The organism is Herbaspirillum sp. GW103 (genome assembly GCF_000261365.1).
In the GTDB taxonomy this organism is placed as follows: Bacteria; Pseudomonadota; Gammaproteobacteria; order Burkholderiales; family Burkholderiaceae_D; genus Herbaspirillum.
Map to the genome: position 1 here is coordinate 1 of NZ_AJVC01000002.1, position 228,750 is coordinate 228,750.

At 62.7% G+C, this 228,750-nt stretch carries 199 protein-coding genes and 1 pseudogene (1 of these 200 only partly in view); 114 read left to right on the forward strand and 86 right to left on the reverse strand.

What is annotated here, in order from left to right; all coding sequences use genetic code 11:
* Positions 1-51: 51 nt before the first annotated feature.
* On the reverse strand, positions 52-1,092 hold the full coding sequence (gene adhP, locus GWL_RS01535) for an alcohol dehydrogenase AdhP (RefSeq protein ID WP_008325916.1): 1,041 nt from the start codon (positions 1,090-1,092) through the stop codon (positions 52-54).
* A gap of 215 nt (positions 1,093-1,307) precedes the next feature.
* Positions 1,308-2,066 carry a DeoR/GlpR family DNA-binding transcription regulator gene (locus tag GWL_RS01540; RefSeq protein ID WP_008325917.1) on the reverse strand — a complete coding sequence of 253 codons (759 nt, stop codon included), beginning with the start codon at positions 2,064-2,066 and terminating at the stop codon, positions 1,308-1,310.
* 387 nt (positions 2,067-2,453) lie between these two features.
* Here GWL_RS01540 and glpD point away from each other — a divergent pair, with 387 nt between their 5' ends.
* The 8 genes from glpD (at position 2,454) to glpK (ending at position 11,860) form a co-directional block, all read left to right on the forward strand.
* A complete protein-coding gene (glpD, locus tag GWL_RS01545) occupies positions 2,454-3,986 on the forward strand; it encodes a glycerol-3-phosphate dehydrogenase (protein ID WP_008325918.1) in 1,533 nt (510 codons plus the stop codon).
* 49 nt (positions 3,987-4,035) lie between these two features.
* Complete coding sequence (locus GWL_RS01550; RefSeq protein ID WP_008325919.1) at positions 4,036-5,136, forward strand: ABC transporter ATP-binding protein; 1,101 nt, start codon at positions 4,036-4,038, stop codon at positions 5,134-5,136.
* Position 5,137: 1 nt separating this feature from the next.
* Positions 5,138-6,226: an ABC transporter ATP-binding protein gene (locus tag GWL_RS01555; RefSeq protein ID WP_008325920.1), complete on the forward strand. Its 1,089-nt coding sequence runs from the start codon at positions 5,138-5,140 to the stop codon at positions 6,224-6,226.
* A gap of 3 nt (positions 6,227-6,229) precedes the next feature.
* A complete protein-coding gene (locus GWL_RS01560; protein WP_008325921.1) occupies positions 6,230-7,120 on the forward strand; it encodes a carbohydrate ABC transporter permease in 891 nt (296 codons plus the stop codon).
* Positions 7,113-7,931 carry a carbohydrate ABC transporter permease gene (locus tag GWL_RS01565; RefSeq protein ID WP_085943551.1) on the forward strand — a complete coding sequence of 273 codons (819 nt, stop codon included), beginning with the start codon at positions 7,113-7,115 and terminating at the stop codon, positions 7,929-7,931. The genes GWL_RS01560 and GWL_RS01565 overlap by 8 nt, the downstream gene beginning before the upstream one ends.
* 2 nt (positions 7,932-7,933) lie before the next feature.
* Positions 7,934-8,218, forward strand: a complete 285-nt coding sequence (locus GWL_RS01570) for a DUF2160 domain-containing protein (protein ID WP_008325923.1) — start codon at positions 7,934-7,936, stop codon at positions 8,216-8,218.
* A gap of 198 nt (positions 8,219-8,416) precedes the next feature.
* The gene (locus GWL_RS01575) at positions 8,417-10,165 is read left to right on the forward strand and encodes an ABC transporter substrate-binding protein (protein WP_034349793.1); all 1,749 of its coding nucleotides are present in this window, start codon (positions 8,417-8,419) and stop codon (positions 10,163-10,165) included.
* A 213-nt stretch (positions 10,166-10,378) separates the two neighbouring features.
* A complete protein-coding gene (gene glpK, locus GWL_RS01580) occupies positions 10,379-11,860 on the forward strand; it encodes a glycerol kinase GlpK (RefSeq protein WP_008325925.1) in 1,482 nt (493 codons plus the stop codon).
* Between the two features lie 37 nt (positions 11,861-11,897).
* Here the strand turns inward: glpK and GWL_RS01585 are convergent, their stop codons facing one another.
* Entirely contained in the window at positions 11,898-13,124 is a 1,227-nt protein-coding gene (locus GWL_RS01585; protein ID WP_008325926.1) for an HD-GYP domain-containing protein, read from the reverse strand.
* Positions 13,125-13,833: 709 nt separating this feature from the next.
* On the opposite strand from GWL_RS01585, the gene GWL_RS01590 reads away from it, so the two are divergent.
* The gene (locus GWL_RS01590) at positions 13,834-15,654 is read left to right on the forward strand and encodes a methyl-accepting chemotaxis protein (RefSeq protein WP_008325927.1); all 1,821 of its coding nucleotides are present in this window, start codon (positions 13,834-13,836) and stop codon (positions 15,652-15,654) included.
* A 124-nt stretch (positions 15,655-15,778) separates the two neighbouring features.
* The gene (locus tag GWL_RS01595) at positions 15,779-16,438 is read left to right on the forward strand and encodes a PEP-CTERM sorting domain-containing protein (RefSeq protein ID WP_008325930.1); all 660 of its coding nucleotides are present in this window, start codon (positions 15,779-15,781) and stop codon (positions 16,436-16,438) included.
* 105 nt (positions 16,439-16,543) lie between these two features.
* Here the strand turns inward: GWL_RS01595 and GWL_RS01600 are convergent, their stop codons facing one another.
* Positions 16,544-17,785 (reverse strand): MFS transporter, encoded by a 1,242-nt coding sequence (locus tag GWL_RS01600; RefSeq protein WP_034349795.1) that lies wholly within the window; start codon positions 17,783-17,785, stop codon positions 16,544-16,546.
* Between the two features lie 88 nt (positions 17,786-17,873).
* On the opposite strand from GWL_RS01600, the gene GWL_RS01605 reads away from it, so the two are divergent.
* The gene (locus tag GWL_RS01605; RefSeq protein ID WP_034349797.1) at positions 17,874-18,704 is read left to right on the forward strand and encodes a helix-turn-helix transcriptional regulator; all 831 of its coding nucleotides are present in this window, start codon (positions 17,874-17,876) and stop codon (positions 18,702-18,704) included.
* On the opposite strand, the gene GWL_RS01610 is transcribed toward GWL_RS01605, so the two are convergent.
* Complete coding sequence (locus GWL_RS01610) at positions 18,698-19,069, reverse strand: hypothetical protein (protein ID WP_008325933.1); 372 nt, start codon at positions 19,067-19,069, stop codon at positions 18,698-18,700. The genes GWL_RS01605 and GWL_RS01610 overlap by 7 nt on opposite strands.
* Positions 19,070-19,272: 203 nt before the next feature.
* Here GWL_RS01610 and GWL_RS01615 point away from each other — a divergent pair, with 203 nt between their 5' ends.
* Positions 19,273-21,117: a hypothetical protein gene (locus GWL_RS01615; RefSeq protein WP_008325934.1), complete on the forward strand. Its 1,845-nt coding sequence runs from the start codon at positions 19,273-19,275 to the stop codon at positions 21,115-21,117.
* Positions 21,118-21,127: 10 nt separating this feature from the next.
* Here GWL_RS01615 and GWL_RS01620 read toward each other — a convergent pair whose 3' ends face one another.
* Positions 21,128-22,780, reverse strand: a complete 1,653-nt coding sequence (locus GWL_RS01620; RefSeq protein ID WP_008325935.1) for an isovaleryl-CoA dehydrogenase — start codon at positions 22,778-22,780, stop codon at positions 21,128-21,130.
* A 473-nt stretch (positions 22,781-23,253) separates the two neighbouring features.
* On the opposite strand from GWL_RS01620, the gene cysM reads away from it, so the two are divergent.
* On the forward strand, positions 23,254-24,156 hold the full coding sequence (gene cysM / locus GWL_RS01625) for a cysteine synthase CysM (RefSeq protein WP_008325937.1): 903 nt from the start codon (positions 23,254-23,256) through the stop codon (positions 24,154-24,156).
* Between the two features lie 89 nt (positions 24,157-24,245).
* Here cysM and GWL_RS01630 read toward each other — a convergent pair whose 3' ends face one another.
* Both GWL_RS01630 and GWL_RS01635 read right to left on the reverse strand, forming a co-directional pair.
* Positions 24,246-24,599: a hypothetical protein gene (locus tag GWL_RS01630; RefSeq protein ID WP_008325939.1), complete on the reverse strand. Its 354-nt coding sequence runs from the start codon at positions 24,597-24,599 to the stop codon at positions 24,246-24,248.
* Positions 24,600-24,934: 335 nt separating this feature from the next.
* Positions 24,935-25,534: a DUF1415 domain-containing protein gene (locus GWL_RS01635; RefSeq protein WP_034349798.1), complete on the reverse strand. Its 600-nt coding sequence runs from the start codon at positions 25,532-25,534 to the stop codon at positions 24,935-24,937.
* Positions 25,535-25,666: 132 nt separating this feature from the next.
* Here GWL_RS01635 and GWL_RS01640 point away from each other — a divergent pair, with 132 nt between their 5' ends.
* Positions 25,667-26,209 (forward strand): YaeQ family protein, encoded by a 543-nt coding sequence (locus GWL_RS01640; RefSeq protein WP_008325943.1) that lies wholly within the window; start codon positions 25,667-25,669, stop codon positions 26,207-26,209.
* An 82-nt stretch (positions 26,210-26,291) separates the two neighbouring features.
* Here the strand turns inward: GWL_RS01640 and GWL_RS01645 are convergent, their stop codons facing one another.
* The 3 genes from GWL_RS01645 to mltB form a co-directional block, all read right to left on the reverse strand.
* Entirely contained in the window at positions 26,292-27,464 is a 1,173-nt protein-coding gene (locus GWL_RS01645) for a phosphotransferase enzyme family protein (RefSeq protein ID WP_008325944.1), read from the reverse strand.
* Between the two features lie 22 nt (positions 27,465-27,486).
* Positions 27,487-29,658: a TonB-dependent siderophore receptor gene (locus GWL_RS01650; protein WP_008325946.1), complete on the reverse strand. Its 2,172-nt coding sequence runs from the start codon at positions 29,656-29,658 to the stop codon at positions 27,487-27,489.
* A gap of 93 nt (positions 29,659-29,751) precedes the next feature.
* On the reverse strand, positions 29,752-30,915 hold the full coding sequence (mltB, locus tag GWL_RS01655) for a lytic murein transglycosylase B (RefSeq protein WP_008325951.1): 1,164 nt from the start codon (positions 30,913-30,915) through the stop codon (positions 29,752-29,754).
* A 205-nt stretch (positions 30,916-31,120) separates the two neighbouring features.
* Here mltB and GWL_RS01660 point away from each other — a divergent pair, with 205 nt between their 5' ends.
* Positions 31,121-32,062: a histone deacetylase family protein gene (locus GWL_RS01660; protein WP_008325952.1), complete on the forward strand. Its 942-nt coding sequence runs from the start codon at positions 31,121-31,123 to the stop codon at positions 32,060-32,062.
* Positions 32,063-32,162: 100 nt separating this feature from the next.
* Here GWL_RS01660 and GWL_RS01665 read toward each other — a convergent pair whose 3' ends face one another.
* Complete coding sequence (locus tag GWL_RS01665; RefSeq protein ID WP_008325953.1) at positions 32,163-33,053, reverse strand: LysR family transcriptional regulator; 891 nt, start codon at positions 33,051-33,053, stop codon at positions 32,163-32,165.
* Between the two features lie 192 nt (positions 33,054-33,245).
* On the opposite strand from GWL_RS01665, the gene GWL_RS01670 reads away from it, so the two are divergent.
* Positions 33,246-34,676 carry an MFS transporter gene (locus tag GWL_RS01670; RefSeq protein ID WP_034349800.1) on the forward strand — a complete coding sequence of 477 codons (1,431 nt, stop codon included), beginning with the start codon at positions 33,246-33,248 and terminating at the stop codon, positions 34,674-34,676.
* Positions 34,677-34,815: 139 nt separating this feature from the next.
* A complete protein-coding gene (gene ylqF / locus GWL_RS01675) occupies positions 34,816-35,772 on the forward strand; it encodes a ribosome biogenesis GTPase YlqF (RefSeq protein WP_008325956.1) in 957 nt (318 codons plus the stop codon).
* Between the two features lie 153 nt (positions 35,773-35,925).
* On the opposite strand, the gene GWL_RS01680 is transcribed toward ylqF, so the two are convergent.
* The 3 genes from GWL_RS01680 to GWL_RS01690 all read right to left on the reverse strand — a co-directional run bounded on the left by GWL_RS01680 (position 35,926) and on the right by GWL_RS01690 (position 38,468).
* A complete protein-coding gene (locus tag GWL_RS01680) occupies positions 35,926-36,723 on the reverse strand; it encodes a MetQ/NlpA family ABC transporter substrate-binding protein (RefSeq protein WP_008325958.1) in 798 nt (265 codons plus the stop codon).
* 64 nt (positions 36,724-36,787) lie between these two features.
* Positions 36,788-37,441 carry a methionine ABC transporter permease gene (locus GWL_RS01685; protein ID WP_008325959.1) on the reverse strand — a complete coding sequence of 218 codons (654 nt, stop codon included), beginning with the start codon at positions 37,439-37,441 and terminating at the stop codon, positions 36,788-36,790.
* Entirely contained in the window at positions 37,431-38,468 is a 1,038-nt protein-coding gene (locus GWL_RS01690; protein ID WP_008325960.1) for a methionine ABC transporter ATP-binding protein, read from the reverse strand. The genes GWL_RS01685 and GWL_RS01690 overlap by 11 nt, the downstream gene beginning before the upstream one ends.
* A gap of 419 nt (positions 38,469-38,887) precedes the next feature.
* Here GWL_RS01690 and GWL_RS01695 point away from each other — a divergent pair, with 419 nt between their 5' ends.
* From GWL_RS01695 to GWL_RS01705, 3 genes are all read left to right on the forward strand, one after another.
* The gene (locus GWL_RS01695) at positions 38,888-39,130 is read left to right on the forward strand and encodes a hypothetical protein (RefSeq protein ID WP_008325962.1); all 243 of its coding nucleotides are present in this window, start codon (positions 38,888-38,890) and stop codon (positions 39,128-39,130) included.
* A complete protein-coding gene (locus GWL_RS01700) occupies positions 39,127-39,384 on the forward strand; it encodes a type II toxin-antitoxin system YoeB family toxin (protein ID WP_034349802.1) in 258 nt (85 codons plus the stop codon). Before GWL_RS01695 ends, GWL_RS01700 begins: the two co-directional genes overlap by 4 nt.
* Before the next feature lie 226 nt (positions 39,385-39,610).
* Positions 39,611-40,849, forward strand: a complete 1,239-nt coding sequence (locus GWL_RS01705; RefSeq protein ID WP_008325964.1) for a porin — start codon at positions 39,611-39,613, stop codon at positions 40,847-40,849.
* 287 nt (positions 40,850-41,136) lie between these two features.
* Here GWL_RS01705 and groL read toward each other — a convergent pair whose 3' ends face one another.
* Together groL and groES are read right to left on the reverse strand one after the other, a co-directional pair.
* A complete protein-coding gene (groL, locus tag GWL_RS01710; RefSeq protein WP_008325965.1) occupies positions 41,137-42,786 on the reverse strand; it encodes a chaperonin GroEL in 1,650 nt (549 codons plus the stop codon).
* 142 nt (positions 42,787-42,928) lie between these two features.
* The gene (gene groES, locus GWL_RS01715) at positions 42,929-43,219 is read right to left on the reverse strand and encodes a co-chaperone GroES (RefSeq protein ID WP_008325967.1); all 291 of its coding nucleotides are present in this window, start codon (positions 43,217-43,219) and stop codon (positions 42,929-42,931) included.
* A 405-nt stretch (positions 43,220-43,624) separates the two neighbouring features.
* On the opposite strand from groES, the gene GWL_RS01720 reads away from it, so the two are divergent.
* From GWL_RS01720 to GWL_RS01740, 5 genes are all read left to right on the forward strand, one after another.
* Positions 43,625-45,736: a TonB-dependent siderophore receptor gene (locus GWL_RS01720; RefSeq protein ID WP_008325969.1), complete on the forward strand. Its 2,112-nt coding sequence runs from the start codon at positions 43,625-43,627 to the stop codon at positions 45,734-45,736.
* Positions 45,737-46,382: 646 nt separating this feature from the next.
* A complete protein-coding gene (locus GWL_RS01725) occupies positions 46,383-47,528 on the forward strand; it encodes a branched-chain amino acid ABC transporter substrate-binding protein (protein WP_008325990.1) in 1,146 nt (381 codons plus the stop codon).
* Positions 47,529-47,697: 169 nt separating this feature from the next.
* The gene (locus tag GWL_RS01730) at positions 47,698-48,210 is read left to right on the forward strand and encodes a sigma-70 family RNA polymerase sigma factor (RefSeq protein WP_008325991.1); all 513 of its coding nucleotides are present in this window, start codon (positions 47,698-47,700) and stop codon (positions 48,208-48,210) included.
* A complete protein-coding gene (locus tag GWL_RS01735; RefSeq protein ID WP_008325996.1) occupies positions 48,200-49,183 on the forward strand; it encodes a FecR domain-containing protein in 984 nt (327 codons plus the stop codon). The genes GWL_RS01730 and GWL_RS01735 overlap by 11 nt, the downstream gene beginning before the upstream one ends.
* A gap of 105 nt (positions 49,184-49,288) precedes the next feature.
* Entirely contained in the window at positions 49,289-51,673 is a 2,385-nt protein-coding gene (locus GWL_RS01740; RefSeq protein ID WP_008325998.1) for a TonB-dependent receptor, read from the forward strand.
* 149 nt (positions 51,674-51,822) lie between these two features.
* Here the strand turns inward: GWL_RS01740 and GWL_RS01745 are convergent, their stop codons facing one another.
* Positions 51,823-52,743 carry a LysR family transcriptional regulator gene (locus GWL_RS01745; RefSeq protein ID WP_008325999.1) on the reverse strand — a complete coding sequence of 307 codons (921 nt, stop codon included), beginning with the start codon at positions 52,741-52,743 and terminating at the stop codon, positions 51,823-51,825.
* Positions 52,744-53,111: 368 nt separating this feature from the next.
* Between GWL_RS01745 and GWL_RS01750 the strand changes: the two genes are divergently transcribed.
* The 11 genes from GWL_RS01750 to GWL_RS01805 all read left to right on the forward strand — a co-directional run bounded on the left by GWL_RS01750 (position 53,112) and on the right by GWL_RS01805 (position 63,512).
* Positions 53,112-53,966 (forward strand): transporter, encoded by an 855-nt coding sequence (locus tag GWL_RS01750; protein ID WP_050978060.1) that lies wholly within the window; start codon positions 53,112-53,114, stop codon positions 53,964-53,966.
* A gap of 49 nt (positions 53,967-54,015) precedes the next feature.
* Positions 54,016-55,176 (forward strand): S9 family peptidase, encoded by a 1,161-nt coding sequence (locus tag GWL_RS01755; RefSeq protein WP_008326001.1) that lies wholly within the window; start codon positions 54,016-54,018, stop codon positions 55,174-55,176.
* 49 nt (positions 55,177-55,225) lie between these two features.
* A complete protein-coding gene (locus GWL_RS01760; RefSeq protein WP_008326002.1) occupies positions 55,226-56,149 on the forward strand; it encodes a VOC family protein in 924 nt (307 codons plus the stop codon).
* Positions 56,150-56,168: 19 nt separating this feature from the next.
* The gene (locus GWL_RS01765; RefSeq protein ID WP_008326003.1) at positions 56,169-56,507 is read left to right on the forward strand and encodes a Rieske 2Fe-2S domain-containing protein; all 339 of its coding nucleotides are present in this window, start codon (positions 56,169-56,171) and stop codon (positions 56,505-56,507) included.
* A 30-nt stretch (positions 56,508-56,537) separates the two neighbouring features.
* The gene (locus GWL_RS01770; protein ID WP_008326034.1) at positions 56,538-57,668 is read left to right on the forward strand and encodes an FAD-dependent oxidoreductase; all 1,131 of its coding nucleotides are present in this window, start codon (positions 56,538-56,540) and stop codon (positions 57,666-57,668) included.
* A gap of 71 nt (positions 57,669-57,739) precedes the next feature.
* Positions 57,740-58,894, forward strand: coding sequence for an MFS transporter (locus tag GWL_RS01775; protein ID WP_008326041.1), 1,155 nt, complete (start codon positions 57,740-57,742; stop codon positions 58,892-58,894).
* The gene (locus GWL_RS01780) at positions 58,891-59,706 is read left to right on the forward strand and encodes a cyclase family protein (protein ID WP_008326042.1); all 816 of its coding nucleotides are present in this window, start codon (positions 58,891-58,893) and stop codon (positions 59,704-59,706) included. The genes GWL_RS01775 and GWL_RS01780 overlap by 4 nt, the downstream gene beginning before the upstream one ends.
* A gap of 66 nt (positions 59,707-59,772) precedes the next feature.
* Positions 59,773-60,354, forward strand: a complete 582-nt coding sequence (locus GWL_RS01785) for a cupin domain-containing protein (RefSeq protein WP_034349905.1) — start codon at positions 59,773-59,775, stop codon at positions 60,352-60,354.
* A gap of 3 nt (positions 60,355-60,357) precedes the next feature.
* A complete protein-coding gene (locus GWL_RS01790; RefSeq protein ID WP_008326044.1) occupies positions 60,358-61,341 on the forward strand; it encodes a fumarylacetoacetate hydrolase family protein in 984 nt (327 codons plus the stop codon).
* Positions 61,338-62,303 (forward strand): NAD-dependent epimerase/dehydratase family protein, encoded by a 966-nt coding sequence (locus tag GWL_RS01795; protein WP_008326045.1) that lies wholly within the window; start codon positions 61,338-61,340, stop codon positions 62,301-62,303. The genes GWL_RS01790 and GWL_RS01795 overlap by 4 nt, the downstream gene beginning before the upstream one ends.
* Positions 62,304-62,681: 378 nt before the next feature.
* A complete protein-coding gene (locus GWL_RS01805) occupies positions 62,682-63,512 on the forward strand; it encodes a Sir2 family NAD-dependent protein deacetylase (RefSeq protein ID WP_034349810.1) in 831 nt (276 codons plus the stop codon).
* A 49-nt stretch (positions 63,513-63,561) separates the two neighbouring features.
* Here GWL_RS01805 and GWL_RS01810 read toward each other — a convergent pair whose 3' ends face one another.
* Entirely contained in the window at positions 63,562-64,530 is a 969-nt protein-coding gene (locus GWL_RS01810) for a YafY family protein (RefSeq protein ID WP_008326049.1), read from the reverse strand.
* Between the two features lie 101 nt (positions 64,531-64,631).
* Here GWL_RS01810 and GWL_RS01815 point away from each other — a divergent pair, with 101 nt between their 5' ends.
* Entirely contained in the window at positions 64,632-65,384 is a 753-nt protein-coding gene (locus tag GWL_RS01815) for a hypothetical protein (protein ID WP_192811548.1), read from the forward strand.
* A gap of 115 nt (positions 65,385-65,499) precedes the next feature.
* Here GWL_RS01815 and GWL_RS01820 read toward each other — a convergent pair whose 3' ends face one another.
* From GWL_RS01820 to map, 5 genes are all read right to left on the reverse strand, one after another.
* Entirely contained in the window at positions 65,500-66,993 is a 1,494-nt protein-coding gene (locus GWL_RS01820) for an EAL domain-containing protein (RefSeq protein WP_008326053.1), read from the reverse strand.
* A gap of 276 nt (positions 66,994-67,269) precedes the next feature.
* The gene (locus GWL_RS01825; protein ID WP_008326055.1) at positions 67,270-67,977 is read right to left on the reverse strand and encodes an anti-sigma factor domain-containing protein; all 708 of its coding nucleotides are present in this window, start codon (positions 67,975-67,977) and stop codon (positions 67,270-67,272) included.
* The gene (locus GWL_RS01830; protein WP_008326057.1) at positions 67,974-68,522 is read right to left on the reverse strand and encodes a sigma-70 family RNA polymerase sigma factor; all 549 of its coding nucleotides are present in this window, start codon (positions 68,520-68,522) and stop codon (positions 67,974-67,976) included. The genes GWL_RS01825 and GWL_RS01830 overlap by 4 nt, the downstream gene beginning before the upstream one ends.
* Positions 68,523-68,611: 89 nt before the next feature.
* Positions 68,612-69,172, reverse strand: coding sequence for a DUF3455 domain-containing protein (locus GWL_RS01835; protein WP_008326058.1), 561 nt, complete (start codon positions 69,170-69,172; stop codon positions 68,612-68,614).
* A 165-nt stretch (positions 69,173-69,337) separates the two neighbouring features.
* Entirely contained in the window at positions 69,338-70,135 is a 798-nt protein-coding gene (map, locus tag GWL_RS01840) for a type I methionyl aminopeptidase (RefSeq protein ID WP_034349815.1), read from the reverse strand.
* A gap of 235 nt (positions 70,136-70,370) precedes the next feature.
* On the opposite strand from map, the gene GWL_RS01845 reads away from it, so the two are divergent.
* A complete protein-coding gene (locus GWL_RS01845; RefSeq protein ID WP_008326061.1) occupies positions 70,371-71,282 on the forward strand; it encodes a LysR substrate-binding domain-containing protein in 912 nt (303 codons plus the stop codon).
* 197 nt (positions 71,283-71,479) lie between these two features.
* Here the strand turns inward: GWL_RS01845 and GWL_RS01850 are convergent, their stop codons facing one another.
* The 5 genes from GWL_RS01850 to GWL_RS01870 all read right to left on the reverse strand — a co-directional run bounded on the left by GWL_RS01850 (position 71,480) and on the right by GWL_RS01870 (position 76,867).
* On the reverse strand, positions 71,480-72,652 hold the full coding sequence (locus GWL_RS01850) for an MFS transporter (RefSeq protein ID WP_008326063.1): 1,173 nt from the start codon (positions 72,650-72,652) through the stop codon (positions 71,480-71,482).
* A gap of 319 nt (positions 72,653-72,971) precedes the next feature.
* Positions 72,972-74,120: a galactonate dehydratase gene (gene dgoD, locus GWL_RS01855; RefSeq protein WP_008326065.1), complete on the reverse strand. Its 1,149-nt coding sequence runs from the start codon at positions 74,118-74,120 to the stop codon at positions 72,972-72,974.
* A gap of 115 nt (positions 74,121-74,235) precedes the next feature.
* Positions 74,236-74,874, reverse strand: a complete 639-nt coding sequence (locus GWL_RS01860) for a 2-dehydro-3-deoxy-6-phosphogalactonate aldolase (protein ID WP_008326066.1) — start codon at positions 74,872-74,874, stop codon at positions 74,236-74,238.
* A 43-nt stretch (positions 74,875-74,917) separates the two neighbouring features.
* A complete protein-coding gene (locus GWL_RS01865) occupies positions 74,918-75,877 on the reverse strand; it encodes a 2-dehydro-3-deoxygalactonokinase (RefSeq protein WP_034349909.1) in 960 nt (319 codons plus the stop codon).
* A 15-nt stretch (positions 75,878-75,892) separates the two neighbouring features.
* On the reverse strand, positions 75,893-76,867 hold the full coding sequence (locus GWL_RS01870; protein WP_008326071.1) for an aldose 1-epimerase: 975 nt from the start codon (positions 76,865-76,867) through the stop codon (positions 75,893-75,895).
* Between the two features lie 531 nt (positions 76,868-77,398).
* On the opposite strand from GWL_RS01870, the gene GWL_RS01875 reads away from it, so the two are divergent.
* From GWL_RS01875 to GWL_RS01915, 9 genes are all read left to right on the forward strand, one after another.
* Positions 77,399-78,373 carry an ABC transporter substrate-binding protein gene (locus tag GWL_RS01875; protein WP_008326073.1) on the forward strand — a complete coding sequence of 325 codons (975 nt, stop codon included), beginning with the start codon at positions 77,399-77,401 and terminating at the stop codon, positions 78,371-78,373.
* 129 nt (positions 78,374-78,502) lie between these two features.
* On the forward strand, positions 78,503-80,053 hold the full coding sequence (locus GWL_RS01880) for a sugar ABC transporter ATP-binding protein (RefSeq protein WP_034349817.1): 1,551 nt from the start codon (positions 78,503-78,505) through the stop codon (positions 80,051-80,053).
* Complete coding sequence (locus GWL_RS01885; protein ID WP_034349819.1) at positions 80,050-81,129, forward strand: ABC transporter permease; 1,080 nt, start codon at positions 80,050-80,052, stop codon at positions 81,127-81,129. The genes GWL_RS01880 and GWL_RS01885 overlap by 4 nt, the downstream gene beginning before the upstream one ends.
* Positions 81,126-82,148 (forward strand): galactofuranose ABC transporter, permease protein YjfF, encoded by a 1,023-nt coding sequence (gene yjfF, locus GWL_RS01890; protein ID WP_008326078.1) that lies wholly within the window; start codon positions 81,126-81,128, stop codon positions 82,146-82,148. The genes GWL_RS01885 and yjfF overlap by 4 nt, the downstream gene beginning before the upstream one ends.
* Positions 82,149-82,366: 218 nt before the next feature.
* Positions 82,367-83,440, forward strand: a complete 1,074-nt coding sequence (gene chvE, locus GWL_RS01895; RefSeq protein ID WP_008326079.1) for a multiple monosaccharide ABC transporter substrate-binding protein — start codon at positions 82,367-82,369, stop codon at positions 83,438-83,440.
* A gap of 235 nt (positions 83,441-83,675) precedes the next feature.
* The gene (mmsA, locus tag GWL_RS01900) at positions 83,676-85,232 is read left to right on the forward strand and encodes a multiple monosaccharide ABC transporter ATP-binding protein (RefSeq protein ID WP_008326081.1); all 1,557 of its coding nucleotides are present in this window, start codon (positions 83,676-83,678) and stop codon (positions 85,230-85,232) included.
* A gap of 83 nt (positions 85,233-85,315) precedes the next feature.
* Entirely contained in the window at positions 85,316-86,527 is a 1,212-nt protein-coding gene (gene mmsB / locus GWL_RS01905; protein WP_008326082.1) for a multiple monosaccharide ABC transporter permease, read from the forward strand.
* Between the two features lie 96 nt (positions 86,528-86,623).
* Positions 86,624-88,381, forward strand: a complete 1,758-nt coding sequence (locus GWL_RS01910) for an IlvD/Edd family dehydratase (RefSeq protein ID WP_008326085.1) — start codon at positions 86,624-86,626, stop codon at positions 88,379-88,381.
* Positions 88,382-88,447: 66 nt separating this feature from the next.
* Entirely contained in the window at positions 88,448-89,233 is a 786-nt protein-coding gene (locus tag GWL_RS01915) for an SDR family NAD(P)-dependent oxidoreductase (protein WP_008326086.1), read from the forward strand.
* 346 nt (positions 89,234-89,579) lie between these two features.
* Here GWL_RS01915 and GWL_RS01920 read toward each other — a convergent pair whose 3' ends face one another.
* Entirely contained in the window at positions 89,580-90,521 is a 942-nt protein-coding gene (locus GWL_RS01920) for a LysR family transcriptional regulator (RefSeq protein ID WP_008326088.1), read from the reverse strand.
* Positions 90,522-90,890: 369 nt separating this feature from the next.
* Here GWL_RS01920 and GWL_RS01925 point away from each other — a divergent pair, with 369 nt between their 5' ends.
* On the forward strand, positions 90,891-92,036 hold the full coding sequence (locus tag GWL_RS01925; RefSeq protein ID WP_008326091.1) for a porin: 1,146 nt from the start codon (positions 90,891-90,893) through the stop codon (positions 92,034-92,036).
* Positions 92,037-92,250: 214 nt separating this feature from the next.
* Complete coding sequence (locus tag GWL_RS01930; protein WP_008326095.1) at positions 92,251-93,132, forward strand: SMP-30/gluconolactonase/LRE family protein; 882 nt, start codon at positions 92,251-92,253, stop codon at positions 93,130-93,132.
* A gap of 21 nt (positions 93,133-93,153) precedes the next feature.
* Here GWL_RS01930 and GWL_RS01935 read toward each other — a convergent pair whose 3' ends face one another.
* Positions 93,154-94,005: an IclR family transcriptional regulator gene (locus tag GWL_RS01935; RefSeq protein WP_034349913.1), complete on the reverse strand. Its 852-nt coding sequence runs from the start codon at positions 94,003-94,005 to the stop codon at positions 93,154-93,156.
* A gap of 106 nt (positions 94,006-94,111) precedes the next feature.
* On the opposite strand from GWL_RS01935, the gene GWL_RS23220 reads away from it, so the two are divergent.
* From GWL_RS23220 to GWL_RS01970, 8 genes are all read left to right on the forward strand, one after another.
* Complete coding sequence (locus GWL_RS23220; RefSeq protein WP_157174181.1) at positions 94,112-94,252, forward strand: hypothetical protein; 141 nt, start codon at positions 94,112-94,114, stop codon at positions 94,250-94,252.
* A 111-nt stretch (positions 94,253-94,363) separates the two neighbouring features.
* A complete protein-coding gene (locus GWL_RS01940; RefSeq protein ID WP_008326108.1) occupies positions 94,364-95,641 on the forward strand; it encodes an L-fuconate dehydratase in 1,278 nt (425 codons plus the stop codon).
* A 52-nt stretch (positions 95,642-95,693) separates the two neighbouring features.
* Entirely contained in the window at positions 95,694-96,470 is a 777-nt protein-coding gene (locus GWL_RS01945) for an SDR family oxidoreductase (RefSeq protein ID WP_008326110.1), read from the forward strand.
* Between the two features lie 7 nt (positions 96,471-96,477).
* Entirely contained in the window at positions 96,478-96,822 is a 345-nt protein-coding gene (locus tag GWL_RS01950) for an L-rhamnose mutarotase (RefSeq protein WP_008326131.1), read from the forward strand.
* Positions 96,823-96,998: 176 nt separating this feature from the next.
* Positions 96,999-98,552: a sugar ABC transporter ATP-binding protein gene (locus tag GWL_RS01955; protein ID WP_008326133.1), complete on the forward strand. Its 1,554-nt coding sequence runs from the start codon at positions 96,999-97,001 to the stop codon at positions 98,550-98,552.
* Positions 98,553-98,637: 85 nt separating this feature from the next.
* The gene (locus tag GWL_RS01960; protein ID WP_369770080.1) at positions 98,638-99,636 is read left to right on the forward strand and encodes an ABC transporter permease; all 999 of its coding nucleotides are present in this window, start codon (positions 98,638-98,640) and stop codon (positions 99,634-99,636) included.
* A 103-nt stretch (positions 99,637-99,739) separates the two neighbouring features.
* The gene (locus GWL_RS01965; RefSeq protein WP_008326152.1) at positions 99,740-100,678 is read left to right on the forward strand and encodes an ABC transporter substrate-binding protein; all 939 of its coding nucleotides are present in this window, start codon (positions 99,740-99,742) and stop codon (positions 100,676-100,678) included.
* 165 nt (positions 100,679-100,843) lie between these two features.
* Positions 100,844-101,710 carry an amidohydrolase gene (locus GWL_RS01970; RefSeq protein ID WP_008326154.1) on the forward strand — a complete coding sequence of 289 codons (867 nt, stop codon included), beginning with the start codon at positions 100,844-100,846 and terminating at the stop codon, positions 101,708-101,710.
* A gap of 45 nt (positions 101,711-101,755) precedes the next feature.
* Here GWL_RS01970 and GWL_RS01975 read toward each other — a convergent pair whose 3' ends face one another.
* Positions 101,756-102,364 carry a TetR/AcrR family transcriptional regulator gene (locus GWL_RS01975; RefSeq protein WP_008326155.1) on the reverse strand — a complete coding sequence of 203 codons (609 nt, stop codon included), beginning with the start codon at positions 102,362-102,364 and terminating at the stop codon, positions 101,756-101,758.
* Positions 102,365-102,589: 225 nt separating this feature from the next.
* Between GWL_RS01975 and GWL_RS01980 the strand changes: the two genes are divergently transcribed.
* Genes GWL_RS01980 through GWL_RS02005 form a run of 6 tightly spaced genes read left to right on the forward strand, consistent with a single transcriptional unit; the run spans position 102,590 to position 107,811 of the window.
* Positions 102,590-103,900: an NAD(P)/FAD-dependent oxidoreductase gene (locus GWL_RS01980; protein WP_008326156.1), complete on the forward strand. Its 1,311-nt coding sequence runs from the start codon at positions 102,590-102,592 to the stop codon at positions 103,898-103,900.
* The gene (locus tag GWL_RS01985) at positions 103,897-104,751 is read left to right on the forward strand and encodes a DUF1365 domain-containing protein (RefSeq protein ID WP_034349915.1); all 855 of its coding nucleotides are present in this window, start codon (positions 103,897-103,899) and stop codon (positions 104,749-104,751) included. Before GWL_RS01980 ends, GWL_RS01985 begins: the two co-directional genes overlap by 4 nt.
* A complete protein-coding gene (locus GWL_RS01990; RefSeq protein WP_008326158.1) occupies positions 104,748-105,959 on the forward strand; it encodes a cyclopropane-fatty-acyl-phospholipid synthase family protein in 1,212 nt (403 codons plus the stop codon). The genes GWL_RS01985 and GWL_RS01990 overlap by 4 nt, the downstream gene beginning before the upstream one ends.
* Positions 105,960-105,962: 3 nt before the next feature.
* Positions 105,963-106,532, forward strand: a complete 570-nt coding sequence (locus GWL_RS01995; RefSeq protein WP_008326159.1) for a DUF3833 domain-containing protein — start codon at positions 105,963-105,965, stop codon at positions 106,530-106,532.
* A complete protein-coding gene (locus GWL_RS02000) occupies positions 106,529-107,389 on the forward strand; it encodes an SDR family NAD(P)-dependent oxidoreductase (RefSeq protein ID WP_008326160.1) in 861 nt (286 codons plus the stop codon). Before GWL_RS01995 ends, GWL_RS02000 begins: the two co-directional genes overlap by 4 nt.
* 2 nt (positions 107,390-107,391) lie before the next feature.
* Complete coding sequence (locus GWL_RS02005; RefSeq protein WP_008326161.1) at positions 107,392-107,811, forward strand: nuclear transport factor 2 family protein; 420 nt, start codon at positions 107,392-107,394, stop codon at positions 107,809-107,811.
* Here GWL_RS02005 and GWL_RS02010 read toward each other — a convergent pair whose 3' ends face one another.
* A complete protein-coding gene (locus GWL_RS02010; RefSeq protein WP_008326162.1) occupies positions 107,812-108,528 on the reverse strand; it encodes an MgtC/SapB family protein in 717 nt (238 codons plus the stop codon).
* A gap of 302 nt (positions 108,529-108,830) precedes the next feature.
* On the opposite strand from GWL_RS02010, the gene GWL_RS02015 reads away from it, so the two are divergent.
* The 7 genes from GWL_RS02015 to GWL_RS02045 all read left to right on the forward strand — a co-directional run bounded on the left by GWL_RS02015 (position 108,831) and on the right by GWL_RS02045 (position 116,563).
* Positions 108,831-109,718 carry an AraC family transcriptional regulator gene (locus tag GWL_RS02015; protein ID WP_237713505.1) on the forward strand — a complete coding sequence of 296 codons (888 nt, stop codon included), beginning with the start codon at positions 108,831-108,833 and terminating at the stop codon, positions 109,716-109,718.
* Between the two features lie 167 nt (positions 109,719-109,885).
* The gene (locus tag GWL_RS02020) at positions 109,886-110,806 is read left to right on the forward strand and encodes an ABC transporter substrate-binding protein (protein ID WP_008326164.1); all 921 of its coding nucleotides are present in this window, start codon (positions 109,886-109,888) and stop codon (positions 110,804-110,806) included.
* Between the two features lie 58 nt (positions 110,807-110,864).
* A complete protein-coding gene (locus GWL_RS02025; RefSeq protein WP_008326165.1) occupies positions 110,865-112,367 on the forward strand; it encodes a sugar ABC transporter ATP-binding protein in 1,503 nt (500 codons plus the stop codon).
* Entirely contained in the window at positions 112,357-113,343 is a 987-nt protein-coding gene (locus GWL_RS02030) for an ABC transporter permease (protein WP_034349824.1), read from the forward strand. Before GWL_RS02025 ends, GWL_RS02030 begins: the two co-directional genes overlap by 11 nt.
* A gap of 52 nt (positions 113,344-113,395) precedes the next feature.
* A complete protein-coding gene (locus GWL_RS02035) occupies positions 113,396-114,127 on the forward strand; it encodes an SDR family oxidoreductase (protein WP_008326168.1) in 732 nt (243 codons plus the stop codon).
* A 49-nt stretch (positions 114,128-114,176) separates the two neighbouring features.
* On the forward strand, positions 114,177-115,823 hold the full coding sequence (locus GWL_RS02040; RefSeq protein ID WP_008326169.1) for an FGGY-family carbohydrate kinase: 1,647 nt from the start codon (positions 114,177-114,179) through the stop codon (positions 115,821-115,823).
* Positions 115,824-115,837: 14 nt separating this feature from the next.
* The gene (locus tag GWL_RS02045) at positions 115,838-116,563 is read left to right on the forward strand and encodes an SDR family oxidoreductase (RefSeq protein ID WP_008326170.1); all 726 of its coding nucleotides are present in this window, start codon (positions 115,838-115,840) and stop codon (positions 116,561-116,563) included.
* A gap of 70 nt (positions 116,564-116,633) precedes the next feature.
* On the opposite strand, the gene GWL_RS02050 is transcribed toward GWL_RS02045, so the two are convergent.
* A complete protein-coding gene (locus GWL_RS02050; protein WP_008326171.1) occupies positions 116,634-116,849 on the reverse strand; it encodes a glycine zipper 2TM domain-containing protein in 216 nt (71 codons plus the stop codon).
* A gap of 251 nt (positions 116,850-117,100) precedes the next feature.
* Here GWL_RS02050 and GWL_RS02055 point away from each other — a divergent pair, with 251 nt between their 5' ends.
* Entirely contained in the window at positions 117,101-118,180 is a 1,080-nt protein-coding gene (locus GWL_RS02055) for an alpha/beta fold hydrolase (protein WP_008326172.1), read from the forward strand.
* 95 nt (positions 118,181-118,275) lie between these two features.
* On the opposite strand, the gene GWL_RS02060 is transcribed toward GWL_RS02055, so the two are convergent.
* The gene (locus GWL_RS02060; protein WP_008326173.1) at positions 118,276-119,385 is read right to left on the reverse strand and encodes a diguanylate cyclase domain-containing protein; all 1,110 of its coding nucleotides are present in this window, start codon (positions 119,383-119,385) and stop codon (positions 118,276-118,278) included.
* A 100-nt stretch (positions 119,386-119,485) separates the two neighbouring features.
* On the opposite strand from GWL_RS02060, the gene GWL_RS23225 reads away from it, so the two are divergent.
* The 4 genes from GWL_RS23225 to GWL_RS02075 all read left to right on the forward strand — a co-directional run bounded on the left by GWL_RS23225 (position 119,486) and on the right by GWL_RS02075 (position 123,542).
* Positions 119,486-119,779 (forward strand): hypothetical protein, encoded by a 294-nt coding sequence (locus tag GWL_RS23225; protein WP_008326174.1) that lies wholly within the window; start codon positions 119,486-119,488, stop codon positions 119,777-119,779.
* A 27-nt stretch (positions 119,780-119,806) separates the two neighbouring features.
* Positions 119,807-120,427 (forward strand): glutathione S-transferase family protein, encoded by a 621-nt coding sequence (locus tag GWL_RS02065; RefSeq protein WP_008326175.1) that lies wholly within the window; start codon positions 119,807-119,809, stop codon positions 120,425-120,427.
* 67 nt (positions 120,428-120,494) lie between these two features.
* Entirely contained in the window at positions 120,495-122,558 is a 2,064-nt protein-coding gene (locus GWL_RS02070; protein WP_008326176.1) for a pyridoxamine 5'-phosphate oxidase family protein, read from the forward strand.
* Between the two features lie 93 nt (positions 122,559-122,651).
* The gene (locus GWL_RS02075) at positions 122,652-123,542 is read left to right on the forward strand and encodes a LysR family transcriptional regulator (protein ID WP_008326177.1); all 891 of its coding nucleotides are present in this window, start codon (positions 122,652-122,654) and stop codon (positions 123,540-123,542) included.
* A gap of 12 nt (positions 123,543-123,554) precedes the next feature.
* On the opposite strand, the gene GWL_RS02080 is transcribed toward GWL_RS02075, so the two are convergent.
* Positions 123,555-124,292, reverse strand: a complete 738-nt coding sequence (locus GWL_RS02080; RefSeq protein ID WP_008326178.1) for a type 1 glutamine amidotransferase — start codon at positions 124,290-124,292, stop codon at positions 123,555-123,557.
* Positions 124,293-124,556: 264 nt separating this feature from the next.
* On the opposite strand from GWL_RS02080, the gene GWL_RS02085 reads away from it, so the two are divergent.
* Both GWL_RS02085 and GWL_RS02090 read left to right on the forward strand, forming a co-directional pair.
* Positions 124,557-124,790, forward strand: a complete 234-nt coding sequence (locus GWL_RS02085) for a type II toxin-antitoxin system Phd/YefM family antitoxin (RefSeq protein WP_008326179.1) — start codon at positions 124,557-124,559, stop codon at positions 124,788-124,790.
* Positions 124,787-125,182 carry a type II toxin-antitoxin system VapC family toxin gene (locus GWL_RS02090; RefSeq protein ID WP_008326180.1) on the forward strand — a complete coding sequence of 132 codons (396 nt, stop codon included), beginning with the start codon at positions 124,787-124,789 and terminating at the stop codon, positions 125,180-125,182. Before GWL_RS02085 ends, GWL_RS02090 begins: the two co-directional genes overlap by 4 nt.
* 52 nt (positions 125,183-125,234) lie before the next feature.
* Here GWL_RS02090 and GWL_RS02095 read toward each other — a convergent pair whose 3' ends face one another.
* The 14 genes from GWL_RS02095 to GWL_RS02150 form a co-directional block, all read right to left on the reverse strand.
* On the reverse strand, positions 125,235-125,759 hold the full coding sequence (locus tag GWL_RS02095; protein ID WP_237713506.1) for a HipA domain-containing protein: 525 nt from the start codon (positions 125,757-125,759) through the stop codon (positions 125,235-125,237).
* A 326-nt stretch (positions 125,760-126,085) separates the two neighbouring features.
* Complete coding sequence (locus GWL_RS22835; protein WP_081486015.1) at positions 126,086-126,871, reverse strand: sensor histidine kinase KdpD; 786 nt, start codon at positions 126,869-126,871, stop codon at positions 126,086-126,088.
* A gap of 4 nt (positions 126,872-126,875) precedes the next feature.
* Positions 126,876-127,547: a hypothetical protein gene (locus tag GWL_RS02100; protein ID WP_034349828.1), complete on the reverse strand. Its 672-nt coding sequence runs from the start codon at positions 127,545-127,547 to the stop codon at positions 126,876-126,878.
* A 133-nt stretch (positions 127,548-127,680) separates the two neighbouring features.
* On the reverse strand, positions 127,681-128,694 hold the full coding sequence (locus GWL_RS22840) for a retron St85 family RNA-directed DNA polymerase (protein WP_081486016.1): 1,014 nt from the start codon (positions 128,692-128,694) through the stop codon (positions 127,681-127,683).
* A gap of 247 nt (positions 128,695-128,941) precedes the next feature.
* Positions 128,942-129,289 carry a hypothetical protein gene (locus GWL_RS02105; protein WP_034349831.1) on the reverse strand — a complete coding sequence of 116 codons (348 nt, stop codon included), beginning with the start codon at positions 129,287-129,289 and terminating at the stop codon, positions 128,942-128,944.
* Positions 129,290-129,293: 4 nt separating this feature from the next.
* The gene (locus GWL_RS02110; RefSeq protein ID WP_034349833.1) at positions 129,294-130,145 is read right to left on the reverse strand and encodes a hypothetical protein; all 852 of its coding nucleotides are present in this window, start codon (positions 130,143-130,145) and stop codon (positions 129,294-129,296) included.
* Between the two features lie 142 nt (positions 130,146-130,287).
* Positions 130,288-130,602, reverse strand: a complete 315-nt coding sequence (locus GWL_RS02115) for a hypothetical protein (protein WP_034349835.1) — start codon at positions 130,600-130,602, stop codon at positions 130,288-130,290.
* Entirely contained in the window at positions 130,599-130,874 is a 276-nt protein-coding gene (locus GWL_RS02120) for a hypothetical protein (protein ID WP_008326183.1), read from the reverse strand. The genes GWL_RS02115 and GWL_RS02120 overlap by 4 nt, the downstream gene beginning before the upstream one ends.
* Positions 130,875-131,151: 277 nt before the next feature.
* Positions 131,152-132,609, reverse strand: coding sequence for an NADP-dependent succinate-semialdehyde dehydrogenase (gene gabD, locus GWL_RS02125; RefSeq protein ID WP_008326184.1), 1,458 nt, complete (start codon positions 132,607-132,609; stop codon positions 131,152-131,154).
* A 30-nt stretch (positions 132,610-132,639) separates the two neighbouring features.
* Positions 132,640-133,473 (reverse strand): ABC transporter permease, encoded by an 834-nt coding sequence (locus tag GWL_RS02130; protein ID WP_008326185.1) that lies wholly within the window; start codon positions 133,471-133,473, stop codon positions 132,640-132,642.
* 40 nt (positions 133,474-133,513) lie between these two features.
* Positions 133,514-134,797 (reverse strand): ABC transporter permease, encoded by a 1,284-nt coding sequence (locus GWL_RS02135; protein WP_008326186.1) that lies wholly within the window; start codon positions 134,795-134,797, stop codon positions 133,514-133,516.
* 82 nt (positions 134,798-134,879) lie between these two features.
* On the reverse strand, positions 134,880-135,923 hold the full coding sequence (locus tag GWL_RS02140) for an ABC transporter substrate-binding protein (RefSeq protein WP_008326187.1): 1,044 nt from the start codon (positions 135,921-135,923) through the stop codon (positions 134,880-134,882).
* A gap of 177 nt (positions 135,924-136,100) precedes the next feature.
* Complete coding sequence (locus tag GWL_RS02145; protein WP_192811552.1) at positions 136,101-137,225, reverse strand: ABC transporter ATP-binding protein; 1,125 nt, start codon at positions 137,223-137,225, stop codon at positions 136,101-136,103.
* Positions 137,226-137,324: 99 nt separating this feature from the next.
* Complete coding sequence (locus GWL_RS02150) at positions 137,325-138,605, reverse strand: 4-aminobutyrate--2-oxoglutarate transaminase (protein WP_008326189.1); 1,281 nt, start codon at positions 138,603-138,605, stop codon at positions 137,325-137,327.
* A 136-nt stretch (positions 138,606-138,741) separates the two neighbouring features.
* Here GWL_RS02150 and GWL_RS02155 point away from each other — a divergent pair, with 136 nt between their 5' ends.
* From GWL_RS02155 to GWL_RS02165, 3 genes are all read left to right on the forward strand, one after another.
* Complete coding sequence (locus tag GWL_RS02155; protein WP_034349844.1) at positions 138,742-140,313, forward strand: PLP-dependent aminotransferase family protein; 1,572 nt, start codon at positions 138,742-138,744, stop codon at positions 140,311-140,313.
* A 138-nt stretch (positions 140,314-140,451) separates the two neighbouring features.
* Positions 140,452-141,459 carry a zinc-binding alcohol dehydrogenase family protein gene (locus GWL_RS02160; RefSeq protein ID WP_008326191.1) on the forward strand — a complete coding sequence of 336 codons (1,008 nt, stop codon included), beginning with the start codon at positions 140,452-140,454 and terminating at the stop codon, positions 141,457-141,459.
* Positions 141,460-141,693: 234 nt separating this feature from the next.
* Complete coding sequence (locus GWL_RS02165) at positions 141,694-143,016, forward strand: hemolysin family protein (RefSeq protein ID WP_008326192.1); 1,323 nt, start codon at positions 141,694-141,696, stop codon at positions 143,014-143,016.
* 37 nt (positions 143,017-143,053) lie between these two features.
* On the opposite strand, the gene GWL_RS02170 is transcribed toward GWL_RS02165, so the two are convergent.
* From GWL_RS02170 to GWL_RS02185, 5 genes are all read right to left on the reverse strand, one after another.
* On the reverse strand, positions 143,054-143,755 hold the full coding sequence (locus tag GWL_RS02170) for a UPF0149 family protein (RefSeq protein WP_008326193.1): 702 nt from the start codon (positions 143,753-143,755) through the stop codon (positions 143,054-143,056).
* 54 nt (positions 143,756-143,809) lie between these two features.
* Positions 143,810-145,678, reverse strand: coding sequence for a hypothetical protein (locus GWL_RS23575; RefSeq protein WP_008326194.1), 1,869 nt, complete (start codon positions 145,676-145,678; stop codon positions 143,810-143,812).
* 71 nt (positions 145,679-145,749) lie between these two features.
* On the reverse strand, positions 145,750-145,911 hold the full coding sequence (locus GWL_RS23580; protein WP_008326195.1) for a hypothetical protein: 162 nt from the start codon (positions 145,909-145,911) through the stop codon (positions 145,750-145,752).
* A gap of 635 nt (positions 145,912-146,546) precedes the next feature.
* Positions 146,547-148,307: a gamma-glutamyltransferase gene (ggt, locus tag GWL_RS02180; protein WP_008326197.1), complete on the reverse strand. Its 1,761-nt coding sequence runs from the start codon at positions 148,305-148,307 to the stop codon at positions 146,547-146,549.
* Between the two features lie 269 nt (positions 148,308-148,576).
* Positions 148,577-149,635: a LacI family DNA-binding transcriptional regulator gene (locus GWL_RS02185; protein ID WP_008326199.1), complete on the reverse strand. Its 1,059-nt coding sequence runs from the start codon at positions 149,633-149,635 to the stop codon at positions 148,577-148,579.
* 445 nt (positions 149,636-150,080) lie between these two features.
* Here GWL_RS02185 and GWL_RS02190 point away from each other — a divergent pair, with 445 nt between their 5' ends.
* The 5 genes from GWL_RS02190 (at position 150,081) to GWL_RS02210 (ending at position 156,781) form a co-directional block, all read left to right on the forward strand.
* The gene (locus GWL_RS02190; protein ID WP_008326201.1) at positions 150,081-151,433 is read left to right on the forward strand and encodes a GntP family permease; all 1,353 of its coding nucleotides are present in this window, start codon (positions 150,081-150,083) and stop codon (positions 151,431-151,433) included.
* Between the two features lie 60 nt (positions 151,434-151,493).
* Complete coding sequence (gene gntK, locus GWL_RS02195) at positions 151,494-153,047, forward strand: gluconokinase (protein WP_008326203.1); 1,554 nt, start codon at positions 151,494-151,496, stop codon at positions 153,045-153,047.
* Between the two features lie 71 nt (positions 153,048-153,118).
* Positions 153,119-153,913 carry an SDR family NAD(P)-dependent oxidoreductase gene (locus tag GWL_RS02200; protein WP_008326205.1) on the forward strand — a complete coding sequence of 265 codons (795 nt, stop codon included), beginning with the start codon at positions 153,119-153,121 and terminating at the stop codon, positions 153,911-153,913.
* A gap of 27 nt (positions 153,914-153,940) precedes the next feature.
* A complete protein-coding gene (locus GWL_RS02205) occupies positions 153,941-154,978 on the forward strand; it encodes an L-idonate 5-dehydrogenase (protein ID WP_008326207.1) in 1,038 nt (345 codons plus the stop codon).
* Between the two features lie 228 nt (positions 154,979-155,206).
* A complete protein-coding gene (locus GWL_RS02210) occupies positions 155,207-156,781 on the forward strand; it encodes a methyl-accepting chemotaxis protein (protein WP_008326208.1) in 1,575 nt (524 codons plus the stop codon).
* A gap of 62 nt (positions 156,782-156,843) precedes the next feature.
* Here GWL_RS02210 and tal read toward each other — a convergent pair whose 3' ends face one another.
* The 4 genes from tal to pgi form a co-directional block, all read right to left on the reverse strand.
* On the reverse strand, positions 156,844-157,779 hold the full coding sequence (gene tal / locus GWL_RS02215) for a transaldolase (protein WP_008326209.1): 936 nt from the start codon (positions 157,777-157,779) through the stop codon (positions 156,844-156,846).
* Between the two features lie 104 nt (positions 157,780-157,883).
* Complete coding sequence (locus tag GWL_RS02220; protein WP_034310514.1) at positions 157,884-158,738, reverse strand: SIS domain-containing protein; 855 nt, start codon at positions 158,736-158,738, stop codon at positions 157,884-157,886.
* Between the two features lie 38 nt (positions 158,739-158,776).
* On the reverse strand, positions 158,777-160,243 hold the full coding sequence (gene zwf, locus GWL_RS02225; protein ID WP_008326210.1) for a glucose-6-phosphate dehydrogenase: 1,467 nt from the start codon (positions 160,241-160,243) through the stop codon (positions 158,777-158,779).
* A 51-nt stretch (positions 160,244-160,294) separates the two neighbouring features.
* A complete protein-coding gene (pgi, locus tag GWL_RS02230) occupies positions 160,295-161,974 on the reverse strand; it encodes a glucose-6-phosphate isomerase (protein ID WP_008326211.1) in 1,680 nt (559 codons plus the stop codon).
* Positions 161,975-162,295: 321 nt separating this feature from the next.
* Between pgi and edd the strand changes: the two genes are divergently transcribed.
* Both edd and GWL_RS02240 read left to right on the forward strand, forming a co-directional pair.
* The gene (gene edd, locus GWL_RS02235; RefSeq protein ID WP_008326212.1) at positions 162,296-164,167 is read left to right on the forward strand and encodes a phosphogluconate dehydratase; all 1,872 of its coding nucleotides are present in this window, start codon (positions 162,296-162,298) and stop codon (positions 164,165-164,167) included.
* Positions 164,164-164,793, forward strand: a complete 630-nt coding sequence (locus tag GWL_RS02240; protein ID WP_008326213.1) for a bifunctional 4-hydroxy-2-oxoglutarate aldolase/2-dehydro-3-deoxy-phosphogluconate aldolase — start codon at positions 164,164-164,166, stop codon at positions 164,791-164,793. Before edd ends, GWL_RS02240 begins: the two co-directional genes overlap by 4 nt.
* A gap of 96 nt (positions 164,794-164,889) precedes the next feature.
* Here the strand turns inward: GWL_RS02240 and GWL_RS02245 are convergent, their stop codons facing one another.
* The 3 genes from GWL_RS02245 to GWL_RS02255 all read right to left on the reverse strand — a co-directional run bounded on the left by GWL_RS02245 (position 164,890) and on the right by GWL_RS02255 (position 167,386).
* Entirely contained in the window at positions 164,890-165,459 is a 570-nt protein-coding gene (locus tag GWL_RS02245; protein ID WP_008326214.1) for a YdcF family protein, read from the reverse strand.
* A gap of 99 nt (positions 165,460-165,558) precedes the next feature.
* A complete protein-coding gene (lgt, locus tag GWL_RS02250; protein ID WP_008326215.1) occupies positions 165,559-166,395 on the reverse strand; it encodes a prolipoprotein diacylglyceryl transferase in 837 nt (278 codons plus the stop codon).
* Between the two features lie 88 nt (positions 166,396-166,483).
* Positions 166,484-167,386, reverse strand: a complete 903-nt coding sequence (locus tag GWL_RS02255; RefSeq protein WP_008326216.1) for a LysR family transcriptional regulator — start codon at positions 167,384-167,386, stop codon at positions 166,484-166,486.
* 231 nt (positions 167,387-167,617) lie between these two features.
* On the opposite strand from GWL_RS02255, the gene GWL_RS02260 reads away from it, so the two are divergent.
* Positions 167,618-167,932 carry a c-type cytochrome gene (locus GWL_RS02260; RefSeq protein WP_008326217.1) on the forward strand — a complete coding sequence of 105 codons (315 nt, stop codon included), beginning with the start codon at positions 167,618-167,620 and terminating at the stop codon, positions 167,930-167,932.
* Positions 167,933-168,029: 97 nt separating this feature from the next.
* Positions 168,030-168,218 (forward strand): hypothetical protein, encoded by a 189-nt coding sequence (locus tag GWL_RS02265; RefSeq protein ID WP_008326229.1) that lies wholly within the window; start codon positions 168,030-168,032, stop codon positions 168,216-168,218.
* Positions 168,219-168,251: 33 nt separating this feature from the next.
* Here the strand turns inward: GWL_RS02265 and GWL_RS02270 are convergent, their stop codons facing one another.
* The 5 genes from GWL_RS02270 to GWL_RS02290 form a co-directional block, all read right to left on the reverse strand.
* Positions 168,252-169,256, reverse strand: a complete 1,005-nt coding sequence (locus tag GWL_RS02270) for a transketolase family protein (protein ID WP_008326230.1) — start codon at positions 169,254-169,256, stop codon at positions 168,252-168,254.
* Positions 169,253-170,098, reverse strand: a complete 846-nt coding sequence (locus GWL_RS02275; protein WP_008326231.1) for a transketolase — start codon at positions 170,096-170,098, stop codon at positions 169,253-169,255. The genes GWL_RS02270 and GWL_RS02275 overlap by 4 nt, the downstream gene beginning before the upstream one ends.
* A gap of 35 nt (positions 170,099-170,133) precedes the next feature.
* On the reverse strand, positions 170,134-171,990 hold the full coding sequence (locus GWL_RS02280; protein WP_008326232.1) for a TRAP transporter large permease subunit: 1,857 nt from the start codon (positions 171,988-171,990) through the stop codon (positions 170,134-170,136).
* Positions 171,987-173,033, reverse strand: coding sequence for a TRAP transporter substrate-binding protein (locus tag GWL_RS02285; protein WP_008326233.1), 1,047 nt, complete (start codon positions 173,031-173,033; stop codon positions 171,987-171,989). Before GWL_RS02285 ends, GWL_RS02280 begins: the two co-directional genes overlap by 4 nt.
* Before the next feature lie 71 nt (positions 173,034-173,104).
* Entirely contained in the window at positions 173,105-173,854 is a 750-nt protein-coding gene (locus GWL_RS02290; RefSeq protein ID WP_034349846.1) for an SDR family NAD(P)-dependent oxidoreductase, read from the reverse strand.
* Between the two features lie 222 nt (positions 173,855-174,076).
* Here GWL_RS02290 and GWL_RS02295 point away from each other — a divergent pair, with 222 nt between their 5' ends.
* Positions 174,077-174,979: a LysR substrate-binding domain-containing protein gene (locus GWL_RS02295; protein ID WP_008326235.1), complete on the forward strand. Its 903-nt coding sequence runs from the start codon at positions 174,077-174,079 to the stop codon at positions 174,977-174,979.
* 11 nt (positions 174,980-174,990) lie between these two features.
* Here the strand turns inward: GWL_RS02295 and GWL_RS02300 are convergent, their stop codons facing one another.
* The 3 genes from GWL_RS02300 to GWL_RS02310 form a co-directional block, all read right to left on the reverse strand.
* Positions 174,991-175,941, reverse strand: coding sequence for a hypothetical protein (locus GWL_RS02300; RefSeq protein WP_008326236.1), 951 nt, complete (start codon positions 175,939-175,941; stop codon positions 174,991-174,993).
* A gap of 22 nt (positions 175,942-175,963) precedes the next feature.
* Positions 175,964-177,382 (reverse strand): cardiolipin synthase, encoded by a 1,419-nt coding sequence (gene cls / locus GWL_RS02305; protein ID WP_008326239.1) that lies wholly within the window; start codon positions 177,380-177,382, stop codon positions 175,964-175,966.
* A 196-nt stretch (positions 177,383-177,578) separates the two neighbouring features.
* Positions 177,579-180,128 carry a sulfite reductase flavoprotein subunit alpha gene (locus tag GWL_RS02310; protein WP_008326242.1) on the reverse strand — a complete coding sequence of 850 codons (2,550 nt, stop codon included), beginning with the start codon at positions 180,126-180,128 and terminating at the stop codon, positions 177,579-177,581.
* 310 nt (positions 180,129-180,438) lie between these two features.
* Between GWL_RS02310 and GWL_RS02315 the strand changes: the two genes are divergently transcribed.
* Positions 180,439-180,813: a type II toxin-antitoxin system RelE/ParE family toxin gene (locus GWL_RS02315; protein ID WP_008326247.1), complete on the forward strand. Its 375-nt coding sequence runs from the start codon at positions 180,439-180,441 to the stop codon at positions 180,811-180,813.
* The gene (locus GWL_RS02320) at positions 180,797-181,177 is read left to right on the forward strand and encodes an XRE family transcriptional regulator (RefSeq protein WP_008326248.1); all 381 of its coding nucleotides are present in this window, start codon (positions 180,797-180,799) and stop codon (positions 181,175-181,177) included. Before GWL_RS02315 ends, GWL_RS02320 begins: the two co-directional genes overlap by 17 nt.
* Before the next feature lie 44 nt (positions 181,178-181,221).
* Here GWL_RS02320 and GWL_RS02325 read toward each other — a convergent pair whose 3' ends face one another.
* Together GWL_RS02325 and GWL_RS02330 are read right to left on the reverse strand one after the other, a co-directional pair.
* Complete coding sequence (locus tag GWL_RS02325) at positions 181,222-182,055, reverse strand: alpha/beta hydrolase (RefSeq protein WP_008326249.1); 834 nt, start codon at positions 182,053-182,055, stop codon at positions 181,222-181,224.
* 59 nt (positions 182,056-182,114) lie between these two features.
* Positions 182,115-183,029: a LysR substrate-binding domain-containing protein gene (locus GWL_RS02330; RefSeq protein WP_008326250.1), complete on the reverse strand. Its 915-nt coding sequence runs from the start codon at positions 183,027-183,029 to the stop codon at positions 182,115-182,117.
* Positions 183,030-183,277: 248 nt separating this feature from the next.
* Between GWL_RS02330 and GWL_RS02335 the strand changes: the two genes are divergently transcribed.
* From GWL_RS02335 to maiA, 4 genes are read left to right on the forward strand one after another with little or no spacing between them, the layout of a single operon-like run.
* The gene (locus tag GWL_RS02335; RefSeq protein WP_008326251.1) at positions 183,278-184,621 is read left to right on the forward strand and encodes an MFS transporter; all 1,344 of its coding nucleotides are present in this window, start codon (positions 183,278-183,280) and stop codon (positions 184,619-184,621) included.
* Complete coding sequence (hmgA, locus tag GWL_RS02340; protein WP_008326252.1) at positions 184,618-185,955, forward strand: homogentisate 1,2-dioxygenase; 1,338 nt, start codon at positions 184,618-184,620, stop codon at positions 185,953-185,955. The genes GWL_RS02335 and hmgA overlap by 4 nt, the downstream gene beginning before the upstream one ends.
* A complete protein-coding gene (gene fahA / locus GWL_RS02345) occupies positions 185,952-187,298 on the forward strand; it encodes a fumarylacetoacetase (RefSeq protein ID WP_008326253.1) in 1,347 nt (448 codons plus the stop codon). Before hmgA ends, fahA begins: the two co-directional genes overlap by 4 nt.
* 31 nt (positions 187,299-187,329) lie before the next feature.
* A complete protein-coding gene (gene maiA, locus GWL_RS02350) occupies positions 187,330-187,977 on the forward strand; it encodes a maleylacetoacetate isomerase (RefSeq protein ID WP_008326254.1) in 648 nt (215 codons plus the stop codon).
* Positions 187,978-187,981: 4 nt separating this feature from the next.
* On the opposite strand, the gene GWL_RS02355 is transcribed toward maiA, so the two are convergent.
* The 10 genes from GWL_RS02355 to GWL_RS02400 form a co-directional block, all read right to left on the reverse strand.
* Complete coding sequence (locus tag GWL_RS02355; RefSeq protein WP_008326263.1) at positions 187,982-188,437, reverse strand: MaoC family dehydratase; 456 nt, start codon at positions 188,435-188,437, stop codon at positions 187,982-187,984.
* 83 nt (positions 188,438-188,520) lie between these two features.
* On the reverse strand, positions 188,521-189,189 hold the full coding sequence (locus GWL_RS23800; RefSeq protein WP_034349848.1) for a hypothetical protein: 669 nt from the start codon (positions 189,187-189,189) through the stop codon (positions 188,521-188,523).
* A 231-nt stretch (positions 189,190-189,420) separates the two neighbouring features.
* A complete protein-coding gene (fliD, locus tag GWL_RS02365) occupies positions 189,421-191,442 on the reverse strand; it encodes a flagellar filament capping protein FliD (RefSeq protein ID WP_034349849.1) in 2,022 nt (673 codons plus the stop codon).
* A gap of 308 nt (positions 191,443-191,750) precedes the next feature.
* Positions 191,751-192,245, reverse strand: a complete 495-nt coding sequence (locus tag GWL_RS02370) for an Lrp/AsnC family transcriptional regulator (protein WP_081486017.1) — start codon at positions 192,243-192,245, stop codon at positions 191,751-191,753.
* Positions 192,246-192,388: 143 nt separating this feature from the next.
* Positions 192,389-193,765 carry an aspartate aminotransferase family protein gene (locus GWL_RS02375; RefSeq protein WP_008326268.1) on the reverse strand — a complete coding sequence of 459 codons (1,377 nt, stop codon included), beginning with the start codon at positions 193,763-193,765 and terminating at the stop codon, positions 192,389-192,391.
* Positions 193,766-193,944: 179 nt separating this feature from the next.
* A complete protein-coding gene (locus GWL_RS02380; protein WP_008326272.1) occupies positions 193,945-194,847 on the reverse strand; it encodes a GNAT family N-acetyltransferase in 903 nt (300 codons plus the stop codon).
* Between the two features lie 49 nt (positions 194,848-194,896).
* Complete coding sequence (locus GWL_RS02385; RefSeq protein WP_008326274.1) at positions 194,897-196,393, reverse strand: NAD-dependent succinate-semialdehyde dehydrogenase; 1,497 nt, start codon at positions 196,391-196,393, stop codon at positions 194,897-194,899.
* Between the two features lie 66 nt (positions 196,394-196,459).
* Positions 196,460-197,752: an FAD-binding oxidoreductase gene (locus GWL_RS02390; RefSeq protein ID WP_008326275.1), complete on the reverse strand. Its 1,293-nt coding sequence runs from the start codon at positions 197,750-197,752 to the stop codon at positions 196,460-196,462.
* 198 nt (positions 197,753-197,950) lie between these two features.
* Positions 197,951-198,877: a glyoxylate/hydroxypyruvate reductase A gene (locus tag GWL_RS02395; RefSeq protein WP_008326278.1), complete on the reverse strand. Its 927-nt coding sequence runs from the start codon at positions 198,875-198,877 to the stop codon at positions 197,951-197,953.
* Between the two features lie 20 nt (positions 198,878-198,897).
* Positions 198,898-199,785 carry a GNAT family N-acetyltransferase gene (locus GWL_RS02400; RefSeq protein WP_008326282.1) on the reverse strand — a complete coding sequence of 296 codons (888 nt, stop codon included), beginning with the start codon at positions 199,783-199,785 and terminating at the stop codon, positions 198,898-198,900.
* 631 nt (positions 199,786-200,416) lie between these two features.
* Between GWL_RS02400 and GWL_RS02405 the strand changes: the two genes are divergently transcribed.
* The 7 genes from GWL_RS02405 (at position 200,417) to GWL_RS02435 (ending at position 209,067) form a co-directional block, all read left to right on the forward strand.
* The gene (locus GWL_RS02405; protein ID WP_008326284.1) at positions 200,417-201,085 is read left to right on the forward strand and encodes a haloacid dehalogenase type II; all 669 of its coding nucleotides are present in this window, start codon (positions 200,417-200,419) and stop codon (positions 201,083-201,085) included.
* Between the two features lie 193 nt (positions 201,086-201,278).
* Positions 201,279-202,901 carry an ABC transporter substrate-binding protein gene (locus GWL_RS02410; protein ID WP_034349850.1) on the forward strand — a complete coding sequence of 541 codons (1,623 nt, stop codon included), beginning with the start codon at positions 201,279-201,281 and terminating at the stop codon, positions 202,899-202,901.
* Between the two features lie 100 nt (positions 202,902-203,001).
* Positions 203,002-203,958 carry an ABC transporter permease gene (locus GWL_RS02415; RefSeq protein WP_008326288.1) on the forward strand — a complete coding sequence of 319 codons (957 nt, stop codon included), beginning with the start codon at positions 203,002-203,004 and terminating at the stop codon, positions 203,956-203,958.
* On the forward strand, positions 203,955-204,836 hold the full coding sequence (locus GWL_RS02420) for an ABC transporter permease (protein ID WP_034349852.1): 882 nt from the start codon (positions 203,955-203,957) through the stop codon (positions 204,834-204,836). Before GWL_RS02415 ends, GWL_RS02420 begins: the two co-directional genes overlap by 4 nt.
* Positions 204,837-204,840: 4 nt before the next feature.
* Complete coding sequence (locus GWL_RS02425) at positions 204,841-206,778, forward strand: ABC transporter ATP-binding protein (protein WP_008326298.1); 1,938 nt, start codon at positions 204,841-204,843, stop codon at positions 206,776-206,778.
* A gap of 227 nt (positions 206,779-207,005) precedes the next feature.
* Positions 207,006-207,740: a cupin domain-containing protein gene (locus GWL_RS02430; protein ID WP_008326300.1), complete on the forward strand. Its 735-nt coding sequence runs from the start codon at positions 207,006-207,008 to the stop codon at positions 207,738-207,740.
* A gap of 1 nt (position 207,741) precedes the next feature.
* Positions 207,742-209,067, forward strand: coding sequence for an FAD-binding oxidoreductase (locus tag GWL_RS02435; RefSeq protein WP_008326302.1), 1,326 nt, complete (start codon positions 207,742-207,744; stop codon positions 209,065-209,067).
* A 6-nt stretch (positions 209,068-209,073) separates the two neighbouring features.
* Here the strand turns inward: GWL_RS02435 and GWL_RS02440 are convergent, their stop codons facing one another.
* Positions 209,074-210,018, reverse strand: a complete 945-nt coding sequence (locus GWL_RS02440; protein ID WP_008326306.1) for a LysR family transcriptional regulator — start codon at positions 210,016-210,018, stop codon at positions 209,074-209,076.
* A gap of 126 nt (positions 210,019-210,144) precedes the next feature.
* Between GWL_RS02440 and GWL_RS02445 the strand changes: the two genes are divergently transcribed.
* Genes GWL_RS02445 through GWL_RS02455 form a run of 3 tightly spaced genes read left to right on the forward strand, consistent with a single transcriptional unit; the run spans position 210,145 to position 213,327 of the window.
* On the forward strand, positions 210,145-210,543 hold the full coding sequence (locus tag GWL_RS02445) for a RidA family protein (RefSeq protein WP_008326307.1): 399 nt from the start codon (positions 210,145-210,147) through the stop codon (positions 210,541-210,543).
* Between the two features lie 45 nt (positions 210,544-210,588).
* Positions 210,589-212,070: an aldehyde dehydrogenase family protein gene (locus GWL_RS02450; RefSeq protein WP_008326308.1), complete on the forward strand. Its 1,482-nt coding sequence runs from the start codon at positions 210,589-210,591 to the stop codon at positions 212,068-212,070.
* A gap of 45 nt (positions 212,071-212,115) precedes the next feature.
* Positions 212,116-213,327 (forward strand): M20 aminoacylase family protein, encoded by a 1,212-nt coding sequence (locus GWL_RS02455; protein ID WP_034349935.1) that lies wholly within the window; start codon positions 212,116-212,118, stop codon positions 213,325-213,327.
* On the opposite strand, the gene GWL_RS02460 is transcribed toward GWL_RS02455, so the two are convergent.
* Both GWL_RS02460 and GWL_RS02465 read right to left on the reverse strand, forming a co-directional pair.
* The gene (locus GWL_RS02460) at positions 213,314-214,444 is read right to left on the reverse strand and encodes a DSD1 family PLP-dependent enzyme (protein ID WP_008326310.1); all 1,131 of its coding nucleotides are present in this window, start codon (positions 214,442-214,444) and stop codon (positions 213,314-213,316) included. The genes GWL_RS02455 and GWL_RS02460 overlap by 14 nt on opposite strands.
* A gap of 129 nt (positions 214,445-214,573) precedes the next feature.
* Positions 214,574-215,470 carry a LysR family transcriptional regulator gene (locus GWL_RS02465; protein ID WP_008326311.1) on the reverse strand — a complete coding sequence of 299 codons (897 nt, stop codon included), beginning with the start codon at positions 215,468-215,470 and terminating at the stop codon, positions 214,574-214,576.
* A gap of 379 nt (positions 215,471-215,849) precedes the next feature.
* Between GWL_RS02465 and GWL_RS23805 the strand changes: the two are divergent.
* From GWL_RS23805 to GWL_RS02490, 6 genes and pseudogenes are all read left to right on the forward strand, one after another.
* Positions 215,850-216,560: pseudogene (locus GWL_RS23805) on the forward strand (filamentous hemagglutinin N-terminal domain-containing protein); the annotation flags it as partial.
* A gap of 224 nt (positions 216,561-216,784) precedes the next feature.
* Positions 216,785-219,847 carry an S-layer family protein gene (locus tag GWL_RS23810; RefSeq protein WP_237713507.1) on the forward strand — a complete coding sequence of 1,021 codons (3,063 nt, stop codon included), beginning with the start codon at positions 216,785-216,787 and terminating at the stop codon, positions 219,845-219,847.
* Complete coding sequence (locus GWL_RS02475; protein WP_157174183.1) at positions 219,745-223,686, forward strand: hemagglutinin repeat-containing protein; 3,942 nt, start codon at positions 219,745-219,747, stop codon at positions 223,684-223,686. Before GWL_RS23810 ends, GWL_RS02475 begins: the two co-directional genes overlap by 103 nt.
* Before the next feature lie 8 nt (positions 223,687-223,694).
* Positions 223,695-224,015 (forward strand): hypothetical protein, encoded by a 321-nt coding sequence (locus tag GWL_RS02480; RefSeq protein ID WP_157174184.1) that lies wholly within the window; start codon positions 223,695-223,697, stop codon positions 224,013-224,015.
* Between the two features lie 537 nt (positions 224,016-224,552).
* Positions 224,553-224,765, forward strand: coding sequence for a hypothetical protein (locus GWL_RS02485; RefSeq protein WP_034349857.1), 213 nt, complete (start codon positions 224,553-224,555; stop codon positions 224,763-224,765).
* Positions 224,749-225,387 (forward strand): LysE family translocator, encoded by a 639-nt coding sequence (locus GWL_RS02490; RefSeq protein WP_008326316.1) that lies wholly within the window; start codon positions 224,749-224,751, stop codon positions 225,385-225,387. Before GWL_RS02485 ends, GWL_RS02490 begins: the two co-directional genes overlap by 17 nt.
* 74 nt (positions 225,388-225,461) lie before the next feature.
* Here GWL_RS02490 and GWL_RS02495 read toward each other — a convergent pair whose 3' ends face one another.
* On the reverse strand, positions 225,462-227,009 hold the full coding sequence (locus tag GWL_RS02495) for a methyl-accepting chemotaxis protein (protein ID WP_008326317.1): 1,548 nt from the start codon (positions 227,007-227,009) through the stop codon (positions 225,462-225,464).
* Positions 227,010-227,457: 448 nt separating this feature from the next.
* On the opposite strand from GWL_RS02495, the gene GWL_RS02500 reads away from it, so the two are divergent.
* Both GWL_RS02500 and GWL_RS02505 read left to right on the forward strand, forming a co-directional pair.
* Positions 227,458-228,369 carry a LysR family transcriptional regulator gene (locus GWL_RS02500; protein ID WP_008326318.1) on the forward strand — a complete coding sequence of 304 codons (912 nt, stop codon included), beginning with the start codon at positions 227,458-227,460 and terminating at the stop codon, positions 228,367-228,369.
* A 183-nt stretch (positions 228,370-228,552) separates the two neighbouring features.
* Positions 228,553-228,750, forward strand: the beginning of a protein-coding gene (locus tag GWL_RS02505; protein ID WP_008326319.1) for an acyl-CoA dehydrogenase. 996 nt of this gene lie beyond the right edge of the window; 198 of the gene's 1,194 nt are visible here — the first part of the coding sequence; the start codon lies at positions 228,553-228,555; the stop codon falls past the right edge of the window.

Sequence of the window (228,750 nt, forward strand, 5' to 3'; positions counted from 1 at the left end):
CGAAAATGGCGGCTTCCAAAGGGGCCGCCATTTTCTGTATCACTGAACGACTTACGCCGGGACTTCTTGCTTCAAGTCCAGCACAATCCGCCCATCAATCTTGCCCTCTTCCATGCGCGCAAAGATGGCATTGATGTTGTCCAGCTTGTCCCAGGTGAAATGCGCCGCCACCTTGCCCTCTGCCGCAAAGACCAGCGACTCTTCCAGGTCCTGGCGCGTACCGACGATGGAGCCGCGCACGGTGATGCGCTTCAACACCGTATTGAACACCGGCAGGCTGATGTCACCCGGGGGCAATCCAACCAGCGCCATCGTGCCGCGTGCACGCAGGAAACCGAAGGCCTGTTCCATCGCCTTGGGCGAGACCGCCGTCACCAGCGCACCATGCGCGCCACCGATGATGCGCTGGACTTCGGCCACCGCATTGTGGTCGCGGCCATCGACGGTGAGGTCCGCGCCCAGCTTCCTGGCCAGCGTCAGCTTGTCTTCGTGAATGTCGGCGGCGACCACGTGCATGCCCATGGCCTTGGCATATTGCACGGCCATGTGGCCCAGGCCGCCGATGCCGGAAATGACCACCCATTCACCGGGGCGCACCTCGGTTTCCTTCAAGCCCTTGTAGACGGTCACACCCGCGCACAGCACGGGGGCTGCCGGGCCGAAATCCAGCCCGGCAGGCAGGTGGCCGACGAAGTTGGGATCGGCCAGGCCGTATTCGGCAAAGCTGCCGTTGACGGAATAGCCGGTGTTCTGTTGTTCGGCACAGAGGGTTTCCCAGCCGGTGCGGCAGGGTGAACAGCAGCCGCAGGCCGTATGCAGCCAGGGCACGCCGACGCGGTCGCCTTCCTTGACGTGCTTGACACCCGCACCCAGCGCAGCGACGTAGCCGGTGCCTTCGTGTCCGGGAATGAACGGGGGCGTGGGTTTGACGGGCCAGTCGCCATGGGCCGCGTGCAGGTCGGTGTGGCACACGCCGCTGGCTTCGAACTTGACCAGGATCTGGCCCGGCCCCGGCGTGGGGACAGGCACTTGTTCAATCGACAGGGGCTTGCCGAATTCGCGGACGACGGCCGCTTTCATCATTTGCGTCATATGCACTCCTCGGGGGGATCAACGGGATGCCAGGGCAGGGCGGCGGCCTTGTGCTGCAATAGCCGACTGTTGTTCCTGCCTGCAAGCGTCAATATCCTCCGCGTGCCGCATGACGACAATCGATGATTGCGCATGGATTGATCCATGTCGCCCATCGTTGAAAAACAAGAGGAGTGCACCAGCGCATGCCCTTGCAGCATGCGTGCGCGGCCGGCTTACTTCGCGATCACCACTTCCACATCCGTCTCTGCCAGCAGGGTGGCCAGTTCCGGCGGTGGCGGGGAATCGGTGAAGAGCACGTCGATCTGCGACAGATGCGCCATCTTCACCAGCGCCTGTCGTCCGAACTTGCTGGCATCGGCCACCAGCCAGACCTGGCGCGACTGTTCGATGATGGTCTGCGCCACCTTGACTTCACGGGCATCGAAATCGCGCAACACGCCATCCATCTCGATGCTGGAGATGCCGATGATGCCGATGTCCACCTTGAACTGGCGGATGAAATCGATGGTGGCTTCGCCGACGATGCCGCGATCGCGCGCGCGCACCACGCCACCGGCAATGATGACCTCCAGCGCCGGATTGCTGGCCAGCGAATTGGCCACGTTCAGGTTGTTGGTCACCACGTGCAGGTTCTTGTGCTGCTGCAGGGCGCGCGCCACCTCCTCGGTGGTGGTGCCCAGATTGAGGATCAGCGAACAGCCGTCCGGCACCCGCGCGGCCACCGTGCGGCCGATGCGGCGCTTGGCCTCGGCGTGCATGACCTGGCGTTCGGGATAGGCAATGTTCTCGGTCGAGGACAGCAGGCCTACACCGCCGTGATAACGCGCCAGCAAGCTGGCATCGACCATCGCCTTGACGTCGCGGCGCACGGTCTGGGTGGTCACGTTCAGTTGCTGCGCCAGCTCTTCCACCGAGATGGTGCCGTGCTTGCGAACGCATTCCAGCAGCGTCTGTTGCCTGGGATTGAGCATGGAAAGAGTCGAATTCCGTTGATTTTTGGGAAACAATTTTGATCGGATATGAACATTAAAAAACATAAACGAACATAAAACAACAAATAATTGTTGATTTACTTTCGGGATGTCGCTTATCTTACGGTCCATGGCAACTCCCGGGAAAGTGTGAGTTTGCCGGGCAGCTGTTGCACGCAAACACAGCGGACCGCTGAGACGGCAATACGGTGACCGCACACAAGCAATACAGCCCCCGAAAAGCAGCAACACGGCACCAATACAGTCGCAATACCGCAGCAATACAGTCGCAACCCGGAAACAATACGGTGTCGCTGCGGCATTCAAGACAGTTTCAAGACAGTTTCAATACGGCATCAATACGGAACCAACACGGAGAAGCGGCGAATGACGCTCGAATATGATCTCTTGGTGGTAGGCGGCGGCATCAATGGCGCGGGCATCGCGCGCGATGCAGCCGGACGCGGCCTGCGCGTGCTGCTGTGCGAACAGCATGACCTGGCTCAGCATACCTCCTCGGCCAGCACCAAGCTCATCCATGGCGGCTTGCGCTACCTCGAATACTACGAATTCAAGCTGGTACGCAAGGCATTGCAGGAACGCGAAGTCCTGCTGCGCTCGGCACCGCACATCATCTGGCCGCTGCGCTTCGTCATGCCGCATGATGCCAACCAGCGTCCGGCCTGGATGATCCGTGCCGGCCTGTTCATGTACGACTACCTCGCCAAGCGCGAGATCCTGCCCGCCTCCGAAGGCGCCAATCTGACCCGTCACGCTGCCGGTGAGCCTCTCAAGGGCGACTACCGTCGTGGCTTCGTCTATTCCGATGGCTGGGTCGACGATGCCCGTCTGGTGGTGTTGAACGCGATGGACGCCCAGGAACACGGCGCCCGCATTCTCACCCGCACCAAGTGCATCAGTGCCCGTCGCGAAGGCGAGATCTGGCATGCCGTGCTGGAGCATCAGCATGCAGGCGGCGTGCAACAGGAAGAAGTGCGTGCCCGCGCCATCGTCAACGCCGCCGGCCCCTGGGCTGCGCGGTTTGCGCAGGCCGTGCCGCAGGCCAAGACCGGCCGCAGCCTGCGCCTGATCAAGGGCAGCCACATCGTGGTCAAGCGCCTGTTCGATCACCCCTACGCCTATATCTTCCAGAATCCGGACAAGCGCATCATCTTCGCCATCCCCTATCAGGAAGAATTCACCCTCATCGGCACCACCGACCTCGAATACCACGGCGACGCCGGCAAGGTCGAGATCGATGCCGCCGAGATCGATTACCTCTGCGAGATGGCCAACCGCTACTTCAAGCGTCAGATCGGCCGGGATGACGTGGTCTGGACCTACTCGGGCGTGCGTCCGCTGCTGGATGACAGCGCCGAGAATGCCTCGGCCATCACGCGCGACTACCTGCTCGAATGCGACGATGCCGGCGCCCCCATGTTGAACGTCTGGGGCGGCAAGATCACCACCTATCGCAAGCTGGCCGAGGAAGCCCTGTCCATGCTGGCCCCGCACCTGGGTGCATCGAGCCAGCCGTGGACGGCCGGTGCGCCGCTGCCCGGCGGTGACCTGGAGCAGCCCGGCAAGATGGTGGCGCGCTATGACTTCGAGGCGTATCTGCGCAAGGTCCAGGCGCGCCATCCCTGGCTGCCGGCCGAGCTGGCCCATCGCTATGCGCGCAGCTACGGATCGCGCGTGGAGCGCATCATCGGCCCGGCCGACAGCCTGGCGGCCCTGGGCGAAGAACTGACACCGGGCCTCTACGAGGCCGAGGCGCGTTACCTGGTGCAACACGAATGGGCGCGCGGGGTGGACGACATCCTGTGGCGCCGGAGCAAGCTGGGCCTGCACGCCAGTGCCCAGCACCGGGCCCGGCTGGAGGCGTGGCTGGCCAGTCTGCCAGACCCGGCCCAGCCGTAAGCCAGGTCGCCGCACACCATTCATCAAAAAAATGTAGCGAGGAGACAGCGTGACCCTGGAACTGAAACAAGTGGCCAAGACGGTCGGTGCCGAAACGCACCTGTACCCGATGGACCTGAACCTGGCCAAAGGTGGCATCAACGTTTTGCTGGGGCCGACCCAGGCCGGCAAGACCTCACTGATGCGCATCATCGCCGGGCTCGACAAGCCCACCGCAGGTCGCGTGCTGGTCAATGGCCAGGACGTCACCGGCGTGAGCGTGCGCGAGCGCAACCTGGCGATGGTGTATCAGCAATTCATCAATTATCCCGGCCTGACGGTGTTCGAGAACATCGCCGCGCCGCTGCGTCTGCAGAAGCAGCCGGAGCAGGAGATCGCCAAGCGCGTCAAGGAGATCGCCGACAAGCTGCACATCGCGCATCTGCTGCAACGTCTGCCGCTGGAACTCTCCGGTGGCCAGCAGCAGCGTTGCGCGCTGGCGCGGGCGCTCATCAAGCGCGCGCCGCTGGTGCTGCTGGATGAACCGCTGGTCAACCTCGACTACAAGCTGCGCGAGGAATTGCGCAGCGAGCTGATTTCGCTCTTCACCACCGGCGACACCACCGTGGTCTACGCCACCACCGAGCCACAGGAAGCGCTGCTGCTGGGCGGGCATACCGCCGTGATGCACGAGGGCCGCCTGCTGCAGTTCGGACCAACCCTGGAGCTGTTCAACAGCCCCGCTTCCACGCGGGTGGCGGCGATCTTCAATGACCCACCGATGAACCTGCTCGATGCCACGGCCATCTCCACCGGTGAAGGCAAGACTGCGATTCGCATGAGCGATGGCAGCGTGCTAGAAATTGCCGGACGCCAGTTGTCCCTCCCCGAAGGCCAGCCCTGCAAGCTGGGCATCCGTTGCAATGACGTGCGCCTGGAGGCGCTCAACGCACCGGGCGTGAGTCTGGGTTGCCGCGTCACCCTGGCCGAACTCTCCGGTTCCGAAACTTACCTGCACCTGCGCCATGGTGATGTCCCGCTGGTGGCGCAGCTGTCGGGCGTGCATGAAGTGGCCATCGGCAGCACGGTGCAAGTGAGCATCGCCGCGACCAAGGCCTTCCTGTTCGATATACAGGGTCGCCTGCTGAGCGCCCCGCTGGAGACTCGCTGATATGGCCCGCATCGAATTCAAGAACCTGGGTCACGCCTACAGTGGCAACCCGGCCAGCCTCAAGGACTACGCGCTGCAACCCATGAACATGGTGTGGGAGGACGGCGGCGCCTATGCACTGCTGGGCCCCTCGGGCTGCGGCAAGTCCACGCTGCTCAATATCATTTCCGGTCTGCTGCAACCGTCGGAAGGGCAGGTGCTCTTCGATGGTCGCGACATGACCCGCATGGCCACCCGTGATCGCAACATCGCGCAGGTGTTCCAGTTCCCGGTGCTCTACGACACCATGAGCGTGTTCGACAACCTGGCCTTCCCGCTGCGCAACCGCAAGGTCGCCGAGCGCGAGGTGCAGGCGCGCGTGCACGAGATCGCCGAGATGCTCGACCTCACCCGCGACCTCAAGCAGCGCGCTGCGGGTCTGTCGGCTGACGCCAAGCAAAAGATCTCGCTGGGCCGTGGCCTGGTGCGCAAGGATGTGGCGGCGATCCTGTTCGATGAACCCCTGACGGTGATCGATCCGCACATGAAGTGGGAGCTGCGCCAGAAGTTGAAGGAAATCCACCATCAGTTGAAGCTCACCCTGATCTACGTCACCCACGACCAGGTCGAGGCGCTGACCTTCGCCGATGAAGTGGTGGTGATGACCGAGGGCAAGGTGGTGCAGCAGGGCAAGCCAGAGGCACTGTTCCTGCGTCCCGATCACACCTTCGTCGGTTACTTCATCGGTAGCCCCGGCATGAACTTCTGCCCGGTGCGCGTGCAAGGCGACGCGCTCCTGCTGGGCCAGCAGCGCGTGCAGGTCGAGGCCGCGCAATTGCAGGCGCTCAAGAACAGCAGCGGCGAGCTGAAGCTGGGCATCCGTCCGGAATTCGTCGAGCTGGCCGCACCTGGTACGGCCGGTGCAGTCAGTGCCGAGATCACCCAGGTGCAACACCTAGGCACCAGCCAACTGGTGACGGCGCAGGTCGAGGGCATGAGCGTGAAGGCGCGTGTGGCGCCGGAGATGAAGATCGCCACCGGCGCGCATTGGCTGCGACTGGCCAAGCCCGAGACGATCTACTTCAGCAACGACGAGAGAATAGGACGCTAAGCCATGAACAAGCCCTACAACAACAAGGCCTGGTTCTTCATCCTTCCGGTCTTCCTGACGGTGGCCTTCTCGGCCATCATCCCGCTCATGACGGTGGTCAATTATTCGGTGCAGGACATCATCAGCCCCGAGCAGAAGGTCTTCGTGGGCCTGGACTGGTTCCGCGACGTCATGCGCGACAGCGAGCTGCACGCGGCGTTGCTGCGCCAGCTGATCTTTTCCTTCTGCGTGCTGCTGGTGCAGATTCCGCTGGGCATCGGCCTGGCGCTGGCCATGCCCCACAAAGGCTGGAAATCCTCGGCCACGCTGGTGATCCTGGCCATGCCGCTGCTCATTCCATGGAACGTGGTCGGTACCATCTGGCAGATCTTCGGCCGCGCCGACATCGGCCTGGGCGGCTACGTGCTCGATCTGCTGGGCTTCGACTACAACTACGCGTCCAATCCAAGCGATGCCTGGCTGACCGTGCTGGTGATGGACGTCTGGCACTGGACCCCGCTGGTGGCACTGCTGGCCTTCGCCGGCTTGCGTTCGATTCCCGATGCCTATTACCAGGCCGCACAGATCGATGGCGCCAGCCGTTGGGCAGTGTTCCGCTACATCCAGCTGCCCAAGATGCGCGGCGTGCTGGTCATCGCGGTGCTGCTGCGTTTCATGGACAGCTTCATGATCTATACCGAACCCTTCGTGCTCACCGGTGGCGGTCCCGGCAACTCGACCACCTTCCTGAGCCAGTACCTCACGCAGAAAGCCGTGGGCCAGTTCGATCTCGGTCCGGCCGCCGCCTTCTCGCTGATCTACTTCCTCATCATCCTGCTGTTGTCCTTCGTGCTCTACAACTGGATGCAGAGCGCCGGCAACAACGCCAATGCTTCGGGTGGCCAACATGACTAAGACTCAGGACAAGACCTTTACCCGCATGCTGGTGATGCTGCTCTACATCGCCTTCACCCTGGTGCCGCTGTACTGGCTGCTGAACACATCGTTGAAAACCAATGAGGAAACCCTGTCGGTCTTCACGCTCTGGCCCAATGCGCCCACGCTGAACAACTACAAGACCATCTTCACCGATCCCTCGTGGTATTCGGGCTATATCAACTCCATCATCTACGTGGCCATGAATACGGTCATGTCGTTGCTGGTGGCCTTGCCGGCGGCGTATGGCTTCTCGCGCTACCGCTTCCTGGGCGACAAGCACATGTTCTTCTGGCTGCTGACCAATCGCATGACACCGCCGGCGGTGTTCCTGCTGCCGTTCTTCCAGCTCTATTCCACCATCGGCCTGTCGGACACGTACATCGCGGTGGCGCTGGCGCACATGCTCTTCAACGTGCCGCTGGCGGTATGGATTCTGGAAGGCTTCATGTCGGGCGTGCCGCGCGAGATCGATGAGACGGCCTATATCGACGGCTTCTCCTTCCCGCGTTTCTTCCTGCGCATCTTCCTGCCGCTGATCAAGTCGGGCGTGGGCGTGACGGCCTTCTTCTGCTTCATGTTCAGCTGGGTGGAACTGCTGCTGGCCCGCACCCTGACCTCGGTCAACGCCAAGCCCATCAGCGCCATCATGACCCGTACCGCGTCTGCGGCCGGGATGGACTGGGGCATCCTGGCGGCCGCCGGCGTGTTGACGATTGTTCCGGGAGCCCTGGTGATCTGGTTCGTGCGCAACCACATCGCCAAGGGCTTCGCAATGGGGAGAGTGTGATCATGGGAAATGCTTTTTCGTGGATGTCGTGGACGCTGCCGGTGGCGATCTTTTTCGTGTGCGTGGCATTGATGCTGGTGGGCATGACGGTGTGGGAGCTGCGCTCTCCGACCATCGAGCGCAAGGGCTTCCTGCCCATGCGTACCACGCGCGGTGACCGGCTGTTCATCGGATTGCTGACGGCGGCCTACATCAACCTGGCCTGGGTCGGACTGACCGACCTGGACCAGTGGTATGCGGTAGCGCTGGGGTTCGTGGCGCTGGCGCTGATCATGCGCAAGGGGTAGCGGCCCGTTTGGGCGAATTGCTGCGTTACGAATTTGGGTCAAGACGCCCAGTCTTGACCCAAATTCGCGCCTTGCACTTCATCCCAAACGGGACTCGCTCGCACTCACGCCTATTTATGAAATGGGTTCTAGAACGGACGTCCGGGGATTCTCCTTCCCTACCCGGCACGCCAATTCAGGGGAAGGTGACGAGGAGACATGATGCAGAACATGCGGAAAATCAAACTGACCGTGCTGGTCGCCGCCATGGCGATGGCCGGTATCGCGGGCAATGCCTGGGCCGACATCAAGGCCGCCGAGAAATGGGTGGACACCGAATTCCAGCCCAGCACCCTGTCGCGCAAGCAGCAGGTCAGCGAGATGCAATGGTTCATCGACGCGGCCGCCAAGCTCAAGGCCAAGGGTGTCAAGGAGATCCACGTGGTCTCCGAAACCCTGGATACCCACGCCTACGAATCCAAGACCCTGGCCAAGGCCTTCGAGGACATTACCGGGATCAAGGTCATTCACGACGTGATCCAGGAAGGCGACGTGGTCGAGAAGATGCAGACCTCGCTGCAATCGGGCAAGTCCATCTATGACGGCTGGGTCAACGACTCCGACCTGATCGGCACCCACTACCGCAACGGTCAGACCGTGGTGCTGAGCGACTACATGGCCGGCCCCGGCAAGGAATACACCAACCCCGGTCTGGACCTGAAGGACTTCATCGGCACCAGCTTCACCACCGCACCGGATGGCAAGCTCTACCAGCTGCCCGACCAGCAGTTCGCCAACCTCTACTGGTTCCGTGCCGACTGGTTCGCCCGCAAGGATCTGCAGGACAAGTTCAAGGCCAAGTACGGCTATGAACTGGGCGTGCCGCAGAACTGGTCAGCCTATGAAGATATCGCCGACTTCTTCACCAACGATGTCAAGGAACTCGATGGCAAGAAGGTCTTCGGTCACATGGACTACGGCAAGAAGGATCCCTCGCTGGGCTGGCGTTTCACCGATGCCTGGCTGTCCATGGCCGGTGCTGCCGACAAGGGCCTGCCCAACGGCTTGCCGGTCGATGAATGGGGTATCCGCGTGGCCGATGACAAGTGCACCCCGGTGGGCGCATCGGTCTCGCGCGGCGGTGCCACCAACTCGCCGGCGGCAGTCTACGCCCTGACCAAGTACCTGGACTGGATGAAGAAGTACGCACCGCCCGAAGCGCTGGGCATGACCTTCTCCGAAGCCGGCCCGGTGCCTGCCCAGGGACACATCGCGCAGCAGATCTTCTGGTACAGCGCCTTCACCGCCAGCATGACCAAGCAGGGCCTGCCGGTGGTCAACGCCGACGGTTCGCCCAAGTGGCGCATGGCGCCCGGCCCGCACGGTCCGTACTGGAAGGATGGCATGCAGAACGGCTATCAGGACGTCGGTTCCTGGACCTTCCTCAAGAGCACCCCGCCGGACCAGATGGCCGCCGCCTGGCTGTACGCGCAGTTCACGACCTCCAAGACCGTCTCGCTGAAGAAGTCCATCGTCGGCGTGACCTTCATTCGTGACTCCGACATCCGTTCCGACTACTTCACCAAGAACGCCGCCAAGTACGGTGGCCTCATCGAGTTCTACCGCAGCCCGGCACGGGTGGCGTGGACCCCGACCGGGACCAACGTGCCTGACTATCCGAAGATGGCGCAGCTGTGGTGGAAGAACATCTCCTCGGCCATCTCCGGCGAGAAGACACCGCAAGGGGCGATGGACAACCTGGCCGATGAAATGGACGGTATCATGGCCCGCCTGCAGCGCGCCGGCATGAAGCATTGCGCGCCCAAGCTCAATCCGAAGAAGGATCCGGCCACCTGGCTGTCCGACAAGGGCGCACCGTGGGCCAAGCTGGCCAACGAAAAGCCGAAGGGTGAGACCATCCCTTACGACAAGCTGCTGCAAGCCTGGAAGGATGGCCGCGTACGCTGATGCAGCCTGATCGCCATCACGCGTGAGATGACGCCATCCCGGCCGGTGTCGGGATGGCGTCTTCGCGTTTGTGCAGAACCAGTTTGCTTAGTTCTATTTTGATACTTTATTGGTATCTTCCTGACGCCGCACAGCTATTGATTGCTGGCGCAATGCGCAGGGTGTTTTTCCATTTTTGAACCCAAGAGGTTCAGTCGTCTGCAAGGAATCATCATGGCCTATCTGCTCGCCCTCGATCAGGGTACCTCCAGCTCGCGCAGCATCATCTTCGACCAGAGTGGTGCCATCGTCGCCACCGCCCAGCAGGAATTCCCGCAGATCTTCCCGCAGCCGGGCTGGGTCGAGCACGACCCCATGGACCTGTGGCAGAGCCAGTTGCAGACGGCGCAGAAGGTGCTGGCGCAAAGCGGCATCAAGGCCGAAGAACTGACGGCACTGGGCATCACCAATCAACGCGAGACCACCGTGGTGTGGGAGCGCGCCACCGGCAAGCCGGTCTACAACGCCGTGGTCTGGCAGGACCGTCGCGCCGAAGTGGTGTGCGCGGCCTTGCGTGAACGTGGCTTGGGCGAGGCCATCCAGAAGAAGACCGGGCTGGTGCTCGATCCTTATTTTTCCGGGACCAAGCTGCGCTGGATCCTCGACAACGTCGACGGCCTGCGTGCGCGCGCCGAACGGGGCGAACTGCTGTTTGGCACCGTCGATTCCTGGCTGGTCTGGAACCTCACCGGTGGCCGCCTGCACGTGAGCGATGTCTCCAATGCCTCGCGCACCATGCTGTGGAATATCCACACCGGTGCCTGGGATGAGGAATTGCTGCAATGGCTGGACATCCCTGCGGCCATGCTGCCGCAGGTGCATGCCTCGGCGCACATCTATGGCGAAGTCGATGCCCGGCACCTGGGCGCGGCGGTCAGAATCGGCGGCATCGCCGGCGACCAGCAGTCGGCCCTGTTCGGCCAGGCTTGCGTGCGTCCCGGCATGGCCAAGAATACCTACGGTACCGGCTGCTTCATGCTGCTGCATACGGGTGACCAGTGCGCCACCTCCCACAACGGTCTCATCAGTACCGCTGCCTGCCAGGTCGATGAACGCAAACAATATGCGCTCGAAGGCAGTGTCTTCATCGGCGGCGCCGTGGTGCAGTGGCTGCGCGATGGCTTGAAGGCCATCAAGACTTCCACCGACGTCGAGGCACTGGCCTGCACGGTGGAAGATTCGGGTGGGGTGGTGTTCGTGCCGTCCTTCACGGGGCTGGGTGCGCCATACTGGAATCCCGGTGCCAAGGGCGCCATCGTCGGTTTGAGCCGGGGCAGCACGGTGGCCCACATCGCCCGCGCGGCGCTGGAATCGATTGCCTTCCAGAGCACGGCCTTGCTCAATGCGATGGTCAAGGATGCGGTCTCGCCGATTACCGAATTGCGGGTCGATGGCGGTGCGGCCGCCAACAACCTGCTGCTGCAATTCCAGGCCGACCTGCTGGGCATCCCGGTGATCCGTCCGCAGGTGACCGAGACCACCGCGCTGGGTGCGGCCTATCTGGCCGGCGTGGCTACCGGTGTCTATCGTGATCTGTCCGAGTTGTCTGCGCAGTGGCGCATGGAGCGTACGTTCGAACCGCGTTTCACGCGCGAACAGGCACAGGAGCGCATCCACGCCTGGGAAGCGGCAATCCGCCAGGTCAGCGCAGCTTGAGAGCGGCACGGCCGGGGCGACCCGGCGTCATGGCGCCTCAGTCCGGCGTGCCGGTACTGAGCAGCTGCATGGTGTCCAGATGGCTCAGGCGCGCCCACTCTTCGCCGCCACGGGCGACGATGGTGTCGGCGTCGGGCGTAGCCATCAGGTCGAGGATCTCGGTGTCGCTCATTTCCATGTCGTCGTTGTAGCGGAACACCTTCAACACCGGTCGCGTGAGGTCCTGGGCGTTCTGCCGGATCACGAACCCGGAACGGCCCGATTCCAGCTTGACGATGGAGCCGACCGGATAGATGCCCAGCGTCTTGACGAAGGCCAGGAACATGGCGCGGTCGAAGTGACCGGTCCAGGAAGCCATGCTCGAAATGGCTTCGGCCGGGTCCCAGGCGCGTTTGTAGGGGCGGTCCGAGGTGAGCGCATCGTAGACGTCGCAGATGGCGGCCATGCGCGCATACAGGCTGATCTGACCACTGCGCAGTGACTCCGGATAGCCTTGACCATCCATCTTTTCGTGATGGTGCAGGCAGACATCGCGCGCATAGTCGGGCACGTTGGGGTCCTGGCTCAGGTATTTGTAGCCCAGTTCGGGATGCTTCTTGATCTGGGTGAATTCTTCCTCGGTCAGCCTGCCGGGCTTGTTGAGCAGTTCATGCGACAGGAAGGCCTTGCCCACGTCGTGCAGGAAGCCGCCCAGGCCGGCTTCGCGGCAGGCCTTCTCGTCCAGGCCCAGGGTGCGCCCCAGGGCCACCATCAGGGCGCATACCGCCACCGAGTGCAGGTAGGTATATTCATCGGCCAGTTTCAGGCGCAGCACGCTGAGCGTACCGTTGGGGCTTTGCAGGACGGCGCCGGTAATTTCTTCCACCACCGAGACGCAGCGCTCCATGTCCAGCGCCTTGCCCAGCCGTGCTTCGCTGAACATGGCCTTGGTCGCCTTCTTGGCGTTCTCGCGCAGGGCCATGGCGTCCAGCAGGGTGGTATCGATGTCGGGACCCGGGGGCAGTTCCGCCAGGGGCTCGACCTGCACCGGGGCTTGCCCTGCATCATCGGTCTGGTCCGGCTGGGCGGCCGGCTCGGTGACATCCAGGCCGCGCTCGGGATCGATCCAGCAATGGGCGATGCCGCTGGCATGGGCCTGCTTGAGGTCGGCCTCATTCTTGAGCAGGAATTTGTTCTTCCAGAACGGATGATCCAGCCAGGCTGCTTCAAAGCCGCAGAAATACATTCCGAGGACCAGATCCTCCGTTTTAATTTTTTTCAACATTTCTCGTACATCTTTCCGGCTGACCGGGGAACGGGTTGGCTTGGCATCCCTGACCACGGGCGGTGGAGCGCCGAGGGCGTCGCGGACAGGATTGCCGGTAGTTAATCATCTCATATGCCTGAGCATATGTGAAAGATTCTGCTCGTTGCCATGCCATTGACGGGCCCGGTCGCCTGGCCGCCGGTGCCGGCCCGGACGAAAAAAAGCCCGTCCGGGGAAGGACGGGCTGAAAGATCCGCTGGATGTCGTCGCAGCGGACAAGGGGAAAGAGGAGGTCTCGATGTGGCTACTCTAGGCCCCGAAAATTAAGCCAGACTTAAAACCGGAGAAAACTTTGCAGCGGCCCTGAAGTGGTCTGCTGACGAGGCTTCCCGGCGGGCAACGTGGCATGCGCGCATCACTTCATATGGCTTTGCCAAGAACTGCATGAATTTGTGAAATTCCCGGTGCGCCCGCTGTTACGCTTGCAAGCAATCGGATCGCAGGACTACAACGGGGGAACGATCCGGACATGGCGTCCAGTCGCATCAGAATGGGGCGAGTCACGGCAGGGGCCGGGCTCGTGATGGTGGACGGGGCCATTCCCTGCACTCCGGTCAGACCGGGGTCATAACGACATTCCATCCTGCCTTCAGGTCCGGCTGCCGCTTTGCCGCAGCCGGCGCGGGCGTTTGCACGATCATCCACAGTTTTTCCAGATCCTCACATCATGACTTCTTCCTCGCTGCGTACCCGACTCATCGCCCTTTGTGCGGGCATTGTCGTGCTGGCCATGCTGGCCATCGTCCTGACCAACTTCCTCACGGCACGCTCGCGCACCATGGTCGCGCTGGACGGCCAGATGTCCCAGCTGGCGCAGAGCCAGGCATCGGCCATCGCCGAATGGGCCGATGCCAGGAAGCTGGTGGTGTCCTCCATCAAGCAATCCGCCGACGCCGCCGAGCCGCTGCCCTTCGTGAAGGCGGCCGAGACCGCCGGCGGCTTCGATCTGGCCTATCTGGGCTATGCCGACAAGCGCACGGTGTTCTCGCAGCAGCGCAGCCGCGCGCCGGACTACGATCCGACCAAGCGGCCCTGGTACCAGCTGGCAGCCTCCAGCAAGGGGCCGGTGCTGACGGCCCCCTACACCAGCGCCAGTACCGGCAAGCTGCTGGTGACCTTCGCCGAAGCCGTCAGCAAGGACGGTCAGGTCAGCGCCGTGGCCGCCGCCGACGTGCTGCTCGACAGTGTCGTGGCCGACGTGGTGGCCATCAAGCCCACGCCCAACAGCTATGCCTTCCTGGTCGATCTGGGCGGCAAGATCATCGCCCACCCGAATGACAAGCTGCGTCTGAAACCCTTGTCGGACCTGGATGCTGCCATCACCCCGCAATCGCTGACCGCGGCCATGGCCGCCAACAGCCATCTGGACCTGAGCCTGGATGGGCGCCGTCAGATGCTCTATGCCGCCCGTGTGGCCGGGACCGACTGGTTGCTGGTGGTGGCCGTGGACCGCGCTGATGCGCTGGCCTCGCTCTCGGCCATGCTGGCCAGTTCCGGCGTCATGGCCGTGCTGGTGACCATCCTGACCGCCCTGGTGCTGGGTGCGCTGGTTTCGCGCATGTTGCGGCGGCTGTCGGTGGTGCAGCGCGCACTGGAAGAAATCGCCGACGGCGATGGCGACCTGACCCGTCGTCTCGATACCCATGGCAGCGCCGACGAGCTGGGCCGCATCAGCGCGGCCTTCAATCGCTTCGTCGACAAGGTGGAGCATGTCATGCTCGACATCCGCCAAGCCAGCCATACCATCCATGCCGCCACGCGCGATATCGCCAGCGGCAACATGGACCTGTCGCAGCGCACCGAGTCCCAGGCCAGTTCCCTGGAACAGACCGCGGCTGCCATGGAGCAGCTGACCTCCAGCGTGCGCCACAACGCCGACAACGCCCAGCAGGCCAACCAGCTGTCGCAGTCGGCCTCCGAGATCGCCGGACGCGGAGGCGCCATGGTGGAGCAGGTGGTGCAGACCATGAATGCCATCAATGCGTCCTCGCAGAAGATCGTGGACATCATCAGCGTGATCGACGGCATCGCCTTCCAGACCAATATCCTGGCCTTGAATGCTGCCGTGGAAGCGGCGCGCGCCGGCGAACAGGGGCGCGGGTTTGCGGTGGTGGCCTCGGAAGTGCGCTCGCTGGCCCAGCGCTCGGCCACCGCAGCCAAGGAGATCAAGGTCCTCATCGGCGATTCGGTGGAACAGGTGCGTGCCGGTGAGCAGACCGTCAGTGATGCCGGCAGCACCATCCGCAGCGTGGTCGAGAGCGTGCGCAAGGTCAGCGACGTAGTCGCCGAGATCAGTTCGGCCAGCCGCGAGCAGAGCCAGGGCATCCAGCAGACCAATGACGCTGTGGCCCATATGGACCAGGCCACCCAGCAGAATGCCGCGCTGGTGGAAGAGGCCGCCGCCGGAGCGCAGCAGTTGCAGGAGCAGGCGGCGCGGCTGGCGGAAATCGTGGCCTTGTTCCGCTTGCGCGATACTGTGCGGCAATGAATTTCACAACAGCAAGAATTTGTGATCTAAATAACAACAAGTTGTAAAATTTGCTCAACTTTTTGTTGTCGTTTGATTAAAATCAGATCCAAAGAGATATCAATTCGACAACAAAGAGGAACCCATGAAAACCCTGATTGCAGCCATCCTTCTGGTAGCCAGTTCAATCGCGGTCGCTGCTCCCGGTGGTGCTGGCGCAGGCAGTGCCGGCGTCAATGACGTGACCCTGGACGGACAGAAGGCCAACAATTTCGTCTGGGCGAGCGGCAATGCGCAGGCCGGCCCCAACGGTGACAGCTCCCTGTTCAGCAGCTCCTTCGGCGGCGGTAGCTGGAACCTGTTGGGCAAGATCGATTCCACCGGCGCACTCTCGGGCTCCACCAATTCAGTGCTGGGTTCCAACCTGACGCTCAGTTTCAGTCTGGCCAACGGCAGCAAGTCCGGCACCTGGAGCATTACCTCCAGCAAAAGCCTGCAGATGGATCTGGTGCTGGGCATTCACGCCGGCAATGCCACGGGCTCCTTCCTTTTCGACAATCTGGTGCTGACGGCCGGGCAGACCCAGAGTGGCACCTTTGCCATCAACTGGAACAACAACGGCGGCCAGGTGCCGGCGTTCTCCAACGTCACCCTGTTCACTTCCAACGCCTCGCTGCGCAGCGTCGCGCCGGTCCCGGAACCATCGACCTACGCCATGTTGCTGGCCGGTCTGGGCATGGTGGGCTGGATGGCCTGGCGCCGTCGCAGCAAGTTGGCTGCAGCCGCGCCGCTGGTAACGGCCTGAGCCGAAGCCGGGCTGCGCCGCCAGGTGCGCTATATGAAGAAAAACGCGCTGGCTTGCAGGCCAGCGCGTTTTTTTTATTCTTGTGTATCAGGTGATAAGTGAAGCTCAGCGCTCACGCACATCCGGCAGGAATACCGTCAGCACGCCCGCCAGCGGCAGGACGGCACACAGGCCGTAAACCCAGGCGATACCGTACAGATCGGCCAGGTGGCCCAGCAGGGCGGCACCGATACCGCCGAAGCCGAACATGAGGCCGAAGAATACGCCGGCGATCATGCCCACTTTGCCCGGTACCAGCTCCTGGGCATAGACCACGATGGCGGCAAAGGCCGAGGAGATGACCAGGCCGATCACCACCGACAGCACGGCTGTCCAGAACAGGTTGGCATGCGGCAGCATCAGAGCGAAGGGGGCGGCGCCCAGGATCGAGATCCAGATCACCAGCTTGCGGCCGATGCGGTCGCCAATCGGGCCACCAACGAAGGTGCCCACCGCCACCGCTCCCAGGAACAGGAACAGGTACAACTGGGAAGAGGCCACCGACATGTGGAAGCGTTCGATCAGATAGAAGGTGAAGTAACTGGTAAAGCTGGCCATGTAGAAGTATTTGGAGAACACCAGCAGCGCCAGCACCACCAGCGCCCGGCGCACGGTAGCGGCCGGCAGCGTCTGCGCCACGCGCGCCCTGGCCTTGCCCTTGTTGGCCGCGAGATGGCCGCGATACCAGCGCGATACCCGCGACAGCACCACGATGGCCAGCACCGACAGCAAGACGAACCAGGCCACATTGCCCTGGCCATACGGCACCACGATGGCTGCGGCCAGCAGCGGACCGAAGGCCGAGCCGGCGTTGCCACCGACCTGGAAGGTCGATTGCGCCAGACCGAAGCGACCGCCCGAGGCCATGCGGGCGATGCGCGAGGCTTCCGGATGGAAGGTGGAAGAGCCGATGCCGATCAGCGCTGCGGCCAGCAGGAAGGCGCCGAAGCTGCCGGCCAGCGCCAGCAGCACGATGCCGCTCAGGGTCGCCACGGCGCCGCTGGGCAGCAGCCAGGGCTGCGGATGGCGGTCGGTATACATGCCGATCCAGGGTTGCAGCAGAGAGGCCGTGACCTGGAAGGTCAGCGTGATCAACCCGACCTGAGTGAAGCTGAGGCCGTAGCCGGTCTTGAGCATGGGATAGATCGAGGGCAGCAGCGCCTGGATCATGTCATTGATCAGGTGCGCGCCGCCGCAGGCCAGGATGATGCTCATCACCAGCGGCTGGGCGGCAATGGCCGCAGGAGAATTGGCGGAGGCCGTCGCGCTGGCGGGCGCGGTGGCGTTGGAGTCGGTGGCACTGGTCATGGTGTCGGGAATGGCATGCAGGAAGAAGACTCGAAGCGTATCATTGGCATCTATTGATGATGATGACACTTGTTGTCGATTAAATGCCATGCGTGCCCACCTGACCTCCGTGTGTCCCAGTGCCGAAGTGGATGCGTTCCAGCACCTGCCCAGCAGCGTCGTGGCGTTTGCCCGCGAATTGTCGGCGCGGGATCTGTTGACGGCGCATTCGCACCGGCGCGGCCAGTTGCTCTATGCGGTGGAGGGGGTGATGCAGGTGCGTACCCCGCAAGGCGTGTGGCTGGTGCCACCGCAACGGGCGCTGTGGGTACCGCCGCAGGTGGAGCACGAGATCCTGATGCTCACCCGGGTCAGCATGCGCACGCTCTACATCGACCAGGTCCAGGGGCGCGCGCTGGGCGGGCAATGTCGCCTGCTGGAAGTGTCGGTCCTGCTGCGCGAGTTGATCCTGGCGCTGCTGGCCGAACCGCGCGAGTATGCGCCCCACAGCCGCGCCGGCCATGTGGCTGAACTGATCCTGTCGGAACTGGCGCGCGCGCCCGCCATTCCGGTGGCCATCCCGTGGCCGCGCGACCGTCGCCTGCAGGCCATCTGCGAAGCCATCCTGGCCGATCCCGGGCGGCAGTTCTCCCTGGCGGACTGGGCAGGGATGGGGGGCGCCAGCGTGCGCACCGTGATCCGGCTCTTCCCGAAGGAAACGGGTTTGCAGTTCCGCCATTGGGTACAACAAGTGCATCTGAGTCAGGCCCTGGTGCGCCTGGCACGCGGCGACGCCGTGGGGGTGGTGGCACAGGCATTGGGGTATCGCAGCCAGAGTGCATTTTCCAACATGTTCCGCAAGGCATTGCACAGCACGCCCACGCATTTCCAGCCACGCCAGGACAAGCGTCGCATCACGCTGGCAGCGCGATCTCAGTAAGGGATGACGACGACCTTGGGACCACGCCGCCCGGCCGCGTCGGCGGCGGGCGGGTCGTCGCCGACGCGGGCGACCTGCCCGGGACGCTCGGGGTCTCGCTCCAGGAAGTAGGGATCATCCTGCGGCGACAGGGCGGTGTTGGCGCCCATGACCTGCTGGGTGCGCTCAGTGGTGCTGCTCTGACCAATGGAACAAACCTGGAAGAAGTCGGCGCTGCCTTCGGAAAAATCGATCCGGCATTTCTCGGCGACCACGACCGAGATGTCCAGTGCACCGGCATTGGCGGCCACGGCACGTTCACTGCGCGCAGCTTGCCAGGTCAGCATCAGCGCCAGCAGTGCGATGAGGGCATGGGTCTTGTTCATGGGATTCTCCTCGATGCAGACCACTGTAGCGTTTGTACGCGGCCACGCGCATCGGAGAAATCCTGAGCCGCCGGTCTCATCGCGACGGGCCGTCATCGCCCGAGACGCCGCGTCCCGCCTGGATGATGCCGGTTTGCAAGTGTAAAGATTGACGATCTTTTACCGTAACCAAGTCATGAGAACTCCGAACCAGGAGAGTGAACATGGCAATGGAAACCGATCTGGTCATCATGGCGCGTGAAGCGCTCGCGCAACTGAACCAGCAGAACCAGCCACGCAATGACACGGCCTTGGCGCCTGCGCTCACGCCTGCTGCGGCGGCGACCGTCTTGCCGGAAGAAGGCGTAACGCTCTCGCTGTCGGCCCAGGGCAAGCTCATGGCCGCCCTGGCCACGGCGGTCGAGAGCGTGACCACGGCGGCGGTGGATTCCACCGAAGCGGTCCAGGACAGTTCGTTGCAGGCTGTTACCAAGTCCGTCATCGACGCGGCGCGCCCCATCACACGCGACACGCTCTTTGCCATTGAAGCGCGCCTGGTGGCGGCACGCCGTGGCGCCGAGGCGATTGCCGCAGCCGATGCCGAGCTGCCGCGCTCGGACGATCCGCAACGTCTGCGCCAGGCGCAGCAGGCCACCGAGTCCTTGTATGGACGCGCCGACAATCCGTTTGCAGACAAGTCGCGCGCTGAACTCTCGGCCATCGTCTATGACGACAGCGGGGCCTACACCATCAATGAACGTTACGCGGCCGCCAACCAGCGCACTGTCCTGGACCAGAAGTTCTGGGCACCGGTATTCCAGCGCGCGCTGGAGAGTGGTGACTGGAAGCCGGTCATCACGGCGGCGCTGGTGTTCCATGCGAGCTTGTCTGCATTGGAGCAGACTGCCTATCCGGACAACTACGCGCAACTGCTGCAGCAATATCTCGATCTCTACCAGTTGGCGTCACCGTCTGCGCCGGCCGCACTGCCGCCGCAGCAACAGGCCGAACTGGCACGCATGCTGGAAACTCTGGTGCTGCCGCTGGGGCCGCTGGCGCTGGCCGGTGGTGTGATCCGGGGCCTGTTGCCGCCGCGCCTGGGACCGTCGCTGGCCGAACTGATCGCTGCGGCTCCGCGCCTGGCCGATCTGCTGCAGGTCAGCAACAGTGCCCACGCTGCACAGGACAGCGCTTACCTGATGCTGTTGCAACGTGTCTTCGGCATTGCGCGCCGTGAGGATGAACCGGCTCCGGTACGCCGTGCCGCAACGGGGACCAGTGCGCGCGACTTCCTTGCCTATGGAGATCGACGCCTGTTGGCCGAGGCCTACGCCTATGCGCAGACGCACGCGATGGCACTGGAAGAGATTGACGCGCTGGCACACGACCTGGCGGCCTATCGCCGCTGGCGTGCCGATGCCGGCCTTTCTGCCACCGGCCAGGCGAGCGCCACGAGCGAGGTCGGCAGCATGGACGCCGTCGCCGAGCTGGCTTCTCATGCCGCTCGCATGAGCAGCGAAGAGGCCGCGATCGCACGGCGCCTGCTGGCCAGCCGTGCGGCCCGGATGACGCAGCTTGATCATGGTTTCCTGGCCTGGCTGGTGGATCCCGCCGGGGGCGGCTGGCGCGATGGTGGGCGGAGCGGTCATGCCGTCAGTTTGAGCGCACTGGAAAAACTGCTGGCCGGTCTGGCCGGTGTCGCCATCGGTGAGAGCGCCGGCGAGGTGGAGGCTTCCTACCGCATGGTGCTCGAACGCATCGCCCTACAGGATCCCCTGGCATCGCGTCAACCCGCGCAAGCCGCCGCCGAGGGCGCGCGCACCCTGGCCGTGGCGGCGCAGATGGCTGCGCTGGCGCGCAGCGATGCTGCCGATACCGCCTTCATGAACAATGCCCTGATGCTGCTGCGCATGTATCGCATGTCGCTGACCATGAGTCCGGCCGAACAGCGCACCCTGGCCGAGCTGGTTTATTCGGCCATGAAGAAGCGTCGCCCGCGCGCGCGTCGAGGCAAGCTCTTCGTGGCCTGGGCCGAACGCAGCCCGCTGATGCCGTCACTGCCGGGCTGATACCGCGCCCTCATGCTTCGGGCCAGGCGCGTTGCAGGATGGCCTGCTGCGCGGCTGCGCTGGTGCCATTGAGGGTGCCGTAGACCCGTCCGCCATCGCTGTCGGCACGGCTGGCGAGGAAGGCTTCGGCCGATCCCGCCGGCGCGTGACGCAGCATCAGCATGCCCTGCAAGGCCAGTACCAGTTGCTGTACCAGGCGCCTGGCACCGGCTTGCTGTTCTTCTTCGCCTGCCGCCAGCATCTGCTTGAGCGCATGCACCCGCAGCGCCAGGGCGGGATGGGCCATGGCCGCATCGTCCAGTTCCATGAGCAACCGTGCCAGGCCTTCGGTCTCGCGACTCATGGCCCGCAGCACATCCAGGCACATCACGTTGCCCGAACCTTCCCAGATCGAATTGACGGGGGCTTCACGATAGAGCCGGGCCATCGGTCCGGTTTCCACGTAGCCGTTGCCGCCCCAGACTTCCATACATTCGCCGGTGAATTCCAGCGCGCGCTTGCAGATCCAGAACTTGGCGGCCGGCGTGATGATGCGCTTCCATGCGCGCTGCAGCGGGTCATCCGGTGCATCGAAGGCATGTGCCACGCGCAGCATCAGCAGGGTGGCGGCCTCGCTCTCCAGGGCCAGGTCGGCCAGCACGGTGCGCATGAGGGATTGCTCGGCCAATCGGCGGCCGAAGGCGTTGCGGTGGCGTGCATGGTGCAGCGCCTGTACCAGCGCCTGGCGCATCAGCGCGGCACTGCCGATGATGCAGTCCAGGCGCGTGTGGTTGGCCATCTCGAGGATGGTCGCAATGCCGCGCCCGTCCTCGCCGACCATGATGCCCATGGCGTCTTCGAATTCCACTTCGCTGCTGCTGTTGGAGCGGTTGCCGAGCTTGTCCTTGAGACGCTGGATGAGTATCGGATTGCGGCTGCCCTCGGGCAGCCAGCGCGGGACGAAGAAGCAGGAGAGGCCATTCTCGGTACGGGCCAGCATCAGGTGCGCATCGCACATCGGTGCCGAGAAAAACCACTTGTGACCGCACAGCAGGTAGGCCTTGCCGCGTCCGCCATCCAGCGGATCGGCCGGGGTGGCGATGGAGGTATTGCTGCGTACGTCGGAGCCGCCCTGTTTCTCGGTCATGCCCATGCCGATGAGGATGGAGCGCTTCTGCGTCATGGGCAGGTCGCGGCCGTCGTGCTCGCGCGAGAAGAGCCGGCTGCGCAATTGCGCGAACAGGGCGGGCTCCTGCTGCAACACCGGGATGGCGGCAAAGGTCATGGTGGTCGGGCACAGTGAGCCGGCCTCGACCTGCGCATGCAGGAAGTATCCCGCTGCACGTGCCACGTGGGCGCCGTCCCCGGGCTGCACCCAGGGCCGCGCATGCAGTCCGGCGCGACGCAGTTGGTCCAGCAGCGTGTGCCAGGCCGGATGGAAATCCACCACGTCGATACGATGGCCGGTGCGGTCATGGGTACGCAGCACCGGGCCGTGGCGATTGGCCAGGTCGGCCAGCTCGCTCATCTCGGCCGTGCCCAGCGCCTCGCCCTGGCTGGCCAGGGTGCAGTCGTGCCAGTGTGCGCCTTCGCGCTGTACGGCTTCGACCAGGGCGGCATCGCTGCGGTAGAGGTTGTAGTCGCACAGGTCCGGGACCTGGTTGGTGATGTCGTGGGTGTGCATGTCGTCTCCATGAACAGCGCGCAGATTGTTGTTGTGATCGATTGCCTGACTATTGTGCGCGCCTGAGCGAGCTCACAGTGTGCGCGTAATTGGCTGGCTTGTGAACCTGGGATGGCGCTGATCGCGACTGGCGATTTCTCAATGCTGAGTTGCTGCATTTTCCTGTCCGCCACTGTGTTGCGGATAGTATCGTATGGTTGCTGTTATTTTCCGCGGAGAACGAAGACCACATCAGGTCCGCCTGCGCCATCGAAATCCGGCTGGCCAAACTGAACATGCTGCCTCGCTACCGCGACCTGCAATGATCGCGCATGCGATCCTCTACAGAAAATCCTTTAAATGATTTGGCTATATCCTTATAAGGATCTTGTTAGGTCGCGCCGCCAACACATGCGCAGCAGTCATATTAGAATGGCCGTTTCGACCAAAGAACGCCCCGTGCCCGCGCACGGCTGCGCAAGGAAGCCAAGCAGATGTCCTATCCGACTATCGAATCCACCATCGGCAACACCCCGCTGATCCAGCTGCCACGCATCGGCGGCGAAGAAGCCAGGCGCCGCAACAACCTCATCCTCGGCAAGCTCGAGGGCAACAATCCGGCCGGCTCGGTCAAGGATCGTGCCGCCTATTCGATGATCACCCGCGCCGAAGCGCGTGGCCAGATCAAGCCGGGCGATACCCTCATCGAGGCCACCAGCGGCAATACCGGCATCGCCCTGGCGATGGTGGCGGCCATGCGCGGCTACAAGATGGTGTTGCTGATGCCGGAGAACCTGTCCGAAGAACGGCGCCAGAGCATGGCCGCCTACGGTGCCAGGATCGTGCTGACCCCCAAGAGCGGCGGCATGGAATACGCCCGCGACCTGGCCGAGCAGATGCAGAAGAATGGCGAGGGCCTCATCCTCGACCAGTTCGCCAACCCCGACAATCCGCTGGCGCACTACGAGACCACCGGTCCCGAAATCTGGCGCGATACCAAGGGCAGCATTACCCACTTCGTCAGTGCCATGGGCACCACCGGCACCATCATGGGCGTGTCGCAGTATCTGAAGGAGCAGAATGCACAAGTGCAGATCGTGGGGGCGCAGCCGGAAGAGGGCTCATCCATCCCCGGTATCCGCAAGTGGCCGGAAGCCTATCTGCCCAAGATCTTCGACCGGTCGCGCGTGGACCAGGTCGAGTCGGTCAGCCAGGCCGATGCCGAGAACATGGCGCGCAAGCTGGCCGTGACCGAAGGGCTGTTCTGCGGCATTTCGGCTGCGGGCGCCTGCGAAGTGGCCGTGCGCCTGTCGCATCAGCTGGAGAATGCGACCATTGTCTTCATCGTCTGCGATCGCGGTGATCGCTATCTCTCTACCGGCGTATTCCCGGCCTGAGCGAGGCAGTGAGATGCAATGAAAAACGGAGCCGATGGCTCCGTTTTTCATATCGTCCGGCGTGGCGGTGTCGCCCAGCCGGGGCCGTGTCATTCCGGCATGCCGCTGCCGCTCGGTGCCGGTGCGCCCGGCGCTGCGCCTGGCTTCGGCTTGAACTGCTTGTCGCTGATGCGGAATTTCTCGCGACGGTCGCCCATCAGTTCGCGCAGTTCACGAATCGACAGTTCGCTCACCTCGTGCATGCGAATGAGCAGCGATGCGCCCACCGGCAAGCGACGGTGACGGATCTTGCTGATCACCGGCGGCGCCACTTCCAGCGCGCGGGACAGGGCCGCATCGTTCTTCAGATGCAGCTTTTCGATCAGCGCATCGAGCAGGTGGTTGGGATCGTAGTTGACTTGATCGGAGATCGAGTTGGATTCAGCAGTATCGTGGGTAGTCATGATCGGGACGTTCCATTATGCAGATGTTTGTGGAAGGCTGTGCGCCTATGCATTAATTGTTTGTAAAACTGCAAAACGCGACTGACGTTATCCGAGAAGGCGTTGCCTTTTTCTGCAAGATATCGAAAGCCCTATCAAAGAACGGCTTCAAAACAACACTTATCTAATTCTCTGTTCTCTGACCCAGTGCGCTTGGAGCAGCACAACAATAATTCTATGTCTATATAGAAATAATTGCACATTTTTCATGCAGTCAGAAAATTCTATTCCACAATAGTTGCAGAAACTCATTTTCGAATTTGTAACAGATATTAACAGGATTTTTTGCCCATTTGCTAGCGTTGTTCTTTTGATACGACAAATGGCAGCATATTCCAGCCACTTAGGCCCAGATTGCGCAAGGTAGCCATGTTTTTCTCAAAGATCGCTGCCGCATCGGGGTAGGCGGCGACCGCCCGGTCGATGCTGCTTTCTCGCAACAGATGGAGGATGGGAAAAGGCGAGCGATTGCTGTAGTTCTCGATATCGTCGGCCTCGGCATCGGCAAACTGGTAGTCCGGATGGAAGCTGGCAATCTGCAGCTCGCCCTCCAGCCCCAGTCTTTCCAGCAGGCGATCGGCCCAGTCCAGGAAATCGTTGTACTCGACAAAATCGGCTAATGCGAGCGGCATGATGAAGAGGGTCGTGTCGACCTGTTCCGGGTCGGCCTTTGCCAGAAAACTCAGTTCTTGTTCCAGATCAACTGAAAGTTCATTCCAATCCTGATGCCGGCTGACGCGGTAGCGGACCTGATCCTTCACATGGACAGACTTGGCAAAAGGACACAGGTTCAAGCCGATCACGGCCTGTTCCAGCCAGGCGCGCGTGAGCGCGACGACCTCTGCGTCAGCGGGAGAGGACGGAAGGGATGCGGGGGAAGGTGAAGAAGTGCTCATAGCGACATTGTCGCACGCACTACCAGGAGCTCACCACAATCGCCCACAGCCGCGCCAGATCGGCTATGCTTGCCAACCTTTGACGGCGGCCCGCCCCGCGCGCTTGCCTTTCCTTTGCACGAACAGATTCCCATGGCGCTCAAATCCACCATCTTCAAGGCCGACCTGCAGATATCCGACATGGACCGGCACTATTACCAGCAGCACGCACTGACCATCGCCCGCCATCCCTCCGAGACCGACGAGCGCATGATGATCCGCGTGCTGGCCTTCGCTCTGCATGCCAGCGAGGCGCTGGCCTTCGGCAAGGGCCTGTCCGATACCGACGAGCCGGACCTCTGGCAGAAGGACCTGACCGGTGCCATCGAGCTGTGGATCGAGGTCGGGCAACCGGACGACCGCGCCATCCTCAAGGCCTGTGGCCGCGCGCAACAGGTCCTGGTGTACAGCTACAGCAGCACCTCCCACATCTGGTGGAACCAGACCGGCAGCCGCGTCGACCGCGCCAGGAACCTCAAGGTCGTCAACATCCCCGCCGAGGCCAGCCAGGCGCTGGCCGCACTGGCCCAGCGCACCATGCAGCTGCAATGCACGATTCAGGATGGACAGATCTGGCTGGGCGCCAATGAAAACATGGTGCTGATCGAACCGCAGACGATCAAGGACTTTTCCTGATCCTCTGCTTCGTCTGGCATCCGGCGCGACCTAAAAACTAAGTTTTGCGGTCGCGTTTTCTTAATGTGCTGCCAGAAAAAACTTAGATTTTTGTCAGCCCCTGTGCCCGCTGTTCCAGATGCGACAGCAAGCGCTGTCCCTCGTCAGAGTGGAACCAGTCGGCATGGCCGAGGAAGTAGGTGTCATAGGCCAGCGAGGCATTCTGGGGCGACTGCGTGACGCCATGGAAGTAATCCAGCTCGGCCAGCGCAAACTCCGCATGGACCAGCGGCAGCAGTGCCGCCAGCGCGCGTACCTGGCGTGCGCTCAGGGGCAGCGTGGCGGCATAGCCGTCGAGCATCGCATCGAGCAGATCCAGATGCACCAGCTGCACGGCGCGCTGCGGGATGGCCAGCCATTCGACGATGTTGCGCTCGATGGCCGTGGCCAGGTCGTGCAGCGCACAGGTGCGGTCACACAAACCGAAGTCGAGCACGGTTTGTACCCTGGCCTGATCGGTGGCATCGGTCCACAGCAGGTTGGAGGCGTGCCAGTCGTTGTGCGTCCACAGCGGGACGAATTCATCCAGATAGGGTTTGAGTGCGGCATGCCAGGGCAGCAGGTGCTGCGCCACCTCGCCACGCCACGGGCGGTTCTCCAGATATTCCGCAATGGCCGGGCGCTGCTCGATGTAGTGCTGCAGCGGACGCACCGGATCTTCCTGCGAGAAGATCGTGAAGCTCGACACCAGCGGCCGCGCCGGTCTTGCCGGGGCATCGTAACCGGCAGAGGCCTGATGCAGACGGGCCAGCATCTGACCCGCCGAATGCGCATGGGTGCAGCTGGTGAAGGGCGTCCATGACATCGCCTCGCGATACAGATCCACTCCCGGCGCCAGCGGAAAGACTTCATAGGTCCAGTAATCGTCGGCCAGCGCAGTGGCGCCGTCGGTGGTGGTCAGTGCGCTGCTGACCGGCAGGCCGCGCGCCTTCAGGTGCGCCACGAAGCGATGTTCTTCGGCCAGCGCCGTTACATCGCGTACGCGCGCGTGATGGCGTTTGACGATGATGGGGCCGCTCTCGGTCTGCATCACGCAGGCTGCCGAGAACGGGCGCGGGCTGTGCCATTCCAGTCGCAGCGGCTGACCCACGCCGGGATAGTGGCGCAGCACGCGCGCGACCTCCGCCGAGGTCAGCGCGGGCCAGTCGGAGATGACAGGCTCCACGCCCATGCCGTGGCTGATGACGCGGGTGAGGTGATGGGAAGCGGCGTCCATGGGCTTTCAGCAGAACAGCAAATCAGAAATCATATTGCAAGGACAGGCGCGCCGTGCGCGGTGCGCCCAGGTGGACGTAGCCGTCGCCCAGGTACTGGCCGGCATCTTTCCAGTAACGCTTGTCGAAGACGTTGTCCACATTGGCGCGCAGGGTGGCCGTGTGGCCGCCAATGCGCAGCCGGTAGCGCAGGCCGGCATTGAAGACGTGCACGGCCGGCAGGTTCACGCTGCCATCGCGGGTGGCGGGCTTGCTGGCGCTGTAGAGCCAGCTGCCCATGAGGTTCACGCCCTCCACCCCCGGCAGGGCATAGTCGGCATAGATGCTGCTGCGCAGGCGCGGCACGTTCACGACCTGCCGGTCGTCATAGGCGGCCGTACCGGTGTCGCTGGCACGGGCACGGGTGGCCGTCACGCTGGCGCCCACCGACAGGCGCGCGCTGAGCTTGCCGCTGGCGCCGAGCTCCAGTCCGGTATTGGTCTGCCGACCTTGCTGAACGTAGGTGAAACCGCTGCTGCTGTTGTCCGGTTGCTGATACTCATAGGCTTTGCGGATACGGAACAGGGCTGCGGTCAGGGCCAGATCCGGCGAGACATCGTATTTGACGCCGGCTTCCAGCTGACGTGCCACCGACGGCGGCAGCGTGGTCGGGAAGTTGCTGACCCAGAACGGCGCCGAGGTCCCCAGCGTGAGCGTCTCGGCATAGCTGCCGTAGAGCGAGAGCTTGTGCATGGGCTTGAAGATCAAGGCCAGTTGCGGCAGGAACAGATTGCGCGAGGTGGTGCGGGTGACGCTGCCATCGGAGGCGAAGGCCTGTTCGTTGAGCCACACCTGACGGCCTCCGGCAATGGCTTGCCAGTGCTCGGACAAGAGCAGTCGGTCGCTGAAGAAGAGCGCCTTCTGGCGACTGTCCAGATTGCGATATGCCGGGCCGGGGACATCGGTGGCCGGGGCCAGTGCCGGGGTGCCGGAATAGATGTTGCCACTGCCGACCAGTACGCTGATGCCATCCGATTTATCCACCACCCGGCGCGACATGGCCATCCCCATGGTCAGCTCATGCTTGAGCCAGCCGGTGGCGAACTTGCCGATCATGACGGCCTGCGCCTCGTCATTGCGGCGTTCGTCATCGGGTACGCGATAGTCATACACGTCGAAATCGCCATTGGCGGCAAAGCTTGAAGAAGCCCCGCCACCGCTGCCATACGGGAAGGCCAGATTATCGTCGATGACTGCCCGGCTGCGCCCGGCCTGCACGTAAGCATGCCAGTCGGCATTGAGATCGGTATCCACCCGCAGGCGGTAGTTCAGCGAGCTGTCCCGCACCGGCTGCGCCCAGGATTGCGGTGTCAGCATGGTCTGGGGCGAGACGCCCGAGGGCAGCGTGGTGCCGCCCAGCAGCTGGTAACCGGCCACCGAATGCTGCGCCTTCTGCTGGTATTCGGCGTCGAACTGCACCAGCGTCTTCGACGACAACGCCCAGGTCGCCGAGAGCGAAGCGAAGTCGCGCCAGCCATCGCCGTTGTTGACGTAGGAGTGGATGTCTTCGTGCGCGGCATTGATGCGCAGGCCGAACTGTTTCTGCTCACCGAAGAGCGTACCCAGGTCGGTGGCCAGATAGCGCGATCCGTAGGAGTCCGTCCCCAGCGTGATCGAACGCACATCGGCCGGACGCTTGGTGACGTAGTTGACGATGCCGCCCGCGCTGCTCACACCGGCCTGCAGGCCGGCCACACCCTTGAGGAATTCGACGCGCTCCTTGTTCTCCAGTGCGACGGTCTGCTCGCCGGCCACGGTGAGGCCGTCGATGCGATAGGCACTGGCCGGGTCCAGCGTGATGCCGCGGATGCTGAAGTTCTCGTAGTAACCGACCGGGGCATAGTTCTCGTTGATGGAGGCATCGTTCTTGACCACGTCCGAGAGCAGGCGTGATTGCTGGTCCTGCATCTGCGCGGCGGTGACCACGGCCACCGAGGCCGGCGTGTCGATCAGCGGTGCATCGTCGAAACCGGCCACGGCAGCCGAACGTGCCCGGCTGTCGTCTTTGCCGGTGCCGCTGGCGGTGACGTTGACAGTGGGCAGGGAGTCGCCCTTGTCGTCGCCGACATCGGCTGCGCGGACGGTGGCCGAGAGGCTCAGCGAGGTGCCGGCCAGCGTCAGCATCAGCGTGGAGGCCAGGGGTGCAATGCGTTTCATCGTGGTTCTATCGTGGAAGGGAAGCAGCAGGAGCACGCCGTGCGCGCTCCCTCATCAACAGGGTAGTCAGGGCAATCAGGGCAGGACGGAAGGTCAGCGGTTGCGTGCCGTGGCAACGGCACGACCGAGGTCGGCCACCGACATCGCATAGAAGTAGCTGCGATTGTACTGCGTGATGGCATAGAAGTTGTTGGTGGCGATCCAGTACTCGGTGGGACCGGTGCCGTTCTGCAGGTCCACCAGGCCAAAGCGCATGCCCGCCGGCAGGGGCGGCGTGGAGATGCCGGCGGCATGCAGCTCGTCGGCGGTGTACTTGGCTTCCAGGCCCTGGTTGAGCATGGCTTCCCACTGGCGGTTGTCGCTGGAGACCTGCACCGGGAAGGCCACCGGCTCACCGCGCTGCCAGCCATGGACGGCCAGATAGTGCGCCACGCTGCCGATGGCGTCCACCGGCGAATTGCGCAGGTCGATCTTGCCGTCGCCGTCGAAGTCCACCGCATATTCGCGGATGCTGCCCGGCATGAACTGCGGCCAGCCGATGGCGCCGGCATAGGAGCCGCGCAAGGACATCGGATCGATGCCGGCCTCGCGGGCCAGCAGCAGGGTGTTTTCCAGTTCGCCCCGGAAGAAGGCCATGCGCGCATCGCGGTTGGCCGTGTTGGGATAATCGAAGGCCAGCGTGGTCAGCGCATCCATGACGCGGAAGTTGCCGGTGTTGCGGCCATAGACCGTTTCCACGCCGATGATGCCGACGATGATTTCCATCGGCACGCCATACTGCGCCTCGGCGCGCGCCAGGGCCACGCCATAGGTGTTCCAGAAATCGACCCCGGCATTGATGCGCACCGGTTCCACGAAGCGGGCGCGGTAGGCCGTCCAGTTCTTGGGCTTGGTCACGGGGGCCGGCTTGATGAGCTGGATGGCGCTGTCCACGTAGCGGGTCTGCGCGAAGAGCGCATTGAGATCGCTGCGCTGGAAATGGTTGCGGTCCACCATTTCATCCATGAAGCGGGCCACGTCCTTCCATTCATTGAAGTTGACGAACTCGCCCTGTTCATCGGTGGCGATTTTCTTCCTGGCTTGCGGCTTGTTTTTTTTCTCTGCCGGTTTCTTGTGTGTTTTATCCACAGCCTTTTTCTGGGTTTTCTTTTCCACAGACTTGCCGTCCTGCGCCTGCGCGGTCATCGGCAGGGCACACAATGTGGCAATGAGCAGGGAGGAAACGAGGGCGGTCAGGCGAGGCAGGGAGATGGGCATGAGCGGGATGAGCAGCAGGGGGAGGCCAGACAAGCGGCCAAGTATACCGCATCGGCCACCCCGCCCCATGCCGGTGCATGCGCGTGAGCAGGCTTTGACCACGATCAGCGACAGCCAATGTACACTAGCCCAAGGAGACAACCCGGCAGGCAGGATGTTTGCCGGGTGGCAATATCATCGCAACAAGATCGCAACAAGAGCAAGAATGACCACCGCCATCTATACGCACGCCGATTGCCAGCGCCATGAAATGGGGGACTGGCACCCCGAGACCCCCGCTCGTCTGGAGGCCATCGAGGACCAGCTGATCCTGAGCCGCATCGATCAGTTCCTCGACCGCCGCGAAGCCCCGCTGGCCGATCCGGCCGAACTGGAACGCGTGCATACGGCCGCGGCCGTCGACTACGTGCGCGAGCACAGCCATGCCTTGAGCCTGTCGGGCCAGTCCTATCATTCGGTTGATGGCGACACCCTGCTCAACCAGCACAGCTGGAAAGCCGCTCTGCGCGCAGCCGGTGCGGCAGTGGCCGCCACCGATGCGGTGCTGGCCGGGGAGCTGGACAATGCCTTTTGCGCGGTGCGTCCGCCCGGCCACCATGCCACCCACGACAAGGCCATGGGCTTCTGCCTGTTCAACAACGTGGCCCTGGCCGCGCGTCATGCCCTGGAGGTGCATGGACTGGAACGGGTGGCGGTGATCGATTTCGACGTGCATCACGGCAATGGCACCGAGGATATCTTTGCCCATGATCCCCGGGTGCTCATGGTGAGCTTCTTCCAGCATCCCTTCTATCCCTTCTCGGGCGACGGACCGACCGAGTCGCACATCGTCAACGTGCCGGTGCCGGCCTATTCCGATGGCAATGCGGTGCGCCAGCTGGTGAACGAGAAATGGCTGCCGGCGCTGCATGCGCACCAGCCGCAGATGATCTTCATCTCGGCCGGCTTCGATGCCCACCGCGAGGATGACATGGGCCAGATGGGCCTGGTGGAAGCGGACTACGCCTGGATGACGCGGCAGATCATGAAGATCGCCGACCAGTATGCCAAGGGCCGTATCGTCAGTTGCCTGGAAGGTGGCTACAACCTCTCGGCGCTGGGGCGCAGCGTGGTGGCGCACCTGAAGGTCTTGGCCGACCTGGAATGAACGTTGGATTTTCCACAGGCGGTTTCAAGAAATGGCGCGATAAAAACCAAGGTTTTTTTCGCGCCTTGTTTTATGCACAGGCCGCATGCCGGATTCTTCATCAAACCTCGGCAGGCTCATACGCCTCATACGCCTCATACGCCGCAATGATCGCATCGGCCACCGCCCGCACCCGCGCCGTGCGGTTCAGGTCGCTGTGCAGCACCAGCCACATGTCGTAAGGCACGGCGCGCTGCGGCCAGATGCGCACCAGGCCGCTGGCCTTGTCGCCCACGTGGGTGGGTAGTTCGCCAATGCCGAAACCCGCTTGCAGACTGTCATACATGACCAGGCCGGTGCTCACTTCCATGGCCACGCTGGCGTGGGCGATGGATTCGCCGCAGATCTGCTCGGACTTGCTGGGTGAGACGCTGCGCGGATAGATCACTACGTCATGTCCCTTGAGGCCCGTACCGGGATCGGGCAGTCCGCGCTTTTTCACATAGGCTTTCGAGGCATACATGCCGGTATGCAGCCGCTTGAGATGGCGCGCGATCAGGTCCGGCGCATCCGGCCGCAGGGTGCGCACGGCAATGTCGGCTTCGCGTTTGGTGAGGTTGGTGATCTGGGTGGAAGTCGAGAGCACCACGCGGATTTTCGGATGCTCCTGGCGCAGCCGGTGCAGGGCCGGCAAGAGAAAATGGCGCGCCGTAATGTCGGTGGCCGCCAGCCGCACCACGCCGCACAGGCGTTCGTCCATGCCCTGCATCTGCCGTTGCAGTTGTTCCGCGCCTTGCTCCATCTGGTTGGCCGCCGCAGCGGCCAGCTCGCCCGCCGGGGTCGGTACGTAGCCGCTGGGCGTGCGCAGGAACAGGCGCGCTCCCAGCGAGCTTTCCAGGGCGGCCAGGCGGCGGCCCACAGTGGCCTGGTCGATCTCCAGCTGTTCGGCGGCCCCGCGCAAGGTGCCCACGCGATAGATGGCCAGGAAGATGCGGGCGTTGTCCCAATCCATGATGTGCCTTTGCTGCAAGAGGGGAGGTAAGTGATGGTCTGATGCAAATTTGCATCAGCGTGCTGATCTTATACCTCTTTATTGCATCACTGTCCAAGCCTAGAATCTGCCCCATTGAACCCCGCCCCGGCCTTCTCCGGTCGCGGGTTTGCGGTTTTCCCTCGCACCTTGCGTGCAGAAAGTCCTGTTGCCATGTCTTCCACACAATGCCCTCGTGCGCCAGCCTCGGTGCTGGTACCTCCCATTGCCCGTGCCACCCCGCATGCCGGCATGCTGCCGCTGGTGGCGCTGGCCATCGGTTTCGTCATGGCCATGCTGGACGTGACGGTGGTCAACGTCGGGCTGTCCAATATCTCCACCAGCCTGGATGCGCCTTTGTCCATGCTGGTGTGGATCGTCGACGGCTACACGCTGACGTTTGCCGCCATGCTGCTGGTGGGGGGGGCTCTGGCCGATCGCTTCGGGGCGCGCCGGTTGTACCTGACCGGGCTGTTCCTGTTCGTGCTGGCCTCGCTGCTGTGCGGGGCCGCGCCCAACGGCCCCTTCCTGATCGCGGCACGTCTGCTGCAGGGCTTGGGCGCGGCCTTCTTCATGCCCAGTTCGCTGAGCCTGCTCACGCACGTCTATGAGGATGACCGTGTGCGTGCCCGCATGCTGGGCGTCTGGTCGGCGACTGTCGGCCTGGCCGCTGCCACCGGGCCGCTGCTGGGCGGTGTGCTGATCCACTGGCTGGGCTGGCGCAGCGTGTTCCTCATCAACGTGCCGGTGGGCCTCTTGGGTTTGCTGATGGCGCGCAGGTTCATTCCGCAGGTGGTCGGCCATGCCCGCGCACTGCACCTCTACAGCCATCTGGCGGGCGTGATCATGCTGGCCGGGCTGTCCTTCGTCCTGATCCAGGGACCGGTGTATGGCTGGACCTCGCCGCGCATCCTGGCTGCGCTGACGGTGGCGGTGCTGGCTGCGGTGGCGCTGGTGCGGCATGAACTGCGCGGCATTGCGCCGCTGTTGCCCAAGGCGCTGTTTGCCACGCCGCAGTTTGCGGCGGCCAATGGTATCGGGTTCCTGATCAACTTCGGAGTCTATGGCAACCTCTTCTATCTCGCGCTGTTCCTGCAGCAGGGCAGGGGCGCGGATGCGCTGCAGACCGGCTTGCAGCTGGTGCCGATGATGGCGGTGATCTTCTTCGGCAATCTGATGTCGGGCCGCATGGCCGCCCACTGGGGGCCGCGTGTACCGCTGCTGCTGGGGCTGTCGGTGGGCACGGTCTTTACCGCCGTGGCGATGGTTTTCCGTCCCGAGACGCCTTACTGGCTGCTGGCCCTGGTATGCGCGGCGGCCAACCTGGGCATCAGTACGGCCATTCCCGCCATGACCACGGTGGTCATGCAGGTGGCCGGCAAGGCCCATGCCAACAGCGCGGCGGCGGCACTCAATGCCAATCGCCAGATCGGTGCGCTGGTCGGCGTGGCCTTGATGGGCGCGATCCTGCACAGCGTTCAGGGCTGGAGCCTGCGCAATCCGCTGGCCTTCGGCGTGATGGCGCTGGCCTACGGCGTCGCCTTGTGGCTGGTGTGGCGCTTTGTGGGCGTTGTCAAGGAGCAATGGGTGACCCGGCGCGCGTGAGTGCGGGTGTTGTTCCCTGTCCAATGGCCTGCCTCGACTTGTGCGCGGCAGGCCGTTTTCTTGGGGATTTGTTAGGGTTTGGCGGGGCAGGGCCGTAAAATAGCGCCTTCACGAAATACGCATCAGAAAGAAGCTCCGCATGTCCATCCAATGGTTCCCCGGTCACATGAATTCTGCCCGCCGCAAGGCCGCGGAGAGCATGGAAAAAGTCGATATGGTCATCGAAGTGGTCGATGCCCGCCTGCCGCAGGCCAGCTGCAATCCCATGATCGAGCAGTTGCGCAATGCGCGCCAGCGTCCCTGCCTGAAGATCTTGAACAAGACCGACATGGCCGACCCGGTGGCTACGCAAGCCTGGATCGACTTCTACAACAGCCAGAAGGGCGTGACTGCCGTGGCGCTGTCCTGCAAGAAGCCCTCGGATGTGGCGCGCGTGCCCAAGCTGGCCATGCAGGTGGCACCGCATCGCGGCACCGCCCTGAAGCCGCTGCGCATGATGATCATGGGCATCCCCAACGTGGGCAAGTCGACCCTGATGAATGCGCTGCTGAAAAAGCGCGTGGCCGCCGTGGGCGATGAGCCGGCCGTGACCAAGACGCAGCAGCGGCTCTATCTCGGCAACAACATGGTGCTCACCGATACCCCCGGCATGCTCTGGCCCAAGATCGAGCATCCCAGCGATGGCCTCATGCTGGCGGCCAGCCATGCGGTGGGCAGCAATGCCCTCATCGAAGAGGAAGTGGCGACCTTCCTGGCCGACCTGCTGCTGCAGCGTTATCCGCAACTGCTCAAGGCACGGTATGGCTTCAATACCGACGGCATGGATGGCGTGGCGGTGGTGGAGGGTGTGGCGGCCAAGCGCGGTTTCCGTCTCAAGGGGGGCGACTTCGATTTCGAGAAGGCCGCCCATACCTTCCTGCAGGATTATCGCAGCGGTGCATTGGGTCGCATCTCGCTGGAGACACCGCAATCGCGTGCCGAGCTGCTGGCGACTTATCGGTCCACCGACAATCCTGAGGCACTGCAGGCCGAGGATGAAGAGGAAGATGACGAGGACTACGACTGGCGAGACGCTCCGGATCACCGGGGGCGCTGAATCTAAGTTTTGCTCTGCGGAAAACTTAGAAAGCGGATTTCAGAAACTAAGTTTTTTGGGGATCACCGGCAAGCCACCAATTCCCGCTCAATGAAAAAGGCCAGCTCGATGAGCTGGCCTTTTCGTTGATGCAGGCAAGTGAGGCGTGGCGGATTACCAGGAGGTGATCACGGAACCCTTGTACTTTTCCAGCACGAACTTCTTTACTTCCGGGCTGTGATAAGCCTTGACCAGCTTGGCGACCCAAGGCTTGTCCTTGTCGGCAGCGCGCACGGCGATCACGTTGACGTAGGGACCGGTGGAGGCTTCCACGGCGATCGAATCCTTGGTCGGGGACAGGCCGGCCGATTCAGCGTAGTTGCCGTTGATGACGGCAGCGTCGAAGTCATCCAGCGAACGCGGCAGTTGCGCAGCATCCAGCTCGACGATCTTGATCTTCTTGGGGTTCTCGACGATATCCAGCGGGGTGGCCTTCAGACCGGCATCGGCTTTGAGCTTGATCACGCCCTTGGCCTGCAGCACCAGCAGGGCACGGCCACCGTTGGTCGGATCGTTGGGCACGCCCACGCGAGCGCCCGGCTTGAGGTCGTTGAGCGACTTGATCTTCTTGGAGTACACGCCCATCGGGAAGGTGATGGTGCTGCCAACGCTGACGAACTTGTAGCCACGGTCCTTGATCTGCGCATCCAGGTAGGGCTGGTGCTGGTAGGAGTTGGCGTCCAGGTCACCGGCGGCCAGGGCGGCGTTGGGCTGGATGTAGTCGGTGAATTCGATGACCTTCATCTTCACGCCGTCTTTTTCGAGCAGCTTCTTGACCTGTTCCATGATCTCGGCGTGGGGACCGGCGGTCACACCCATCTTGATCTGGTCTTCGGCCATGGCCGGGGCCGAGATCAGGCCGGCGGCCAGACCCAGACCGGCGATGAATTGAATCAACTGACGACGCTTCATGACTTTCCTTTCGAGCTTTGAGGTGGGCAGCGGATAGCTGCCGTTTTTGTAGAGATTGCAGTGCTCAGCGGTGGCTGAGCTTGCGGACCAGCAGGTCTCCCAGGGATTGCACCACCTGGACGAACACGATCAGGATCAGCACCACGGCCAGCATGACTTCCGGCAGGAAGCGCTGGTAGCCATAGCGGATGCCCAGGTCGCCCAGGCCGCCGCCGCCGATGGCGCCGGCCATGGCCGAATAGCCGACCAGGCTGACGAAGGTGATCGTGAGACCGGCGACGATACCAGCAAATGCCTCGGGCACCAATACCTTGTAAATGATTTGCCAGGTGGTGGCACCCATGGCCTGGGCCGCTTCCACCAGGCCGTGATCGACTTCGCGCAATGCGGTCTCGACCAGGCGCGCGATGAAGGGCGCGGCGGCGATGGTCAGCGGCACGATGGCCGCGGCGGTGCCGATGGAGGTACCCACGAAGAAGCGCGTCATCGGAATCACCGCCACCAGCAGGATGATGAAGGGCGTGGAACGCACTGCATTGACCAGCAGGCCGGCCACGCGATTGAACGCCACATTGGGCAGCACGCCCTTGGATTCGGTGATGTGCAGGGCGATGCCCAGCGGGATGCCCAGCAGCGAACCGACCACGCCGGAGATGGCCACCATCATCAGCGTCTCGCCGAAGGCGCTGATGAACAGATCGATCAGTTCAGATGACATGGTTGAGCTCCTCGACGACCACGCCCTGTTCGCGCAGGTACTGCATGGCCTGGTTGATGTTGTCCTGGGTGCCGTTGGCGAGAATCGCCAGCGAACCGAAAGCCTGTCCCTGGATTTCGTCGATCTGGCCGTGCAGGATGTTGAAGTTCAGGTTGAAGCGGCGCACCGCTTCCGACAGGTGCGGCTGGTCCACATCACTGCCGGTGAAGGCGAAGCGGAACAGGTGGTCGGTCCCCTGTCCGGCATCGGCACGCGCCAGGCGTTCGCGCAGACGCGCCAGCACCCCCTTGGGCAGTTCGTGGGCGATGACGTCGCCGATCAGGGCACGGGTGACTTCGTGGCGCGGCTGGCGGAACACCTCCAGCACTTCACCCTGTTCGATCACCTGGCCGGCTTCCATGACGGCCACGCGATCGCAGATGTCCTTGATGACTTCCATCTGGTGCGTGATCAGCACGATGGTCAGGCCCAGTTCGCGGTTGATCTTGCGCAGCAGTTCGAGGATGGAGCGGGTGGTTTCGGGGTCCAGCGCCGAGGTGGCTTCGTCCGACAGCAAGACCTTGGGATCGTTGGCCAGGGCGCGGGCGATGCCTACGCGCTGCTTCTGGCCGCCGGAAATCTGCGCCGGATAGCGGTCGCGCAGGGCGGTCAGTCCGACCAGTTCCAGCAGGGGCTCGACCTTGGCGGCGATGTCGGCTTTGCTCTTGCCGGCCAGTTCCAGCGGCAGGGCGATGTTGTCGTAGACGCTGCGCGAAGAGAGCAGGTTGAAATGCTGGAAGATCATGCCGATGCCACGGCGAGCCTCGCGCAGTTGCGAGGCCGACAGCGAGGTCAGGTCCTGGCCGTCGAGCAGGATGCGGCCGGCAGTGGGGCGGTTGAGCAGGTTCAGGGTGCGCACCAGCGTACTCTTGCCGGCGCCGCTTCTGCCGATGATGCCGAAGATCTCGCCCTTGCGGATCGACAAATCGACATGGCGCACCGCGTCGACATTGCCGAAGCGCTGGGTGACAGCTTGTATTTCGATCATGATGAAAAAGAAGAAATGGCAGCGGGCCCCGGGCGCCTGCGCCAGCGCGGCATCATGGGACGCTGCGGGCGGGTCAGGACCTCAGGTCTCCACTGCCATCAATATTTTTATAAGAAGCCGCTATTTTAAGGCTGCAAGGTTATATAGGGAAAATAATTTTTCGCCTATGTATATAACCGGCGCGTCTTAGCACGGGGCGGGAAGTGCTTTGTGGACTGGATTTGCTGACCGGATCGCGGTTCGCGGAGAGGGCAGGCCAATAGCTTGTCTCGTTGTTGAACGAGAAAGTATTCGAATAAATTTTGTCGTTCAGTCCATTTTTCGCTGGAATGCCTTGGATGACGCAGCGGACGCTTATCTTCCTGAATTTTTGTCCGGCGTGCTGCAGCGCGCCGGGCAAAGACGCCGGAATCCCTCCCATGTACGCCTTTCCTGTCACGGACCTCGCCCTGCGCCTCGATGCGCTGCTGGAGCTGGCCGATATCGATGAAGTCATTCTCACCCGCGAAGGTGCCGACAACCTGGTGCTGGTGCGCGAACCTGTCTGGCGCGGGGTGCAGGAAGCCCTGCACCTGCTGGGCAACGATCTGAACGCCGAGCGTCTGCTGTGCAGCCTGCTGCAACTGCGCGCCGAGCTGCTGCCGCTGAACAATCCGACATGACCCCGCTCTGCATGACCCCGCTGGCCCGGGAAGACCTGGCCTGGTGGCGCCGTCACGACCGTCGGGTTGCGCGTCAGTTGCTTCATTTGATGCGTCGGCTACGTGACGACTCCTGCATTCCACCGGCTCGACAGGTGGCCTTGCCCCTGCGTCTGCCCGGTCTGTTCGCCCTGCACCTGCATGGCGAACATCGTCTGGTCATCGAGCGCGTGGCGGGCAGGGTGGTGATCCATCAATGCCGCTTCCATTTCTGATGGCCTCCCAAGTTTGACTCCCACTATACGCGACAGGTGTTGCGATAAAACATCGGAATAGTCTCATAAATTAGCTAAATCAAAGGAATGATGCTTTTGAAGAAATAAATACGGTTTAGATTTGCCGTGACTTCTTGATTTACTTTGGGAAGCCTGGGTGGTGCCTTCGCCATGCTGCGACGCCCGCCCGCCAATCAACAGCAATCAAACCACTACGGAGTACTCTATGAAAAAGTCCATCCTGGCCCTGGCCGTGCTGGGTGCCTTCGCCGGCGCGGCGCACGCGCAAAGCGGCAGCGTGACCATCTACGGTGCGGTCGATGCCAGCCTGTCCTATACCAACAAGATCGCCACCAAGGACGGCAAGGAGACGGGCGGCCAGATGGCGCTCGATTCCGGTCTGCTCAAGGGTTCGCGCCTGGGCATCAAGGGTATCGAAGACCTGGGCGGCGGCCTCAAGGCCGTCTTCACGATCGAGAACGGATTCAATGTCGATACCGGCGAGGCAGGCCAGGGCGGCGTGCTGTGGGGCCGCCAGGCGACCATCGGCCTGTCCGGCAACTTCGGTACCATCCTGGCCGGCCGCCAGAAGGACGTCCTGGACGATGTGGGCAGCATCAGCTCGGCGGGCGACTTCGGCGGCGTGGTCAGCCGGGTCCACTCGCTGAACCTGGATCGCACCAACGGCGAGCGCGTCAACAACTCCATCCGCTACAACACCCCGAACTTCAACGGTTTCACCGGTAGCGTCATCTACGGCTTCGGCGAGACCGCCGGCAGCACCGGCGCCGGCCAGTCCTTCGGCCTGGGCGGTACCTACGCCAATGGTCCGTTGAACATCGGTCTGGGTTATTTCCAGAGCAAGTTGGGCGCAAGCTCCAGTGATGTCAACGGTCCTGCGGCTTGCAAGGGCGAGGTGGTTGGCAAGGACCGTGCCGGTGATACCTGCCTGAAGACCTGGACGCTGGCTGCGGCCTACGACTTCGGTGCGGCCAGGGTCTACGGTTCCTATTCGCACGTGGCGCTGCCGCTGGGGAAGGTACCGTCGGAGATCGCCAACAATCCGAAGCATGACTACAGCTTCGCCTCGCTGGCACATCCCAAGGGCCGTAATCCCCAGCCGACGTACACGATGGACAGCACCGGTCACTACGTCATCGGCGGTGCCAACAACCGTTCCAGCAGTACGCTGGATATCGGTGTGAACTACCGCGTCGCGCCGTCTCTGTCGCTGATCAGCAGCCTGCAGTACACCCGCGCCAGGTTCATCGGCAGCGCCGATGGCCGCCTGCTGCAGGTCAACCTGGGCGCCAAGTATGACCTGTCCAAGCGCACCAGCACCTATGCCGTCGTACGCAACCTGCGTTCGTCCGACATGTACAGCGTGGGCCTGGGCAAGGAACGCGTCCCTGGTCTGGACCGCAGCCAGACCGGCATCAACGCCGGCCTGATCCACAGCTTCTAAGATCTGGCACTGCATCCGGGCTCGTGGGAGCCCGATGTTTGGCCCGCATCCGCAAGGATGCGGGTTTTTTTTATACCTCGGTGCGTGACGACACATGGTGCCGGCGCAGAGTGCGCTGAGCGGCTTTCCTGACAGCGCGGGTACGCAAGGGCCTTGGCATCGTTTTGGTGATGGCGCAAGGGAGCCGGTCCGAGCGCAGGACAAGAAAAAACCCGCATCATCGCTGATGCGGGTTTTTCACTTGCAGCACAGGCCATGCAGCGCATGGCCCGCAGCCGGAAGGCCAATTACATCATGCCGTCCATGCCGCCCATGCCGCCCATACCACCCATGCCGCCAGGCATGCCGGCCGGCTTGTCTTCTGCCACTTCGGCCACCAGGGCGTCGGTGGTCAGGATCAGGCTGGCCACGGAGGCAGCGTTCTGCAGGGCCGAACGGGTCACCTTGGCCGGATCCAGCACGCCCAGTTCCACCAGGTCACCGTAGGTGCCGTTGGAAGCGTTGTAGCCGAAGTTGCCCGAACCTTCCAGCACCTTGTTCACCACCACCGACGGCTCGTCGCCGGCGTTGAAGACGATCTGGCGCAGCGGTTCTTCGATGGCGCGCAGCACGATCTTGATACCGGCTTCCTGGTCAGGATTGTCGCCCTTCAGGTCCTTGACGTTGGCGCGAGCGCGCAGCAGGGCCACGCCACCGCCAGGCACGACGCCTTCTTCAACAGCAGCGCGGGTAGCGTGCAGGGCGTCTTCGACGCGGGCCTTCTTTTCCTTCATTTCGACTTCGGTGGCAGCGCCAACCTTGATCAGTGCAACACCGCCAGCCAGCTTGGCCACGCGCTCTTGCAGCTTTTCACGGTCGTAGTCGGAGGTGGCTTCGCCGATCTGGGTACGGATCATTGCCACGCGTGCTTCGATGCCAGCGGCTTCGCCGTTGCCGTCGATGATGGTGGTGTTTTCCTTGCCGATTTCAACGCGCTTGGCTTGGCCCAGCTCAGCCAGGGTAGCCTTTTCCAGGGTCAGGCCGACTTCTTCGGCGATCACTTGGCCGCCAGTCAGGATGGCGATGTCTTCCAGCATGGCCTTGCGGCGGTCGCCGAAGCCAGGAGCCTTGACGGCAGCAGTCTTCAGGATGCCACGGATGTTGTTGACCACCAGGGTAGCCAGGGCTTCGCCTTCGACGTCTTCAGCCACGATCAGCAGCGGACGGCCAGCCTTGGCGACTTGTTCCAGCACCGGCAGCAGGTCACGGATGTTGGAGATCTTCTTGTCGAACAGCAGGATGAAGGGATTGTCCAGGGCGACGATCTGCTTCTCTTGGTTGTTGATGAAGTACGGCGACAGGTAGCCGCGGTCGAACTGCATACCTTCGACGATGTCCAGTTCGTTTTCCAGCGACTTGCCGTCTTCGACGGTGATGACGCCTTCCTTGCCGACCTTTTCCATGGCCTTGGCGATGATGTCGCCGATGTCCGCGTCGGAGTTGGCCGAGATCGAGCCGACTTGAGCGATTTCCTTGGAGGTGGTGGTGGGCTTGGCCAGGTTCTTCACTTCGCCGACGATGGCGGTGACAGCCTTGTCGATACCGCGCTTCAGGTCGGTCGGGTTGAAGCCGGCGGCGACGTACTTGAAGCCTTCGCGCACGATGGCTTGCGCCAGCACGGTGGCGGTGGTGGTACCGTCACCGGCGTTGTCGGAGGTCTTGGAAGCGACTTCCTTGACCAGCTGGGCACCCATGTTTTCCAGCTTGTCCTTCAGTTCGATTTCCTTGGCGACGGAAACGCCGTCCTTGGTCACGGTCGGGGCGCCGAAGCTGCGCTCGAGCACGACGTTGCGGCCCTTGGGACCCAGGGTGACCTTGACTGCATTGGCCAGGATGTTGACGCCGTTGACGACCTTGGCGCGTGCTTCATCGCCGAAAATAACTTGCTTTGCTGCCATGTTGGATTCTCCAGAAATTCGGTTCAGTTCATATAGCCTGGCGCGCGACTGAAATTTCAGGGGCGCCGGCTGCTGTCTTGCTGCCGCAGGCCTTCAGATTTTCTCTATCTATATAGAAGGAAAAGGAAGGCCGGATGCCGAATTACTTCTCGACGACGGCGAACAGGTCTTCTTCGCGCATGACCAGCAGTTCCTGGCCATCGACCTTCACGGCCTGGCCGGAGTACTTGCCGAACAGAACGCGGTCGCCGACCTTCACGGCCAGTTGACGGACCTTGCCATCTTCCAGGATCTTGCCGTTGCCGACGGCCAGGACTTCGCCTTGGTCCGGCTTTTCGGTCGCTGCGTCAGGCAGAACGATACCGGAAGCAGTCTTGGTTTCCTGGTCGAGGCGCTTGACGATAACGCGATCGTGCAAAGGGCGAAGATTCATGAGAACTCCTTAATTTTCAATAAGTTAGCATTGATTGCGGCGTAGCCTGCAACGGTTTTCTTCCAAATGCAGCAAACCTCACCGCAAGAAAAAGGGGATTGCGTCCGGCGGTGCTGTTAGCACTCTGCCGTGACGAGTGCTAAGTATAGGGATGGGGCGGGGAATTTTCAAGGCGTCGATGGCCATGCCTGAGGTTTTCCGCTGCCGCAGGGCAGTCCGGAGCTCAAAAAAATTCGAGGCTTAATCAGAATAATTATCAAACGCCCCGAAAAATGCGCATGACTTAATACGAATCATTACTATTCCGCCTCCTTTCGGGTGTCTGCCCGAAAGATTCCTTTTTTCAACAAGAAACAAGAAATAAACGGCGGAGGTTCGCCAATATTTTTATTGGACCGAAATGTTATGAAGACTAGTCAGGCCACTTTGCTTTTTGCGCACGATCTACGCATCGCCACCTCAACCCTCGTCTCGCTGGCCATGCTCGGCTGGCCACTGGCAAGCCTGGCACAGCAGCCGGCCGCGGCCCAGGTGCAGTCCGGCCTGGAGCCCATCCAGGTCAGTGGCGACTGGCTCGGCACCGGTCTGGAGAGCAGCGTGAGGACCTATCCGGGGGCGCGTTCCGTGGTCAAGAAGCAGGAGATCGACAGCACGGGCGCCATCAGCATCGGCGATGTGATGCGCCGCATCCCCGGCGTGCAGTCCAGCGACAACGCCGGCACGGCAGGCAGCGCCATCGCCCTCAACATTGGCGTGCGGGGACTGACCGGGCGCTTCTCGCCGCGCTCCACCATCCTGCTGGACGGCATTCCGATGGCGGTGGCGCCCTATGGACAGCCGCAACTGTCCTTCGCACCACTGAGTCTGAACAACATCGAATCCATCGACATCGTCCGCGGTGGCGGGGCCGTGCGCTTCGGGCCGCAGAACGTGGGTGGCGTCATCAACTTCAAGACGCGCTCCATCCCGGCAACCACTGGCATCTCCGGCGATGCCTCGGTGCGTTACAACAGTTACGGTCAGGGTGGGGGCAATACGCAGACCACGGCCTTCGCCGGCGGCCAGAACGACAACGGCATCGGCATGGCCTTTCTTTACTCGGGGCAGGATGGCCGCGGATGGCGCGACAAGAGTGACGAGCACCTCAATGATTTTGCGCTGAAGATGCGTTACACCCTCTCGCCGAGCGCCGAACTCTACGCCAAGTTCAACTACTACGACGTGATGAGTCGCACGCCGGGCGGGCTGACCACGGCGCAGTACGCCGCCGATCCGTTCCAGAACACACGCCCGCGCGACAACTGGAGCGGCACCCGCAAAGGCTTCGACCTGGGTTACCTCAACACGATATCGGACCATCAGGAGTTCGAGATCCGTAGCTATTTCAACCAGGCCACCCGCCAAAGTACCTTGATCAATGCCGCCCGGGTGCAGCTCTCGCATCAACCGCGCAACTACGAAACCCTCGGCATCGAGCCACGCTATACGCATCGCCTTGCCTGGGGCAGCGTCACGCACGATGTCACGGTCGGCTATCGCCATGTCCGCGAGCGTGGCGACGACAACCTCTATAACGAGTCAGTGCGCACCGGCGCACTGAGCGGATTTGCCCAGTTCCGCAACAGTACCGATGCTCACGCCGGCTATATCGACGACAAGATCGCCTTCGGCCAGTGGCGCATCACCCCGGGCCTGCGCTTCGAGCACGTCAGGTCGACCCGAGTTGACGTGAATAAAAAGGCATCCTACGAGACCGGCAGCAACAAGCCGCTGCCCTCCATCAATGTGGCCTACCTGCTGACCGGGCAACTGACCTTGTTCAGCAACTACAACACCTCCTTCGGCGTGGTGCAGAATTCGCAACTCAACACCATGTCCTCGGCCAATCCGCTCTCCCCGGAGCTGGACAGGACAATGGAAGCGGGCGCGCGCTGGAAGAGTGCGCAGGCGTCTGCCGAAGCGACGCTGTTCCACCTCGATTTTGACAACCAGATCGTGTCCGTCCAGGGAACCAATCCCAGTGTCTTCCGCAACATCGGCAAGACCCGGCACGATGGCATCGAACTGGCAGCGGACTATACCTTTGACCAGCAAGGTCCGTTGCAGGGCTGGTCGGTCTTTGCCAACTACACCTACACCCGGGCCCTGCAGAAGTCGGGCAGCAACCCCGGCAAGGACCTGCCGTTCTATGCCCGTACGACCGATACGCTTGGCGCACGCTTCAAGTCCGGCCCATGGGGTGTGAGCCTGTCGACGACGCACCAGAGCCGACAGTTCGCCGATGAAGCCAACACCCTGGCCGAAAGCACCGACGGCAGCCTCGGGGAAATCCCGGGTTTCCGCCTCTGGCATGCCCAGGCAAGTTGGAAGGTCCCAGGCAGGAAGGGGCTTGATGTCACCGCCGGCATCAACAACCTGACCGATCACCGCTACTTCACCCGCACCGTGGACGGCAATCCTGGCAAGCTGGTGGGCGCGCCGCGTACCTTGTACGTGCAGGGGCGTTACGCATTCTGATCAGCGCCTGCGAAAGACGCGTCGTGAACGGGCCGCCATGGAAGGTTCCTGATGGCGGCTCCTCACTGACGGGTTCGATCAGCGCATCAAGGCCGGAATCTGCGGCAAATGAATGAAAATTCTCATTTTGCAGGATCATTTGCGCGTGGACTGAGGTTTCCGGGGTAGTCTGCCTGAGTTTCAAGTGCAGTTTTCTTCCGGTCGCCCACCCTTATTGGTGCGCTCCTTCGCATTTCGATTCAAAAAAGTGCATAAAACGTGCGATATGAATGAACAACCGCGTTGGCACGGAACTCGCTCTCCCAGCCGCACCATTACGGTGTATTCTGCCCGGCGGGGCGGTGTATCGGAGGAGCTGCCCCGCCTGGCCTGGCGCTTTGGCCGGGCCGCTTGCCTGCTGTGGCTCCGTCCCTTTTTAACCGGGGATGACCATGCGGAAAGCGCCCGAGTCGAGATGCTGCAAGGCATGGCTCGTTTTTTGCAGTAGCAGAGTCCGCAAGCAAGAACCGGTCAGCGACTGGGAGGCGCTGCGGCGCTTTCCGATCATGGCACCGTCCACATGGCGCTCAGGATCGGTCAGTGCACATAACAAATGGCACAACGAACTGCGTTTTCAATCTTTCATTGGAAGTAATAGGAGCAATTCATGCAAAAAATCAAAATGATTCCTGTCGCTACGGCACTGGTGGCAGCGTTCGCATTCGCAGGGGCTGCGCAAGCACAAGAAGTCATCAAGATCGGTCACGTCGCTCCCCTGACCGGTCCCAACGCGCACATCGGCAAGGACAACGAAAACGGCGCCCGCATGGCCGTGGACGAACTCAACGCCAAGGGTTTCATGATCGCCGGCAAGAAGGTCACCTTCCAGCTGGTGGCCCAGGATGACGCTTCCGATCCGAAGCAAGCCACCACCGTGGCTCAGGCCCTGGTCGATGCCAAGGTCAAGGGCGTGGTCGGTCACATGAACTCCGGCACCACCATCCCGGCTTCCAAGATCTACTATGACGCCGGCATCCCGCAGATCTCGCCGTCGGCCACCAACCCCAAGTACACCCAACAGGGCTTCAACACCGCCTTCCGCGTGGTGGCCAACGATGGTCAGCTTGGTGGCGTGCTGGGCCGCTATGCCGTCAATGAGCTCAAGGGCAAGAGCGTGGCCGTCATCGACGACCGCACCGCCTACGGTCAAGGCGTGGCCGAAGAATTCCGCAAGAGCGCAATGGCTGCCGGTGCCACCATCGTGGCAACCCAGTACACCACCGACAAGGCCACCGACTTCAACGCCATCCTGACCTCGGTCAAGTCCAAGAAGCCGGATCTGGTCTTCTTCGGCGGCATGGATGCCGTGGCCGGCCCGATGCTGCGCCAGATGGACCAGCTGGGTATCTCGGCCAAGTTCATGGGCGGTGACGGTATCTGCACCACCGAACTGCCGGCCCTGGCCGGTGCCGGCCTGAAGGACAGCGAAGTGGTCTGCGCCGAAGCCGGTGGCGTGACCGAAGCCGGCAAGAAGCCGCTGGAAGACTTCAAGGCAGCCTACAAGAAGAAGTTCAACCAGGACGTCGTGATCTACGCACCGTACACCTACGATGCGCTGATGACCCTGGCTGATGCCATGCAGCAGGCTGGCTCGTCGGATCCCAAGGTCTACCTGCCGTTCCTGGCCAAGATCCACCACAAGGGTGTGACCGGTGAAATCGCCTTCGACTCCAAGGGCGACATCCTCAACGGCACCCTGACCCTGTACACCTACAAGGGTGGCAAGCGTACCCTGCTGAGCGTGGTGAAGTAAGCAACAAGCTTCACATCCGGTTCCATGACGGTACCGGATGAAGCCGCTGTGACAAGCCCCGGCCCTGGTGCCGGGGCTTTTTGTTTCATATCGACCAAAAACCGGGCCGCCCCGTCAGCGCATTTCAAGATTATAATGAGACACGTTCTCATTTCATTTTCTTGCGGTCATGGCCGACCTTGCATCTTCCCGTCATCAAGACATCGCTGGCATCTACACCGGGCATCACCGGTGGCTGCTGGGGTGGCTGCGCCGTCGCACCGACAATGCCGACCTGGCCGCCGACCTGGCCCAGGATACCTTCGTCAAGATGATGGTGGCGCGCCGCGACTTCACCCTCGATGAAGTGCGCGCGCTGCTGGCCACCATCGCCCGCGGCCTGATGATCGACCATTTCCGCCGCTGTGCGCTGGAAGCGGCCTTCCTGGAGATGCTTGCGCAGATGCCGCCCGAGCATCTGCCCTCGCCCGAAGCGCAACTGCTGGTGCTGGAAACCCTCAACGAAGTCGACGCCATGCTGGCCGCGCTCCCCCCCAAGGTGCGCAGTGCCTTCCTGCTGTCCCAGCTAGATGGCCTGGGCTATGCCGAGATCGCGACCCGTCTGCAGGTCTCGCTCAGTTCGGTGCAGCAATACATGAGGCGCGCCTTCACCGCCTGTTACCGCCTGCAGTATGGCCGCTGACATCAGCCCGCCGAGCGAGGACATCGTCATGGCCGCCATCGACTGGATGGTCAGACTGCAATCGGGCAGCGCCACCGACCACGACCAGCAAGCCTGCCGCCGCTGGCGGGCTCAATGCCCGCAGCACGAGCTGGCCTGGCAGCGCCTGCAGTGCCTCAGCGAACGGATCGCCACGCTGCCCGCGACTCTGGCCCATGGCAGCATCGGCGCCAGTCCTGCCCGTACCCGCCACAACCGCCGCTTCGCCCTCAAGACCCTGTGCATGACGATCGGTGCCGGGCTGCTGGCCACCAGCGCTGCGCGCCTGGCGCCATGGCAGGCGTGGATGGCCGGGTACACTACCGGCACCGGTGAACGGCGCCGCGTGGTGCTGGCCGACGGCACCGTGCTGGAACTCAACAGCGCCACCGCCGTGGATGCGGATTACGACCAGCAGCGGCGCCTGCTGCACCTGTATCGCGGCGAAGTGCTCATCAGCACGGGACATGAACGTGATCGCCCCTATCGGCCCTTGCTGGTGCAGACCCGACTGGGCCAGGCGCGCGCGCTGGGCACGCGCTTCCAGTTGCGTGATGCGCAGGAGGGCATGCGCCTGGCTGTTTATGAGGGCGCGGTGGAATTCCGTGCTCATGATGAGCACGCGGCCGTACGCGTGGACGCCGGGCAACAGGGGCTGTTCGATGCGCAAGGACTGGTCGGCAGTCTCGCCCCGGCCAATGAGCAGGCCAGCGCCTGGATCGAGGGCGTCATCATCGCCGATCACATGCCCCTGGGCCAACTGGTGGCCGAGCTGGAGCGCAGCCTGCCTGGCAGGCTGCGCTGCGATCCTGCGGTCGCCAGCCTGCCGATCTCAGGCGTGTTTCCGCTCGACCAGCCCGCCCGCATCCTGGCCGCGATCGCCCGGACCTTGCCAGTGCGGGTCGATTCCTTCACGGACTACTGGATCACCTTGCGACCACGGGATGCCACCTGATGCAGGCATTGGCGTAAATCATTTTCATTTTTTTCTGCAGGTTTTTGGATCTCGTTCGGTTTACCAGAGAGCAAGTCCTCTTCAGCTAATCACCCAACGAGATCCATGACCATCCGAACCCGCTTCCCCTCGCGTCCGACCTTGTCCCGACTGGCGATACTGGCCGCTTTGGCCAGCCCCATGGCGGCTGTTCAGGCGCAAGCCACCGACACCCAACGCCAGAGCTACGACATCCCCGCCGGGCCGTTGGACCCGAGCCTCAACAGTTTCGCCCGCCATGCCGGCGTGCTGCTGTCCTTCGATCCGGCCCTCACGCGCGAGCGCCAGAGCAAGGGGCTGTCCGGCCGCTATACCGTGGCCGAAGGCTTTGCCGCGCTGCTGGCCGGCATGCCCCTGCAAGCCATCCGCAATGCCGATGGCAGCTACACCGTGATGGCCCCCGCAGGCATCACCGGCAGCAATGCCAATGCCGTCCTGCCCACCGTCACCATCACCGAAAGCGCCGACCCCACCGCGCCCTATGCCGGTGGCCTGGTGGCGCGTGGCGGCAGCCTGGGCGTGCTGGGCACGGCCAGCGTCATGGATACGCCCTTCAGCACCACCAACTACACCTCGCAAGGCATCGAGGATGTGCAGGCGCGCGCCATCGGTGACGTCATCACCAACGATGCCTCAGTGCGCAACACCAATGGCAATGGCGGTTTCGGCGACAGCTACCAGATTCGCGGTTTCACCATGTCGGCCAATGACGTGGCCTTCAACGGACTCTACGGCATGGTGCCGCTTACACGCATGCCCATTTCCATGGTCGAGCGCATCGAAGTACTCAAAGGGCCGGGAACGCTGATGTATGGCATGGGGCCGGCCGGCGGGGTCGGCGGGGCGGTCAACCTGATCCCCAAGCGGGCACATGAAGATCCGGTCTCCAGCGTCACGGCCACCTATCTCTCCAATTCGCAGTTCGGCGTGAAGGCCGACCTCGGACGTCGCTTCGGCGAGCAGCAGGAATGGGGCATCCGCGTCAATGCCCTCTATGCCGATGGCAATACCGGCCTGTCCGGCAGCAATCAGCAGCAGAGCATGGGCTCGGTCGGGCTCGACTACAACGGTGGCCGCGTGCGCTGGAGCCTGGATGCGTATACCCAGCATGAAGACGCGCGCAACTTCCGCCCGCAATTCAGCGTCAGCAGCCTGGTCATGCCGGAAGCGCCCTCGGGCAAGACCAACCTCTACCCGGGCACCACCCTGCAATCGGACGACAAGGCCGTGACCACGCGCCTGGAATACGACATCAACGACCAGCTCACCGCCTACGGTGCCGTGGGCTATCACGAGGCCAGCTCCTACCAGAGCTTTCCCGGCGCCACCATCCTCAATGCAGCCGGTGATACGGGGACTCTCTCCAATGGCTATTACGACCAGAAGGTGGTCTCCACCTCCGCCGATGTGGGCCTGCGCGCGCGCCTGAACACCGGTGGCATCAAGCACACCGTGATGCTGGGCGCAAACATGCTGGACCAGCAGACCGATTATTTCTACCTCTCCGAAAGCAGCAGCGTCACCTCCAACCTGTATCGCCCGGTGGCGCTGGCCGCCATTACCGGTGCACGCGGCCAGCCCACGCCGCAAAGCCAGGTACGCCTGACCAGCCTTGCCCTGACCGATACGCTGTCGCTGGCCGATGACCGCCTGCGTTTCATCGTCGGCCTGCGCCGTCAACAGGTCTATTCGCACAGCCTGGTCGATGCCACCCAGACCTCCAACAAGACCGCCATCTCGCCGGTACTGGGTGTGGTCGTCAAGCCGGTGCAGAACGTCTCGCTCTATGCCAACTACACGGCGGCGCTCAGTGCCGGTGGTTTCACTTCGGCCAGCGACGGCAATCCCAACCAGCTCTTCCCGCCCTACAAGTCCAAGCAGGTGGAAACCGGGGCCAAGGTCGACTGGGGCCGCATCACCACCACCGCCGCCGTATTCCAGATCGAGCAGGCCAATTCCAGCACCACGCTGGTCAATGGCGTGAGCACCACCACCCAGGATGGCCGCAACCGCGTGCGCGGACTGGAACTGGCGGCCTATGGTGAAATACGGCGCGGCCTGCGCTTCAATGCCAGCGGCACCTTCTTCGATGCCAAGCAGTACCACACCGACAATGGCACCAATGACGGCAAGGATGTCGGCGCCATCCCCAACAGCAATTTCAATCTCGGCCTGGACTGGGATGCGCCCTGGCTGCAAGGCTTGGCCTTCAATACCCGCGTCACCCGTACCGGCTCGATGTGGTACAGCAACGAGAACAAGCTCAAGGTGCCGGGATGGACCCGCGTCGATATCGGTGCGCGCTACATCACCCGAACGGCAGGGCAGGTCGTGACCTATCGCGCCAACATCGAAAACTTGTTCGACAAGAATTACTGGCTGATGCAGAACGGTTATGTCGGCACGGCATCGGGGCGCACTCTGGTGCTGTCGGCACAGGTCGATTTCTGATTTGCACGTACTTAGTACTGATCTGCACGTACTTAGTTGTGAGTTGCATCTAATACCCTGCTGCTGAAAGGCAGCAGGGTATTTTTTTTAAAAAACTTGGTTGATATAAATAATTTATACTGATTATCGAAATGGCTCAGGCTGCTTCATCAAGCCATTTCCATGTCCATCTCCCTCGCACTTTCCAGGAACACCTGCCGCAACCACTCGATGCCCGGATCATTGGTGCGATAGCGGTGCCACTGCATCATCTGGTGCATCTCCGCCAGCGGCAGCGGGCTCTCCTTCAACACCACCGGCAACTGCGCCGCCAGCCTGCGCGCCAGCCGGCCATGCACGGTGGCGATGCGGTTGGTCCCTTGCACCAGTGCCACGCAGGAAGCAAAGCTGAAGCTGGTCACTTCCACCCGCCGTGCAAAGCCCAGCTTGTTGGCCATCCACGCTTCCACCGACGAGGCATTGGCACCCGGCGGCACCATCACCACATGACCGGCCTCCATGTAGCGCTCCAGCGTCAGCTTGCCCTTGGCCAGCGGACTGTGGCGCCACACCACGCAGACATGACGTTCGCGAAACACTTCCTCCGCAGGATGATCAGGCGTACAGAATTCTTGCGGCAATACCAGCAGATCGACTTCGGCCCGGTCCAGCGAGCGGGTCGGGTCCTGCACCTGCGGCATGAGCGCAAAGCGGATCTGCGGCCCCTCGGCGTGGGCTCGTGCGATCACCCGCGGGATCAGCACGTTCAGGCTGAAGTCCGACACCGAGATGCGGAATTCCCGATGGGAGTCGGCCGGCACGAAGGCCGGCTTGGCCGCGATCGATCCTTCGATGCGCCGCAGCACATCGTTGACCGCGTCGCGCAGCACTTCGGCACGGGGCGTGGCTTCCATGCGGCGGCCGACCTGGATCAGCAACTCGTCATCGAAATACTCGCGCAGGCGCCCCAGTGCATTGCTCATGGCGGACTGGCTCAGGTGGATCTTCTCGGCGGCGCGGCTGATGTTGAGTTCGGTCAGCAAGGCGTCCAGGGCGACCAGCAGATTGAGGTCGAGCTTGTTGAAACGCATGAATAAGTCTCCGTTGTCGGGGGCCGGCCTTTCTTCTGTGCAAGGCTTGCAGGGCGCGGTCATGTATTGATCCCGTCCATATCATGAATCAAAACAATCCATTTGATCAATATCAACCACAACCTTAATCTTCACCCAACCGCTGCACGGCCTCGCAGACAGACACGAGAAAAGGCTGGCACGGCAAGCTGGTGGCGCATTGGTTGCGCCACTGTTGAGCCTGGCCCCGACAAGACGCCGCGACGGCGAACAACAAGCCAGGCAGGGTAGGAGACAAGGAGACAGCAGTGAAGAGAGGAACCGTACCAGCCCGGCGGCTGGGCAATCGTGCCGTCCTGGCCACCCTGGCCGTGATCGGTGCTGCCAGCATGCAGTCCGCGCAAGCCTTCGAAGGGGGTGTTTCGCCATTCCCCACCGGGTCCACCAGTGAATACATTGCCGCCCTGCCGCCCATTGCGGGCCTGTTCGCGGTGCAGCAGTTCAACTACAGCAGTGCCGACGGACTCTACGACAACAACGGCAACAAGCGTCCTATCCCCTTCAAGACGGATGTCTACTCGGCCACCACGCGCCTGCTGGCTTCCTACGGTGTGCAATGGATGGGGGCCAAGGTGTATTCCCAACTGGTGCTGCCGGTGGTCTCGCTGCATACCGAAGTGGCCGGCCATGGCGAAAATCACAGCGGTCTGTCCAACATCACCTTCACGCCCTTGCTGCTGCGCTGGGATGTCGCCGCACATACCAATGTCACCTTCGGCTTCGACTTCGCGCTCAAGACCGGCTCCTATGATGCCAAGCGGACCAGTGTGGCAGTGGGCTACAACTCCTACCAGCCGGTGCTGGCGATCCGCCACAACGATCCGGACGGACTGGACCTGGGCATCTCCAACCGCCTGCTCTTCAATGACAAGAACAGCGATACCAACTACCGCTCCGGCACGGCCTATGTGGCCGACTTCATCGGCGGCTGGAACTTCGGCAAGTGGAAGGTGGGCGTTACCGGTTCCTACCTGAACCAGTTCACCGATGATCGCCAGAACGGCGCGGATATCACCGGCAATCGCTCCCGCAGCTTCGCCATGGGCCCCACGGTGGCCTACAACGCCGGTACCTACAGCATCAACATGAACTACCAGCGCGGTCTGTATGCCGCCAATACGACCAAGAGCAATGCCGTCTGGATCAACTTCGCCATGCCGCTGTGGCTGGGCGGCCCGCGCTGAGCCGGCGCCGGCCTCGCCGGGCATCACTCATCATCAAAGGAGTTACACCATGTTCCGTTACTTCCCGACGAACTATGTCTGGAATCTTTCCGTCGACCTCGCCATCGAGATGGGCGCGCGCATCGGTGAAATCGAAGCCATGTGCGCCCCCTTGCAGGAGGCGGCCAAACAGCCTGACGCCGAAGGCACCGCTGCCTTCCGCGCCACCTGGGCGGACATGGCAGAAAAGCTGTGCAGCCTGGCCGCCGAAGACGAAGTACGCGGCCGGCTGCTTTCCGCAGGCGCCAAGTACAAGCGTGCGGCCAGCTACCTGCTGACCTGCGAACGCCTGCAGGCGCATGGCGCGCCGGGTCGGCTGGAACTGTATCGGCGCTTCCTGGAGGTGTTCCAGCGCGGCATCACCCTGGCCGGCGAGAACTGCGAGCGGGTCGAGATTCCCTATCAAGGCAAGGTCATCTCCGGCTTGTATGTACGCGCCAACAAGGTCAAAGGTCCGGCCCCGATTCTGGTGCAGCTCAATGGCCTGGATTCGACCAAGGAAATGAAATACCTGGTCGGCCTGCCCGGCTGGCTGGCCGAGCGCGGCGTGTCCTCGCTGGTGATCGACCAGCCCGGCACCGGCGAAGCGCTGCGTCTGCATGGCATGACCGCGCGCTTCGATGCGGAGCACTGGGCAAGTCACGTGGTGGACTGGCTGGAGCAGCGTGATGATGTGGATGCCAGCCGCATCGGCTGTGAAGGCGTCTCCCTGGGCGGTTACTACTGCCCGCGCGTGGTGGCCATGGAGCCGCGCTTTGCCTGTGGCGTGGTATGGGGAGCCAATCACGACTGGCGCGATGTACAGAAAAAGCGCCTGGAAAAAGAGGGCGATTTCCCCGTGCCGCATTACTGGCAGCACGTCAGCTGGGTATGGGGCGCCAAGGATATCGACGACTTCATGCGCATCGCCGAAGACGTGCATCTGGATGGCGTGGTCGAGAAGATCCGCGTGCCTTTCCTGGTCACCCACGGCGAGAAGGACACCCAGATTCCCCTGAAGTGGGCGCACCGCACCTACGAACAACTGGTCAACAGCCCCAAGCGCGAATTGAAGGTCTTCACCGATCGCGAAGGCGGCGCGCAGCACGCCAGTTTCGACAACTCCATCAACGCCGGCCACGTCATCGCCGACTGGGTGGCCGAGACCCTGGGCGGGCGCACCAAGGCCTGATGCGCACGACGCTACGACACAACACCGAGTCAATCACAAGGAAATCCGCATGAACATCATTGGACCCGATGCCCTGGTCTTTGGCGTGGACGATCTGCCCGCCTGCCGCCAATACCTGATCGACTATGGCTTGAAGGATGTCGGTCATGACCGTTACGAAGCCCTCGACGGTACCGCCATCGTGCTGCGCGCCAAGGACGATGCCACCCTGCCACCGCCCATGGCGACCGCCAGCCTGCTGCGCGAGACCGTCTATGGCGTGGCCGATAACGCCACGCTGGATGCCATCGAAACCGAACTGCGCCGCGACCGCGAGGTCAGCCGCCGCGATGGCGTGGTGCGCAGCGTCGACGACATGGGTTTCGCGCTGGCCTTCCAGGTCACCGTACGCCGCCCGCTTGCCATCCCGTCCGAACGCGTCAATGGTCCTGGCGATGCCCAGCGCGCACCGAACCAGCTGGGCTTGCCCGCCGATGTGCAGGCCCTGCCGCGTACGCTGTCGCATGTGGTGTATTTCGTTCCTGACGCCGCCAAGGCCGAGGCTTTCTATCAGCGCCTGGGCTTCGTCTGTACCGACCGCTTCACCGGCGTGGGTCCCTTCCTGCGTCCCGCGGGTACGCAGGACCACCATACCCTGTTCATGATCCAGACCCCGCCCTTCATGAAAGGCTGCGAACACTTCACCTTCCACATGGGCGGTCCGACCGAAGTGCTGCTGGCCGGCACCCGTTTCGTCGAGAAGGGTTACCAGAGCTTCTGGGGGCCGGGGCGTCATCGCTTTGGCAGCAACTGGTTCTGGTACTTCAATTCACCGCTGGGTTGCCACGTCGAATACGATGCCGACATGGACCTGCACGACGAACAGTGGGCCGCGCGCGAAGCGCCGATGGGCGCGGATGCCTCGCAACTGTTCCTGTTCCAGTACCGCGAAAAGTGGGCGCCGAGTGGTCCGCCGCCGGGCGCCGCACGCTGATCCGCGCGGGGAGACGGCCATGTACCTGTGTCATGTCACGCAATTGCCCGAAGACGGTGCACGCGGTTTCGATACCGACGGGGCCGGGCAGGCCACCATCTTCCTGTTGCGGCGGGGCGACCAGATCCGCGCCTGGCGTGACAGCTGCCCGCACCACGGCACCCCGTTACCGTGGCGGCGCGATGCCTATCTCGACGCCAGCGGCCAGCACGTGGTCTGTGCCGCACATGGTGCGCTGTTCGATCCGCTCACTGGCGTCTGCACCCTCGGCCCCTGCCTGGGCGATACGCTCACGCCGGTGGCGCTGCGCCTCGACGACGACGGCGGCCTGCACCTGGCCACCGGCGCCGATGCTTAACCCTTTCAAGAACAAGATTCAGGAGACACCATGACACTCGCAGCCCAACGCATCCTCATCATCGGCGGCGGTTTTTCCGGCATGTCCGCCGCCATCGATCTGCGCCGCCGTGGCGCGCAAGTCGACCTGGTGGAACTGGATGCCCAGTGGCGCAACTATGGCGCCGGCATCAGCCTGGGCCCGGCCACGCTGCGTGCCCTCAAACAACTGGGCGTACTCGATGTCTTCTTGCGCGAAGGTGCGGCCGGTGACGGCGTGCGCCTGTGCCTGCCGCACGGACCGCAGATCGCCGAACTGCCCACGCCGCGCCTGGCCTCGCCCGATGTCCCTGGCGGCGGCGCCATTCTGCGTCCGGTACTGGCGCGCATCCTGGCCGATGCCACCCGCGCAGCCGGTACCGATGTGCGCCTGGGCTGCACCTTCACTGCCGTGCGCGAGATCGGTGACGAGGTCGAGGTAGACTTTAGCGACGGCCAGACCCGTCGCTACGATCTGGTGATCGGTGCCGACGGCCTGTACTCCAAGCTGCGCGCCCAGCTCTTCCCCGACGCACCCAAACCGCGCTACAGCGGCCAGGCGGTATGGCGCGCCATCCTGCCACGTCCGGCAGAGATCACCACCTGCACCATGTGGATGGGGCCGCGCATCAAGCCCGGCGTCAATCCGGTTTCCAAGGACGAGATGTACCTCTTCGTGACCGAGCCGCGCCCGGTCAACGAGCACCTTGATCCGGCCAGCTTCGTGGCGCGTCTGCGCGGCCTGCTGGAAGATTTCAGTGCACCGGTCCTGAAGACCATCCGTGACCAGCTCGATGACAACGCGCGCATCATCTTCCGTCCGCTGGAAGGTCTGCTGCTGCCGCGTCCGTGGTACCAGGGACGTGTCGTGTTGATCGGTGATGCGGTCCATGCCACCACGCCGCACCTGGCTTCGGGAGCCTGTATCGGTATCGAAGACGCCCTGGTGCTGGCCGACGAACTGGCGCGCAACACCAGCGTACCACTGGCCCTGTCAGCCTTCGAGGAGCGCCGCTGGGAACGTTGCCGCATGGTGGTGGAGAACTCGGCGCGGCTGGGCGAGATCGAGGTCGAGGGCGGCGACAAGGAAGAGCATTCCCGCATCATGCGCGAGTCGCATGCGGCACTGGTCCAGCCCATCTGACATCCATAAAGAATATAAAAAATATAAACGATTAACGGTTCTGCAATCCGCGTACGACGCGAGGAGACAAGATGATCACGACCTATTCCAAGCGCGCCCTGGCTGCGCTGATGCTGGCCCACTGTGCCGGCATGATCGACCTGGTCTCGCTGCCCGTCTGGGTCGGCACGCTGGTGGCGCATTACCACTTCGATGCGCGTCAGGCAGGCTTGCTGGCGTCGCTGTTCCTGGGCGGCGCGGTACTGGCCAGTGCCGTGCTGGCCCCGCGCTTCGATCCGGAAACGGCGCGCTGGAAGGCGGCCATCGGCTTTGGCCTGTCGGCGGTGCTCTTTGCGCTGGCCGCGCAGACCCAACATTACCTGCTGCTGGCCTTGCTGCATGCGGTGTGCGGGCTGACCACCGGTCTTTCCCTGAGCGTCACGCATGGCACCATCGCGCGGGGCAGCAATCCGCATCGCGGTTTTGCACTGGTCGGCATCGCGCTGGGCGTGTTCGCCATCCTGTTCCTGGGCAGTGCACCGCCTGTCATCGCCAGCCTCGGGGGCGCTGCCTTGTTTTACCTGTTTGCGGGCGTGATGGCGGTGGGGGCGCTGGCCTGCGCCTTGGCGTTTCCGCGTGCCGAGACCGATGGCACGGCCCGCGTGGCTGCGCCGCGCCAGCCGGTGCCACGCCAGGTGTGGTACGGCATTGCCGGCATTGCCTGCATGGGTCTGGTGCAATCGATGACGTTCAGTTTCCTGGAGCGCGTGGGCAGTGATCGCGGATTCGGACTGCAAGCGGTCACGGGTGTGCTCATCGCGCTGGGCTTCGTCAATCTCCTGCCCGCGCCGCTGGCGGCCCTGCTGGAAAAACGGCTGCCGGCCCGCAGCGTACTCATGGCCGGCCCGCTGGTGCAGGCGCTGCTGGTGGTGGTGATCATGACTTCGGCACGCTTTGCACCCTATGCCGCGGCGGCCTCGGTCTTTGCTGCCGTGATGATCTTCACGCACACCTTTGCCTTTGGCCTCATGGCCCGGCTGGACCGCAGCGGTCGCGCCATGGCCGCCACGCCCGCCATGCTCATGACGGGCGCGGCCATCGGCCCCATCCTCGGCGGCACGCTGGTGCAGGGCTGGGGCTATGGCAGCCTGGGACCGGTGGCCCTGCTCCTGGGCGTGAGTGCATCGATCTGTTTCTCGCGACTGCCACGTGCGGTCGCCGTTCAACCCCAGGAGGCCCTGGCATGACCGTATCCCCGCAAGCGCGTCGGCGTCATCGTTTCGTCGACCTGTCCATCTACCTTGAAAACGACGTGCTCTCCGACCCGCCGCCCCTGGCACCGAAGATCACTTACCAGAAGCACGCCGATACCCTGCCCGAGTTCATGGCCATGCTGCCCGGTACGCAGCCCGAGGACTATCCCGATGGCGAAGCCGCCGCTGCCGAGTGGGTCACGCTGACCACGCACAATGGCACGCACCTGGATGCACCCTGGCATTTCCACTCCACGCAGGATGCCAGGAACGGGGGCGCACGTCCCTCCATTACCATCGATGAAGTCCCGCTGGAATGGTGCTTTCAGGCCGGCGTGAAGCTGGACTTCCGTCACTTCCCCGATGGCTATGTGGCCACCGCCGCCGACGTGGACGCTGAACTCAAGCGCATCGGCCACGTGCCGCAGCCACTCGATATCGTCGTGGTCAATACCCGCGCCGGATCGCGCTACGGTCATCGCGACTATCTCGGTGCCGGTTGCGGCATGGGCTACGAAGCCACCATGTACCTGCTCGAACGCGGTGTGCGCCTGACCGGTACCGATGCCTGGAGCTGGGATGCACCCTTCTCCTATACCGCACAGCGCGTGGCCGAGACCGGCAACAAGGCGCTGATCTGGGAGGGCCACAAGGCCGGTCGCGATATCGGTTACTGCCACCTGGAGAAGCTGCACAACCTCGAAGCCTTGCCTGCGCACGGCTTCACCATCAGCTGCTTTCCCCACAAGATTCGTGGCGCCAGCGCCGGGTGGACCCGCGCGGTAGCGATCTTCGACGAAGGCTGAACCCGGCTGCCACCCTGGCAGCCATCAGCAGATTCACGCACGACCAGCATTTCCATGGAGCTCATGATGTCCTTCCCCCCGATACACCGCGTCGTCACCGGCCACGATGCACAAGGCCGATCCATCGTCAGCAGCGACGGCCCGCTGCCCACCGTCGTGGAGGTGGCCGCCATTCCCGGCACGCTCTTCCATGAAGTCTGGAGTACCGGCGCCACGCCTGCACGTGTGGACAATGGGGCTGATCCCACCCTGGGAGCGCTGGTCCTGTCACCGCCTGAACGCGGCACGCGCATGCGTTTCGTGGACATCCCGGCCGATACCGAGGAATTCCTTGCCAGCGGCAACAGCAAGATGCACGAAGCCTTCAGCCAGATCGGCGAGGCTTCGGCCTCCACCGTGCAGGCCGACTCCCCGCACCCGCTGATGCACCGGACCGAATCGGTGGACTACGGCATCGTCATCGAAGGCGAGATGACACTGGTATTGGAGCGTGGCGAAGTTGCCCTGAAACCCGGCAGCGTGGTGGTACAGCGCGGCACCAACCACGCCTGGGCCAATCGTTCGGGCAAGCCCTGCCGCATGCTGTTCATCCTGGTCGATGGCGAGTATGACCCGGCCATTGCCGCGCAACTGGGCAAGGGAGCATAAGCCATGAAGTTCGCTACCCTGCGCGACGGCTCGCCTGATGGCGCGCTGGTACTGGTCGCGCGTGATGCCGCCACTGCCTTGCCGGTGCCGCAGATTGCGCGCACCCTGATCGATGCGCTGGCACGCTGGGACGAGGTCAAGCCTGCACTGACCGAGCGTTATGAGGCCCTCAATGAAGGCCGGGCCGAGGGTGTCATCAGCTTCGATGCGCAGCTGTGCATGGCACCGCTACCACGCGCACCGCAATGGCTGGACGCATCCGCCTTCCTCAATCACGGACGCTTGATGGAAGAAGCCTTCAAGACGCCGCCGATTCCGTATTTCGATACCGTTCCCGTGATGTACCAGGGGGCCAGCGATGATTTCCTCGGGCCGCAGCAGGACGTGCCGCTGCGCTCGGAAGCCGAAGGCATCGACTTCGAGGGCGAGTTCGGTGTGGTGGTCGGCCCGGTCGCCATGGGCGCGACACCGGACGAGGCCCTGCAGGCCGTGCGCCTGGTGGTGCAGCTCAATGACTGGAGCCTGCGCGCACTTGGCCCGCATGAGATGAAGACCGGTTTCGGTTTCCTGCAGGCCAAGCCCTCGACGGCATTTGCACCTATTGCCGTCACGCCCGATGAACTGGGCATGGCCTGGCGCGATGGCCGTGTGCACATGCACTTGCATGTGCAATGGAATGGCGCGCGCTTTGGCGAACCGCACGGCGGCGAAATGAATTTTTCCTTCGGTCAGTTGATTGCCCATGCGGCGCACAGCCGCCGTCTTACGGCGGGTTGCATCATTGGCTCGGGTACCGTTTCCAATGTTGCGCGCGCGGCCGGTTCGGCTTGCATCGCCGAGCGGCGCGTGATCGAGAAGATCGATCACGGCGAGATCCGTACCGGCTTCATGCACTTCGGCGACGAGGTGCGCATGCAGGCGCATTACGAGGATGGCAGTGCCGGTCCCTTCGGCATCGTGCAACAGCGCGTGGTGCGGGCAGCATGAAGGTCCTGGTCACCGGCGCGGGCGGCTTCATCGGCGCGACCCTGCTGCGGTTGCTGCAGCAGACGGGGCAGGTCGGCACGCGACGCATTGCGCGGCTGGCGGCCATGGACAAGCGCTTGCCATCGCTGCCAGATACCGTTGAAGGTATCGAGGGTCAATTGCAGGATGCGCAGGTGCAGTCACGTCTGGCGCAGTTCGGTGCTGATCTTTGCTTTCATCTGGCCGCGGTTCCGGGTGGCGCGGCCGAAGCCGATCCGGCCTTGAGCCGCCGTGTCAACCTGGATGCCACGCTCGATCTGTTCAACTTGCTGGCTGAGGGCAGGGCCGCAGCAAGTGCAGCGCCGGTGGTGGTGTATGCCAGCACCATCGCGGTGTACGGTACGCCCTTGCCCGACCCGGTCGTTCCGACGACGCCCACGCGACCGGCCTTGATCTATGGCGCCCACAAGCGGGCCTGCGAAATCCTGCTGGCCGATGCCACGCGGCGCGGTGTGCTCGATGGTCGTTCGTTGCGTTTGCCGGGCATCGTGGCCCGCCCGCGCACTGCATCCGGACTGGTCTCGGCCTTCATGAGCGAACTGCTGCATGCACTGGCCGCAGGTGAATCAGTGACCCTGCCGGTGGGGCCGCAAGCGACCGCGTGGTGGATGTCGGCGCAACGTTGTGCAGAAAACCTGCTGCATGCGGCGACCATGGATCCGCTGCTGGATACGGAAGGCCACATGGACCGCACCTGGGCCTTGCCGGTGTTGCGGCTGTCCATGCAGGAAGTGGTCGAAACGCTCTCGGCCTTGTATGGCGTTGATGGCAATGCGCTCGTGCGCTATGCCCCGCAAGAGCCGGTGGAGGCGGTCTTTGGCCGCTATCCCGTGCTCGATGACCGCATTGCGCGCAGGCTGGGCTTGCGTGATGACGGGACGGCGGCGGAGTTAGTGCAGCGAGCGCTGACCTTCCTCTCCTGAACCTCAGGGTCGGCCCCTCTCCGCCGTCACGGTTCTTGTCCCTGCTTGCCTGCTCTGACGGCTCCCTTCTCCACGGATCAGTTGAGACAAATAATGTCTCTTCCCGGTGCGATCATTCATTCCTTCAGCAACAAGGAGGCCTTTTGCAATCCGATTGCCAGGGACCGGGACATGAACCGTAAAAGGAGCCAGAAGATGCCGGTATTGATTGAACACATTGATGCGATCGCAAGGAAACGTCAGCGTGATGTGCTCTACCTCTCATTTGTCTTGGAACGCGATTCACACAGGTATTTACAATAATGTTGGCCTGATCGGGCTTGCTGGTGAAGAGCGGGCTGACCCATAGCGCGATCGGGAAGTGAAAGCATATCCTCGATGACACCACGTTTTGAACAATTGCAGAGGGCTGCAGGTTGGATAAAGGAGGCAGACGGGCTTCTGATCACGGCCGGGGCTGGTATGGGCGTCGATTCGGGGTTGCCGGACTTCCGGGGAGAGGAAGGGTTCTGGGCTGCGTACCCGGCGCTGGGCCGGGCCGGCCTCTCCTTTGAAGACATCGCCAACCCGCAGGCATTCTTGTCCGATCCTCGGCTCGCATGGGGCTTTTATGGACACCGGCTGGCGCTCTATCGCGCAATCGTGCCGCATCACGGTTTTACCCTGTTGAGACAGTGGGCCGACAGGATGCCATCTGGCGCCTTCGTCTTCACCAGCAATGTAGATGGTCATTTCGGAAAGGCTGGTTTTTCCGATCAGCGCATTGTTGAATGTCACGGATCGATTCACGCCATGCAATGTGTGAACGCCTGCTCTGGCGCAGTCTGGTCTGCAGAGGGCTTTGAACCGGACGTTGACGAGGTGAGCTGTCTACTGCAAGGGGACCTGCCAACCTGTCCTCACTGTGCAGGCCTGGCGCGGCCACATATCCTCATGTTTGACGACGTAGACTGGCATCATACGTCGGCAGTGCAGCAGCGATGGCGCCTGGAGCAATGGATCGCTGCCACACGGCACCTTGTGGTCATCGAAATCGGAGCGGGCTCCGCACTTCCGACCGTGCGACGCTTCGGCGAACGATACGGTCCGCGCGTGATCCGTATCAATGCACGCGAAGCAGCCATTGCCCCGCACATCGGAACGGGAATTGCCGGTTCGGCGATAGATGTGCTGCGCGAGCTGGACAGCTTTTCCCAGGAGAGATCCTAGCGCTTGAGAGTGGCAAGGGCGTTGAGGACCTTCAGAGCGTTGAACAGCGCTAGTGGTCTTTTTCATAGAGTCGCGCGCTGGCCTTGGCCTCTGCAGAGAATTCCTTGCGCAGGCTCCGGGGTTCCAGTATTTCGGCATGGGGGCCGAAGGAGCGCAGCCACCAGCGCAGTCTTTCGCTGAGAATGACCGTCGCCCGAACGGTGATACTGCCATCCGGATGTGTTTCCACGGTCTGGTCGCCTGAGATGGGAGCTTCCAGAACGGCGTGGTTGCGGCCTTTGGCAAAGCGAACGGCCAGTTTGATATCTCCTTTCGGAAGGAAATCGAATTGCCTCTCTTGCGCGATGTATTTCTCCAGGGAGAAGTCGCGGGGATAGGAGAACGGATCCGGACAGACCTGTGCGCTCTTCATGCGGTCGAGCCGGTACATGGCCGGATCGGGCTTGGAGGTCCGTTTGGCCACCAGATAGACGAACGAGGCCATTTCGACCAGGCCCAGCGGCATGACCAAACGGGCCTCCGGCGTTTTGTCCGGACTGGACCGGGCGTGATAGACGATCTCCAGAAGCTGCTCGGAAAACAGCGCTTCGGAGACGGACAAGAAGATGGATTCCGGTATCACCGGAGCCAGTAACTGAAAGCCGCTATCGACGATGGCCACTTTCTTGTTCCAGCTGGCATGTCGCCGGGTATTCGATCCCATCCCCTGTTTCAGCCGCTCTTGGGCGACATCGAACAGTCCCGCCAGGGAATTGGCCACTAGCGCCGGGATCTGGCGACTGGCAAAGCGTTTGAGCGCCTGCAATGCAAGGGCCTCGTCAAAGGTCATCATGCCGCCCGCTTTGGCGGCCACGCCGCTGGCTCCTTCCTTTTTCTGCCACGCCAGCGCATTGCCGATCTTGTCGCTGATCACCACACCCTCATCGCGAAACGCCTCCAGGCGGCGTTGAACGGTCTTGTTGTGCTGAACGCTCAGGCCACTGCGTCTGAGTGCATCCGCGACTTCAGGCGTGGTCATCCAGGGATCAGTCGATTTCCTGGTTGGCAGGAGGGCAAGAATGGGGGAGTCGAGGGGGGACATGAGAAAGCAAGGAAATCGAATGAGACATAAAATGTCTCATGGATGAGGGACACTGGCAAGGCTGGTCAGGGGACGAGCAAGAAATGCCGATGCCGATCCCTTCGCTGCATACATTTTCGGGTCAACCACATCAAGGAAAGAGAACAATGAGAGAGCTGATTTCCAGTCTTCAACAGGCGATCAAACAGAACACGCTTGATTCACGTCGTATAAACGATGCGATTGGTCAGCTCCAGGCCCTCGGTCACAAGGCGTATGACGCACACAAGTTCCCGGCGCTTCCCGCGAACACTGCTGAGTTTTCCGGTGACATCGGTGATACCCCACAGAACCTGGCAGAAGCGCTGCTTTGGAAAATGGGCAAGTGGAATACCTACAAAATATTCGTGGAAAATTTCAATGATCTCGACCGGGAAGTCTCATCCGACGGCGGCGTCGTTTTCTCTGCCTTCGCCAGGTATCTTCGGGATCCTGATGCGCCGATTTATGATCAACATGCGATGCGCGCGATTTGGGCGTTAGGCTCGCTGGATGCAACCGAAGAGGAAAAATGCAGGAAGTTTCTTTTCACGGGGAGCGGCCGCTGGAGGCAGACCGGAACTGGCGACAATGACGCCTCCTGCTACCGGCTGTTCGTTAAACATGTCAACGCGATCTGCGACACCAACCAGGTGACGCACGCCGCGCTGGACAAGCTGCTCATGCCGTTGGGGCAAGCACTCAAGGCGCGTACGGGAAATGCGAATGTCAGTGACAGGCAGGCCTTCGTCGAACTTTGCTGGCCAAGCTGAAGCGCGACACTTTTGTACGTTCCGGGAGCTCACGTTTGAATGAACGCCGGGTGGCCGGGGGAGGGGCTGCGTGCCCCTGGTTCTCGACGTCGCAAGGCGCGCGTGGGGCGTGAGTTCACGCCGCCAACCCAAACTGCTCCAGCGTATAAGGCCGCCTCTGCCGCATCACCTCGTTCAATTCCATCGCCTTGCTGAACAGCCATCCCTGCGCATGAATCTGCGGTGCGATGCTGCGCACGAGCTGCAACTGTTCTTCCGTTTCAATGCCCTCGATGACCACCTTCAGCTCCAGCTCGGTGGCCAGGCGCAGCAGGTTGGGGACCACCGAGCGCAGCGGCGATCCCGTGCTAAGGGCGCTGGTGAAGAGCCGGTCAATCTTGATGCCGTCGAACTGCGCATACGACAGGTGCGAGAGATTGGCGCTGCCGGTGCCGAAGTCATCGATCCAGATCGCAAAGCCGGCCTTGCGCAACAGTTCGATGTTCTGCGTGAAGGTGGCCGAACGGATGTCGGCGCGCTCGGTGACTTCCAGGTGCAATTGCGAACGTAGCCCCGGCGTGGCCGCCGTCAGTTCCAGGGCGAACTCGATGAAATCCGCATCCTCGATGTCGGCGACCTCGGTATTGATAGCCAGCATCAGCGCCGGATCGGCCTGCAGCAGGTCGTGCATCTCGCGCACCGCACGCGCCAGCACCACCTTGGCCAGCGCCGCACTGAGCCGGTTCTGCGCGGCCAGCGGCACAAAGATGTCCGGACCGATCTCGGGCTCGCCCGCGGGTCTCCAGCGCGCCAGTGCTTCGTAACCCGTCAGGCTCAGATCCCGCACGCAGACGATGGGCTGGTACAGCAGCACGATCTCGTCACGAGCAATGCCCTCGCGCAGTTTCTCCAGCACACCCTGGTTGCGGCGCAGGCGCAGATACATCAGGCAGGCCAGCGCCCCCAGCAGGAAACCGCCAGCCAGCAACGCCAGGAAGCTCAAGGGATGCGCCAGCGCAAACCAGTGCAGGCGCGCCGTGGCATGGGCGCACAGGGCCATGTCGCGACTGCACTCGGTAATGTCGATATGAGGCAGCAGATCCATCGCTCCGGCTGGGTTGTAGCGCAGACCAGCGCGTTCGGCATAGGTGTGCGTGCCATCGCCGTTGGTGATGCGCAGTGACACATCCTGATAAAAACGGTTGAGCTCGAAGGTCGAGGGCGAGGCGATGGCCAGGCTGTGATTGAGGGCGACCAGATTGCTCTGGTAGTGCGTCTGCAAGACTTCCTGGCGGCTCCATACGTCGAAGCCGCCGCGCGCGCGATAGTGCGGTGCGGGCAGCCGGGTCGGCTGCGCCAGCTTGCCCCACAAGGCCGTACAGCGCACCACCCCCTGCTCGATGCGACCCAGGTCGGCCACATAACTGTTGGCATAGGCGATGTTGCGCAGCATGGTGAGATCACCCTCGGAACAGGCTTCGAACGGACTGGCCTCGGCCCGGCGCAGTGCATCGGCAGTGGCCCGCCCGGCGTCTTCCGCACGCTGCAAGGCCTGCATCGACGAGGCGTCGATGTGGACAATCTCCGAGACGGTCAGCGCGAGCTGCGCCAGAATGACTCCCCCAAGCATGCAGCTGCAGGCCCAGAGAAGGATTTTCCAGGAGGAAACGCGTCGGAAGACTTGGCGATTCATTGCTCAGAAAGTAATTATGTCGCGCAAGCTTAATTTAAAACGCTGCTTCCTTATCCGGTTTTTTTTCGTGGCCGCTTGTTTTGCCTCGTGTTTTGCGGCCATTTCCCAGCGTGCGGTAGACACCCCCATCGCAAGTGATGTGCGCTATCCACGAATCTCGCCAGTCCTCGCGTTGGCGAGGGATGGCTCATCTCATGCGCTATCGGGGAGAACTCAGGATGTGACCTTGACCGCGCGCCCGATGTAGAGAATGGGGCCAGTCGGACGGCCTGTGGGGGAGCCGGTTCCGGGCTCCAGCGTGATCTCGAAGAGCTGGTCCGGCTGCAGTGGCGGCAGCTTGTCCAGGGCCACTTCCTGGGTCTTGCCCGGCTTGACGAGGCCCAGCGAGACCGGTCCGTTCCAGTTGCTGCCCTTGGTCCAGAATTGCAGCGCCTTCTCCTGCGGCACCGTGGCCACGCCCAGCGGGATCAGATTGAGACGTCCGCTGCCGCCGGTCTGTACCACCCAGCCAGGCGCCTTGTCCTGGGGTGCGACCAGCACCACCATGTAAGCCGGTGCTCCGGTGGGCGGCCCGGCACGCAACATGATGACGGCCAGCAGGACCGAGCAGGCCAGCGCCGTGGCCGTACTCCAGCGCCAGAATTGCACGCTCTCCCACCAAGCGCGCCAGCCACCGCGCTGACGCACGGCTGCCGGTGCGGGCAGGCTGCGCTCGATGCGCTGCCACAGGCTGGTCGACGGCTGTACCGGCTCTGCCAGCGCGGTCAGGGGGTGCAGCTTCGCTTCCCAGTCGTCGACGGCGGCGCGCAGGGCAGGGTCCGTGGGCAAGCGCCGCTCCACCTCCTGGCGCTGCGCGTAGGGCAGCGTACCCAGCACGTACTGGGCGGCCAGCCATTGCAGATCTTCGTGTGATGCGTTCATCCGATACACTCCCGCAGCGCGGCCAGGCCACGCTTGATCCATGCCTTCACCGATCCCAGCGGGGCCTGGAGACGTTCGGCGATTTCAGCGTGGGTACAGCCATCGACATAGGCGTAGACGATGCTGGCGCGCTTGGCATCGCTCAACTGGCCCAGGCACTCGTCGAGCCGACCGAGGTCGGCTTGCCACTCGGGCGCTTCAACGGCGGGCTCGGCGCGCTCAGCCAGTTCTTCCAGGTCGTCACCGACGGCGACTTCGTGCTGCATGGCGCGGATGCGATTGAGGGCGGTATGGCGCACCACCGTATAGATCCACCCGCGTGCCGCACCGCGCGCCGGGTCGAAGCTGGCGGCGCGGTTCCAGAGGTTGAGGAAGGCGTCATGCAGGACGTCCTCGGCCAGTGCGCGATCACGCACGATGCGCAAGGCCACTCCCAGCAGAGTGCGCCCCTCGTGCTCGTAGAGCGCCCGCAATGCACGACGCTCGCCGTGCGCGCAGGCGAGCAGGGCGGCTTCATGATCGAACGAGGCGGGGACGTCAGTCACGCGAAAGCAGGCTCCGGGCGATGGTTGCCCGGCCGGAACCTCCGGCCGGGGTAAACAGGCCTTGGATTATAGCCAGGGATGAGCCCGCATCAGGATGCCTTCCAGAAAATATAGTCGGCCTGGTAGCCCACCTTCTGCTTGGCACCCGCCGAACCCATGTTGCAGCGAGCAGCCGGGGCCACGCCGCCCTTGGTGGCGACGCGCTGGATATAGGTCGTCTGCGTCATGGCGCCCATGCCGGTGGCCGGATTGGCCTTGACCAGCTGATGCGGGATATTGCCGGTGCCGGCCGGTGCGACCGCCACCTGGGCGCCCGTCACCTTGGAACCGTCGCTGCTCTCCCAGGTGGCCGGCGGGCCATAGTAACGTCCGACCTGCATGCCGCTGCGATCCTTGAGCACGGCATCCGGGCCGACGAAGCTCCACTCGAACTGGCCGGGCATGTCCTTCTTGGCGCGGCACTCGTAGAGGATCTCGCCCACGCCCACGGTCTGCAGCACGACCTTGTTGCCGGCCGGAACCTTGACGGCCTCCGGCAGGCCGTCCTGCGAATACATGGTCGACATGGGCGCGCAGGCCGCCAGCGCCACGGCAGCAGCCAGGGGCAGGGCGATACGGAGGGAACGGGAAGACAGGACGGCAGTTTGCATGATGGGCTCCTTGTTTCTTGAAAGGGATGTTGTCTCGTGCAGCCCGCCGCCGCATGCGCGACAACGGGGCTGACATGAGGTACTACCCGCGAGGAGCCGATCTGGATGCAGTAATCTGAAAATATTTTTTCCGGCCCGACAAATGCGCGTCGGGCCGGCATTGCATCAGTTGCGGGTGGCGATGGAAGGATAGTCGCCGCAGCCTTCCGGCCAGGGCGTGAGGATTTCATAGCCCTTGGCGGTGACCACCACCATGTGTTCCCACTGGGCCGACAGCGAGCCGTCGGCGGTCAGGACGGTCCAGCCGTCGTCGAGCTGGCGGGTATGGCGCTTGCCGGCGTTCAACATCGGTTCGATGGTGAAGATCATGCCTTCCTTGAGTGGCAGTCCGCTGTTGCGCTGGCCGTAGTGCAGCACTTGTGGTTCATCGTGATAGATGGTGCCGATGCCGTGGCCGCAGTATTCGCGCACTACCGAGAAGCCGTCGCGCTGCGCCACGGTCTGGATGGCGTGGCCGATATCGCCCAGGGTCGCGCCCGGGCGCACCGCGCGGATGCCCGCGCACATGGCCTCATAGGTGGTGTTGACCAGCTTGCGCGCGGTGGCGTTGGGGGAGCCGACCAAGTACATGCGGCTGCAGTCGCCGTACCAGCCATCCTTGATGACGGCCACGTCGATGTTGATGATGTCGCCATCCTTGAGCACCTGGCCACCCGGGATGCCATGGCAGATCACGTCGTTGACGGAACTGCAGATGGTCTTGGGGAAGCCGTGGTAGCCGATGTTGGCGGGGGTGGCCTGTTGCACCTTGACGATGTGGTCATGGCAGATGCGGTCCAGCTCGTCGGTGGTGACCCCGGCCTTGACGTGCTCGGCCACGATGTGCAGCACTTCGGCCGCCAGTTGCCCGGCCACGCGGGCCTGGGCGATTTCTGCGGCGGTGCGCAGCTTCACTTTTCTCATGCTTGTCTGTTCGGTGGGTGCCGCGCGGTGCGCAGCGGTCGTTCGGGCGACTATTTTAGCCGGGCTGGCAGGCGGCTGCCGCATCGCTCCGTGTTCCTGGCGATTTTTCGAGGAAGGATGCAGAATTTTTCAGACAGCGGTGCTGGCGCAGACTTGTCAGTAGAATCGATGCAAACGGCATGATTCATTCACTGCATTGATCAATCCCACAGCATCACCGACCACAACGGACTCCATGGAACTGAGGCAACTGCGCCAATTCATCGCGCTGGCAGAAGAAAAAAGTTTTACCCGGGCGGCCACGCGCTGCCATGTCGTGCAATCGGCGCTGTCGTCCTCGATCCGCCTGCTGGAAGAAGAACTGGCGGCCGCATTGTTCGTGCGCACCACGCGCCGGGTGGAGCTGACGGCGGCTGGCGAAGCCTTCCTGGAGAGCGCGCGCCGTTCGCTGGCGGCCCTGGAGCAGGGGGCTACCGACGTGGCCGACGTCAATGCCATGCGGCGCGGCCGGCTTTGCATCGGCACGGTACAGAGCCTGCCCTCCTTTGTTGATCTGCCGGCGCTGCTGGCACGTTTTCACCGTCGCCATCCGGCGGTGGAGGTGCGGCTGTGCCAGGGGGCGGCGGGCGAACTGAACGAGAAGATCGATGCCCGCCAGCTGGACCTGGCCATCCTGCCCATCGAGGAAAGCGGGGAGGGTTTGCAGCAACACATCATCGCCTGCGACGAACTGGTGCTGGCCTGCCACCCCGGCCATCGCCTGGGCAAGGCGCGTTCGGTGACGCTGGAACAACTGGCCGGCGAGGGTTTCGTCGATTTTGAAACCGGGTTGGGCACGCGTGCGCTGGTCGATCGCGGTTTTGCCGAAGCGGGCCTGCGGCGTCGTGTGGCCTTTGAGGTGAGTGACCTGGTGACCTTGCTGGATCTGGTCGGGCATGGGCTGGGCGTGGCGCTGTTGCCGCGCGACCTGGTGCGCTCGCGGCGGGGCAAGCTGGCTTGCATCAAGCTGCGCGGGGTGGAGTTGTGCTGGGAACTGGTGGTTACGCACAAAGCGGCGGCCCGCAATGGCGTGCTGGTGCTCGATGCGGCACCGGCGGCGTTTCTGGCCTTGTTGATGGAGCAGGCGCAGGCCCGGGAAAAAAGCTGAATCAGCGGCCCGGCAGGATTGCGCCCCGCTCGGCGCGGCATGTTGGATGACCGGCCCGCGTCCTCGAACAAGGCCGCATGACAACGCGGCACTACCATCAGCACGCGATGTCCTGCGCTTGGGTGGTTTCAGGGCGATATGAAGACAGCTTCAGGTGGGGGCGCCACCGTAGCCGGTTTCCGTCGCCCCTGTGGGCGTCAGATGAAGCGTTTGACCGCCCGAGGCCCGAACAGTGCCACCACCATCATTACCAGCGCCACCCCCACGAAGCTCACCCGCAGCCCCAGGTGCTCGGCCACGCCACCGATGCACACCGGCCCCAGCAGCATGCCGACGTAGGCAAAGCGTGCCACGGCGGCGATGCTTTCGGCGGCGGGCATGCCCGGCACGCGGGCCGCTGCCAGGAAGAAGATCGGCATCAGGTTGGCAATCCCCAGTCCGGCCAGCAGCAGCCCGGCCATGGTCGCCAGCGGGGTCGGCAAGGTCGCCGCCAATGCGATGCCGGCAGCACCCGCCACGCCGCTCCAGAGCAAGGTACGCAGGCCGCCGATGCGGGCGCGGATGCGGTCGCCCGTCAGGCGCCCGGCGGCCATGCCGGTAGAAAACGCGGCGTAGCTGTAGCTGACCCAGGCGGCGGGCGACTGGGCGATGTCGCGCATGTATACCGCAGCCCAGTCATACATGCCGCCCTCGCACATGAGCGCCAGGAAGGAGATCATGCCCAGCACCAGCACCATGCGGCGGGCCGACCTGTCGCTGCCGGGCGTGGCTGCCGTTTCGTCATGGGCATCGTCAGGCAGGGCGAAGGGGCCGATGGACAAGGCCACCGACAGCGTCACCACTGCCACCAGCCCGGCATGGGCCAGCGGCGACAGGCCGGGCAGGGCGCCCAGGGCCGAACCGGCGATACCACCGATGCTGAACATGGCATGCAGGGTGGACATGATGGGCCGGCTGCGGCGACCTTCCACCAACGCGGCCTGGACCGACATCGCGACGTCAAAAGCCGCCATGGCGCTGCCGAACACCAGCAGCAGCGCCACCAGCATCCAGAACTGCGGCGCCAGCGGAATCAGCAGCAGCGTGGCCGCGTAGAGGATGCCGGCCTGGCGCAAGGCGCGCGCGCTGCCCACTCGCGCAATCCATTTGCCGGACTGGCCCATGGTCAGCAGGGCTCCCCCGGCCACGGCCAGCATGGCCAGCGACAACACCGCGTCCGACAGGGCGAAGCGATCCTTCACCGAGGGAATCAGGATGCCCCAGGTGGCGAAGGTGGCACCATTGACGAAGAACTGCGCCATGGTGGCGCGGGTGGCGTGGCGGATGCGGTGTGGTTCGCAAGCGGGTGCGGATGAGCTGCCTGAAAGCATGGAGAGGTCTGGCGAAAGTCAAAGAGCGTCACTGTGCCAGTTTTTGATTCATTCGTTAAATGGATTATTCAGATCGGCTTGATCGATTCCACAGATGAATGTGGTGGCTCTCGCCGCAGCGCAGTAGGGCGTGCCGCGCCGGATTTCACTGGAAAGGGCACTTTCAGCGTTTGCTGAAACCCCTCAATCTGGTGAAATGGCACACCGTATTCTTGTCGAACACAAGCTGCCTCCAGCCTCAAGGTACGCAAAAAAACCCGGCCAGCTTGCGCCGGACCGGGTTGAGGGACTACCGAGGAGGAGGTTTCGGCTTATCGCTTTACCATTCGGCAAAGCTGCCATCCTTGTGGCGCCAGATCGGGTTGCGCCAGCGGTGGCCGACTTCGGCGCGCTGACGGACATATTCTTCATTGATCTCGATGCCCAGGCCCGGGCCTTGCGGGATCTTGACGTAGCCGTCTTCATACGCGAACACGTTCTTGTCGCGGATGTAGTCCAGCAGGTCATTGCTTTCGTTGTAGTGGATGCCCAGGCTCTGCTCCTGGATGAAGGCGTTGTAGCTGCCGGCATCGACCTGCAGGCAGGACGCCAGTGCGATCGGGCCCAGCGGGCAGTGCAGCGCCAGCGCCACGTCGTAGGCTTCGGCCATCATGGCGATCTTGCGGGTCTCGGTGATGCCGCCGGCGTGCGAGACGTCGGGCTGGATGATGTCCACGTAACCCTCGGAGAGGATGCGCTTGAAGTCCCAGCGCGAATACAGACGCTCGCCCAGCGCGATCGGGGTCGAGGTCAGGTGGGCGATTTCCTTCAGGGCTTCCGAGTTCTCCGACAGCACCGGCTCTTCGATGAACATCAGCTTGTACGGCTCCAGTTCCTTGATCAGGACCTTGGCCATGGGCTTGTGCACGCGGCCATGGAAGTCCACGCCGATGCCCACGTTCGGGCCCACCGCTTCACGCACGGCTTGCACATTGGCCAGGGTCAGTTCGATCTTGTCGTGGCTGTCGATGAATTGCAGTTCTTCGGTGCCGTTCATCTTCACGGCGGTGAAACCGCGCGCCACCGCGTTCTTGGCCGCAGCAGCGGTATCGGCCGGCCGGTCGCCGCCGATCCAGGAATACACGCGAATCGAGTTGCGCACCGCGCCACCGAGCAACTGGTGCACCGGTACGCCCAGGGCCTTGCCCTTGATGTCCCACAGGGCCTGGTCGATGCCGGCCAGGGCGCTCATGTGGATGGCACCGCCACGATAGAAACCGCCGCGATAGAGCACGGTCCAGTGGTCCTCGATGTTGCGCGGGTCCTTGCCGACCAGGTAGTCGGCCAGTTCGTCCACGGCAGCGGCCACGCTGTGCGCGCGGCCTTCCACGATGGGCTCACCCCAGCCGACGATACCTTCGTCGGTCTCGATCTTGAGGAAGCACCAGCGCGGGGGCACGATGAAGGTGGAGATCGTGGTGATTTTCATTGTTCTGTCCGGTTATGCGTTTAATCTGTTGTGCAGATGAATGATCGCCATGCGATCGGTGACGACGATGTATGTCCTGTATGTCTTGTATGTCTTGTATGTCTTGTGAGCGAAATCAGCCCAGCGCCTGCCAGGCGGCCACGAAGGCCTGCGCGCGCGAACGCACGGCATCGGCGCTCAGGCCCGGGGTGTAGAGCGCAGAACCCAGGCCGAAGCCGGAGGCACCCGCCGCGCGGAACACGGCCATGCCTTCGGGGGTGATGCCACCCACGGGCAGCAGGGCGATGTCGCGGGCGATCACGGCACGCCAGGCCTTGACCACCTGCGGGCCCAGCTGCTCAGCCGGGAACATCTTGAGCACATCGGCCCCATTGTCCAAGGCCGCAAAGGCCTCGGTCACGGTGGCCACGCCCGGGGCGCTGTAGAGGCCAGCCTCGCGCGCCGCACGGATCACGGCGCCATCGCTGTGCGGCATGACGATCAACTCACCCCCGGCATCCTTGACCTCCTGCACCTGGGTCGGTTTCAAGACGGTGCCGGCACCGACGATGCAGTCGGCCGGCAGGCTCTTGCGCAGGATGCTGATGCTGGCCAGCGGTGCGGGCGAATTGAGCGGGACTTCGATGATGCGAAAGCCGCTCTCGTAGAGGGCAGCGCCGATGGCTTGGGCTTCCTCATTGCGCACACCGCGCAGGATGGCGATCATGCCGGTACTGCGCAGGGCGTCGTGGAATCGTTGGGAGTGGGTGGTCATGGTCTTTTTCGTGATGCGGGGTACGTTGTGCAGTGAGGGGCGATCAGGCCAGCAGACCGGCGTGCTGCGCCAGTATCCACAGGCCCGTTTCGGTGGCGGCGTCGGCCTGGCTGGCCGGGCCCAGTCCATACAGGTCCAGGGCCAGCTGGTAGCGGCGGCACAGGCCGGGGTCGCCGATGAGGACGATGTCCGGGGTGGACGGATACAGGCGCTTGAGTGCGGCGATCTCGTGGCCGATCAACAGGCCTGACAGGTAGTCCGGCTGCGCCTCGGCCGCCAGCGCGCCGGTCAGGCCCAGGGTACGGCTGCTGAAGATGTTGGACAGTACGCCGCTCTGGCCCTGCTCGCTCTTTGCCACACCGGCACCGCGCAGAAAGGCTTCGTCGTCGGCCACCTCGGGCTTGTGCATGGTGCGTCCGAGAATGGTGTGGGCACACAGGGCGCCATAGACTTCGCCGGTCATGAAGGTGTCGAAATGCGCGATGCGTCCCTCAAGCACGCGCACCCACTTGGAATGCGTGCCGGGCAGGCCGATCAGCAGTTCGCGCTCCTGGCGGGTTTGCAGGGCACCGATGACCTGGGTCTCTTCGCCGCGCATGACGTTGGGTAGCGTCCCCTGTTCCAGCAGGCCCGGCACGATCCACAGAGGGCGACCCAGACCGGTATCGACTTCGGTCAGCTGGCGGCCGATCAGCGCGGGGGCCAGCGGTACGTTCAGGTAGGCGGCTTCGCGCCAGCCCTGCTTGCTGCCGACCATGCCGGCGGCAATCAGAGGAGCGGCGGGGGCCGCCTTGAGCCAGTCTGCGCAGGCTGCTTCCAGCGCCGCGCGGTAGGGTGCCTGGGCATCTTCGCCATGGCCGACGGCTGGCAGGTTCATGATGCCCCACGGATGGGCGCGGCGCTCGACCACCTGGCCGCTGCCATCGAAACGATAGCAGCGCAGCGAGGAGGTCCCCCAGTCTAGGGCGATCAGGGCACAGTCTTGATTCAATTCCTGGTTCATCTTCATGAGGGCGCGTCAGCGCGCAAGGCTCGTTTGTCGGGGAGTGCCCTGCACCGGGTCCTGGGCGATCTCGCAGACCGTGAAGCGGGTCAGCAGTACCATGTCCTCACCCGGGGCCAGGGCGATCAGGCCGGGTTGCTTGGGCAGGTGGAAGGCATCGATGGGATGCGTGACCGGCTCCAGGCAGAAATACGGCAGGCCATTGGGGCGGAACATCAGCACATAGCCGCTGCGATCCGTGGTGTGCATCTGCAGGCGCAGGCCGCGCGTGGGATCTTCGATCATGGCCAGGCCATCCCAGCCCTCGAAGCAATTGTCGATCAGGCCGCCCTGCAGCGATGCGGCGCGGTTGTAGTCCCAGTCGGCCGGCAGTTCACGCGAGAAAGCCGTCGGGATGCGATCCGGTCCCGACAGCCACACCCCGCGCGAGCGGAATTGCAGGCGGGTTTGTGCGTCATGCAGGAAATACGGATGCAGGCCCAGACCGTAGGGCAGGGTCTCGTCGCCGGTGTTGGTCACGCGCAGTTCGATTTCCAGCGCATTCTCGCGCAGGGTCAGCACCTGGCGCGCACGATAGACATAAGGGTTGCCGTCACAGCGATCCGAGTCCAGTTCCAGGGTCATGCGGTCCTCGGCCTGGGCCACGATGGACCACGCCTGACGCCAGCTGTCGCCGTGGATGGGATAGGGTTCGCCGGCGCGGTTGGGTGCCAGCGGGTAATGCTTGCCGTTGAACTCGAAGCCGCCGCCGGTGATGCGATTGGACCAGGGCAGCAGCGGGAAGCACGCGGTCGCGTACAGTTTGGCCGGGTCGGCACTCCAAGGGCGCAGCAGCGGCAGCCACTTGCGCTCACGCTGCCATTCCCAGCCGGCCAGTGCGCCGCCTAGCGCTGGCAGCACGTGCAGACGCTGGCGCCCCGATTGCAGGGTATGGATTTCCGGCAGCCCCTGGGCGCCTGCGGGTTGGGCATCGCTTGCTCGGGATGGCATGGTGTCTCGTATCTTGTTATGGAGTGCTGCGTGCATCGTCGGCACAGGGACGCGTTGTCCAACGCGTCGTCCCTCTTGGGGCTGTCTGAAGTCGTCGGCAGGAAGAGGGAGTCGGTTCACGTGGGTTCGCGCCCGGTCTTCATGCAGTGCGCTTCAAAAAAAATCTGGCTGATCCTATCACTGCACTCCGATAGGGAATAATGAAAAAAACATCGCAAACGATATCAAAAATGCGCGCCGCATGCCGGCAAGCAAAACGACCGGGCTGCGTGCCCCGGTACGCCTCACGAAGAGACCGGTTGCTTCCAACGATGTGCGAAACGATATCGAGAAACATTAAAAATTCATTGGATACGGATTGGTCGCTTGCCTAATATTGAGCGCGAATCAAGGGCGATCAGGGCTGTCCGCGATTCCAACCGCACCGCGCCGCTTCCAATTCATACCTACAAATCAAACGCATTGCGGCGCAGCGCACCCCACGCATAGAAAAAAGGGAAGTCCACAATTCCCTGCCAACGGAGACTGACAATGAACTCGAAGAGAAGAGCGCTTCTGGGCGCAGCCATTTGCATGAGCCTGGGCAGCAGCGCCGTGAGCTTCTCGGCCTTTGCCGCCGACAAACCACTGACCATGGGCTTCTCGCAGGTGGGTGCCGAAAGTGAATGGCGCACCGCCAATACCGTTTCGATCAAGGAGGCCGCCAAGGCGGCCGGTGTCAACCTGAAATTCGCCGACGCCCAGCAGAAGCAGGAAAACCAGGTCAAGGCGATCCGCTCCTTCATCGCGCAAAAGGTCGACGTGATCGCCTTCTCCCCGGTGGTGGAATCGGGCTGGGAAACCGTGCTGCGTGAGGCCAAGGCTGCCAAGATCCCGGTGATCCTGACCGACCGCGCCGTCAATGTCAGCGACAAGTCGCTCTATGTCACCTTCATCGGTTCGGACTTCGTGGAGGAAGGCCGTCGCGCCGGCCGCTGGCTGCTGGAGAAGGCCAAGTCCATGCCGGCCGGTGATATCAACATCGTGGAATTGCAGGGTACCGTGGGTTCGGCCCCGGCCATCGATCGCAAGGCTGGCTTCGAAGAAGTCATCAAGAGCGAACCGCGCCTGAAGATCATCCGTTCGCAGACCGGCGACTTCACCCGCGCCAAGGGCAAGGAAGTGATGGAAGCCTTCCTCAAGGCCGAGGGCAAGAAGATCAATGTGCTCTTCGCCCACAACGACGACATGGCCATCGGCGCCATCCAGGCCATCGAAGAGGCAGGTCTCAAGCCCGGCAAGGACATCACCATCATCTCCATCGATGGCGTCAAGGGCGCCTTCGAAGCCATGATGGCCGGCAAGCTCAATGTGACCGTGGAATGCAGCCCGCTGCTGGGCCCGCAACTGATGCAGGTGGCCAAGGACATCAAGGCAGGCAAGGAAGTCCCCAAGCGCATCACCACCGTGGAAGGCGTTTTCCCGGCCGAAGTGGCCGCCAAGGAATTCCCCAACCGCAAGTACTGATCGCGGCATGACGGCCCGACGCGCGCACTGGAGCTTCCAGGGCGCGCGCCGTGCTGGTTTGGCCTGATGCCGGGCGCTGCTTGCGCAGCGTCCCTGCATCGGGGTTCCGATGGTTCTGATGGAGTTGCGATGACGATGTCTGTCGGGACGCAGGCGCGTCCCATGCTGGAATTGAGCGGTATCCACAAGGCATTTGCGGGCGTGAAGGCGCTCACCGATGTCGGCTTGCGGCTGTTCCCGGGGGAAGTCCATACCCTGATGGGACAGAATGGCGCAGGCAAGTCCACGCTGATCAAGGTGCTCACCGGCGTGCACGAACCCGATCAAGGCAGGATTGAACTGGATGGCCGTGCCATTGCGCCGGCCTCCACCCTGGAGGCGCAGTCGCTGGGCATCAGCACGGTCTATCAGGAAGTCAACCTGTGTCCCAACCTGTCGGTGGCGGAGAATATCTTCGTGGGCCGCTATCCGCGCCGCTTCGGGCGCATCGACTGGAAAAGCGTACATGCGCAATCCAGGCAGCTGCTGCAGCAGTTGCAGATCGATATCGATGTGGGCGCGCAATTGTCGTCCTATCCGCTGGCGATCCAGCAGATGGTGGCAATCTCTCGCGCCCTCTCGGTTTCGGCCAAGGTATTGATCCTGGATGAACCGACTTCCAGTCTTGATGATGCCGAGGTCCAGCAACTGTTCAAGGTGCTGCGCCGCCTGCGCGAACAGGGCATGGCGATTCTCTTCGTCACGCACTTCCTGGACCAGACTTATGACATATCGGATCGCATCACCGTACTGCGCAATGGCGTGCGCGAGGGCGAGTATCTGGTTGCTGACCTGTCGCGACTGGAGCTGGTCAACAAGATGGTGGGCGTGAGCGCGGTCGATCATCGTCAGGTCGACGCCGGTGCCGAGGCCCTGGCCTCGGAACTGTCCGGCGATGAATCCGGCAAGGGCGAGGTCTTTCTGCAGGCCGATGGCTTTGGCCGCCACGGCGTACTGGCCCCGCAGGATCTGGAATTGCGGCGCGGTGAAGTGTTCGGTCTGTGCGGTCTGCTCGGTTCAGGGCGGACCGAGATGGCGCGCCTGCTGTTCGGTGCCGACCGCGCCGATTGCGGAGAACTGCGCGTCGAGGGCCGCAGCGTGAAGTTCAACGTGCCGCGCGATGCGATTGCGGCGGGCATCGGTTTTTGTTCGGAAGACCGCAAGAAGGAAGGTGCGATCCTCGAATTGTCCGTGCGCGAGAACATCATCCTGGCGTTGCAGGCAAGCCAGGGTCTGTTCCGGGTGCTGCCGCGCAAGCGCCAGAACCAGATCGCATCAGATTACGTCAAGTGGCTGGGCATCAAGACCGCCGACCTGGAAACCCCCATCGGCCTGCTCTCCGGCGGCAACCAGCAGAAAGCCTTGCTGGCGCGCTGGCTGGCCACCGATCCGGGCATGTTGATCCTGGATGAACCCACGCGCGGCATCGACGTGCGCGCCAAGCAGGAGATCATGGATTTCGTCATCGCCATGTGTCGCAAGGGCAAGGCTATTCTTTTCATTTCCTCGGAAATCCCCGAGGTCCTGCGCTGCAGCGACCGTATGCTGGTGCTGCGCGACCGCCGTGCCTGCGGCCAGTATCGGCGCGGCGAGCTCGACGAGCAGTCGGTCTTGCAGGTAATCGCGGGAGAGGCCGCATGAGTGCATCCATGGATTCCAAACTCATTCCCGACAGCGCCGCCACCGGCAGCGCGCCGGTCTTCGCGGTACTGCTGCGTCATCCGCTGATGCGTCCGCTGGCGGCGCTGGCCTTGCTGCTGCTGATCGATTTTCTGATGGTGCCCGGCTTCTTCCGGCTGGAGATCAAGGATGGCCACCTCTATGGCGCGGTCATCGACATCATCAACCGCGCCGCACCGCTGATGCTGGCGGCGCTGGGCATGACCCTGGTCATCGCCACGCGCGGCGTCGATATCTCGGTGGGGGCGGTAGTGGCCATCTCCGGTGCGGTCGCGGCCGTTCTCATCGGCGGCAAGATGGTGGTGGTCAATGGCGTCCCGGAATACGTCAGCAACGTGCCGATGGTGTGGGCACTGTGCGCGGCGATGGCGGCGGCGCTGCTGTGTGGCGCATGGAACGGCCTGCTGGTGGCCGGTCTCGGGCTGCAACCCATCATCGCCACGCTGATCCTGATGGTGGCCGGACGCGGGCTGGCGCAGTTGTTTACGGATGGTCAGATCGTGACGGTGTATTACAAGCCCTTCTTCTTCCTGGGGGGCGGCTATCTGTTCGGACTGCCGTTCTCGCTCTATATCGCCGCGGCCATGTTCCTGCTGCTGGCGCTGTTGATGAAGAAGACTGCGCTGGGCCTGTTCATCCAGTCGGTCGGCATCAATCCGGTGGCCTCGCGCCTGGCCGGTATCCGTACCGCTGCGCTGATCTTCTTTGTCTACATGTTCTGCAGCGCCTGTGCCGGGCTGGCCGGACTGATGATCGCCTCCAACATCAAGAGTGCCGACGCCAACAACGCCGGCCTGTTGCTGGAGCTCGATGCGATCCTCGCCGTCACCCTGGGCGGCACGTCGCTGGCCGGGGGCAAGTTCAGCCTGGTGGGCAGCGTCATCGGCGCGCTCATCATCCAGACGCTGACCTATACGATCTATTCGCTGGGCGTGCCGCCTGAAGTCAATATGGTGGTCAAGTCCATCGTGGTGTTCCTGGTCTGCCTGTCGCAGTCGCCGGAGTTCCGCCGCATGTTGAGGATGTCCAAATCATGATGCCTGTTTCTTTCTTGCGGCGTGCTTCGCACGCGCCGTGGTTCACGTCCATGGTCACGGTGGTGTTGCTGGTGCTCATGCTGGTAGTCGGGGCAATGGGCTATGATGGTTTCCTGTCGCCCCAGGTGATGCTCAATCTCTTGATCGACAATGCCTTCCTCTTGGTGGTGGCCATCGGCATGACCTTCGTCATCCTCTCCGGCGGCATCGATCTCTCGGTCGGCTCGGTGCTGGCACTGACCACGATGGTGGCGGCTTTCCTGCTGCAGAACTGGCACTGGCCGCCGCTGCTGGTGATGGCTGCCGTGTTGCTCATGGGCGCCGGCTTTGGCGCGGCCATGGGGGCGCTGATCCATTACTTCCGGCTGCAAGCCTTCATCGTCACGCTGGCCGGGATGTTCCTGGCGCGCGGGCTGTGCTACCTCATCAGCATCAATTCCATCACCATCGATGATCCGTTGTTCGTCACGTTGTCGCAGACGCGGATCGAGTTCGCCGGTCTGTTCATTTCTCCCAGCGTGGTCATCGCGTTGCTGGTGCTGGCCGTGGCGATCTGGATGGCACATGGCACCCGCTTCGGTCGTGCCGTCTATGCCATCGGTGGCAGCGAGCAGTCAGCTCTTCTGATGGGCTTGCCGGTGGGACGCACCAAGGTTCTGGTGTATGCCTTCAGCGGCTTCTGCGCATCGGTGGCCGGCTTGCTGTTTTCCTTCTACATGCTCTCGGGATACGGGCTGCATGCACAAGGTGTGGAGCTCGATGCGATTGCGGCCGTGGTCATCGGCGGGACCCTGCTCACCGGCGGCTATGGTTACGTGGCCGGAACACTGACCGGCGTACTCATCCTTGGCGTGATCCAGACCCTCATTGCCTTCGATGGCAGCCTCAGTTCCTGGTGGACCAGGATCTTCATCGGCGCGCTGTTGTTCGTCTTTTGTGTCGCACAGCGCGTCATTTCTCTGGGAGCCCTGCGCGGCAAACCGGCCGGATCGGCGAAAGCCGCGCCAGCCGGGGCTTAGGCGGGATTTTTTAAGCTTAATTAAGATAACTTTACATAGAGGGAGTTATACCGAAAAACATATCCATTACGCTCAAAAAATCATTAGAAATGTATTGGTAAAGCAATTAATGTAGAGCCCGCAAAACAGTTGCTCTGCATGACATTCATCAGAAATAGCGGCGCTGTTTTAGATAACTACAACACGCCATTCCAACAATGAGACTGGAGACTCGAAGCATGAAAATCAAATCCGTATTGAGCGGTATCGCCCTCGGCCTGGGTGTGACCCTGATGTCCATCAGCGCACAGGTGAGCGCGCAGAGCAAGGCACTGGTCGGTGTGGCCATGCCCACCAAGTCTTCGGCCCGCTGGATTGCCGACGGCAACAACATGGTCAAGGTCCTCAAGGAAAAGGGCTACCAGACCGACCTGCAATACGCCGAAGACGACATCCCCAACCAGCTGTCCCAGATTGAGAACATGCTGACCAAGGGCGCCAAGGTGCTGGTGATCGCCGCCATCGACGGCACCACCCTGACCGACGTGCTGCAGAAGGCCGCCGACAAGGGCGTCAAGGTCATCGCCTATGACCGCCTGATCCGTGGTTCCAAGAACGTCGACTACTACGCCACCTTCGACAACTTCCAGGTCGGCGTGCTGCAGGCGCAGTCGCTGGAAAAGGCTCTGGGCCTGAAGGAAGGCAAGGGCCCGTTCAACATCGAACTGTTCGGCGGTTCCTCGGACGACAACAACGCCTTCTTCTTCTACAACGGCGCCATGTCGGTCCTGAAGCCCTACATCGACAGCGGCAAGCTGGTGGTGCGTTCCAAGCAGATGGGCATGGACAAGGTCGCGACCCTGCGCTGGGATCCGGCAACCGCCCAGGCCCGTATGGACAACCTGCTGTCGGCCTACTACACCAATGCCAAGGTCAACGCCGTGCTGTCCCCGTATGACGGCCTGTCCATCGGTATCCTGTCCTCGCTGCGCGGCGTGGGCTACGGTACTCCGCAACAGCCGTTCCCGTATGTCTCGGGTCAGGATGCCGAAATTCCTTCGGTCAAGTCCATCATCCGTGGCGAGCAGTATTCCACCATCTTCAAGGACACCCGCGAACTGGCCAAGGTCACCGTCGGTATGGTCGATGCACTCATGGGCGGCAAGCAGCCCCAGATCAACGATACCAAGACCTACAACAACGGCGTGAAGGTCGTGCCGTCCTACCTGTTGAAGCCGGTCGTGGTCGACAAGTCGAACTGGAAGCAGGTCCTGGTGGGCAGCGGCTACTACACCGAAGCGCAACTGAAGTAATCGTTTGAGGTAATACGCGGGCGGCAGCGTCAATGATGCTGCCGCCCGTGGCAAGAGCGTGTCACCGCCGTACCCGACAAGAACAACAAGCAGAAGCAGGCAAGAAGAACAGCATGGTCCCGCTCTGTGCGGGACTAATTCTTTCAGCGTTGCGCTTGCCCCCGTGCAACGCAAACGAGACAGGCAAGTCCGGCTACGTCACCCACGCAAGACCGGCAAAAGAGAGGTCAGCATCATGAGCAACATTCTGGAAATGCGCGGCATCGAAAAGAGCTTCCCGGGTGTGAAGGCGTTGAACAACGTCAACCTGGCAGTGCGCGAAGGCGAGATCCATGCGATCGTCGGCGAGAACGGCGCCGGCAAATCCACGCTGATGAAGGTGCTTTCGGGTGTGTACCCGCACGGCAGCTATTCCGGCGACATCGTCTACAAAGGTGAGGTGCGTGCCTTCAAGGATATTCGCGACAGCGAACACCTGGGCATCATCATCATCCACCAGGAGCTGGCCCTGGTGCCTCTGCTGTCGGTGATGGAAAACCTGTTCCTGGGCAACGAGCAAGCCAGTGGCGGCGTCATCGACTGGGAGCACTCCTACGTGCGCGCCAAGGAACTGCTGGCCAAGGTCGGCCTGAAGGAGTCACCCCTGACCAAGGTCGGCGACCTGGGCGTGGGCAAGCAGCAACTCATCGAAATCGCCAAGGCGCTCTCCAAGGAAGTCAAGCTGCTGATCCTGGACGAGCCCACTGCCAGCCTCAATGAAAGCGACTCCGATGCCCTGCTGGAACTGCTGCTGGAACTCAAGCGCCAGGGCATTGCCTCGATCCTCATTTCGCACAAGCTCAACGAAATTTCCAAGGTCGCCGATTCCATCACGGTGCTGCGCGATGGCACCACCGTTGACACCTTCGACTGCCGTGCCGAGCCCATCAGCGAAGACCGCATCATCCAGCACATGGTGGGCCGCGAGATGGCCGACCGCTATCCGCAGCGCGATCCACAGATCGGCGAGGTCATCTTCGAAGTGCGCGACTGGCGTGTACACCACCCGCTGCACTCGGATCGCCTGGCCATCAAGGACGTCAACATGACCGTGCGCGCCGGCGAGATCGTCGGTATTGCCGGGCTCATGGGCGCCGGTCGTACCGAACTGGCCAAGAGCATCTTTGGCCGTGCCTACGGCAAGAAGATTACCGGCCAGGCCTTCCTGCATGGCAAGGAAGTGGACCTGTCCACCATCGAGAAGGCCATCGCCAAGGGCATCGCCTACGTCACCGAAGACCGCAAGGGTGATGGTCTGGTGCTGGAAGAAGACATCAAGAAGAACATCTCGCTGGCCAACCTGGGCGGCGTGGCCGAGCGCACCGTCATCGACGAGGCGCGCGAGTACAAGATCGCGGCCGATTTCAAGCAACAGATGCGCATCCGCTGTTCCAGCGTGCTGCAGAAAGTGGTCAACCTCTCCGGCGGCAATCAGCAGAAGGTGGTGCTGTCGAAGTGGCTGTTCTCGCAGCCGGAAGTGCTGATCCTGGATGAACCCACGCGCGGCATCGACGTGGGCGCCAAGTTCGAGATCTACAACATCATCAGCAAGCTGGCCGCCGAGGGCAAGTGCATCATCATGATCTCGTCGGAAATGCCGGAACTGCTGGGCATGTGCGACCGCATCTACGTGATGAACGAAGGCCAGTTCGTGGGCCACCTGCCCAAGGCCGAAGCGACCCAGGAAAGCATCATGCGCGCCATCATGCGCAACAAGCGCATCGATGACCCGGGCCTGTCCCAGGCTGCCTGAACGCAAACCATCAAGCCGGAGCCAAACCGGCGGCAACACCCATAAAGTCCATCAAGACCAGAGAGCACCCGAGGAGCAAGACAATGGAGAGCATTGACATGAGCAAGAAACCGGCCGTCGCCAGCGGCGCCGTCGAGAAGAAGGACTACGGCAGCTTCCTGAAGAACAACATGCGCGAATACGGCATGCTGATGTCACTGGTGGCCATCATGGCCTTCTTCCAGATCATGACCGACGGCACGCTGATGCGTCCGCTGAACCTGACCAATCTGGTCCTGCAGAACAGCTACATCGTCATCATGGCGCTGGGCATGCTGATGGTGATCGTGGCCGGCCACATCGACCTGTCGGTGGGCTCGGTGGTGGGTCTGATCGGCGCACTGGCTGCGGTGCTGATGGTGAACTACGGCTGGGGCTTCGTGCCGGCCTCCATCGTCTGCCTGATTGCCGGTGGCCTGATCGGCGCGGCGCAGGGTTACTGGATCGCCTACTTCAAGATTCCGTCCTTCATCGTCACCCTGGCCGGCATGCTGGTCTTCAAGGGCATGGCACTGGCGCTGCTGCAGGGTCAATCCCTGGGCCCCTTCCCGCAGACCTTCCAGATGCTGTCCTCGGGCTTCATTCCCGAGCTGACCGGCAGCACCACCTTCCGTACCACCTCGCTGGTGGTGGGCGTGGTCGCGGCCGTGGTGCTGATCCTGGTCAAGCTGCATGGCCGCCGCAAACAGACCAAGCACGGTATGGAAGATGAACCGGCGGCGTTCTTCCTGCTCAAGAATGGCGTCTTCGCTGCGGCCATCATCGCCTTCAGCTACCTGCTGTCGACCTATCGCGGCATGCCCAACGTGCTCATCATCATGTTCGCGCTGATGGTCTTCTACACCTTTGTCACCAGCCGCACCACCCTGGGCCGCCGTGTCTATGCCGTGGGCGGCAACGAGAAGGCGGCCAAGCTGTCGGGTATCAAGACCGAACGCGTGTCCTTCTTCACCTTCGTCAACATGGGCGTGCTGGCGGCACTGGCCGGTCTGATCTTCGCGGCACGTCTGAACACCGCCACTCCCAAGGCTGGCCTGGGCTTCGAGCTGGACGTGATCGCGGCCTGCTTCATTGGCGGCGCATCGGCCTCGGGCGGCGTGGGCAAGGTCATGGGCGCAGTCATCGGCGCCTTCATCATGGGCGTGATGAACAACGGCATGTCCATCATGGGCATCGGCATCGACTACCAGCAGATGATCAAGGGCCTGGTCCTGCTGATGGCCGTGTGCTTCGACGTCTACAACAAGAACAAGTAATCCGGATCAAGCAAGGCGGGCCTGGCGCCCGCCTTTTGCATTCGGCAGCAAGCGGTTTTCCAGATCCTTCGTTTTCTGTCATTCAGGAATTCAACAATGAGTAGCGACAAAAAAGACAAGAGCCGCACCCTGCGCTCGGCCGGCTGGTTCGGTACCGCCGACAAGAACGGTTTCATGTACCGCAGCTGGATGAAGAACCAGGGCATCCCCGACCACGAGTTCCAGGGCAAGCCAGTCATCGGCATCTGCAACACCTGGTCGGAACTGACGCCCTGCAATGCCCACTTCCGCAAGATCGCCGAACATGTGCGCCGCGGCATCATCGAAGCCGGTGGCTTCCCGGTGGAGTTCCCGGTGTTCTCCAACGGCGAATCCAACCTGCGCCCCACCGCCATGCTGACCCGCAACCTGGCCAGCATGGACGTGGAAGAGTCGATCCGTGGCAATCCCATCGACGCCGTGGTGCTGCTGACCGGCTGCGACAAGACCACCCCGGCCCTGCTGATGGGCGCGGCCAGCTGTGACGTGCCGGCCATCGTCGTGACCGGTGGTCCGATGTTGAACGGCAAGCACCAGGGCCGTGACATCGGGTCGGGCACCGTGGTCTGGCAGTTGTCGGAACAGGTCAAGGCCGGTGAAATCACCATCCACGACTTCATGGCCGCCGAAGCGGGCATGTCGCGTTCGGCCGGTACCTGCAACACCATGGGCACCGCCTCGACCATGGCCTGCATGGCCGAGTCGCTGGGCGTGTCGCTGCCGCACAATGCGGCGATCCCCGCCGTCGATGCGCGCCGCTATGTTCTCGCGCACCTCTCCGGCATGCGCATCGTCGACATGGTCTGGGAAGGCCTGACCCTGTCCAAGATCCTGACCCGCAAGGCTTTCGAGAATGCCATCCGCACCAATGCCGCCATCGGCGGCTCCACCAATGCGGTGATCCACCTCAAGGCCATCGCCGGCCGCATCGGCGTGGATCTGGAACTGGAAGACTGGACCCGCATCGGACGTGGCACCCCGACCATCGTCGATCTGCAACCCTCCGGTCGCTACCTGATGGAAGAGTTCTACTATGCCGGCGGCCTGCCTGCCGTGTTGCGCCGCCTGGGCGAAGCCGACCTGCTGCCGCACAAGGATGCCCTGACCGTCAACGGCCAGACCATGTGGGACAACGTCAAGGACGCCCCGATCTACAACGATGAAGTGGTGCGCCCGCTGGCCAAGCCGCTCATCGAAGACGGCGGCATCTGCATCCTGCGCGGCAACCTGGCGCCGCGCGGTGCGGTCCTGAAGCCCTCGGCAGCCACCCCTGAACTGATGAAGCATCGCGGCCGTGCGGTGGTCTTCGAGGACTTCGCTCATTACAAGGAACGCATCAACGATCCCGATCTGGACGTCGATGCCAGCTGCGTGCTGGTGATGAAGAACGTCGGTCCCAAGGGTTACCCCGGCATGGCCGAAGTGGGCAACATGGGCTTGCCGCCCAAGGTTCTGGCCACCGGCGTGAAGGATATGGTCCGCATTTCGGACGCGCGCATGAGCGGCACCGCCTATGGCACCGTGATCCTGCACGTGGCGCCGGAAGCCGCCGCCGGCGGCCCGCTGGGCATCGTCCAGGATGGCGACTTCATCGAGCTGGATGCCTACGCAGGCAAGCTGCAGCTGGACATCAGCGAGGAAGAGATGCAGCGCCGCCTGGCCGAGCGCGCCAAGCTGCTGGCCGAACGCAAGCCCGAGATGGTCGGCGGCTACCAGTCCCTGTATGTGGACCGCGTGCTGCAGGCTGACGAAGGTTGCGACTTCGACTTCCTGGTCGGCTGCCGTGGTGCTGCCGTGCCCAAGCATTCGCACTGATCTTCCTCCCCTCATCGTGATGCCGGTGTCGCGCCTTGTGCGCGCACCGGCCAGCAAGGACACTTCATGAGCACTACTCCCCAGAACGTACAACTGGCGCACTTCCCCAGCCTGAAGGGCAAGCGCGTCTTCATCACCGGCGGCGGCACCGGCATCGGTGCGGCCATTGTCGAAGCGTTTGCGCAACAAGGTGCGCACGTGGCCTTCGTCGATATCGCCACCGAGGCCAGCGAAGCGCTGTGCAATGACGTGGCGGCGGCCGGTCACCCCAAGCCGCTGTTCCGTCATTGCGACCTGCGTGACATCCCGGCCTTCCAGGCCACCATCGCCGAGCTGCAAGCGCAACTGGGCGACTTCGACGTGCTGGTCAACAATGCCGCCAATGACCAGCGTCACACGCTGGAAGAAGTGACGCTGGAGTACTGGAACGATCGCATCGCCATCAACCAGCGTCCGTCCTTCTTTGCGGTGCAGTCGGTGGTGGAAGGCATGAAGCGCCGTGGCGGCGGTTCCATCATCAACTTCAGCTCCATCAGCTGGCACCAGTCCAGTGGCGGCTTCCCGGTCTACACCACGGCCAAGGCCTCGACTCTGGGCCTGACACGCGGCCTGGCGCGCGACCTCGGCCCGCACAAGATCCGCGTCAATACCGTGACACCGGGCTGGGTCATGACCGAACGCCAGATCAAGCTGTGGCTGGATGAAGAGGGCAAGAAGGCGATCGCCCGCAACCAGTGCCTGCAGGGCGATCTGCTGCCCTGGCACCTGGCGCGCATGGTGCTGTTCCTGGCTGCCGACGATAGCGCCATGTGCACAGCGCAGGAATTCATCGTCGACGCCGGTTGGGTGTGACAGGTTTGACGAAGCGCGCCTGCGCTGCGGACCAGAAAGAGTCGCCCAATGGCGACTCTTTTTTTTGCGCAAATTTTGCGCAAACGCTAAAAGAGTTTGGAAGCGGGAGGTAACCTGGAGAGTTTCCGGAAAAAGCTGTATGACAGCTTGAAAAAACTTAGTTTTTTGCCCGAGTGGGGTGTTGTTTTTTAGCCGCGTTTTTTAAAGTTTTTTTGCGGTGTGATTTTGTTTTTGGTGCCGCGTTGTCGCCCGATTTCAGAGAGTCTTACGTTACCTTACATTTCTTAATAAAACTCGGCGCAGCAAACCGACCCCGGCATGGCACATGCCCGGGCAGGCGGGGGAATCAGTAAATCATCTTCGCCACTTCGCGGATCGCCTGCAGGACCAGGTTGGCCCCGGGCGAGAGCAGGTTGTCCTGGCGCGTGATGATGCCGAAGCCGGCCATGCGGCAGGGCAGTTCGATGGGCAGGATATCCATCAGGCGTGCCTGGGTGTAGTAGCGTGCCACTTCGGTGGGCATTGCGTAGATGAAATCGGTCTGCTGCAACAGGCTGGTGATGAAGAGGATGGCGGTGGTGTCGACCACGTTGGAGGGCGGCGCCAGGCCTTGCTCACGGAACATCTGGTCGCAGCGTGCCCGCAGGATGCTGCCCTTGGGCGCCATGATCCAGGCTTCGCTGGCCAGGTCAGCCAGGCTCAGGTCGGTACGGGTGTGGAAGGGATGGCCCACGCGGGCCACGGCGCACACGGGCTCATCGGCCAGCTCTTCATAGAGCAGGCCGCCACGGGCTTCTTCGTCCAGGATGCGACCGATGATGAAGTCCAGCTCCCCGTGCAGCAGGCGCGAGAGCAGGATGTTGCTGCTTTCCACCTCCACGCCGATGCGCAACATCGGCGCCTGTTCCTTGACCCGTGCGATGGCCGGAGGCAGCAGAGCCATGCCCGGCGAGAGGATCACGCCCACGTCGACCTGGCCGGAGAGGCCCGATTTCAGGGCCACGATGTCTTCATGCGCCTTGGACAGGCTGGTCAGGGCCATGCGCGCATGGCGGATCATGGCCTCGCCATAGATGGTGGGCCGCATGCCGCGCGGCAGGCGCTCGAACAGGGACACGCCCAGCATGTCCTCGAGGTCCTTGAGTTGCTTGGAAGCAGCCGGCTGCGTCATGTTCAGCTCGCTGGCGGCGCGGTGGATGTTGCGGGTGTCGTCGAGAGCGATCAGCAGAAGCAGCTGACGGGTCTTCAATCGCGCCCGCAGAAACCAGTTCGGGTCACTGTTTTTCATAAGTCTCCGGGGACGGTTTTTAGAACCCATTTCGTAAATAGGCACTCACGCCTATTTACGAAATGGGTTCTAAATTTTATCAATCGTTTTTTATTAGGAATTGATGATATCAAATCGCATATCGGAATTGCTAAAGATTTCATTGGAAAGACATGAACTGAATACTTAGTATCTAGCCACATTCCGGGCTGTACAGGAGACAACCAGCGCAGCTACGGGATGAAAGAGAAGACGGTCGGGCAGCATCAAAACAACAAGTTGGGAGACTGTCAGGGGTCCGTCAGGACCCAGGGGTCTGAAGTGCAACGCTGCACGGCCAAGCCCACCGACGAAAAAAATTTTAAACGGCAATATCCACGGAGACTATTCATGAAGCAAGTGAAGCCATCCTTTATTGGAGCAAAGACCCTGTGCGCGCTGGCGCTCATGGGAGCGTTCTCGGCACAGGCGCAGGCGCAAAGCAGTGTCACCATTTACGGCCGTGTCGTGGCCGGTGTCGACTTCCAGACCAATGCCGGTACCAACGGTCAAGGTTCCAAGTGGAGCGCCGCCAACAATCAATGGGGCACCAGCATGATCGGCTTCAAGGGCACGGAAGACCTGGGCGGCGGTAACAATGCCTTCTTCCTGATCGAATCCGGTTTCAATTCGACCAAGGGCGCCCTCAACGGCACCGACACCAGCAACAATGCCCTGTTCAACCGTCGTTCCTACGTCGGTCTGTCCTCGGCCACCGCCGGTTCCATCAAGTTCGGCAAGAACCTGTTCATCAACAATGACATCTGGTATCTGGATCCGACCGGCCAGCAAGCCATCGGTACCGTGACCCTGGTCAACGGCCGCAACTGGCCGGGTGCTTCCAACATCATCGAGTACAACAGCCCCGACATGGCTGGTTTCACCGTCAATCTGCAGACCAGCCTGGGTGAAAAGGCCGGTTCGTTCAACGGCGGCAACAGCAACTCTGCTGCTGGCGGCAACAGCGATGGTCGCAAGGACGGCATCTCGGTGGCCTACCAGAAGAACGGCCTGGAACTGCGCGCCATCTATGACGTGATCCGTGATTCCAACGGCGACTACACCAACGTCTGGAGCCACTCCAAGGAACTGATCCTGGGCGGTACCTACAAGATCGACAAGCTCAAGATGTTCGTCGGCTACGAAAACCTGCGTGCGCCCAATGCCGCGGCAGGTGCCCCGAGCCGTGCCAACCAGTACTGGATCGGCGCCAACTATGACGTGACCTCGCAACTGCAACTGGTCGCTTCCTGGTTCCACGTCAATGCCAACAACGCTTCGGTCAGTTCTTCCGGCGTGGGCAATGGCGGCGGCACGGCCAACCTGTACATGGCTGGCGTGAACTACTTCCTGTCCAAGCGTACCCTGCTGTACGTCGACGTGGGCACCGTGCGTAACGGCACTGGCGCTGGTCACGTCCTGGAAAACGGTGCCGACAACGGCGTTTCCGGCTTGAAGCAGACCGGTGGTTACTTCGGTATCGCCCACTCGTTCTGATGTAACGAACAGCAGTATCTGTAATCCTTCCTGAGGTGGTCTTGATGTAGTTGAGGGTGGGCGCAAGCCCACCCTTTTTTGTCTTGGTGGTGCATGGTTGATTGCGCCATTCAAACTATCTATATTGTTTATTTAATTTATTTCATTTTTTTTCATTTTTTCATTTTTTCATTTTTTCATTTTTTCATTTATTTGATTTGCAGGCGGAACCCCGATGAATGCGCAATTGCTGGTTGACGGACATCATGAACTGGGCGAAGGAGTGCTCTGGTGCGAGCGCTCGCAGACGGTCTTCTGGACCGATATCCACGCATCCCGCTTGTGGAACCATGATCCGGCCAGTGGTGCCACGCGCAGCTGGGGCATGCCGGAACGCCTGTGCTGCTTTGCCTTCACGGCCGAAGCGCAGCGTCTTCTGATCGGACTGGAATCGCGCCTGGCCTTCTTCGACCTGAACACCGGCAGCATCAGTCCGATCTGCCGCATCGAAGGCGATCTGCCGACCACGCGCCTCAACGATGGCCGCTGCGACCGCCAGGGCCGTTTCGTTTTCGGGACCTTGAATGAAGACGCCGGCCGCGCGCCCATCGCCAGCTTCTATCGCTTGAATGCCGACCTGAGTCTGGAACGCCTGGCCCTGCCTGGCATCGCCATTTCCAACAGCATCTGCTTCAGCCTTGATGGCAGGCTGATGTATCACTGCGACTCCATGGCCGGCAAGATCATGGTGTGTGACTACGACACCGACAGCGGCGCCGTCTCCAATGCGCGCCTCTTCGCCGATCTGTCCGGGCAGCCGGGTGGCCCCGATGGTTCCACCGTCGACGCCGATGGTTACGTCTGGAACGCCCAGTGGGGTGGCGCGCGCGTGGTGCGGTTTGCCCCTGACGGCAGGATCGACCGCATCATCGAGGTGCCCACCGCACAGCCGTCCTGTGTGGCGTTCGGCGGTGCCGACTTTGCTACCCTGTTCGTGACCACCGCCCACGAAGGCATGAGCGCCGGACAACGCGCCCAAGACAAGCTGGCCGGTGCCTTGTTCAGTGTGCCGTTGCCTGGTGTGCGCGGCCTGCCGGAAGTGCGCTTCGCCGGCTGAGGCCTTGCCTCGGGTCCGTCCTCAGGACCCGAAACTTGAATCCCCCATCAGCCGCGACAGCCGCGCCGAGATTTCCTGGACGATCCCTTGCACCTCGTCCAGGCTGGGATTGACCTTCTTGTCGATGCGTTCGATATAGGGCACGTTCAGTGCCGCCAGCATGCGGTCGTTGGCGCCCATGACCGGATAGGACAGGTTGATCACCCCCCGGATCTGGCGGCTTTCCATGCGCGAGTGACCGCGTTTGCGCGTGTCCTCGATCTGGCGCATCAACTGCGCCGTCTCGATTTCCTGTTCACCATCCATGCGCACGTGCGCAGCCAGCATGCTGGCGCGCTCGGCCTGGTCGCGAAACGCCAGCAGCACATGGCCCGAGGCGGTATCGGTCAGGCTCACCAGCGCACCGACCTTCAGCCCGAAGGCCCAGCGCTCGGGACTGTCGACCTGTGCCACCACGATCACCCGACCGGCTTCATAGACTGTCAGATGGGTCGACTGCATCGAGCGATTGGCCAGCTCGCGCATGTGGGGCAGGGCAGTGCTGACCAGCGAGCGGATCGGTTGATGATGGTGCGCCAGTTCAAACAGTTTCAGCGAGAGCCGGTAATGGTCGTTGTCGGCCACCAGATAGCCGCGCTGTTCCAGCGTGACCACCATGCGGAAGATCTCGTTGACGCTGCGCCCCAGTTGCCGGGAAATCTGGTTCAGGGTCAGCATCTGCTCCGAGCGGCTCAGCAACTCCAGGATGTCCAGGCCCTTGTCCAGCGCCGGCGCGGCGTAGCGCGTCTTGCCACTGGCGCTTTCCTCCTCGTGGTCGGCGGCGGTCTGCACGGCAGGGGCTTCGGCGGGATGGAGTTTCCGGGTTCTGGGCATGGCGTTCTGGTGCAATGGTCGCAAGATCGCAAAAGCGGGCGGTTGATGGGGCCGGATTGTAGGGGATTTTGATGAAAAAACCATTTTATTTGTAAAATAAATTTTCATGAATGACCTCTTGATGCGGCATCGTCATCACGAAATCGATATCGATCTGCGCGGAAACTTCATCGGGCCAGCCCTGCATTGGGAGGATAATCGGGGTTATGCTCTGTCACTCACAGATGAAATGAAATTTTATTTGTGAGAGAAATCAAAAAAGGGGCCCGGCCCCGGAGACGATCACCCTGGGCCGTCCGCCACGGACCGCCCGGCCGACGGCAGCCCCTTGGCGCCCCGGCATCCACGTTAGAGACTGATGACCAAGATCACTGCCCTGCGCGTGCTGGACGTGCGCTTTCCTACTTCGCAATCGCTGGATGGGTCCGATGCGATGAATCCGGATCCGGATTATTCGGCCGCCTATGTCATCCTCGACACCGACAATGAACAACTCAAGGGTCACGGCCTGACCTTCACCATCGGCCGTGGCAACGAGATCTGCTGCGCCGCCATCCGTGCCATGGAGCACCTGGTGGTGGGCCTGGAGCTGGACTGGATTGCCGCCGACATGGGGCGCTTCTGGCGCCATGTCACCTCCGACAGTCAGCTGCGCTGGATCGGTCCGGACAAGGGGGCCATCCACCTGGCTACCGGCGCGGTGGTCAATGCCGCCTGGGACCTGTGGGCCAAGGCGGTCGGCAAGCCGGTGTGGAAACTGGTGGCCGACATGACGCCCGAGGAGCTGGTGCGCACCATCGACTTCCGCTACATCACCGATTGCATCACCCCGGACGAAGCGCTGGCGCTGCTGCGCGCGAAAGAGGCCGGCAAGGCCGAGCGCCTGCGCACGCTGGAACGGGAAGGCTATCCCTGCTACACCACCTCGGCCGGATGGCTCGGCTATGACGACGCCAAGCTGCGGCGACTGTGCCAGGAAGCCGTCGACCAGGGCTTCAACTACGTCAAGCTCAAGGTTGGCCGCGATCTCGAAGACGACAAGCGGCGCGTGCGCATCGCCCGTGAAGTGTTGGGGCCGGAGCGCAATCTGATGATCGATGCCAATCAGGTCTGGGAAGTGGATCAGGCCATCGACTGGGTCAATCAACTGGCCTTCGCGCAACCGTGGTTCATCGAGGAACCGACCAGCCCGGATGACGTGGAAGGCCATCGCAAGATCCGCGCGGGTATCGGTGCGGTCAAGGTCGCTACCGGCGAGATGTGCCAGAACCGCGTGCTCTTCAAGCAGTTCATCATGCGCGATGCCATCGATGTGGTGCAGATCGACTCCTGTCGCCTGGGCGGCGTCAATGAAATCCTGGCCGTCATGCTCATGGCCGCCAAGTACGGCAAGGTCGTCTGCCCGCATGCCGGTGGCGTGGGCCTGTGCGAATATGTGCAGCACCTGTCGATGATCGACTACCTCTGCATTTCCGGCAGCAAGGACGGGCGCGTGACCGAATACGTGGACCACCTGCACGAGCACTTCGTCGATCCCTGCGTGATCCGCAACGCGGCCTACATGCCGCCAGCCTTGCCGGGGTTTTCGATCGAAATGAAGCCTGCTTCACTGGAGCAGTACCGCTTCCGGGATTAAGGCAGACATTGCCATTGCAAGATGAACGAAAAGAACGAAAACGGAGACTGATGTGGATTTGAACCTGCAAGAGAAGGTAGTCATCGTGACCGGTGGCGCCTCTGGCATCGGCGGAGCGATCAGCCTGCAGCTGGCGGCCGAGGGCGCCATTCCGGTGGTGTTTGCGCGCAGCGCACCAGAGCCGCAGTTCTGGAGCCGCCTGACCGGTCTGCAGCCGCTTGCCGCCCTGTTCCGGCTGGAATTGCAGGACGAGGCAGCCTGCGGCGAGGCCGTTGCCGAGACCGTGCGGCGCTTCGGCCGTCTCGATGGACTGGTCAACAATGCCGGGGTCAATGACAGTGTGGGTCTGGATGCCGGGCGCAATGAATTTGTCGCCTCGCTGGAACGCAACCTGATCCACTATTACGTGATGGCGCATTACTGCGTGCCCCACCTCAAGGCCACGCGCGGTGCCATCCTCAATGTCTCCTCCAAGACGGCCGTCACGGGGCAGGGCAATACCAGCGGCTATTGCGCATCGAAGGGCGCGCAATTGTCGCTCACGCGCGAATGGGCCGCCGCTCTGCGCGACGATGGCGTGCGCGTCAATGCCCTCATCCCTGCCGAAGTGATGACCCCGCTCTACGAGAAATGGATCGCCACCTTCGAGAGGCCCCAGGAGAAACTCGATGCCATCACCAGCAAGATCCCGCTGGGCAAGCGTTTCACCACCTCCGAGGAAATGGCCGACATGGCGGTGTTCCTGCTCTCGGGACGTTCCTCGCATACCACCGGGCAATGGGTCTTCGTCGATGGGGGCTATACCCATCTCGACCGCGCCCTGACCTGAGGCCGCCATGCGTACCGTTCTGGCCCTGGATCTCAAGGATGACCCCGCGCTCATCGCCGAGTATGAACAGCATCACCGCCGCATCTGGCCCGAGATCGCCACGCATCTGCACCAGCAGGGCGTAACCGGCATGGAAATCTATCGCCTGGGTACACGCATGGTGATGGTGATGGAAACCGATGACGCCGTCTTCGATGCCGCCGCCATGGCGCAGGCCAGCCAGAGCGACCCCAGGGTCCGCGCGTGGGAAGAACTGATGTGGCGCTTCCAGGCGCCCACGCCATGGACCCCGGCCGGAGAGAAATGGGTGCCGATGACCCGCATCTTCGACCTGGCCGCGCAGCAGGATTGAGTGTGCGCGACGGCAAGGTCCGGTGAGGGCCAGTCAATGGCTTTCCAGGTTTTTCGCAAGACGGTAGAGTAAGCAGTACGCCATTCAGGCAGCACCGAAAAACAGCGACCGCAGAGTCGTGCAAACGATGGTCAGGAGCCAATCCGGCCAGCAGTGCATCCACATCCGAGGTGAGCATGCAGCAAGAACACGAGACACAAGCCCGCGCAGCGGCGACGGCATCGGCCACACCGGTGATCGCCTTGCGCAACGTCAGCAAGCGCTTTCCGGGCGTGCTGGCGCTGGATAATTGCCAGTTCGAACTGGTGGCCGGCGAGGTCCACGCCCTGATGGGCGAGAACGGCGCCGGCAAGTCCACCTTGATGAAGATCCTCTCCGGCGTCTATCAGCGTGACAGCGGCGACATCCTGCTTGACGGCAAGCCGGTGGACATCCGCGAACCGCGCCAGGCCCAGGGCCTGGGCATCGGCATCATCCATCAGGAACTGAACCTGATGAACCACCTTTCCGCCGCCCAGAACATCTTCATCGGACGCGAACCGCGCAAGGGCTTCGGCCTCATCATCGATGAAGACCAGTTGAACCGCCAGGCCGCCGCCATCTTCTCCCGCATGCGCCTGGACATGGACCCGCGCACGCCGGTGGGCGAATTGAGCGTGGCCCGCCAGCAGATGGTGGAGATCGCCAAGGCGCTGTCCTTCGATTCGCGCGTGCTCATCATGGATGAACCGACGGCGGCTCTGAACAATGCCGAGATCGCCGAGCTCTTCCGCATCATCCGCGACCTGCAGGCGCAGGGCGTGGGCATCGTCTACATCTCGCACAAGATGGACGAATTGCGTCAGATCGCCGATCGCGTCAGCGTCATGCGCGATGGCAAGTACATCGCCACCGTGCCGATGCAGGGCACCTCCATGGATACCATCATCTCGATGATGGTAGGCCGCGCCCTCGATGGCGAACAGCGCATGCCGCCCGATACTTCCGGCAATGAAGTGGTGCTGGAAGTGCGCGGCTTGAATCGTGGTCGCGCCATCCGTGACGTCAGCTTCAAGCTGCGCCGGGGCGAGATCCTCGGTTTCGCCGGGCTCATGGGCGCGGGCCGCACGGAAGTGGCGCGCGCCATCTTCGGTGCCGATCCGCTGGAGTCGGGCGAGATCATCATCCACGGCGGCAAGGCGGTGATCCGCCAACCCGCCGATGCGGTCGCGCATGGCATCGGTTATCTGTCGGAAGACCGCAAGCATTTCGGACTGGCCGTGGGCATGGACGTGCAGGCCAATATCGCGCTCTCCAGCATGGGCCGTTTTACCAGAGCGGGCTTCATGGACCAGCGTGCCATCCGTGACGCAGCGCAGGGCTATGTGCGCCAGCTGGCCATCAAGACACCCTCGGTGCAACAGCAGGCGCGCCTGCTCTCGGGCGGCAACCAGCAGAAGATCGTGATCGCCAAGTGGCTGCTGCGCGACTGCGACATCCTGTTCTTCGACGAGCCCACACGCGGCATCGACATCGGCGCCAAGAGCGAGATCTACAAACTGCTCGATGCCCTGGCCGAACAGGGCAAGGCCATCGTGATGATTTCCTCCGAACTGCCCGAGGTGCTGCGCATGAGCCACCGCATCCTGGTCATGTGCGAAGGCCGCATCACCGGTGAGCTCGCGCGCGCCGAGGCCACGCAGGAAAACATCATGCAGCTGGCCACGCAGCGCGCGTCGGCCGTGGCGTAACAAGACCGGCCGCGCATCCAGACCCTACAAGAGAGACAGACCGATCATGGCAAACAATATCCACTCCGCCACCTCCGCATCCACCATGACCAACAACGCTTCCCCCACGGGCCTGCGCGCCCGCCTGTTCAACCCGGCGGCGCGCCAGAAACTGCTGGCCTTTGCCAGTCTGATGCTGATGATCCTGTTCTTCAGCTTCGCTTCGCCCAACTTCATGGAGGTGGACAACCTGGTCAGCATCCTGCAATCCACCGCCGTCAACGGCGTGCTGGCCATTGCCTGTACCTACGTCATCATCACCTCCGGCATCGACCTCTCGGTGGGGACCATGATGACCTTCTGCGCCGTCATGGCCGGCGTGGTGCTGACCAACTGGGGCATGCCGCTGCCGCTGGGCATCGCAGCGGCCATCTTCTTCGGCGCACTCTCGGGCTGGGTCTCGGGCATGGTGATCGCCAAGCTCAAGGTGCCGCCCTTCATCGCCACGCTGGGCATGATGATGTTGTTGAAGGGTCTGTCCCTGGTGATTTCCGGTACCCGTCCGATCTATTTCAACGATACCGAGGGCTTCTCGTCCATCGCCCAGGATTCACTCATCGGCGACCTGATCCCTTCGCTGCCGATTCCCAACGCCGTGCTGATCCTCTTCATCGTGGCCATCGGCGCCTCCATCATCCTCAACAAGACCGTCTTCGGCCGCTATACCTTTGCGCTGGGCAGCAACGAGGAAGCGCTGCGCCTGTCGGGCGTGAAGGTGGATTTCTGGAAGGTGGCGGTCTACACCTTCTCGGGGGCCATCTGCGGCATTGCCGGACTCATCATCGCGTCCCGCCTCAATTCGGCGCAGCCCGCTCTGGGCCAGGGTTACGAGCTCGATGCGATTGCCGCCGTGGTGATCGGTGGTACCTCGCTCTCGGGCGGTACCGGCACCATCCTGGGGACCATCATCGGCGCCTTCATCATGAGCGTGCTGGTCAATGGCCTGCGCATCATGTCGGTGGCGCAGGAGTGGCAGACGGTGGTCACCGGCGTGATCATCATCCTGGCCGTGTATCTGGATATTCTGCGCCGCCGCCGTGCCTGAGCCAGGGGCGCAAGCGCATGACATGATTTAAACGTAGCAACGCAAGCCCCGCCGGAAGCGCCATTTCCGGCACTCCATCATCGATAACAAAAGGAGACGTACCGTGTTCAAGAACAAGTTACTGGCCGCTGCCCTGGGTCTGGCCTTCGCCGTCGGCACTTCGGCTGCGCAGGCGCAGGAAATCTATGTGCCGCTCATTTCCAAGGGCTTCCAGCACCAGTTCTGGCAGGCCGTCAAAGCCGGTGCCGACCAGGCCGGCCGCGACCTGAAGGTGAAGGTCACCTTCGAAGGTCCGGAAACCGAAGCCATGGTCGACAAGCAGATCGACATGCTCTCCGCCGCCCTGGCCAAGAAGCCGCAGGCCATCGGCTTTGCCGCCCTGGACAGCAAGGCCGCCATCCCCCTGCTGAAGAAGGCACAAGCCGCCAAGATCCCGGTGGTGGCCTTTGACTCGGGCGTGGACAGCGACATCCCCGTCACCACCGCCACCACTGACAACCGCGCCGCCGCGGCCCTGGCCGCCGACAAGATGGCCGAGCTCATCGGCAAGGAAGGTGAAGTCGCCGTGGTCGCGCACGACCAGACCAGCCGTACCGGTGTGGACCGCCGCGATGGCTTCCTGGAGCGCATCAAGTCCAGCTATCCCAAGATCAAGGTGGTCAGCGTGCAATACGGCGCGGGCGACCAGCTCAAGTCCACCGAAGTGACCAAGTCCATCCTGCAGGCTTATCCCAAGATCAAGGGCATCTTCGGTACCAACGAAGGTTCGGCCATCGGCGTGGTCAATGGCGTGAGGGAGATGAAGCGCAAGATCATCATCATCGGCTATGACTCCGGCAAGCAGCAGACGGATGCGATCCGCGAAGGCATCATGGCCGGCGCCATCACCCAGAACCCGGTGGGCATCGGCTACAAGACCGTGGAAGCGGCGGTCAAGGCGATCAAGGGCGAGAAGCTGCCCAAGATCATCGATACCGGTTTCTACTGGTACGACAAGAGCAACATCGACGATCCCAAGATCAAGGCCGTGCTGTACGACTGATCGGATCTTGCGTTCACCGGTTTCCCCGGCAGGGTCCGGGGAGATCAGGGGCGCCGCGCGCTTGCGGCGCCCGCGTTTTTCATTTCCCGTTCCCGCGTTTTTCAGCCAGAAAAAAACCGGGAAATGTGGATGCCCTCATTCTCCTCCCCCTCCCGAGACTGCATCATGAAACCCCTCCGCATCGACGCTCATCAGCATTTCTGGCGCTATCGCGCCGACGACTATCCCTGGATCGGCAAGGGCATGGAACTGCTGGCCTGTGATCGCCTGCCCGGGCAACTGCATCCGGTCCTGGCGGCCGAAGGCTTGCAGGGCTCGATTGCCGTGCAGGCCCGCGCCGGACGCGAAGAAACCGGCTTCCTGCTGGATCTGGCGCGCGCCGACCATCGCATTGCCGGTGTGGTGGGCTGGGAAGACATCTCTTCGCCCCACCTGGCCGCCAATGTGGCGCAGTGGGGGCGGGACAAGCTGGTCGGACTGCGTCACCAGATCCAGGATGAAGCCGACGTCACGGCCTTCGTCGAGGCCCCGGCCTTCAATGCCGGCATCCAATGGTTGCAGCAGCAGGGACTGGTCTATGACGTGCTGGTCTACGCCAGGCAGATGCAGGAGGTGCAGGCTTTCTGCGCACGCCATGACCGCCACTGGCTGGTGCTGGATCACCTGGGCAAGCCGGCCCTGGCGGATTTCGGGCGAAATGAAGCTTCCTTCAGTGACTGGAAACGCCAGTTGCGTGCACTGGCCGCCATGCCGCATGTGGCCTGCAAGTTGTCGGGGCTGGTGACCGAGGCGGATTGGCTGCGCGGATTGCGACAGAAGGATTACGACAATATCGTGTTGTGCCTGGATACCGCGCTGGAAGCCTTCGGGCCGCAGCGCCTGATGTTCGGCTCGGACTGGCCGGTGTGCCTGCTGGCCGCCTCCTATGCCACGGTGGCCGGCGTGCTGCGCGAGTGGGCGGCCACCCGTCTGTCGGAAGCGCAAAGCGAACAGCTATGGGGCGCGACGGCGGCGCGCTGCTACGGCTTGTAAGTCAGGCAAGGGCACAGCCGCCCTCGAGCACGGCGGCTGTGCACGTCAGCGCGTGAAACCGTTGAAGGCCACGTGCAGCATGTATTTCACGATCTCGTCATCGCTCATCTTGCTGAACTTCTGCAGGTAATCCACCGCCGGGTCACAGGTGCGTGCGTAGTAGCTGTACAACACCACGTCGCTGGGCAGGGCGGCATCGAGCTCCCCATTCTTCTGCGCTTCCTTCACCAGCTTTTCCAGCTGGCCGTTGAGCTTGAGCACGCGCATGACGTACTTGACGTTGCGCATGAGCATCTCGCGCACATGCGCGCTGGTGGACGGCAGGAACGGCAGTCCGCCCTCCAGCCGCACCCGCAGCGCCCATTCCAGCATCGCTTCGAGCTTGCCGCGCGGGCTGGCGATGTGTTCGAGCTCCGCCAACTGGTCGATGGCACCATCGATGAGGCGCAGCATGGTCTCGCCGATCAGCTCTTCCTTGGACTTGAAATGCTTGTACAGGCTGGGTTTGGAGATACCCACTGCACCAGCCACATCGTCCATGGTCATCAGGTCATAGCCCTTGCTGCCCAGTACCGACGTGGCCGCATCCAGGATGGCGTTTTCCCGTAATTTGAAGGCTTGGTCCTTGAAGCTCAGTTTGCCGAAAATACTCATTGGTAGTTTAAGTTACTAATTAGTAGATTTTATTTTTCTTTGGTAGTAATCTTAGCACCTAAATCAAGGATGAATAGCAAATAAGCGGCGCGACAGGCCAAAAAGGGCGGCCACAAGGCGCCGCCCCGGTCACCAAAGCGGCACGGGCCAGCAGGGCGGGGAAGGTTTCCCACGGACTGGCAACGGCGGAACTTCAATAACAAAGACATAGGCGGGCAAGTTTTCATGACTCCAGACGTAGCAGCCAACGCGCCGGGCACAGGACAGCGCATCGCCGTCATCGGCGCCGGCATTTCCGGCCTGGCCAGCGCCTACCTGCTGGCGCGCAAGCATCAGGTGGTGCTGTTCGAGGCCGCGCCCACGCTGGGCGGTCACGCCAATACGGTGGAGATCGCCCCGGAGGGTGTGCCTTTCCCGGTCGATACCGGCTTCCTGGTCTTCAATGACTGGACCTATCCCAACCTGATTGCGCTGTTTGAAGAGCTCAAGGTCGAGACCTACGACACCGACATGTCCTTCGGCGTGTCGATGGATGAAGGGCGCTTCGAATGGGCCGGCACCAACCTCGATACCGTCTTCGCCCAGCGCCAGCGCCTGTTGCAGCCGTCTTTCCTGGGCATGCTGCGTGACATCCTGCGCTTCAATCGTGCGGCCCATACCAACCTGGCCGCCTGCGAAGGCCGACCGGTGAGCCTGCGCCAACTGCTCAAGGAGGGCGGTTATGGTGCCCTGTTCGGTGATGCCTATCTGATTCCGATGGCCGCGGCGATCTGGTCCAGTTCGCCTGCGGACATCCTGGATTTTCCGGCGGCGACCTTTTTGCGCTTCTGCATCAATCACGGCCTGCTGCAGGTCAACAACCGTCCGCGCTGGCGTACCGTGCGCGGCGGCTCGCGCGAGTACGTGCGGCGCATCGCCGCCACCCTGGACGATGTGCGCCTGGGCAGTCGTCTGGCCAGCGTCACCCGCAACGAGCGGGGTGTGCTGGTGCGCAGTGGCGGTGCCGAACCCCGCGAAGAACAGTTCGATGCCGTGGTCTTCGCCACCCACGCGCCCCAGACCCTGGCCCTGCTGCAGGACGCCACCATCGAGGAGCACCAGGTGCTCGCGGTCGTGCGCTACCAGGCCAATACCGCCTGGCTGCATAGCGACGTCTCGCTCATGCCGCGCCTGGACAAGGTCTGGTCGGCCTGGAACTACCTCGGTTCGCGTCACGGCGATGGCAGCCGTGCGGTGTGCGTGAGCTACTGGTTGAATCGCCTGCAGGACCTGCCCTGCAAGACCGACGTCGTGCTCACGCTGAACCCGCCGCAGCCACCGCATCCGGCCACCGTGATGGGCCGTTTCGATTACGAGCATCCGGTCTTCGACCAGCCCGCCATCGATGCCCAGCGCCGCCTGCCCGAGATCCAGGGCAAGCATCGCGCCTGGTTTGCCGGCGCCTGGACGGGTTACGGCTTCCATGAAGACGGCCTCAAATCGGCCCTGCGCGTGATCAAGGATTTCGGCGTAACGCCGGATTGGGCGTCCCCGTGACTATTTCGCTGACCTCCCGCACTGACGCGCCCGCGCTGTTGCTGAGCGGACAGGTGATGCACCAGCGCCTGCGCCCGGTGCCGCACAAGTTTGTCTATCCGGTGTTCTGCGTGCGTCTCGATCTGGCGCGCCTCAACGAGACCGGCAATGCCTGGTTCGGCGTAAATCGCCGCCGTCCGATGTGCGTGCGTACGCGCGACTATGGTCCCCGTGATGGCAGCGATCTGTCGCACTGGGTACGCGCGCATCTGCAAGAGGCAGGCTTGCCGCACGATGGGACGATCTGGTTGCAGACCTTTCCGCGCCTGTTCGGCTTCGTTTTCAATCCGGTCAGCTTTTTCCTGTGCCACGACCGTGAGGGCCATCTGCGCGCCGTGCTGACCGAGGTCAACAACACCTTCGGCGAGACCCAGCACTACCTGCTCTCGGCACCCGAACAGGGCGTCATCGATGAACACACGCACTTGGTCTGCAACAAGCTGATGCACGTCTCGCCGTTCTGCGAAGTGCGTGGCTTCTATCGCTTCCGCTTCCGCGATCAATTGCGACATCCGGATGCCGGCGGAGATACCGCCTTCGTTGGCATCGATTATTACGACCACGGCCAACCTGCGCAGACAACACGCGGCCTGCAACCCCTGATGCGTACCTCCATCGGTGGCCGTTTGCACCCCCTGACTGCGGCCACAGCCTTCGGTGCGCTGTGTGCACAGCCACTGCTTACCCTGGGCGTGGTCGCCCGTATCCACTGGCAGGCCTTGCTGTTGTGGCGCAAGCGCGTGCCCTGGTTCAGCAAGCCTGAGCGCGCCGCCGCCGCAGGACCTTCTTCTGGAAAGGAAACCCTATCGTGAACCGCAGCCCCGCATTGCAGACTACCGGCCGTCGTGCCGGACCGATTTCGGCTCGCCTGTTCCTGGCGATGCTCGAGCGTCTCAACCACGGCCACCTGGAACTGATCACGCCCCACGGCACCACGCTGACCTTCGGCGATCTGCGCCAGCCACCCAGCGCGCAACTGCGCATCCTCGACTGGCGCGCCTGCGGTGCCATCCTGCGTGCCGGCGACATCGGCTTTGGTGAAGCCTACGGCAACGGCTGGGTGGATACCCCCGACCTGGCCGCACTGCTGCGCCTGGCCATGCGCAACCGCGCGGCGCTTTCCAGCGCCGTCGAGGGCGGACGCCTGGCCTCGCTGTGGTACCGTCTGCGCCACCTGCTGCGCTCCAATACACGCAGCGGCAGCCGTCGCAACATCCATGCGCACTACGACCTGGGCAATGATTTCTATCGTCTGTGGCTGGACCCGACGATGACCTATTCCTCCGCCATCTTCAGTGCGCCCGGCCAGAGCCTGGTGTCAGCCCAGGCCGCCAAGTACCAGCGCATCGTCGACCAGCTCGGGCTGCGCGCGGGGGACCGCGTCCTGGAAATCGGCTGCGGCTGGGGCGGTTTTGCCGAACACGCAGCGCGCCTGGGCATCCGCGTGCATGGCGTGACGATCTCGCCCTCGCAACTGGCCTTCGCTCAGGAACGCATGCGCCATCAGCAACTGGAGCATCTGGCGCATCTCGAACTGTGCGACTACCGCGATCTGGACGGCCAATACGACGCCATCGTCTCCATCGAGATGTTCGAGGCAGTCGGCGAGCGCTTCTGGCAGACCTATTTCGATACCGTCTCGGCGCGCCTGAAACCCGGCGGTCGTGCGCTGATCCAGTCGATCACCATCGATGAGGCCGTCTTCGAGCGCTATCGCGACAGTGCCGACTTCATCCGCGAATTCATCTTCCCGGGCGGCATGCTGCCCAGTCATGAGCGTTTCTCGCGCTGCGCCCAGCGTGCCGGCCTGGCCACGCGTGACCGTTTCCATTTTGGCCGTGACTATGCCGAGACCCTGCGTCGCTGGAACGATGCCTTCCAGTCCGAGCGCGAGACCATCGCCGCGCAAGGTTTCGATGAGCGCTTCCGCCGCCTGTGGCAGCTGTATTACGTGTTCTGCGAAGTCGGCTTCGATGAAGGCCAGACCGATGTGGTGCAATTCCTCTTGCAAAAGGAGTGAGTCATGGATGCCAAGCTGATGCGCCCGGACCTGCCCGCGCGCCTGTGGACCTGGTTGGGACTGGCGCTGCTGGCAGTGCTGCTGGGTGGTTGCGCCTCGCAACAATTGTCGGACTATGCAGGCAAGACACCGGTGTTCGATCCGGCGGTCTTCTTCAAGGGCCGCACGGAAGCCTGGGGCATGTTCCAGAAGCGCAGCGGCGAAGTGGCGCGGCGTTTTCACGTGGTCGTGACCGGCACCGTGGAGGGCAATACGCTCACGCTGGACGAGCGTTTCCGTTATGACGATGGCCAGACCCAGACCCGCATCTGGACCCTGGTACGCCAGCCCGACAACAGCTGGCGTGGACGTGCCGGTGACGTCATCGGCGAGGCCATCGGCCATACGGCCGGCAATGCGCTGCACTGGAATTACACGTTGCTGCTGCCGGTCGATGACAAGCAATACGAAGTCCAGATGGATGACTGGATGTACCAGATGGACGAGCGCACCCTCATCAACCGCACCAGCATGAGCAAGTTCGGTGTGGAAGTGGGCCAGGTCACGCTGTTCTTCCGCAAGGAGGGCGTATGAACACCCAGTCCAAGCCCTTGACCAAGGAGGCTGTCGGCGCCGCCGGCGAGCGCGCCCCGATCTCGCGCCCGGCTGTGTTGTTTGGTCCGATGAATCAACCGGTCAGTGACTTGCGCGGCCTGCGCATCTGGCTGGTCGGCGCCTCCAGCGGTATCGGCGCCGAGCTGGCCCGCCAGGCGTTGCAGGCCGGTGCCCGGGTGGCACTCTCGGCGCGCCGGGCCGATGTGCTGCAAGAGGTGGCGGCGGCCCACAAGAATGCCTTCATCGCGCCGCTGGATGTGCTCTGCCATGATGCCTGGCGCGACCAGCATGCGCGCATCGTGGAAGCCTTCGGCGGTGTCGATCTGCTGGTCTTTTGTGCGGCCAAGTATCGTCCCGAGCGCAGTTGGGAAGTCCAGGAAGACGAGGCCGAACACACCCTGCGCACCAACGTCGCCAGCGTCTATTCGGCATTGGGTGCGGCCTTGCCCGACATGCTGGCGCGCGGCAGCGGCGGCATTGCGCTGGTGGCCAGCGTGGCCGGTTATGTGGGGCTGCCGGGGGCGACCGTATATGGTCCGGGCAAGGCCGCACTGATCAATCTGGCGGAAATTCTTTATAGCGATTTGCGGCCCAAGGGATTGAACGTGTACCTGATCAATCCGGGTTTCGTGAAAACCGACCTGACCGACAAGAACGACTTTCCCATGCCGGCCATCCAGACGCCGCAGCAGGCGGCCACCGCCATCTGGCGCGGGATCTCCGAAGGCCGCTTCGAGATCCACTTCCCGCGGCGCTTCACGGCCTGGCTGAAGATCCTTCGGCTGCTGCCGTTCCGGCTGCGCTTCGTCCTGTTCCAGCGTTTTCTGTTGAGCTGACCATGCAGCACCTGGACCGTTTGCTGGACTGGTATGGCGCGCTGGACCCCGGCAGCCTGGAACGGATTGGTGAATTTTATTCACAAGAGGCCCTGTTCAAGGATCCCTTCAACGACATCAAGGGCCTGCGTTCCATCCGCGCCATCTTCGCGCACATGTTCGAGACCACGGAAGAGCCACGCTTCGTGATCCTGGAGCGCATGGGGCAGGGCGCACAGGGCTTTGCCACCTGGCGTTTCGAGTTCCGGCTCAAGGGCCGGTTCTACACGGTGCTGGGAGCGACGCATTTGCGCTTCGATGCAGCGGGGCTGGTCATCGAGCACCGCGACTACTGGGATGCGGCTGAAGAGCTGTGGCAGAAATTGCCGCTCATCGGCGGGCCGGTGAAGTGGTTGCGCGGCAAGTTCAGCGCTACTAATTGATCAATCGGTCGTACTGGGACTCCAGAACGCCTGTTTCACGGCCGGCAAGGCCAGCAGCCGCTCGACCAGCGCATCGAGCTCATCGCCATCCACGGAAGTGGCCGCCAGGGTGGCTTCGATTTCCACCTCATCATCGGTAAAGGGCCGCACATCCAGGTCGTGCGTAGGATGGCGGCTTTGCTCCAGCATGTCGGTCACGGCGGTCAGCACACGTTTCTGGTGTGCGCTCTCCACGATCAGGTGGAGGGTGTTGGTCACTTCCACCGAGGGCACGTCCAGCGGCTTGCGGTTGATGGTATTGACCACCGGGCGCAGCAGGGTATTGGCGGCCAGCACGAAGAGGGTCGCCAGGATCGCTTCCAGGATCAGGTCCGCGCCCGCTGCCGCACCGACCGCCGCCGAGCCCCACAAGGTGGCGGCGGTGTTGATGCCGCGCACATTGCCTTCCTCGCGCATGATCACGCCCGCGCCCAGAAAACCGACGCCCGAGACCACATAGGCCACCACATGGACCGCGCCGTCATGCCCGCCCAGGCGGTTGGCCATGTCCACGAAGACCGCCGCCCCCAGCGCCACCAGCACATTGGTGCGCAGGCCGGCAGTACGCTGCCGGTACTGGCGTTCCAGGCCGATCAGGCCACCCAGCACGAAGGCGGCGGTGAGGCTGATGAAGGTATCGAGCAGGGAATCGAGATTGATGTTGGCCAGGATTTGCATGGGACTTCCGGTACGTTCAGGGGGACGGCGCGCGGTGTGCGCTGCGCCATGGTGCGCGATGATGCCCCTTCAATGCAACAGGGGCATGACAAATCGGGCGCAGACGGAGCCCGGAGGGCCGTTTTGCTGCCGTGCATCGTATTTCATTCTCTTTGTTCAAAAATGCAAAAAAGTATCAGTCCCTCTTCGCTGGTGATGTAGAAGCCCCAGCCAGACGGGCACTAAGATGCAGTACATGGCGAAAACTGACAACAGCGATTTGTCAGATTCCACAAAGAAAATGCTCTCGATTGAGAGGAGACATGATGCAGCCCGACCTGGAACTGGTCCATATCCGCAAGGGGGAATCCTTTGCGGCATGGATGCACGGCTACCCCTTCCGTACCGTGCGCTGGCACTACCATCCGGAGTACGAGATCCACCTGGTGGTGGCGACCTCGGGCCGTTTCTATGTTGGTGACCACATCGGCGATTTCGCGCCCGGCCAGCTGGTGATGACCGGTCCCAATCTGCCGCAGAACTGGATTTCCAATATCGGCCGCGATGAAGTGGTGCCGGTGCGCTCGCTGGTGATCCAGTTCCCCGAGCAACTGGTAGACCAGTGCGCGGCCAGTATCCCCGAGATGGATGCCATCATGCCGCTGCTGGAGCGCAGCCATCGCGGCCTGCTCTTCGATGCCGCCACCAGCGATATGGTGCGCCCGCTGATGCAGCGACTGATCGACCAGCGCGGCCTGAAACGGCTGGCGTTGTTCTGGGAAATCCTCGACGTGCTGGCCAATTCGCCCGAACCCGAAGTGCTGGCCAGTCTCTCCTACAAGCTCGATCTCTCCGGCGTGAACAGCAGCGGCCTCAATCGCGCCATCGCCTATCTGCGCGAGCACCTCACCGATGACATCGGCGAACAGGACCTGGCCGACATGGTGGGGCAGAACCTGAGTACCTTCTCGCGCGCCTTCAAGCGGCACACCGGGACCACGCTGGTACGCTACAAGAACCAGCTGCGCGTGGACCTGGCCTGCCTGGCCCTGCTCAACAATCCGGAGGCGCGCATCACCGACATCTGCTACGAGACCGGGTTTTCCAATCTCTCCAATTTCAACCGGCACTTCCAGAAGATCAAGGGCATGTCGCCTTCGGAGTTCCGCAATACCTTTGCCAGCAATGGCCTCTTTGCCGCCACCGGATAGCGTCGGCGGAATCTGAGAAATCATTTAGATCATTTCCCTGATCCGGGGAAGCCGCATTCAGGAAAGCCCCGCTTTCCGGAACAGGACAGGTGTCGCCTGTCACTTCGTAACGAGCATGCCGGGCAATCCCGTCATCAAGCACACGACCAACAACAATGGAGACTGCAATGAAGAAAGCACTGACCGCACTGGCCCTGTCCACCGCCACGCTGGTGGCCTTCACCGCACCGGCAGGCGCGCAGGAACTGTCCAGGCTCAAGATCGGCATGAGCTTCCAGGAAATGAACAACCCCTATTTCGTCTCGATGAAGAAGGCGCTCGATGAGGCCGCCAAGTCCTTCGGCGCCAAGGTCATCGTCACCGATGCTGCCCACAACGTGGCCAAGCAGATCGCCGATATCGAAGACATGTTGCAACAGAACATCGACATCCTGCTCATCAACCCGACCGACTCCGCTGGCGTGGAAGCGGCAGTGAAAGCGGCCAAGGCGCGCAACGTGATCGTTGTGGCGGTCGATGCCAATGCCTCCGGCCCGGTGGACATGTTCGTCGGTTCCAAGAACAAGGATGCCGGTTACCAATCCTGCCGTGCGCTGGCTGATGCCATCGGCGGCAAGGGCGAGGTGGCCATCCTCGACGGCATCCCCGTGGTACCCATCCTGCAGCGCGTGGAAGGTTGCAAGCAGGCCCTGGCCGAGTACAAGGACATCAAGCTGGTGGCCACCCAGAACGGCCGTCAGGACCGCTCGGTGGCGCTGGGCGTGGTGGAGAACATGATCCAGGCGCGCCCCAACCTCAAGGGCATCTTCTCCGTCAATGACGGCGGTGCCATGGGCGCACTGGCGGCCATCCAGGGCAGCGGCAAGGATATCAAGCTCACTTCGGTGGATGGTGCGCCGGAAGCGGTCAAGGCCATTGCCGATGGCGGCCCCTTCATCGAGACCACCGCGCAGTTCCCGCGTGACCAGGTGCGCGTGGGCCTGGCCATGGCCCTTGCCAAGAAATGGGGCGCGCGCGTGGTGCCCAAGGAAGTGCCCATCGACGTCATGCCGGTGACCAAGAAGAACGCGGCCGGCTTCAGCTGGTAAGCCGTCGGTGCGGCAGCCATGCGTTGCCGCACCTTCCTTTCCCTCGATGGAGGCAGCCATGCTCCAACTGACTGGTATCAAGAAGAACTTTGGCCCCGTGACAGTGCTGCGCGGTGTCGATCTGGAGGTGCGCGCCGGTGAAGTCCACGCGCTGCTGGGCGAGAACGGCGCGGGCAAGTCCACGCTGATGAAGATCCTCTGCGGCATCGTCGCGCCGGACGGCGGCGAGATCCGCATCGATGGTGAACCGCGCCGCTTCGCCCGCTATCACGAAGCCATCGCAGCGGGCGTCGGTGTGGTGTTTCAGGAGTTTTCACTGATCCCCTATCTGGATGCGGTGGACAACATGTTCCTCGCCCGCGAACAACGCGGTAGGTTCGGCCTGCTGCAACGCGCGGCCATGAAGCGTCGTGCGGCGCAGATCATCGCGCAACTGGGCGTGGAGATTGCTTTGGATGTGCCCGTGTGCAGGCTCTCGGTGGCGCAGCAACAGTTTGTCGAGATCGCCAAGGCACTGGCACTCGACGCCCGCATCCTGGTGCTGGATGAACCGACCGCAACCCTCACCCCCGGTGAGGTCGAGCACCTCTTCAAGGTCATGCGCGGCTTGCGCGAACAGGGGGTGGCGATCATTTTCATCTCGCATCATCTGGAAGAAATCTTCGAGATCTGCGACCGCATCACCGTGCTGCGCGATGGTGCATACATCGGCACCTGCGCCGTGAGCGAAGTGGATCAGGCGCAGCTGGTAGAGATGATGGTCGGACGGCGCATCGAGAACTGTTTTCCGCCCAAGCCTGTGGCCGCGCCCGAAGACGATGTGGTGCTGGAGGTCCAGGCACTGCAGTTGAAACGCCATGGCCCGGTGTCGCGCTTCCAGTTGCGACGCGGCGAGATCCTGGGCTTTGCCGGTCTGGTCGGGTCCGGACGCACCGAGACCGTGCTGGCCATGCTGGGCGCGCATCCGGCGGTGCAGTGCCAGCTCTCCATGCGCGGTGTGCCGCTGCGCTTTGCCGATCCGGCGCAAGCGCTGCAGGCCGGCATCGGTTTGCTGCCGGAGAGTCGCAAGGAGCAGGGACTCATCACCAGCTTCCCCATCCTGCACAACATCTCGCTGAACAACTACGGCAAGTATCGGTGTGGTGGCCTCTTCCTCGACCGTCGACGTGAAGCCGACGCCACGCGCACGGCCATGCAGCGTGTGCGGGTGAAGGCACCGGATGCGCATGCGCGGGTCGATACCCTGTCCGGCGGCAACCAGCAGAAGGTGGTGATCGCGCGCTGGATCAATCACCACATGCAGGTGCTGATCTTCGATGAACCGACGCGCGGCATCGATGTGGGTGCCAAGGCCGAGATTTACCAGCTCATGCGCGAATTCACCGCGCAAGGCTATTCCATCATCATGATTTCTTCCGAGTTGCCGGAGGTGGTCGGCATGGCAGACCGGGTCTGCGTCTTCAAGGGCGGCGGCATCGTGGCCACCGTCGAAGGCGATGCCGTGACCGCCGAGGAAATCATGACCCATGCAACCAGCGGGAGACTTCACCATGCAGCATGACGCAAACGCTCTCGGCGCCGCCCCCGTGCACGCCGCTTCCCGGGCGCGCTGGCGCGCCCTGATCCATTCACCACTGGCGCTGCCGCTGGCCGGGCTGGTGGTGGTGTCGCTACTCATGGGGCTGGCCTCGGACAGTTTCTTTACCGTCTCCAACTGGCTCAACGTGCTGCGCCAGGTGTCCATTGTCGGCATCCTTGCCGTGGGCATGACTTTCGTCATCCTCACGGGCGGCATCGATCTGTCGGTCGGTGCGGCCATGGCATTGGCCGGTACCTTGTCGGCCGGGCTGATCGTCAACAGCGGCCTGCCCGCACCGGTGGCACTGCTGGCCGGGGTGGCGCTGGCGGTGGCTATCGGCCTGCTCAACGGCGCACTGGTGGCCTGGGGCCGCATGCCGGCCATCATCGTCACGCTGGCCACCATGGGCGTGGCACGCGGGGTCGGGCTGATCTACTCGGGCGGCTATCCGATCTCGGGGCTGCCGGGCTGGATCTCGTGGTTCGGCGTGGGGCGCATCGGCATGATCCCGGTGCCGGTGATCCTGATGCTGGTGGTCTATGCCCTGGCGTGGGTGCTGTTGCAGCGCACGCCCTTTGGTCGCCATGTGTATGCCATCGGCGGCAATGAGATGGCAGCGCGTTTGTCAGGCGTGAAGACTACGCGCATCAAGCTGGCGGTGTATGCGATTTCCGGTTTCACCTCGGGGCTGGCGGCCATCATCCTCACGGGCCGCCTGATGTCAGGCCAGCCCAATGCGGGCGTGGGTTTCGAACTGGATGCGATTGCCGCCGTGGTGCTGGGCGGCACGGCCATCGCCGGTGGGCGCGGGCTGGTGGTGGGCACGCTCATCGGTGCGGTGCTGCTGGGCATCCTCAACAATGGCCTGAACCTGATGGGCATCAATCCCTACCTGCAGGACATCATTCGCGGCGTGATCATCCTGCTGGCGATCTATATCGCCAGGGAATGGCGTTGAGCAATTCCATTCCTTTTATTCATACTTGATTTCATTCACAAGGAGACAGAACATGACACTATCCCTGGCCGGCAAGATCGCCGTCATCACGGGCGCCGCCTCCGGCATTGGCCTTGCCACCACCGAAAAACTGCTGGCCAATGGCGTGACCGTGGTCATGGTGGACTGGAATGCCAAGGCCCTGGAAGCACTGTCCGCACGCCTCGGTCCCAAGGCCATCCCGCAGGTGACCAATCTGCTGGATGCCGACAGCTGCGCGGCGATGGTGCCGGAGATACTCAAGAAGGTCGATCACATCGACATCCTCTACTGCAATGCCGGTACCTATATCGGCGGCGAGCTGGTGGACACCACGCCCGAGGCCATCGACAAGATGCTCAATCTCAACGTCAACGCCGTGATGAAGAACGTGCATGCGGTGGCGCCGCACATGATGGAGCGCAAGAGCGGCGACATCATCGTCACCTGCTCGGTGGCCGGGCATTTCCCGACTTACTGGGAGCCGGTTTATGCGGGCTCCAAATGGGCCATCACCTGTTTCGTGCAGACCATGCGGCGCCAGATGATCCCGCATGGCATACGGGTGGGACAGGTTTCTCCGGGACCGGTGATCTCGGCGCTGCTGGCCGACTGGCCCGAAGAGAACCTGCGCAAGGCGAAGGAATCCGGCAGCCTGATCGAGCCTTCCGAAGTGGCCGATGCGGTGGAGTACATGCTGACCCGCAATCGCAACGTGACCATCCGCGATATGCTCGTGCTGCCCACCAATTTCGACCGCGTGTGAGTGCAATGCACGCGGCAGGGTGGTCCCTTCAGGCAACCAGCGAGGAAAGATGGAGACCTATCTGATCGGCATCGATGTCGGCACCGGTTCGGCCCGGGCCGGCGTATTTGATCGTAGCGGCACGTTGTGTGGCAGCGCCCGACATGACATCGATCTTTTCCGCGACGAGCGCCGTGCGCGCGTCGAACAATCCAGCGCCCAGATATGGGACGCGGTATGTCATGCGGTGCGCGCCGCGGTCGCTACGGCCGGCATCGATCCGGCCAGCGTTACCGGCATCGGTGTGGATGCCACCTGTTCGCTGGTGGTGCAAGGCGCACCGGCGGGCGTGGGCGATGCGGACCATCCCGAGCGCGACGTCATCGTGTGGATGGATCATCGCGCGCTGGAGCAGGCACAGCGCATCAATGCTGGCGGGCATGCGGTGCTGTCCTATGTGGGCGGCGTGATTTCGCCGGAGATGGAAACACCCAAGCTGCTGTGGCTGAAGGAACACCTGCCGGCGGTATATCACGGGGCGGCGCATTTCTTCGACCTCACCGATTTCCTGACATGGAAGGCGACCGGATCCTTGCAGCGCTCATCCTGCACCGTCACCTGCAAGTGGACTTATCTGGCCCATGAAGGGCGCTGGGATGCCGACTACTTCCGTCGCATCGGCCTGGGTGATCTGGCCGACCAGGGGTTTGCACGCATCGGCCAGGAAGTGGTGTGGCCCGGTACGGCATTGCGCGGCGGCTTGTCCGGGCAGGCCGCGCAGGCACTGCAGTTGCGACCCGGTATTGCGGTGGCTGCCGGACTCATCGATGCACACGCCGGTGGTGTGGGCACGGTGGCCGCGCGCGGCGGTGCGGGGGATGCGGCAGCCTGCATGGCCTATGTGTTCGGAACCTCGTCCTGCACCATGACCAGCAATGCCGAGGCCGTCTTCGTGCCCGGCGTGTGGGGCCCGTATTACAACGCCATGGCACCCGGCATGTGGCTGAACGAAGGTGGACAGTCCGCCGCGGGTGCGGCCATTGATCACCTCTTGCGGCTGCATCCGGCCACGCCGCAAGCGCGCCAGCAAGCCGCCGCCGAGGGCATGGAGTTGCCGCAGTGGCTGGCCGCGCGGGCGCTTGCCGCTGTTGCACAACCGGCGCAGGCGGTCTGGCTGGCCGGGCAGATCAACGTGGTGCCGGAATTCCTCGGCAACCGTTCACCGCTGGCTGATCCGCAGGCGCGCGCGCTGTTGCTGGGGCTGGGCATGGAACACGACATCGACAGCCTGGTGGCGTTCTACGTGGCCGGTTTGTGCAGCCTGGGCTACGGCTTGCGCCAGATCATCGAGGCGCAGGCGGCGTGTGGGGTGCGCATTGCCAGCATCGCGGTCTCGGGTGGCGCCGGTACGCATGCGCTCACCCGCCAGTTGCTGGCCGATGCCACCGGTCTGCCGGTGGAAATCACCGCCTGCCCGGAGCCGGTGCTGCTGGGATCGGCCATGCTGGCCGCTGTCGCTGCCGGTACCCATGCCGACCTGAAGACGGCCATGGCTGCCATGTCCAGCGTGGCCGGACGCAACGCCCCGGTGGGGGAGACCATCGGCCAACTGCACCAGGCGCGTTATCAGGCCTTTCTCAACAGCCAGCAACTGGCGCGCGAGGTGCGCGACAGCCTGGCCCCGCTGCTGGCGGCGCAGTCCGCCACCGCGCATTGAACAAGGAAACCCGGATGGAATTTTCAGGAACATCGGTCATCATCACCGGCGCCGGCAAGGGTATAGGACGCGCCTGCGCGCGGCTGATGGCACAACGAGGGGCCGAGGTGATCGCCCTGTCGCGCACCGCCAGCGATCTGGCCAGCCTGCGCGAGGAAATCGGCGCTCGTTCGATCCAGGTCGACCTGGCCGATCCTGCCGCCGCCCGGCGCGCCATGGCGCAGGCCGGCACGGCGGATTTTCTCATCAACAGTGCCGGCATCAACGTGCTCCAATCCAGTACCGAGATGAGCGATGAAGCCTACGAGGCCGTTCTGGGGGTGAATCTGCGCGCCGCCCTCATCACCTGCCAGGCCTTCGCGCGGGCGCGCATGGCCGCCGGGGGAGGCGGCGCCATCGTCAACATCAGCTCGATTGCAGGTCATCGCGGCTTTGCCGAGCATCTTTGCTATGCCGCCTCCAAAGCCGGTCTGGAAGGCGCGACGCGGGTCCTGGCCAAGGAACTGGGGGCCTATGGCATCCGCGTCAATGCGGTGGCTCCGACCATCACCCTGACCGAACTGGCCGAGGCGGCCTGGAGCGATCCGGCCAAGTCGGCACCGATGATGGTGCGCCATCCGCTACAGCGCTTCGCCAGCGCCGAGGACGTGGCGCGCAGCATCGCCATGTTGCTCTCGGCGGATGCCGCCATGCTCACGGGTGCAGTGGTGCCGGTCGATGGCGGCTTCCTGGCGGCGTAGGCCCTGCAGACGCAACAAGGGCGGCCCGAAGACCGCCCTTGCAAGGGGCTGGTAGCCGTCCGGAGTCGGCTCAACGGCCGATCTGATGGCCGATGATGCCGCCCACGGCCGCACCGCCGGCAGTACCGATGCCGCTGCCACCGGTCAGGATGGCGCCGCCCACGGCGCCTACGGTGGCGCCGATGGCAGTGTTCTTGTCGCGGGTGCTCATGTTGCTGCAGCCGGTCATGGCGGTCAGCGCGATGGCAGTGATGGAAATGGCAGCGATCTTGTGCAGTGTTTTCATGATTTTTTTCCTGATCGAAAGTTGGGCTGGTTCCCGAAGTTTTTTGAATGAGGGCCCGGCTCGCGCAGGCTGCCTCAGAGAGGCAGGCGAAGGCGAGCGGACAAGGCAATAGACCAGCTTGTTCTCGAAAAGATTCGAGTTGCAACACGTTCTCTTACAGTTGTTACATACTTTGGCCTGCGTCCTACCATCCCTTGGGAAGAGGGGTAGCAGGCGTGTATTTTTCATAATAACCAGACCAGAGAGACCTCATGACCCTGACCTCAAGCCTGCGCCGGGCGGCCCGCCTGTTGCTCACCTCTTCCGTGCTCCTGCTGGGAGCCGCTCCCGTGCATGCCGCCGAACCGCTCAAACCGGTCGAAGGCAGCTGGGTGGCACCGCGCTTCCAGTTCCATACCGGCCAGACGCTGGAGGACCTGCGGCTGCACTACATCACGCTGGGGGAACGCAGCAACCCGGCGGTGTTGGTGCTGCATGGTACCTACCAGAGCGCTGGTGCGATGCTGTCCAAGGACTTCGGCGGCCAGCTGTTCGGTCCCGGCCAGCCGCTGGACGCCGGCAAGTATTTCATCATCATTCCGGACGGCATCGGCGTGGGCAAGTCCAGCAAGCCTTCCGACGGACTGCGCGCGGCCTTCCCGCAATACAACTATGACGACATGGTGCTGGCGCAATACCGCATGCTGACCGAGGGCATGGGCATTACGCACCTGCGCCTGATCATCGGCAATTCCATGGGCGGCATGCAGACCTGGCTGTGGGGCGCTACCCATCCGGGCTTTGCCGACGCTCTGGTGCCGATGGCGTCCCAGCCCACCGAGATGGCCAGCCGCAACTGGATGATGCGGCGCATGCTGGTGGAATCCATCAAGCAGGACCCGGCCTGGAACAATGGCAACTACACCACCCAGCCGCCCTCGCTGCGCCTGGCCAACAACATGTTCATCATTGCCACCAATGGCGGCACGCTGGCCTACCAGGCCAGCGCCGGCACCCATGTCCAGGCCGACAAGCTGGTCGATCAGCGTCTGGCCGCGCCGGTGACGGCGGACGCCAATGACTTCATCTACCAGTGGGGTTCCTCGGCCGATTACAACGCCGCGCCGGGTCTGTCGAAGATCAATGTGCCGGTGCTGGCCATCAATTCCGCCGACGATGAACGCAACCCGCCCGAGACCGGCCTCATGCAGGCCGCATTGAAGGAAGTGCCGAGTGCGCAATTGCTGCTCATCCCCGCCAGTACCGAGACACGCGGCCACGGTACCACCGGCATGGCGCGCTTCTATGCGCGCGAACTGGGGCAGTTCATCCAGGGCTTGCCCACCCGCTGACGCGCAGCCCTGCCACGTCGGGGGGACGGATCTTCACCAGCGGTCTGTCCCCGGCTTGCGGGCGTGCCTGCATCGCCTATCCGGCGGTATAGAGTTCATATCCGCTCTTGCCCCGGTGCTTGACGTGATACATGGCGGCATCGGCCTGCTCCAGGAGTCGCGACAGGTCTTGCCCGTGGCTGGGATAAAGGCTGCTGCCCGACCTCGATGGGGGCGGCCAGCTTGGCCAGCAGCTTCTTGGCGATTTCCGGGGCCTGGTCCTGGCGTTCCAGTTGGGTGGCGATCACGGTGAATTCATCGCCGCCCAGGCGCGCGCAGATGTCGGTGCTGCGCACGGCTTCCTTCAAGCGCTGCGCCACGCACATGAGCACCTTGTCGCCGACCGCATGACCGGCCTGGTCATTGACGGGTTTGAAGTTGTCCAGGTCGATGTAATACACCGCCACCAGGTGATGGGGCCGGGTGGCCAGCAGCAGCGCCTGGTCGAACAGGTTGTTCATGAAATGCTTGTTGTAGAGGCCAGTGAGTGGATCCTTGAAGGCCATCTTGAGTGCCTTTTCCTCGGCCTGGATCAGGCGCCGGTGGAACAGTGCCAGGATGGCCGTGAGCAGGCTCATATACAGCAGCGCCACCAACGCCGTGCCCAGCAGAAAGCCATAGCGCAGCCAGGGGGCATAGAGCGATCCGACCAGTCCGCCGCAGGCCCAGTGCAGCATCAGGGCGATGGCGGCGGTGGCCATGCAGCGGCGCATGAGCGGCGGACAGTCGAGGTCGTCGCGCAGGATCATCCAGCACAGGCTGCCCAGCGCAAACACGTTGAAGAGGGCATAGCTGGTGCTCTTGATGAGCGGCAGGGCCAGCTGGTTGTCTGACCACAGCATCCACAGTTCGGCGATGATGGCCGCCAGGCTGACCAGCCGTACCAGCCGGGTGCGATGCCCAAGATCGAAGAAGCGCACGAAGCCGATCACCAGCAACACTTTTTCCAGGATCAGGAAGCTCCCGTACACCGGACTGGCCAGGGCGCGCTCGCCCAGTGGCGCCAGGTAGAGCACTGCCAGTCGTCCCACCAGGGCACAGCCGATGGCGGCAGCGAACCAGTTGGCACCGGGAGGAGTGCGCGGGATGCGCGCGGCCAGCAGGAACAGCGCAATGAAGACGCAATACACTCCAGCCCCGAAGGCGTGCACGATCTGATAATGCATAGCGTCCCCTTGCGCTTTGCCATCCGCCTGTCCCCAGGGCCCGAACAGGCCCTCCCCGCGAAAGATCATAACCAAGCGACATGGGCGCGTACAGGAGGAAATGAAGGCTTCTTCACACATCCCGTCAGGCAACATTTCCCGTTCGCAAGCGCGGGCCGCCAACGCCCGTGCCAGCGATTCTTCAAGCGAGCTGGGCGCTACCGGGCGGATGAGCGACGTTGCTGGTGAAGGCGAGACTGAACGAAGCTTCCGGATTCTCGTTGAGGGCTCGTTTTTTCCTTCACATTTTTCTTCACATTATTCCTCTCTGTGCAATAAAGAAGTGTCGACGGCACGGATTCTCTTCATTCGCGCTTGGCTCCACACTGGCGTCACGGTCAAGGAACATCCATGACCGACCCAATCCACCAGGAGCCCTCCCATGAAGATCCATCATTTCCCCTTGTCCGGTCATGCTCATCGCGCCGTCCTGTTCGCTTCGCTGCTGGGCCTGGAGGCCGAGCTGATTCACGTGGACCTGGCCGGTGGCGCCCACAAGCAGCCGGCCTTCCTCGCCTTGAATCCCTTTGGCCAGGTGCCGGTGCTGGAAGATGGGGATGCCGTCATCGCCGACTCCAACGCCATCCTGGTCTACCTGGCCAAGAAGGCCGGCCGCACCGACTGGCTGCCCGAGGATGCCCAAGGCGCCGCCGCCGTGCAGCGCTGGCTGTCGGTGGCCGCCGGTGAGCTGGCCTATGGTCCGGCCGCCGCACGCCTCATTACCGTCTTCGGTGCCCGTTTCAATCCGGAAGAAGTGATCCAGCGCGCGCACCTGCTGCTGGGCCGCATGGAGCAGCACCTGGCCACGCGCCAATGGCTGGCCGCCGATCACCCGACCATCGCCGATGTGGCCGTCTACAGCTACCTGGCCGGGGCGCCCGAGGGCAACGTCGACCTCAGCGCCTATCCGGCCGTGCTGGGCTTGCTTGAACGTGTCGAGGCGCTGCCCGGCTTCGTGCCTTTCCCCCGCACCGCCGCTGGTCTGCGGGCTGCCCAGGCCTGATTGTCCGGGCGCATTTCCAGGCCGCCGTCACGGCGATTGCTGGCACTGTCTTTTCGAGAGGTCCGTCATGAGCACTTTCCCCAAGCTACCGACCTGGCACGCCGGTGAGAAGCAACTGCAAGCGCAACTCGGCGTGGCCGACAAGATGGAGTCCGTGGGGCAGCGCGTGGTGCGCGACTTCATGCCCGAGCAGCACCGTGATTTCTACGGCCAGTTGCCCTTCATCGTGCTGGGCAGTGTCGATGCGTCGGGCGACGCGTGGGCCACCTTCCTCGAAGGCCATCCCGGCTTCCTGGCCTCGCCTGCGCCGACCCGGCTGGACATGCACGCCCGTCCCGCGCCCGAAGACCCGGCCGCCGCCGGCATGGCCGCAGGCGCGCCGGTCGGCCTGCTGGGCATCGAGATGCACACGCGGCGCCGCAATCGCATGAATGGCGTGCTCGCACCGCTGGCCGACGGATGGCGCGTGCAGGTGGAGCAGAGCTTCGGCAATTGCCCGCGCTACATCCAGCTGCGCGACTATTCCTTTGCCCGCGAGCCCGCCGAGGCGCACACCGGGCAGAGCGAGATGCTGTCCACGCTGGACGCCCCGGCCCGTGCCCTGATCGCCGGCGCCGATGCCTTCTTCGTGGCCACCTATGCCGATCTGGAAGGGCGGCGCCAGGTGGATGTCTCGCATCGGGGCGGCAAGCCGGGGTTTGTCAGGGTCGATGAGGAGGGCGTGCTGACCGTGCCGGACTTCAACGGCAACCTGTTCTTTTCGACCCTGGGCAACATCGTGCTCAATGGCCATGCGGGTTTGCTCTTTGTGGACTATGCCTCAGGCGATGTCTTGCAGATGACCGGGCAGGCTGAGGTGATCCTCGACTCCCCCGAGATCGCCGCCTTCGAGGGTGCCGAGCGCCTGTGGACCTTCCGCCCGCAGCGCATCGTGCGCCGCCGTGCGGCACTGGCCTTGCGCTGGGCGTTCCAGGAACACGCCTTTTCGCCCTATGCGCTCATGACGGGCGACTGGCAGCAAGCCGCCGAGCGCCTGCGCGCCCAAGCCCTGGCGGGCCAGTGGCGCAGCCTGAAGGTGGCGCGCATCGTGCAGGAAAGCGAGACCATCCGCTCCTTCCACCTGGTGGCCGACGATGGCGCCGGGTTGCTGCCGGCGCTGCCGGGCCAGCACCTGCCGATCCGGGCGCAGACCGAGGCCGGGGCCGCGCCGTTGATCCGCACCTACACCTTGTCTTCGGCACCGCACGAGGGGCATTACCGCATCAGCGTCAAGCGCGAGGGCGTGGTATCGCAATACCTGCATGCGCAGCTGCGCGAGGGCGACCGCATCGAGTCGCGCGCCCCGGCGGGGGATTTCACGCTCGATACCGCCACCGACAGGCCGGTGGTGCTGCTGGCCGCGGGCGTGGGCATTACGCCGATGATGGCCATGCTGCGCCACCTGGTCCAGGAAGGATTGCGCCGCCAGCGCATGCGCCCGGCCATCTTGTTTTACGCCGCACGCACAATGGGCGAGCGCGCCTTCGACGCCGAGCTGGCCGAGCTGGTGGCGGCCTCGCGTGGCGCGGTCAGGCTGGTACGCGTGCTCAGCGATACCACCGGCGCCCGCGAGGGCGACGCGTTCGACGCCGCTGGCCGTATCGACATGAACCTGCTCTCGCGCAGCCTGCCGTTTGGCGATTACGAGTTTTACCTGTGCGGTCCGGGCGGCTTCATGCAGGGGCTCTACGATGGCTTGCGCGGATTCGGCATCGGCGATGAGCGCATCCATGCCGAAGCCTTTGGTCCGGCCTCGCTCACCCGCACCGGCAACACCGTCGAGGCGGCGGTGCCGCTGGCACCGGTGGCGGACACGGCCGTCCCGGTGATCTTCATGGAAAGCCTCAAGGAAGCCCGCTGGACACCTGACTCTGGCAGCTTGCTGGAGCTGGCCGAAGCACGCGGCCTGTCGCCCGAGTTCAGTTGCCGCGAAGGCCACTGCGGTACTTGCCGCACCCGTTTGCTGGCCGGCGAGGTGACTTACCTCAAGCCGCCGCAGGCCAGCGTGGGCGAAGGCGAGGTGCTGCTGTGCTGTGCGCGTCCGGCCAAGCCATCTGGCACGGATGCGCAGCGCCTGGAGCTGGCGCTGTGAGGGCGATATGAAGGCTTTGGAAAGTCCCGCTCTCCGGATGCCGCTGAAGAGGGCATAATGCGACCTTCTCCGACAGGCAGGCAAGGAAGGCACATGGACCGATGGCTGGCAATGCGAATCTTCGTGCAAGTGGCCGAGACCGCCAGTTTCGCCAGGGCGGCGCGGCAGATGCAGTTGAGTGCGCCGGTGGTCACCCGCACCGTGGCGGGACTGGAAGAACTGGTCGGCGCACGGCTGCTGGTGCGTACCACGCGCTCGGTCAAGACTACCGAAGCCGGGGCTCGCTATCTCGAAGACTGCCGCCGCATCCTGGCTGAAATCGCGGAGGCCGAAGCGGCCGCCGCCGGCCATTACGACCAGCCCTCGGGCACGCTGTCGGTGACGGCGGCCTTGTTGTTCGGGCAGCTGCATGTGCTGCCCATCGTCACGGAATACCTCGATCTCTATCCGGGCATGCGGGCGCGGACTTTCTTCGTGGATCGTCCGGTCAACATCGTGGAAGAGGGCATGGATGTGGCGGTGCGTATCGGCCATCTGCCCGATTCCGGATTCACGGCCATCCAGGTCGGTTCGGTCAGCCGCGTGATCTGTGCCTCACCCGACTATCTGCGCCAGCATGGCACGCCGACCTCGCCCGCTGATCTGAAGCAGCATCGCATCGTCACGTCCACCAGCGCCTGGGCTTCGCCGGAATGGCGCTTTGCCGATGGCCAGCGTGTGGTGATCGATGCGGCCCTGCAGACCAATACCAATGAAGCCGCCATCAGCACCGCCCGCCAGGGCTGGGGGTTGACGCGCGTGCTGGCCTATCAGGTGGCAGCCGACCTCCAGGCCGGGCGCTTGCAGCGGGTCATGAGCGAGTTCGAAGAGCCGCCCCTGCCGATCCACGTGCTCTATCCGGAAGGGCGGCGTTCCCCGGCCAAGGTGCGCGCCTTCATCGATCTGGCGGTGAGCCGCCTGCGCGCGCATCCTGCGTTCCACTGAGCGCTGCGGGATTCATCCGTAATACGCTGGTACCCGCACTGAAATACGCAGGGGGCGGTTCAGTTGGCGCGTCCATGCCGCGTAGGTCTGGTCGGCGACCAGGCGCAGGGCGGCGATGCGCTCCGGCAATTGATCGAGGATCTGTTCCCGGCTTTGTGCCGCCGGGCCGCGTGCACAGAGCAGTTCGTCGCGTCCGGTCGCACACCAGTTGCGCACGCTCTCTTCGGTCACTTCGAGATGGCCCTGGAAACCCCATTGCTTGCCGCGCATGAATCCCTTGTTGAGGCAGTGGCTGCCATACATGGTGCGCACGGCGCCGACGGGAATTTCGAAGGTGTCGTAATGCCAGTTGAAGATGCTCACCTGACGTGCCAGTCCCATACGTTGCTGTGCCGGGGGCGTGACCCAGACCGGGCTCCAGCCGATGTTGGCGCAGAGGTTGCGGCTGACCCGTGCGCCCATGGCGCGGGCCGTCAGCTGGGCACCGAAACAGTGGCCCAGCACCGGCACGTCGCGGGCCAGAGCATCTTGCAGGAGGGCGTGTTCGGCATGAATCCAGGGCAGGTCTTCATTGACGCTGTGGTCGCAGCCCAGCGTGACGATGCCGGAAAACTGGCTGGCATCGCGCGGGGCATCGCCCTCGGCGGCGGGGTGGAACAGGCGATAGGGCAGGGCGTGTTGTTCCAGATGATCGAGCAGGACACCAGGGCCCTGCGTGCTTTCATGCTGGAGGATGGCGATCGGTCTCATGAACGGGGGACGGGCTTGGGCCGGTCCGTAGTGGCGGAGACGTCAATGTAGGATGGGGTACGTAAACGGCGGGTTGTATTTTTGAGTGGGGATGTAAACATCCCGTAAAGCCACAGACGCGAACGAGGGTGCGGCGCCGGTCAGGGATCACTCATTGTGAACAGCGATGTTGCCACCAAAATGACTTGTAACGATAGTCATTTTTGCTGCATGATGTGAAAAGTCCTTAATCCAGGCCATCGTCGTTTCACGAAGAGGTGATCCATGCAAGGCAACCAGGTATCCAAGACGGAATTCAAGGCCAAAGCGCTGGAATATTTCCGCCAGGTCGAAGCATCCGGGGAAAGCGTAGTGGTGACCGACCACGGCAAGCCCACCGTGGAAGTCCGTCCGTTTCGGGACGCCGAGCGTGCGCCACTGACTATCCTGGCGGGCTCCGTATTACGTTATGAAGACCCTACCGAGCCGCTCGATGTGGCGTGGGAGGCGGGCCAGTGATCGTTCTCGATACGCATGCTTTGGTCTGGTGGGTCAGTGGCGATGCCACCTTGAGCCGGAAAGCACGCAAGACGATTGAAAAGGAGATGGGGGACGGCGAGATCCTCATCTCGGCTATTTCCGCCTGGGAAATCGCCATGCTCGTGGAGCGCGAGAAACTGGTGCTGTCCATGGAGGTAGAGCGCTGGATGAATACCGTGTCGGAAATCGATGCAGTGCGTATCGTGCCGATGGATGTGGAAATTCTCGTGAAATCGGTGAACTTGCCAGGAGAATTTCACAAGGATCCGGCTGACCGGATGATCGTGGCAACGGCGCGAAAGTTTTCGGTCCCGCTTGTCACGAAGGATGACAAAATTCGCGCCTACCCGCATGTCAAGACCGTCTGGTAGAAGGGCCGCCAAGACGGCGGCCTTCGATGTGTGTTCTGTGCAGCGGGCCTTCTTAAATCTTGCGCATGTGCAGGGATTTCGCGACCAGAATGAGCGTCGCAGAAGAAGCCGCAACTATCCGCGCGCCGCCGCCCCGAGTTGCCTGGCCATGGTCTTGATGGCCAGATGATGAATGCTGCCGAGCATGCGCAACTGAGGCTGCGGCCGACAGCGACAGGACCTGGGCCGCATCCAGTGTGTGCAGGCGGCGTACCCGGTCCGCTTCGATGCTGCGGTCGAAGCGCTCCACGATGTACACCGGCGAAGGGACGTAGCGCAGCTCGACCTTCGGCACCGTCAAGCCCATTCCTTGCGCCAGTCTGGCACAGAACCATTCGTTGACTGCGCTGCTTGGATAGTGGGCGCTCGGCACATCGGGCTTGATGATATGGGTCGATGCCAGGCTGCCGGTCGGTTCGAAAAGTTGGCCGTCCTGCAGCACCGGACGCATCGTGCCGTCGTCCTGATGCAGCCCGGCTGTCAGCGGAATTCCGGGAGAGAGTTCGTGCCCGGTGCTGATCCAGTTGTCGGATGACACAGTTAGTGAAAGTCTCGCCCTTGAATACAACGCTTTTTTCGCTAATGGTGACGCACCGCATTTTGACTACGCCATAGAAAGTGAAAAATGCTAGCAACAATGCCACAGAAATTGAAATTCCCTCAACGGCGATACGAGGCACGAGCTGCTCCGATTACAAAGTGCTCTCTCCGCCATATTGTTGTTATCTAATCTGAGTAGAAATAGGTTAGCGATGACGGTTTCGTTTAAATTTCATCATCTGATATTAAAGCATCTGAGTGGGTCAGTTGCATGCAAATCGACTCATACTCTTAAAACTAAAGAACAACCAATGGGTTGGCTCTTTAGGGTGCGGGGAAACGCATTGTGACTTCGAACTCGGAGTAGTCTATGCCTCCGATTTGGTAACTACTCTTTGGTCCAGAGTGCAGCGATATACTAATATCGTGGTACTCGCAGACTCTTTTCGCTAAGAACAGGCCGAGCCCATCACCCGGCATATTTGACGTACTTGCTGCCCTGAATCCTTTATCGAATAGGTTTGGCAATTCTGCAGAATTGACTGTTGGACCGATAGATTTGATTCTTACCACCTGTCTATTATGAATTTGCTCAAAGTGAATCTCTACCGTTTGGGTTGGTGGGGAATACTTAATGCCATTTTCAATAAGTACGAATGGTAGAAGCTCGAAGACCGGCAATGTTTCAATTTCTGTCAGTGATTTTCCTATAAGAGTAACGGTAATCTTTTTATCCCTAGCTGCTTCGGCCAGAATTCGCTTAGCTTTATCAAATTTTTTGTAAATTCCTGAGCGAACAGGTATTTGGCTTTCCAGTGCTCTAGGATTTAGCTCAATATCGGTGTACGCCAATCGAGAAGAGATCATTCCCGCTGTGTACAGAACAGAAAGTGCTGTCTGGTTTATCTGAGGCTGCTCCTCGGTCTCTCTACTGAGACGCTCTGCAAATTTAGATACCAGTGCGCTAAATCTCCGGACTTCGTGAAGGGTACTGTTAAGTACTTCTCCCATTGTTGATGCTTCTTTTTTGAGACTCTCGTTTTCCGCACGCAAGGTCTGTAGTTCTTCTTGTATGGCCTGTTGTTTTTTTAGTTGTTTGTCGTATCGCATTACGTTAGACCCCTAATGCGGTTCCAATAAGAGAGGCAACCGCCGTAGCAGAGAATTTAACGACCAAATCTTTAACTTCGCTACTAATTGGCGCGGATTTAGCTGCCTCTTCTAGATAGTTCGGTTTGTTTTTTTGTACGGCTTTAATAAAAGCCTGTTCAAGTCGGAAAATTTCGTAAATTTCGACACCACGCTCCAGCAGCGAGCGCCGCAGGCGGACCCACCGATTACGTGCGTTGGAAATTTCCTCGATACCGTCTTCCAGCGCCTTGACCCAAATATCAACACTGGCATCTTTTTCCAGACGTCTATCCGCAGCGGTAAGTGCATTAGTGATACTAAGGCTGTACGTCAAACCAGTGTATGCTATCAAGAATTTGTCAGGGAACGTCTTGCGTATCTCAGACACCAAGTGTGCTCCTTCAAGGGGGCTGCCAAGTGCTTTCGCAACACCGCCGACATCGCATATCACAATTGGATAGGCTGCAATCTGATCTACAGTCCGAATATCGTGACCAATTTCCGCGAGGCGGAAGTTATGAGCTAAAAGAGCATCGCGAGGCGCAAAGGGATTATCATCAATTACAGCAATTTGGATTCTGGATTTGGCAGCGGCTATTTCTACTTTGCTGCCAATCGAACTAAGCAGTTCGGGGGTTCCAAAAGAAAAAAACATAGTTAATTCTCCGAATTTGATGTTTACTCACAGGCGGGTAATGATAAATCTATCCGGAAAATCTGAGGTGTGTTGTTGATGGAACTGTTTAGTTATTTCCTGCGCACCGAGGCTATCTTAACTTAGCGAGCTTTCAGCTCCTCATCAATTCGAGGACTGTATTACGTCCCTTGATAGCAAACTCATTCGTTGGCTCCACAAATAGCCAAAATGAAATTCGCCCAAGAAGTGAACTAAGATAATTAGGATTTTTAATTTTTCTATTTGCAATATGCGATAGATAGCCAAATTTTCTTATAAAGAATAGATCATTCTTAATTTCTCGTTTGTACTCCCTGGGGACAGATAGTTTTCCGTTAGTTATGCAAATTCCTGTGACGATGCGGGCTCCATGGGTTAACTTAAGCCTAGTTTTTTTTGTATTAACCTTCAATCCAAATTCTTTAACTATCTCCTCTACTTTAATCGGCAAAGAAAAGTGGATTCGCTTTCCAGAGAAAGTTAGGTCATCAGCGTAGCGCGTATATATCAGAGAACAAGTACGCGCTAATTTCGATAATCTTTTATCTAAGCTTCGCAGTATTAAGTTGGAGAGCGCTGGACTAGTAGCCGCGCCCTGAGCCAGGGCTCCATCACAGCAACAAAGAGCCGATAGATAGTAGGAGACATTGGGAGCATACCCAAACTCCTTGAAGACTTGAATTACCCAAGCTTGGGGAATCGACGGAAAAAAATTCTCCAGATCCATCTTTAAGATGGCAGATGAATTCAAGTGTGAAATGGCGTTTGTTTTTATTGATTTCCCCGCAGTAAAACCATGAGCTGCCGGATGCAGATCTATATTGTTGAGTATATTTTGGAGAATCCAGCGCTGGCATGACAAAAGGGAGTGATGCGGAGCACAGATCTCTCTAACGCCGCCCGACCTCTTCGGTATATGAAATGATCGATAGAAATTGCCAGACGCAGATATCATTCTCGCTAGGTAATTGAGATCAATTTCTAATAGCTGGGACAGATGGTCTAGCTCAAAAATAACTGGACAGTTATTTTTTTGAAGACCCTTGATATACGCTAGGTATTTCTTGGCTAGATCAGGCTCAATACCTCTATCTTGGAAGTAATTCTTCCATTCCAGTAGCGTCATAAATTTAAACGAGTAGCGAGGAAGAGGAAATGCTACCTACTGTACGTTAGCTGAAATCTGAAGATTACTTTTGTTCGAGACGAACAAAAGTAAGGTTCAGATGAGACTACGATTGGCATTGCCAATCGTAGTCTCCCCCCGACAAATTTAGAATAAATTTTCGGGCGCAGGCATAGTTTCACCTTATCAACCGGAGCGACACCACTCCTTAACACTAGCTACTACCTCTTCCTCATTGGAGACAATATCATATCTTTCTTCGGCCAACTACAGCTCTGTCCATTCTAGACAAAGATGGAATATAAAAAGAGTCCCTATTTAAAGATACCTTGCGAATCATCTTTTCCGGGATCGAGCCTCCCTCGGAGGTCCTTCTCACATTGAACAGAACACGAATTCCTTCCTGAAGGAGGATCAGCTTCTCTCCGTCCTGACGGATATAACCTCTAGAAGTTAAATCCAGTAGCGCTTTCATCAATTCCGAAATGGCTATTTTCATTTTTCTAAACAAGGCATACGAAGTTATTTGTCCCTCTGCCTTGTAAATCTCGTGGAGTATTTTAACTCCCACCTCATTGACCTTCGTTGTGTCCATATAGCTATCCCAGCCACCTTGTGAACAGAGGTTGTCGGTTCAAGCCCAATTGGGTAGTCGGCCACCAGAAAATAGGGAAGACGCTGTTCGGTAGGTTTTGATTCATGATCGCAAACAAACTTTCTGTCTTACCATAGCCTAGAGAGCACTCACTGAGCTTGTGTGAGCCCGCAGTATCAGATAAGCGACTCTCTAGCTCCAACATCATATCAACCTTAGCAGTTCTATCTGGCTCTGGCTCAAAATCAGAAATACCCCTTTTTACCTTATAGGTTGCGACAAAATCTACAGCACTTCTCTTCAAAAAGTCTTCACCAACAACAGACGCAAAAACAGAGCGAACGAATATTTGAACATTTTGATTCACCTCCGCGAACTGCCTTTTAATTTCCTCGGCTCTACCACTCGCAGTTACTCCCGATCCCACAAACTCATCGACTAGAATTACGTTTTTGCGAGAAAAGCCACTTCGTTTAGATTCTCTAAATGCAGTTCCAAAGGTGTTCACAATTCTGACGTCACCCCATCCGTTTTCTTGAAACTTTACCTTCAATTGCTGCACCAAAAATTGGGAACTATCTGGACTGGAGTCGGCCGCCATTGCCGCAACAATTGTTTCTTTGGGGTCGATATGCGGAATGGTCATAACTTCTAAAACCAACTCGTTTACGTGCTCAATAAATTGATCAGGACTAACGACCATGAATCTGTCGAGCAAGGTCTCAATAAGCGCTCTCTCATCCCAAGAAGCACAACTTTCAAAAATTAGATCAGCTAGCGCATCAGCTTTATCAAGCAACCACTTATGTTTGTTCACAATCTTCATGAGCAAACTGAACTCTGACTTATTAAGCATCTGAAGGCGCCTTTGAAATCTTTTCTTTTGAGAATCTCTTTAATCTCATTATTGATCGATCGCGGTGCCCACTTCCCCGCCCCCTACGACCTATAAGCGATTCGTCTAATGTCGCTCCCTAACGCTCGCAATTTCTACCGCTTCACAAGATAGACGCGCTCATGATAATTGTAAATGATGTCGTAGATTGATCTGAACAGCATTCTTTCTCGACGGCACCTAGATCAGCAACGGTGTCCGAGCAACCGATAAAAGAGCCAAGGGTAAGTATTAAACGCAATCTCATAACCATCTCTCTTCCGGCTGCGACGTCCAGCGCGTTTGACCAGGCGTGACAGATGCTAGTTGAGTATTTCATTTTCAGTCGTGTCCCCCCGTTTCCCCGCCACATGCCCGTGTTCTCGAACAGCTGGCCCACCCGCTTCTCATCAATGAACACGTCGAGTTGCCGGTTCATGGGCGTGCCCGCCTGCGCTTGCTATCCTGTGCTGAGGCAGCAATGGCGTGTTCGTCGAGGGCAGGGGGCAGCGAGAGGTGCAGTTCAATGCCCAGTTCGCGCATGGCCGAAAACAGTTTCTCTACCGCTACCGTCGCCTCGCCCTGTTCCTGCCGTCGCAACAAGGTTTGTGAAGTGTTCAATGTCTCTGCCAGGTCGGCCAGAGGCACGTTGAGGCCTACCCGCACGGCGCGCAATACGCTACCCAGTTCTCGCGGCGAGGTGACTTTCATGGTGCATCCTAAGCGTGTGATATTGCACTATTATCGCAACATTCCTGCCCAGCTCAAGTTAAAAGTGTGAAATCGCTCTTTTATATGGCGACGTGGGGGCATTTCCATTGAAAAAGCGATATTGCATCTTTAATGCCGGGTAAGCTTCCCAGGTTATCTGTGTGCAGGCCAGAAACAATAACGCCGCGCGACTGCAGTCACAGCGGCGCGGCGGCTTGCAGCCGGTAATGCAAAACTACCGGCGCGGGTCAGTGGATGTGGTGAGCCATCTGGCCGCTCAGATCCCCCCCATGCACAAATACTTCACGACCAGATAATCATCGATCCCATAGTGCGATCCTTCACGCCCCAATCCCGACTGCTTGACCCCGCCAAACGGCGCGACCTCATTGGAGATGAGCCCGGTATTGATCCCCACCATGCCCGACTCCAGCCCTTCGGCCACACGCCAGATGCGGCCGATGTCGCGTGAGTAGAAATAACTGGCCAGGCCGAATTCGGTATCGTTGGCCAGGGCCACCGCTTCCTCATCGGTCTTGAAACGGAACAGCGGTGCCATCGGTCCGAAGGTCTCTTCACGCGCCACCTGCATGGCCGGGGTCACTTCAGCCAGCACGGTGGGCTCGAAGAAGCTGTGACCCAGCGCATGACGCTTGCCACCCAGCAGCACGCGCGCGCCCTTGGCGACGGCATCGGCGATGTGCTGCTCGACCTTCCTGACGGCCTGTTCGTTGATCAGCGGACCTTGCGTCACACCGTTCTCCATGCCATCGCCGACCTTCAGTTTCTTGACCGCTTCCACCAGCTTGGCAGCGAAGGCGTCATACACCCCATCCTGCACGTAAATCCGGTTGGCACAGACGCAGGTCTGACCGGCGTTGCGATACTTGGAGGCAATCGCCCCTTCCACGGCAGCATCCAGGTCGGCATCGTCAAAGACGATGAAGGGCGCATTGCCGCCCAGTTCCAGCGAGAGTTTCTTGATGCTCGATGCACTCTGTTCCATCAGCAGCTTGCCCACGCCCGTGGAGCCGGTGAAACTGATCTTGCGCACGATGGGGTTGGAGGTCATCTCGCCACCGATCTCCTTGGGAGTGCCGGTGACCACGCTGAACACACCCGCCGGCACACCGGCACGTTCGGCCAGCACGGCCAGGGCCAACGCGGAGAAAGGCGTGGCTTCAGCGGGCTTCAAGACCATCGGACAACCCGCGGCCAGTGCCGGGCCGGCCTTGCGGGTAATCATTGCAGCGGGGAAATTCCACGGCGTGATCGCCGCGCAGACCCCGATGGCTTCCTTGATGACCACGATGCGATTGGACGGCGAAGGCGAGGGAATGGTATCGCCATAGGTGCGTTTGCCTTCTTCTGCAAACCACTCGATGAAGGAAGCGGCATAGCCGATTTCGCCCTTGGCCTCGGCCAGCGGCTTGCCTTGCTCGGCGGTCATGATCAGGGCCAGGTCGTCGGCATTGGCCATCATCAGTTCGTACCAGCGGCGCAGGATCGCGCTGCGCTCCTTGGCGGTCTTCTTCTTCCAGGCCGGCCAGGCGGCGTTGGCGGCTTCGATGGCGCGGCGGGTTTCGGCCGCGCCCATCATGGGCACGCTGCCCAGCAGGGTGCCATTGGCCGGATTGTGGACCTCAAGCTTGGCACCCTGGTCGGCATCGCACCACTGGCCGTTCAGATAGGCCTGCTGACGCAGCAGGGAAGGATCGTTGAGTTGTTGCAGCATGTCGTTTCTCCGTCAGGGAAGGTACAGGGCTCAGAAGCGCGCTGCGGCCTTGTTGCGCCCGCGCAGCCATTCCAGGGCCAGCAGCAGGCAGGTCGAAAACACGATCAGGATCGTCGCCAGGGCGGCGATGGTCGGGCTGATGTTGTCCTTGATGCCGGCAAACATCTGACGCGGCAGGGTGGCTTGCTCGGGCCCGGCCACGAACAGGGTGAGAACCACTTCATCGAAGGAAGTTGCAAAAGCGAACAAAGCCCCCGAGATCAGTCCCGGCGCAATCACCGGCAAGGTGATGCGGAAGAAGGTGCGCAAGGGGCTCGCCCCCAGGCTCAGGCTGGCGCGCACCAGGTTGTGATTGAAGCCCTGCAGCGTGGCCAGCACGGTGGTGACCACGAAGGGTGCGCCCAGCGCCGCATGCGCCAGGATCAGGCCGAGGTAGCTGTCGGCCAGACCGATGCGCGCGAAGAACAGATACACGCCCACCCCCACCACGACCACCGGCACGATCATGGGCGAAATCAGAATCGCCATGACGATGCCCTTGCCACGGAAATCGGCCTTGTTCAGCCCGACCGCCGCCAGCGTGCCCAGTACGGTGGCAATGACGGTCGCGGCCGGAGCGACGATGAAGCTGTTCTGTGCGGCGCGCACCCATTCGTCGGAGGTGAACAGGTTCTCGTACCAGCGCAGCGAGAAGCCCTGGATGGGATACATCAGGAAACTGCTGTCGGAGAAGGACAGCGGAATCATCACCAGGATAGGCAAGACCAGGAACAGCAGTACCAGCAGGTTGAAACTGCGCGAGGCAAAGAACCAGGCGCGTTCCACCAGCGAGGTGTAGGGCGGAAACAGAGGGGGTTTGTTCATGGTGTATTTCCTGAATTCTTCGGTGGATTCTTCAATGGCTTCAGCTCATGCCCACATCGACCTTGGCAAAGCGACGATAGACGCCGTACAGCACCAGGGTCGCCGCCAGCAACAGGCTGCCCAGGGCACAGGCCATGCCCCAGTTGATGGTGGTGTTGATGAAGTAGGCGATGAAGTAGCTCACCATCTGTTCATTCGGTCCGCCCAGGAGCGCCGGTGTGATGTAGTAGCCACCGGCCATGATGAACACCAGCAGCACGCCCGCACCGATGCCCGGATAGGTCTGCGGCACGTACACGCGCCAGAAGGCGGCGAAGGGATGGCTGCCCAGCGACACGGCGGCCTTGAGATAGGTGGGCGGCACCGACTTCATGACGCTGTAGAGCGGCAGGATCATGAAGGGCAGCAGGATGTGGGTCATCGAGATGTAGACCCCCACGCGATTGAATACCAGCTCCAGCGGCGAGTGCGTGAGACCGGTCAGCATCAGCGCCTTGTTGACCAGTCCTTCCGATTGCAGCAGCACGATCCAGGCGGCCACGCGCACCAGGATCGAGGTCCAGAAGGGAATGAGCACCAGGATCATCAGCAGGTTGGCGCGGCGCTCCGGCATGGTGGAGAGCCAGTAGGCCAGCGGATAGGCCAGCAGCAGGGTGATGATGGTGACCACTGCGCTCATCCACAGCGTGCGGCCGAAGATGGTGCGGTAGATGGCCGATTCGGGGGCGACAGCTTCGATATCACCGAAGACGTTCTGGCGCAGGTCCAGCGAAGCCAGCAGGTAGTAGGGAGAATAGAGCGAGCCGTTCTGGGCAATCACGCGCCATACCTCGGGCTGGCCCCATTGTTCATTGAGGGCGATGATGGCCTCGCGCGCGGCAGCCGGGCTCAAGGCTTTGCCATCGGCATCGCGCAGCGGCATGGCACGTGTCGTACCCATCACCAGCGAGCGCGCACCGGCGAATTCGATATTCAGGCGCCGCGCCAGATTGCCGGCGGTGGTGTCTTCCTTGGCGCGGGCCAGGTCTTCTGCCAGGGCGGAATAGGCCTGGTCGGGCAGGGCCGAGCGGCGATCCCACTTCGACAGGACCGCCACGGTCTGTGGCAGGGTGGTGGCGACTTCCGGATTCTCGATGGCGCGCTGCAGAAGGACCACGATGGGGGCCACGAAGGTCAGCAGCAGGAAGATCGCCAGCGGTGCGATCAGGGCCATTGCGCCCAGGCGCTTGCGGGTCTGGGCGGCGCGCAGGTCGCGCTTGAGTTGCTGCGGATCAGGTTCGGCCAGGGGCATGGCGGCGGCGGAGCGGGTGGCGATGGTGGTCATGTCTCGGGTGTCCGGTGGCAGCGGAATTCAAGACAGCGATCCGGCCAGCGCAGGCGGGATCGCTGTCGGGCAGCATGCAGGCTTACTTCGCGATCCAGGAAGCGAAGCGCTGCTCAAGTTCCTCGCCGTGGTCGGTCCAGAACTGCAGGCTCAGTTTCAACGCATCCTTGGCATTGTTGGGAGAAGTCGGCAGGTTGCTCAGGGTCTTGGCGTCGAGCAGCTTCAAGGCCCCCTTGCTGACGGGACCGTAGGCGATGTTGTCGGCGTAGACCTTCTGGTTTTCCGGCTGGCTGGCAAAGCTGATGAACTTCTCGGCCAGGGCCTTGTTCGGCGAACCCTTCGGGATCACCCAGTAATCCAGGGTATAGACGCTGCCGTTCCACACCACCTTGAGGTTCTTGCCTTCGCGCTGGGCCGCGTCGATACGGCCGTTGTAGGCATTGGCCATGACCACGTCACCCGAGGCCAGGAACTGCGCCGGCAGGGCGCCGGCATCCCACCACTGGATGTTGGGTTTCAACTGGTCCAGCTTCTTGAAGGCACGATCCACGCCTTCCTTGGTGGAGAGCACCTTGTAGACATCCTTGGCCGGCACGCCATCGGCCATCAGCGCGAACTCCAGGTTGTACTGGGCGCTCTTCTTCATGCCGCGCTTGCCGGGGAATTTCTTGGTATCCCAGAAATCGGCCCAGCTGGTCGGCGCGGTCTTGAGCTTGTCGGCGTTGTAGGCCAGCACGGTGGACCAGACGAAGGCACCCATGCCGCATTCGCTGACGGTGGCTTCGGGGATGTAGTCGTTCTTCTTGATGGTCTTGACCAGGTCCAGCTTTTCGATCAGGCCATCGTCACAGGCGCGGGTCAAGTCGCCGCCATCGATTTCCACCACGTCCCAGCTGACCTTCTTGGTCTCGACCATGGCCTTGACCTTGGCCAGTTCGCCGTTGAACTCGGCGGTCACGACCTTGGTGCCGGTGCTCTTCTCGAAGGGCTCCACGTAGGCGACCTTCTGCGCATTGCCATTGGCGCCACCGAAGTTGACCAGGGTCAGTTCTGCGGCAGAAGCCGTACCGGAAAACAGCAAGCCCAGGAAGAGCGGGGACAGCAGGGCGGGTGTCAGGCGTTTCATTGTTGTTCCTCGTTGGTTATCGTGCGTGTTGACTGTGTTGACGGTGTTGAACTTGGTAAAAACCGAGCGGCATTCTGGGTTGCCTTGCTCTTCGAACGGGACTGCTGAACATCAGGTGCGACAAAAGAACAAAAACGGAATAACTCAAAAAACTAAGTAAACGGGAGTATCTGAAAATCAGAGGAAGCAGCGCAGACGGTCCTGCGCCACGTGCAGCACCACACTGCTGCCTTCGCTCAGTCCGGCCAGGGCCGGGTCGGACAGTGAGAGCTTGACGAAGCAATCGTCCTGCCCCGTGACCGTGCAGCGCACGCGCACGTGATCCCCAAAATAGATCAGCCCGGCGATGGTGGCGCGAATGCTGTTGGGTTCGGCGCTGCCGCCGGCGGCCAGGCGGATGCGTTCCGGACGCACGCAGGCGGCGATGGTTTGTCCGGCATGGGCGCGATGCACGTTCAGTCCGGTGACCACCGTGCCATCGGCCAGGCGCACCGTGCAGTGTTCGCCCTGCACGGATTCCACGGTGCCGGTGAAGCGGTTGTTGTCGCCGATGAAGTTGGCGACGAACTGATTGTCGGGATATTCGTAGAGCTCGGTGACCGGGGCCAGTTGCTGGATCACGCCCTGGTCGAAGACGGCCACGCGGTCCGACATGGTGAGCGCTTCGCTCTGGTCGTGGGTGACGTAGACGAAGGTCACGCCCAGGCGCTTGTGCAGGGCCTTCAGTTCGAGCTGCATGTGTTCGCGCAGTTGCTTGTCGAGCGCGCCCAGCGGTTCATCCATCAACACCAGTTGCGGATCGAACACCAGCGTGCGGGCCAGCGCCACGCGCTGCTGCTGGCCACCGGAGAGCTGGGTCGGATAGCGGTCGCCGAACTTGCCCATCTGCACCATGTCCAGCGCCTGCTTGACCTTGGCTTCGCGGGTGGCGCGGTCCATCTTGCGCACCGACAGCGGATAGGCCACGTTCTGTGCAATGGTCATGTGCGGGAACAGCGCATAGTTCTGGAATACCATGCCGATGTTGCGCTTGTGGGGCGGCACACGGTTGAGCAACTGGCCATCGAGACGGATCTCGCCGCCGGTCGGGAACTCGAAACCGGCCAGCATCATCAGGCAAGTGGTCTTGCCGGAGCCGGAGGGGCCCAGCAGGGTCAGGAATTCTCCACGGCGAATCTCCAGATCCAGATTCTTGACGATCAGGTTTTCGCCATCGTAGGTTTTCTTCACGCCGCAGAACTGCACCAGCACGTCAGTGCCGCTGCCGGCGGCCGGCGCGTGTGCTTGCGCCGATTGCTTCATTGCATGAGCTGCCATCATCGATCCTCTCTTATCCTCAGGGCCGGATACTTCGTCCGGCCCTTCTAACCCACTGCTGAAAGCTGCCTTGCAATGCAAGACTCAGGCCAGCTTGATCGCCTTGGACAGGATGCCCAGTGCCTCATCCATGACGGTATCGGGAATCGTCAGCGGGAACAAGAAGCGGATCACGTTGCCGTAGCTGCCGCAGGACAGCAGCAGCAAGCCATTGTTCAGAGCATGCTGCTGGACCTTCCTGGTGTAGTCCGCATCCGGCTTTCCGGTGGCGGGGTCGGCAAACTCCACGGCCACCATCGCACCCACGCCGCGCACTTCGGCGATCTGCGGCACGGTCGAGCGCAGTTCCTTCAGATGCTCCTGCAGCTTGTCGCCCAGGCGCTGACCACGGGCCACCAGTTTTTCTTCTTCCATCACATCCAAGACCGCCAGTGCCGAGGCAATGGCCAGCGGGTTGCCCGCATAGGTGCCGCCAAGGCCGCCGGCGGCGGGTGCATCCATGATCTCGGCGCGACCGCACACCGCCGACAGCGGCATGCCACCGGCCAGGCTCTTGGCCATGGTCATCAGGTCGGGCAGGACATCGTAATGTTCCATCGCAAACAGCTTGCCGGTGCGGCCATAACCGGACTGCACTTCATCAGCGATCAAGAGGATGCCGTGCTCATCGCAGATGGCGCGCAGGCCGCGCATGAAGTCGGCCGGGGCAGCATAGAAACCACCTTCGCCCTGCACGGGTTCCAGGATGATGGCGGCCACGCGTTTGGCTTCGATGTCGCTCTTGAAGAGACCCTTGACGGCCTCCAGCGCATCCTCGCTGGTGATGCCGTGCAAGGCGCTGGGGTAGGGGGCATGGAAGACGTCGCCGGGGAAGGGACCGAAGCCCAGTTTGTAGGGCGCGACCTTGCCGGTGAGCGCCATGCCCATCATGGTCCGGCCATGGAAACCGCCGGCGAAGGCGATCACGCCGGGGCGGCCGGTGTGGGCGCGGGCGATCTTGATGGCGTTTTCCACGGCCTCGGCGCCGGTGGAGAAGAAGGCGGTCTTCTTGGGATAGTTGCCCGGGGTCACCGCGTTGATGCGCTCGGCCAGTTCCACGTAGCTGGCGTAGGGCACGATCTGGTAGGCGGTGTGGGTGAACTTGTCGAGCTGGGCGCGCATGGCGTCGAGCAGCTTGGGATGGCGGTGGCCGGTGTTGAGCACGGCGATGCCGGCGGCGAAGTCGATGAAGCGGCGGCCCTCCACGTCCCACAGCTCGGCATTGGACGCGCGTTCGGCGTAGAAGTCGCACATCACGCCGACGCCGCGCGGGGTGGCGGCATTCTTTCGTTCTTGCAGCGCTTGGTTGGTGGCCTTGCTGGTCATGGCTTGCTCCGATCTTGCTTCGTTGAATGGCGCCTCAGGGCGCAGAAATGGGCAGGAAATTGCTGAATCGGGAAACAATATAAAACCGCAGTGGCACTGTAATATAGAGCCAATTTCAAATATTTGATGGTGCCACTTGAAACTCGCCTCCTTGTCCGACTATCTGCTGCTGCGCATCAATCGTTCGCCGGTCAGGCCCGCACCGGGCAAGGGCAAGGCCGCGAGCAGCCGTGAAAGCGGCGCAGCGAAGTCCCTTAAAAACGGGAAATCCGGCAGTGAACGCATGCCCGTCAATCGCCAGATCTACCAGTTGATCCGTGAGGCCATCCTGGCCCACACCTTGCCTGCGGGGATGCAGTTGCCCTCATCGCGTGACCTGGCACTGGAGCTGGGGACCTCGCGCAACACGGTGACCTATGCCTATGAACAGTTGCTGGCCGAGGGGTATCTGGAGAGTCGCACCGGGTCCGGCACCTTCGTGGCCGATACGGCACCCGACCAGATTCCCGAGGCGGTGGAGCGCAAGGAGCCGTTGACCGACCCTTCCGGCAAGTCCGAACTCTCGGCGCGCGGGGCCCTGCTCACGCGCCAGGCCGGCGTGGGCGAACGCCAGTGGGGCGCCTTCATGCCGGGCGTGCCTGATGTGACCTGTGTGCCGCACAAGATCTGGGGACGCCTGCAGAACAAGCACTGGCGCCGTTCCAGTTCGGACTTGCTGACCTATGGCCCCGGTGCCGGTTATGCCGGACTGCGCGAGCAGATTGCCGAGTACCTGCGCGTGGCGCGCTCGGTCAATTGCACGCCCTCGCAGGTGCTCATCACCACCGGCATCCATCAGTCCATCGACATCGTGGTCAAGCTGCTGGGCGAGCATGGTGATACCGCCTGGGTGGAGGACCCGTGCTACTGGGGCACCCGCAGCGTACTCAATTCGCTGGGCATCCAGTCGGTGCCCATTGCGGTGGATCAGGAGGGCATGCGCATGCGGCTGGCCAATCTGCGCCGTCCTCCGCGCTTCATCTGCACCACCCCCTCGCACCAGTATCCGCTGGGCATGGTGATGAGCCTGTCGCGGCGGCGCATGCTGCTGGAGTACGCGGCCACGCACAAGGTATGGATCATCGAGGATGACTACGACAGCGAATTCCGATACGGCGGCCGTCCGCTGGCCTCGCTGCAGGGCATGGATACGCAGGACCGGGTGCTGTACATGGGCACTTTCAGCAAGATCATGTTTCCGGGGCTGCGCATCGGTTTTCTGGTGGTACCGGAGTCATTGGCCAAGGCGTTTGCCACCGGCATCGCGGAGTTGTATCGCAACGGTCAGGTATTTTTGCAGGCCACGCTGGCCGACTTCATGGCCGAGGGCCACTTCGCTTCGCACATCCGCAAGATGCGCGTGCTCTATGCCGAGCGGCTGCAACTGCTGCAGCAGGCCATCAATCGTCATTTCGGCGAGAAGATGACCATCACCGGCGGCGAGGCCGGATTGCACCTGGTGCTGGGTTTGCCGCAGGAGTGCGACGATGTGCTTATCTGTGAACAGGCGCTGGCGGCGGGCATCGTCGTGCGTCCGCTGTCGCGGTACTACATGGCTGCACGGGGAGCGCGACGGGGATTGCTGCTGGGGTATGCGAGCGTGCCCAATGATGAGATTGCGCGCGCCTTCGACCAGTTGGCGGCGGTGATCAAGCCGCATTTGGCCTGAGCCGATGCGGGGGGATCCCGGAAGGGGTGGATTTTCGTCTGTATGAAGAAACTCTTTCGCGAACCCGGGAGTGGTTGAGGGGTGGGCGCTATCCTAAGATATCCTCCGTCCAGTGATCAATACCGTGAAGGATTTTCCATGCAAGCCATCATCACCAACCCGCAAGCCCAGGCCATCAACGACCCTGCTTCCCTGTCCGCGACCACCTTGCCCGATCCCGTCCCCGGCGAGCATGACCTGCTGGTGGAGGTCAAGGCCATCTCCGTCAATCCGGTCGATACCAAGATCCGCGCCAGCGCCAGCCAAGCCCGTGTGCTGGGCTGGGACGTCAGCGGCGTGGTGCGCGCGGTCGGTGCGAAGGTTACGCTCTTTGCGCCGGGCGATGAAGTCTTCTATGCCGGCGACATCACCCGTCCTGGCGCCAACAGCGAATTGCACGTGGTCGATGAACGCATCGTCGGCCGCAAGCCCGCCAGCCTGAACCATGCTGACGCCGCCGCCATCCCGCTGACCGCCATTACCGCCTGGGAACTGTTGTTCGACCGCGTGGGCGTGGCCGAAGGAGCGGGGCAGGGACGGCGCCTGCTCATCATCGGGGCTGCCGGTGGTGTTGGATCGATCCTGACCCAGCTGGCACGCAAGCTCACGCAACTGACCGTGATCGGCACCGCCTCGCGCAAGGACACGGCGCAATGGGTGAGCGAGCTGGGCGCGCATCACGTGATCGACCACAGCCAGCCCTTCAAGCCGCAGTTGGAGCAGTTGGGCATCCCGGCGGTCGATATCGTCATCAGCCTGACCCACACCGATGAGCACTATGCGCAGATCATCGACGTGCTCGCGCCGCAAGGCCAGCTCGCGCTGATTGATGACCCGGCCACGCTGGATGCGGTGCCGCTCAAGCGCAAGAGTATTTCACTGCATTGGGAGCTGATGTTCACCCGCTCGATGTTCCAGACCGCCGACATGATCCGTCAACATGAGCTGCTGCAACGAGTGTCGCGATTGCTGGATGAGGGCGTGTTGCGTACTACTACCGGGGAGCATTACGGACGCATCAGCGCGGAGAACCTGCGGCGTGCGCATGCCTTGCTGGAGTCGGGCAAGGCGAAGGGGAAGATTGTGCTGGAAGGCTTTGCCGCGTAGCCAGCAGGCTGGCCTGAGTAGAAGGAGTGGCAGCCATCCGCGCTGCCGCCTGCCCTCTCCAGGTGGAGCCGCTGCACCGGTCAGGCGTGCGCGCAGGCTCTCATCCTCATGCGGCCTGTGCATAGATGCTTTTTTGACAACGAATCAGGTTCCAAGCCACATGCGTGTTAAATTACGCAGTCCGGACCCGCTCACGGCGTCCGGGCCCGTTGACAACCCCGATAGGAACCCTCGTTGGAAAACATATTGCTGATCGTCGCAGCCTTCTTCCTGGTTGCGTTGAACGGTTTTTTCGTTGCAGCAGAATTCAGTCTGGTCAAGTTGCGTCAAACGCGCATCCGGGCCATCGCCAAGACACAAGGCATGCGCGGCCGTATCCTGGCCGTGGTCCACAACCAGCTCGATGCCTACCTCTCCGCTTGCCAGCTGGGCATCACCCTGGCTTCGCTGGGCCTGGGCTGGATCGGTGAGCCGGCGTTCGCCCGCTTGCTCGAACCACTCTTCACGCTGGTCGGCGTGACCAACCAGGAGCTGATTCACGGCGTGTCCTTCGTCTTCGCCTTCTTCGTCATTTCCTTCCTGCACATCGTGGCCGGCGAGCTGGCGCCCAAGTCCATGGCCATCCGCAGCCCCGAGAAGCTGGGCCTGTGGTGTGCCGTACCGCTGTACGGCTTCTACTGGGGCATGTATCCGCTGATCTGGGTGCTCAACGCCAGTTCCAACTGGCTGCTGCGCGTGGCCGGGCTGGGGGCCGGTCATGGTCACGATGCGCATTATTCCTCGGACGAACTCAAGCTCATCCTGCGTGCCGGCAGCAAGAGCGGCAAGAGTGGCAAGTTCACCCGCGATGAATGGAACGTGCTGGCGCAGAGCCTGAACTTCGCCGAACTGGACGTGGCCGACATCATGCGTCCGGCCAGCGAGATCGTGTCCCTGGGCGATGACAAGAGCCTGGAAGAGAACCTCGACATCATCTACCGCAACCGCTATTCGCGTTACCCCTACTTCGACGCCGAGGGGCAGCAGGTGCTGGGCCTGGTGCACCTCAAGGATGTGTTCCTGGCGCAGCAGGATGGCCGCGCCATCAGCAACCTGAAAGACTACCTGCGCCCGGTGCAGTTCATCTCCCCGGCCCTGCCGGCGCTGGACCTGCTGCGGCGCTTCCGTACCGGCATGCCGCACTTCGCCATCATCGGCAAGAAGGGCCAGCCGCCACAGGGTTTCATCACGCTGGACAACATGCTCAGTTTTCTGGTGGGCGAGATCCGTGACGAATTCCGCCACAACACCGGCGAATGGAGCCGCCAGGATGACGGCACCCTGCTGGGCAAGGGCAGCCTGCCCATCGTGACCCTGGAACACATGCTGGGCATCGACATCGAGTATGACGACAGTATCGACTCCGTCGGCGGCCTGGTAATGGAAAAACTGGGCGACCTGCCCAAGGAAGGCCAGAAGATCGAGTTCCCCGCCTTCGATGTGGTCATCAAACGCATGTCGGGACCGAAGATCGTGCTGGTGAAGGTCTATCCCAAAACACTGGACGCGCGCGACTGAGCCGCATCGCCGAGTGCGCCTGCCGGATGGCGTGGTCTCAATGCAGGGTGGGCGTGCGCACCGCGCAGCAGTATTTGTATTTCTGCCCGCTTCCGCAAGGACAGGCACGTTCGTCATCCAGCACAAAGCCCTTGCAGTGCATGGGCAGCCCATAGCTCTGCTGGCGCTGCGGGGCGAAGTGGCGATAGATCTGCGTCAGGTCCGTCATCATGGTGTGCAGCAGTTCCTCCCGACGGTCCGCAGCGATGGCCGGTGGACGCGTTGCCGGATCGGGGGAGTGCTCATGCAGCAGGACCATGATGGCCAACATGCACTCACTCATCTCCTCGGTCTCCATCAGCGTGTGCCACCCCGCCGGACGACACCGCACCCCGCGCATGAAGCCCCAGGCCCAATCGTTGCCGCCGACCATGCCGTGCTCATCCACCATCAACACGGGCAGGTAGATACCACCTTGCCTCATCGTCCGATGCAGGGCCGAGGAAATCGTGTTCCAGTGGCGCATGATGAGGCTCAGTACCGTGCAGGCATGGTCTTCACTGTCAAAGGCCGGTTCACCGCCAAAGATGACCGGCAGATACTCGCCCGGCAGCACCACCTCCGGACTGCACACGAGCGCGGCAAAGAAGCCGTCGAGCATTTCGATGTTCATGGCCCACGGCTTCATGTTGTCGAGGAGCTCGCTGAGGGCGTCGAGTTCTTCATCGGACAGGGGCTGCTGAATCAGTTGGTTGTGCATGGGGTTCCTTTCTCAGGGGACATTGGGTGCCTCGGCCTCATCGGGCCTCAGGAGTCAGGCGTGGGGTGCCAGGCACTCGGCGGGTCCTGGCAGGGAGCGCTGCCTGCGGCGAGCTGTGGCGCTGGCGGGATCGGGTGTGGGGTTCGTATCAATTCCTCCATCAAAAAACTGGCGGCATAGACCAGAAACGCCTTGCCATTGGAATCGGCGCGCGCATAGTTGGCCACCAGCGCGGCGACCTCGCTTCTGAAGAGACTGCTGGTCGTGTTGGCACTCTGTGCCATCGGCGGCCTGGAAGATGTGCTCGTAAGCCGTGACGATGGACTGCACCAGGCGCGGACTGGCGGTCTGGGCTGACTGCACCGTCGGGCTGGCCAGGGTGGAATTGATGGCCGCCAGATTGCTGCCATCGATCTTGTCCACCCCCATGGCGCGATAGTCAGTCGCATCGGGGACGGGCTTGCTGTCGTCGTCGGCGTAGGCGTTGATCTTGAGCTGCGCATCCTGGGCCTTGGTGGCGAGGTTTTGCAGCTTCACCAGACTGTCGATATCCTGGCCGCCGTCAGGACTGAGCCGGATCGCGCCGATCACGGCCTGCAGGGTGCCGCTGGGCGGCGCGCTCACCCCCAGCGTGGTCAACTGGCTCTGGAGGCGGGCCAGCGCCTCTTCAGTCAAGGGCGTGGCATCCAGGGCCTCGATCTTGCCCTTGGCCAGCGCGTGAATGGCGTTGGCGGCCTGTACCAGGATGTTGATCTTGGTGACGGTGTTGATGTCGTCGACCGTCTTGCCGTGCAGCACCGAATTGAGCAACTGCGCGGCGTTGGCGGGGAGAGTCACTTCCACGCCGATGGCGGCATAGTCGGCGGCAGTGGGATCGGGTGCGGCGTTGGTGGTATCTCCGGCCTCATTGAGGATGCGCAGATAGGCATCGACAATGGTTTGCAGATCACGCGGCCTGGCCACGGCAGCCCCATTGATCCTGGAGGTCGCCAAGGCGCTGTTGATGGCGGTGACGTGCAATGTATCGTCGATGCCGACGATGCCGAGGTTCTGATAGTCGGTCCTGGTCGGTGCCGGGTTGGTGATGCTGTCGGCGTAGGCCCTGATTTTTGCGGAGGCGTCGAGGGCCTTCTGTTTGACCTCATTGAGGCTGTCGATGGTCCGGACCTGGCTGCCATCATCGCGCGTACCGGTGATGCCTGAGCGCACCACTTCCATCTGATCTTCGGTCAGGGTGGTCTTGAGCAGTTCATTGATGTCGCTGGCGCTCAGGGCGGTTTCCTTCTCCCTGGCCAGGCGCACGGCGCGCGCGGCGATGCCGGCCAGGCTCTCCAGCGCGGGCACGGTCGCCACGCGCGTGCGCGGGCTGGCATCGAGTACTTCGTTGAGCAGGCTCAGTGCATTGCTGCGGCCTGCGGTATCGGTGTTGTTCCCATTGGTGAAGACCGCATTGAGCGCCTTGACCCCGACACGGGTGTAGTCCTCCAGCGTGGGCAGCAGTTCGGTATTGTTGCCGGTGCCATCGGCTGCGTTCAGGATGCGCTGGTAGGACTGGGCGATGGCATTGACCTTGGTCCATGCGTTGACCGCGGTACCGCCCACCGCCCGCAGGGCACTGTTGATGGCGTGCAGGTTGTCGGCATTGACGACCAGGCCGAGATTGGTGCTGGCGGGCGGCCTGTAGTTATCGACAGTCGGCTCCAGCTGCGACAGCAACTGATCGTTGATCGGCGTCTTGCCATCTGCATAGTTGATCAGGATCTGCAAGCTACCGATATTGTTCCTGATGATGACCGCGACTTCGGCCAGCGTATCGACCTTGCCCACGATCAGGTTGGGTGGCGGATTGGCGATCGAACTGGCGATTGCATCCAGGTTCTCGCTGGTGACTCCCTCCAAGCCCAGGTTTTTGAAGTCCTCCACCGTCAGCGCCGGGTTTGGCGGACTCCCGTCTCCCTGTTGCGCAATCCTTTGTGCCGAGTTGGCCACCCGGTTCAGCGCGTCGATGGTGTCGACATCGGCAATGCCCTGCGGTCGCCATTCATCAGGATCAGCATCAGGTCCACGTCGAGGGCGCGCACGTCCTTGATGGTCTTGATCGAGATGTTTTTGAGATAGGCGTCGGCGTCGGACAGCTTCAGGACGGTGATGGTCATGGTGGTACTCCCTAGGAATTGACAAGTCGAAATCGGGTCACGCACGCTCTCCTCGATCAATGCAAGCCGATAGCACGACATGGACGGTGTGCCATGTCGGTGCGACATGAATGCGTAAGGGGATAAATAACGTGCTCAGTGACAAACGCCTGCCATAGTGATGGCGTGAATTTGTCCTGATAAGGGGATCAAGGGAATAAAAGGGAAAAACAAAAAATTAACGAAATGCGACTCTTAGCATTTCGATGTTTGTCTCGAAATATTTCTTATCTACTTTTGAATTTATTCAAAAACAAAGCGTAGTGAAAGATGGATGTGCTTGGAAAGTCGCTATGGAAGCGGATTTCAGGGATTGGCGTACGTTTCTTGAAATCGGATGGACTGCCGAGAGAGAAAATTCGCCAGAGCTCGAAGAAATTTATTGTGCCAGATGGACGATAAGTTTTTATTGCCGACTACCGGGTTCAGTTGAGCAACTGAAAAGATGAATTTTTATTTGAGTGCCGACACTGATCTGCAAGACGCTGGTCGGGATGCCGACAAAAAAATGGCTCCCGACCAGTCAGTCGGGAGCCATGTTCGGTGCCGGGTACAGCGCCTGATCCGGCGGCTGATTCGGTGGCCGGTTCAGTGCATCAGAAGCCCAGGGTACGGCCATCCGGATTGCGCGGATCCGAGAAGCCGTCGAAACCATCCGGCTTGATCTGGATGGTCTGGGTACGGCCCATGGAGGGTTGCACGCTGATCTTCTGGCCCTTGTCCTGGAGGATCTTGAGGGTGTCGGCCGACAGGCCCTTTTCCACGCGCAGCTGGTCCGGCACCCACTGGTGGTGAATGCGCGGGGTGATGGTGGCTTCGGCCACGTTCATGTCGTGGTCGATCACGTTGAGGATGGTCTGCAGGGTGGTGGTGATGATGCGGCTGCCACCGGGGCTGCCGGTGACCAGGAAGGGCTTGCCGTCCTTGAGCACGAAGGTGGGCGACATCGACGACAGCGGGCGCTTGTAGGGACCGACCGCATTGGCGTCGCCGCCGATGAGGCCGAACGCATTGGGCACGCCCGGCTTGGCAGCGAAGTCATCCATCTCGTTGTTGAGCGTGATGCCGGTGCCGGCGGCGACGATGCCGCTGCCGAAGTTCAGGTTCAGCGTGTAGGTCGTGGCGACCAGGTTGCCGTCCTTGTCGGCCACCGAGAAGTGGGTGGTCTGGTCGCTTTCATACGGTTGTGGCTGGCCCGGCTTGATCTCGGCCGAGGGCGTGGCGCGGTCGGGGTTGATCTTCTTGGCCAGTTCGTCGGCATAGGCGCGCGAGATCAGGCCCTTGACCGGGACCTTGGTGAAATCCGGATCGCCCAGGTATTCGGAGCGGTCGGCATAGGCCAGCTTCATGGCTTCGGCCATCAGGTGGATGGTCTGGGCGCTGTCGGCACCGTACTGCTTGAGCGGATAGCGTTCGAGGATGTTCATCATCTGGATGATGTGGACACCGCCCGAGCTCGGCGGCGGCATCGACATGACCTGGTAGCCGCGATAGTTGCCCGAGACCGGCACGCGTTCGACGACCTTGTAGTTCTTCAGGTCTTCGGCGCTGATGAGGCCGCCGTGCTTGTCCATCTCGGCCACGATCTTCCTGGCGATGGCGCCGTCATAGAAGGCCTTCGGACCTTCCTTGGCGATCAGGCGCAGCGACCTGGCCAGGTCCTTCTGGACCAGCATCTCGCCTTCCTTGAGCGGGCGGCCGTCCTTGAAGAAGATCGCCTTGGAGGAATCCCACTGGCCCAGGTGTTCGCGCTCTGCCGAGAGGATCAGTGCCAGGCTGCGGCTGACCGGATAACCCTTGTCGGCCAGTTCGATGGCCGGCTGGATGACCTGCGACAGCTTCATCGTGCCGTACTTGGAGAGCGCATGCGACAGCCCCGCCACCGTGCCCGGCACGCCCACGGCCAGGTGGGTGTAGAGCGAGCGGCCCGGGACCACGTTGCCCTTGTCGTCCAGGTACATGTTGCGGGTGGCGCGCTGCGGGGCCATCTCGCGGAAGTCCAGGGCGACGTTCTTGCCGGTCTTGGCATCGTGGATCATCATGAAACCGCCGCCGCCGATGTTGCCCGCGTTGGGCAGCACCACGGCCAGCGCAAAGCCCACGGCCACACCGGCGTCAACCGCATTGCCGCCCTTTTTGAGGATATCCACGCCGACCTTGGTGGCCAGTTCCTGTTCGGTGGCCACCATGCCGTGCTGGCTGTGGACCGGGCTGATGATGTCATAGGTCAGGTCGTACTTGACCACGGGCGCCGCAGCGGGCGCCGTCTGGGCGCTGGCCGGCAGGAAGGCCAGCGCGCCGCACAGGGGCAGCAGCGCCATGGCGGCGGGTTTGCAAAGACCGGTGAATGTCTGCATGAGGGATACTCCTGGTGATCCGGATTTGAGAATCTGGATATTATTTATAAGAATGTCGCCCGCCTCTGCCTCGCTGCCTCTCTGCATTCTTGCATCACATGGAGGACATGACGCTGCACATCTGCATTGCTGCAAGGACGAACGACATTGGGAGATTGTAGAGAATGGCGGTTTTCTGTCCAGAGCCACGACACGACAATGGATGGATGATTGGCGCCGATTCGTCCACCGATGCGGGGGATGCGGCTCGGGTCGGCTACTGTCGCGCTTCAGGTACTCTCGCGCACGGCCAGCTCGAAACCCAGGTCCAGCCGGCCCTTGGGGATGTCTTCGCCCTTCAACTGGCGCACCAGCATTTCGGCGGACTTGTAGCCGATGTCGTAACGCGGCGTGACCACGGTGGTGATGGAGGGCGTGGCACAGGCCGCCCAGGAGAGGTCATTGAAGCCCGCAATGGCCATCTCGCGCGGCACGCTGATGCCCTGGCGCTGGCATTCGAAGAGGGCGCCCAGGGCCAGATCATCATTGCAGCAGAACACCGAATCGCAGTGCGGATGCTGTTCCAGCACCCGGCGCAGCAGTTGCGCACCCATGTCCACGGTGGTGGGCTCGGGCAGCAGGACTTCAATCTCGGGCGTGATCCCGGCTTCCAGCAAGCCTTTGCGGAAGCCTTCGCGGCGCTTCATCATGCGCGGATCCAGCTGCGCCGCCAGGAAGGCCGGACGGCGGTAGCCGCGTTCCACCAGGTGTCTGGCCACCGCATGACCGGCGCGGGTCTGGGAGAAGCCGACCGAGAAATCCTGCTGGCTGCGGCCCAGGTCGAACATGCGCACCGCAGGAATGTCGCGGCTGGCGGGACGCGCCTGGAGGATCTCATGCTGTTGGCTGCTGGAGAGCAGGAAGCCGGCCGGCGCATGCGCCAGGTAGGTGGCGATGAGCTGCTCCTCCTTGGCCCGCGCATAGCCGGTCTCGCCGATGAGGAACTGGTAACCGGCGTGGGCCAGATAATCGCGGATGCCCGAGAGGGTCTCGATGAAGACCGCATTGGTGAGCGAGGGCACCAGTACCGCGATCACCTGCGAGCGCGCCGAAGCCAGGGTGGAGGCAGCCTGGTTGGGCACGTAGCCGAGCCGGGCGATGGCCTCCAGGATGCGCTGGCGTGACTGTTCCTGCACCAGACCGGGATTTTTCAGCGCACGCGAGACCGTCATCGGACTCACCCCGGCCTCGGCCGCCACGTCAATGATGGTGACGCGCCCGGTGGCACGGCTGCCACGCACGGCGGATGGGGACTTGGGCTTGGACTTGGGTGCTGCGCGCTGGGTCATGGAGGCAGGGGAGGACGGTCGTTCAGGGTGGCGACATGATACCTGCTTGCGCTGCGCTCTTGGCGGCCTGGAAGTCCTTTCATGTATTTCCGCAAAACAATGGATATCGCCTCCTCCTCTGCTGTGCCCGCGCTTCTGCCGCACCGCAACACAACAAGTGTTTGACCGCTGCAAAATGTTAGCGTTATCATCGCGCCCCATGTTAACGCTAACATCCGAACCTCCGGGCACACGGCGGCGGCTGGCTGAGACATACCACACTCAGGAACGGAGCTCGTCGCATCCCGGCGGGTTCCGCAATAAAACACTACGCAGATAGTGCAGATGCCGTGCCTTCCATCAGGACAGGCCGCAGGAGACGTTTGCCCCATGCAGCCAGGTGGGCCGCGCCGCTGCGCCCATGTCCGGTTCGGTACGCCATCGGCTATCGGCAATCGGAGATCCCATGCTGGGCATGAGCCACGACGCCACCTTGCTGTTCAATGCAGTCATTGCGATCCTCGCGCTGATCCTGATGATCACGCGCCTGCGCATCCACCCCTTCATCGCCCTGACGATCACCTCGGGCTTCCTTGGCCTGATCTCGGGCATGCCACTGCCCAAGATCGTCAAGTCCTTCCAGGACGGCTTTGGTGGCGTCCTCGGTTTCGTGGGCATCGTGCTGGGCCTGGGGACCATGCTGGGCAAGCTGATGGCCGAATCCGGCGGGGCTGACCAGATTTCCCAGACGCTGGTGCGCGCCTTCGGCCGCGAACGGGTGCACTGGGCCATGATGATGGGCGCCTTCCTGGTCGGCATTCCGCTGTTCTTCGAGATCGGCTTCGTGCTGCTGATCCCGCTGGTGTTCATCGTGGCGCGCCGCTCGGGGGTGCCGCTGTTCAAGATCGGCATGCCCATGCTGGCCAGCCTGTCGGTCATGCACGGCCTGGTGCCGCCGCATCCGGGGCCGCTCTTGGCCATCGGCATCTTCGGCGCCGATATCGGCAAGACCATTTTCTACGGTCTGCTGGTGGGCCTGCCGACCGTCATCATCGCCGGTCCCTTGTTCGGTGCCTTCATCTCTCGCTACGTCAACATCAAGCCCTCCGAGGAACTGATGGCGCAACTGGCGCGTGAGCCGCAGACCACCAACCTGCCAGGCTTCACCACCACCCTGGTGACGGTGCTGCTGCCAGTGTTCCTGATGCTGCTCAAGACCTTCGTCGACGTCACCCTGCCTGAAGGCCACGCCGTGCGCGACCTGATGGACTTCATCGGCAACCCCATCGTGGCGCTGCTGGCCGCGCTGCTGCTGGCCATCTGGACCTTTGGCATCGCCCGTGGCTTCAGCCGCCAGCAAGTGCTCAAATTCGTCGACCAGAGCCTGGCCCCGACGGCGGCCATCGTGCTCATCATCGGCGCCGGTGGCGGCTTCAAGCAGATGCTGGTCAGTTCCGGCGTGGGCACCGCCATCGGTCAGCTGGCCGTGCATGCACAGATTTCGCCGCTGTTGCTGGCCTGGTTCGTGGCGGGCGTGATCCGCGTGGCCACCGGTTCGGCCACGGTCGCCACCATCACCGGCGCGGGCATCGTGGCCCCGCTGGTGGCGCTGATCCCCGGCACCAACAAGGAACTGCTGGTACTGGCAACCGGTGCCGGATCGCTGATCCTGTCGCACGTCAACGATGCCGGCTTCTGGCTGGTCAAGGAATACTTCAACATGAGCGTCGGTGAGACCTTCAAGACCTGGACGGTGATGGAAACCCTGATCTCGGTTGTTGCTATCATCTTCATCATGTTGCTCAACCTGGTCGTCTAAGACCACACGCAACGCCCGGCTGGTCCGGGCGTCTTGCTTTGTCCCATAAGGAAAATTCACATGTCCTCTTCCGCACCCACCATGCTCGGCGTCGATATCGGCACCACCAGCACCAAGACCGTGGTCTTCACGCTTGATGGCAAGGTGGTGGCCCAGCATGCAGAACACTATCCGGTCCTCTGTACCGAACCGGGCATGGCGGAACAGGACCCGGACCAGATCGTGGCCGCTGCGCTGGCCTCCATCGCCGGGGCCGTCAAGGCCGCCGGGGTGGCGCCCGGAGACATCGCGCTGCTGTGCTTCAGCGCGGCCATGCACAGCGTCATTGCGCTGGATGCGGAGGATCGCCTGCTCTCCAACAGCATCACCTGGGGCGATATCCGCGCCTCGGTCTGGGCCGAACGCATCAAGCACGAGCATGACGGCAATGCCATCTATCGCCGTACCGGCACACCGATTCACCCGATGTCACCGCTGTGCAAGCTGATGTGGCTGCGCCATGAAAAGCCGGAGATTTTCCACAAGGCGGCGCGCTTCGTCGGCATCAAGGAATACCTGCTGTACCAGCTCTTCGGTGAATGGGTGGTGGACCATTCCATCGCCTCGGCCACCGGCATGTTCAATCTGCGGGAACTGGCCTGGGACAAGGGCGCGCTGGACCTGCTGGGTGTGCGGCCCGAGCAGTTGCCCAAGCCGGTGCCGACCACGCACCGCCTGCCGGCGTTGTCGCCGGAGATGGCCCGGCGCCTGGGCCTGTCGGTCGATACGCCCTTCATCATCGGCGCCAATGACGGGGTGCTCTCCAACCTGGGCGTCAACGCCATCGAGGTCGGCCATGTCGCCGTGACCATCGGCACTTCCGGTGCCATGCGCACGGTGATCGACCAACCGCTGACCGATCCGCATGGCCGCCTGTTCTGCTATGCCCTGACTGAAAATCACTGGGTGGTCGGTGGCCCCGTCAACAATGGCGGCAACATCTTCCGCTGGGTGCGCGACGAGCTGGCCACGGCCGAAGCGGCAGCGGCGCGCGAAGAGGGCGTCGATCCCTATGAAGCCCTGACCCGCATCGCCGAGCAGGTGCGGCCCGGTGCCGAGGGCCTGCTGTTCCATCCCTTCATGGCCGGGGAGCGCGCACCGCTGTGGAATGCCGACCTGCGCGGCTCCTTCTTCGGTCTGGCCCTGCATCATGGCAAGCACCACATGATCCGCGCGGCGCTGGAAGGGGTGATCTTCAATCTCTACAGCATCCTTCCCGCGCTGGAGGAACTGGTCGGGCCGACCAAACGCATGATGGCCACCGGCGGCTTCGCCCGGTCGGCCCTGTGGCGCCAGATGATGGCCGACATCTTCAACCGCGAGGTGGTGGTGCCGGAGAGTGTGGAGTCGTCTTGCCTCGGCGCAGCCGTGCTGGGTGCCTGGGCGCTGGGCCTGGTGCCGTCGCTGTCGGTCATCTCGGGCATGGTCGGTTCGACCAATCAGCACGTCCCCGAGGCAGATGCGGTGGCGGTCTATGGCCGCCTGCAACCCATCTTTGCAGCCATTCCGGCCAAGCTGGAGGCGGAGTATCACGCCATCGCCGCCTTCCAGCGCGAGACCGGAAAGCAGCACTGAGTCCTGTTTTGCGCCATCACGGGCAGGGCAGGGTTTGACAACGAAATTTCCGACAAGAAGAAAGACACCTCATGACCATCAAGACCACCCCATTGCCCGCAGGTTTGCAGGGCTTTTCCCTGGAGGGCAAGCTGGCCCTCATCACCGGTTCCTCCGGTGGTATCGGCCTGGCGCTGGCACGCGGCATGGCTGAAGCGGGCGCGGCCATCGTGCTCAACGGACGTGATGCCGGCAAGCTGGCGACCGTCGCGGCACAATTGCGTGCCGAGGGCCATACCATCCATGAAGCCAGTTTCGATGCCACCTCTGCCGAGGATGTGAAGGCCGCCGTGCAGAAGATCGAAAGCGAAATCGGCGCCATCGGCATCCTGGTCAACAATGCCGGCATCCAGCGCCGCAATCCGCTGGAAGAGTTCAAGGAATCGGACTGGCACGACCTCATCAACACCAATCTCAACAGCGTCTTCTATGCCGCGCAAGCCGTGGCGCGCCACATGATCCCGCGTGGCGCGGGCAAGATCATCAATATCTGTTCGGTGCAGAGCGAGCTGGGCCGTCCCGGCATCGCCCCCTACACCGCCACCAAGGGCGCGGTGAAGATGTTCACCAAGGGCATGGCCATCGACTGGGGCAAGTACGGCATCCAGGTCAATGGCCTGGGCCCCGGTTATTTCAAGACCGAGATGAACATGGCTCTGGTCAACGATGCCAAGTTCACTGACTGGCTGGTGGGGCGCACGCCCTCGCGCCGCTGGGGCGATGTGGAAGACCTGGTGGGTGCGGCCGTGTTCCTGGCCAGCGACGCCTCGCGCTTCGTCAATGGTCACATCCTGTATGTGGATGGTGGCGTGACGGCTACCTTGTAAATCATTTGGCTCATTTCGGAGAAGACCATGCAAGAAGGACTCGTCATTCACGCGCCGCACGACCTGCGCATCCAGGCCCTGGAGACCGGCACCCTGCAGCCGCAACAGCTGAAGGTCAAGGTCAAGGCCGGCGGCATCTGCGGCTCGGACCTGCACTACTATCACCATGGCGGTTTTGGCGTGGTGCGCATCAAGGAACCGATGGTACTGGGCCATGAAGTCTCCGGCCAGATCGCCGAAGTCGGTTCGGCCATCACCGACATTGCACCGGGCACCCGCATCGCCATCTCGCCCAGCCGTCCGTGTGGCGTGTGCAAGTACTGCCAGGAAGGCAAGCAGAACCACTGCCTGGACATGCGCTTCTATGGCAGCGCCATGCGCACGCCCCACGTGCAGGGTGCGTTCCGCCAGGAAATCATCATCGAACGTTCGCAGGCCCACATCGTGGCCGATCATGTCAGCGATGGCGAGGCCGCCATGGCCGAACCGCTGTCGGTGGCGCTACATGCAGTGCGCCGCGCCGGTCCGCTGGTGGGCAAGCGGGTGCTGGTGACCGGTTGCGGTCCGATCGGTGCATTGGTGGTGGTGGCAGCGCGCCGCGCCGGTGCGCTGGAAGTGGTGGTCACCGACGTGGCCAGCATGCCGCTGCAAGCGGCCCTGCAAGTGGGTGCGGACCGAGCCATCAACATGGCCGAGACGCCCGATGCCCTCAAGGGCTATGCCGCCGACAAGGGAAGCTTCGATGTGCTCTTCGAAGCCAGCGGCAATGAACGCGCGCTGGTGGGCGCGCTCGAAGCGCTGCGTCCGCAAGCCATCATTGTGCAGGTCGGCCTGGGTGGCGATATCCAGTTCCCGGCCAATCTGCTGGTGGGCAAGGAGCTGGACTGGCGCGGTGCCTTCCGCTTCCATGAAGAGTTCGCCATGGCCGTGGAACTGATGAATCGCAAGCTGGTGGACGTGAAGCCCCTGATCACGGCGACTTATCCCATCGCCCAGGCGGTGGAGGCCTTCGAGATTGCCGGGGATCGTTCGCGCATGATGAAGGTGCAGATCAGTTTTGACTGAACCTGCACGGCGGCTTGCGCGCGGGGTTGCCGTCAGGTGGAGAGAGAATGCCATCGCGCAGTGTTGCGCGGTGGCATTTTTCTTTTCCGCCTCCTGCATGGTGGATACCGGCCTTGATTGACAAGCCAGGCCGCGCGCTATAAGTTCGTTGCCAAAACGGCAGGGTGCAGCTCGGAGGGAGCGCGCTCTGGCACATCGCCATCGCCACACCTCTGGGGGGAGGAAATCATGTCCAGGCCAGGATTTCGCACGCTGACCGTGGGTCAGCGCCTGTCGGTGCTGATCCTGCTGGCTTTGCTGGGGCTGGTCGCCACGGCGGCTGTCAGCTTGCGTCAGATCGAGAATGTCTACAACGCCGCCAATTATGCGCAGCTCAACACCGTGCCCAGCGTCACCACGCTTGACGATGCACAGGCTGCCTTCAATGCCATCCAGGGACGCCTCTATCAGTATCTGGTGGATCCCGAGCCGCTCGACCGCGCCCGGCTCCTCAAGGAAGTGGAGGCGCAGCACGCGCGCCTGAACCGTTATCTCAAGAACTATGCGGATGCCTATATCACCGACGAGACCGATGCGGCCATGCTGGCCGATGATCAGTCCCGCATCGTCGCCTTCGATGAGGTGGCGCGGCGCTTGCTGAAGGTGGCCGATGAAGACCGCAGCGAGAACAAGCTGCCTCAGGCCATGCTTGAATTCCGGGCCGCCATCGATGCCGTGCAGGTGACTTTCGGGCGCCACCGTTCCTACAACGTTGCGCTGGGCGAGGCCGGTGCGCTCAGTGCGCGCGCGATCATCAGCGATGCGCTGGAGACGGTCACCCTGCTGACTGGCGGGGTGCTGCTGATACTGCTCGGTGCCGGCTGGCTGCTTGGACGGACTCTGTTGCGGCAGATGGGCGGCGAGCCGGGAGATGTGGTGACGGTGATGCAGCGGCTCGCCGATGGCGACCTGGTCCAGAAGGTCAGGGTCAAGACGCGTTACCGGGACAGCATGATGCACGCCATCCAGAAGATGATGGATCGTCTCTGCCTGGTGGTGAGCGAGGTGCGCGGCAATGCCGAAGGTCTGGTCAGTACTGCCGAGGAGGTCAGCGCTACCGCGCAATCCCTGTCACGCGCCTCCACCGAGCAGGCTTCCGGGGTTGAGCAGACCAGCACGGCACTGGAGCTGATCCACAAATCCATCCTCAGTACCGCGCAGAATGCGCGGTTGACCGACCAGATCGCCTCTGCCGCCGCGGTCGAGGCGCGGGCCTGTGCCGATACCGTCAAGCAGATGGTGGACGCGATCCAGCAGATCGCCGGCAAGATTGCGGTCATCGACGACATCGCCTACCAGACCAACCTGCTGGCCCTGAACGCGACCATTGAAGCGGCACATGCCGGCGAGCACGGCTCCGGTTTTGCGGTGGTGGCTGCCGAAGTGCGTCGGCTGGCCGAGCGCAGCCAGTGGGCTGCGCAGGAAATCGACGAGCTCGCCCGCAGCAACGTGACGCTCGCCTGCTCCGCCGAGCGCCAGCTCAACGACATGGTGCCCACCATTGCCCGCACCTCGGCGCTGGTGCAGGACATCGTGCAATCCTCCGAGAATCAGTCGGCGGGCGTGAGCCAGATCAGCCAGGCGGCCAGCCAGCTGGCGCAAGTGATTCAGCAGAATTCGCTCAGTTCGGAAGAACTGGCGGTGACCTCGGAAGAACTGAACCGCCGCGCGGTGCAGTTGCAGACGACCGTGAGTTTCTTCCGGTGCCAGCCGGCGCGTGGCAGGCCGGCCAGCCTGACCCGGGAAGCGGCGACCATGGTTTGATCATCCGCTTGATCGGGGCCGTCGGGTCGGCCCTCTTGAGGCGACTGCCTGTATCGGCTTGCTCAACGCAATGCGTCGACGATCTGCTCCAGCTTCACCGCATCGGCGGCGAACTGGCGGATGCCTTCGGCCAGTTTTTCGGTAGCCATCGCATCGCCGTTCAAGGCCAGGCGGAAGGCTTTTTCGTCCAGCGAGATGCGCTCGATCTGGGCGGCATCAGCCGCTTCCTGGCTCAGCTTGCGCTCGACCGGACCATCGGTGTCGGCCAGCTTTTGCAGCAGGTCGGGGCTGATGGTGAGCAGGTCGCAACCGGCCAGTTCCACGATCTGCGAGGTGTTGCGGAAGCTCGCGCCCATCACTTCGGTGGCGTAGCCGAACTTGCGGTAGTAGTTGTAGACGGACTTGACCGACTGCACACCCGGATCATCGCTGCCGGTGTACTCCTGCCCGGTGGACTTCTTGTACCAGTCATAGATGCGGCCGACGAAGGGCGAGATCAGCTGGACACGCGCTTCGGCGCAGGCAATGGCTTGCGGCAGCGAGAACAGCAGGGTCAGGTTGCAGCGGATGCCATCCTTCTCCAGGATCTCGGCGGCACGGATGCCTTCCCAGGTGGAAGCGATCTTGATCAACACGCGCTCGCGGGCGATGCCGGCCTCCTCATACAGGCGGATCAGCTCGCGGCCCTTGGCCACCGTTCCCGCGGTATCGAAGGACAGGCGCGCATCGGTCTCGGTGGAGACGCGCCCCGGGATGAGCTTCAGGATTTCCAGGCCGAAGGCGATCAGCAGGCGGTCGATGATCTCATCGGTGCTCTTGCCGGCATGGGCCTTGACGACCGACTCCAGCAGCGGCTTGTACTCGGCCTTCTGCACGGCTTTGAGGATCAGCGAGGGATTGGTGGTGGCATCCTGCGGGGCGAAGGCTTTCATCGCCTGGAAGTCGCCGGTATCGGCCACGATGGTGGTGTACTGCTTCAACTGGTCAAGCTGGCTCATGGAAAGTCCTGTTGCTAAAGAGAATGAAGGGGACAAGGCATTGTACGCATTGGCGCTGCGCTGTCTGTCGGTCAATGAGTGATCCTTGATCCGTCGCAGTCCTCTCAACGGAAGAAGGAGTCGAACTGCATGTCGAATTTCTGCAGGGACTTCTGGGCGTTCTGCATCTTCTTGCGGAATTCCGGTCCGCGTCGCAGGGCCAGGCCCACGGCGAGGATGTCGATCACCACCAGGTGCGCCAGGCGCGCCGAGATGGGTGTATAGGGATCGATGTTGAAGGACAGGTCGATGGGCACCAGTACCGTGGCCAGTTCGGCCAGGGGAGTGCCGGACGGACCCAGCACGATGATGTCGGCACCGCCCTTGCGCGCCAATTGGATCGAGCGCAGCAGGGCGGCATTGCCGCCGCGCTGCGAGATCGCCACCACGCAGTCACCGGCTTTCAACAACGAGGCAGCGATGCTGTGGATGTGCGGGTCAGAGTAGGCCACCGTCGGTACACCCGAGCGGAAGAACTTGTGCTGGGCATCGTTGGCCACGATGCCGGACGTACCCTGGCCGTAGAACTCGATCTTGTTGGCCCGCGCCAGCACGTCCAGCGCCAGCTGGATGGCGTCCGGATTCAAATGGTTGCGCAGATCCAGCAGGGTATTGATGGAGCGGCTGCAGATCTTGTTGACCAGATCGGCCGCCAGGTCATCCTGGGCCAGCGTCTCATCCGCGCCCGGCAGGGCCAGCGCCAGACTCTGCGCCAGCTTGAGCTTGAAATCATGCCAGCCCTCGTAACCGATGGCGCGGCAGAAGCGGATCACGGTCGGTTCCGACACTTCCGCATTCTTGGCCAGCGCCGTCAGGTTCTCAGCCAATGCCAGTTGCGGATTGGCGAGGATGGTCGCGGCCACCTTCTTCTCCGACTTGGAGAGGGAGTTGATGTGGGTGCGAATGGAGTCGAGCAGCATGGACATGACGTGGACCTGATGACGCTAGGGGCCGGGCCTCAGACCTCGGGCAGCGCTTCTTCGCGCCACTGCAGGCCATCGCGACCGATGAGGGCGCTGGCCGCCGCCGGTCCCCAGGTGCCGGCGTTGTAGGGCACGGGGTCGGCTTCCTGCTGGTCCCAGTAGTTCAGGATCGGTTCCACCCACTCCCAGGCGGCTTCCAGTTCGTCGCTGCGCATGAAGAGCGTGAGATGGCCGCGCAGCACATCCAGCAGCAGGCGCTCGTAGGCATCCATGCGCGGGGTCTTGAATTTCTCGCGGAAGTCCAGCTCCAGTTCCACCGGGCGCAGACGCATGCCGTCGCCGGGCTGCTTGGCCATCAGGTTCATGTGCAGGCCCTCGTCGGGCTGCAGGCGGATCACCAGGCAGTTGGGCGTGTCGTTCTGGTGGGCGAAGATGGAATGCGGCACGCTCTTGAAGCGCACCACGATCTCGGCCAGCGAATCGGCCATGCGCTTGCCGGTGCGCAGGTAGAAGGGCACGCCGGCCCAGCGCCAGGTATCGATCTCGGCCTTCACGGCCACATAGGTCTCGGTGCGGGAATCGGGATTGGCATCGGCTTCCTTGCGATAGCCGGGGACGGCCACGCCATCGACGTGACCGGCGCGGTACTGGCCGCGCACCACGTTCATGGCCAGCGTGGTCGGGGTAAAGCGCTTGAGCGAGCGCAGCACCTTCAGTTTTTCGTCACGCACGGCATCGGCCGAATTGGAGACGGGCGGCTCCATGGCCACGATGCACAGCAGTTGCAGCAGGTGGTTCTGCAGCATGTCGCGCAGGGCGCCGGAGGTGTCGTAGTAATCGAAGCGGCCACCCACGCCGAGCTCTTCGGCGATGGTGATCTGCACATCGGAAATCCATTCGCGGCGCCACAGCGGCTCGAACAGCACGTTGCCGAAGCGCAGCGCCAGCAGGTTCTGCACCGCCTCCTTGCCGAGGTAGTGGTCGATACGGAAGATCTGCGATTCCTGGAAGAAGCGGCCCACCTGCGCGTTGATGTTGCGGGCGCTTTCCAGGTCGCGGCCCAGCGGTTTTTCCAGCACCACGCGCGAGGTCGGTGTGACCAGTCCGGCCTTGGACAGGTTCTCGCAGATGGAGGCGAAGAGGCTGGGCGGCGTGGCCAGGTAGAACACGCGGGCCAGGCCGTCGACCTCGCGCAGGGCCTCCTTGAGGTGGCTGAAGCTGTCGGCTTCCCTGGCGTTGACCGAGGCGTATTGGAGGCGACCGGTGAAACGTTCCCAGACGGTGGCGTCCATGTTGGCGGCCGGTACGTGGGGTTTGGAATCCTTTTCCACCAGCTTGAGGAAATCCTCGCGCGATTTGTCGTCGCGGCCCAGGCAGATGATGCGCGCATCTGCCGGCAGGTCGCGGGCGCGATCGCGGGCGTAGAGTGCCGGCAGCAGCTTGCGCATCGACAGGTCGCCGGTGCCGCCGAATAAAACCAGATCGAAATCAGAAGTAGCCATGATGTGTGTTGTCTCTTGTGCGTGAAGTAGCGGATCGGCGCTACGTGGTTGCTAGCCTTGCTGCGCAGCGCGGCTGGTGTCGCGGGCCTGGCGCGCCAGGGCGATCAGGGCGCTGGTGGAGGCGTCGTGCTGCGCGGCATCCGGTGCGGCGTCGGACTTCAGTTCGGCCAGGATGGTTTTGGCCAGGACCTTGCCCAGTTCCACGCCCCACTGGTCGAAACTGTTGATGCCCCAGATCGCGCCCTGCACGAAGGTCTTGTGTTCGTACAGCGCAATCATCGCGCCCAGCGCATGCGGGCTCAGTTCGGGCAGCAGCAGGGTGTTGCTGGGACGGTTGCCGTCAAAGGTTTTGTGCGGGATCAGCGCCGCGAGTTCCGCTTCCGGCAAGCCCTGCGCCTGCAGGTCGGCGCGTACTTCGTCGGCATCCTTGCCGCGCATGAAGGCTTCGGACTGCGCGAAGCAGTTCGCCAGCAGCGCCTCCTGATGCTCGGCGATGGCGTGCGAGGGCTTGAGCACGGCAATGAAATCGATGGGCGTGATGTCCGTGCCCTGGTGCAGCAGCTGGAAATAGGCGTGCTGGCCGTTGGTACCCACATCGCCCCAGATGGCCGGGCAGGTTTGCACCGAGACCGGTGTGCCGTCACGGGTGATGCGCTTGCCGTTGCTCTCCATGTCCAGTTGCTGCAGGTAGGCCGGGAAGAAGCGCAGCCATTGATGATAGGGCGCGATGGTGAGCGAGGCGCTGTCGAGGAAGTTGCGGTTCCAGATCCCGATCAAGGCCTGGATCACGGGCATGTTCGATTCCAGCGGTGCTTCGCGGAAATGACGGTCCATGGCGTGGGCACCGGCCAGGAACTGCGCGAAGTGGTCGTAGCCGATCAGCAGCGCGATCGGAAGACCGATGGCCGACCACACCGAGTAGCGGCCGCCGACCCAGTCCCAGAAGGGGAACATGTTCGCGGTATCGATGCCGAAGGCCGAGACTTCCCCGGCATTGGTGGAGACGGCCACGAAGTGCCTGGCCAGATCTTCGGACTTGCCATGCTGCAAGAACCACGCGCGCGCCGACTTGGCGTTGAGCATGGTTTCCTGGGTGGTGAAGGTCTTGGAGGCGACGATGAAGAGCGTGGTCTCGGGATCGATGCGCGAGAGCACCTCATCCAGATCATGGCCATCGACGTTGGACACGAAGTGCGCCGTCAGGCGCGCATGGCGATACTCGCGCAGGGCCGTGCAGACCATCTGCGGACCGAGGAAGGAGCCGCCGATGCCGATGTTGACGATGTCGGTGATCTCGCGTCCGGTATAGCCGCGCCAGGCGCCGCTGCGCACCCGCTCGGAGAAGTCGCGCATGTGCTGCAGAACGGTGTGAACCTCCGGCGCCACCGGCTGTCCGTCCACTTGGGCGGTGCGGTCATCGGCCGGTGCGCGCAAGGCCGTGTGCAGGACGGCGCGTTGTTCGGTAAAGTTGATCTTCGCGCCGCCAAACATGGCTTCGCGCAGCGCTTCCACGCCGCGTTCACGGGCCAGGCTCATCAGCAGGCCGAGCGTGTCGGCGTTGAGGCGGTTCTTGGAGTAATCCAGCAGCAGCCCGGCAGCACGCACGTGCATGCGTTCGAAACGGTCGGGCTGGCGCGCGAACAGGTCGCGCAGATGCCATTGAACTGCCGTGGCGTGATGTGCTTGCAATGCCTTGAAGGCGGCCGTGTCGGTCAGGGCGGTGGTGTGCATGAGTTGGAGGTCGGTTGGCGGTCGTGATCGGGTAGCAGCGAGGCCGTGCCGGTCATGTTCTCGGGACAACGCAGATGACTATACATCAAATGCCGTCAAAGTGGTAGTTTCACTACAGTTTATGACAGCCCCGTTACGTTGCTGCACGGCATCGGCGGGATGAGCGTCAAAGTCCGAAGTGATACGGGTTTTGAAGCGCAATGATGGTGACCAATGAAAAGACGGGCAGCACTGGCCTGTCGCGGTGCTCTAAGTGTATGATTTCATTCGGCCAAAATTGTGTAGTAAAATTACAGTGTTAACGCTAACAGGAAACCGACAATGCCTCTCCACGCTACCTTAGCCAGCGTCACCCAACGCATCGCCGAACGTAGCCGTCCTTACCGGACCGCTTATCTCGAACGCCTGGAAGCGGCTCGCCGCAAGGGCGCACAGCGCGGCGCGCTGGCCTGTACCAACCTGGCGCACGGCTTCGCCGCCTTCCCTGCCAATGACAAGCTCAAGCTCAAGGAAGACAAGGCACCGTCGCTGGCCATCGTTTCGGCCTATAACGACATGCTGTCGGCGCACCAGCCCTTCGAGCGTTTCCCCCAGATTCTGAAAGATGCCGCCCGTGAAGCCGGTGCCGTGGCGCAGTTCGCCGGCGGCACTCCGGCCATGTGCGATGGTGTGACCCAGGGCCAGAGCGGCATGGAACTGTCGCTGTTCTCGCGCGACGCCATTGCCATGGCCACTGCCATCGCGCTGTCGCACAACATGTTTGATGCCGCGTTGTATCTTGGCGTGTGCGACAAGATCGTGCCGGGCCTGCTGATCGGTGCGTTGCACTTCGGCCATCTCCCTGCCGTGTTCGTGCCTGCCGGTCCGATGACCAGCGGCATGAGCAACAGCGACAAGGTCAAGATCCGCCAGCTCTACACGGCCGGCAAGATTGGTCGCGCCGAGTTGCTGGAAGCCGAATCCAAGTCCTACCACGGTGCCGGTACCTGCACCTTCTACGGCACCGCCAACAGCAACCAGATGTTGATGGAAGCCATGGGCCTGCACCTGCCGGGCGCCGCTTTCATTACGCCGAATACGCCACTGCGCGATGCGCTCACTGCGGCGGCCGCCAAGCAGGCCGCCAAGATCACCGATCTTGGTTCGCAATACACGCCGGTGGGCCGCATGATCGACGAGAAGGCCATCGTCAACGCCATCGTCGCGCTGCATGCCACGGGTGGCTCCACCAACCACACCCTGCACCTGGTGGCCATCGCCAAGGCGGCCGGCATCGTGATCGACTGGGATGACTTCGACAAGCTTTCTGCAGTGGTGCCGCTGATCACCAAGATCTATCCCAATGGCACCGCCGACGTGAACCACTTCCATGCGGCCGGTGGCACCGGCTTCGTACTGCGTGAACTGATCGACGCCGGGCTGATGCACGACGACGTCACCACCATCCTCGGCCAGGGGCTGCGTCAGCATTGCAAGGAACCGATGCTGGCGGCCGAGGGTGAGAATGGCCGTCCCGGCATCGTCACCTGGCATGATGCACCGGCCAAGAGTGGCGACGAAGGCGTGCTGGGCACGGTGGCCAAGCCGTTTGCTGCGGATGGTGGGCTCAAGCTGCTGCAGGGCAACCTCGGCCGTGCGGTCATCAAGATTTCGGCAGTCAAGCCCGAGCATCGTGTGGTGGAAGCGCCGGCCGTGGTGTTCCACTCGCAGGAAGCCTTCATGGCCGCCTTCAAGGCGGGCGAGCTGGACCGTGATTTCGTGGCCGTCATCACCTTCCAGGGACCGCGCGCCAACGGCATGCCCGAGTTGCATTCGCTGACGCCGGCACTGGGCATCCTGCAGGACAAGGGGCGTCACGTGGCGCTGGTCACTGATGGCCGCATGTCGGGCGCATCGGGTAAAGTACCGGCGGCGATCCACGTCACCCCTGAAGTGCTGGGCGGTGGCCCGCTGGGCCGTGTGCGTACCGGTGACCTCATCCGTCTGGATGCCGATGCGGGTACCCTGCAAGCCAAGGTGGATGCGGCCGAGTGGGAAGCACGTGGCCAGGACAGCAGCGACCTGTCGGGAAATCAGCACGGCATGGGCCGCGAATTGTTCAGCCTGTTCCGCAACGCGGTGGGAACCGCAGAAGAGGGCGGCGCCACCTTCGGCCTGCCGCCGATTTTTGAGAAAGAGAAAGTCACGGTATGAAGACCACACTGGAAATCATGCGCACCTCGCCGGTCATCCCGGTGATCGCCATCGACAAGTTCGAACACGCCGTGCCGCTGGCGCGCGCCCTGGTCGCGGGCGGCATCCGCGTGCTGGAAATCACCCTGCGCACCGAAAACGGCCTGCCGGCCATTCGCGCCATTGCCGAGTCGGTGCCCGACGCCATCGTCGGTGTCGGTACGTTGACTTCGCCCGAAGAGTTCACGGCCTCGCGCGATGCGGGCGCGGTCTTTGGTGTCTCGCCCGGCCTGACGCCCGCACTGATCGAAGCGGCCAGGCGCAGTGGCCTGCCGCTGCTGCCGGGTGTGATGACGCCTTCCGAAGTGATGGCGGCGCGCGAAGCGGGCTTCCGCCAACTGAAGCTGTTCCCGGCCGTGCCGGCCGGTGGCGTGGGCATGCTCAACGGTATCGCCGGTCCCTTGTCGGACGTGTCTTTCTGTCCCACGGGCGGTATCACGCAAGAGACCGCACCGCAGTTCCTGGCCTGCAAGAACGTGGTCTGCGTGGGCGGTTCGTGGCTGACCCCGAAGGCCGCCATCGAGGCCGGTGACTGGGACAAGATCACCGAGATCGCCAAGGCGGCTGCTGCGTTGAAGAAGGCTTGAGTTTTCCACAGCCTTGAGAGAAGACGGTGGCGGGCTTATCCAGCCGTCTGATCGAATCAGAAAAGCCTCGGTTTGCAGCCGGGGCTTTTGTTTTGGTCATTGTCTGCTGCCCAGCCAGTAGGCTGGTAGTGCGATCATTTCGCGTGCGAGGGAATAGAAATCACGGGCTTCAAAGTAGTTGGCATGCGCCGAATGAACGGTATCGATGCCGACGCGGTGCAGCGCGTAACGACTGCGCGGGATATGGAAGAACTGCGTGACGACCAGGGCGCTGCGGAAATCATGGGCCTGCATGATCGCTGCGCTGTTGACCGCCGTTGCCATGGTCGTGTTGCCCTGCTCATCCAGGAGGATGGCCGAACGGGGAACGGATTGTACTTCGCTCAGGTAGGTGGCCATGACTTGCGCCTCGCTGAAGCCTTCCTTGCCTGTGCCTCCGCTGACGATGATGCGCGGGAACATGCCTTGCCGATACAGTTCGGCGGTCTTGTCCAGTCTTGCGCGAAGGCGGTCAGAAGGTGTGCCGTCGGGCATGATCTTGGAGCCGAGTACGATGCCGACGTCGCTCTTCTGGATGTCATCGAGCAGACCGGTCAGTACGATGCCCAGCAGGGTGCTCAGGCCGATCAGGAGCACGCTTGTCGTGATGATGATGAGTCGTTTCATTGGATTGTTCAGGATGGTGGCTGCATGGTGATGAACCAGGAAAAAGGGCGGGCGCGATTGATTCGCTGCCCGCCCTTTTTCTTTACCTGCTTTTACTTTTCATTCCTTGGCGACCGCTGCCGGCACCAAAGGCGGCTGCGCTTGCTGCTTGAGCCTGTAAGCCAGGACCAGCAGAATGATCCCCAGCACGATCATCGGCACCGACAGCATCTGCCCCGCCGAGATGGTGATGCCACCGAAATGCACCTCATAATCCGGCACGCGGAAATACTCGGTGAAGAAGCGCGCGCAGCCATACAGCAGCGAGAACATGGCCGCTACCGCCATGCGCGGACGGGCATGGCGCGCGAAGATCCACAGGATGATGAACAGCAGGATGCCATCGACCAGCATCTGGTAGATCGGCGAAGGATGGCGCGGGATGTTGTCCACGTTGGGCCAGATCATCGCCCAGGGCAGCGAGGGATCGGCCGGACGGCCCGGCAGTTCGGCATTGATGAAGTTGCCCAGGCGACCGGCCGCGTAGCCCAGCGGCACCAGCGGCGCGATGAAGTCCATGATGTCCATCAGGTTGCGCCCGCGCTTGCGTCCCCACAGGTACATCGCCAGCAGCACCCCGAGGAAGCCGCCGTGGAAGGACATGCCGCCCTTCCACACCGCGATCATGTCAGCCGGATGGGCAAAGTAATACGCCGGATTGTAGAACAGGATCTCCCCCAGCCGCCCGCCCACTACCACCCCGAGCACGCCATAGAAGAGCATGTCGTCCAGGTCCTCCTTCTTCCAGCCGACGGCGGCGATGTGCGGTTGCTTGATGCGCAGGCGGCCCACGGCGATGAATTGAGCGAAGGCCAGCAGATACATGAGGCCGTACCAGTGGACGGCCAGCGGCCCGATGTGGATGGCGATCGGGTCGGGCATGGGGTGGACGAGCATGAGTTTGATCTTTCTGTTGTTGGGCGGAACGGCGGTTGGAACGCGCCAAGCTGCGCAAGTTCGCCGGGTGGATTCCCGTGCGGCGGGATCAGGTGGGCATCTCCAGCAGATCCAGCAGCGCGCGCAGTACGCCGGAAGGGTTGTCACGGCGCCAGGCCAGGCCGGTCTGGATCTCCGGTGCCGCATCCGAAAGCCGGCGGTAGTCCACGCCAGGGCGTTTCAGATTCGACACGGATTGTGGCACAAGCGCCATTCCCATGCCAGCCGAGACCAGGCCGACGATGGTCTGCATCTGGATCGCCTCCTGGCCGATATGGGGTGTCACGCCCGCATCGCGAAAGCACGACAGGATGGTGTCATGGAAGGCCGGCGCAATGCGCCGCGGGAAGATGATCAGCGGCAACTCGCGCAGGCTGTTGAGCGACACCGGGCCGCGTTTGCCGATGGCGCCTTCGGGCAGCGCCGCAATCAGCGGCTCCGAGAGCACCGGGCGCACATCCAGCACGGCCGCGGCTTTCTCCGGCAACGGCGGCAGCAGCAGGCCGGCGTCGATCTTGCCCTGCATCAGGTCGTCCAGCTGGACATCAGTGGTGGCTTCGCGCAATTCGATCTGGACTTGCGGGTAGCGGGCGCGAAAGCGCTGCAGGAGCGGGGGCAGGATGCTGTAGTCCGCGCTCGATATGAAGGAAAGGGATAAAAGTCCGGAAGCGCCGCTGGCCGCGCGCCGGGCCAGGTCGGGCAGGGCGGCGGCCTGTTGCAGAATGCGCTGTACCTCCGGCAGCAGAGCTTCCCCCGCGGGCGTGAGGGCCACGCTGCGCTTGGTGCGCTGGAACAGGGGCGTGCCCAGTTGTTCTTCCAGCGCGGCGATGGTCTGCGACAGCGGCGGCTGGGTCATGTGCAGCCGGGCTGCGGCGCGACCGAAGTGCTTTTCTTCGGCGACGGCAGCAAAGTAGCGCAGCTGGCGCAATTCCAGGCGGGGATGGTCGGACATGGACTGATATGAGATCCGAATGAGTCGGGCACCCATGATATCCCCGGCCCATCATGGCGACAAGCCGTGGCCGGGGCGATCTTTCCGTCATGGAATTTGATCTATGACAGATATACGCCGGAGCAGATAGAGGGCCGGCTGCGAAGCCGGGTAGAATAGCCCCGCCTGCGAAGCGCCTGGAGAATGCCGCTGCAGGCGTGACCGTCGTCCACCGCTTGCTGAGGAGCCCCCATGAAATACCTGTTGTTGATCGCCACCCTGGTGGCCGGTTCGGCCATTTCCGCCGAAGCCCTGGCCAATGCGCAACTGGCCAAGTCCAAGAACTGCATGGCCTGCCATTCGGTGGATGCCAAGATCGTCGGCCCCGCCTTCAAGGAAGTGGCCAAGAAATACAACGGCCAGAAGGATGCCGAAGCCAAGCTGACCCAGAAGGTCCTCAACGGCGGTAGCGGTGTCTGGGGCGCGGTCGCGATGCCGGCCAACAAGGGCCAGGTGACCGAGGCCGAGGCGAAGGAGCTGGTGAAGTGGGTGTTGAGCCTGAAGTAAGCCTCAGCAATACGCCATGAAAAAAAGGAGACCGAGGTCTCCTTTTTTCATGCAATCATCGTTGCTTTCCGATCACTGTCAGCCTGGAAGGACCAGCATGAGCAAGCGTATTTCACTCTCAACGCTACCGCCTTTTGATGCAGCCTTGTTCCTTGTTGATGAAGACAGCATTGACGTGTATCTGCGCGAGATACGTGCCAGCAACGATCCTGATTTACTGGCTAGCGCAATCGAAGATGTCGAACGTGCGCGCCTGATGAACCAGTCCGCTTGCCCGTTGGACTGACCGAACTGATTCATCACTACCTCGAGCATCTGCTTACTTCAACCACTCCCTGATCCGCCGGCTCAACACCTCGCAACTGATCCCATACCGGTCATGCAAGGTCGGCAGCGCCCCCGCATCGAGGAAGGCATCCGGCAAGCCCGCCATCTGGAAACCTGCGGGCTGAACGCGATGACGCATCAGCGTGGTGGCGACGATCTCGCCGAGTCCGCCGATGACCGAATGGTTTTCGGCCACCACCACCAGGCGGTTCTTCCTCCTGACTTGCTCCACCACCGTGGCTTCATCAAAGGGCTTGATGGTCGGGCAGTGCAGCACGCCCACGCTGACGTTGTCGGCTTCCAGCGCCTTGGCCACTTCCAGCGCGCGCATGGTCATGAAGCCGCTGGAGATGATGAGCACGTCGTTGCCGTCGCGGATTTCCCTGGCTTTGCCCAGCTCGAACTGGTAGTCGTATTCATCCAGCACCAGCGGCACGTTGCCGCGCGCCAGGCGCATGTAGACCGGCCCCTGGTGCGCCGCGATCTGCGGCACGGCCTGTTCCAGGTCCAGCGCATCGCAGGGGTCGACGATGGTCAGGCCGGGAATGGCGCGCATCATCGCCAGGTCTTCGGTGGCCTGGTGGCTGGGGCCGTAACCGGTGGTCAGGCCGGGCAGTGCGCAGCAGATCTTCACGTTCAGGTTTTCTTCGGCGATGACCTGGTGGATGAAGTCATACGCACGACGCGTGGCGAAGACCGCATAGGTGGTGGCGAAGGGCACCAGCCCTTCCTTGGCCATGCCGCCGGCCGCGGCCATCAACAACTGTTCGGCCATGCCCATCTGGAAGAAGCGCTCGGGATAGGCCTTCTGGAACAGGTGCAGGTCGGTGTATTTGGCCAGATCGGCGGTGAGACCGACGATCTCGGGACGGTCGGCGGCATACTCGACCAGGGCCTTGCCGAACGGCGCCGCCTGCACGCGCTGCCCCTCGGCGGCGATGGAGGCGATCATGGCCGACGTGGTCAGGCGCGGTTTCTTCTCTGCGACAGTGTTCATGCTTGGCTTCCTTGTTGATAAGTCTGGTCGAGAATGGACAGCGCCTGCTGCCATTCGGGCGGATCCACGCGGATGAAGTGGTTCTTCTCGCGCTGCTCCAGGAAGGGCACACCCTTGCCCATCAGGGTATCGAACAGGATCACGCGCGGCTTGGCGTCCTTCAGGTTGCGCGCATTGTCGAAGGCCTGCACCACGGCCGCCAGGTCATTGCCATCGACCCGTTGCACGTACCAACCGAATGACGCCCACTTGGCGGCCAGCGGCTCAAAACCCATCACCTTGCTGGAAGGACCATCAGCCTGCTGGTTGTTGATGTCGACCAGGCAGATGAGATTGCCCAGCTGGTGATGCGCCGCACCCATGGCCGCTTCCCAGGTCGAGCCCTCGTCCAGTTCGCCATCGGACATGGAGTTGTAGACGAAGGCCGAATTGTTGTTGTAGCGCAGGCCCAGTGCCATGCCCACGCCGATGGCCAGGCCCTGGCCCAGCGAGCCGCCGGAGATTTCCATTCCCGGCGTATAGGTCGCCATGCCCGACATGGGCAGGCGGCTGTCGTCGCTGCCGTAGGATTCCAGCTCGTCGTCGGGGACGATGCCGGCTTCGATCAGGGCCGCATACAGCGCGATGGCGTAGTGCCCGTGCGAGAGCAGGAAGCGGTCGCGGCCGCTCCATTGCGGGTCGTCCGGACGCAACTGCATGGCGTGTTTGTAAGCCACGGCCAGCACATCGGCCCAGCCCAGTGCCTGGCCGATGTAGCCCTGCCCCTGGACCTCGCCCATGCGCACGGCATTGCGGCGGATGCGATATGCGCTGGCGCGCAGGTTTGCCAAATTGTCAGACATTGCGTGTCCTTGCTAGATGAATGAAAACGTAAAAATCACAGGAAACCCACCGAGAACCAAGGCACGAAGGCCACGATCAGCAGGCCCAGCACCAGGGCGCCCAGGTAAGGCCAGATGCGCTTGACCGCCACGTCCGGATGCACGCGGCCGATGGTGCAGGCGGCGTAGTAGCCCAGACCGAAGGGCGGCGCGAACAGGCCTACGCCCATGGAGAGGATGATGACCATGGCGTAATGCACCTCATGCACGCCAATGGCCTTGGCCACCGGGAACAGCAGGGGCGCGAACAGCACCATGGCGGGGATGCCTTCCAGCACGCTGCCCAGCACCACGAAGGCGGCAATCGACACCAGCAGGAAACCGTATTTGCCGCCCGGTACGCTGGTCATGGCCTCGGCCAGTGCATGCGAGAAGCCCGACTGCGTCAGCGCCCACGACATGCCGGTGGCCGTACCGATGATGAAGAGGATCGCGCCCGACAAGGCGGCGGTGTCGACCAGCATGGGATAGAGCCGCTTCCAGTCGAACTTGCGATACACCACCAGACCGGCCACCACCGAATAGGCGATGCCGATGGTGGAGACCTCGGTGGCCGTGGCCACGCCCTCGACCACGGCGGTACGGATCAGGATGGGCAGCAGCAGTGCGGGCAGGGCGATGATGAGCGTACGCAGTACCACGCGGCCCGGGGCGCGCTGGATGCCTTCCATGATCTCGGCACTGCGCCAGCGCGCCAGTATCGCCAGCAGCACGGCCAGCACGATGCCCGGCATGATGCCACCGGTAAACAGTGCCGCAATGGACACGCCCGCCACCGAACCGATGGTGATCAACACCAGCGAGGGCGGAATGGTCTCGGCCATGGCACCGGAGGCCGCCAGCAGCGAAATGAGTTCGCCCTCGTGATTGCCGCGGCGCTTCATCTCCGGCAGCAGCACCGGGGCCACCGCCGCCATGTCGGCGGTCTTGGCGCCGGAGATGCCCGAGACCAGCAGCATTGCGCCCAGCAGCACGTAGTTCAGGCCGCCGCGCACGTGGCCCAGCAGCGAGGCCAGGAAGTCCACCATGGCCTTGGCCATGCCGGTCATCTCCACCAGGTGTCCCAGCAGGATGAACAGCGGCACGGCCAGCAGGATCAGCGAGGACATGCCTTCATCGAAGCGCCCCGCCACCACCGCCAGGGGACTGCTGGTCACCGTCAGCATGAAGGCCACCGTGGCCAGGCCGAAGCAGAAGGCGATGGGAATGCCCATGAGCACCGACACTGCCAGTACCAGGCCGAAGAACACCACCAGGTTCCAGTTGCCGATGGCCTGCAGCCAGTCCGCGCCGAAGTACATGGCAGCGGCCACCAGCGCCAGCAAGGCCAGCACGCCCACCAGGTCGACCAGCTTCTGGCGCGAGATGCGCAGCAGCGACAGCGCGATCATCAACGCCGCACCGACCCCCACGGCGGCGGCTCGCACGGTGTTGGGCCAGCCCAGCGCCGGGGTCTGCACGAACATTTCGTCTTCGGCGTATTCCCACATCGGATGGATCAGGATGAGCAGCATCACGCAGGGCGCGATGATGGCCAGTGCCTCAGCCCAGGCTTTTCCGCGTTCGCTCAAGAAGCCCACCAGCACCGTGGTGCGCATGTGGGTGCCGCGCCGCAGGGCGACCGCTGCCCCCAGGTTGGCCAGCCACAGGAAGAGAATGGAGGCCAGCTCATCGGCCCAGGGTATCGGGTTGTTGAAGATGAAGCGCATGATCACGCCCGCCAGCAAGACCACTACCTCGCCCACCACCAGGGCCGCAGCGGGAATCTCGATGGCCACGCCCAGCCAGTGCTCCAGGCGCGCAGACAGCGAGCGCTCATCGCTGACCGGCTGCTCCAGCGAGAGGGCGCTCATCCCAGGCTCCCGACGGCGTTCTGCAGCAGCTTCCAGGCATCCTCGCCGAACTTGGCGCGCATGTCCTTGTAGAAGTTGGCCTGCGCCAGGGCCTGCTTGAAGGAGTCCTTGTCGGCCTCGATGATCTGCAAGCCCTTGCCCTGCAATTCATTGCGGGCGAAGCCGGCCAGTGCGGCGATGTCGGCGCGTTCATCGGTGGCGGCCTTGTCCAGCTCGCGACGTACGATTTCCTGGATGTCCTTGGGCAGCTTTTCGAAGGCGCGGCGGTTGCCCAGGATCCAGTAGGCATCCCATACGTGGTTGGAGATGGTGCAGTACTTCTGCACTTCATAGAGCCGCGCGGTGCTGATGATGGCCAGCGGGTTTTCCTGCCCCTCCACCAGCCTGGTCTGCAGCGAGGAATAGACTTCGTTGAAGTTGATCGGTGTAGGGCTGGCGCCCAGGGCGGTAAACAGCGAGGTCAGCATCGGTGCTGCCGGTACGCGCAGCTTCAGTCCCTTCAGGTCGGCGGCAGTCTTGATCGGCTTGGTGGAGGTGGTGATCTGGCGGAAGCCGTTGTCCCAGGGCTTGGACATGGTGAGCAGGCCGACCTTCTCGATCTGCGCGCGCACATAGGCCCCCAGCGCACCATCCATGGCTTGCCAGACTTCCTTGTAGTCGTGGAAGGCAAAACCGGTATTGACGATGCCGGCCGCCGGCACCAGGGTGGACAGCACCACGCTGGCCTGGTTGAAGAATTCCACGCCACCATTGCGGATCTGCGACATCAGGTCGGTATCCGAGCCCAGCTGGTTGGCCGGGAACAGCTTGATGTCCAGACGACCCCCGGTGGCTTCGCGGATGCGGTCGATGGCTTGCTGGGCACGCTTGTTGACCGGGTGCGACGGGTCCTGACCGGTGGCGAACTTGTAGTTGAACTCGGCTGCATGGGCAGGACGGGTCATGATGGAAAACAGCGGCAGGGCCGCACCGACGGCGCCGGCCTTGAGCAGTTGGCGGCGGCTCAGGGTGGTCTTGCCGGATTTGCTGTTGTCTTGGGTCATGTCAGGTCTCCTGTTTGTTCTGATGTGGTAAAGGATGCCGGCCAGGCCGGCGCACGAGCATTAAGCTGCGTTTAATGAATCAGCATTCCACCATTAACGTCCAGCGTGATGCCGGTGCAGTATTGCGAGAGCTCGCTACCAAGGAAGACGCAGGCACCGCCGATGTCATCGGCACGGCCCAGGCGCGCCAGCGGAATGGTCTCGGCGATTTCGGCCTTCTTTTCTTCGGTGAGCTTGCCCTTGATGATGTCGGTGCCGATCAGGCCGGGGGTGATGCAGTTGACGCGGATGCCTTCCGGACCGAACTCGCGCGCCATGGCGCGCGCCAGGCCCAGCACGCCGGCCTTGGCTGCCGAATAGTGCGGACCACCCAGGATGCCGCCGCCACGCTGGGCCGACACCGAGGAGATGCAGATGATGGAACCGTTCTGTTGCGCGCGCATGGCCGGCAGCACCGCCTGCGACATGTAAAGCGTGCCGCGCAGGCTGACGTCGAGGATGCGGTCATAGTCGGCGCCGGTGATCTCCAGCGTCTTGACCGGCTGGGTGATGCCGGCATTGTTGACCAGGATGTCGATGCGGCCAAAGTGCTTGAGGGCGGCGCCGATGGCGCTCTCGCAGGAAGCCTTGTCAGTGACGTCGGCCACCAGACCCAGGTGCTGGCTGCCGATGCGCGCTGCCGCCGCAGCCGGGTCGGCCTGCGCCAGATCCAGCACCACCACGCGGGCGCCTTGTTCGGCCATCAGGCGTGCCGTGGCGTAGCCCAGTCCGTTGATGCCTGCACCGCCGGTAATGACGGCAATCTTGTCCTTGAGCAGCATGTCGAGTTCTCCAGATGTTTGCGTTGAGGTGAGCAACAGCGGAGACAGCGCGGATGCGCGATGGCGCGTGCGGCCGCGCAGCATGCGAGGCAGCATGCAGGGCAGTGGACCATGTCTCCGTTTTTGTTCTGATGCGCATGGTCGGACTTTCCTCGCGTGACGACAAGCGAAGTCTCGTCATGTTAAAGTGACGGATCTTCATCTTAGCCAGAGAGCCCGTCCATGGCCGTTCTCCCGCCTCTACCCAACCTTCAGGCCTTCGAAGCGGTGGCCCGGCGCAAGAGTTTTGCGCTGGCCGCCGCCGAACTGCATCTGACGGCCTCGGCGGTGAGCCATCAGGTGGCACGTCTGGAATCCTATCTGGGCATACGTCTGTTCGAGCGCAGTGCGCATGGGGTGCGCATCACCACGGCGGGGGAAAGCTATCTGGCGCGCATCCAGGGGGCGATCTCGGCCATCACGGCGGCCTCCGTGGATGTGCGCCAGGGCGTCAACAACACGCTCTACATCCACAGCGCGCCCAGCATCGCCAGCCTGTGGCTGATGGCGCGGCTCAATGATTTCGCGCGCAATCATCCTGAGATCACCTTCAATCTTTCAGCGGCGCATTCGCAAAGCAATTTCGAACTGGGCGAAGTGGATATCGACATCCGCTACGGCATTCCCAACTGGCCGGGCCTGGTGGTGGAGCCCTTGTTCGAGGAACGCATCGTGCCCCTGGCCAGCCCGGCCTTCATGCGCGAATACAAGCTCAGGAAGCCCGCCGATCTGCTGGGTGTGAAGCTCATTCGCAGCAATGTGAGCGTGGTGCAGTGGGCCGACTGGTTCGGGGAGTTTGCGCAGGTGCGCGCGCCGGACCAGTTCGCGGTGCGCTTCGACCGCGCCCAGATGTCACTGGATGCCGCCACCCAGGGCTTGGGCGTGGCGCTGGAGAGCGCGACCGTGGCCGCGCGGCACATCGAGGAAAAGAAACTCAAACCGGTCTTTGGCCTGGAGCGCGCCATCAAGGTCAAGGCGCACTTTGCGGTTTATCCGGCGCACCATGCGCGGCGGCCGGCGGTGGCGGCGTTTCTGGAGTGGTTGCGCGAGCAGGCCGGTGGACAGAACGCATCTCACGCCTATTGATGAAATGGGTTCTACTGAGCCTCCGGCTGAGCAGCCTTCTGCTGTCGCGCCACTTCCTTGCGCTTCATGGCGAGATACGCTTCCCGGCTGAGCTCATGCAGCTGGCGGGGATATTGTTCGGTGGCGCCATACCAGGTAGTCAGGCGCTTCTCCACCCGTTCGCCAGGCGGTGCCGTCAGGCCCGACAGATAGGCATCGATGGCCAGGTAGTAGCGCATGGTATTGCGCTCCACGGTCGCGCGGCTGCCCGAGACATAGAGCGGCTGCCCGTTGGCCTCGCGTTTGACGACGCTGAAGCCGACCTTGTCGCGGCCTGCCGTCATCAGGTAGGCCCGCAGCGCGATCCGGCTGGCCATGCCATAGGAATAGGCATAGCTGAAATGCAGGAAGGAGCGCTGCTCGTCCAGCGCAATCGCCTCGATTTCGATACGGTAGCGGGAAGTGTCCAGCGGCCCCTTGTCGGCCAGCATCGATGAGGAGAAATAATCGGCCGTACTGACCCCGCCGTGATAGCGCAGGTCGATGCGGTAGGTGTCGTCGATGTCCTGTTCGGTCTTCTTGCCGACCTGCATGCGCAGGATAGTCTGCCCACCCTCGCGCATGAGCCGGCAATACTTGGTGTTGAGGTGCAGGATGAGGATGTCGCACCAGTGCTCGGGACTGTCCAGCGAGCCGCGTACCTGGGCGAAGGGATAGGCCAGCACGGCATAGATGTCCCCCTTGACGTTGCCTCCGTCCTCGCGCGAATTCAGGTAGAGCGGGCGATGGTAGGCATTGTTGTTGAGCTCGCCCTGCAGTTCCTGGTACCGGCTCTTCAGGGCTGCCGCACCGTTCAGGGTTTGGGCATGGGCCCAGGTGCAGGCCGCCAGCACCAGGCCGGTGGCGACGATGAGGCGTGCGCGCAGGCGCGAGAACGGTGGCCGCACCTCGGACTGCTCTCGGATTTCAGTACATTCGTTCATAAGCTGGTACCTTCAGTCGGGCTCACAGCAGGCGGGACCAGACACTGGCGCCGAATTCCTTCATACGCTCGCTGATGGGCCGCTGTTCCCACTGTTGCCTGGTGATTTCCTTGGAGGCGCCGAGATCCCGGTCGAACATGCTTTTCATCTGTACGCCGAATTGCGGGCTGAGGATCACGGCATTGATTTCCTGGTTGTAGACGAAGCTGCGCCAGTCCAGATTGGTGGAGCCGATGGTGGACCACACGCCATCAATGAGCGCGGTCTTGGAGTGCAGCAGCGCGTCCTGGCGTTCGTAGATGCGTACGCCCGCTTCCAGCAGTTCGCTGTAGAAGGAGCGCGAGGCGTACAGCACCAGCGAGGAATCGCTGTGCGAAGGCAAGATCAGGCGCACATCCACCCCGCGTCGGGCGGCCGCCTTGAGCGAGTCGCGCAGTTGCGGATCGGGCACGAAGTAGGCGTTGGTCAGGTAGATCGTGCTTTCCGCATGCTGGATGGCCGAGATGAAGGTGGCGTAGATGATGCTGTAGGGATCCTCGGGCGAGCTGCCGATGGCGCGCACGATCTCGTTGCCGGCCGGTGCTACCGGCGGGAAGTAGCGGTGCTCGCCGAGGTCGGGGCCGCGCTGCCGGCCCCAGGTCTCGATGAAGAGTTTCTGGAATTCCAGCGCCACCGGACCATCGATGCGTACCTGCGTATCACGCCAGGGGATTTTCTGGCCCTGCTGGTCGAGCTGCGGCTTCTTCCTGCGGGTACTGAAGGAACCGCTGGAGTAGACGCTGCTGATGTTGATGCCGCCCACGAATGCGGTCTTGCCGTCCACCACCAGCAGCTTGCGATGATCGCGCTGATTGACTTCCCAGTCCTTGCGGACCTGGGTGGGATTGATGGGGTTGTACTCCAGCACGTGAATGCCGGCATCGATCATGGGCTGGAAGAATTCACGCGGGGTATTGATGCAGCCTACGCTGTCGTACATCAGGTTGACCTGCACGCCTTTGCGCTGCATGGCGATGAGGAGATCGGCGAACTGGCGGCCGACCTCGTCATCTTCCATGATGTAGGTTTCCATGTTGATGTGATGGCGCGCGCCCTCGATGGCTTGCCGCATGGAGGCATAGGTGGCCGGACCATCGATCAACAGGGTCACCTTGTTGCCGGTGACCAGCGGCGCGCCGGTGATGGCTCCCTCGATGGCCACGTGCCGGTCCAGCAAGGTGTTGTCGGCATTCTGCGCGCGCAGCCGGTCCAGCACGGCCTTGGCCTGTGCCTCGGTGAGCACGCCGCGTCCGCCCTTCATCTGGATGCTGCGGGCCGATTGCGTGTCCATGTCGGGCACGATGGTGGGCAAGGAACTGCAAGCGGCCAGCAGGAGCGAACTCAGCAGCAACAGCAGCCATGTGGCGCACCCGCTCCTCAGGTGGATTTTCTTGTTGGTCATGGAAGTATCCCGGTTGGGCGCGGCCATGCAGCCCGACGCGGTGGGGCATCTGCAGGCAGGGCCGTGCGCACGAGTATAGGCCCGGCTGCCGCGCTGTTGCGCGGCGCCAGGCACGAATCGGAACTGTCCTACAGAGAAAAGCGGGGGCTGCCTACAGGATGGCGCGGCAGGTGTTGTCTGCCTGCCGCCGCAGCGATCAATAAACGTCGCGACGATAGCGGTTCTGTTCGATCAGGGCATGCAGGCCGGCCTCGCCCAGCAGGTCGGTGAGGACGGCATCGACCCCGGCGGCCATGCCTTCCAGGCTGCCACAGACATAGATCACCGCGCCCTGGGCCAGCCATCGGTGCAGTTCAGGTGCGGCCTCGCGCAGGCGGTCCTGCACATACAGGCGTTGCCCCTGGTCGCGCGAGAAGGCCAGGTCCAGTCGGGCCAGGTGACCCTGTTCCAACCAGGCCTGCAATTCATCGCGATACAAGAAGTCGGCACGTTCGTTGCGTTCGCCAAACAGCAGCCAGTTGCGCGTCTTCGTTTCTCCGTGCTGCAGGCGGGCGCGCAGGTGGCTGCGCAAGCCGGCCAGGCCGGAACCGTTGCCGATGAAGATGGCAGGGGTGTCGGCGGGCACGGGAGCGAAGCCGGCGTTTTCCACCAGACGCAGGTCGACCGCTGCATCGCTTGGTGCAAATTCGGTCAGCCAGCCCGAGGCCAGTCCCAGTCCGTCTTCATGCCGGACCTGGCGCACCAGCAGGTGCACGGCACCATCCTGTGGCACCGAGGCCACCGAATACGAACGCGCGGCCAGCGGCTGCAACTGGTCGGCCAGGGCCTGTGCCTGGCGCTCGGGATGCAGCGGCAGGACGCTGCAGGCCAGGGCCTCGGCCAGCGTCCGTGCTTGCCCTTGATGTTTCACCATGGCGGCGCCATCGAGTTGCAGGCGCTGCAGCAGCAGGGCGACACGATCCGGCGCGTGGCGCGGCAGGATCTCCACCAGGGCACCGGCTTGCCAGTCGGGCAGGGCACTATCCTGCGCTTGCAATTCGAGGTGGTACAGCGCTGCGCCCTGGCTGCCCGGATTCATCAGGACGCGGCGCTTCAGCCGCCAGGTCTGCCAGGTCGGGCCCGTGGTGGGCAGGAGCTCGGCCACCCGGGTTTGCAGGCCGTGGGCGGCCAGTTCGTTTTCCCATTTGCGCAGCGCCACGCCGGCCATGCGGTCGACTTCGATCAGCGGGAACAGGGGCTGGGCGCCGCACTGGCGCAGACCGTGGTCGAGCGTGTGACCGAATCCGCAGAACTGCGCATAGTGACGGTCGCCCAGGGCCAGGATGGCGTAGTGCACGTGCGTCAGCGACTGGCCTGGCGCCTGGCGCAGGCGCTTCTCGAAGCCGCGCGCGCTGTCCGGGGCATCGCCTTCGCCGAAGGTGCTGGCGATGAAGAGGATGCGGCGGTGATGGCGCAGGCTTTCCGGCGTGCATTGCGCCAGTGATTGCAGATGCACGGCGGTACCGCTGCGGCGCAGTCCGGCGGCGGTATGCATGGCGATGCGCTCGGCCTGGCCTGTCTGCGAGGCATAGGCCACCAGCACCGGTTCGGCGTCGCCCTGGTTGGCCGTGTCGCCCAGGCCGGCACGTTCGGCGCGCAGGGCGGCTTTCTTGCGGCGACGATCCAGGTACAGCAGCCAGCCGGTGATGCCGAAGAGCGGCATCATCAGACTGGCGATGGCCATGATGATGCGGCCCGGCAGGCCGAAGTAGCTGCCCATGTGCAGCGGGTAGATGGCGGCGATGAGCTTGCCGCCCTTGCTCTTGTCTTCGTAGCGCTCCAGTTGCCGGATCTCGCCACTTTGCGGCAGCACCACCATGCGGCTGCGGGCGCGCTCATGGGGCGCAGCGTCATCGAGGAAGAAGATCTGCACCGGCTGGGAGCCCTGTTCCGGCAGGCGCAACTGCGCACTGCGGTAGTCCGGCGCCTTGCTGAGGAAGCTGTTCCAGACCCGGGTCAGGTCCAGCGGCACGACCTGGTCCGATGCCGGGTTCTTCCGGCCCTCGCCGCGCTGCATGGGCGGCCGACGGCTCTCGCCGGCCAGCGTGTTGACGCCGTCCTTGAACCAGTCCAGCGCCCAGTAGGCGCCGGTGGTGGCCAGCAGCACATACATCACCAGCGACCAGGTACCGATGACCGAATGCAGGTTCCACAGGAAGGAGCGTCCGTGCAGCTGGAAGTCCAGTCGCAGCCAGGCGCGCAGCGACAAGGGGCGACGCGGCCAGCGCAGGTACAGGCCCGAGAGCGCCAGCATCAGCAGCGACAGCGCCAGCGTACCCAGCACGATCTTGCCGATCTCGGTAGGCAGCAGCAGCCAGCGGTGGAAACGTTCGACCAGTTCGAAGAAAGCCGCGCCCGTCACCGGCGGCAGCAGCGCGCCCGTATAGGGATCGGCATAGCGCGCCTCACCGCGCCGCACGCCCGGTGGCGGGGCGAATACCACGCGCGCCGAGGCGCCCGCGTCGGTACTCAGGGTCAGGGTCGTGACACGTCGCTGCGGTTGGGCCTCGTGCAGCTTGTCCAGCAGTTGCTGGGGCGTGAGCGTGGCCTGCTGGCGTACCTCGACGTGCATCACGCCAGGGCTCATGGCCTCCATGATTTCCTCGCGGAAAGCCAGGACGGCGCCGGTCACGCCGATGGTCATCAACAGGGTGCCGGCGGTAATGCCGATGAACCAGTGCAACTGGAACCAGATCTTCTTGAACATGTATCACTAAAGCGGCGAGGGCGCATGCGCCTTGTTGGTCTTGTCAGCCGTGCCGCAGCGGGGGCGGTCGGCGGGGCAGGCCGCTATTATAGTTCAGATGAAAATGATTCTTATTGTTGTCTTGGGCGGGGCAGTGTAAGGCGCTGTCCACAAAACTTTTCGAGATTCCCCGCCAATTTGCTAGCCAAAAATGATTTGCCCGCGCGACTGGTTACGCTGGCGAGCCACGCCAGGAGCGACTGTTGCCGGTAACTCTCCTGCCATGTTCAAAAAATTCTTTTGACGGAATATGTCTTTGGAGGAATATTCGATGCAATGCGATGTAGAATTCACTGACGAATTCGAGCTTTGGTGGGAGCAACTCGACGAGGCCGAACAGATTTCCGTTGCCGCCTGCGTCGGCCTGCTGGAGAAGAACGGAACGGCGCTCAGGTATCCCTACAGTTCGGGAATTTCCGGTTCCAGGCATGCGCACATGAGGGAGCTCCGGATGCAGCACAGGGGGCGACCTTACCGCGTCTTCTACGCATTTGATCCGCAGCGGCATGCGATTCTGTTGATCGGCGGGGTCAAGAGCGGCAATCAGCGTTGGTACGAGCAATACGTCCCGCTCGCGGACAAGCTCTACGACGATCATCTCGACACATTGAGCAAGGAGGCAATCGACCATGGCAAAAAAGTTTAGCGAACTGCGCGCCCGCATGCGACCGGAGGCGCAACTGCAGGCAGAGGCAAGAACGGAATCCATGCAGACCAGCATCAAGCTGCAAGCCTTGCGCAAGCGCTTGCAAGTCACGCAGGCCAGTCTGGCAGAGCGCCTGCAGGTGCAGCAAGCCGCCATCTCGAAGATGGAAAGCCGGGACGATCTGCTGGTCAGCAGCGTCATGGATTTCGTGCGGGGTCTGGGCGGGCGGTTGGTCTTGACGGCCACGTTCCCCGACAAGACCAGCTTCGACCTGACGCCGGAACCGGTGAAGCTCGGGCGTCCGAACATGGCCGTTTCTGAAAAGCCGCGCGCCAGGATCCGCCGTCCCCGCAAGACCCCCTGAAGCATTTCCTCCTCAGCGGGCAGCCAGGCACAGGGATGGCCGCATCATCCCAGCATCATCTTCAGCATGGTCCGGGTCAACACACTGCCCGCATCCGCAGCCACATCCACCACGCTCAGGTGGTGCTGACCCGGCAGCGCCACCACTTCCACGGCATGCCCCGACTGGCGCAGGGTGGTCGCATAGAGGTCACGCTGGCGCAGGAATTCCGCTGACTCTTCCGCGCCCGCACACAGCAGGGCCTGTACGCCATTGGGCATGGCCAGCAATTGCGGGCTGGCCTGCTGGGCGTCCGAGGGCGAGAGGTGCAGCACTTCGTTGAGATAGGACAGTCGCACCGGTTCCAGGTCATAGATGCCGCTGATGCCGCACACGCCGCGCACGGGCGCTGCGCCCAGCGAGGCGATCAGCGCGGCCAGGTGGGCGCCGGCGGAGTGGCCCATGAGCCAGATCGCATCCGGATCAAAGCGCAGTGCCGCCGCCTTGGCATAGAGCAGGCGCAGCGCGCGGCCGCAGTCGGCGGCGATATCGCCCATGCGCGCCTGCGGTGCCAGCCGGTAATTGATGAGGGCCACGTTGATGTCCTGCGCCAGATAGGGCAGAGCTATCTGGCTGAACTGGTGCTTGTCCAGCGAGCGCCAGTAGCCGCCGTGGATGAACACCAGCAGCGGCCGGCCATTGGTGCTTCCGGGAAAGAAATCCAGGGTCTGCAGCGCGTCCTCGCCATAGGGCACATCGGCCAGGTGCGGATGGGCTTGCCGCGCCGCTTCTCCCTGGCGGGCGAAACGGTCGAACCAGTCCTGGAAATCGGTGATGCGCAGGCGCACGTTGTACTGCTGGTCCAACGCCTGGCGGTCATAGTTGCGATAGATGTGCATGTGTCTCCTCCCTTGCCTTGCGGCCAGTGTCTTGGTTCCGGTTCAGATACCGCCCGGATTCATTCTGCAAAGTGCGCCGAGATCAGGTTGCGCAGCCAGACATTGCCCTCGTCCTGATTGTAACGGCGATGCCAGAACATGTTGGTCTGCAGCGCCGGCAGGCGCAGCGGTGGCTTGATGTAACGCAGCCCGAAGGGCGCAGCCGCACTTTCGGCCAGCTTGCGCGGCACGGTCACGACCAGGGCCGTGGTGCTGACGATATAGGGCACCGCCGTGAAGTGCGGTACGCGGAAGCGCACACTGGGCAGGATGCCGGCCTTTTCCAGGTTCTGGTTGATGCGGTCATAGGGACTCTCCAGCGAGGACACCATCAGATGCTCGGCCGCCAGGAACTCCTTGAGACCCACTTCGCCACGCCGGTCCAGCACATGACCGAGGCGGAACATGCTGACGTATTCCTGGCGGAACAGCCGCCGTTGATAGAGCGCCTCCGACAGATTGTCGAAGGCGCCGATGGCCAGGTCCACCCGGCCTGCTTCCATTTCGCGCTTCAGATCGACGGCGCCGGCACGCACGGTGGACAGGCTCACCCCCGGCGCGACCTCGGCACAGGCCTCGACCAGACGCGGCATGAAATACACCTCGCCGACGTCGGTCATGGCGATGGTGAAGCGGCGCTCGCTGGTCTGGGGGGCGAAACCTTCCTGCCGGTTGAGCGCGCGGGCGACTTGTTGCAGCGCCGCAGCCACCGGCTCGGCCAGCTGCTCGGCAAACGGTGTGGGCTGCATGCCTTGCGCCGTGCGCACGAACAGCTCGTCGCCGAAACTGCGCCGCAGCCGCGCCAGCGCATTGGACACGGCCGGCTGCGACAGTCCCAGCCGACGCGCCACCGAGGAAATCTGGCGTTCCTGGAACACCTCCTGGAAAACCACCAGCAGGTTGAGGTCGATGTCACGCGGTTCGATGAGGGGCATGGTCGGGTCAGCCGCGCGGCAAGGCTGCGTGCGCTGCAATATTCATGAAATGAATGGATCGTATTTTCGTATTTATATCGTAAAAGAGGGACGATTGCACTACAGTGACGTCGCGATAAACACCATCAAGAGCCGCGCGGCAGCGCCTGCGCATACGGCCATGCGAATCTGCCATTGTCAGCCTCAACGGCGCGGCAATGGCAGGCCAGACAACTAAAAAAAAGTAAAGACAGACGAGGAGCAAGACAATGAGCATCCACAATCGTGGCGCTCTCCCCACCGTCCATGTGGACCAGGTGGTGGAGCAGGGCCAGTTCGGTTCTTTCCAGTTCGGCCTGCTGCTGCTGTGCGGCCTGTGCCTGATCATCGATGGCTTCGACGTGCAGGCCATGGGCTACGTGGCCCCGGCCATCATCGCCGACTGGGGCGTGAGCAAGGCCAGCCTGGGTCCGGTATTCGGTGCCGGTCTGTTCGGCATGCTGCTTGGTTCGCTGATGCTCACGCCGGTGGGCGACCGTTACGGACGTCGTCCGGTACTGATCGTCTCCACCCTGTTCTTTGCGGTCTGCATGCTGGTGACGCCGCTGGTGACGACCCTCGATCAGTTGCTCATCGTGCGCTTCATCACCGGCTTCGGCCTGGGCAGCATCATGCCCAATGCGATGGCGCTGGTGGGCGAGTTCAGCCCGCAGTCCTCGCGCGTGACGCGCATGATGCTGGTCTCCTGCGGCTTTACCGTGGGCGCGGCAGCAGGCGGATTCGTCAGTGCCGCACTGATCCCGGCGCATGGCTGGCATGCGGTGTTCTGGGTGGGCGGCGCGGTGCCGCTGCTGCTGGGGCTGGCCATGCTGGTCTGGCTGCCGGAATCGATCCAGTTCCTGGTCCTGCACCGCCGTCCGCGCGCCCAGGTGAGCCGCTGGCTACGCAAGCTCGCGCCCGCTCTGGTCATCGACGACAGCACCGAGATCGTGGTCAAGGAAGCCAAGGCCGAAGGCATGCCGGTGGCGGCCCTGTTCCGTGATGGCCGCGGCACCGTTACCGTGTTGCTGTGGCTGATCAGCTTCATGAACCTGATCAACCTGTATTTCCTCTCCAACTGGCTGCCCACGCTGATCCATGATGCCGGCTATTCCACCAGCATGGCGGTGCTGATCGGTACCTCGCTGCAGGTGGGCGGCGTGGTCGGTACGCTGACCCTGGGCCGCTTCATCAACCGTTTCGGTTTCACCCGCGTGCTGGGCAGCTGCTTCCTGCTGGCCTGCCTGTCCATCGCCTTGATCGGCAAGGTCGCTGCCACACCGGTGCTGCTGTTCCTGGCGGTGATCGTGGCGGGCTTCTGCGTCGTCGGCGGCCAGCCAGCCGTCAATGCGCTGGCCGGTACCTTCTATCCGACTGCGCTGCGTTCCACCGGCATCGGCTGGGCGCTGGGGATCGGGCGCATCGGCTCGGTGGTAGGCCCGGTCATCGGTGGCCAGTTGATCGCGTTGCAGTGGAGCAATGGCTCCCTGTTCATCGCCGCGGCCGTGCCGGCCCTGATCTCGGCACTGACCATCGCCCGGTTGCATCGTACTTCCCGAGGAGTCTCCGCATGAATACCGTCACCGATTCTGCCGTCAGCCACCACGTGCATACGCGTGGCTACCAGTCCGGCTTCGGCAACGAGTTTGCTACCGAAGCCCTGCCCGGCGCCTTGCCGTCGCATCGGAATTCGCCGCAGCGCGTGGCCTATGGCCTGTATGCCGAACAGATTTCCGGCACGGCCTTCACCGCGCCACGTGGTCACAACCGCCGCTCCTGGCTCTATCGCATCCGTCCGGCTGCCGTGCATCATCCCTTCGAACCGATGGAACGCGGCCTGCTGGTGAGCCACTTCGACGACGTCGCGCCGCCACCCAACCAGTTGCGCTGGGATCCGCTGCCCATGCCGACCGTGCCGACCGACTTCATCGAAGGCCTGGTTACCATGGCCGGCAACGGCTCGCCGCAAGCGCAGAGTGGCTGCGCCATTCACCTCTACGCGGCCAATTGCTCGATGACCGATCGCTTTTTCTATTCGGCCGATGGCGAACTGCTGATCGTGCCGCAACTGGGTCGCCTGCAATTGCGCACCGAGCTGGGCGTGATCGACATCGAACCGCAGGAGATCGCCGTCATCCCGCGTGGCGTGCGCTTCCAGGTGCGTCTGCCCGATGGCCAGGCGCGCGGCTACATCTGCGAGAACTTTGGCGCCCTGTTGCGCCTGCCGGACCTCGGCCCCTTGGGCTCCAATGGCCTGGCCAATCCGCGCGACTTTGCCACACCGCATGCCTGGTACGAGGACCGTGAGGGAGACTTCCAGCTCATCGCCAAGTTCGGCGGCCATCTGTGGCAAGCGAAGATCGGCCATTCGCCGCTGGACGTGGTGGCCTGGCACGGCAACTACGCACCCTGCAAGTACGACCTGCGCCACTTCAACACCATCGGCTCGATCAGCTATGACCATCCCGATCCGTCGATCTTCCTGGTGCTGCAATCGCAGAGCGATACCCCCGGCGTGGATACCATCGATTTCGTGATCTTCCCGCCGCGCTGGCTGGCAGCGGAAGACACCTTCCGTCCCCCCTGGTTCCACCGCAACGTGGCCAGCGAATACATGGGCCTGATCACCGGCCAGTACGATGCCAAGGAAGGCGGCGGCTTTGTGCCCGGTGGCGGCAGCCTGCATAATTGCATGAGCGGTCACGGACCGGATGCGGCCACCTTCGAGAAAGCCAGCCGCATCGATACCAGTACGCCGAACAAGGTCGATCACACCATGGCCTTCATGTTCGAGACCCGCAACATCCTTTGCCCGACCCGTCACGCCTTGTCCGCGCCGACCCTGCAGCGCGATTATCAGGACTGCTGGCTGGGCATTCAAAAGAACTTCAACCCGGAGCGCGCATGAGCCAGAGCAGCCTGACACTGAACGAAACCCACGACCCCTCCCTGCGGAGCTGGGTCCCGAGTGCAAATGCAGAAAACAGCAGCTTCCCGATCCAGAACCTGCCTTACGGCGTGTTCCGTCGCAGCGGCAGTGAAGAAAGTTACCGCACTGGCGTGGCCATCGGTGACCAGATCCTGGACCTGCCTGCGGCCCAGGCCGCCGGCGCCTTCTCCGGCTTTGACGAAGCCACGCGCGCAGCGGCGCATGCTGCCTGTAGCGGCAGCCGTCTCAATGCGCTGATGGCGCTGGAGCCGGCGGCCTGGTCGGCACTGCGTCTGGCACTGTCGCGCCTGCTGCGCAGCGGTTCGGCGCACCAGAGCGAACTGGCTGCCTGCCTGGTGCCCCAGGCGCAGTCCGAGTTTGACGTCCCCGCCGTGATCGGTGACTACACCGACTTCTATACCTCCATCCATCACGCGACCACGGTCGGCAAGCTGTTCCGTCCCGACAATCCGCTGCTGCCCAACTACAAGTGGGTGCCGATCGGCTATCACGGTCGGGCTTCGTCCATCGCCGTCTCCGGCCAGCAGTTCCGTCGTCCGGTGGGCCAGACCAGGGCACCCGATGCGGACTTGCCCACCTTCGGTCCCTGCAAGCGGCTCGACTATGAACTGGAACTGGGCATCTTCATCGGCGGCGGCAATGCCCTGGGCGAACCGGTGCCGATGGATCAGGCCGAGGACAAGGTGTTCGGCCTGTGCCTGTTGAACGACTGGTCCGCACGCGATGTGCAGGCCTGGGAATACCAGCCGCTGGGCCCCTTCCTGTCCAAGAGCTTTGCTTCCACCATCTCGCCCTGGATCGTGACCCTGGAAGCACTGGCACCTTACCGTTGCGCCTGGACGCGTCCGGCGGACGATCCACAGCCGCTGCCCTATCTGGATGCACCGACCCTGCGCCAGAGTGGCGCCTTCGATATCGAACTGGAAGTGCTGATCCAGACCGCCGCCATGCGTGAAGCCGGCAGTGCGCCGCAGCGACTTTCGCTGGGCAATTATCGGGACGCCTACTGGACCGTGGCGCAACTGGTCACGCACCATACCGTCAATGGCTGCAATCTGCGTCCGGGCGACTTCTTCGGTTCGGGGACCCTGTCCGGACCGGCAGCCGATCAGGCCGGTTCGCTGCTGGAGCTGAGCAGTGGCGGCAAGTCGCCGCTGACCCTGGCCAATGGCGAGAAGCGCGTCTTCCTGGAAGATGGCGATACCATCATCCTGCGCGCAGTAGCGCGCCGCGATGGCCTGCCGACCATCGGTTTCGGCGAGGCGGCCGGGACCGTGCTGCCTGCGCGCAGCCTGGCATGATCCGATCTTCTTTTCTGGAGCAAGCAAGCGCATGACGACTCTCTACAGCTATTTCCGCAGCTCGGCCTCCTATCGCGTGCGCATCGCGCTCAATCTCAAGGGCGTGGCCTACGAGACGGCGGCCGTGCATCTGTTGAACCAGGGCGGTGAGCAGTTGCTGCCCGCCTTCACGCAATTGAATCCGCATGCGCTGGTTCCGGTGCTGGCCGACCAGGGCAAGCTGCTCACGCAATCGATGGCGATGCTGGAGTATCTGGACGAGCGCTATCCCACGCCATCGCTGTTGCCTGGCGACGCCTTTGCGCGCGCGCACATCCGAGAGCTCTCGCTGGCCATCGCCTGCGAGATTCATCCGCTGAACAATCTGCGTGTACTGCGTTATCTCAAGCACACGCTTGCAGTGGATGAAGCGCAGAAGACGGCCTGGATCCAGCACTGGATCAAGCTTGGTTTCACGGCGCTGGAGCAGCAACTGGCGGCCGACACCACGCGCGGCCATTTCTGCGTGGGGGATGCGCCGACCATGGCCGATTGCTTCCTGGTTCCGCAGATCTTCAACGCACGCCGTTTCGAAGTGGACATGGCACCGTACCCGACGCTGTGCGCCATCGAGGCTGCCTGCAATGCGCTGCCCGCTTTCGAGCAGGCGCATCCGGCACGGCAGCCCGACGCCGCGTAAGCGTTCAGCCCGGGCTGCGGCGCGGTACCAGCAGGTTGCCGGTCATGATGAGCACGGCTTCGTCGTGCTGGTTGTAGGTGGTCACACGATGATTGAGGAAACCCTGCTGCGGCTTGGATTGCGAGGTCTTGATGCCCAGCACTTCCGCTTCAAGACGCAGCACATCGCCCGGACGTGTCGGACGCGGCCAGCGGAATTCATCGAAGCCGGCACCGATGATGCCGCCCTGGATGTGCAGGGTATCGACCAGCAGGCGCATGGTCAGCGCGGCGGTATGCCAGCCGCTGGCGGCCAGGCCGCGGAAGAAAGTCTGCTGCGCCGCCGCTTCGTCGAGGTGGAAGGGTTGGGGATCGTATTGTTGGGCGAACTGCTTGATCTCTTCGGCGCTCACGGTGAGCGTGCCCGGCGAGCGCAATACCTGGCCGGGTTGGAAGTCATCGAGGTAGTTGAGGGCGGTCACTGTGTCTCCATTCCTGGTTTGCACGCTGCAAGGTGCTTGTTGTCGTCATGAGGTAGACAACCAGTATAACGATACCGCGCCATCTATGGACGGGCGGCCAGCCAGGTGGTGATTTGCTGGTGCTGCTGCATCCAGCGGAAGGTCTGTGGTGAGCGCCACGCGATCAGTTGGCCGATCAATCGATACTCGGCCTCCAGCGCACGATGGAATATCGGTTCGTGATGGGCGATGCGGTTACGCAATTGCCGGATCGTTTCCAGTGCATCATGGATGGCCTTGCGATGTTGTGCCACTGAGCGGTGCGCATCGAGATGCGGGAAGACGCGTCGCAGGTGAGGGTTCCATAGCCTTCCATCATGCCGTGCCGCGAACATGCGTTGCCAGAAGACGAACTTGAGTTCCGCAATCACTTTGCCGGTCTGCCCGATCTGCAGTCCTTTGCGGGCCTTGACCAAATCATGGCGCGCACCATACGCGATCGAGCTGGCCGGCAAGCTTTTTTCAAAGGCGAAGGCCCATGGCCATGCAGCACCGTATTTGGCCCCAAGTGCATCGTCCACGGCATTGCGCAGCACGACTTCACACAAGTGCAGGGGCATCAGGAAAGCAGCGGATACCTGCGCGTTCCACAGGTAGAGATTGAGTGCGGCAGGGGCGTCCGGTCCGTGGCAGCGGGTTGCGGCCGCGTAGGTCGATATGCGGGCGGGCGAGAGTGCCCGGTGGATTTCCGCTATCTGTGCCTGAATTGACATCGCACCCGTTTGCCCCTATAGTCGCCACGCGAGCCCCGGGATCTGTTAGCGCAAGCTTCCCCCCGAGGACATACGAAAGTTTAACGACGAACCCCGCTTGCAGCGGGGTTTTTCCATTGGGCTTCGGATAAAGCGGAGCAACTTGGGATTTCTTCGATGCAGCGGCGACACGCTCCCTGCAAACGGGTGTCACCGCTTCCCCGGCCACGCCATCTGGCGCGACCCTGTTCATCACGACGACTTGGACAACTTCGCCAGCTGCTGCGTCAGATAGCTTTGCCGCGACTGCATGGTCGCCAGCGTGAGATTGAGCCGGTTGAACTGGTTGGTGTAGTTGTCCTTCAGGTTCTGCAGTCGTGTATTGGCGGCGCTCTGCTGGTCGGTCACGATCTTGAGGCTGTCCTGCAGCCCGCGGGTCTTGGCGGCCAGCGTGCCGCTGTCGCCGAGGATGCTGTCCATCACCTTCTGCAGCTTGGGTACCACGCCGCCGGCGCCGCTGAAGAGATTGCTGACCGCCTCGAAATCCTTGTTGCCCGCCGCCGTCAGCTTGCTGGCCTCCAGCGCCAGCGTGCCATCCTTCTGGAACGAGATCCCCACCAGCGAGAGATTCATGCGACCGTCCGCGCCCAGTGCACCCAGCATGGTGCTGCGGATCTGCGCCATCATGCTCAGTACCGAGGACTCGGCTGCCAGCGGGGAGCCGGTACTGGCCTGGCCCTTGGTGGTGGACGGGGTCTGCCTGGTGAGGTTGGCGACCGCCTTGGCCAGCGTATTGTAGGCGCTCACGAAACTGTTGGCCGCCGTGGTCAGACCGCTGGTGTCGTTGGTGACGGACAGCGAAAAGTCGTCGGCCGGGGTGGTGAGCTTGGTCAGATTGAGCGTCACCCCCGAAATCGCATTGCTGACCTTGTTGGTGGTGCTGGTCACGGCCACGCCATCGATGGTCAGCCGGGCATCCTGCGCCTTGGCCAACTGCCCCATGCTGCTGCCGGCCAGGTCGGCGTAGTCATTGCTGCCGACCAGCTTGATGGGCGCATTGCCGGCCGGGGTCAGCACCAGATGGTCCTTGCTGCCGTCATTGCTGATGCTGGCGGTGACCCCGGTGCCGGCATCGTTGATGGCCTTCATCACGTCGTTCAGTCCGATCGCGCCGCTGTTGTCGAGATCGCTCGGGGTGATGGTGAAGGACGTGCTGCCCACCTGCAGCGTCAGGCTGCCCGTGCCATAGGTCTGGTTGGTCGCCACGCCGGTGGTGGTGACGGTGCCGCTCGGGTCGAAGTTGAACACCGCGAAATTGCCCGTGCCGCTCACCCGCAGGCTGTTGGCCGCACCGCTGTCCTTGGCGGTCAGCGCCAGGTGGTCGTTGCTGCCGTCGCTGACGATGGCCGCATTCACGCCCGCCTCGCTGGCATTGATGGCGTCGCGCACGCCGGCCAAGGTGTTGGACTTGGGCTGGATCAGGGTGGTCGAGCCGTTGCCGGTCTTGATGGCCAGCACGCCATTGTCGAAGGTCGTGCCCGGTGCGATGCCGGCCGAACTGACCTTGACCGCCTGCGCCAGCTGGTTCACGCCGATGCTGTACTTGCCGGCGGCGGCCTTGGTGGCGTCGCGCGGGGCCTGGATCTGGGTGACCGAGCCCGCGACCGCCGGGTCGTAGTTCAGCCCCGCCAGCGAGTTGTTGGCCGTGAGCTTGATGGTGTTGGCCGTGCCGCCGGTATTGGCTTCCAGCACCAGATGGGCGCCGCTGCCATCGGTCACGATGGAGGCCGACACGCCCGCCTTGGCGGCGTTGATGGCGTCACGCACCCCGGCCAGCGTGGCATTGGCCTGCAAGGTGATGAAGCGGGGCGAGCCGGTGCCGACCTTGATGGCGATGGAGTCGCCGGCATTGAAGGTGGTGCCGCTGGCATAGCCGCCGGATTTGAGCTTCTGCGCCAGGACCTTGGTCGAATCGTCGCTGTTGGCCTCGGCCGTGAACGGATCGGTGGTCAGGTTGCTGCCGGCGCCGGCGTTGGAGACGGTGGTCTTCTGGGCGCTGAAGCTGGCTGCCGTCATGAGCTTCAACGCACTCTGGTAGCTCGATAGCGCATTCTTGAGCGAACCATAGGCGGAGATGAGCGTATTGAACCCGCTTTCCTTGGCCTTCAGTGGTGTGAGTCTGGATTTGCTCTCCACCGCAATGAGCTGATTGACCAGCGTCGCGACGTCAAGCGGACCGGCCGATGTCGATACCGTCCCCGTGGAAGTTGCCATGTTGACCCCTGAATAACGATGATTTTCTTGTAATTTGAGAAACTGACGGTCCGTCAGCACACCCGAAGGTTAACGGCGCATCTTTACAAAAGTAAAGGGCAGTTTGCTGACCGATGGTGGGGATTTCCGGGGGGTTTTGTGGAGATTGGATGGAGATGCTGCAAGCGGGCCGTTGCGGCCTGTCGTGATGGCGGCTCAGGCAGCCGCCAGGGGCAGGCGCGCGGGGACGGCGCTTGCGGGGCGAAGTGAAGGAACTTGCGCAGAAGGGGCCGCGCGGCCCGCCAACGGGCGATGGCCCGCCAGCGGACTCAGGTCTGGATGAACTTTTCCAGCGGGTAGTGGTGCTTGATGAACGGCGACTTGATGACGATGTAGCTGAAATACTTTTCGATGCGCAGGTTCTGTTCCAGCAGCGACTCGATCACGCTCTGGTAGTGCACCACGCTGCGGGTCATGAACTTGAGCAGGTAGTCATAGCCACCGCTGACCAGATGGCATTCGATGATCTCATCGACATTGCGGATGGTGGCTTCGAACTTGGCGAAGTCTTCGCGGCGATGGTCCGACAGCGTCACTTCGGTGAAGACGATCTGGACGTCGGCCAGCTTTTCCAGGCGGATATAGGCGCCATAGCCGCTGATGTAGCCAGCCTTCTCCAGGCGCTTGACGCGGATCAGGCAGGGGCTGGGGGAGAGGCCGACGGCGTCGGCCAGGATTACATTGGTAATGCGGCTATTTTGCTGCAGGTGACACAAAATCCTCAGATCGATCCGGTCCAGTTTCAACGCGCCGTTAGTCATCATGTTGCCTCGGGTTATTCGACTCAGCCTGCCGGTCTTGCGCGCGTGTGTCACGCAGCGAAGTCCGGCAGGATGTAGCAGGGCATTTTAACCCCTCCCGCCGTGATTTCCCCATCGGGCAGGAGGCGATACTCGCATTGGCCGCTTCAGCGCACGGCCTGGCGAACCTCGGCTTGGGCCAGCACTTCATCGAGGATGGCCCGCAGACGCGCAAACATCAGCGCAAAATCGTCTTCGGTATAGCACAGCGCCGGTGCGAAGCCGAGGATGTTGTCGCCAAAGGCGCGGAACACCAGCCCGTGCCGATAGGCCACCTGGAAGATGCGATCATGCAGCTTCAGTTCCGGCGCGAAGCGCGCCTTGGTCGTCTTGTTGGCCACCAGTTCCAGCGCACCCAGCAGGCCCCGGCTGCGGGCATCGCCCACCAGCGGATGATCCAGCAGCGCGCGCAGGCCACCGGCAAACACCGGTTCCAGACGACGGCCGTTTTCCAGCAGGCCGCCTTCCTCATACAGCCGCAGGACCTCCAGCGCCACCGCCGCACTGACCGGATGGGCCGAGTAGGTCTGGCCATGGCCGACCACGGTGCTCATCGGGGCGCCATCGGCGATGCCGTTGTAGATGCGGTCCGACATCATCACCGCACCCATGGGCGCGTAACCCGCGGTCAGGCCCTTGGCCATGGTCATCAGGTCGGGCTGCACGTCCTCATCCAGGCAGGCGAACATCGGACCGGTGCGGCCGAAACCGGTAATGACTTCGTCCACCACGAACAGAATGTCCAGTGCATTGCAGGCCAGCTGCATGGCCTTCAACCAACCCTTGGGCGGCACCACCACGCCACCCGAGCCCTGGATCGGTTCGCAGAAGAAGGCCGCCACATTGTCCGCGCCCAGTTCAGCGACCTTCTCGCGCAGCGATTGCACCGAGGCCGCGATGATCGCTTCGTCGCCCTGCAGTTCGCTGCGGTAGGGATAGGGCGAGGGCAGGTAATGCTGGGTCGGCAGCGGCAGGTTGAAATTGAAATGGAAATTGGGCAGCGCCGTCAGGCCCGCCCCCACGGAAGACGAGCCGTGATAACCACGTTGCAGCGAGATGAAATGCTTCTTGCCCGGCTTGCCGATGGAATTGTGATAGTGCGTGATGTAGCGAATGGCCGCATCCACCGCATCCGAGCCGCCCAGCGTGAAGTAGACGTGCTTCAACGATGCCGGGCTGATGTCCACCAGCTTCTTGGCCAGCAGGATGGCCGGTTCCGAGGCGAAGTGGAAATAGCCGGTGGCGTACGGCAAGCGCTGCATCTGCTCGGTGGCCGCGCGGATCACGCTTTCCTGGCCATAGCCGGTATTGACGCACCACAGGCCCGAGAAGGCATCCAGCAACTGCTTGTCCTGGTGGTCGGTCAGGTAGGCACCCTGGCCGGACTTGAGGATGATGGGGCCCAGCTCTTCATGCTCGCGGAAGCTGGCAACAGGGTGGATCAGATGGCTGCGGTCAAGCGCGGCCAGGGCGGAAGTTTGCATAGAGATGGACTCGCTGAAGATGCGTTGAACAAGGCCGTGCAGGCAAACGGCACAACCGGCATGTGTTCTATCCTATGCCCCCGGCCGCGCAGCCGATGCGCAAGATGCGGGGCTGAAAAAGCATCTTCATGGGTTTTGCGCGCTGCTGCGGCATTTTCTGCGGCAGCAGCACGACCACCTCAGCCCAGCGCCTGATTGACGATGGAGAACAGCTGCATGCCCGCATCGCGCGCCGGCGCTTCACCCTTGCACATGCGCGTGACGTGGTCCACGCAGGTCAGGCCCAGCTTGTCGAACCAGGCCGGCAGGCCGCTCGATTCGAATACGTCGATGCGGATGAACGAATCCGAATAGGTATTGATCCAGTGCGCGATCAATCCCTTGGCACGTTCCGCGTCCGGTGCCACCACCGGCCCGATCACGCGTCCATGGCCGAAGCGGCGCACCAGCGCAAAGCCCAGCATCTCGCCATCACGGTCCAGTGCCACGCCTTCGGACATCTCCAGCAGGGCCAGCAGCAGCTTGCTGCGATCCATGCCGGTGGCTTGGGCATCCAGTTCCAGCAGGCGATGCACGTCATTCTTGCCCATCGGCCGCACGCGCTCGCCCGGTGGCAGCGAGACCAGCACCGGTTGCGCCGAGGATCCCTGGAACTGGTGCAGCACATCCTGCTGCACGAAACCCAGTTGCTTGTAGAGCGGCATGCCCGCAGCCGTGGCATTGACGATGAGGCTGCGGCCATTGACCTGGCTGGCGGCGTGCTGCATGAGCCGCCGTCCGAGGCCGCGCCGCTGCAATTCAGCCTGCACCAGCAACATGCCAATGACTGCGTGGTGCTCGCCATAGGTGGTGCAGACCACGCTGCCCACCGTGCGCAGCGGGGCATCCGATGCCGTATTTTCGAGCAGGTAGCCTTGCCCCATCTGCAGCAGGAAACTCCAGTCTTCCAGCCGGTGCGGCCACTTGAAGCGCAGCGACAGCCGGTGGCAGTGGCCCAGGTCATCTGCGGCCATGGGCCGCAAGAGCAGATCGGGCAAGGGCGCGCGGACGGTCTCGGGATCGTGGGTGGACAGCGCGGGCATGGGGACTCCTGTTGGTTTCAGTGGGAGGGGCGGCAGTGCAAAGCCTGCCTCAGAGCTGGCCCTGGCAAACGTATTTGGTATGCAGGTAATCATCCAGGCCATGTACCGAACCTTCACGGCCATAACCGGATTCCTTCACACCGCCGAAGGGCGCGGATTCCGCCGCCAGCGCACCTTCGTTGACGCCCACGATACCGCTTTCCAGCGCATCGGTGACACGATGGATGCGGCGCACATCGGTCGAATAGAAATACGATGCCAGGCCGAAGGGGGTGGCATTGGCAGCGGCAATCACTTCCTCTTCCGTCGCGAAGCGGGTAATGGGCGCCACCGGTCCGAAGGTCTCTTCGCAGCTGCATTGCATCGCGCCGGTGACGTTGGCCAGCACGGTAGGCGCGTAGTAGTTGTCGCTTTCAAAGCCGGGACCCTGCAGGCGCTTGCCCCCGGTGATCACGCGCGCACCCCGTTCGATGGCATCGCGCACGTGCTGGTCGATCTTGGCGATGGCGCGGGCATTGATCATGGGGCCGATCTGCGAGGCAGCATCGGTGGCCGGACCGACCTTGAGCGCTGCGACCCGCGCGCCCAGCTTGGCCACGAAGGCTTCATAGACCTTGTCCTGCACGTAGATGCGATTGGGGCTCACGCAGGTCTGGCCGCCATTGCGGAACTTGGCGGCCATCACGCCATCGATGGCGGCATCGACATCGGCATCGTCAAAGACGATGAAGGGTGCATTGCCACCCAGTTCCAGCGAGAGCTTCTTCAAGGTATCGGCCGAATGACGCGCCAGGTGCTTGCCCACGGCGGTCGATCCGGTGAAGCTGATCTTGCGCACGCGCCCGTCGGCCAGCCACACGTCGACCACTTCCGGGGTGCGTTCGCGCGAGGCGGTCACGATGTTGATGACGCCGGGTGGCACGCCTGCCTCCAGCGCCAGGCGGATCAACGCCAGCGAGGTCAGCGGCGTATCCTCGGCCGGCTTGCAGACCACCGTGCAGCCCGCAGCCAGGGCCGGGGCGATCTTGCGGGCGATCATCGCCGCCGGGAAATTCCAAGGCGTGATGGCCGCCACCACACCGACCGGTTCCTTCAGCGCCATCATGCGACGACCGCTGACCGGTGCCGGGATGATGTCGCCATTGGCGCGCGTGGCTTCCTCGCCGAACCATTCCACATAGCTGGCGGCATAGGCCACTTCACCCTTGGCTTCGGCCAGCGGCTTGCCCTGCTCGCGCGAGATCAGGCGACCAAGGTCTTCCTGGTGCGCCAGCAGCAGGTCGTTCCAGCGCTTGATGATGGTGGCGCGCTGCTTGGCCGGCGTGGCACGCCAGGCCGGGAAGGCGGCGACGGCGGCATCGACGGCGGCGCGGGCATCGGCAGCACTGCCGTCAGGGACGGTGGCGAACACCTGGCCGGTGGCCGGGTCGGTCACCTCCAGCACACGGCCATCGGCCGCAGCGCGCCACTCGGCGCCGATCAGTTGGGTGCCGGGCATCAGGTCCTGGCGTTGCAGAGTCAGAGTCAGAGAGGTCATGGTGAGCATTCAGCAAAAGTTAATGCAGCTATCAACGAGCATTCAATAAAAGTTAATGCAGCCGGCGGCGCGTCATCACGCCAACTTGTCCTTGATCTGGTAATACAGGCCGATCACCGGCAGGAACCAGGGCGGGCCGAAGTGACCGGGGATGGCCGGCCACTCGCGTTCACGCCAGGGGTTGGCCAGCGTGTCGCCGGCCAGCACCCGCGCCATGCACTGGCCCATGTGTACCGACATCTGGGTGCCATGGCCGCTGTAGCCCATGGAGTAATACAGGCCATCGCGTTCACCGGCTTGCGGCAGGCGGTCGCGGGTCATGTCCACCAGCCCGCCCCAGCAGTAGTCCAGGCGCACCTGGCCCAGTTGCGGGAAGGTCTGGTGCAGGCCCTGACGCAGGATCTCGCCGCTGGCGGCATCGGATTGCGGGCTGGAAATCGCAAAGCGCGCCCGTCCGCCAAAGACCAGGCGGGTATCGGGCGTCATGCGGAAATAGTGGTGGATGTTGGCCACCGTGGTGTAGGTACGTTGCTTGGCCAGCAGGGCCGCAGCGCGTTCGGCACCCAGCGGTTCGGTCACCACGATGAAGCTGCCGACGGGCACGATGCGCCGGCGTAGCCAGCCGAAGCTGCCATAGGCACCGTGACGGCTGGCACCGGTGGCCAGCAGCACCTGCTTGGCGATGACGGTGCCGCGCGCGGTGTGGACGCGATGCGCGTGCGTGTCACCGATGCGTTCCAGTCGCCGCACTTCGGTGCCGGTATGGATGGCCGCGCCGTGGCGCTCTGCCGCCGTGGCCAGGCCGTAGGCGAAGCGGCCCATGTGCATCTGGCCGCTGCGTTTGTAGAGCAGTCCGCCATGGAAGCGCTCGCTCTGCACCTCGGCCTGCACGCGGGCCGCATCGAGGATTTCCACGTCACTGTCCACGCCATCGGCGATGAGGCGGTCGGCGCTGCGTTGCAGGGCCTCCATCTGATAGGGTTTGGTGGCCATCTTGAGCTTGCCGTGGCGCAGGAAATCGCAGGCTATCTGTTCTTCCTCCACCAGCCGCGCCACCGTATCGACCGCGTCGTCATAGGCGTGATACCAGGCCCGCGCGCGTTCCACGCCGACCTTGGCCGCGACCTCCGCATAGTCCACCGCCAGACCGTTGTTGACGTGGCCGCCGTTGCGACCCGAGGCTTCGGCGGCCACGTGCGGGCCGGCTTCCAGCACGACTACCGAGGCGCCGCGTTTTGCCAGCGCCAGCGCGGCCGACAAGCCGGTGAAGCCGCCGCCGACGATGGCCACGTCGACCTGCCTGGGCAGCTCGCGCGTGGGGGAGATGAACAGCGGTGCAGAATCGGTCCAGTAGGATTCCAGCTTCATGGTCGGGGCTTCAGGGTCAGGAAGTGAATGGGGGCAGGGAAGGGGCGCTGACGCACTTCGCCATGCCATCAAGGATAGAACGCATTGGCCAGAGAGGTGACGCGAACTGCCCGCGACCGGCGGCATGGCGTGCCGTTGTGTCAGGGGCGTTCGGCATTTTGTTTGCCATGCGGCATCTCCGGTCGGGGGCAGTTGGACTCAGTAACCGCGCCGGCGGTCGATCAGCCCCAGCAGGGGCAGGCCCGCGCGATGGCGGCGCAGGTTCTCCAGCACCGCATCGACGGCGCCATCGGGCTGGGTCATGCTGGCGATGTGGGGCGTGAGCACGATGTCGGGATGCGTCCAGAACGGGTGGCCCTGCGGCAAGGGTTCGGTCTCGCACACGTCCAGTACGGCGGCGCTCAACTGGCCGTCATTCAAGGCGGCCAGCAGATCGTCTTCCACCAGATGGCCGCCGCGTCCGACGTTGACCAGGGCGGCTCCGCGCGGCAATTGCGCAAACAGCGCGCCATTGAGCAGGCCGCGCGTGTCCTCGGTCAGCGGCACCAGACACACCAGCACATCGGTGCGGGCCAGGAAGTCACGCAGGCCATCGCTGCCGCTGTAGCAATCGATGCCGTCCATCTGGTGCGCCGAACGGCTCCATCCTGCGCAGGGAAAGCCCAGCCCGTGCAACTGCTGCAGCACTGCGCGACCCAGCATGCCCAGTCCCAGCACGCCCACGCGGCAGGCCGAGGCCGGGCGCACGCGATGGGCGCGCCATACCTGGTCGCGCTGCTGGCGCGCGTAAATGCGGCTGTCGCGATGCAGGCCCAGCACGGCGTGCGTCACGTACTGCACCATGCCGGCGGCAATGCCGGGCTCGGTCATGCGCACCACGGGCAGCTCCGGCGGCAGGGTGGACATGTCGAACTGGTCGATGCCGGCCCCCACCGAGAACAGGATTTCCAGCTTGGGGAAGCGTTGCGCGATATCGTCCGGCGGCGTCCATGCGGCCAGATAGCGCACGCTGGCGCCATCGCCTTCATGCGGCCAGATCTGGAAGGGCAGTTCGGGTGCCTTCTCGGCAAACAGTTGCGCCCATTCGGCGCCGCGTACCGGATCGGCCTTGTAGAGAAAAGTCATGGTGGTGTTGTCGGGGCCGTTCAGCCCAGTGCCTGGTTGATCATGGAATAGGTGCGCCACTGTGTCGCAGGTGCGGGCGGGGTGCCACGGCACATGCTGACCACGTTGTCCACGCAGGTCAGGCCGATCTCCTCCAGCCAGGGCTTGAGTCCGGTACGACCCGGCACGTCGATGCGCAGATAGGCGCCCGGACAGGCGTTGACCCAATGGGCGATGAGTGTCTTGGCATCCTCTACATTGCTGGCGATGACCGGACCGATCACGCGGCCACGACCGAACTCGCGCAGATAGGCCACGCCCTTGACCTGGCCTGCCTGTTCCAGCACGGCCACTTCCGAGCTCGCCAGCAGCGGTTCCAGCAGGGCGCTGCGGTCCATGCCGCTGGCCTGACGATCCAGCGCCAGCAGGAGCGGCAATTCCTCCTTGCGCAGCGCACGGATGCGGGCATCCGGCGCCAGCACCGGAGTGGCCCGTGCGGTGGTGCTCTGGTGCTGGCTCAGGGTATCGGTGACGACAAAGCCCAGCTTTTCATAGAGCGGGCGTCCGGCCTCGGTGGCATTGAGGATGACATTGCGCGCCCCGGCGTCCTGCAGCAGGCGCTGCATCATGGCACGGCCCAGGCCCCGGCCTTGCAGGGCATCGGTGATGATGACCAGACCCAGCGAGGCGTAGTCCTCACCCAGCGGACAGAGCATGCCGCTGCCGGCCACGCTGCGCGTGCCATCGGGCTGTTCCAGTTCGACTGCCCAACTGCTGCTGACCTGATGATGGAACTGCCAGTCGGCCAGTCGATGCGGCCAGTACAGGTGCAGACTCATGGCGTGGCAACTGGGCAGGTCCTCCGGGCGCATGGGGCGCAGGGTGGTCTGGATGGCCTCACTGGCCGGGAGTGTGCTTTCGGTGGTCATGCAGCGTGTCCTTGTCGATACGGTGGCGAGGCGGATGAAGTCCGAGGTAGATCGACCCTGCTCCGCCAAATCATATAAATGGTTTCTGTCTTCCAGCCTTCTTGCGTTGCCGAGCCCGTCCGCAGGCCGGGCCCGCAACGCTACCCCAGCGATGATGCACCCGGTGCGGCACAGAGCGGCGGTCTTCGGACCCGCCAATTCGCAATCTTATGGCGATCTGCCCCCTCTTCTCGGCACAAAATTGGGCGCCATCGGCAGTAGCATGGTGCAGCCCCGCAGGCTCTGCCCAGGCAGTGCAGCGAGGCGTGCAGGCCGGTGCCGATGATGAACGGCCTGTACGAATGCAGCCCCGGAGACGGACCGGCGGGCGGACACGATCCGCACCAGCTTGGTGAAAATGCCCCAAAGCGGCGCACCCGACTCGCATTGCTGCACTGCTCGGCAAGCTATGCTGATTGGACCGCCGAAAACACATATTTCTGTTTCGCGGCCCGGTCAAAAAGGAATAAACCGCAGGTTTCGCTATGTTGTAATCCTTCTCATGCACTGACCCGCAATCCCGCAAGCAAGCAGCATCCAGCGCAGGGCCGACAGGTGATGCGCCCCCCCATTTTTGACAGGACGATTTTTCATGAGCATTTTCAAGCCCAAGTTCATTACCTTCGATTGCTACGGCACCCTGACCCGTTTCCAGATGTCGGAAACCGCCCAGAAGATCTATGCCGACCGTGTCTCGGCCGAAGACATGCCGTTCTTCCTGCGCCAGTTCGCGGCATACCGCCTGGATGAAGTTCTGGACCAGTGGAAGCCCTACGAACAGGTCTGCAAGAACGCCATCACCCGCACCTGTGAACGTTGGGGCATCAAGACCAATGACGAGGAAACCGGTGCCTTCTACAAGGCCGTGCCGACCTGGGGTCCGCACGCCGACGTACCGGCGGGCCTCTCCAAGGTGGCCAAGGAGTTCCCGCTGGTGATCTTCTCCAATGCCGACGACAGCCAGATCATGCACAACGTCGAGCAACTGGGCGCACCCTTCCACAAGGTCTTCACCGCCCAGCAGGCCCAAGCCTACAAGCCGCGCCTGCGCGCCTTCGAGTACATGCTGGACAACCTGAACTGCAATCCGGAAGACGTGCTGCACGTTTCTTCCAGCCTGCGCTACGACCTCATGCCGGCTTCCGACATGGGCATCAAGAACAAGGTCTTCGTGGCCCGTGGTCATGAGCCCTCGACCCCGCACTACGGCTACACCGAGATCAAGGATATCTCCGGCCTGCCGGGCGTACTCGGTCTGTAAGACAGGGGACGGCGGGAGCGCAAGGCTCCCGCGCAGTTCTCGCATTTCCCCGGCGTGCTCCCGCCCTGGTATCAATGTTGCGAGGAGTGTGGCGGGACCAACAGGCGGTCTGCTCTCCGGAGGGATCTGCAAAACGCAGACGGCAAAGCAGACCAGTGGTCTTCGTGGTTGAACTTTTATCGTGAGGCATTTCATGAGCAAGCAGGAAAACGGACATCACCCCCAAGAGGGTTCCATCATCACCGGCGACGCGCTGGAACACGCGCAGGGCGGCTTCACCCGCCGCGACATGATGCGTACCCTGCTGGCTGGCAGCCTCATGACGGTCGGCGGCACGGGCCTGTTGACCGCCAGCGGCAGCGTCATGGCGCAGACCGGCAAGCGCGGCGGCAAGATGCGTATCGCTACCCAGACCAGCTCCACCGCTGACACACTCGACCCGGCCAAGACCGCGCACTCCACCGACTACACCCGGGTGCACATGTTCTACAACGGCCTGACCAAGCTCGATGGCAAGCTTGCGCCGCAAATGGTGCTGGCCGAAGAAATGCTGACCACCGACGCCATCACCTGGACCGTCAAGCTGAGAAAGGGCGTGGTCTTCCACGACGGCAAGCCGTTCACCCCGGCTGACGTGGTCTATTCCATCATGCGCCACAAGGATCCGGCCACCGCGTCCAAGGTCAAGGTCGTGGCCGACCAGTTCGAGTCGGTCAAGGCCACCGGCCCCAACGAAGTCCAGATCAAGCTCACCAGCGCCAACGCCGACCTGCCGGTGATCCTGGCCACCGCGCAGTTCCTCATCATCCGCGATGGCACCACCAACTTCAGTACTCCCAACGGGACCGGCGCCTTCAAGCTCAAGGAATTCACCCCGGGCGTGCGCACCATCGGCGTACGCAACGAGAATTACTGGAAGCCGGGCCTGCCCTACCTGGACGAAGTCGAACTGTTCGGCATCCCCGACGAAGCCGCGCGCGTCAATGCGCTGCTCTCCGGTGACGTGCACTGGATCAACGACGTCAACGCCCGCTCCACCGGCCGCGTCAAGGGCACCCCGGGCTACACCGTCATGGAAACCAAGTCGGGTCAGTACACCGACCTGGTCATCCGCCAGGACCAGGCACCGGGCAACAGCATGGACTTCACCCTGGGCATGAAGTACCTGCTGGACCGCGAACAGATCAAGATGGCCGCCTTCCGTGGCTATGCCGTCACCGCCAACGACCAGCCGATCGACCCGACCAACCGCTTCTACTTTGCCGGCCTGCCGCAGCGTCCCTACGATCCGGACAAGGCCAAGTTCCACCTGGAGAAGGCCGGCGTGCTGGGCAGCACCATCCCCATCGTGGCCTCGGTGGCCGCCACCGGTTCGGTCGACATGGCCGTGCTGATGCAGCAGAGCGCCGCCAAGATCGGCCTGAAACTGGATGTCAAGCGAGTGCCTGCCGATGGTTACTGGTCCAATCAGTGGATGAAGGTGCCGGTCGGCTTCGGCAACATCAATCCGCGCCCCAGCGCCGACATCCTGCTCACGCAGTTCTTCAAGTCGGATGCACAGTGGAACGAATCGGGCTGGAAGAATCCGCAGTTCGACCAGCTGGTGGTGGCCGCCCGCGGCGAGACCGATTTCACCAAGCGCAAAGCCATGTATGCCGACCTGCAGACCATGATCCACGAGAAGTGCGGCCTGGGCATCCCGGTCTTCATCATCAATCTGGAAGGCATGAGCACCAAGGTCAAGGGCATCGATCCGGTGCCGCTGGGTGCGTTCATGAACTACACCTGCGCCGAGTACGTCTGGCTGGACGCGTGAGTACGGGAAAGTCTCACGCCTGACGCACGCTGTCAGTGGAAGTCGCGCGGGACCGGTCCATCTTGATGGCCGGCCCCGCCACTCGTTACCGAGGAAAGCTATGAATGGAATGGTCCTGCGTCTGATCGTGCGTCGCCTCCTGCAGGCGGTGCTGACGCTGCTGCTGGTCTCGGCCGGCATATTCTTCATCACCAACCTGTTGCCGGGCGACGCCGCCCAGACCGCGCTGGGCCAGGCGGCCACGCCCGAGACGGTGGCCGCACTGCGCCTGCAATATGGTCTGGATCTGCCGGCCCCGGTGCGTTACGCGCACTGGCTGGGCAATCTGCTGTCAGGAAATCCCGGCATGTCACTGGTCAACAATGTGCCGGTGGCGCAGATGATTGGCGGCCGCCTGCCGGCCTCGCTCATGCTGGCCGCCGTGACGGCCCTGGTGTCGGTGCCGCTGGCGCTGTTCCTGGGCATCTTCTCGGCCATGTATCGCGGTTCCTTCTTTGATCGCGCCGTCAACGTCAGTGCGGTATCGATGGTGTCGGTGCCGGAATTTCTGGTGGCCACCGTGGCCGTGATGATCTTCGCGGTCAAGCTGCGCTGGCTCTCGGCCCTGTCGCATGTGGGCGATGCAGACACCCTGGGTGCCTTCGTCAAGGCCTATGCCATGCCGGTGCTGACCCTGTGCTGCGTGATCGTGGCCCAGATGACGCGCATGACGCGCGCCGCCGTGATCGACCAGTTGCGTTCGTCCTACGCCGAGATGGCCTTGTTGAAAGGTGTCAAGCGCACCCGCATCGTGCTGCGCCATGCCTTGCCCAACGCCATCGGGCCGATTGCCAATGCGGTGGCGCTGAGCCTGTCCTACCTGCTGGGCGGTGTCATCATCGTCGAAAGCATCTTCAATTACCCCGGCATCGCCACCTTGATGATCGATGCCGTGACCACCCGCGACATGCCGCTGGTGCAAGCCTGTTCCATGATCTTCTGCGCCGGCTACCTGCTGCTGGTGCTCACCGCCGATGTGCTGGCCATTGTTTCCAATCCAAGGTTGAAGACCCGATGAAAGCTCTCCACGACTCTACCGGCAGCGAAGCCGGCGCGCCTGTGGCTGCCGCCACCGCACCGGCCAGGCGCGTACGCCGCCACTCGACCATGGCCTGGATCGGCATGGCCATCGTCGGCTTCTGGATCCTGATGGCCATCATCGGCCCCAGCCTCTCGCCCTATGACGCTACCGCCATCGTCGATACCGACGTGTTCTCCGGCATGAGCCACAAGTTCCTGCTGGGCAGCGACTACCTGGGCCGTGACATGTTGAGCCGCATCCTCTTCGGCACCCGCGCCACCATCGGCCTGGCCCTGCTGTCGACCCTGGTGGCCAGCCTCTCCGGCACGGCCATCGCGCTGTTCGCGGCCTTCTCGGGCGGCTGGCGCGATGCCGTCATCAGCCGTGCACTCGATGCCCTGATCTCCATTCCCAGCAAGATGTTCGCGCTGATGATGGTGGCCACCTTCGGTTCCTCCATGTTCCTGCTGGTGCTCACCGCCGCCATCACCTACATGCCCGGCGCCTACCGCATCGCGCGTTCGCTGGCAGTCAACGTGCAGGCCATGGAATACGTGCAGGCTGCACGGGCGCGCGGCGAGGGCGTGTGGTACATCATGACGGTGGAAATGCTGCCCAACATGATCCGTCCCGTGATGGCCGATTTCGGTCTGCGCTTCGTCTACGTGGTGCTGCTGCTGTCGGGCCTGAGCTTCCTCTCGCTGGGCGTGCAACCGCCGGACGCCGACTGGGGCTCGCTGGTACGCGAAAACATTTCCGGCCTGGGCGAGGGTGCCCTGGCGGTGATCATGCCGGCGCTGGCGATTGCCTCGCTGACCATCGGCGTGAACCTGTTGATCGATAACCTGCGCAGCAAGCGCGCTGCCAAGGAGTAAGCCCGTGAAGCAATTCGATATCTTCCTCGGCAAGGAAAACGGCGCCGGTGCCGGCGGTGCGGCTGGCGCAGCAGCGCAGCGGCCACTGGTGGAGGTGCAGGGCCTGCGCGTGAATGCCCGCAAGGATGACGGCAGTGAGGTCGAGATCGTCAAGAACGTCAGCTTCACCGTGGCGCCGGGCGAAGTCGTGGCCCTCATCGGTGAATCCGGTTCCGGCAAGACCACCATTGCGCTATCCCTGCTGGGTTATGCGCGTGCCGGCTGCCACATTGCCGGTGGCCAGGTGCGCATCGGTCAGCGCCAGATCGACCAGATGGATGAGAAGGCCCTGCTGGCCATGCGCGGCCACCACGTGGCTTACATCGCCCAGAGTGCAGCGGCCGCCTTCAACCCGGCCCGCACGCTCATGGACCAGGTGATCGAAAGTGCCCTGCAGCACGGCGTGATGGACAAGGCCGGCGCCATGCGCAAGGCGGTCGATCTGTTCCGCGCACTGGCCCTGCCGAACCCCGACAAGATCGGCGAACGTTATCCACACCAGGTGTCCGGCGGCCAGCTCCAGCGCGTGATGGCGGCCATGGCCCTGATCACCGACCCGGAGCTGGTGATCCTGGATGAGCCCACCACGGCGCTGGACGTGACCACCCAGATCGAAGTGCTGCGCGCCTTCAAGAAGGTGGTCAAGGAAATCGGCACCACCGCCGTCTACGTCTCCCACGACCTGGCCGTGGTGGCGCAGATGGCCGACCGCATCATCGTGCTGCGCGATGGCGCCGTGCGTGAAGTCGGCAGCACCGGCCAGGTGCTGCATGCGCCCGCCGATACCTATACGCAAAGCCTGATCGCCGCTGCCTGCCCCGCTGCACGCGTGGTGCAACTGCGCGAGATCCTGCCAGAGACCGTGCCGGCACAAGCCAAGGCCCCGCTGCTGCGCATCAGCGGCCTGGTCGCCGGTTACGGTGCGCCGGATCGCCTGGGCCTGCCGGGCGTACGCATCCTGGACGACATCAACCTCACCATCCAGCGCGGCAGCACCGTGGGCATCATCGGCGAATCCGGTTCCGGCAAGACCACCCTGGCGCGCGCCGTGGCCGGCATGATCGCGCCGGCGCGCGGCAGCATCCAGCTCGATGGCGAGAATCTCTCGCCCACGCTCGAAGGCCGTACCCGCGAACAATTCCGCCGCGTGCAGATCGTGTTCCAGAATGCCGACACGGCGCTCAATCCGGCGCATACCATCGGCCGCATCCTGAACCGTCCGCTGTCCTTCTATCACGGCCTGAAGGGCGATGCCATGCGCCGCCGTACGGCCGAACTGCTGGATCTGGTCAAGCTGCCTTCCAGTGTCATCGACCGCCTGCCCGCCGAACTCTCCGGCGGTCAGAAGCAGCGCGTGAACCTGGCCCGCGCCCTGGCCGCCAAGCCCGACCTGATCCTGTGCGACGAAGTGACCTCGGCGCTGGACACCGTGGTCGCCGCCGCCATCCTGGAACTGCTGGCCGAGCTGCGGCGCGAGCTGCAGGTGTCCTACATGTTCATCAGCCACGACATCAGCACCGTGCGCGCCATCTGCGACGACATCGTGGTGCTCTATGCCGGCCGCATGGTGGCCAACCGCCCCCGCGAAGCGATGATGGCACCGCCTTATCACCCGTATTCGCACCTGCTGCTGTCGTCGGTCCCGGCCATGCAGCAAGGCTGGCTGGAGCAGGTGGCCGGCGCCGGCCAGCACAAGCTGCCGCCCATCGGTGCGGTCGATCCTTCCCCCGAGATCTGCGCCTTCCTGCCGCGCTGTGCGCAGCGCATCGATGGTGTGTGCAACGTGGTGCCGCCACGCCGCCGCAATATGGAACATGGCGGAGAGATTCTCTGTCACCGCTCGGATGCCGATCTGCAGCAGTCGCAGAGGCCGCTGGTGCCGGTGGAGGGCATCACGGTCTGATCCCCGCGTGGTCACCCGCTGGCTGCCTGGCGGCTGGCCAAGCCGGGCGGGTGAGGCAGCTTCACAGCATTAAGCCAGGCTTAATGCTGGATTCGAAGAGCATTAATCACAGCCACATGCCGGCGCCGTAGCATCGTCTGACATGAAGAAGAGATTCGGGCAGGACTGCAAGAGATCAGCCGAGCTGGCCGGACGGTCCCGCCCACCCCAAGGAAACAGGAGAAAAAATGACTGCAGCGTTGGTGTTGTACCGTGCCTCCGGCACCCCCGTATCCACCCCATTCCATCCGGGCGCGCTGGGCGCCTCCGACCCCTTCGCCGCCATGCGCGAGATTGCCTGGCAGGGCATTGGCGGCATGAGCGCAGGCCGCCTGCGTTTCGAAGGCAGCCTCGACATCGCCCGCTTCCCGCACCAGGAAACCCTGGTGGTGGTGCAAGGCGAGCTGACCCTCGAAACCGAAGGCGCCGCGCCCCTGGTGCTCAAACCTGACAGCGGCGTGGTCATTGCCACCGGCGCCACCGTACGCCTTTCGGCCAGACAGCCCACGCTGGTGGTGTTCTGTGCCGCCGACTGCCCGCACCCGGTGCAGCCGGGCGTATTCCCGCTGGTGGCCGAGGCCAATTTCAAGCCCTCGGCCAATTCGCTGCCCAAGGAAATCCTGCTGGGCGAGGTACCCACCTGCCGCAGCGACAACGTGATCGATGAAAGCTCCATAGGCTGCAAGATCGGCACCTGGGATTCCACCCCTTATCACCGCATCGTGCGTGCCCATCCGGTCAATGAATTCATGCACATCCTCGATGGCGGCGTGCGCTTTGCCGAACCCGATGGCAGCGTGGTGGCCGTCGAGCGGGGGGATGCCGTCTTCGTGCCGCTGGGTGCGGCCATCGGCTGGGAGAGCAGCCAGCGCGTGGCCAAGTTCTACGTGGTGCAGACCGTGCCGGCCGAAGGAGGCAAGTAACATGTCGCCCCCGCTCGTACAGGTCCAGAGTCCCACGATTCCCCCGGCCTCGGCCGATGTGGTCGTCATCGGTGGCGGCATCATCGGTATCTTCACCGCCTACTATCTGGCCAAGCGCGGCATCTCGGTGGCAGTGGTCGAGAAGGGCCGCATCGGTGCCGAACAATCCAGCCGCAACTGGGGCTGGTGCCGCCAGCAGAACCGCGACGCGCGCGAACTGCCCATGGCCACCAAGAGCATCGACCTGTGGGAACAGTTCTCCGCCGAGACTGGCGAAGACACCGGTTTCACGCGCTGCGGCCTGCTCTATCTCTCCAACGATGATGAAGAAATCGCCCGCTGGGCAGCCTGGGGCGACTTCGCCAAGACCGCCGGCGTGACCACTTACATGCTCGATGCCAAGCAGGCTGCTGAACGCGGCCATGCCACCGGACGCGCCTGGAAAGGCGGCGTCTTCTCGCCCACCGACGGCACCGCCGACCCGGGCAAGGCGGCACCTGCCGTGGCACGTGCCATCATGAAGCTGGGTGGTCACGTGATCCAGCAATGCGCCGCACGTGGCATCGAAACCGAAGGTGGCCGCGTCTCGGGCGTGATCACCGAAGCCGGTGTCATCAAGACCAAGGTGGCCGTCATGGCCGGTGGTGCATGGGCTTCGTCGTTCTGCCATCAGTTGGGAATCCGCTTCCCGCAGGCGTCGGTGCGGCAATCCATCATGAGCGTGGCGCCCATGGAGCAGCCCCTGCCGGGCGCGCTCTACACCTCGGGCGTCGCTGTCACCCGTCGCAGCAACGGGTCCTATGCGCTGGCCATCAGTGGCCGTGCGCGGGTCGATCCGACCATGCAGTTCCTGCGCTTCTCGCCGCAGTTCCTGCCGATGTTCGCCAAGCGCTGGCGCAGCCTGTCGCCGGGCGGGCTGGAAGCCTGGCGCAGCGGCCATGAGACCTTGTCGCGCTGGCGCATGGATGCGCCCACGCCCATGGAACGCATGCGCATCCTGGATGCGTCGGCCGATCCGGTCTCGATCCGCGCCACCCATCGCCGCGCCGTCGAATTGCTGCCACAGCTGGCGCAGGCCAAGGTCACGCATACGTGGGCCGGTTATGTGGACAGCACGCCTGATGGCGTGCCGGGCATCGGCGAGCTGCCGCAGACACCGGGCCTGATCCTGGCGGCCGGTTTCTCCGGTCACGGCTTCGGCATCGGGCCGGGCGCGGGCCACCTGATCGCGGACCTGGCCAGCGGTGTGGAGCCCATCGTCGATCCGCGTCCCTATCACCCCAGTCGTTTTTCGGATTCGTCCTGGGGCAAGGTGGCCGATTTCTGAAGCAGTTCAGCGCCGCCAGGGCACGGGCTGGAAGGCCCGCTTGGCGGCATCGAGGAAGACGCGCTGGCGCAGCGTGAGACCCTGGCGGCCCGGCAGCAGCGCCATGATGGGTGCGGGATCGAGCTGCCAGCCGGGCAGCACGCGTTTGAGGCTGCCGTCGGCCACCAGATGCGCGCAGTCCCATTCGGAACGTGCCACGAAGCCTTCGCCATCGAGCGCCCAGTCGCGCGTGATGGTGCCGTCATTGGAAGACAGCGCCCCATTGAGCTTGACCGTGAGCGCCTTGCCGGTGCGGCGGCCAGCACTGTCGACGGGCGTCAAGCGCAGGCGGCTGAGGTCGTCGTCGTTCTCGCGCAGGCTGAGGTAGGGATAATCGGCCAGGTCGGAAGGATGCTTGATGCGCTGCATGCGTTTGGCCAGCCCCGGCGCGGCACACAGCAAGCGCGCATTGGGCGCGAGGAAGTGCCCGACCCAGGAAGAGCCCTTGACGCGTCCGATGGAAATGATGGCATCAGCGCCGGTGGAGGCCGCCAGCGGGCTTTCGGCCAGCAGCAGCGAGATGTTCAGCTTGGGATGGCTGCGGTGCAGATCTCGGATCAGCGGTGCCACGTAGCGACGCCCGAAGCCGAAGGGCGCGACTACCCGCAGCGAACCGCTCACGTTGGCCAGGTTGCCGCCGGCCCCGCGATCCGATTCGCGCGAGACGCTGGCGGTGATGGATTCGATGCGCTCCAGGATGTCCATGGCTTCCTGCACCAGGCGCTGGCCTTCGTCGGTGAGCGCGAAGCCGCGCGCGGCGCGATTGGCCAGGCGCACGCCGACGCGGTCCTCGATGCGCTGCAGGCGCACCGTCACTGCCGGCGGCGTCAGGTCGAGCAGGCGGGCAGCACCGGCCAGCGAACTGGCCGAGCCCAGGGCACGCAGCAGCTGCATGTCATCGAGTTGCAGCATTAAAAACCTCTTAATGGTGAATTGAACGAACATTAAACATCGCTGAAAGTGTTTTGGCTACAGTCCATCACAGGAAATGCGTCGGTTATCCTGACCGGCCTTCCTTCCACCTCAGCCTGGCCCATCATGAACAACACCGTACACACCACCCCCGTCACCCTCAACCCGACTGGCCTGGCCACACCGGGTGGCCACTACAGCCACGTCGCCCTCGGCAATGGCATGGTCTTCATCTCGGGCCAGTTGCCCATCGATGCCAGCGGGCACAAGCTCACAGAGGCCAGCTTCGAGGTCCAGGCCCAGCAGGTGCTGGCCAATGTGGAAGCCGCACTCGCCGGTGCCGGCAGTGATATCGGCAAGCTGCTGCAGGTCCGCATCTATCTCACCGATGTGGCGCACTGGCCTGCCTTCAACGAGATCTACGCACGCTGGGCCGGCAGCGCCCGCCCGGCGCGCGCCGTGGTGCCGGTCCCGGCACTGCACTTCGGCCTGCAGGTCGAAGTGGAGGCCACGGCACTGCTGTGACACTGCGCCGCACGCGCAACCAACCCGAAACAAGGACAACCCGACATGACCCGCACCGCTTCCACCGACACCGTCTCCCCGCTGGCGCACCTCAAGCGCAACGGCCGCCTGGATCACTTCTACATCGATGGCCAATGGCAGCGCCCGCAAGGCGAGGGAGTGGCTGCCGTGGTCTCGCCGGCCACGGAGGAACGCGTCTGCGAGATCGCACTGGGCAACGCCGCCGATGTGGACCAGGCCGTGCAGGCCGCGCGCCGGGCGTTTGCCGCGTGGGCGGCGACCTCGCCGCTGGAGCGCGCCGCACTGCTGGGCCGGGTGCATGCGCTGCTGGTGGAACGTACCGAGCTGTTCGCGCAGGCACTGACGCTGGAGATGGGCGCCCCCATCACCTATGCCCGCACCGCCCACGTGCCGCTGGCCGCCGAACACCTGCGGGTGGCGCGCGACAACCTGGCCGATTACCCCTTCATCCGCCCGCGCGGCACCACGGCCATCGTGCGCGAGCCGATTGGGGTCTGTGCCCTCATCACGCCCTGGAACTGGCCGATCTACCAGATCACCGCCAAGGTTGGCCCGGCACTGGCGGCCGGTTGCACCGTGGTGTTGAAGCCCAGCGAACTCTCCCCGCTGTCGGCGCTGCTGTTTGCCGAGATCGTGCATGAGGCCGGCATTCCGGCTGGCGTCTTCAACCTGGTCAATGGCAGCGGTCCCGAGGTCGGTGCGGCCATGTCCTCGCATCCGCAGGTGGACATGATTTCCATCACCGGTTCCACCCGCGCCGGCGTGCTGGTGGCGCAGGCCGCAGCCGTCACCGTCAAGCGCGTGGCCCAGGAGCTGGGCGGCAAGTCGCCCAATGTGGTGTTGCCCGATGCGGACCTGGAACGTGCCATTCCGCCCGGCGTGGCGGCCGCTTTCCGCAACATGGGCCAGTCCTGCAGCGCGCCCACGCGTCTGATCGTGCCGCGTGCATCACTGGATCGCGTGCATGAACTGGCGCTGGCAACGCTGGCCCAGATGAAGGTGGGCGACCCCACCGATGCCGCGACGACCCACGGTCCGCTGGCCAACCGCGCGCAATTCCTGCGGGTGCAGCAGATGATCGAGGCCGGCATGCAGGATGGCGCGCGCCTGCTGGCCGGTGGTGCCGGACGTCCTGACGGTCTGGAGCAGGGCTACTATGCGCGGCCCACGATCTTCTCCGACGTGCATACCGACATGGTGATCGCCCAGGAAGAAATCTTCGGACCCGTGTTGGCCATCCTGCCCTACGACACCGTGGAAGAAGCCATCGCCATCGCCAACGATACCGTCTATGGCCTGGGCGCGCACGTGCAGGGCAGCGACAAGGACCAGGTGCGCGCCGTGGCTGCCCGCATCCAGTCCGGCCAGGTGCACCTGAACTATCCGGCCTGGGACCCGCAGGCCCCCTTCGGCGGCTACAAGCAGTCCGGCAACGGGCGCGAGTATGGCGTGGAAGGCATGGAGGAATACATGGAAGTGAAATCGATCCTGGGCTACTACGCCTGATCGCCTTCGTCACCGCCGTTACGACGGCATGAACACATGAGCATCATGGAACACACCGAACATCCGCAAGACACCTTTCACCAGCACCGCGCCCACTGGGCCAGCCTGCGCCGCGACCTGCACGCGCATCCCGAGCTGCGTTTCGAGGAACATCGCACCGCCGACGTGGTAGTGCGGGAGCTGCAGGCGCTGGGCTATGAGGTCACGCGCGGCCTGGGCGGCACCGGCGTGGTGGCTAGCCTGCCGGGCAGCGATCCGCAGCGCGGCATCGTGCTGCGCGCCGACCTCGATGCCTTGCCCATCGTCGAGGCCAATGACTTTGCGCACGCCTCGTGCAGCCACGGCATCATGCACGCCTGCGGCCATGACGGCCACACCGTCATGCTGCTGGGCGCGGCACGCGTACTCAAGCAGCAGCCGACCTTGCCGGGCAGCGTGCACTTCGTCTTTCAGCCGGGGGAAGAGGGCGGGGCGGGAGCGCGCAAGATGATCGATGACGGCCTGTTCGAGCAGTTTCCGACCGAAGCCGTGTTCGGCATGCACAACTGGCCCGGCTTGCCGGCCGGGCAGTTCGGCCTGCGCACCGGTCCCATCATGGCTGCCGGTTCGCGTCTGAAGATCACCATCACCGGCAAGGGCGCCCATGCGGCCCAGCCGCACCTGGGGCTGGACCCGATCCCGCTGGCCTGCTCCATGGTCCTGCAGTGCCAGACCATCGCGGCGCGCCACAAGGACCCGGTCGACCCTGCCGTCATTTCGGTGTGCATGTTCCATGCAGGCGATACGGATAACGTCATCCCGGACCGCGCCGAATTGCGCGGCACCATCCGCACCCTGTCCTCCACCTTGCAGCAGAAGCTGCAGGAAGACATCCGCCGCATGTGCCATGCGCTGGCCGACGCCTATGGGGCCAAGGTCGACGTGGAATTCTTCCAGTACTACCCGGCCACCATCAACACCCCGGCCGAGACCGACTTCTGTGAAAGGGTGATTCGCCAGACCTTCGGTGATGCACGCATCCGTACCGGCATCCCGGCCAACATGACCTCGGAGGATTTCGGTTTCATGCTGGAGGAGCGGCCCGGCACCTATGTTCTGATCGGCAATGCGTCGCAGGACCGCGCCTCGCATTCGCTGCACCACCCGCACTACGACTTCAACGACGACATCATCGAAGAAGGCGTGCGTTACTGGGTGGCGCTGGCGCAGTCCTGGTTTGGCAGCGGCCTCAAGGGCGGGGCGCTTACCAGCCGTTGAAGCGCGGCCAGGTGGCCACGCTGCCATCGGCGGCGATGGCCCGGTATTCCTGATATTGCGCCCCGGTGGCGCAGGCATGGTTGGGCAGAATACGCAGGCGCGTACCGATGGGCAGGTGCTCTGCGATCTGCGCATCCGGACTGCCCTGGCGCGACAGGATGCCGTGTTCCTGGTTGGCCCCGCTCATGAGGTAGCCCTCCAGCACCTTGCCATCTTCCGTACAGACCTGGCCATAGCCGAAGTCGTGCCTGCGTCCTTGCGTGCCGCGGTCGCGACTCATGGCCATCCATCCTGCATCGACGATGGCCCAGCCTTTCTCGGGCTGGTGGCCGATCACGGTGGTCAGCACGCTCAGGGCGATCTCGTCCATGGTATTGACGCCCACGTTGTGCATCACCAGGTCGAACATGGCATAGACACCGGCACGTACTTCGGTCACGCCCTGCAGGTGTTCGGCACGCAGCGCGGTCGGGGTCGAGCCGATGCTGACCACCTCGCAGGGCAGGCCGGCTTCGCGCAGGCGTTCGGCGGCACGCACGGATCCGGCGCGTTCCTGTTCGGCCACGGCGATGAGGGCGGCGTCATTGTCGTAGTCATAGCTGGAGCCGGCATGGGCGATCACGCCGCCGATGCGCATGCCGCCGACGTGGAGCACCTTGCCCACGGCCAGCAGGGTGGCGTCTTCCGGGGCGATGCCGGAGCGGTGGCCATCCACGTCGATTTCAATCCAGACTTCGAAGCATTCCTCTTGCGCCTGCCCGAACGCCACGATGGCTTCGGCGCAGACCACGCTGTCGGCCACGATCTTGAGGTCGCAGCCCTGGCGGCGCAGCGCCAGCGCCTGGCCCAGCTTGGTGGGCGCCATGCCGACGGCGTAGACGATGTCGGTAATGCCGGCAGCAAAGAACTGTTCGGCTTCCTTGAGGGTGGAAACGGTGATGCCGCGCGCACCGGCCTGGAGTTGCGCCTGCACCACCTGCTGGCACTTGGTGGTCTTGACGTGCGGACGGAAGCGCACGCCCAGCGCATCCATGCGCTGCTGCATGCGGGCGATGTTGTGCTCCATGCGGGAGATGTCGATCAAGGCGGCGGGCGTGGGCAGGGTAGCCAGGCTCATGGGGAACTCCTGAAGAGGGTAGGTCGATGAGCATCGACTATAGGAGATCGGGATTGCACCGTGCTTAATGCTCGGTGAATCGAGCATTAAGCTGTGTTTAATGCACTGTCCGGCGGCCCCGCCGCCGCGTCAGGCCTGCTGGAACTGCCGTATCGTCTCCAGCACGTTCACGGTGGCCTTGTCCAGGTTGGGGAGGGCGCGATGGGCCACGCCGATGTGGCGCTTGAGCACCGGCGACAGCGGCACGATGCGCACGTCCTTGTGGCGGTCCAGCTCGGCGGCCAGGGGCTGTTCCAGCGGCAGGATGGCCGCGCCGTAACCGGCGGAGACCAGGCTCTTCATGGCTTCGTTGTAGTTCAGTTCGATACGTGCGCGCGGGTTTTCCCCGGCCTCGGCAAACCAGGCCATGGTGAGCCGGTACATCTGGGTGGTGGCGTCGTTGAAGATCATCGGCTTGTCCATCAGCCAGCTCGGCTTGATGGCGGCGGGCGATTTCCATGTGGCCGGCAGGAAGGCCATCATCCGGTCACTGCGCCAGTGGGTGATCATGATTTCCTTGGGCGTCGGGATGGGGATGGCCACCAGACCGATATCGAGCGTGCCTTCCTGCAGGCGTGCCATGGTTTCGTTGGAGCCCATGATGTTGACCTCCACATCGATGCCCGGGAAGCTGTTTTCCAGCTGGCGCAGTACGCGTGGCAGCAGGTTGACCACCACGCCGGTGGAGGTGCCCAGTCTGACCCTGCCGACCTTGCCTTCGACATGCTTCCTGGCAATATCGAGCAGATCGTCGGCATCGCGCAACAGGCGCCGGGCCCGGTCGATCACCAGCGCGCCCAGCGCCGTGGCCTGTACGCGACGGCTGCCGCGCATGAGCAGGGCGCTGCCCAGGCGTTCTTCGAGATCGCTGACATGCAGGCTGATCGTGGGCTGGGCCAGGTGCAGCGCATTGGCGGCCGCCGAAAATGTGCCGAGGTCGACGATGGTGACCAGCGTGCGCAACTGGTCGAGGCTGAGTTCTCTCATCAGGGTTCCTGATAGTGGCGGTTATTGGGGTGAATTTTACCAATGGCTTCGAGCGCTGGTGGCAGGACTTCCATATCCGTGCGGACAGCAGGGGCTGGCATTGACTGAGTCGAGAACGTAGTGCTTGCGGCGCCGGTTCGTCATGTCATACCGGTCAGTGCCGTTTGGATAAATGAAAGAGACATGAAGGCTATCAAAGGTATTTCTCATCAGATCAAAAAACCGATCTTCGAAAGCAATCAAATCTGCCAAAACCCCTGCCATTAAGTTTCTTGGAAATGAGACATTTCTGATATTTCAGAAAGAGACAAGAAAATAGACTGCGCCTCGAATCGATAAGGCATCCGGCCCGGGTCGATCTCGCAAAAAGGGGCGATCCATGAACCGTCAGCGCTACCAGTTGGTCTTCGATCGTCATCGCGGCATGCTGATGGCGGTTGCGGAAACCGCCTCGGCCATCAGCGGCCAGAAGTTGCCGACGGCACGTGGGGGAGCCGGTATGGTGGCACCGGCATCGTGGAAGTTTTGCACGCTGGTCTTGGCCCTCGCACTGACCTGGCAAAGCGTGGCACATGCGCAGATCCTGATAGACCGCAACGCGCCGCGCGAAGAGCAGCCGGTGGTGCTCAGGGGCGCCAATGGCGTACCGGTAGTCAACATCCGGCAGCCCAACGCCAAGGGCCTGTCGGTCAACAGCTACCGGCGTTTTGATGTGGATGGTCGGGGAGTCATCCTCAACAACGCGGGCGGCTCCAGCAAGACCGAACTGGGCGGCTACATCGCCGGCAATCCCTGGATGCCCCAGGGTGGCGCGCAGGTCATTCTCAACCAGATCAACTCACCGGACCCGAGCTACCTGCGTGGCTTCATCGAGGTCGCCGGCAACCGGGCGCAGGTGATCATCGCCAACCCCTCCGGCATCACCTGCGTGGGCTGCGGCTTCATCAATGCGCAGCGTGCCACCATGACCACGGGGACGCCGGTCATCCGACAGGGCAACCTGGAGAGCTATCGTGTTGGCGGCGGCGTCATCAGCTTTGAAGGATCCGGCCTGCGAGCCGGTGGCACGACATATGCGGAGGTGATCGCCCGAGCGGTCCCGTGTTCATGCTGCCTTGCGCGCCGGAGAGCTCCGGCTCACCACCGGTCTCAATACGGTCAGCGCCGATCACGCGCAGGTCACGCCGGAGAGCTCATCCGGCCATGCACCGTCGATGCGCGCCATCGACGTGGCCGAACTGGGCGGCATGTATGCCGGCCACATTTACTTGACCGCCACCGAGGCATGGTGTGGGCGTGCACAACGGCGGCACCTTGGCAGCCACCGAAGGAGAGCTGGTCGTCACGGCGGCGGGCCGTCTGGAAAACACCGGGACCATCGCTGCTGGCCGGGATGCGCAGATACGCAGTGCGGGCGTGCTCATCAACCAGGGCAGGCTGGGGGGAAGGGCCGGTACCGTGCTGGAAGTCGGTTCCCTGGAGAACACCCGCACCGGTCGTATCGACAGCACCGGTCACACCAGCGTGCAGAGTGGCGGTTCGATACGCAATGCGGGCAGTCTGCTCGGGGATGGCGGTATCACGATCCGTGCGGCGGCGATGGAGAACACCGGTGACGTGCTGACACCGGGCGCGCTGCTCCTGCGCGTCCGTGACACACTGGACAACAGCGGCACTGTTGAGGCCAAGCAATCCGTCTCATTGAAGGCGACGGCCCTTAACAACAGAGGAACATTCACCGCCGCGGGCAGCATGAAGCTCTTGCTGCAACAGGGCCTGAGCAACACCGGAGAGATCGGCGCCAACGATACGCTTACCGTTAATGCGGCCACGCTGGAAAACCACGGCAGGCTCCGTTCGGCCGAGAGTTCTCTGGTGCTGGTGACAGACGGAAGAACCAGCAACCAAGGCAAGCTCCTCGCCGCCACACGGCTGGAGCTCGCGGCAGCCGGCATCGACAACAGCGACGGTACGCTTGGCGGCGGCGAGGTGGTGATTGATGCGCGCAATCGGCGGTTGAACAATCAGCGCGGCGTGCTCTTTGCGCGGCAAGACCTGAAAGCAGAGAGCGCAGAGCTCGACAATCGTGCCGGCAGTATCGCTGTCCGGGGCAAGCTGACGCTCTCCACCGGTGAAGTCAACAATGAGGGCGGATTGTTGCAGGCCCTGAAGAGCCTCGACCTCGATACGCACGGTCAGGCACTGCACAACCTGCATTCGGGCGAGAATCAAGGTGTGCGTGCCGGCACGGATCTGCACATCAAGGCCGGGGCGCTGGGCAATGGCGCAGGTGTGGTGGTGGCAGGTGGCCAAGCCCGTCTGCAAGTGAACAGCCTCGACAACAATCGCGGACGCATCCTCGCAGGCGATGACCTGAGTCTCACGTCCGACTCCCTGATCGGCAAGGGCTTGCTGTTGAGTCACAAGGATCTGCGTATCGACGTGGCCGCCGACCTGGAGCAGCGCGGCGAAACCGCAGCCGCTGGCCATCTCGATCTGCGCACTGGCGGCCGCTTCAGCAACTACGGCACGCTGGTCGCAGGGGCAGCGTTGCGCGTGACGGCCAGGGGACTCCAGAATCATGCGGGCGCGTCCATCCTGGGCGGCGATGTATCGCTGTCTGCCGGAGCGGGGCAGGACTTCATCAACCGGGGCCTGATCGATGGCGTCACCACGCGCATTCAGGCCGGCACGCTCTATAACCTCGGTAGCGGACGCATTTACGGTGACCGCATTGCGCTCGCTGCGGAGGTGCTACACAACGCTTCGCAAACCATCGATGGCGTGCTGCGGGCCCCGGTCATCGCAGCGCGTGAGCGTCTGGATATCGGGACCGGGGTGCTCCACAACAGCGAGAAGGCGCTGCTGTATTCAGCCGCAGACATGTCCATTGGCGGCGCCATCGGCAGCGACCATCGTGCGAGCGGACGTGCGCGCGAAGTCAACAATACCAGTGCGACTGTCAATGCGGATGGTGCACTCACTATTGCGGCCGATGCGATCAACAATCGCAATGCGCATTTCGAGATCGCCGACGAGAGCAAGCCAGGACGCAGGATCATCAACTACCGGCTGGTGGGATCTTCCGACTTCATCTCGGGAGAGCATGCGCGCATCGTCCACAAGGATAATGGCCAGATCATCGCTGCCGAGAACTGGCGAGCCATGGGCGATGAAGACAACTTCCGCCTGCTTTTACCCTCGGCGCAATCCCCCTTTGACGGACAAATGTTCGGTCAATGGATCATCTACGACGGCACCGAGCAGATCCAGCGGACTATCGTCACCCGCAGCGCACCCGGCATGATCACCTCCGGCGGCAGGATGAATCTGGCCGCCGGGGAGGTCAACAACTACGCCAGTCAGTTCATCGCCGGTGGCACCCTGGCCGGTGACAACGTCAATGGCACCGCCATCCACAATACCGGTCCGCTGGGCAGGCAGATCGTTACCTCGGTGGGTACGGCGGTAAAAACCTACATCAAGAGTCATCGCTTCAAAGCCGACGACCGTCGTTATGAGAGCGCGCCTTACGCCTCTCAAACGATAGAAACCCGATTCCCACTTGACGTGAGCGCCACGCACGAGGTGGGCAGCACGCGCGACCGGACTCCTCGCACACCTGCCACCGGTCCTGCACAAGCGCCGCAGGGAACGGGCAAGACCACTGACCTGCGTGCTCCCGCGGTCGACCTGAGCCTGCCGGCCAATGCCTTGTACCAGATCAATCAGAGCAGCGCGGCGGCGCCACTGGTGCAGACCGATCCGCACTTCATCGGTGAGCGGAATTGGTTGTCTTCTGACGTCCTCGTTCGCGCGTATCAGGATCGCGCGGGTCCCGCGCCGGGTTACCAGCGTTTCGGCGATGGATTCTATGAACAACAACTGATCCAGCGCCAGATCCAGGAGGCCACCGGCCAGCGCTATCTGAACGGATTCAGCAACAACGAGGCGCAATATCTGGCGCTGATGCAAGCCGGGCTGCAGCAGGCGCAGACCCAGCGTTATGCCTTGGGCATTGCGCTCACCGAAGCACAGATCGCCCAACTCAAGACCGACATCGTCTGGCTGGTACAACGCAAGGTAACGCTGGCCGATGGCAGTGAGCAGGAAGTGCTGGTGCCGCAAGTCTATCTGCAGCCGTCGAATCTGCGTGTCAGTGGCCGACAGACCCTGATCGCCGGTAATGAGGTGGTGCTACAGAGCGTGCAGGACGTCATTAATCGGGGCGGCACCATTGCCGCGCGTGGGGGCGTGACGCTGCGCGCGGAAACGTGCGCAATCTCGGCGGCAGTATCGATGGGGGTGATGTCCGTGTCGCAGCCACCACTGATATCGAGCATGCCGGTGGCGTCATCAGCGCCAATGACAAGCTGACCTTGAGTGCGGGCCGCGATGTGGTGATCCGCAGTACCAGCGTCACCACCGCCAATGCCACCACCACGGGCAGCAACATCAATCAGGTGGCCAGCGTCAACGGCAAGGACGTGGTGCTGCTGGCCGGCCGCGATCTGCAAGCCAATGCTGCCGTCATTGCCGCCAGCGGCGACGCCACGCTCTCGGCAGGAAGGGATGTGCGTCTTGGTGTGATCCAGGAGTATTTCCGGCAGGAGATCCGCTGGGCCGATGACAAGGGTGGCAGCAACTGGGTCAGCCGCTTGACCGGTCCAAACTTCGTGGACCGCGCCAATGGTGCACACGGCACCAATGAGGTCGGTGTCAATCGCGCCGTGGTGAGCGGCAGCAAGGAGGTCGCCACGCAGGTCAGCGGCAACAGCGTCCGCATCCAGGCGGGTCAGGATGTGACGAGCAAGGGCGCGCAGGTAGTCGCCGAAGGCGCGCTGCAAGTCGAGGTCGGACGTGACGTGCGTATCGGCACCGCCAACGTCTCGGCCAGTGCACGTGACCAGGGTCAGCGCAGCAGCAGCGGGATCCTGTCGGCCACGACGGTGCGCACCGATGACGCCAGCAGCACCAGCCGGGAGGCAGGCAGTATCTTCTCCGGGGATACCATTCTTGTGCGCTCAGGGAACGATGTGAATGTTAAAGGCAGCCAGATCGTTTCTACGCAGGGGACGAAGCTTGTGGCAGGCGGGGATGTGAACATTGTTGCCGCAAGCGAGAGCAGCACCCAGCACAACTTCCGTCAGGAGACCAAGAGTGGCGTGATGGGAGCGGGCATCGGCGTGACCGTGGGCAGCCGCATGCAGAGCCGTGATGTGGATCGCAATCGCGAGACTGCGTCGGCATCGACCATTGGCAGCGTGCAAGGCGATGTGGGCATCGTGGCGGGCAATCGGTACACGCAGGTGGGTAGCGATGTACTGGCACCCGGTGGCGACATCGACATCGTGGCCCGGACGGTCAGCATTCTCGCTGCACAGCAGGGCAGCCGCACCGTGACCGAGGACAAGTTCCGTCAACAAGGGGTGACGGTGGCGGTGACCAGTCCGGTGTTGTCGGCGGTGCAGACGGTGCAGCAGATGGCGGAGGCGGCCAGTAAAACCAGGAATGGCCGAGTACAGGCACTGGCTGCTGCAACGGCGGGCATGTCGGTTTATAGCGCCGTGGGAGAGATGCAGAAAGGCGCTGCCGAGGGTTCAGCCAACGTCGGCATCAGCGCCACGATTGGTGGCAGCCAGAACAGCAGTCGTACTGAACAGAACACGGTGACGCAACGCGGCTCTACCGTTGTTTCCGGTGGCGACATGAGCATCAGCGCCAAGGGGGACGGCGCTAACAGCAACATCATCATCGCAGGCAGCGACATCAATGCCAAGGGCAATCTGACGCTCAAGGCGGATAACGATATCAATCTCATCGCTACTCAAAACACGGATGAACAGCATAGTGATAGGTCGTCGTCGTCATGGGGAGTTGGCGTTACTGCGCAGTTTGGCACCAAGACCCAGTTTGGTTTTACGGCCAACGCAGCGGGTAGCCGTGGCAATAGTGATGGCAAGGATGTGTCCAACGTCACGACGCGGATGCGTGCGGGCGGGCAGGCCAAGCTTGAATCTGGGCGCGACACCAATCTGATAGGCGCTACCGTCTCAGGTGAACAGGTGGTGGCGAATGTAGGCCGTGATTTGAACATCGCCAGCGTGCAGGACACCAGCACCTTCAAGAGTCGGGACCAGAGCATTGGCGGCAGCGCCACGATAGGCCCTTCTTCTGGAGGAAGCATCAGCGCAAGCCGCAGTCGTGTGGATGCGGACTACGCGAATGTAGGCCAGCAGGCAGGGATTACGGCCGGCAATGGTGGATTGCAGATCAACGTCAAGCGCAATACGGATCTGAAGGCTGCACAGATTGCCAGTACGGATCAGGCGTTGGAACAGGGCAAGAACAACCTGACCACAGGAACGCTGACCAGCAGTGATCTCCAGAATCGTAGTCAATACTCGGCGCAGAGTCAGAGCGTGAGTGCGGGCACGTCGGGCGGAAAGCCCGGTGGCGGCATCGGCATCGGAAATGCCTCGGGTAGCGAGACGAGCGTGACGCGCAGTGGCGTTTCTGGTGGTGCCGTGACCATTACGGATGCACAGGCACAACAGGAAAAAACCGGCCAGAGTCCAGATCACGCGGTGGCCTCGTTGGATACGTGTGTGCGTACCGGCAAGGACAGCAGCAATGGCCTGGCCAAGAACTGGGACGGTAATCAACTGCGTGAGGATGTTGAAGCGCAGGCCAAGATTACACGGGCGTTTGGACAGCAGGCTTCCAAGTTGATCGGAGACTATGCTGAGCAACAGCAGAAGAAGGCGGAAGACTTGCGCAAGCAGGCCAATGCCGCAACTGATCCTGCCGTGGCAACACAGCTCAATGATCAGGCCAGTGCGTTGGAAACTAAGTGGGGGCCAGATGGAAACATGCGGGCTTTGGCGCACACCGTTGTGGGCGGGCTCACAGGTGGTCTCGCCGGTGCAGCTGGTGCGGGAGCGGGTACTTTAGCCGCACCTAAGGTGGCTTCGGCCTTGAATCAGGCTGGTGTTGATGCTGATCTGGCGAAGGTGTTGACGGGGTTGTCGAGTACCTTGGTGGGCGCGGTAGCGGGTGGGGCGCCGGGTGGGGCTGCGGCTTATAACGAGGTCGTCAATAATTTCCTCAAGCATGCTGATGCTGCCGCGCTCAAGAAGGAAATTGAGGCTTGCAGCAAGAAGAACGGTCGTTGCAGCGACGGAGACGTCACCTCAATCTTTAAAAAATACAAGGAGATCTCTGACCAGAATATCGCCGCAGTGCAAAGTTGCATCATTTCAGGGGATGTAGCGTGCGTCCAAAAAAATCTGGCTGAAGCGGCGAGTGTCAACGAGGTAAAGGTATTGCCATTCGGCTATACAAAACTTGAAGATACGCTGATCGGGCGTCAAGCGAATGTGATCAGTTATGGTTCCGTGATGGGCAACGCGTCTCTGATGGGAACGGATGTTGATCAGGCGAAGGAGGTTGCGACCTTCAGGACGAATAACTGTGGTGGACTGAGCGCGGCTGCTTGTGATGGACTGGTAAAGCAGGCCATGAACTATCGTCTTCTGCGAATCGCGGCGTTGTCTGCTATCGCGGCGGCTACTCCAGCCCTGGTGGGTGAGGCAAGGAAGCTTGTCTTGCCAAAGGAAAAGCTACCGACGGTAACGCTTGATCGTGATCGATATACCGCGGATCAGGACTTGGAGAATGTGTATGGGGATGTCGGCCGTATCAGAAAACCAGATGACTCAAAGCTATCAGTGGCTGACGGTAGCGGTAAAAATGTGGCCGCACCGCAGGCATTTGTCCCTGCCCCAAGAACGGGGTTGAAATTTGAAATTAAGGCTCAGGAGAAACCTGACGGGCGTATTGAAATTGAACTTTCGGCGAGGCAGAAGTTTGATAAAGCTGGGGTAGTTGTGGCAAGCGATTTTGCGCAAAGTGATTTGATCGCAACTTATTACCCCAAGGGTATTTTGCATATTGATTGGTACGGTACGACCATTTCAGGAAAGGGAGTGGGAACGGAAATGATTTCCAGATCAATTGAGTTTGTGGGGCCGGAGAGGATCGCGACCATATCAGCCAAATTTGGTAACGTTAATCGTGGTGTGTTTTGGGACGCTTTATCTTCTGGTCGTAGTGTTTCTGATGCTGCATGGGCTACCCCACTTGGCAAAACGATGAGGTCGCTAGGCTTCAAAAATGTTAGTGTAATTGGTGATAGTGCGGAATTTTCTAGATGAGTGAAAGCATGAATAAGGTTGAATGCATCAGAGCAATGTTGGCGGCTGGGCGGGAAAAAGATCTACTTGACTTCGTAGAAGGGGAGTCGACGTATTTATCAGGTGCATCGTGTGGAGCGCCGCAGACAGCAGAGCAGAAGAGAATGTGGGTCTTGCTCGTGCATCATTTAAGATTCTTGACCTCGTACGGGAACACTATGACGAAGGTGATTGATGGCGGAAAATATTTATCTGCTCACCCTGAATCTCTGAATGAGTGGCTCGACCTTGGCGCGCCTGGTATTGCCGAAGAGGATATCTCGGCGTATCTGAAAGCGAATCCTCTATAAGCGTCGATATATATTCTGTGCTTTGCTATGCGTTCTGACATATCACTGTCAACGGTGAAGGTGGCGACGGCAACATCCTCGTCCACGGCAGTGATATCAAGGCGCCGGCTTGTGCGTTGGGGGGGGCTCCACCCTTGCTTCCGGTTGCAACATGAGCATCAGCGGCAAGGGAGATGGAGCGGTACGGGAATTTCTCCACTTAACTACGGCGATTCGATTGAAAAGAAAAAGGACTAGCTATGAAGCTACGAGAATTTTTATTTGACTTATTTGGGAAGACACAAGAGCAGCGATGGGATGCGGCGTCCCCGTTAGGGAAAAATATATATCGCTGTAACGGCTGTAATATTTTCTCTGATCGTTAGTGTTTGATTTATGGTGGCCGGTGGAGATGAAGTGCGACTGCAGCTCGATTAAAGGTTCAGCGTTGAAGCTGAGTTATGTCATCAGTATTGCTGATAGTGTCTGTCATTAAACTCAATTTTACCAATGACTTCGATTGGCGGATGATCTGCCCATTCATCCAGGGAGAAGTCCATGTGGCACATCATCAGAGAGGTCCTTGCCCGCGTCCTCGGGGACCATCACGCTTCACACGGGAGCGCCGCGCAGGAAATGCGGGAGATGGGCGCACGCGAGCTCAATGACTTGGGCATCGGTGCGAGCGAGGTGCCTTTCTTCCTGCAGAAGCAATCCGATGAGATCCGTCCTCACCGCCAAAAGGAGGTTATCCATGCAACATCTTGCTGAAATGATCGGACTGGCCGCCACGCTGAGCCTGGCCACCATGAGCCCCGGCCCCAGCTTCGTGATGGTGGCGCGCACCTCGGTGGGCGGCGGACGACCCAATGGCCTGCTGGCGGCACTGGGTATGGGGATCGGCGGCGTGCTCTTTGCCGCAGCGGCCTTGCTGGGGCTGCAGGCAGTGCTGCTGGCAGTGCCTTCGCTCTATCTGGTGTTGAAGTTCGGGGGTGGTGTTTATCTGGCCTACATGGGATGGCGCATCTGGCGCGGGGCGCGTACGCCCCTGATGGCTGACGACGTCGCACCGCGCGACCAATCACCCTCCTTGTCCCGCCGGTCCCTGTGGCTGGGCCTGGTCACCCAGATCAGCAATCCGAAAACCGCCATCGCCTACACCAGCGTGTTCGCCGCCTTTTTGCCGGCCCAGACTTCCCTGTCCTTCAAGGCGCTGACGCTGCTGCTGGTCTTCGTGATCGAAGCGGGATGGTATGGCCTGGTGGCCGTTGCACTCTCTTCATCGCGTCCACGCCGCTGGTATGTGCAGGGCAAGCACTGGTTCGACCGCATCGCGGGCGGCGTCATGATAAGCCTCGGGTTCAGGCTGCTGCTCTCGCGTACGGGGCCGTGACCGCCTGAGCTTGGCTGCACGCGAGGCCAGCGCACGCGGCCGACACCAGGCAATCTGGCGTCGGCCATACTGCTTCAATCCAGCTTGAACTTGCCTACCGCCGCTGCCAGATTCCCCGCCTGCCCCTTGAGCGAATCCGCTGCCGCCGCAGCTTGCTCCACCAGTGCGGCATTCTGCTGCGTGGTCTCATCCATCTGCGTGATGGCGAGATTGACTTCATTGATGCCGCCACTTTGCTCCTGCGTGGCCGCGCTGATCTCGGCCACCACGTCGGTCACGCGGCGCACGCTGGCCACCACTTCGGTCATGGTGCTGCCGGCGCGTTCCACCAGAGCGCTGCCGGCGCTGACCTTCTGCACCGAGTCGTCAATCAATTCCTTGATTTCCTTGGCCGCACCGGCCGAACGCTGCGCCAGTGAGCGCACTTCCGAGGCCACCACCGCAAAGCCGCGTCCCTGCTCGCCGGCGCGGGCCGCTTCCACCGCCGCATTGAGCGCCAGGATGTTGGTCTGGAAAGCGATGCCATCGATCACGCTGATGATGTCGGCGATGCGGCGCGAACTCTCGGTGATGCCTTCCATGGTTTGCACCACCTGACCCACCACTTCACCGCCCTGGCTGGCGATGTCCGATGCGGTGGCCGCCAGCTGGTTGGCCTGACGGGCGTTGTCGGCGTTCTGGGTCACGGTGGAGGTCAGTTGTTCCATGGCCGAGGCGGTCTCTTCCAGCGAACCGGCCTGTTGTTCGGTGCGGTTCGAGAGATCCAGATTGCCGCGCGCGATTTCGTTGGAGGCGGTGGCGATGGTGTCAGTCCCCTGGCGCACCTCATTGACGATGTCGCGCAGGCTGTCGTTCATCAGGCGCAGGGCTTCCATGAGGCGTCCGGTTTCGTCGCGACCGGCCGGGCGAATGCGCAGGGTCAGGTCGCCACGTGCCACGCGCTGGGCAATCTCTACCGCTTCCTTCAGCGGACGCGAGACATTGGCCGCCACCACGAACGCCAGCAGCGAACCGACGGCAACGGTGGCCGCCAGCAGTCCTACGATCCAGCGCTGCGCACCCCGGAATACGCCCGAGGCTTCTTCATCGGCATCGGCGCTGCCGCTGGCATTGAGCTTCACGATGGCATTGAGGTTGCCGACCATCGCGGCATAGAGCCTGGCCGATTCCCCATGGAACAGGGCACGCGTCTCGTCATACTGCTGGTTGGCAGCCATCTCGGCCAGTTGCTCATCTACTTTCAGATAGGCTGCCAGATTCTTGCCGAACTGGGCGTACTGTTGCTTTTCCTCCGGCTCGGACATGCGCTGCTCAAACACCGCGCGCTGCTTGGCCAGCGCATCCAGACGCTTCTTGATGGCTGCATTGGCCGCACTGCGCTCCTGCGGCGTGACGGCGGTCACCAGTTCCAGTTCATTGAGTCGTAGCGGCGGCAGCGAACCCTGCAGCTCGCGGGCGGCATCCATGGTCGGCATCCACTTGTTGACGATCTCGCCGGAAGCGCTGTTGACCTGCTTGAGCTCCTTCATGGCGAACAGCCCCTGCAACAGCGTCAGCGCAATCACCACCGCAAAGGACAGGGCCAGTTTCTTGGCGATGTTGAGGTTGTAGAACCAGATCATGTCTTCCTCGCATTTGTTTTATATCGTTTTCAGTTTCGGATCCCGACGATGCGGTCGACGCGTCGATGGCGAGGTCACCCGTTTGGCGTGCGGGCGTCAAGAGGGGCATGCGGCCGGGGGCGTGGTCGCGAGGAGCAATGAAGTGCTGGTGATGTCATGCTGTCATGCCGTCACGAAGCGTCGGCTTCCTGCCCATCCTGTCTCTCTTGTCGCCAACGGCCTCCCTCGGCCGCCGGCGCTTGCTGTTCGATGGTCGCATGGCTGGATCGGGCTTGATCTTAATGAGCGGCAAGAATTCCATCCAATGAAATTAATCATGCAGGCAATGCGCTAATTGATATCGATAGTGATCTGGATGTCAGACAAGATTATTCATATGATCATTTTGGAATGCGCCGCCGCTGTAATAAGATGTGCATAAAATTCACTTCAGAGCCATTTTTGCCCGATGCGCCGAAAGATCCCTTCTACCCAGGCCATGGCGGTCTTCGAGTCTGCTGCACGCCATCAGAGTTTTACCAAGGCGGCGCAGGAAATGGCCGTGACGCAAAGTGCAGTCTGCCGTCAGGTGGCTGCGCTGGAGGAATTCCTGGGCCTGAAGCTGTTTCGCCGTACCAAGCGCGGCGTGCGCCTGACCGAGGCCGGGGTGAGCTACAGTCATCAGGTCGGTCAGCGCCTGGACGAGATCGAGCGCGATGCCCTGCACCTGATGTCGCGCGACGGTCATGGCGATACCCTGGAGCTGGGCGTGATGCCGACCTTCGCCACCCGCTGGCTGTTGCCGCGCCTGCGTTCCTTCCTGGAGGAGCATCCGGGCGTGACCGTCAACCTGCGGCCGCGCACCCGGCCCTTCCTCTTCGAAGAGACCAATCTCGATGCCACGCTCTACGCCGGGCAAGCCAGCTGGCCCGGTACCGAGGGTGTGTTCCTGATGCGCGAGAGCATGGTGGCGGTGGCCAGCCCGGAACTCATCGGTCCCGATCGCAAGCTCACGCCCACCGAGCTGCTCGCTTATCCGCTGCTGCAGCAGAGCACCCGTCCCTACGTGTGGCGGCAGTGGTTCGCCTCCTTCGGCATGCAGGTGCAGAACGATCTGGTGGGCACCCAGCTGGAACTGTTCTCCATGCTGACCCAGGCGGCCATCGTCGGCATGGGCGTGGCGCTGATCCCGCGCTTCCTGATCGAGGATGAATTGCGGCGCGGCCTGCTGGTGGTGGCCGTTGATCACGATTACCTGAGCACCCACTCCTACTACCTGATCTATCCCGAGCGCACCTCCGAGCGGCCGCTCCTGCGCCTGTTCCAGGACTGGCTGGAAGAGCAGGCCAAGACCTATCGCCTGCCCAGCGGATTGGGTTGAGCCGGGTCGGAGAAGGCCGTCTCGACAGGCGGAACCGGAGTGCGAAAAAAGCACACGGTGATGCAAACAATTCGTTTGCGCCGGGGCAGGGCAGTCCGTATATTTTTGTCCACCGCCGCTGCGGGATCACTGTCTGCGCGACAGTGATCCCGCAACGATTCCTGATGCACAAATGAGGCTTCCATGAGCAAAACATCGCAACGACATTCCTTCGATTACGCCGATCCCCTGATGCTGGAGCAGCAACTGAGCGACGATGAACGCCAGGTGCGCGACGCCGCCCAGGCCTATTGCCAGGATCGCCTGGCGCCGCGCGTGCTGGAAGCCTTCCGCCACGAGAAGATGGATGTGAGCATCTTCCGCGAGATGGGCGAACTGGGC

What these genes read in the sequence shown, in the direction of transcription:
- GWL_RS01780 (WP_008326042.1), top strand. Translation starts at nt 58,891, where the DNA reads ATGACCGTATCCCCGCAAGCGCGTCGGCGTCATCGTTTCGTCGACCTG.
- GWL_RS02240 (WP_008326213.1), top strand. Translation starts at nt 164,164, where the DNA reads ATGAAGACCACACTGGAAATCATGCGCACCTCGCCGGTCATCCCGGTG.
- GWL_RS02115 (WP_034349835.1), bottom strand. Translation starts at nt 130,602, where the DNA reads ATGAACCGGCAACTCGACGTGTTCATTGATGAGAAGCGGGTGGGCCAG.
- GWL_RS01665 (WP_008325953.1), bottom strand. Translation starts at nt 33,053, where the DNA reads ATGGATTGGGACAACGCCCGCATCTTCCTGGCCATCTATCGCGTGGGC.
- GWL_RS01940 (WP_008326108.1), top strand. Translation starts at nt 94,364, where the DNA reads ATGACCAAGATCACTGCCCTGCGCGTGCTGGACGTGCGCTTTCCTACT.
- GWL_RS01885 (WP_034349819.1), top strand. Translation starts at nt 80,050, where the DNA reads ATGAGTGCATCCATGGATTCCAAACTCATTCCCGACAGCGCCGCCACC.
- ggt (WP_008326197.1), bottom strand. Translation starts at nt 148,307, where the DNA reads ATGCAGACATTCACCGGTCTTTGCAAACCCGCCGCCATGGCGCTGCTG.
- GWL_RS02320 (WP_008326248.1), top strand. Translation starts at nt 180,797, where the DNA reads ATGGCAAAAAAGTTTAGCGAACTGCGCGCCCGCATGCGACCGGAGGCG.
- GWL_RS02045 (WP_008326170.1), top strand. Translation starts at nt 115,838, where the DNA reads ATGGAATTTTCAGGAACATCGGTCATCATCACCGGCGCCGGCAAGGGT.
- GWL_RS02190 (WP_008326201.1), top strand. Translation starts at nt 150,081, where the DNA reads ATGCTGGGCATGAGCCACGACGCCACCTTGCTGTTCAATGCAGTCATT.
- hmgA (WP_008326252.1), top strand. Translation starts at nt 184,618, where the DNA reads ATGAATACCGTCACCGATTCTGCCGTCAGCCACCACGTGCATACGCGT.
- GWL_RS01860 (WP_008326066.1), bottom strand. Translation starts at nt 74,874, where the DNA reads ATGACCACCCACTCCCAACGATTCCACGACGCCCTGCGCAGTACCGGC.
- GWL_RS01660 (WP_008325952.1), top strand. Translation starts at nt 31,121, where the DNA reads ATGACCACCGCCATCTATACGCACGCCGATTGCCAGCGCCATGAAATG.
- GWL_RS02500 (WP_008326318.1), top strand. Translation starts at nt 227,458, where the DNA reads ATGCGCCGAAAGATCCCTTCTACCCAGGCCATGGCGGTCTTCGAGTCT.
- GWL_RS01750 (WP_050978060.1), top strand. Translation starts at nt 53,112, where the DNA reads ATGCAGTCCGCGCAAGCCTTCGAAGGGGGTGTTTCGCCATTCCCCACC.
- mmsB (WP_008326082.1), top strand. Translation starts at nt 85,316, where the DNA reads ATGGAGAGCATTGACATGAGCAAGAAACCGGCCGTCGCCAGCGGCGCC.
- mltB (WP_008325951.1), bottom strand. Translation starts at nt 30,915, where the DNA reads ATGCCCATCTCCCTGCCTCGCCTGACCGCCCTCGTTTCCTCCCTGCTC.
- GWL_RS02465 (WP_008326311.1), bottom strand. Translation starts at nt 215,470, where the DNA reads ATGAGAGAACTCAGCCTCGACCAGTTGCGCACGCTGGTCACCATCGTC.
- GWL_RS01555 (WP_008325920.1), top strand. Translation starts at nt 5,138, where the DNA reads ATGGCCCGCATCGAATTCAAGAACCTGGGTCACGCCTACAGTGGCAAC.
- GWL_RS01575 (WP_034349793.1), top strand. Translation starts at nt 8,417, where the DNA reads ATGATGCAGAACATGCGGAAAATCAAACTGACCGTGCTGGTCGCCGCC.
- GWL_RS01815 (WP_192811548.1), top strand. Translation starts at nt 64,632, where the DNA reads ATGGATGAGGGACACTGGCAAGGCTGGTCAGGGGACGAGCAAGAAATG.
- GWL_RS01740 (WP_008325998.1), top strand. Translation starts at nt 49,289, where the DNA reads ATGACCATCCGAACCCGCTTCCCCTCGCGTCCGACCTTGTCCCGACTG.
- GWL_RS01960 (WP_369770080.1), top strand. Translation starts at nt 98,638, where the DNA reads ATGACCAACAACGCTTCCCCCACGGGCCTGCGCGCCCGCCTGTTCAAC.
- GWL_RS02325 (WP_008326249.1), bottom strand. Translation starts at nt 182,055, where the DNA reads ATGCACATCTATCGCAACTATGACCGCCAGGCGTTGGACCAGCAGTAC.
- GWL_RS02135 (WP_008326186.1), bottom strand. Translation starts at nt 134,797, where the DNA reads ATGACCACCATCGCCACCCGCTCCGCCGCCGCCATGCCCCTGGCCGAA.
- GWL_RS01820 (WP_008326053.1), bottom strand. Translation starts at nt 66,993, where the DNA reads ATGCTTGGGGGAGTCATTCTGGCGCAGCTCGCGCTGACCGTCTCGGAG.
- GWL_RS02285 (WP_008326233.1), bottom strand. Translation starts at nt 173,033, where the DNA reads ATGACCCAAGACAACAGCAAATCCGGCAAGACCACCCTGAGCCGCCGC.
- GWL_RS01765 (WP_008326003.1), top strand. Translation starts at nt 56,169, where the DNA reads ATGTACCTGTGTCATGTCACGCAATTGCCCGAAGACGGTGCACGCGGT.
- GWL_RS01670 (WP_034349800.1), top strand. Translation starts at nt 33,246, where the DNA reads ATGTCTTCCACACAATGCCCTCGTGCGCCAGCCTCGGTGCTGGTACCT.
- GWL_RS01640 (WP_008325943.1), top strand. Translation starts at nt 25,667, where the DNA reads ATGGCGCTCAAATCCACCATCTTCAAGGCCGACCTGCAGATATCCGAC.
- GWL_RS01695 (WP_008325962.1), top strand. Translation starts at nt 38,888, where the DNA reads ATGTACGCCTTTCCTGTCACGGACCTCGCCCTGCGCCTCGATGCGCTG.
- GWL_RS02485 (WP_034349857.1), top strand. Translation starts at nt 224,553, where the DNA reads ATGTGGCACATCATCAGAGAGGTCCTTGCCCGCGTCCTCGGGGACCAT.
- GWL_RS01685 (WP_008325959.1), bottom strand. Translation starts at nt 37,441, where the DNA reads ATGTCATCTGAACTGATCGATCTGTTCATCAGCGCCTTCGGCGAGACG.
- GWL_RS02380 (WP_008326272.1), bottom strand. Translation starts at nt 194,847, where the DNA reads ATGCCCGCGCTGTCCACCCACGATCCCGAGACCGTCCGCGCGCCCTTG.
- GWL_RS02005 (WP_008326161.1), top strand. Translation starts at nt 107,392, where the DNA reads ATGCAGCACCTGGACCGTTTGCTGGACTGGTATGGCGCGCTGGACCCC.
- groES (WP_008325967.1), bottom strand. Translation starts at nt 43,219, where the DNA reads ATGAATCTTCGCCCTTTGCACGATCGCGTTATCGTCAAGCGCCTCGAC.
- GWL_RS22835 (WP_081486015.1), bottom strand. Translation starts at nt 126,871, where the DNA reads ATGCGATACGACAAACAACTAAAAAAACAACAGGCCATACAAGAAGAA.
- GWL_RS01540 (WP_008325917.1), bottom strand. Translation starts at nt 2,066, where the DNA reads ATGCTCAATCCCAGGCAACAGACGCTGCTGGAATGCGTTCGCAAGCAC.
- GWL_RS01645 (WP_008325944.1), bottom strand. Translation starts at nt 27,464, where the DNA reads ATGGACGCCGCTTCCCATCACCTCACCCGCGTCATCAGCCACGGCATG.
- GWL_RS01755 (WP_008326001.1), top strand. Translation starts at nt 54,016, where the DNA reads ATGTTCCGTTACTTCCCGACGAACTATGTCTGGAATCTTTCCGTCGAC.
- mmsA (WP_008326081.1), top strand. Translation starts at nt 83,676, where the DNA reads ATGAGCAACATTCTGGAAATGCGCGGCATCGAAAAGAGCTTCCCGGGT.
- GWL_RS02430 (WP_008326300.1), top strand. Translation starts at nt 207,006, where the DNA reads ATGACTGCAGCGTTGGTGTTGTACCGTGCCTCCGGCACCCCCGTATCC.
- groL (WP_008325965.1), bottom strand. Translation starts at nt 42,786, where the DNA reads ATGGCAGCAAAGCAAGTTATTTTCGGCGATGAAGCACGCGCCAAGGTC.
- GWL_RS01635 (WP_034349798.1), bottom strand. Translation starts at nt 25,534, where the DNA reads ATGAGCACTTCTTCACCTTCCCCCGCATCCCTTCCGTCCTCTCCCGCT.
- GWL_RS02160 (WP_008326191.1), top strand. Translation starts at nt 140,452, where the DNA reads ATGCAAGCCATCATCACCAACCCGCAAGCCCAGGCCATCAACGACCCT.
- gabD (WP_008326184.1), bottom strand. Translation starts at nt 132,609, where the DNA reads ATGCTGCAACAACTCAACGATCCTTCCCTGCTGCGTCAGCAGGCCTAT.
- GWL_RS01930 (WP_008326095.1), top strand. Translation starts at nt 92,251, where the DNA reads ATGAATGCGCAATTGCTGGTTGACGGACATCATGAACTGGGCGAAGGA.
- GWL_RS02420 (WP_034349852.1), top strand. Translation starts at nt 203,955, where the DNA reads ATGAAAGCTCTCCACGACTCTACCGGCAGCGAAGCCGGCGCGCCTGTG.
- GWL_RS02170 (WP_008326193.1), bottom strand. Translation starts at nt 143,755, where the DNA reads ATGCACAACCAACTGATTCAGCAGCCCCTGTCCGATGAAGAACTCGAC.
- GWL_RS23800 (WP_034349848.1), bottom strand. Translation starts at nt 189,189, where the DNA reads ATGTCAATTCAGGCACAGATAGCGGAAATCCACCGGGCACTCTCGCCC.
- GWL_RS01565 (WP_085943551.1), top strand. Translation starts at nt 7,113, where the DNA reads ATGACTAAGACTCAGGACAAGACCTTTACCCGCATGCTGGTGATGCTG.
- fliD (WP_034349849.1), bottom strand. Translation starts at nt 191,442, where the DNA reads ATGGCAACTTCCACGGGGACGGTATCGACATCGGCCGGTCCGCTTGAC.
- GWL_RS01760 (WP_008326002.1), top strand. Translation starts at nt 55,226, where the DNA reads ATGAACATCATTGGACCCGATGCCCTGGTCTTTGGCGTGGACGATCTG.
- GWL_RS02110 (WP_034349833.1), bottom strand. Translation starts at nt 130,145, where the DNA reads ATGCTTAATAAGTCAGAGTTCAGTTTGCTCATGAAGATTGTGAACAAA.
- GWL_RS02245 (WP_008326214.1), bottom strand. Translation starts at nt 165,459, where the DNA reads ATGAAACGACTCATCATCATCACGACAAGCGTGCTCCTGATCGGCCTG.
- yjfF (WP_008326078.1), top strand. Translation starts at nt 81,126, where the DNA reads ATGATGCCTGTTTCTTTCTTGCGGCGTGCTTCGCACGCGCCGTGGTTC.
- GWL_RS01585 (WP_008325926.1), bottom strand. Translation starts at nt 13,124, where the DNA reads ATGTTGAAAAAAATTAAAACGGAGGATCTGGTCCTCGGAATGTATTTC.
- GWL_RS02440 (WP_008326306.1), bottom strand. Translation starts at nt 210,018, where the DNA reads ATGCTGCAACTCGATGACATGCAGCTGCTGCGTGCCCTGGGCTCGGCC.
- GWL_RS02270 (WP_008326230.1), bottom strand. Translation starts at nt 169,256, where the DNA reads ATGAACACTGTCGCAGAGAAGAAACCGCGCCTGACCACGTCGGCCATG.
- GWL_RS02060 (WP_008326173.1), bottom strand. Translation starts at nt 119,385, where the DNA reads ATGCATTATCAGATCGTGCACGCCTTCGGGGCTGGAGTGTATTGCGTC.
- GWL_RS01880 (WP_034349817.1), top strand. Translation starts at nt 78,503, where the DNA reads ATGACGATGTCTGTCGGGACGCAGGCGCGTCCCATGCTGGAATTGAGC.
- GWL_RS02495 (WP_008326317.1), bottom strand. Translation starts at nt 227,009, where the DNA reads ATGATCTGGTTCTACAACCTCAACATCGCCAAGAAACTGGCCCTGTCC.
- GWL_RS02435 (WP_008326302.1), top strand. Translation starts at nt 207,742, where the DNA reads ATGTCGCCCCCGCTCGTACAGGTCCAGAGTCCCACGATTCCCCCGGCC.
- GWL_RS01620 (WP_008325935.1), bottom strand. Translation starts at nt 22,780, where the DNA reads ATGCACACCCACGACATCACCAACCAGGTCCCGGACCTGTGCGACTAC.
- GWL_RS01680 (WP_008325958.1), bottom strand. Translation starts at nt 36,723, where the DNA reads ATGAAGCGTCGTCAGTTGATTCAATTCATCGCCGGTCTGGGTCTGGCC.
- GWL_RS02130 (WP_008326185.1), bottom strand. Translation starts at nt 133,473, where the DNA reads ATGAACAAACCCCCTCTGTTTCCGCCCTACACCTCGCTGGTGGAACGC.
- GWL_RS01845 (WP_008326061.1), top strand. Translation starts at nt 70,371, where the DNA reads ATGGAACTGAGGCAACTGCGCCAATTCATCGCGCTGGCAGAAGAAAAA.
- GWL_RS02085 (WP_008326179.1), top strand. Translation starts at nt 124,557, where the DNA reads ATGCAAGGCAACCAGGTATCCAAGACGGAATTCAAGGCCAAAGCGCTG.
- GWL_RS01995 (WP_008326159.1), top strand. Translation starts at nt 105,963, where the DNA reads ATGGATGCCAAGCTGATGCGCCCGGACCTGCCCGCGCGCCTGTGGACC.
- GWL_RS01615 (WP_008325934.1), top strand. Translation starts at nt 19,273, where the DNA reads ATGGCAATGGAAACCGATCTGGTCATCATGGCGCGTGAAGCGCTCGCG.
- ylqF (WP_008325956.1), top strand. Translation starts at nt 34,816, where the DNA reads ATGTCCATCCAATGGTTCCCCGGTCACATGAATTCTGCCCGCCGCAAG.
- GWL_RS02000 (WP_008326160.1), top strand. Translation starts at nt 106,529, where the DNA reads ATGAACACCCAGTCCAAGCCCTTGACCAAGGAGGCTGTCGGCGCCGCC.
- GWL_RS01700 (WP_034349802.1), top strand. Translation starts at nt 39,127, where the DNA reads ATGACCCCGCTCTGCATGACCCCGCTGGCCCGGGAAGACCTGGCCTGG.
- GWL_RS01870 (WP_008326071.1), bottom strand. Translation starts at nt 76,867, where the DNA reads ATGCCATCCCGAGCAAGCGATGCCCAACCCGCAGGCGCCCAGGGGCTG.
- GWL_RS02295 (WP_008326235.1), top strand. Translation starts at nt 174,077, where the DNA reads ATGGCCGTTCTCCCGCCTCTACCCAACCTTCAGGCCTTCGAAGCGGTG.
- GWL_RS02445 (WP_008326307.1), top strand. Translation starts at nt 210,145, where the DNA reads ATGAACAACACCGTACACACCACCCCCGTCACCCTCAACCCGACTGGC.
- lgt (WP_008326215.1), bottom strand. Translation starts at nt 166,395, where the DNA reads ATGCTCGTCCACCCCATGCCCGACCCGATCGCCATCCACATCGGGCCG.
- glpD (WP_008325918.1), top strand. Translation starts at nt 2,454, where the DNA reads ATGACGCTCGAATATGATCTCTTGGTGGTAGGCGGCGGCATCAATGGC.
- GWL_RS01630 (WP_008325939.1), bottom strand. Translation starts at nt 24,599, where the DNA reads ATGACTACCCACGATACTGCTGAATCCAACTCGATCTCCGATCAAGTC.
- GWL_RS01605 (WP_034349797.1), top strand. Translation starts at nt 17,874, where the DNA reads ATGCGTGCCCACCTGACCTCCGTGTGTCCCAGTGCCGAAGTGGATGCG.
- GWL_RS02075 (WP_008326177.1), top strand. Translation starts at nt 122,652, where the DNA reads ATGGACCGATGGCTGGCAATGCGAATCTTCGTGCAAGTGGCCGAGACC.
- GWL_RS02030 (WP_034349824.1), top strand. Translation starts at nt 112,357, where the DNA reads ATGCAGCATGACGCAAACGCTCTCGGCGCCGCCCCCGTGCACGCCGCT.
- GWL_RS02010 (WP_008326162.1), bottom strand. Translation starts at nt 108,528, where the DNA reads ATGCAAATCCTGGCCAACATCAATCTCGATTCCCTGCTCGATACCTTC.
- GWL_RS02410 (WP_034349850.1), top strand. Translation starts at nt 201,279, where the DNA reads ATGAGCAAGCAGGAAAACGGACATCACCCCCAAGAGGGTTCCATCATC.
- GWL_RS23225 (WP_008326174.1), top strand. Translation starts at nt 119,486, where the DNA reads ATGAAGGCTTCTTCACACATCCCGTCAGGCAACATTTCCCGTTCGCAA.
- GWL_RS01560 (WP_008325921.1), top strand. Translation starts at nt 6,230, where the DNA reads ATGAACAAGCCCTACAACAACAAGGCCTGGTTCTTCATCCTTCCGGTC.
- GWL_RS01975 (WP_008326155.1), bottom strand. Translation starts at nt 102,364, where the DNA reads ATGAGTATTTTCGGCAAACTGAGCTTCAAGGACCAAGCCTTCAAATTA.
- GWL_RS02490 (WP_008326316.1), top strand. Translation starts at nt 224,749, where the DNA reads ATGCAACATCTTGCTGAAATGATCGGACTGGCCGCCACGCTGAGCCTG.
- GWL_RS01805 (WP_034349810.1), top strand. Translation starts at nt 62,682, where the DNA reads ATGACACCACGTTTTGAACAATTGCAGAGGGCTGCAGGTTGGATAAAG.
- GWL_RS02455 (WP_034349935.1), top strand. Translation starts at nt 212,116, where the DNA reads ATGGAACACACCGAACATCCGCAAGACACCTTTCACCAGCACCGCGCC.
- GWL_RS01725 (WP_008325990.1), top strand. Translation starts at nt 46,383, where the DNA reads ATGCAAAAAATCAAAATGATTCCTGTCGCTACGGCACTGGTGGCAGCG.
- GWL_RS02150 (WP_008326189.1), bottom strand. Translation starts at nt 138,605, where the DNA reads ATGACCAGCAAGGCCACCAACCAAGCGCTGCAAGAACGAAAGAATGCC.
- zwf (WP_008326210.1), bottom strand. Translation starts at nt 160,243, where the DNA reads ATGGCTACTTCTGATTTCGATCTGGTTTTATTCGGCGGCACCGGCGAC.
- GWL_RS01970 (WP_008326154.1), top strand. Translation starts at nt 100,844, where the DNA reads ATGAAACCCCTCCGCATCGACGCTCATCAGCATTTCTGGCGCTATCGC.
- fahA (WP_008326253.1), top strand. Translation starts at nt 185,952, where the DNA reads ATGAGCCAGAGCAGCCTGACACTGAACGAAACCCACGACCCCTCCCTG.
- GWL_RS01875 (WP_008326073.1), top strand. Translation starts at nt 77,399, where the DNA reads ATGAACTCGAAGAGAAGAGCGCTTCTGGGCGCAGCCATTTGCATGAGC.
- GWL_RS02310 (WP_008326242.1), bottom strand. Translation starts at nt 180,128, where the DNA reads ATGTTCAAGAAGATCTGGTTCCAGTTGCACTGGTTCATCGGCATTACC.
- GWL_RS01950 (WP_008326131.1), top strand. Translation starts at nt 96,478, where the DNA reads ATGCGTACCGTTCTGGCCCTGGATCTCAAGGATGACCCCGCGCTCATC.
- cls (WP_008326239.1), bottom strand. Translation starts at nt 177,382, where the DNA reads ATGACCAACAAGAAAATCCACCTGAGGAGCGGGTGCGCCACATGGCTG.
- GWL_RS02375 (WP_008326268.1), bottom strand. Translation starts at nt 193,765, where the DNA reads ATGCAAACTTCCGCCCTGGCCGCGCTTGACCGCAGCCATCTGATCCAC.
- GWL_RS01770 (WP_008326034.1), top strand. Translation starts at nt 56,538, where the DNA reads ATGACACTCGCAGCCCAACGCATCCTCATCATCGGCGGCGGTTTTTCC.
- cysM (WP_008325937.1), top strand. Translation starts at nt 23,254, where the DNA reads ATGTCCTATCCGACTATCGAATCCACCATCGGCAACACCCCGCTGATC.
- GWL_RS02050 (WP_008326171.1), bottom strand. Translation starts at nt 116,849, where the DNA reads ATGAAAACACTGCACAAGATCGCTGCCATTTCCATCACTGCCATCGCG.
- GWL_RS02220 (WP_034310514.1), bottom strand. Translation starts at nt 158,738, where the DNA reads ATGCTGCTCGACTCCATTCGCACCCACATCAACTCCCTCTCCAAGTCG.
- GWL_RS01600 (WP_034349795.1), bottom strand. Translation starts at nt 17,785, where the DNA reads ATGACCAGTGCCACCGACTCCAACGCCACCGCGCCCGCCAGCGCGACG.
- GWL_RS02185 (WP_008326199.1), bottom strand. Translation starts at nt 149,635, where the DNA reads ATGACCCAGCGCGCAGCACCCAAGTCCAAGCCCAAGTCCCCATCCGCC.
- GWL_RS02415 (WP_008326288.1), top strand. Translation starts at nt 203,002, where the DNA reads ATGAATGGAATGGTCCTGCGTCTGATCGTGCGTCGCCTCCTGCAGGCG.
- GWL_RS02105 (WP_034349831.1), bottom strand. Translation starts at nt 129,289, where the DNA reads ATGGACACAACGAAGGTCAATGAGGTGGGAGTTAAAATACTCCACGAG.
- pgi (WP_008326211.1), bottom strand. Translation starts at nt 161,974, where the DNA reads ATGCACACCACCGCCCTGACCGACACGGCCGCCTTCAAGGCATTGCAA.
- GWL_RS02390 (WP_008326275.1), bottom strand. Translation starts at nt 197,752, where the DNA reads ATGAAGCTGGAATCCTACTGGACCGATTCTGCACCGCTGTTCATCTCC.
- GWL_RS02290 (WP_034349846.1), bottom strand. Translation starts at nt 173,854, where the DNA reads ATGCTGCTCAAGGACAAGATTGCCGTCATTACCGGCGGTGCAGGCATC.
- GWL_RS02255 (WP_008326216.1), bottom strand. Translation starts at nt 167,386, where the DNA reads ATGTCCGACCATCCCCGCCTGGAATTGCGCCAGCTGCGCTACTTTGCT.
- GWL_RS01850 (WP_008326063.1), bottom strand. Translation starts at nt 72,652, where the DNA reads ATGCTTTCAGGCAGCTCATCCGCACCCGCTTGCGAACCACACCGCATC.
- GWL_RS01735 (WP_008325996.1), top strand. Translation starts at nt 48,200, where the DNA reads ATGGCCGCTGACATCAGCCCGCCGAGCGAGGACATCGTCATGGCCGCC.
- GWL_RS02400 (WP_008326282.1), bottom strand. Translation starts at nt 199,785, where the DNA reads ATGACCACCGAAAGCACACTCCCGGCCAGTGAGGCCATCCAGACCACC.
- dgoD (WP_008326065.1), bottom strand. Translation starts at nt 74,120, where the DNA reads ATGAAAATCACCACGATCTCCACCTTCATCGTGCCCCCGCGCTGGTGC.
- GWL_RS01865 (WP_034349909.1), bottom strand. Translation starts at nt 75,877, where the DNA reads ATGAACCAGGAATTGAATCAAGACTGTGCCCTGATCGCCCTAGACTGG.
- GWL_RS01730 (WP_008325991.1), top strand. Translation starts at nt 47,698, where the DNA reads ATGGCCGACCTTGCATCTTCCCGTCATCAAGACATCGCTGGCATCTAC.
- GWL_RS01745 (WP_008325999.1), bottom strand. Translation starts at nt 52,743, where the DNA reads ATGCGTTTCAACAAGCTCGACCTCAATCTGCTGGTCGCCCTGGACGCC.
- GWL_RS02405 (WP_008326284.1), top strand. Translation starts at nt 200,417, where the DNA reads ATGAGCATTTTCAAGCCCAAGTTCATTACCTTCGATTGCTACGGCACC.
- GWL_RS02205 (WP_008326207.1), top strand. Translation starts at nt 153,941, where the DNA reads ATGCAAGAAGGACTCGTCATTCACGCGCCGCACGACCTGCGCATCCAG.
- GWL_RS01810 (WP_008326049.1), bottom strand. Translation starts at nt 64,530, where the DNA reads ATGACCACGCCTGAAGTCGCGGATGCACTCAGACGCAGTGGCCTGAGC.
- GWL_RS02035 (WP_008326168.1), top strand. Translation starts at nt 113,396, where the DNA reads ATGACACTATCCCTGGCCGGCAAGATCGCCGTCATCACGGGCGCCGCC.
- GWL_RS02145 (WP_192811552.1), bottom strand. Translation starts at nt 137,225, where the DNA reads ATGAAGCAATCGGCGCAAGCACACGCGCCGGCCGCCGGCAGCGGCACT.
- GWL_RS02300 (WP_008326236.1), bottom strand. Translation starts at nt 175,941, where the DNA reads ATGAACGAATGTACTGAAATCCGAGAGCAGTCCGAGGTGCGGCCACCG.
- maiA (WP_008326254.1), top strand. Translation starts at nt 187,330, where the DNA reads ATGACGACTCTCTACAGCTATTTCCGCAGCTCGGCCTCCTATCGCGTG.
- map (WP_034349815.1), bottom strand. Translation starts at nt 70,135, where the DNA reads ATGAGAAAAGTGAAGCTGCGCACCGCCGCAGAAATCGCCCAGGCCCGC.
- GWL_RS01595 (WP_008325930.1), top strand. Translation starts at nt 15,779, where the DNA reads ATGAAAACCCTGATTGCAGCCATCCTTCTGGTAGCCAGTTCAATCGCG.
- GWL_RS02275 (WP_008326231.1), bottom strand. Translation starts at nt 170,098, where the DNA reads ATGTCTGACAATTTGGCAAACCTGCGCGCCAGCGCATATCGCATCCGC.
- GWL_RS01790 (WP_008326044.1), top strand. Translation starts at nt 60,358, where the DNA reads ATGAAGTTCGCTACCCTGCGCGACGGCTCGCCTGATGGCGCGCTGGTA.
- GWL_RS02480 (WP_157174184.1), top strand. Translation starts at nt 223,695, where the DNA reads ATGAATAAGGTTGAATGCATCAGAGCAATGTTGGCGGCTGGGCGGGAA.
- GWL_RS01835 (WP_008326058.1), bottom strand. Translation starts at nt 69,172, where the DNA reads ATGCAAACTGCCGTCCTGTCTTCCCGTTCCCTCCGTATCGCCCTGCCC.
- GWL_RS02055 (WP_008326172.1), top strand. Translation starts at nt 117,101, where the DNA reads ATGACCCTGACCTCAAGCCTGCGCCGGGCGGCCCGCCTGTTGCTCACC.
- GWL_RS01910 (WP_008326085.1), top strand. Translation starts at nt 86,624, where the DNA reads ATGAGTAGCGACAAAAAAGACAAGAGCCGCACCCTGCGCTCGGCCGGC.
- GWL_RS02120 (WP_008326183.1), bottom strand. Translation starts at nt 130,874, where the DNA reads ATGAAAGTCACCTCGCCGCGAGAACTGGGTAGCGTATTGCGCGCCGTG.
- GWL_RS02015 (WP_237713505.1), top strand. Translation starts at nt 108,831, where the DNA reads ATGATGCAGCCCGACCTGGAACTGGTCCATATCCGCAAGGGGGAATCC.
- edd (WP_008326212.1), top strand. Translation starts at nt 162,296, where the DNA reads ATGCCTCTCCACGCTACCTTAGCCAGCGTCACCCAACGCATCGCCGAA.
- GWL_RS02020 (WP_008326164.1), top strand. Translation starts at nt 109,886, where the DNA reads ATGAAGAAAGCACTGACCGCACTGGCCCTGTCCACCGCCACGCTGGTG.
- GWL_RS01925 (WP_008326091.1), top strand. Translation starts at nt 90,891, where the DNA reads ATGAAGCAAGTGAAGCCATCCTTTATTGGAGCAAAGACCCTGTGCGCG.
- GWL_RS23580 (WP_008326195.1), bottom strand. Translation starts at nt 145,911, where the DNA reads ATGACCATCACCGTCCTGAAGCTGTCCGACGCCGACGCCTATCTCAAA.
- GWL_RS02385 (WP_008326274.1), bottom strand. Translation starts at nt 196,393, where the DNA reads ATGCTCACCATGACCTCTCTGACTCTGACTCTGCAACGCCAGGACCTG.
- GWL_RS01775 (WP_008326041.1), top strand. Translation starts at nt 57,740, where the DNA reads ATGATCACGACCTATTCCAAGCGCGCCCTGGCTGCGCTGATGCTGGCC.
- GWL_RS02200 (WP_008326205.1), top strand. Translation starts at nt 153,119, where the DNA reads ATGACCATCAAGACCACCCCATTGCCCGCAGGTTTGCAGGGCTTTTCC.
- GWL_RS01570 (WP_008325923.1), top strand. Translation starts at nt 7,934, where the DNA reads ATGGGAAATGCTTTTTCGTGGATGTCGTGGACGCTGCCGGTGGCGATC.
- glpK (WP_008325925.1), top strand. Translation starts at nt 10,379, where the DNA reads ATGGCCTATCTGCTCGCCCTCGATCAGGGTACCTCCAGCTCGCGCAGC.
- GWL_RS02080 (WP_008326178.1), bottom strand. Translation starts at nt 124,292, where the DNA reads ATGAGACCGATCGCCATCCTCCAGCATGAAAGCACGCAGGGCCCTGGT.
- GWL_RS01920 (WP_008326088.1), bottom strand. Translation starts at nt 90,521, where the DNA reads ATGAAAAACAGTGACCCGAACTGGTTTCTGCGGGCGCGATTGAAGACC.
- GWL_RS02450 (WP_008326308.1), top strand. Translation starts at nt 210,589, where the DNA reads ATGACCCGCACCGCTTCCACCGACACCGTCTCCCCGCTGGCGCACCTC.
- gntK (WP_008326203.1), top strand. Translation starts at nt 151,494, where the DNA reads ATGTCCTCTTCCGCACCCACCATGCTCGGCGTCGATATCGGCACCACC.
- GWL_RS01720 (WP_008325969.1), top strand. Translation starts at nt 43,625, where the DNA reads ATGAAGACTAGTCAGGCCACTTTGCTTTTTGCGCACGATCTACGCATC.
- GWL_RS01785 (WP_034349905.1), top strand. Translation starts at nt 59,773, where the DNA reads ATGTCCTTCCCCCCGATACACCGCGTCGTCACCGGCCACGATGCACAA.
- GWL_RS01795 (WP_008326045.1), top strand. Translation starts at nt 61,338, where the DNA reads ATGAAGGTCCTGGTCACCGGCGCGGGCGGCTTCATCGGCGCGACCCTG.
- GWL_RS01590 (WP_008325927.1), top strand. Translation starts at nt 13,834, where the DNA reads ATGACTTCTTCCTCGCTGCGTACCCGACTCATCGCCCTTTGTGCGGGC.
- GWL_RS02100 (WP_034349828.1), bottom strand. Translation starts at nt 127,547, where the DNA reads ATGTTTTTTTCTTTTGGAACCCCCGAACTGCTTAGTTCGATTGGCAGC.
- GWL_RS02070 (WP_008326176.1), top strand. Translation starts at nt 120,495, where the DNA reads ATGAGCACTTTCCCCAAGCTACCGACCTGGCACGCCGGTGAGAAGCAA.
- GWL_RS01980 (WP_008326156.1), top strand. Translation starts at nt 102,590, where the DNA reads ATGACTCCAGACGTAGCAGCCAACGCGCCGGGCACAGGACAGCGCATC.
- GWL_RS01935 (WP_034349913.1), bottom strand. Translation starts at nt 94,005, where the DNA reads ATGCCCAGAACCCGGAAACTCCATCCCGCCGAAGCCCCTGCCGTGCAG.
- GWL_RS01825 (WP_008326055.1), bottom strand. Translation starts at nt 67,977, where the DNA reads ATGAACGCATCACACGAAGATCTGCAATGGCTGGCCGCCCAGTACGTG.
- adhP (WP_008325916.1), bottom strand. Translation starts at nt 1,092, where the DNA reads ATGACGCAAATGATGAAAGCGGCCGTCGTCCGCGAATTCGGCAAGCCC.
- GWL_RS02330 (WP_008326250.1), bottom strand. Translation starts at nt 183,029, where the DNA reads ATGCCCCTCATCGAACCGCGTGACATCGACCTCAACCTGCTGGTGGTT.
- GWL_RS01915 (WP_008326086.1), top strand. Translation starts at nt 88,448, where the DNA reads ATGAGCACTACTCCCCAGAACGTACAACTGGCGCACTTCCCCAGCCTG.
- GWL_RS23220 (WP_157174181.1), top strand. Translation starts at nt 94,112, where the DNA reads ATGAATGACCTCTTGATGCGGCATCGTCATCACGAAATCGATATCGAT.
- GWL_RS01705 (WP_008325964.1), top strand. Translation starts at nt 39,611, where the DNA reads ATGAAAAAGTCCATCCTGGCCCTGGCCGTGCTGGGTGCCTTCGCCGGC.
- GWL_RS02140 (WP_008326187.1), bottom strand. Translation starts at nt 135,923, where the DNA reads ATGAAACGCCTGACACCCGCCCTGCTGTCCCCGCTCTTCCTGGGCTTG.
- GWL_RS02395 (WP_008326278.1), bottom strand. Translation starts at nt 198,877, where the DNA reads ATGACTTTTCTCTACAAGGCCGATCCGGTACGCGGCGCCGAATGGGCG.
- GWL_RS02265 (WP_008326229.1), top strand. Translation starts at nt 168,030, where the DNA reads ATGAGCAAGCGTATTTCACTCTCAACGCTACCGCCTTTTGATGCAGCC.
- GWL_RS01690 (WP_008325960.1), bottom strand. Translation starts at nt 38,468, where the DNA reads ATGATCGAAATACAAGCTGTCACCCAGCGCTTCGGCAATGTCGACGCG.
- GWL_RS02260 (WP_008326217.1), top strand. Translation starts at nt 167,618, where the DNA reads ATGAAATACCTGTTGTTGATCGCCACCCTGGTGGCCGGTTCGGCCATT.
- tal (WP_008326209.1), bottom strand. Translation starts at nt 157,779, where the DNA reads ATGAGCCAGCTTGACCAGTTGAAGCAGTACACCACCATCGTGGCCGAT.
- GWL_RS02315 (WP_008326247.1), top strand. Translation starts at nt 180,439, where the DNA reads ATGCAATGCGATGTAGAATTCACTGACGAATTCGAGCTTTGGTGGGAG.
- GWL_RS02210 (WP_008326208.1), top strand. Translation starts at nt 155,207, where the DNA reads ATGTCCAGGCCAGGATTTCGCACGCTGACCGTGGGTCAGCGCCTGTCG.
- GWL_RS02370 (WP_081486017.1), bottom strand. Translation starts at nt 192,245, where the DNA reads ATGATGACTAACGGCGCGTTGAAACTGGACCGGATCGATCTGAGGATT.
- GWL_RS02040 (WP_008326169.1), top strand. Translation starts at nt 114,177, where the DNA reads ATGGAGACCTATCTGATCGGCATCGATGTCGGCACCGGTTCGGCCCGG.
- GWL_RS02335 (WP_008326251.1), top strand. Translation starts at nt 183,278, where the DNA reads ATGAGCATCCACAATCGTGGCGCTCTCCCCACCGTCCATGTGGACCAG.
- GWL_RS01650 (WP_008325946.1), bottom strand. Translation starts at nt 29,658, where the DNA reads ATGAAACGCATTGCACCCCTGGCCTCCACGCTGATGCTGACGCTGGCC.
- GWL_RS01955 (WP_008326133.1), top strand. Translation starts at nt 96,999, where the DNA reads ATGCAGCAAGAACACGAGACACAAGCCCGCGCAGCGGCGACGGCATCG.
- GWL_RS02280 (WP_008326232.1), bottom strand. Translation starts at nt 171,990, where the DNA reads ATGAGCGCCCTCTCGCTGGAGCAGCCGGTCAGCGATGAGCGCTCGCTG.
- GWL_RS22840 (WP_081486016.1), bottom strand. Translation starts at nt 128,694, where the DNA reads ATGACGCTACTGGAATGGAAGAATTACTTCCAAGATAGAGGTATTGAG.
- GWL_RS02460 (WP_008326310.1), bottom strand. Translation starts at nt 214,444, where the DNA reads ATGAGCCTGGCTACCCTGCCCACGCCCGCCGCCTTGATCGACATCTCC.
- GWL_RS01610 (WP_008325933.1), bottom strand. Translation starts at nt 19,069, where the DNA reads ATGAACAAGACCCATGCCCTCATCGCACTGCTGGCGCTGATGCTGACC.
- GWL_RS02065 (WP_008326175.1), top strand. Translation starts at nt 119,807, where the DNA reads ATGAAGATCCATCATTTCCCCTTGTCCGGTCATGCTCATCGCGCCGTC.
- chvE (WP_008326079.1), top strand. Translation starts at nt 82,367, where the DNA reads ATGAAAATCAAATCCGTATTGAGCGGTATCGCCCTCGGCCTGGGTGTG.
- GWL_RS02025 (WP_008326165.1), top strand. Translation starts at nt 110,865, where the DNA reads ATGCTCCAACTGACTGGTATCAAGAAGAACTTTGGCCCCGTGACAGTG.